This is a genomic window from Pantoea sp. RIT-PI-b (genome assembly GCF_001187905.1).
GTDB lineage: Bacteria > Pseudomonadota > Gammaproteobacteria > Enterobacterales > Enterobacteriaceae > Pantoea > Pantoea nemavictus.
Map to the genome: position 1 here is coordinate 1 of NZ_LGIS01000027.1, position 200,628 is coordinate 200,628.

Genomic DNA, 200,628 nt, shown 5'->3' on the forward strand with positions numbered 1-200,628 from the left:
GGTTCAAATACACCGGCCTGAACGGCGCGATCGTCGGCATGACCACCTTCGGTGAGTCAGCGCCAGCGGATCAGCTGTTTAAAGCGTTTGGCTTCACCGTTGAGAACGTGGTTAAAACGGCGAAATCCATTCTGTAATAGGCGGTCGCCATGAATGGCGACTCTACAGGGCAGCTCAATTGAGCTGCCCTCGTTTTATCCGCTTTGTAACTTAAGGGTGAAACGGTTCAATTATTCCTGCAGTAATAATCCCTCAGCGCAAAATTTGTGACGCAGATCCAATATTCCGCCACTCAATTGATCGCAATCATTCCCGTTATTCCGCGCATGCATTACTCTAGCTGAACCGTTTCAGTTGTAAGCGAAAGACTGCATCTGGCCAGTGCTGACGGACAATAATTCCCTGTACAAAACGGTGTGAAACGCTCAGGCTAATCGGCACGTTTTTTCGGGTGTGGTTGAAGGTAGAGATGACCGTTCGCGTAGCAATAAATGGTTTTGGCCGTATCGGGCGCAACGTGTTGCGAGCCCTGTATGAAACCGGCCGCCGCGCCGAGATCACCGTAGTGGCGATTAACGAACTGGCAGACGCTGCCGGTATGGCGCATTTGCTGAAGTACGACACCAGCCACGGCCGGTTTGCCTTTGATGTGCGCCAGGAGCGCGATCAGCTGTTTGTGGGCGATGACACCATCCGCATCCTGCATCAGGCCGAAATTGATGTGCTGCCGTGGCGCGAACTGAATGTGGATATCGTACTGGATTGTACCGGTGTTTACGGTAGCCGCGCCGATGGTGAAGCGCATCTGCAGGCGGGCGCGAAGAAGGTGTTGTTCTCGCATCCGGGCGGCAACGATCTCGATGCCACCGTCGTGTTCGGCGTAAACGAACAGGCTCTTAAACAAACTGACCGCATTGTCTCCAACGCATCCTGCACCACCAATTGCATTATTCCGGTGATCAAGTTGCTGGATGACGCCTTTGGCATTGAATCGGGCACTGTGACCACGATTCACTCGGCGATGCACGACCAGCAGGTGATTGACGCCTATCACAGCGACCTGCGTCGTACCCGCGCCGCCAGCCAATCGATCATCCCGGTAGATACGCGTCTTGCTGCTGGCATTACCCGTATTTTTCCGAAATTTAACGATCGCTTTGAAGCGATTGCGGTGCGCGTGCCCACCATCAACGTGACAGCCATTGATTTGAGCGTGTCGGTGCGCGAAGCGGTGAAGGCGTGTGAGGTCAATGCGTTGCTGCAAAACGCGTCAGAAGGGGCGTTTCGTGGTATAGTTGACTATACGGAATTACCGTTAGTCTCAGTAGATTTTAACCATGATCCGCACAGTGCCATAGTCGATGGCACGCAAACGCGGGTTAGTGGTCATCACCTTATCAAAACGCTGGTTTGGTGTGACAACGAATGGGGCTTTGCTAACCGCATGATCGACACCACGTTAGCAATGGCCGCAAGCGGTTTCAGGTAAGACGCGGACTGCGTCTGGCAAAACTTATGAGAATCAACGAGAGGGTTCACCATGTCTGTAATTAAGATGACCGATCTGGATCTTGCTGGTAAACGCGTTCTGATCCGTGCCGATCTCAACGTGCCAGTGAAAGAAGGGAAAGTGACGTCAGATGCACGTATTCGTGCTTCTCTGCCTACCATCGAAGCGGCGTTGAAACAGGGCGCGAAAGTGATGGTTACCTCTCACCTGGGTCGTCCGACCGAAGGTGAATACAACGAAGAGTTCTCCCTGCTGCCGGTTGTTAACTACCTGAAAGACAAACTGAACGGCACCAATGTCACCCTGGCGAAAGACTATCTCGAAGGCGTAGAAGTGGGCGCGGGTGAGCTGGTGGTGCTGGAGAACGTACGCTTCAACAAAGGCGAGAAAAAAGACGAAGAAACCCTGTCGAAGAAATATGCCGCCCTGTGCGACGTCTTCGTCATGGATGCGTTCGGCACCGCGCACCGCGCGCAGGCGTCGACTCACGGTGTGGGCAAGTTCGCGCCAATCGCCTGTGCGGGTCCGCTGCTGTCAGCTGAGCTGGAAGCGCTGGGTAAAGTGATGAGCAATCCAGAGCGTCCGCTGGTTGCTGTGGTTGGCGGTTCTAAAGTTTCTACCAAATTTGATGTGCTGCAGTCGCTGGTTAAGATCGCCGACACCGTGATTGTGGGCGGCGGCATCGCCAACACCTTCGTGGCCATCGACAATAACGTCGGTAAATCTCTGTACGAGCCAGACTTCGTCGAAGCGGCGAAAAAGCTGCGTGACGAGCACGGCATTCCGGTTCCTACCGATTCCCGCGTAGGCACGGAATTCTCTGAAACTGCACCGGCAACCGTGAAAAAGGTTTCTGAAGTGGCGGATAACGAAGAGATTATGGACTTCGGCGACGAAACCGCTCAGGCAATGGCTGCGATCCTGAAAGGCGCAAAAACCATTCTGTGGAACGGCCCGGTTGGCGTGTTCGAGTTCCCGAACTTCCGTAAAGGCACCGAGATCGTGGCGAACGCCATCGCCGATAGCGAAGCGTTCTCTGTTGCAGGTGGCGGCGATACGCTGGCCGCTATCGACCTGTTCGGTATCGAAGATAAGATCTCTTATATCTCTACCGGCGGCGGCGCATTCCTCGAGTTCGTGGAAGGCAAAAAACTGCCAGCTGTTGCTATGCTGGAAGAGCGCGCGAAGCAGTAATTCTTTGGGGGCGGCGCTTTGGCGTCGCCTGAAGGCTAGCCCTTTCTTGGGCAATCAAATCGCAATCCCTTCGGGGATGAACGGTAACGAAACGGGACACAACCATGTCTAAAATTTTTGATTTCGTAAAACCCGGCGTTGTCACTGGTGACGACGTTCAGAAAATTTTCCAGGTAGCGAAAGAGAACAAATTCGCTCTGCCAGCAGTTAACTGCGTCGGCACGGACTCCATCAATGCAGTATTGGAAGCTGCGGCCAAAGTGAAAGCGCCGGTCATCGTTCAGTTCTCCAATGGTGGTGCTGCCTTCATCGCCGGTAAAGGTTTCAAAACCGATAAACCACAGGGCGCGGCAATTTTCGGCGCTATCGCGGGTGCTTACCATGTGCATCTGATGGCGGAACAATACGGCGTGCCGGTTATCCTGCACACCGACCACTGCGCGAAGAAACTGCTGCCGTGGATCGATGGTCTGCTGGATGCGGGTGAAGAGCACTTCAAGAAAACCGGTAAGCCGCTGTTCTCCTCACACATGATCGACCTGTCTGAAGAGTCACTGGAAGAGAACATTGAGATCTCTTCTAAGTATCTGGCGCGCATGGCCAAGCTGGATATGACGCTGGAAATCGAACTGGGTTGCACCGGTGGCGAAGAAGACGGCGTGGACAACAGCCACATGGACGCTTCTGCACTGTACACCCAGCCAGAAGACGTTGATTACGCTTACACCGAGCTGAGCAAAATCAGCCCACGTTTCACCATCGCTGCTTCCTTCGGTAACGTGCACGGTGTGTACAAGCCAGGCAACGTGAAACTGACCCCAACTATCCTGCGTGATTCTCAGGAATACGTAACCAAGAAACACAATCTGCCGCATAACGCGCTGGACTTCGTGTTCCACGGTGGTTCAGGTTCTTCTGCTGCAGAGATCGAAGAGTCTATCGGCTACGGCGTGATCAAGATGAACATCGATACCGATACCCAATGGGCAACATGGGACGGTATTCTGCAGTACTACAAAAAGAACGAAGACTATCTGCAAGCGCAGTTGGGTAACCCTAACGGCGTGGATAGCCCGAACAAGAAATACTACGATCCACGCGTATGGCTGCGTTCTGCTCAGGCATCAATGGTTGTTCGCCTCGAGCAAGCTTTCAAAGAGCTTAACGCTGTCGACGTACTGTAATTTTTCCTTACAGTACAAAAAAGGCCCGAAAGGGCCTTTTTTTATGCGTCTCATCTGGAAAAGCCCGTAAATTCAGGCCATTTTTGGCGCTTCGCTCCATTATTGTTTACCCTTGTAGTCGGAGTGTCGGAGTCAATCTGGCAGTTTTTTGCATTTTCCTGCGGGAAACTCACTAACAGGGCTAACAAATGGAAGACTTAGATGTCGTTAATGGCATTAACAGTGCCGGTGGATGGCTGGTACGCAATCAGGAACTGATCCTGAGCTACGCGGTAAATATTGTGGCGGCAATCATTACCATCATTATCGGTATGTTCATCGCCCGCATCATCTCTAATGCGATTAACCGCGTGCTGCTGGCGCGTCATATTGATGCCACAGTGGCCGATTTTCTCTCTGCCATGGTGCGTTACGGCATTATCGCCTTCACCATTATTGCCGCACTGGGCCGCGTCGGGGTGCAAACCGCGTCGGTGATCGCCGTGCTGGGTGCCGCCGGTTTGGCCGTCGGTTTGGCATTGCAAGGTTCGCTGTCGAATCTCGCGGCGGGCGTACTGTTGGTTACCTTCCGTCCGTTCAAAACCGGTGAGTTTGTTGATCTTGGCGGCGTGATGGGTACCGTACAGAATGTGCAGATTTTCTCTACCACGCTGAAAAGCGCCGATGGCAAAATCGTGGTGGTGCCAAACGGTAAAATCATCGCCGGCAATATCATTAACTATTCGCGTGAGCCGATCCGCCGTAATGAATTCATTATTGGCGTGGCCTACGATGCGGATGTCGATCAGGTGATTGCGCTGTTCAAGGAAGTGGTTGAAGCGGATGAGCGCGTATTAAAAGATCTGGGCATCCAGATTGGCCTGAATGAACTGGCTGCATCGTCGCTCAATTTCGTGGTGCGCTGCTGGAGCAAAAGTAGCGATCTGCAGAACGTCTACTGGGATCTGATGAAGAACTTCAAACGTACGCTGGACGCGAACGGCATTGGTATTCCTTACCCGCAGATGGATGTGCATCTGCATCAGGTGAAGAGTGAGCAACAGTTGCCCGCCCGCACCGAGTAATTAAGCAAGGCACCTGCGGGTGCCTTTATTATTAATTAAGCTAATACCCAATTAATTTTTTCAATTTCCTCTAATAACCTCGCGTCACTATACTGCACAGCATCTCCCCCAATTTTCAGGAATATCGCTGTGTTATCTGTTTATTTACAAGGGCTTGCTTTAGGTGCTGCGCTGATTCTGCCGCTAGGTCCGCAAAACGCTTTCGTAATGAATCAAGGCATTAAGCGCCACTACCATCTGATGACCGCTTCGCTCTGTACCCTCAGCGATATTGCGCTGATCTGCGGCGGCATTTTTGGCGGTAGCGCGTTGCTCAATCAATCACCGATGCTACTGATGCTGATTACCTGGGCGGGCGTAGCGTTTCTGCTGTGGTATGGCTGGGGTGCGCTGCGTAGTGCCTGGCAAGGTGATGTGTCGCTAACATCTGACGCGGAGTTGAAGCAGGGGCGCTGGCGCATCATCGCCACTATCCTTGCGGTCACCTGGCTTAATCCGCATGTCTATCTCGATACCTTTGTAGTGCTCGGCAGCCTCGGCAGCCAGCTGCCCTCCGCGGATGCACGACGCTGGTTTGCTCTGGGCACCGTAAGTGCATCGATCATCTGGTTCTTCGGCCTGGCTTTGCTGGCGGCATGGCTATCACCGCGCCTGCGTACCGTACGGGCGCAGCGGATTATCAATCTGTTAGTCGGCGGCGTAATGTGGTTTATCGCCATTCAGCTGGCGCGTCAGGGCATGGCTGCCTTTTAATCCAGATGCAGGCCATACAGTGCAGGCAGCGCGCCTGCACTGGCCAGCAGCTCGAGCCGAATCTGCTGGAAGGTCGCATCCTGCGGAACCCGGTGATGGCAAAGCGAGTGGTGATTCTCCGTCACCTCGGCCAGCAACTTCTCATCCAGCCACAGGCGATAATGCGTGGTGCAGTGCGGCGTAACCGCCTGCGCATGGCCCATTTGCACCGTTTCCATTGCATGATCAAAATCGTTATCAAACAGCAGGGTGATCTGGCGGGCCTGCTGCAGCTGCGGCCATTGCCAGCTGACGTTGGGATGCGGGTCATCCGGTGCGGGTACCCAGCAGTTGGTGTGCTGTTCCGGACGTAACTTGCCGTTGAGCAGATAGTCGCGGTGCCACAACTGCAGCGGTGTTTCCAGCGCAAAGGCCAGCAAGATTTGCTGTGGCGCTCGGCGCGGCAGCCAAAAATCAAACTCGTCGACGCCGTAATCGCCATCGTTAATTTGACGCGTGCGTTTCGCCACGCGTGGGTTAAGGCTATTGAACACCATCATGACACCCGGCAAGCGCTGGCTGGTGAGCGCTATCTCAATCGCTGGGTTTTCTGCGAAAGCGATAAACAGATAGCGATCGCAATCAGCGAGGTAATCAAAGCTCAGACGATAAGCGCCCTGATCGTTGACCTCAATATGCTGCGTGGCGATCGGGCGATCGCCGCAGGTATTGGCAGGATTCTCGCTGGTAAGCAGCGATACCTGCAGTTTCTGCGTCTGTGCGGCACGCAGTTGCACACTGATCGCTGGCAAGCGCTCACCGGCTTTCAACGGCAGCAGTAGCGCACAGCGTGATTGCAGGGGTTGCCAGCCGGCACCGGCGGGCAGGGCGCGGAGTTCAAAAGTACTGCTGACGGTGACGTGGGCATTGCGCGCCGGATTCTCTAACCGATGTCGCGGGATAAACGCGCCGGCGCGCAGCAGATGCTGCTGCAACTGCCCCACGCGCTCCGGCTGTGCCAGTTCGGCGGGGGCGATCTGCTGTTGCTGGCAGAGCGCCGCCGCGCGACCCACGGCTTCACCCAGCACGCCGCAGGTGCACATCACGCGTGCGCTGCCAAAAGCGACGTGAGTGGCGGAGATGAGCCGGCCAGTTAACAACAGATTATCCAGTGATTGGCTGTACAACGCGCGGAATGGAATGGTGTAGGTGCCTTTGCTGTGAAACTGGCGGCAGCCATCGTGCTCGCTGTATACGCCATCGGCTGGATGCAGATCAATCGACCAGCCGCCATACGCGACCGCATCGTAATGATCGCGCTGCTCGATAATATCCTGCTGGCAGAGCATGGTATCGCCGAGAAAACGCCGACTTTCGCGCTTGCCGGGAATCAGGCCAACCCATTCGAGGGTGAGGTTGTCGGCATCGGGGAAGTCGCCGGAGTTTTTGATGTAATCCCACACGCCCCAAACGATTTTCCACAGCTCCCATTTGATGGTTTCGCTCTCATGCACGGTATCAAGCCGTCCGCCCCATTCCAGCCACCATAAGTCGCAGCCGTTCAGTGCTGAGGTCAGGCGTCTGTAACGCGGAATCGCGGTGATCTCTTTTAGCGCGAAAGAGGGCGGCACGAAGCGCACCGGCTGGGAAGAGCGCTTGGTGTAGAAGTAGATCGAGTGTCCGAGCTTGTGACCGAAATTTTCGCCCGGTGCCATCTTCTCGCCGAACTCTTCAATGGATTCTGCTCCCACGCGATGCGCCGCGCCAGCCAGATACCCCAACACGCCATCGCCGCTGGCATCGATAAACTGCGCCGCCGAGACGTGATACTGCGTTTGATTAATGGCGTTAAAAGCCCGCACCGCCTGCAGACTGCGGCCGGATTTTTCGATGTCGGTAACCACGGTGTTGAGCAGTAACGTTAGACCGGTCTGCGACTGCACGATATCCAGCAGCACCATATCGAACAGCACCGGATTTCCTTCTTTATTGCGCCACAGGTTCTCCTCCATGATCTCGCCCATGATACCGCCTTCGCGCGCCCAGCGATTATTATTACCCATGTGCGAGGTGGCGCCATTGGCCCACAAACGCACTTCGCTGGAGGCGTTGCCGCCTAATACCGGGCGATCCTGTATCAATATTACGCTAAGGCCATCACGCGCGGCGGCCAATGCCGCACACACGCCCGCTAATCCACCGCCAGCAATCAGTAAGTCCGCATGTAATCGCTGCTGCGGAAAGTGACGCGCATTTTGCGAAGAGAAAGTTTGCATCATTTCATTCCTCTAACTCTAAGGCTAAGATTGAGTTTTCCCCGCCGCAGGTGATCTATGTCTTCTCAACCCAACCAAAGCCTGATCGACGGTATTCGCTGCCTGCAATATCTGGTCTCCAGCGATAAAGCCGTGGGCTGTCGCGAACTGGCGCGTCAGATGGGGATGAACAGTACGCGCGTTAATCGCCTGCTGATGACCATGGCTTCCATCGGATTGACGACGCAGGATGAGCACCGGCGCTATCTGCCCGGTCCCGGCATTCACGCGCTGGCGGCGCAGGCGATTCGCGGCTCCTCGCTGTTTGCTCAGGCGCTGCCGCAGCTGGAAATGCACGCGCCGCGCGACATTGTGGTGGCGCTGGGCGTGCTGTGGGAAGATCAGGTGATCTATATCTGGCACTCCGAGCCGGGTGAGCGCACCAACGCCAGCCAGGCGCTGGCGGGTTTCCGCATGCTGCCTGCGTGGCAGTCGGTGATTGGCGTGTCGTTGCTGGCCGCCGAAAGTGATGAGGTGCTGCGCCCGCGTTTTAGCGACGAACAGTGGCAGCAGATTGCGCCGCTGCTGGCACGCAAGCGTGCGGCAGATCATCTGATTTGGCATCGTGATGACGGTGAAATCAGCATGGCGCAGCCGATTAATCACAATCGCGCGGCGCTGGCCTTTGCCAAAATCTGGCAGCACGATGAGGCGCATCTCGCGCAGCGGTTGCAACAGCTGCAATCGCTGGCGCAGATAGTTGTCAGCCCGCGCTAACATGGTCGATTTTCCCGACGATAAACAGATAGCTGCAGATGCCAATCGCGGCCAGTACCGCAATAAATGCCAGTGCTGGCGCGAAGTTGTTGCCATCAATCAGCGCGCCGATGGCAATCGGCACGACGATCGATGACAGCGCGCCGGTAAAGTTAAACACCCCACCCGCCAGGCCAATCAAATGACGCGGCGCCAGCGCCGTCACAAACACCCAGGTGATGGTTGCCAGACCGTTACCGAAGAACGCCAGCGACATAAACAGAATGATCAGCGCGGAATCATCGGTGTAATTGGCACCCAGGATAAACAGCGTCAGGAACAGGCCAAGAATCACCGGCAGCTTACGCGCCACGCTGGCGGACACGCCGCGTCGTATCATACGATCTGAGGCAAAGCCGGCCAGCAAAACTCCGCAGAAGGCGGCGAAGTAGGGCACCGAGGCAACATAGCCGCTTTTGATGAATCCCATATGGCGATATTCCACCAGATAGGTCGGGAACCAGGTGAGAAAGAACCAGAAGGTGGCAGAGATGGTGAACTGACCAATATAGATGCCGACCAATTTGCGGCTGCGGAACATCTGCGCCAAATCGCGCCAGCGCGCTTGCGGTGATTGATTCTTATGCTCACTTTCCAGGAGCGCACCGTTACTGCGCAGGTAGTTCAGTTCAGCGTCGGACACACCTTTATGGTGGTTTGGCTCGCGGTAGAGCCAATACCACACCAGCGACCAAATCATGCCCGCCAAACCGGTAATCAAAAACAGTCCGCGCCAGCCAAACGCAGCCTGCACATGAAACAGCAGCGGTGTCATGCAGGCCAGGCCAACAAACTGCGCTGAAGAGTAGATACCAATGGCGCTGGCGCGCTCCTGTTCCGGGAACCAGCTGGAGATCACCCGATTGTTGGCGGGCATCACTGGCGCTTCAAACGCGCCCACACCGAGCCGCAGGCCAAATAGCGCAGTAAAACTGTTGGCAAGCGCATGCAGCGCGGTGATTAAAGACCAGACGAACAGACCAACGCCATACACCACGCGCGCGCCAAGGCGATCAATCAGGAAGCCGCCGGGGATCTGCAAGGCGGCGTAAATCCAGCCGAACGCTGAGAAGATTAGCCCCATTTCCAGCGGCGTGAAGCGCAGCTCTCCGGCCATTTCCGTGGCGGCAACCGACAGGTTAGTGCGATCCATATAGTTGATGATGATGTTGATAAACACCAGGCCGAGCATCAGAAAGCGCGTACGTCCGGCGGGAAGGCTGGCAGCGGTTTGGCTCAGCGGCTGTTCTGTCATAATGCAACTCTCCCGAATGCAGAGGTGTTTCTTTAATAGAAACGTTTAAGTGAGGTTTCGGCCAACCTGTTCATTAAAATTTGCGATCGCGGCCAGGTTTAAACCGCAGCATGCCCGAACTTTTAGTCAGTTTAAAAATCAGATAAGCACACATGTTAATGTGTTTTAGGTTTAGCCATAGTGGCGACCTGTAAATTGAATCCCTCAAGGAGGACTTTCGTGAAACTGAAAGCACTGGCGCTGGCCGCCGTAATGAGCACCGGCGCACTGTCCGGTTTAGTCCACGCGGGTGAACTACCAAATGGACCGCATGTGGTGACGTCAGGACAGGCAAGCGTTGATGCCACGCCCGATATCGCTACGCTCGCTATTGTGGTGAATGTTTCGTCGAAAGACGCGGCGGAAGCGAAGAAACAGGCTGATGACCGCGTGGCGCAATATTTCGATTTCCTGCAAAAGAATGGCATCGAGAAAAAAGATATTGATGCGGCAAACCTCAGCACCCAGCCGGAGTATGACTACACCAAAGAAGGCAAATCGGTGCTGAAAGGTTATCGTGCGGAGCGTCAGGTACAGGTGACGCTGCGTCAGCTGGATAAGCTGAACGAGCTGCTGGATGGCGCGCTAAAATCCGGCCTTAATGAAATTCGTTCGGTAGAGTTGGGTGTGGCGAATCCTGACAGCTACAAAGAGAAGGCGCGTAAAGTGGCGATTGCTAACGCCACGCAGCAGGCCAATGCGCTGGCTGAAGGCTTCAACGCTAAACTGGGTTCGGTCTACAGCATTCGTTACCACGTTGCTAACTACCAACCAATGCCGATGGCGCGGATGTACAAAGCCGCGGCAGCGCCGGCTGACACCACCGCACAGCAAACTTACGAGCAGCAGAGCATTCACTTTGACGATCAGGTGGATGTGGTGTTCGAGATTAAACCGAATACGCCGTAAGGCTTTGAGTCAGGTCGCCGTTTATGGCGACCTGATCATTATGCAGGCAAAACATCCTGGCGCAGCACGCGATGTCCGTGCGCAATCAGCGCATCCGTAACGCTGCGCATCAAACGGCTTTCTGGGGCAAAACGGTGCCAGTACAGCATGCGTCGCTGATACAAACCTGGCGTCAAATCTACCAGCTCACCTTGCGCCAGCTCGCGTTCAATCTGCAGATGCGGAATCATACAGCACACCGAACCTTGGCGCGCCAACTGCACAAAGGCTTCTGACGAGTTAACGATGTGGCAGGGCACGCTGCCTGGCGACAGGTCAAAGTTCTGCTGCAAAAACGCCTGATGCATATCATCTAAATGATCAAATGCTACCGCCGGTGCTTTCAGCAATGCGGAGCGGGTCACGCCGTTGGGGAAATAACGTGCGGCGAAATCAGGCGAGGCGCAGAACAGATAGTCGAGCGCACCCAGCTGATCAACCAAACAGCTTGGCAAGGGTTGTGGCTGAATACTCACCGCGCCAACCACTTCACCGCGACGCAGACGTTCCTGGGTGCGGGTTTCATCTTCTACCTGCAAATTCAGGCGCACCGGCGAATCGGCCAGCACATCTTTCAGGGCGGGCAGCAGCCAGGTGGCCAGGCTGTCTGCGTTAACCGCCAGCGACAGCAGCAGCGGCGTGGTACCGCCGTTATCGTCACCCAGCCACTCTTCTTCCAGCAGCTCAACCTGATGCAATAACGCCAGCAGTTTTTGTCCCTGCTCGGTGGGGCGTGGCGGCACGGTGCGCACCAGCAGCGGCTGACCGAATAAATTTTCCAGCTGTTTAATACGCTGCGAAACCGCAGATTGCGTAATACAGAGTTTTTGCGCGGCGCGCTCGAAGCCGCGCTCGCGAATCACAGCATCCAGCGCCTGAAGCGTTCGATAATCCGGGCGTTTCATTGTTGTTCTCTCTCGTTCAGGGTGGACGTTACTATGCCATAAAACGCTCAAATTGTGCTGTGGCGCTTTTTTGCGGGCTGGCTTCCAAAGACTTAAATCGGCTGTTCAACAGTCGCGCTTTTTTACGACGCCTTGTTTTATACTACGCGCACTTCGATGTCGCACAGGTTTTAAACATACCATGACCCAGGATGAACTGAAAAAAGCGGTAGGTTGGGCAGCGCTGCAGTACGTAGAGCCCGGCACGGTGGTTGGCGTGGGAACGGGATCCACTGCCGCGCATTTCATTGATGCGCTCGGCACCATGAAGAATCAGATTGAAGGCGCGGTTTCCAGTTCGGAAGCGTCGACAGAAAAACTGAAAGCTTTAGGTATCCACGTCTTCGATCTCAATGAAATTGACGAACTGTCGGTTTATGTGGATGGCGCAGATGAAATCAATCCGCAGATGCAGATGATCAAAGGCGGTGGTGCAGCGCTAACGCGTGAGAAAATCGTTGCGGCGGTCGCAAAAAAATTCGTCTGTATTGCTGATGCATCGAAAGAAGTTGATGTGCTGGGCCACTTCCCGCTGCCGGTTGAAGTCATTCCCATGGCGCGTTCCTTTGTGGCTCGTGAACTGGTGAAGCTGGGCGGCTTGCCGGAGTATCGCCAGAACGTCATCACCGATAACGGCAACATTATTCTCGACGTGCATAATCTGCGCATTCTTAATCCCATCGAGCTGGAAAAAACCATTAACGCGCTGCCGGGCGTGGTGACCGTGGGTCTGTTTGCCGGACGAGGTGCTGACGTCGCGCTGATTGGCACCGCTGACGGCGTAAAAACCATCGTAAAATGATCTGTCCGGCGCCCGACATGCGCCGGTTATTTCCATCCGCAAAACATCTTTTCTCGCCAGGCTGAAATTTGGTGACTTATGTCACAAAAGATTCATCAGCAGTGGGTTCGTACTCCGTCCAACATAGATGCCACGATTTTGTACGGCATTGTGCTGCCTCCGCGTGGGCGCGTGCTGGCACGCAGGCAATCGTTTGTATTGCTGCGCACGAAATTTTTGATATTTTGACAGAAGGCTACCTTATGGTAGTCCTCATTGAATTCTGAATAGGGTCGGGAAATGGCAAAGGTATCACTGGAAAAAGACAAGATTAAGTTCCTGCTGGTGGAAGGCGTTCACCAGAGTGCGCTGGAAAACCTGCGTGCAGCAGGCTACACCAACATCGAGTTTCACAAAGGGGCGCTGGATGCGGAGTCGCTGAAATCCTCCATCCGCGATGCGCACTTCATTGGTATCCGTTCCCGTACCCAACTGACTGAAGAGATCTTTGCTGCCGCTGAAAAGCTGGTTGCAGTTGGCTGCTTCTGTATCGGTACTAACCAGGTTGATCTTGCTGCTGCGGCGAAACGCGGTGTGCCGGTGTTTAACGCACCGTTCTCCAACACCCGCTCCGTTGCTGAGCTGGTGATTGGCGAAATGCTGCTGATGCTGCGCGGTATTCCTGAAGCGAACGCCAAAGCGCACCGAGGCATCTGGAATAAAGTTGCCAACGGCTCATTCGAAGCGCGTGGTAAGAAACTGGGCATCATTGGTTACGGCCATATCGGCATGCAGCTGGGTGTGTTGGCAGAAAGCCTGGGTATGCACGTGTTCTTCTACGATATCGAAAGCAAACTGCCGCTGGGTAACGCCACGCAGGTTCGCCACCTCTCCGATTTGCTCAATATGAGCGATGTGGTCAGCCTGCATGTGCCTGAAACCCAATCCACGCAGAACATGATCGGTGCTGAGGAGCTGGCATTAATGAAGCCGGGCTCGCTGCTGATTAATGCCGCGCGCGGTACCGTGATTGATATCCCGGCGCTGTGTGAAGCACTGGCGAACAAACATCTGGCTGGAGCCGCTATCGACGTGTTCCCGGTCGAGCCGGCGACTAACAGCGATCCGTTCAACTCGCCGCTGTGCGAATTCGACAACGTGATTTTGACTCCGCACATTGGTGGTTCAACCCAGGAAGCGCAGGAAAACATCGGTCTGGAAGTGTCTGGCAAGCTGGCGAAATACTCGGACAACGGTTCTACGCTGTCTGCGGTCAACTTCCCGGAAGTTTCGCTGCCAATGCATGCAGCGAGCGCCAGTCGTCTGCTGCATATCCATGAGAATCGTCCAGGTGTGCTGACGGCTATCAACCAGATCTTTGCTGAGCAGGGCATTAACATTGCCGCGCAGTATCTGCAAACCACGCCAATTATGGGCTACGTGGTGATCGATATTGATGCGACAGAAGAGGTGGCGGATAAAGCGCTTCAGGCAATGAAAGCCATTCCGGGCACCATTCGCGCCCGTCTGCTGTACTAATCAATCAGGGCGCCACTGGCGCCCTTTTTTATGCTTACGTTTCCCATTGCCACAGTTTTGATGGCGTCAGTATCGCCGGCAGCGGGACGTCCCATGCGGCGACGGGAAGTGTATCCACGCGCTGGCAATCATGCGCAATGCCCACCGGAAGAAAACCGTGCTGCTGCCAGTTTTGCAGCGTGCGATCGTAGAATCCGCCGCCCATCCCCAAACGTTGGCCCTGGTGGTCAAACGCTACCAGCGGCACCAGCATCACATCTAATTGGTCCAGCGGGGCCAGCTGCGTGATATCTAACGGCGGCTCGGGAATACGCAGTTTATTTGGCGTGAGCGCGCTCGCGGGCGTATAGCGGATAAACAGCAGATTGCCTGGCGAGAAGGGGTGCAGCACGGGTAGATAAACCTGCTTTTTTTGCTGCCACAGTTTAGCGATCAGCGGGCGGGTGTTGATTTCACCATCAACAGACAAAAACAGCGCGATGCGCTGGGCATTGGCGATCGGTGCGATATTGATGGCGTGTTCAGCCAGCTGATCGGCGGCCTGTTCCTGCTGCTCAGACGTGAGATTACGGCGCAAATGGCGCACATGCTGACGGATGTCTTGACGGTCGAGAAAGGAGGGTGCTGACATGATATCCCCGGCAGAGTGGGCTGTTGCAAGCCACTATATCATGCGAACCGGGGGATTCGCGTCATACTTCAATCTGCAGCCGCGTTGGCTGCTTTCGTTAACCCGAATCACTTACTTAAGTAAGCTCACTGGGATTCTCTCGATTGCCGCCTTGCTGCAGACTGAATTATTTAGCGAGTAAAACTAAGTGGAGATCTCCGAGATGCCGCCGCAGGCTGTAACCCTTGAACCCTTGGTTCAAGGTGAACATGCCGTCACAACTATTAGGCTTCTCGGACGGACCGAGCATGCGCACAAATTGTGGAGCGTCACATTCTGTTGGTATGAAATATCGGCTCAGGGGACTGGCCCGCTTGCAAACATCTCAGAGAAAATTTACTTCACCGTCACTCTAGCATGAGGACCATGAAGTGTTATTCAAAATTAGGGCCCTGGCGGTCAGTTATGCGACCTTGCTCAACTAACGCTTGTTCAATGGTCTGCTGCAGCATGCGGATACGTTGTTCCATATTTGCTGCATAGTCGCGCGTCTTACCTTTCTCTTGTGCCAGCTCGTGGCAGATGTTTAACGCGGCGATGAACACCAGTTGCTCTGTATTGGTGACTCTAGTGCGAACTTTTAAATCTTGCAACCGTTGATTGAGATCCTCTGCGGCCAGATTCAGCGCATCTTGCTGTTCAGGCGGACAATTCACTCTCAATGAACGACCAAAAATTTGAATATCTACTGGTTGTGCAGACATGCCACCATCCTGACTGATTACTTCGATCGCATCTCCCTTACCGGTCAATGGGTTGGGAGGTGCGAAACTATATATACCCGAGTTATAAGTTACAACCCCTTTTCTGGAAACCCAGAGGCACCTGGTGGTAGCATAACACGAACTTATTCCGCCAACGACGACCAAAGCTTATGTCTTTACAGAACGCAACGCCTAGTTACAACGCGCTGGCCGCGGCCCTTTCTCAGCAGGGCGTGGGCATGACGCCGGCCGAAATGCACGGACTCCTTTCCGGGATTCTGTGCGGTGGCAATCAGGATACCAGCTGGAAAACCATGGTTCACGATCTCACCAACGAAGGCATGGCGTTTTCGCAGAGCCTGTCTCAGCCGTTACAGGCGCTGCACGAGAGCCTGGCGACCACGCTGGAAGACGAAGGCTTTATGTTCCAGCTGATGTTGCCGGAAGATGATGACATCACGGTGTTCGATCGCGCCGATGCGCTGGCCGGCTGGGTCAATCACTTCCTGCTCGGTTTGGGCGTTACGCAGCCTAAGCTTGAGAAAGTAACCGGCGAAACCGGTGAAGCGATTGACGATCTGCGCACCATCGCGCAGCTCGGCTATGACGAAGATGAAGACCAGGAGGAGCTGGAGCAGTCGCTGGAAGAGGTGATCGAGTACGTGCGTGTTGCCGCCTTACTGTGCCACGACACCTTCACGCGTCAGCATCAGCCAACGGCACCTGAAGTACAGAAACCTACGTTACACTAAGCGCGTCAATGCGGGTACGTTGTGGCCCGTCTTCAACAGGGAGTGCAAACATGATTACTCTGGAAACGTTCCAGCAACGTCGTCAGGCGCTAATTGCCCGCATGGCGCCAGGCAGTGCCGCTTTGATTTTTGCTGCACCTGAAGTGACGCGCAGCAACGATACTGAATATAACTTTCGGCAAAACAGTGATTTCTGGTACTTCACCGGTTTTAACGAACCGCAGGCGCTGCTGGTTTTAATCAAAAGCGATGACAAGCACAATCACAGCGTGTTGTTCAATCGTGTGCGCGATCTGACCGCGGAAATCTGGTTTGGTCGCCGCCTTGGCCAGGATGCCGCTCCGGCCAGGCTGGGTGTTGATCGTGCTTTGCCGTGGGATGACATTGATGAGCAGCTGCATCAACTGCTTAACGGCCTTGATGTGGTTTATCACGCGCAGGGCGAATACGCCGAAGCCGATCAACGGGTGTTTAGCGCGCTGGAAAAACTGCGTCGCGGGTTCCGCCAAAATCTTAGCGCACCGAATACGGTCACTGACTGGCGTCCGTGGGTGCATGAGATGCGCCTGTTCAAAAGCGCGGAAGAGATTGAGATTCTGCGCCGTGCCGGAAAAATCAGCGCACTGGCGCATACCCGAGCGATGCAAACCTGCCGTCCGGGCATGTTCGAATATCAGCTGGAAGGCGAAATTCACCACGAATTCAATCGCCACGGCGCGCGTTTCCCCTCTTACAACACCATTGTCGGTGCTGGCGAAAACGGCTGCATTCTGCACTACACCGAAAACGAATGTGAAATGCGCGATGGCGACCTGGTGCTGATTGACGCTGGCTGTGAATTCCACGGCTACGCGGGCGATATCACCCGCACCTTCCCGGTCAACGGTAAGTTCAGCGAGCCGCAACGTGCCATCTACGACATCGTGCTGGCCTCGCTCTACAAAGCGCTGTCGATGTTCCGCCCGGGTATTAGCATCCATGATGTTAACGACGAAGTGGTGCGCATCATGATTACCGGCCTGGTCGACCTCGGCATTCTGGATGGCAATATCGATACGCTGTTTGAAGAGCAGGCACACCGCCCGTTCTTTATGCACGGTTTAAGCCACTGGCTGGGGCTTGATGTGCATGACGTGGGACATTACGGCACGCCGAGCCGCGATCGCACTCTTGAGCCGGGCATGGTGCTAACCGTTGAGCCAGGCTTGTATATCGCTCCAGATGCCAACGTGCCGCCGCAATATCGTGGCATTGGTATTCGCATTGAAGATGACATCGTCATCACCGCGGACGGCAACGAGAATCTCACCGACAGCGTGGTGAAAGACGCCGATGCGATTGAAGCCCTGATGGCGGCGGCACGTCAGGCATGAGCATTTTAATTGCTGGCGGCGGTATGACTGGCGCCACCCTGGCGCTGGCGATTTCGCACCTGACGCAAGGTCAGCTGCCGGTAACGCTGATTGAGCGTAGCCAGCCCGACAGCCGTGCACATCCCGGCTTCGATGGACGCGCGATTGCCCTGGCGGCGGGCACCTGCCAGCAGTTAGCCGATATCGATGTGTGGCGCTCGCTGGCGGATTGCGCCACGCCTATCACTGATATCCACGTCTCCGATCGCGGCCATACCGGTTTCGTCTCGCTCAAAGCGCAAGATCACCAGTTGCCCGCACTGGGTCAGGTCGTGGAACTTTTCGATGTCGGCCAGCGCTTGTTCCAGCGTTTGCAACAGGCACCGGGCATCAGCGTGCGCTGCCCGGATCACGCCACGGCGGTGTCACGTAGCGCCGATAGCGTGCAGGTTACACTCAACAGCGGTGAGCGATTAACCGGTGATTTACTGGTGGCCGCCGATGGATCGCGATCGCCTTTAGGCGCATCCTGCGGTATGACCTGGCAGCGTGACGATTATCATCAGGTAGCGGTTATCGCCAATGTCTCGACCCAGCTGCCGCATCAGGGACGCGCATTTGAGCGTTTTACCGAGCATGGCCCGCTGGCGCTGTTGCCGATGTCCGGTAACCGCATGTCATTGGTGTGGTGCCATCCGCTTGACGCGCAAGCAACGATTAAACAGTGGGATGATGCGACCTTCCTGCAAGAACTGCAGCAGGCATTTGGCTGGCGCCTTGGGCGCTTTACGCACGCGGGTCAACGCGAGCTTTATCCGCTGGCGCTGCAAACCGCCGAACGTCAGGTCACACATCGGCTGGCGCTAGTAGGCAATGCGGCGCAAACGCTGCATCCGATTGCCGGACAAGGCTTTAACCTTGGCCTGCGCGATGTGATGTCGCTGGCAGAAACGCTGGCGGGCGCATGGCGTCAGCAGCAGGACCCAGGCAGCTACGCGGTGTTGCAGCATTTTGCCGCGCGGCGTCAACCCGATCGTGCCGCCACCATTGGCGTCACCGACGGTTTAGTCAAACTGTTTGCTAACCGTTATGCGCCATTAGTGGCGGGACGAAATCTTGGGCTGGTGGCAATGGACCATCTGCCATGGCTGCGAAACCCACTTGCCGCGCGAACGCTCGGCTGGGTTAAGCGTTAAGCACCAATTAAGGGGCAGCAATGCAAACTTTCGATGTGGCAATCGCCGGTGGCGGCATGGTGGGCTTGGCCGTCGCCTGCGGATTACAGGGCAGCGGCTTACGCGTTGCCGTGCTGGAAAAAGCACCCGAGCCACAATTTGATCCGGCGGCTAACGCGTCGATTCGCGTCTCCGCCATCAACGCTGCCAGTGAACGTCTGCTGCAAAAGCTCGATGTCTGGTCGAGCATTCTGGCCCTGCGCGCCAGCGCCTATCACGGCATGGAAGTGTGGGATCAGGATAGCTTTGGCTCCATCAGTTTTGATGATGAGCAGCAGGGCCTGTCGCATCTCGGTCATATTATTGAAAACGAAGTGATTCATAGTGCCTTGTGGCAACGAGCCAGCAACAGCAGCGACATCACGCTGTTCGCTCCGGCGCAGTTGCAGCAGGTGGCATTTGGCGACAACGAAGCCTTCATTACCTTGCAGGATGGCAGCATGATGAGCGCGCGTTTGCTGGTTGCTGCTGACGGCGCTAATTCGTGGCTGCGTGACAAAGCCGATATCCCGCTGACCTTCTGGGATTACGAGCATCATGCGTTAGTGGCAAATATCCGCACCGATATGCCGCATGATGCCATCGCGCGTCAGGTGTTCCACGGCGATGGCATTCTGGCATTCCTGCCGATGCAGGATCCTCATCTCTGCTCGATCGTTTGGTCGCTCTCGCCGCAGGAAGCGACGCGCATGCAATCGATGCCGGAAGCGCTGTTCAACCAGCAGCTGTCGGTAGCGTTTGATATGCGTCTTGGCCTGTGTCAGGTCGAGAGCGAGCGCAAAACCTTCCCGCTGACGGCGCGTTATGCGCGTAACTTCGCCGCGCACCGTTTGGCGCTGGTTGGCGATGCCGCACACACCATTCATCCGCTGGCCGGGCAGGGCGTCAATCTTGGCTTTATGGATGCGGCCGAACTGATTGGTGAAATTCGCCGTCTGCACCAGGAAGGCAAAGACATTGGTCAGCATCTCTATCTGCGTCGCTATGAACGTAGCCGCAAGCACAGCGCGGCGATGATGCTGGCGGGGATGCAGGGGTTCCGCGAGCTATTTGCCGGCACGCATCCGGCGAAAAAGCTGTTGCGTGATGTCGGCCTCAAGCTAGCCGATACTTTACCGGGCGTTAAACCGCTGATGCTGAAGCAGGCGATGGGGCTCAACGATCTACCCAGCTGGATACGTTAATTTTTTCCGCTGACGGCGCCCAACTGGGCGCCGTTTTTCTTTGCTGCACCGCCATGATGCAGCACTGCACCGCAATCGCGCCTCGTTTGATTTATTCTAATTTCACCCCTAAATTCGCATTAGATTAATTCATGTTATGGCAATGCGAACACCGGACCATTTCTTAATCCTGCGGCGTCTATTCCTTCATTTTGCTGCATGAAAGTAATTTAGTCGTATTTTGTGCGAGGCTAATCACAATAATGTAGTGATTTATGCTGGTCGCTGTTCGGTGCTTCGTTGAAAGGTGGTAGTGTTTCACCCTCGTTTTCCTCATGGTTAATTGCCGCATTAGGTGATAACTTCAGCACAAAGAGAACGTTTGCGTCAGCCAGCAAAGGCGACGCAGGCGCGTCACACTCACTTGTTTTCACAGGATGGTTATGACTCAGCAAACGCCTCTATTCGAACAGCATCAGGCATGTGGTGCACGCATGGTGGATTTCCACGGTTGGATGATGCCGCTGCATTACGGCTCGCAAATGGATGAACATCACGCGGTGCGTAACGATGCCGGCATGTTTGATGTTTCCCACATGACCATCGTCGATCTACGCGGCGCACGTACCCGCGAATTCCTGCGTTATCTGTTAGCCAACGATGTCGCTAAATTGACCCAGCCGGGCAAAGCACTTTACACCGGCATGTTGAATGCCTCCGCTGGCGTCATCGATGATTTGATTGTTTACTTTATGAGCGAAGATTTCTTCCGCCTGGTGGTGAACTCCGCCACGCGTGAGAAAGATTTGGCGTGGATTAAACAGCATGCACAACCGTTTGGCGTCGAGCTGACCGAGCGTGACGATCTGGCGCTGATTGCGGTGCAGGGCCCGAACGCGCAGCAAAAAGCGCAAACGCTGTTCAGTGCCGCTCAGCGTGACGCCGTTGCTGGCATGAAGCCGTTCTTTGGCGTGCAGGCAGAAAACCTGTTCATCGCTACTACCGGCTACACCGGCGAAGCGGGCTACGAGATTGCAATGCCTGCCACGGAAGCCGCCGCTTTCTGGCAGCAGCTGTTAGCTGCAGGTGTTAAGCCGGCGGGTCTGGGTGCGCGTGACACGCTGCGTCTGGAAGCGGGCATGAACCTGTACGGCCAGGAGATGGATGAAGGCGTGTCGCCGCTGGCTGCCAACATGGGCTGGACCATCAGTTGGGAACCTGCCGACCGCGATTTCATCGGTCGTGACGCACTGCAAGCGCAGCGCGAAAAGGGCACCGAGAAGCTGGTTGGTCTGGTGATGACCGAAAAAGGGGTGCTGCGTAACGGTTTGACTGTGCGTTTCACCGATGAACAAGGTCAGCCGCAGCAAGGTATTATTACCAGTGGCTCCTTCTCGCCAACGCTGGGTTACAGCATCGCGCTGGCACGTGTGCCTGCGGGGATTGGCGAGCAGGCGATTGTGGAAATCCGCAACCGTGAAATGCCAGTGAAAGTGACAAAACCGATTTTTGTTCGCGCCGGTAAGCCGGTCGCCCAGTAATTTTTTTCAGGAGAAATGGCCAATGAGCAATGTGCCAAGTGAATTGAAATACCGCGATAGCCACGAGTGGGTCCGTAAAGAAGCCGACGGCACCTTCACGGTAGGTATCACCGAACATGCGCAGGAACTGCTGGGCGACATGGTATTTGTCGATCTGCCAGACGTCGGCGCCTCCTTCGCGGCCGGTGATGATTGCGCGGTAGCGGAATCGGTGAAAGCCGCTTCTGACATCTATGCACCCTTGAGCGGTGAAATCGTCGAGGTGAACGATCAGCTAGGCGATTCACCAGAGCTGGTTAACAGCGCGCCGTATGCCGATGGTTGGTTGTTCCGCATCAAAGCCAGCGACGAGTCAGAGCTCGACTCCATGCTGGATGCCGATGCCTACAAAGCCGCGATCGACGAGTAACCGGTAGTGACAGAAGGTGACGCACAGCGGCACCTTCTTTTTTATCTGCCTGACTTAACGCCATTTTTGTAACCCAGCCCGATTCAGGATTTACTGCAAATGACCCAGACTCTCAGCCAGCTCGAACATAACGGTGCTTTCATTGAGCGCCACATTGGTCCTACGCCGGAACAACAGGCCTTAATGCTGAAAGCGATTGGTGCCAGTTCGCTCTCATCATTGATTAGCTCTATCGTCCCGGCCGACATCCAGCTGCCAGGCCCGCCTGCGGTTGGCGACGCCGCGACCGAGCAGCAAGCGCTGGCAGAGCTGAAGGCCATTGCCAGTCAGAATCAACGCTACAAATCCTGGATCGGCATGGGCTACAGCGCGGTAATTACGCCGCCGGTTATCCTGCGTAACATGCTGGAAAATCCGGGCTGGTACACCGCGTATACGCCGTATCAGCCAGAAGTGTCGCAGGGGCGTCTTGAAGCGCTGCTGAACTTCCAAACCCTGACGCTGGATCTGACCGGTCTGGACATCGCTTCCGCATCACTGCTGGACGAAGCCACCGCCGCTGCAGAAGCCATGGCAATGGCCAAACGTGTTAGCAAACTGAAAAACGCCACTAAATTCTTCATCGCCAATGACATCCATCCCCAGACGTTGGATGTGGTGCGCACGCGTGCCGAAACCTTTGGTTTTGAACTGATTATCGATAGCGTTGATAAAGCATTAGATCACGACGATCTGTTCGGCGTATTGCTGCAGCAGGTTGGTACGCACGGTGAAGTGCACGATTACCGTTCACTGATTGCCGAGCTGAAAAACCGCAAAGTGGTGGTGAGCGTCGCGGCAGACTTTATGGCGCTGGTGCAGTTAGAAGCGCCAGGCAAGCAGGGCGCAGATATCGTCTTTGGTTCGGCCCAGCGTTTCGGCGTGCCAATGGGTTACGGCGGACCACACGCTGCGTTCTTCGCCAGCCGCGACGAACACAAGCGCTCAATGCCTGGACGTATCATTGGCGTATCACGCGATGCCGCCGGTAACACCGCGCTGCGCATGGCGATGCAAACCCGCGAGCAGCATATTCGTCGTGAAAAAGCCAACTCCAACATCTGTACATCGCAGGTGCTGCTGGCGAATATCGCCGGTCTCTATGCGGTGTATCACGGCCCGGTTGGCCTGAAGCGCATTGCTTCCCGCATTCACCGTCTGACCAGCATTCTGGCCGCTGGCCTGCAAAATGGCGGTCTGAAACTGCGCCACAACAGCTGGTTCGATACGCTGACGGTAGAAGTCGCTGATAAAGCAGCGGTTCTGAACCGTGCAATGAGCTTTGGCGTCAATCTGCGCAGTGACATCCATAATGCCGTGGGCATTACGCTGGATGAAACCACCGCGCGTGAAGACGTGCTGGCGCTGTTCGCCATCCTGCTGGGCGATGCGCATGGCCAGGATATTGATGCACTGGATACAGCAGTTGCGGCGGAAAACAGTGCCATCCCAGCCGGTCAGGTGCGTGAGAGCGCCTTCCTGACGCATCCGGTGTTCAATCGTCATCACAGCGAAACTGAGATGATGCGTTATATGCACAGCCTGGAGAAAAAGGATCTGGCGCTGAACCAGGCGATGATCCCACTCGGCTCGTGCACCATGAAGCTCAACGCCGCGGCGGAAATGATTCCGATCACCTGGCCAGAATTTGCTGAGCTGCATCCGTTCTGCCCGGCTGAGCAGGCGTCGGGTTACCTGCAGATGATTGCTCAGCTGTCGCAATGGCTGGTACAGCTAACCGGCTACGACGCACTGTGCATGCAGCCAAACTCCGGCGCGCAGGGGGAATATGCGGGTCTGTTGGCGATTCGTCGTTACCACGAAAGCCGCAATGAAGGCGGCCGCAATGTTTGCCTGATTCCAAGCTCGGCACACGGTACCAACCCGGCGTCTGCACAAATGGCCGGTATGTCCGTTGTGGTGGTGGCATGCGATAAACAAGGCAACATCGACCTCGGCGATCTGCGTGAGAAAGCCGCACAGGTCGGCGAGCAGCTGTCGTGCATCATGGTGACTTACCCGTCAACACACGGCGTTTACGAAGAGACCATTCGCGAAGTGTGCCAGATTGTGCATCAGCACGGCGGCCAGGTGTATCTTGACGGCGCTAACATGAATGCGCAGGTGGGAATCACCACGCCAGGTTACATCGGCGCGGATGTCTCGCACCTCAACCTGCATAAAACCTTCTGCATCCCACACGGCGGTGGCGGCCCAGGCATGGGGCCAATCGGCGTGAAAGCGCACCTGGCGCCGTTTGTTCCGGGCCACAGCGTGGTACAAATTGATGGCGTGCTGACGCAGCAGGGCGCGGTTTCTGCGGCACCTTTCGGCAGCGCATCGATTCTGCCAATCAGCTGGATGTATATCCGCATGATGGGCGCGGAAGGCCTGAAGCAAGCGAGTTCAGTAGCGATTTTGAACGCCAACTACATCGCCAGTCGTCTGCAATCGGCTTATCCCATTCTCTATGCTGGCCGCGATGGTCGCGTGGCACACGAATGTATTCTCGACATTCGTCCGCTGAAAGAGCAAACCGGCATTAGCGAACTGGATATCGCCAAGCGTCTGATCGATTACGGTTTCCACGCCCCAACCATGTCATTCCCGGTAGCGGGCACGCTGATGGTTGAGCCAACGGAATCGGAAAGCAAAATCGAGCTGGATCGCTTTATCGATGCGATGCTGGCAATCCGCATGGAGATCGACCGCGTAGCCGATGGCGAATGGCCGCTGGAAGATAACCCGCTTGTTAACGCGCCGCACACGCAGACGGAAATCGTCGGCGACTGGGCACATCCTTACACCCGCGAGCTGGCGGTGTTCCCGGCAGGCAGCGCTAACAAATACTGGCCGACCGTTAAACGTCTGGACGATGTATTTGGTGACCGCAACGTGTTCTGTTCGTGTGTACCCATGAGCGAATACCAGTAATTTAGCCGTCATACTTTGAGCCTTAGCGGCGTTGGCTGCGCTCATTCACCCCGGTCACTTACCGAAGTAAGTTTCCGGGGATGAACGAGTTTACCGCCTTGCTGCAGCGCAAATTATTTAGGCTAAAGTTATGGGGAGTATTTATGAAAAGGGCCGATTATTCGGCCCTTTTTTTTGGAGGCAAAAATGGATCTGGCTTTGGTAACGGGCGGGAGTCGCGGGATTGGACGTGCAACCGCCTTATTGCTGGCGCAGGCTGGTTATCGTGTAGCGATTAACTATCGTCAGCGTGCAGCTGAAGCGGCTGCGGTAGTAACAGAAATTGAAGCGCAGGGCGGAAGCGCCTTTGCGCTGCAGGCCGATATCGCTGATGAGGCACAGGTGATGCGCATGTTTGCCCAACTGGATGAGCAAGCCGGCGCGCTGCGGGTGCTGGTGAATAATGCCGGCATTTTGTTTACTCAATGTCGGGTAGAAGAGTTAGATGCCGAGCGAATTCAGCGCGTGTTCGCCACCAACGTCACCGGCACCTTTATTTGCTGCCGCGAGGCGGTAAAACGCATGGGTACGCATCATGGCGGAAAAGGTGGCGCCATCGTCAATGTATCATCCGCCGCGTCACGTCTCGGTGCGCCGGGTGAGTATGTGGATTACGCCGCGTCAAAAGGGGCGATGGATACACTAACTAAAGGCTTATCGCTGGAAGTGGCGGAGCACGGAATCCGCGTTAACAGCGTGCGACCGGGCCTGATTTATACCGAAATGCACGCCGATGGCGGCGAAGCGGGCCGAGTGGATCGTCTTGCCAGCGCGTTGCCGATGGGGCGCGGCGGCCAGGCTGAAGAGATCGCCGAAGCGATTGTCTGGCTGGCGAGCGATGCTGCGTCATACGTGACGGGCACCTTTATTGACGCCGCTGGCGGCAGATAAGTAACCTGCTCGGCACAAATGCCGATCCAAAAAACAGCCCAATATTCCTGTATCGACAAAACCATATCTGAATATCGTAGGGTCGCCATTGATGGCGACCGATGTCAGTCAATGCAGTCAAAATTGAGTTCAAGCCGTTCACACCCGCTGACAGATTTATTTTAGCGTACATGTGTACACTGAAATTTATCTTCGTTACTCTGATTGCTCAGAAATAGCACACTCGCTTTTTCCGTTGTTCAGGAATCCCCTTCATGGCACAAAACCGAATTATGGCCCAGGGCTATTCATTGGCTGAAGAGATTGCCAATAGTATTAGTCACGGAATTGGCTGCATTTTCGGCATCATCGGCTTGGTGCTAATGCTGACCCAAGCCGTTGAATCACAAGCTAACCTTACCGCAATTACCAGTTACAGTTTGTACGGCGGCAGCATCATTTTGCTGTATCTCGCTTCAACTCTTTATCACGCTATTCCACATCAGAAAGCCAAATATTGGCTGAAGAAATTTGACCATTGCGCTATCTACGTGTTGATTGCGGGCACCTACACGCCATTTTTGCTGGTCGGGCTCAATTCGCCGCTGGCACAGGGTTTGATGGCGGTGATCTGGGGCCTGGCGCTGATGGGCATCCTGTTCAAAATCGCCTTTGCCCATCGCTTTGAAGCGCTGTCGCTGGTGACCTATCTCGGTATGGGATGGTTGTCATTGGTGGTGATTTACCAACTGGCGATTAAGCTGTCGCCGGGCGGGATTTGGCTGCTGGCAGCCGGAGGGGTTGTCTACTCGCTCGGCGTGATTTTTTACGTCTCGCGCCGTATTCCATACAGTCACGCCATCTGGCATGGCTTCGTGCTGGGCGGCAGCGTGCTGCACTTCTGCGCTATCTATTTTTATGTGATGTAGTTTGTGGTCCCGGTCGCCCTGAATGGCGCCCCTATAACAGAACCGCGCGGATTTCGTCGGGTGCGCATTCAGGCGCACCCGGATTAAAACAGCGGCAATCAATCAGCCAATGAATACGGCAGTGGCTGAATCGTCAGTTGGCCACTTTCGTCACCTTCCACGCGCAGTACGCTATCCGGTTCCAGATCGTTGTTCATCACCACCTGCACCCACACATTGCCATCATCCAGCTGCACGCCGCTCAAGACTGTGCCGGTGCGGCGCCACTTATCGCCCATCTGCAGCTCAAGTGAACCACCCACTTCCGGCACTTTGCTGGCTTTGCCTGCCAGCCAGTAAAGCGCACGTTTGTTCGCACCGCGGAATTTGGCGCGCGCCACCATCTCCTGGCCGGTGTAACAGCCTTTTTTAAAGCTGATGGCATCCAGCGCCTGCAGGTTAGTGGCTTGTGGAATCAGTTGCGCGCTAGTGGTGCTTTCAATCACTGGAATGCCAGCTTCGATATCCAGCGCCAGCCATTGCAGGCTGTCGTTGAACTGCGCTTCCCCCGCCAGGTTCTCTTTCAACACATTCGCTTGCTCTGGCGTCGTCACCAGCATGAAACGCTCAGCAGGATGTGCAAACCACAGCAGCGTATTCTCGCCGTGCTGTACAACCGGTGTTTCTGCATCGGGCAGGGTGCTGAAAAGATTCGCCAGCGCGGCGCGCGCCTGAAAACCGGCGACGCCCAGCAGTACCGCATCATCATCGGCCACGATGGTCACTTTGGCGAACACCGCGTATTTTTTCAGTTCGGTAAGCTGCTGTTCACGCAGATTACGACGCACCGTGTAAGCGTAACCTTCGCCGCGATGGAACAGGCGAATATTGCTCCACATTTTGCCTTTAGCGTCGCAGTGCGCGGCCGGGCGATGTTGCGTTGCGCCCATGGCGGCGACGTCCAACGTTAACTGACCTTGCAGATAAGACGTGCTGTCGTTGCCCTGCACCTTAACCAACGCCCATTCGTCGAGCGAAATCAGGGTTAAAGGCAGGCGTGACGAAGCAGCGGGCTGGCGGGGTGGAAGGGTAAAAATCGACATATGTCTTTCCTGATTAATGAGGTAATAGGTAGCAATGGTAAAAGAGCAGTGCGGCTTTGCAACCTGTTTACTGAATCTGGCGCACAAATCGCGTGATGTCCTTTGCAAATCAGGGGCCGTAACGCCGTGACATTGCACAGGGATAAGCACAGCGCCTGCAGCGAGAAAAAAAAGCAGGTACACTGAGCCCCACTGTTTTTAGCCATGGAATGAGAGACATGGAAATTAATGACAAAGCCCGCGTCCAGTGGGCGTGCCGTCGCGGCATGCTGGAGCTGGATATCGCTATCATGCCGTTTTTCAAATACGAATATGATTCGCTGAACGATACCGATAAGCAGGTGTTTATTGCCCTGCTGAAGAGTGACGATCCGGATCTGTTCAACTGGTTGATGAATCACGGCGAACCGGTGGATCCCGAGTTCAAACGTATGGTGAAACTGATTCAGCAGCGCAACCGTGAACGCGGTCCGGTGGCAATGTAATTTGCGGGCGTCACCCAGTGCGCGCGCGCTGAATGTGACGCTGTCGCTGCTGTGTGCCGGTTTGCTGCTGAGCCTGAGTTGGCCAGACGAATGGGCGTGGGGCAAAGCGGCCATCTTACTGTTACTGCTGGCGGAGTGCTGGCGTAATGAACGGCGCTTAGTGCAGCGCGTGGGTTGCCTGATGCTGGACGTAAAGGGCGATTGGCTGTGGCGCGGCGTGCGCTGGCAAGCCCAGCGTAAAGCGGATTGGCTGCCGTACGGCGTGTTGCTGGTATTACGTAACCAGCAGGGGAAACGCTGGCGGCTGTGGTTGATGCACGATAGCCTGCCGCCCGGTGAATGGCGCACGCTGCGCGCCTGCTGTTTTCTGCGTGATGGGCAAACGCTGCCTTAAAGCAGCGCCGCGGTTTCGGTCAGAATCTGTTCGCACCACTGTTCGACGCGCTCATCGCTCAGGTCGAATTGGTTCACATCATCAAGCGCTAAACCAACGAACTGCGAGCCGTCAGCGGTCAGCGGTTTTTTACTGGTGAACTCGTAGCCTTCCAGCGGCCAGTAGCCGACAAACTGCACGCCCATCGGCTGCAGCAATTCGTGCAACATGCCTAGCGCATCGAGAAACCATTCGGCGTACTCGCCCTGATCGCCCATGCCATATAGCGCCACGATTTTACCGCGCAGATTCAGTGCCGGGATTTGCGGCCAAATCGCTTCCCAATCTTCCTGCAGCTCACCAAAATCCCACGTTGGAATCCCGAGGATCAGCAGATCGTACTGCTCCATCAGCGACGGATCGTCATCTTTCAGATTGTGCAGCGTGACTAACTCTTCGCCGATAAAGTCGCGAATCTTCTCCGCCGTCATCTCGGTGTAACAGGTACTGGAACCGTAAAATAGACCAATATTCATGCAATTAATGCTCTGACTGAAACTGACTCGGGGGCAATTGTACCAGAAGCAGGCTACATTCAGGCATAATGAGCACGATTTCACACGGCGGAGATAACAGTGCAGGACAGCGATCTGATCGAACAGTTTCTCGATGCGCTTTGGATTGAACGTAATCTGGCGCAGAACACGCTCGCCTCCTACCGGCAAGATCTCCAGACGCTCACCGGCTGGCTGCATCATCACGATCGCACACTGCTAACGCTGGAAGCGCTTGATTTGCAGCAGTTTCTCGCCGAGCGCGTTGAGGGCGGCTATAAGGCCACCAGCTCGGCGCGCACCCTCAGCGCCATCCGCCGCCTTTGCCAATATCTCTATCGGGAAAAAGTGCGCAGCGACGATCCCAGCGCGCTGCTTGCCGCGCCAAAGCTGCCGCAGCGTTTGCCGAAAGATCTCAGCGAGAATCAGGTCGAGCGCCTGCTGCAGGCGCCGAGTATTGATGTACCACTCGAACTGCGTGACAAAGCGATGCTGGAGCTGCTGTACGCCACCGGATTGCGCGTCACGGAACTGGTCGGGCTAACCATCAGTGATATCAGCCTGCGCCAGGGCGTGGTGCGCGTAATCGGTAAAGGCAACAAAGAGCGCCTTGTGCCGTTAGGTGAAGAAGCGGTTTACTGGATTGAATACTATATGGAACATGGCCGGCCGTGGTTGCTGAATGGGCAAACGCTGGACGTCATGTTCCCCAGCCAGCGCGCGCAGCAAATGACGCGGCAGACCTTCTGGCATCGCATTAAACACTATGCGACCCTTGCCGGTATCGATAGCGAAAAACTGTCGCCGCACGTGCTGCGCCACGCATTTGCCACACATTTACTGAACCACGGCGCCGATTTACGCGTCGTACAGATGTTGCTGGGCCACAGCGACCTTTCGACTACGCAAATTTATACGCACGTCGCTACCGAGCGTCTGCGTCTGTTACATCAACAGCATCATCCGCGCGCTTGAGTTGCGGTAACAAGGATTTAAGATGAAAAAGCAGCTTACGATGCTGGCTCTGCTGGTCAGTGCATTCACTGGATTGGCACACGCCGATGACAATGCCATTCAGCAAACCCTGAAGAAAATTGGGCTGCAGCAGGCGGAAATCCAGCCGTCACCGCTGCCAGGCATGAAAACCGTGCTGACCGAAAGCGGCGTGCTGTACGTTTCCGAAGACGGCAAGCATATGATTCAGGGCCCGCTGTATGATGTCAGCGGCAGCCAGCCGGTCAACGTCACCAACCAGCTGCTGGACAAAAAAGTCAGCGCGCTGGCGCCAGACATGATTGTCTATAAAGCGCCAAAAGAGCAGCACGTAATCACCGTGTTCACCGACATCACCTGCGGCTACTGCCGCAAGCTGCATGAGCAGATGGCGGACTACAACGCGCTTGGCATCACCGTGCGCTATCTCGCCTTCCCGCGTGAAGGTCTGAACGGCCAGGTGGAAAAAGCCATGCGCGCCATCTGGTGCAGCGCCGATCGTAAAAAAGCCTTTGATGCCGCGATGAAAGGCGATGCGCCGCAGATGGATGCGCCGGCTACCTGCAAAATCAATATTGAGCAGCAGTACAAACTCGGCATCCTGTTTGGGATTCAGGGCACGCCAGCCATTCTTACCGATAGCGGCATGATGATTCCCGGCTATCAGGGACCGCAAGAGCTGAAGCAAGTGCTCGACGGTCAGAAGCGTGGCGGTTAACGCACAGTGATGCACTCTGTTGAACTGCGTCGGCGTGAAGCCGAGGCCGACGCCAGCCTACCCGCTGATTTACCGCCTTTGCTGCGTCGTTTATATCTGCAGCGCGGCGTTAAAGACGCGCAGGAGCTGGAGCGCGGCGCCAAACACTTGCTACCGTGGCAAACGCTGGGGGGGATTGAAGCCGCAGTAACGCTGCTGCATCAGATGCTGCAAGCGGGCAAGCGCATTGTGGTGGTGGGCGATTTCGATGCCGATGGCGCCACCAGTACGGCGTTAACCGTGCTAGCGTTGCGCAGCCTGGGCGGCAATGTTGATTACCTGGTGCCGAACCGCTTCGAAGATGGCTACGGATTAAGTCCGGAAGTGGTCGAGCAGGCCAAAGCGCGCGGTGCGGAGATGATCCTCACCGTCGATAACGGCATCTCTTCGCATGCCGGTGTTGATACCGCACATCAGCATGGTATTCCGGTGCTGGTTACCGATCACCATCTGCCGGGCGAAACCTTGCCTGCCGCCGAAGCGATTGTGAACCCCAATCTTCATGACAGCGCATTTCCTTCGCGCTCGCTGGCGGGTGTCGGCGTTGCCTTCTATCTGATGCTGGCGCTGCGTGCGCATCTGCGTCAGCAAAACTGGTTTAGCGATGGCCGCGCGGAGCCGAACCTGGCGGAACTGCTCGATCTGGTGGCGCTGGGTACGGTGGCGGATGTGGTGCCGCTGGATGCCAATAATCGCATTCTGGTGTGGCAAGGCTTAAGTCGCATCCGTGCGGGCAAATGCCGCGCCGGTATCCGCGCGCTGCTGGAGATCGCCAACCGCGATGCCCGCCAGCTCGCCGCCAGTGATCTTGGCTTTGCCGTCGGTCCGCGCCTCAACGCCGCCGGTCGCCTGGATGATATGTCGGTCGGCGTGGCGCTGCTGCTCACCGAGGATATTTCTCAGGCACGCATGCTGGCTAATGAACTTGATGCGCTCAATCAGACGCGTAAAGAGATTGAGCAGGGCATGAAGAGCGAAGCGCTGGCGCTATGTGATGAGCTCGAACGTCAGCACACCGATCTGCCGCTGGGCCTGGCGTTCTACCATCCGGAGTGGCATCAGGGCGTGGTGGGCATCCTCGCGTCGCGTCTCAAAGAGCGTTTCCATCGTCCGGTGATCGCCTTCGCACCCGCCGGTGACGGCACGCTGAAGGGCTCCGGTCGCTCGATCGCCGGTTTGCATCTGCGCGATGCGCTGGAGCGTCTCGATACGCTCTACCCCGGCATGATGATCAAGTTTGGTGGCCACGCCATGGCGGCCGGTTTGTCACTGCAAAGCGAAAAGTATGAGCAATTTCGTGAGCGTTTTGCCGCACTGATTGATGAGTGGCTGGATGGTGAAGCGTTGCAGGGCGTGATTTGGTCTGATGGCGAGCTGCACGCGCAGGAGTTTACGCTGCACACCGCTGAAATGCTGCGCGAAGCCGGTCCGTGGGGCCAGGCGTTCCCGGAACCGGTGTTTGATGGCAAGTTCAAGCTATTGCAACAGCGGCTGGTGGGCGAGCGCCATTTAAAAGTGATGGTCGAGCCGCTCGGTGGCGGCCCGCTATTAGATGGCATTGCCTTCAACGTGGATACCACGCTGTGGCCGGACAGCAGCGTGCGTCAGGTGCAGCTGGCCTATAAGCTGGATATTAACGAGTACCGCGGCAACCGTTCAGTACAGTTGATCATCGATCACATCTGGCCGATGTAGGTTGCATCAGTTGCATCGCGCAATGAATTGCGCCGCTACAAAATTTGCACGTATTTGTAGCGGCGCGTTTTATCGCGCTCTTTTGACCTTCATAACGCTTTTCAGAAACTCACATCCACGCCGCCGCGCAGCACTTTCTCGTCACCGCGATCGGCGAAGTGCTGATCGGCACGCAAGAACAGCCGCGCGCGCGCCGCTTGCACCACGTCCAACCGTACGCCTAACCACTGCGAACGGCGATCGAGCTGCATGCCGGGAATCTGGAAGCTATTCTGTTCAGCGCCAAAACCGCTCCAGCGCGCGCTGACATCCATTGACGGATTGTTCAGCGCGTACTGATATTCGCCATACAGACTCAACATGCTCCACCAATTCGCCGACCAATCCTGTCGTGCGCTGAGATTTAAGCCGCTGTAACCGACGCGGCGATGATAGCTATCGCCGTCGCCGCTCAAGCCGAACGCGCTGCCTTTATCGGTAAACGCGCCGGTTTCCAGCCCGGTTTCGCGCCAGCCGAGATACGGTTCCAGGCGATAGTTATCCGCAATCATCCAGCGATAGCCGCTTTGCAGCGCCGCCTGCCAGCTGTTGCTGCTGGTGGTGGAGGAGACCGGTGCGGCCTCATCCAGCAGCACCAAACGTTTTAACTCATCGCGGCCGTGTTGGTAGCTAAGATTGCCCTGCAGATACCATGCCGGCGTCAGGTCGTAACGCCCATACAGCACGGCGCCCTGCAGGCGGTTGCGGCTGGTGCCGCCGGTTTGATCGTATGTTGAATCGATCTGATTCTGCGTCCAGGCCACACCCACGCGCAGACCGGAAATGCCCAAATCACTGTCCACGCCTAAGGCCGTCAAAGTATTGCGATAATCGCTGCCGAGATAGCCATCCTGATTGAGCGAACCGCGTAGTTGGCCGCTCTCCAGCCAGAATCCGTAACGCTTATCGGCGCTGGCATCGGCGATGCGGTTGCTCAGCAGACGCGTTTGATAATCCAGCGCATTAAACAGCGCCGCGTTGCTGGAGGCGTGCGCCTGGCCGGAAAGCGAATTGATAGCAGATTGCGCGCTGCTGGGATCGGCCAGCGTCTGGAATGCACCAGCGGCACCCAGCGCACTCTGCTGTGAGCGGCTGAGCGAACCCTGTTGCTGCCAGTTATCCGCCACGCTGAATGCCTGCTCCAGATTGGCCGCCGTTTGCTGCGTGCTGGCAGCGCTTAAGCCGAGTGCCGCCGCAGTAGCAGCGGTATTTTTGCGAGTAAGCTGGCCGCTAACGCTAGTGGCGTTATAGCTGACGGAACCCTCAAGGAATACGCCGGTGTTCACCTGGCTGAACTGCCCGCTGACGCCCGCATCGCTGGTCAGCAGCGTCTCCTGCTGTTTCACCACATAGGCCGATGAGGGCGGCGCAAGATTCAGCGTGCCGTCCAGCGTCGAGTGGCCTGCGATGCGCAGCGGGCTATCCAGCGCGATATTCAGCGCGCCGTTGCTGCCTTGCTGATAATCGCCTTGTACCTGTAAGCCGCCGTTAACCGAGCCCTGATTCAGCAGGCTGCCGCCAATCACGCCGCTGCCGCCCAGGGTGCCGCTGCCGCTGACGCTGGCACTTCCGGCGATAGCCCCCGCGATCAGCAAGGTGTTGGCCGCGACGCGCGTCTGGCCGAGATAGCTGTTATTCGCAGTTAACTGCAGTACGCCGCCACGCTCTGTGCCGTCCAGCACTAATCCATGGTCGCCGCTAATCGCATTGGCAAACTGATAACGACCGCCATCGAGGCTGGCATGAAAATCATCGGCCCAGAACATCGCCGGACCGTTCAGCGCTTTGGCCTGGTTTAGATCGCCCCAGCCGAAGGTGTCGTTGTAAGGTCGCCCGTTGGCGCTATCCGCCACGTTCGCGTAAGCATCGCTGCGGTAACTGGCGGTGGTCAGCAGGGTTTGCTGCAGGTTGTAGCCGCTCATCCACGGAAAGCGCTGTAACACCTGCGAGGCCGCCGCTGCGGCACGTGGTGCAGCAAACGAGGTGCCGTAGCTACGCACGTTTGACCCGCTGCCATCGGCATTTTGAAAGCGATAATCGGTATAACCGGGCGCACTCAGACACCAGGCCGCAGCATTGCCGCAGGCATCAAACGGGCCGGTTAATGGAGCGCGATTTGCCGTGTCATAGGAAGTGCTGTCCATCACGCCGGTGACGGCCAGCATGTTTTTTTGCAGCGTACTCTCCTGATAAATCAGCGGTAGCTGGGCATTAGGGGAAGGGGTTGAGGTACCACCGTTGCCGGTGATCACTACCGCCAGACCGTCAGCGGCGGCAATAGCGCGCAGGCTTTGCACCAGCACCTGATAGCGCGGCTGTGCATCAGTTAACGCCTGCGCCGTGGTCAGGCGCTCGGTTGAGGCAAACGACATATTGAAAACGCGCACGCCCTGACTCAGCAGGCCGTTAACCGCGCGCTCGGTGTCATCATAGTTAAACAGATTATTCTGCGATCCCTGAGCCACATACAGCGCGCTGCTGGATGACAAACCCAGCAGCGTCAGCGCCACAACTGTGCCGTGGCCGTTGATGCCCTGATTATCATTTAAGCCGGAGCCACCGCCGACATAGCTGGCGAAATGCACGTTGGCGTAGTTGATTTCGTTGCGATCCGGCGACAATCCTGAATCAATAATGCCCACTTTGCTGGCATTAGCCGCGCTGCTGGGCTGTTCCGGCGGTTTAGGCGTGCCGGTGGTGGGTGAGGGGGCCGAACTACTGCCGCCTCCACCGCCGCCACAGGCGGCGAGTAACAAGGGAATTAACAAGGCAAGTAAGCGTGGTGAAGTGCGCAAACCGGTATACATCAATGCTCCTTCATGTCTCTCAGGACATGTCGTGCCCGCTCACGTTAACGGGCGCTGATTACGGTGTCGTTCCTTGTCGGGGCGGCGCGTTCCTGGCGGGCGTGGTGACAAACGATCGGGACGGTAGTGATGTTGGATAGGGGATAGTCACTGAGCAAAATGATAAAGGCGGACGCATAAATTGATGGTCGAAGTATCAGCTGCTTAATGGCGTTATTTGAGACGCTTCTGCTTTATTGCAGGAAATTTCTCACGCAGTATTTTTGATGAAATTGTCTTAAAAATCATGATCTTTAATGAATGCATTCGGCATTAACTATCCGGGATTTATACGAAATTTCTTAAGCGATGTCTGAAGCTGTTGGGCCAGCGGAGGATTTTTGGAAAGGGTCGCGCGGGGAGCTTTCCAGAAGTTGGCGAACTTTTTTTCTTTTCGCTGACAGATACCCTCGTCAGCCGCGTGCAATGCTACAAAGTACGCACACTTTCGGGTAAACTAGCGCGTTAGTTTTTATCTCCTTTCACCGAATCGTCAAAAAAGACTGAAAAGCCATGTTTGAAATTAATCCGGTCAAAAATCGTATTCAGGACCTCAGTGAGCGCAGCGACGTTCTTCGGGGGTATCTTTGACTACGATGCCAAGAAAGAACGCCTTGAAGAAGTAAACGCCGAGCTGGAACAGCCTGACGTCTGGAACGAACCTGAGCGCGCACAAGCGCTGGGTAAAGAACGCGCTTCCCTGGAAGCGGTGGTAGAAACCTTAGATCACATGCGTCAGGGCCTGGAAGATGTGCAGGGCTTGCTGGATCTGGCGGTAGAAGCCGACGACGAAGAGACCTTCAACGAAGCCGTGGCCGAGCTGGATGCACTGGAAGTGAAGCTGGGCGAACTGGAGTTCCGTCGTATGTTCTCCGGCGAATATGACAGCGCTGACTGCTACATGGATATTCAGGCCGGTTCCGGCGGTACCGAAGCGCAGGATTGGGCCAGCATGCTGCTGCGTATGTATCTGCGCTGGGCCGAAGCCAAAGGCTACAAAACCGAAATCATCGAAGAGTCAGACGGTGAAGTGGCCGGAACCAAATCCGCCACCATTAAAATCATCGGCGACTACGCGTTTGGCTGGCTGCGTACCGAAACCGGCGTGCACCGCCTGGTACGTAAGAGCCCGTTCGATTCCGGTGGCCGTCGTCATACCTCATTCAGTTCGGTGTTTATCTACCCGGAAGTGGATGACAACATCGATATCGATATCAACCCCGCCGATCTGCGTATCGACGTTTACCGTGCCTCCGGTGCGGGCGGCCAGCACGTCAACAAAACCGAGTCTGCGGTGCGTATTACCCACTTGCCGACCAACATTGTGGTGCAGTGCCAGAACGACCGTTCACAGCACAAGAACAAAGATCAGGCCTTTAAGCAGTTACGCGCCAAGCTGTACGAATATGAGATGCAGAAGAAAAACGCGGACAAGCAGGCAGCGGAAGATAACAAGTCTGATATCGGCTGGGGCAGCCAGATCCGTTCTTATGTTCTCGACGATTCACGCATCAAGGATCTGCGCACCGGCGTAGAGACCCGCAACACCCAGGCGGTGTTGGATGGCGATATCGATCGTTTTATTGAAGCAAGTTTAAAAGCAGGGCTATAAGGAACCGACATGTCTGAACAACAACCGCAGAGCGCTGATGCCGCCCTTGAGTTAAATAACGAACTGAAAGCGCGTCGCGAAAAACTCAACGCGCTGCGTGAAAAAGGCGTGGCGTTCCCTAACGATTTCCGCCGTGATACCACGTCAGATCTACTGCACGCCAGCTATGACGCCAAAGAGAACGAAGAGCTGGAAGCGCTCGGCGTCGAAGTGAGCGTGGCGGGTCGTATGATGACGCGCCGCATCATGGGTAAAGCGTCTTTCGCTACCCTGCAGGATGTTGGCGGCCAGATTCAGATCTACGTATCACGCGACGATCTGCCAGAAGGCGTCTACAACGAGCAGTTTAAGAAGTGGGACCTTGGCGATATCCTCGGTGCGCGCGGCAAGCTGTTCAAAACCAAAACCGGTGAGCTGTCGATCCACATCTCTGAGCTGCGTCTGCTGACCAAAGCGCTGCGTCCGCTGCCGGATAAATTCCACGGCCTGGCCGATCAGGAAACCCGTTATCGTCAGCGTTATCTTGATCTGATCTCCAACGATGAATCGCGTAACACTTTCAAAGTACGCTCAAAAATCATGGCCGGCATTCGCCAGTTCATGGTTAACCGCGACTTTATGGAAGTGGAAACCCCGATGATGCAGGTGATTCCTGGCGGTGCTTCTGCGCGTCCGTTCATTACCCATCACAATGCGCTCGACATCGATATGTACCTGCGTATTGCGCCAGAACTGTATCTGAAGCGTCTGGTGGTAGGCGGTTTTGATCGCGTGTTCGAGATCAACCGTAACTTCCGTAACGAAGGTATTTCACCGCGTCATAATCCAGAGTTCACCATGATGGAACTCTATATGGCGTATGCGGATTACAAAGATCTGATCGAGCTGACCGAAAGCCTGTTCCGTACTCTGGCGCAGGATGTTTTGGGCACCACCGAAGTGCCGTATGGCGATCACAGCTTCGATTTCGGTAAGCCGTTCGAGAAGCTCACCATGCGTGAAGCGATCAAGAAATACCGTCCGGAAACCGACCTGAGCGATCTGGAAGACTTCGATAAAGCGGTGGCGATTGCCAAATCGCTGCATATCAAAGTTGAGAAGAGCTGGGGCCTGGGCCGTGTGGTCACGGAGATCTTCGAAGAGACCGCCGAAGCACACCTGATTCAGCCAACCTTCATCACTGAATATCCGGCTGAGGTTTCCCCGCTGGCGCGTCGTAACGACGAGAACCCGGAAATCACCGATCGTTTCGAGTTCTTCATCGGCGGCCGTGAAATCGGTAACGGCTTCTCGGAGCTGAACGATGCAGAAGATCAGGCTGAGCGTTTCCTGCAGCAGGTGAATGCGAAAGATGCCGGCGATGACGAAGCGATGTTCTACGACGAAGACTACGTCACCGCGCTGGAGCACGGTTTGCCGCCAACCGCAGGTTTGGGTATTGGTATTGACCGTATGGTGATGTTGTTTACCAACAGCCACACCATCCGCGACGTAATCCTGTTCCCGGCACTGCGCCCGACCGGTAAGTAATTCGGCGTCGCTGTCCCCCATCCCGGTCGGTGCCTGCTGTCCCCCTCCTCGGTCCTCCCCCACAAGTGGGGGAGGAAGATGCTGCCACATGTTAGTTCTGAGTTGCATGTGGCAGCGTCTCCTTCCCCCGCTTGCGGGGGAAGGCCGGGATGGGGGACAGCCAGCACAGACCGAGTAGTGAGACAGCCAGCACACTCCCCCCAACACAAAATTCCTGATGACAACCCGGCACGCTCTGTGCAGGATGGTTTTTTTCATTTTCAGGGAATCACCATGAGTGCAAAAGCGGCAACGTTAGAGGGCCGGATTCGTCAGCACTGGGATCAACTCTCCAGCCATGAACAGCGCTTAGCCGATGTGCTTCTTGCCGCACCTGGCCAGTTAGCCATGAACACCGCCACCGAACTGGCGCACAGCGCCGGCGTCTCGAAAGCTACCACCACGCGTTTCTTCCGCCATCTTGGCTATGAAAGCTATGAAGCCGCACGTCGCCAGGCGCGTGAGATGCAGAGCAGCGGTTCGCCGCTCTACCTGCAACCGGCGCCCAGCGCATCACCGCTGGCCAGCATCATGCAGCAGCACCTGGAAAAAGAGATCGCCAACCTGGTCAACAGCTATCGCACGCTGGATAGCGAACAGCTGCAGCAAGCGGTTACCGCCATCAGCGCGGCGCGGCGCGTGGTGGTGATGGGCTGGCGCCACAGCCAAACCATCGCCCATTTGATCTACCGCGACCTGATCCATATTCATTCCGATGTCCGTCTGCTGCCGCGTCCCGGCGATTCGCTGGCGGAGCATATGGCGGCGCTGACGGCGGAAGATGTGGTGATTTGCGTCGGTCTGCGGCGACGCATGCCGGCGCTGGAAGCGGCAATGAACGCGCTGGCCGAGCGCAATGTCCCGATGCTGTATATCGCCGATGTGCTCTCCGGCAAACCGGTGCGTCACGCGCAATGGGTGATCCGCTGCCACACCGACAGCAGCCTGATCTTCGACAGCACCGCCGCGCTCTCTGGCGTGTGCAATCTGCTCTGTTCATTGGTGGCCCGACAAATGGGTAAAGCCAGCAACGATCATCTCGCGCAAATTGAAGCGCTGCACCAATCCCTCGACGAGCTTGAATAGTGCGCCGTGCTGGCGCATTTTGCGCCAGAAGTCGCCCCAAAACAGTGCAATCCTGCCAACTCTCTCTCCAGCAATAGCCGCCGTCCCGCTCGTCAGTGAAACCTAAGAAATTAAAAATAAAAACGAAGAAACAATTGTTTCCAGTTGATTTTATTCACTAAACATTGACCTGGCGTTATGCACTCTGCGTAGTGGTGAAAAAACTGGCACAAAACATGCTCAGTAGAAAAAGACATTTCACCAACACCAGGGAAACACCATAATGAAAAAAACAGCACTGCTGATCGCCGCACTTCTTTCCGTTGGCACCATGGCGCAGGCGCAAGCCGATACGCTGGCCGACATCAAAAGCAGCGGCAAAATCACCGTCGGTATCGATCCAACCTTTCCTCCCTATGAATACACCGATGACAAAGGTGAGATCACCGGCTACAGCGTGGCGATCATGCAATCCTTTGCAAAAGATCTCGGTGTGAAACTGGAGTTTCAGAAAACCGCCTTCAGCGGCATTTTGCCGGGGCTGATCTCTGGCTCGTTCAACGCCGAAGGTTCCTCCCTTAACGTCACTGCTGAACGCGCGAAGAAAGTGCTGTTCACCGTGCCGTACAGCAAAACCGTTAACGGCGTGCTGGTGCGTGAAGACGCAGCCAAAGCGTTCAGTGGCAAAACCCTCAGCCCGGAAAGCTTGTCAGGCCTGCGCGGTGCGGTGAAAACCGCCAGCGTGCCGGAGCAGTTGCTGAAAGGCTTTAACGAGCAGCTGAAGAAAGAGGGCAAAAAACCGATCACCATTATTAACGTTGATTCGCTGGATCAAACCGTCAGCACGCTGATGACCAAACGCGCCGATTTCGTCTATGACGACATCTCAGTACTGGCACCAGTAGCGAAAAAATACGCCGGTAAAGTGGCGCAGGTGGGCGAAGTCGGCCCGTCGCAGTGGATGGGTTGGGCGACGCGTAAAGAAGATGGCAGCCTGAACCAGGCGATTAGCGCGCATATCCTGGCGATGCAGAAAGATGGCGAGCTGACAAAACTGCAGCAGCAGTATCTCGGCACCACCTTCACCGTACCCGCCAGCGACTTCATTCCGCAGGAGTAATTATGTGCCAGTCCAACCTGACGGTGCCCGCCGGCTTTGGCAAAACCTTCCGCGTGCGTAAAGGCCAGTTCATTACCGTGATTGATAGTGAAGGGCAGCAGGCGGCCGATTTTGTCGCGGTAAACGCCGACGATCTCAACGAGAAGCTGTCGCCGGTCCATACGCGCCAGCAGCTGCGTTCGCTGTTCTTTAAACCCGGCGATGCGCTGTGGTCGAGTGAAAACCGCCCGATGCTGCGCATTCTTGCCGACAGCATCGGCATTCACGATGCCAACGTACCGGCGTGCGATCGCACCCGTTTTAGCGTCGATTTCGGCGTAGAAGGGCATCGCAACTGCGTTGATAACCTGTTGGAGGGGATGAAGGCATTTGGCGTGACCTACTTCTCGCTGCCGGAACCGTTCAACCTGTTCCAGAACGGCCCGGTCACCGCCGATGGCCGCATGGAAGTCACCGATCCCAACAGCGTCGCGGGCGATAGCATCACCTTTGAAGCGCTGTGCGACCTGATCTGCTCGGTGTCATCCTGCCCGCAGGACATCATTCCCGGCAACGGCCTGCAGGTGACGCCAATTGACATCGTGGTCAGCGACCATTTTCACGCTCAGGAGATGAATCATGCTGTTAATGCGTGAAAGTTATGAAGAAACCGCCGTGCGCACGCTGGCTGAACCGGTGCAGGTTGCGGCGGGCAGCGTGGGTTCGATTCGCGTGCTGCGCGGTCAGCTACTGCGCATCACCGCGCTGGGCGAAGGTGCCGTTGCGTCGCTGTTTGGCTTTAGCCTTGTCGATTCCGCCGTATGGTTGTCGGTGCACCATACGCGGGTGTTCAGCAACAGTTATCTGCTCGGTTCCGGTATGCGTCTGGTGAATAACCGTCGCCGTCCAATGATGGTGCTGGGCAAAGACAGCGTAAAGCGTCACGACCTGCTGCTACCGGCATCTACCACCGCGTTTCTCGCCGAGCGCGGTTATCAGGGCGAAGGTTGCGTTGAGGGTGTGCGCGGCGAGCTGGCGCGTCTTGGTCGGGTGGTGCCGAAGCTGCCGGATCCGATCAACTTGTTTATGCACGTCAAGCTCACGCGCGAGGGCGATATTCTGCCGGAAACCAATCTGACCAAAGCCGACGACAGCATTACCTGTCGCGTGGTGATGGATACGGAATTCATCGTCTCCGCCTGCAACACCGGCATTGAGGGTAACGATAAACCCGCGCCGCTGCTGCTGTCGGTGGCGGAAAACTTGCACGACTTTAACGCGGAGTAACGCATGGGGCTGGATCAACAGGTGGTGGCCGCGCTGCCGGAACTCGGACGCGGACTGCTAATGACGCTGATGCTGACCGTGCTGGCGTCGTTAGTCAGCGTGGTAATGGGGCAGCTCGGCTGCTACCTGCAGCTGCGCCGAGCCTGGATCTGGCGCGCCATCGGCCGCGGCTACGTCAGTGTGATGCGCGGCACGCCAGCGATCGTGCAGCTGTTTGTGGTGTTTTTCACGCTGCCACGGCTGGGATTGGGTGGGCAGCCGATGCTGGCGGCGGTGATTGCCATTGGCCTCAATAGCGGCGCATACGTGGCGGAAATCCTGCGCGTTAATCGCAGCCTGGTGACGCGCGGCCAGCTTGAAGCCGCGCGCACGCTGGGGTTGAGCCGTTTTCTCAGCTGGTGGTATGTGATTAATCCCCAGGTGATGCGCGCCAGCCTGCCGATGCTGGTCAATGAATTCACCATTCTGCTGAAAACCACGCCGCTGGCCTCGGTGGTGGCGCTGACCGAACTGACCTATGCCGGACAGATCGTCATCGCCCGCACCTACGAAGCCACCCAGGTGTTGCTGCTGGTGGCGGCGGGTTACCTGCTCATCGCCATGCCGTTGATTGCGGCGGCGCGACGTCTGGAAGCGAAACGGAGGATGGCGTAATGGATTGGCAGGCAATTACCACCTCGTTGCCGTCGCTGGCTGACGGCCTGGTCGCTACCTTGCAGCTCTGTCTGGTGGCGGCGCTCTGTTCGCTGCTGTGGGGCGCGCTGCTGGCCGTACTGCTGATGCGCGCCTCGCCGTTCTGGCTGCGTTTGCTCAATCTTTACAGCGGTTTAACCCTCGCGCTGCCGCTGCTGGTGGTGATCTATCTGCTCTATTTTGTGCTGCCGGAATATGACATCACGCTGTCGTCGCCGGTGGTGGGCGTGCTGGCGCTAACGCTCTACTACGCGCCCTATATCGCGCAGGTGATCCGCTCGGCCATTGATGCGCTGCCGAAAGGGCAGTGGGAAGCGTGCCGCGTGCTCGGCTTAAGCCGTAGCGAACAGCTGCGCGATGTGGTGCTGCCGCAAACCCTGCCGCAGATGTTATCGCCGCTGGTGGGGCTGATGATCGGTTTGATTAAAGACTCGGCGCTGCTGTCGATTGTCTCGGTGCAGGAGTTTATGTACGCCGCCAAACAGGCGATTTCGGATACCTACGCGCCGCTGGAGATCTATCTCACCGTGGCGCTCTGTTACTGGCTGCTCAACAGCGCGATCGACTGGCTGGCGCGCGGCCTTGAATCTCGCATGACGCGCTACCGTCGCGCCATGCAGCACTAATGTGGAGAACAACATGTCAGCGGAATTTCAGCATCGTGAAGTGATAACTATTCCGGCGCGCTTTGGTAAAGCGGTGCGACTGAAGAAGGGGGAAGCGGTACAGGTGATTAACCTGCACGGCACCCAGGTGGTGGATTGCTGGGCGTATAACGCTGAGGATGTGAGTGAATATATGTGTATGGAGGCGACGCGGGTGTGGAATCAGCGTCTCAATCCGAAAGTGGGCGACAGCTTTATTACCAGCCAGCGCCACCCGATTTTGACGCTGGTGGCGGATACCTCGCCGGGCGTGCACGACACCTTTATGGCCGCCTGCGATGCGCGGCGTTATGAGTTGCTGGGTTGCACTGAACCGCATCGCAACTGCCATGACAACCTGTTTGAAGGCATGAGCGAGCTGGGCGTGACGCTGCCGCACGGCAATCTGGCATCGTTTAATATTTTTATGAATATTCAGGTGCAGCCGGACGGCATCACGCTGAAGACGCTGCCGGTGGTGACTAAGCCGGGCGACTATATTGTGCTGCGCGCCGAGATGGATTGTTTGGTGGCGTTCTCAGCCTGCCCGCAGGATATCGTCAGCATTCAGGGGCAGGGCGACAACACGCCGCGCGATGCTGAACTGCGCATTTTGACCGATGGCTTCCCGCAGGTGCAGCTGCAGGGCGCGTGGGTTCCGGCTTGACTGTGCATGCTGTCCCCCATCCCGGCCTTCCCCCATAAATGGGGGAAGGAGACGCTGCCACATGCAGCTCCCCAACTATCATATTGCAGCATCTTCCTCCCCCATTTATGGGGGAGGACCGAGGAGGGGGACAGCCAGCACCGACCGGGATGGGGGACAGCCAGCACAATCTCAATCAGCCCGCAGCAAATCTACGACTTCACCACCCCATCCAGCCACGCCTGGAACCGCGCATACGGCACATACAGCGCCACATTCTTAAACAGCGTCTTACCGCTCTTATTGTCATCAATCTGGCTGCTATAACCGACAATCACTCCCGCCAGCGTATCGTCGCTGGCGTTATACACCGCACCGCCGGACATGCCTTTCACCACGCCAGCATTAGCCGCTACCACCACACAGCTGGCCTTATTCCAGTCATTCGCCAGCGTGGTATTGATCAGATTCTTACCGCTCGATGCCACCGGCATCGCCGAAATAAAGCTGTAGCCATATAAATTCACGTTGTCGCCAATATGACTATTACGAAATGGCGGCGGCAGATTGGCTTCACTGTTCTTGTGGTACACCACCGCAATATCACACTCAGGATGCCAGGCTTTCACCCGATACAGCGAATACTTCGCCACGTGCGCCGCCGTCAGGCTGTATTCGGGCGTGAGAGGAATGGTGGTGCCGAGTGCGCCAATGCCCAGCACCGTGGGAATGCCGGTCACGGTCATATCAACGCGTTTTGCTGCTTCTTTACTGTATTCGTAGTGCCCAACAGAGCAGCCACTCAGGCAGCCAACCGTTAGCGCGATGAGCCATCGCATACGCTCTCCCCTCGATTTTTGACACCGCATAACCGGGCAATCCATTGAGGTATCGGCAGTGCTCGTCCATCCTTTACTGATTGATTTAGCGTCAAAAGCCGTGCTGCTGTGACAGCGATCACAACCTGCTTCAAGCGTAGCGCGGAAACATCAATCTGTCTCAATGGTTCGCTGCCGTCATTTTCCCACGCTGCGATTATTGCTGCAGGCGCAACATAGCCTTGCGGCGCGCGGGGTGGTTGCGGTGAAAAGGCTATGCTTTAATAACAATGTGACGCAGTTCAAATTTTAATAAGCGTCCGTTGTAACCGCACTGCGTTCGCCGTGCGGCCTGCCTGCAAAAAATATTTGGGAGAGTGTGTTATGCCTGTTGCATTACTGGCGCTGGCGCTGAGTGCGTTCGCCATCGGCACCACGGAGTTCGTCATCATGGGATTACTGCCGGACGTGGCGGGCGATCTGCAGGTGACCATTCCTTCGGCGGGATGGCTGATCAGCGGTTACGCGCTGGGCGTGGCCATCGGCGCGCCGATCATGGCGCTGCTGACCGCCAAACTGCCGCGGAAAAAGACGCTGATTCTGCTGATGATTATCTTCATCATCGGCAACGTGCTCTGTGCGTTGGCCTACACCTACAACCTGCTGATGCTGGCGCGTGTGGTGACCGCGCTGTGTCACGGCGCCTTCTTCGGCATTGGCGCGGTGGTCGCGGCGAGTCTGGTGGCACCGAGTCGTCAGGCTTCTGCCGTGGCGCTGATGTTCACCGGCCTGACGCTGGCTAACGTGCTTGGCGTGCCGCTCGGCACCTGGTTTGGTCAGATGTTTGGCTGGCGCGCCACCTTCTGGGGCGTGGCGATTATCGGCATCTTCGCCTTTATCGCGCTGATTGTTAGCCTGCCGAACAACAAAGAAGAGAAGCCGGTGCATCTGGCGAGTGAAATCAGCGCGCTGGCGAATGGCAAACTGTGGCTGTCGCTGTTGATGACGGTATTCTTTGCCGCCGCGATGTTTGCGCTGTTCAGCTACATCGCCCCGCTGCTGTTGCAGGTGACCGGCATCTCGGATCGTGGTGTGAGCTGGACGCTGTTCCTGATCGGTGCCGGTTTAACCGTCGGCAATATCCTCGGCGGCAAGCTGGCCGACTGGAAAGTGTCGTTTAGCCTGATCCTCAGCTTTGTGCTGATTGCGCTGTTCTCGCTGCTGTTCAGCTGGACCAGCCATGCGCTGTGGCTGGCGGAGATCACCTTGTTCCTGTGGGCGATGGCGACTTTTGCCACCGTGCCAGGCCTGCAGATTAACGTGGTGCGCCACGGTAAAGATGCGCCAAACCTGGTTTCCACGCTCAACATCTCCGCCTTCAACGTCGGTAACGCGCTCGGCGCGTGGGTCGGCGGCGCGGTGATCGAGAAAGGTTACGGCCTGACGTCGGTGCCGGTTGCTGCAGCCGCGCTGGCAGTCATCGGTTTGGTGATCTGCCTGATTACCTTCCGCAAATCGGGCGGGCAGGGCGAAGCGGTTAACGCTTAAGCTAATTGCTCGGCAATACGTTGTGGAAATGCGGCCACTTGCTGTTGCAGGTGGTCGCAGAAGTGATCGACCAGCGCTGAAGCCGGTCGATGCTGTGGCCGCACCAGACTGACGGTAAACGGCACGGCGATACTGAAGCGACGCATCACCACCCCGCTGGCGGCGTAATCAAGCGCCGTCAGCGGATTCACAATCGAAATCCCCACGCCCGCGCGCACCATCGCGCACACCGACGCCGCACTGTGCGTCTCCAGCACCAACCGTCGCTCCACCTCCTGCTCATGAAACAGCGAATCCAGTAGCTGGCGATAGCTATCGCTGCGCGACAGGCTGACGTAGTTCTCGCCGTGGAAATCCTGCGGCGTCAGCACCGCGCGCTGGCACAGCGGATGCTGTGGCGGCAGCACGCATACTTCATCGCAGGTCAGCAGCGGCAGACGCTCGGTGCCGGCGGGCGCATGCTGGGTTTCAGTCAGACCTAGATCGTAGCGCTGCGCCGACAGCCACTCTTCCAGCAGCGGCGACTCCTGCGGAATGATATTCAGGCTGACCTGCGGATAGCGCTGCATAAAGGGCTGCAACAGCGGCGGCAGCAGTGACTGGGAAAACACCGGCAAACAGGCGATCGACAGTTCGCCCTGACGAAACTGCCGCAGCCCTTCGGCGGCATCCATAATGCGATCGAGCCCGTACCACGAGCGCTGCACCTCTTCGTACAGCCGCAGGCCTTGCACCGTCGGCTGCAAGCGTCCGCGCACCCGCTCGAACAGCTGCAAGCCGAGCTGCTGCTCCAGCCGCGCCAGCTCGCGGCTTACCGTCGGCTGCGAGGTGTGCAGCAGCGTCGCCGCCTGCGTCAGGTTGCCGCTGGTCATCACCGCGTGAAAAATTTCGATATGTCGCCAGTTAATTTTTGCCATTGCACCCTCCGCTAAAGCCATATCATATTTGTATAGATGTCGCTAAAACAGATATTTTTCTGAATCGCTGCGCTGTGGCTAAATAGGGGTAATGACACAGGAGAATTGAGATGCCACGTCCACTGAACAACACCGAAACGGCGTTAACCGCCGCCCATTTACTGCCGCTGGCACAGCGTTATAGCGGTCCATTCTGGGCTTATGACGCGGCGATTATTCAGCAGCGTATTGCCCAGCTGAGCGCGTTCGACGTGGTGCGTTTTGCGCAGAAGGCCTGCTCAAATATTCACATCCTGCGCCTGATGCGCGCTGCCGGCGTCAAAGTCGATTCGGTCTCGCTGGGTGAGATCGAGCGCGCCATTGCCGCCGGTTATCAGCCGGGTGGCGAAGATATTGTTTTCACCGCCGACGTGTTCGACCAGCCCACGCTGGCGCGCATTGCCGAACTGAAGGTGCCGGTTAACGCCGGTTCAGTAGATATGCTGCATCAGTTAGGTGACGTGTCGCCGGGCCACGCGGTGTGGCTGCGCATCAATCCCGGATTTGGTCACGGCCACAGCCAGAAAACCAACACCGGCGGTGAGAACAGCAAGCACGGCATCTGGCACAGCGATCTGCCGCTGGCGCTGGCGGCGATTCAGCAGCACGGCCTGCGTCTGGTTGGTTTGCATATGCATATCGGTTCTGGCGTTGATTACGGCCACCTGCAGCAGGTGTGCGACGCGATGGTCGATCAGGTGGTGGCATTTGGTCAGGATCTGGCCGCGATCTCGGCGGGTGGCGGCTTGTCGATTCCGTATCGTTATGATGAAGAAGCGATTGATACCCAGCACTATTACGGCTTGTGGAACGGCGCGCGCGAGCGCATTGCCGCACATCTTGGTCATCCCGTGAAGCTGGAGATTGAGCCGGGCCGTTTCCTCGTGGCTGAGTCGGGCGTGCTGGTGTCACAGGTGCGGGCGGTGAAAGCGATGGGCAGCCGTCACTTTGTGCTGGTCGATGCCGGTTTCAGCGATTTGATGCGTCCGTCGATGTACGGCAGCTACCACCACATTTCGCTGCTGCCGGTTGACGGTCGCGCGCTGGGTGATGCAACGATTGAAAGCGTGGTGGCCGGTCCGCTGTGCGAATCGGGCGATGTGTTTACGCAGCTGGAAGGCGGCAAAGTGGAAACCCGCGCGCTGCCTGCGGCGCAGGTGGGCGATTATCTGGTGTTCCACGATACCGGTGCGTACGGCGCGTCGATGTCGTCGAACTACAACAGCCGCCCGCTGATTCCGGAAGTGCTGTTTGAAAATGGAGAGGCGCGGGAGATTCGTCGTGCGCAGACCATTCAGGAGCTGCTGGCGCTGGAACTGAACTGATGAAGATCGTTGCGCTCAGCGCGGTGCCGCACCACGCCACGCAGATCACCGATTGGCTGTGGCAGGCGTTTGGCGATGGCACCTCGCGCGAGTTTTACGACAGCATTGTGCGCAGCAGCCTCAACGGCGCCGATTTCCCGGTGACCTTTGTGGCGCTCGACGGCGATACGCCGCTGGGTACGGTGGGATTTTGGCGCTGCGATTTGATCAGCCGCCAGGATCTGACGCCGTGGGTGGCGGCGCTGTACGTTGAGGAGTCGGCGCGCGGCAAGGGTTTGAGCGAAGCGCTGCAGCAGCATGTGATTGCGTTCGCGCAGCAGCGTGGTTATGACAAGTTGTGGTTATGGTCGACGTTTGGTGGTTATTACGAACGTTTTGGCTGGCAGTATCAGTGCGAGGCGCTGGAGTTCCCGGATGTGCGGGTGAAGGTGTACGCGCGGGAGTTGTAGTTGCACAACGCACTGAATCGTAGCGGCGCGATTTATCGCGCAATAAATTGCGCCGCTACAAATTGTGCGGCGCGCAATCTTGCTTAACCCGGCCCACTCACCGAATGCCGTCTCACCAGCGTTGGGCTAAACATATTCGTCACTTCCGGCATCTCGCCGCCATTGGCTAACGCCAGCGCCAGCTGCGCGGCCTGTTGCGCCATGGTGACAATCGGATAGCGCACCGTGGTCAATCTTGGACGCACATAGCGCGACACCAGCACATCATCAAAACCAATCAGCGACATCTCTTCCGGCACGCGAATACCGTTATCGCTTAGCACCGCCAGCGCACCGGCCGCCATTGAATCGTTGTAGCAGGCCACTGCGGTAAACTGCTTGCCGCGTCCCATCAACTCGGTCATCGCCTGCTCGCCGCCGACTTCGTCCGGTTCGCCCCACGCCACTAAACGATCGTTACACGGCAAACCGTGCTCTTTCAGTGCATCGTAATAACCCTGCAGGCGATCTTCAGCATCCGAAATAGTGTGCGTAGAACAGATAAAGGCGATCTGCGTGTGGCCTTGCTGAATCAGATGACGGGTTGCCAGCCACGCGCCGTAGCGGTCATCCAGCGCGATGCAGCGCGTTTCAAAACCTTTCAACAGGCGATTCAGCAGCACCATGCCTGGCACCTGCTTCATCAGCATCTCTAAATCGTCGTCGGGGATTTTCTTGGCGTGCACCACTAGCGCGGCGCAGCGATGACGCATCAGCTGCTCAATGGCCTGACGCTCTTTTTGCTCATTGTGGTAACCGTTACCAATCAGCAAAAAGTTGCCGGTCTGGCCCGCAACCTCATCCACCGCTTTGACCATCGCGCCAAAAAACGGATCGGACACATCGCCCACCACTAAACCGAGGGTTTCGGTAGATTGCTGCGCCAGGGCGCGCGCATTGGCGTTCGGGTGATACTGCAACTGCTCCATTGCCTGGGTTACGGCGAGGCGCGAACTCTCGCTGGCTTTGGGCGAATTATTGATGACGCGGGAAACGGTCGCGACCGAAACCCCCGCCATGCGGGCAACATCCTTAATGGTAGCCATGCGATTATCGACATCCGGGAAAACGTTTACACATGCCATCAGTGTTACGGAAAAGCCACCCTGTAGCAACCCGCCAGAATGCCAGCGCTGTCGCAAAAGCACGGAAAATCAGGCGCTCACGGCCGCGCTTTAGCTCAGTCACAGGCTCATGTTATGCTGCCAGACATCATCACACCTGCCTGCCGGACCCAAAACCATGAAAACTCGCGTGCCACATCTGGCGCACTGGGGCGCTTTTACCGCCGTCACCGAAAACCATCGCCTGATTGGCTGTGAACCGTTCTTCGCCGATGCCGATCCGTCGCCAATGCTTCACACCATTCCTGAACTGGTCTATTCGGATAAACGTATTCGTCAGCCGATGGTGCGTCGATCCTGGCTCAAGTCACGCGAGAACAGCGATCGCAGCTTGCGTGGTCGGGAAGATTTCGTCGCGGTGGATTGGGATACCGCGCTGGATCTGGTGGCGGAAGAGAATCGCCGCGTGCGCGATCGCTACGGCGCATCGGGCATTTTCAACGGCTCTTACGGCTGGTCATCGGCGGGCCGCGTCAACCATGCGCGCACGCTGATTCGTCGCTTCTATTTCCAGGGCGGCGGCGGGGTTGATCAGCAAGGCAACTACAGCTGGGGCGCGGCGCAGTTCTTTCTGCCGTATGTGATTGGCACCTACATGCCGCTGACCGGCCGCGTCACCGACTGGCCGGAAGTGGTGGAGCACGCCGAGATCTTCATCGCCTTTGGCGGCCTGGCGCTGAAAAATGCGCAGGTGGCGTCCGGCGGAGCAGGGCAGCACAGCCTGAAACCGGCGCTGGAGCAGCTTAGCGCCAAAGGCACGCCGATCATCAACATCAGCCCGATGCGCGATGACTGTCCGGCGTTCGTTAATGCCGAGTGGATTGCCATTCGCCCGAACACCGACGTGGCGCTGATGCTGGCGCTGGGTTATGACATCACCCGCCGCAACGGCATTGATGAAGGCTTCCTTGCCAGCCACTGCACCGGCTGGCCGCAGCTGCGCGGCTATCTGCTGGGCGAAAGCGATGGCATCGCCAAAACGCCAGAGTGGGCGAGCGCGATTACCGGCATTCCGGCGGCGCGCATCGCCCTGTTGGCGCAGCAGCTGATGGGCAAACGCAGCTTTATTACCTGCTCCTATTCGGTGCAGCGCGCCCATCGCGGCGAGCAGCCGTACTGGATGATGATTGCGCTGTCGTCGATGCTCGGCCAGCCGGGCTTGCCGGGCGGCGGCTTCTCGTTTGGTCACGGTTCGATGAACAGCGTCGGCAATCCGCGTCAGGATGGCCCAGCGCCGATGATGAGCACTGGCCCGAATCCGGGCAATTTGTCGATTCCGGTAGCGCGCATTAGCGATATGCTGCTCAATCCCGGCCAGCCGTATCACTTCCAGGGCGAAACCCAGCACTATCCGGATATTCACTTAGTGCACTGGGCGGGCGGCAATCCGTTCCATCATCACCAGCAGCTCAATCGTCTGGTGGAGGGCTGGCAGCGCCCGGATACCGTGATTGTGCAGGATATTGTCTGGACGCCGGCGGCGCAGATGGCGGATATCGTGTTACCCGCCACCACCACGCTGGAACGCAACGACATCGGCGGATCGTCACGCGATCGCTTTGTGCTGGCGATGCATCAGGCGATCAAGCCGCAGCATCAGGCGCGTAACGATTTCGATATTTTTGCCGATATCGCCGATCGTCTCGGCTATCGCGATGTGTTTACCGAAGGGCGCAACGAGATGCAGTGGATTGAGCATCTGTATCAGCAGTGCGCCACCGCGCATGCGCGCCGGGATATCCATTTCCCGGAGTTTGGCGAATTTTGGCAGCGCGGTTTTGTCGAGATCCCCGCAGGCGGCAAGCCGTTCGTGTTTATGGATGATTTCCGCGCCAATCCAGAAACTCACCCGATTCAAACCGCCAGCGGCAAGATTGAGCTGTTTTGCCAGACCATCGCCGATTATCAGCTGGACGATTTCGCCGGACATCCCGAATGGCGCGAGCCGCAGGAGTGGCTCGGTGCGCCGCTCAGCGCGCAGTTCCCGCTGCATATGATCTCTATTCAGCCGTCGGATCGTCTGCACAGCCAGATGGACGCCACCGCCACGGTGCAGGGCAATAAAACCGCCGGCCATGAAACGCTGTATATGCATCCGCAGGATGCGGCAATACGCGATATTCAGGACGGCGATGAGATTGAAGTCAGCAACGCGCGGGGCCGCATGCTGGCTGGCGTGCGCCTCACCGACGGTTTAACGCCGGGCGTGGTGATTATCGCCACCGGCGCCTGGTTCGATCCCGGATTTGGTCGCGCGTGGCAGCCGTGGGATCGCGCCGGCAACCCGAATGTGCTGACGCTGGATATCGGCACCTCGTCGTTAACTCAGGGGCCGAACGCCATGAGTTGCCTGGTGGAAATCAAAAAACATCGGATTTGCACAAACGGTTAACAATCTCACCGCTGGTTACATTTTGCGGGTAACTGTTGCGTTTAGGCGATGGTTTCTCATCGTGCCGCCTTGCTACAGTCAGGGTCCCAGAGGTATTGATGGGTGAACATCAAAAAGTTTTCTTGATTACACCGACCTGCGCAGATGCGCAGGTTTTTTTTTGAAACATAGTTTTCCTGTCAACTCGCTTTACGTTTCTTTATAACTGCTGGCATTAAGCCTGATTTTCGCCTCAGTGGATTACCATGCCTCCTATTAAAAAACTTCTGGGAAAAGACCAGATAAAAGCGCCCTTCAACCCGTTTCGTTTTCGCCTGATCTGCCTTGGCGTTTTCTGCTGTCTGGTTCTGTTACTGATCTGCGTGGGCGACCTGCAGCTGATCAAGCATCCGATGCTGGAGCACGAAGCCGATCAGCGCTCGCTGCGCACCGTGACGCTGCCGACCAACCGTGGCACGCTGCTGGATCGTGACGGCCAGGCGCTGGCGCTCAGCGTACCGGCGCGCGATATCATCGCCGATCCGATGCGCGTGCTGGAGGCCAATCCTGATTTCACCAGCGCCAAATGGGCCTATCTGGCGGCGGCGCTCAATCAGCGGCCGGAAGATCTGCGCGCCGCCATCACCGCCAACCCGAAAAAGCGCTTCCTCTATCTGGGCCGTAAAATCGAACTTGGCATCGCCAAAGACATCGCCGAGCTGAAACTGAAAGGCATCAGCTCGGTGTATAACGACAGCCGTTTCTATCCGATGAGTGAAGCGGCGGCGCCGTTGATTGGCATTGTTGGCGCCGACAGCAACGGCCTGAACGGCATCGAAAAAGGCTTCGACCATGTGTTGCAGGGCGATCCGGGCAAGGAGGTTTATCGTCAGGATGGTGAAGGCAACATCATCGCGATGATCGATTACCAGCCGCCACAACAACCGCCGACGGTGCAGCTGAGCATCGATAAGTTCGACCAGTTCACGCTCTACAGCAAACTGCGCGATGGCGTGCTGCTGAACAAAGCGGATTCGGGCGCGGCGGTGCTGGTGAAGATCGATACCGGCGAGATTCTGGCGATGGCCTCTTATCCGTCGTTCAACCCGAACAACTATGAAAACGCCACGCCAGCGCAGATGCGTAACTCGGCGATCAACGACAGCTACGAACCCGGCTCCACGGTAAAACCGCTGGTGGTGATGGAAGGGCTGGAGCGCCATCTGGTGCGCGCCGATTCGGTGATCGATACCACGCCGTATAGCGTCAATGGCCACCTGATCCGCGACGTCGGCCACTGGCCGCGCCTCACCATGACCGGCATTCTGCAGAAATCGAGTGATATCGGCGTGTCGCACATTGCGCTGGCGATGCCCGCCGAAGCGCTGGTGAATACCTATCAGGCGTTTGGTTTGGGTAAACCGACCGGGCTGGGATTGACCGGCGAAAGCGTCGGTTACTTCCCGCTGCACCGCGAGCGCTGGGCGGATATCGAACGTGCCACCTTTGCTTTCGGCTACGGCCTGCGTGTCACGCCGCTGCAGATTGCGCGTGAATACGCCACGCTCGGTTCGTATGGCGTGTATCGTCCGCTGTCGATCACCAAAGTGACGCCGCCGGTGCTGGGCAAGCAGGTGGCGAATCCGCAGGTGGTACAAACCGTGGTGCATATGCTGGAGAGCGACGTGCTGCCGGGCGGCACCGGGGTGCGCGCGGCGGTGCCGGGTTATCGACTGGCGACCAAAACCGGTACGGCGGAGAAGATGGGCAGCAGCGGCAAGTACGATGGCGGCTATATCAACTACACCGCGGGCATCGCACCGGCCAGCCATCCGGAAGTGGCGCTGGTGGTGATGATCAACCATCCTACGGCGGGCGATCACTTTGGTGGTTCGGTGGCGGCACCGATTTTCGGCAATATCATGGGCCCGGTGCTGAAGCATATGAACGTGGCGCCGGATGCGATTTACAGTAAACCGACCTCGGATAAATCTTAGTTAAATCAAAAGTGTAATTGCGCTGTGGAGAATATTCACACCTCGTTTCACTTCGCCGAACACCGTTGCTTTTTGCACCTGTCTTTCAGCGGCTCATCGGTGCCAATATGGTCATCCCAGAGGTATTGATGGGTGTGAAAACAACGCTGCCGTGCAGCACCCCTGTTATTACACCAACCCACGCAGATGCGTGGGTTTTTTTTGCCTGTAATTTGGTGGGTGTTGTGGGTTGGGATGTGTGAGCGGGTCGCCATGCAGTGACAAACCGGGCTGATAGGTTTCAGTTTGCTCGCTGTAGTTAGAATGTGCTCGCTGTAGTTAGAATGTGCTCGCTGTCCCCCATCCCGGCCTTCCCCCGCAAGCGGGGGAAGGAGACGCTGCCACATGCCACTCCCCAACTAACATATGGCACATCTTCCTCCCCCGCTCGCGGGGGAGGACCGAGGAGGGGGGCAGCGAGCACGTACCGAGGAGGGGGACAGCGAGCACGTACCGAGGAGGGGGACAGCGAGCACGGACCGAGGTAGGAGACAGCCAGCCCACCCACCCCAAAACCAAAAAAAGCCACACCGAAGTGTGGCTTTGGGTTATTGCTGTGTGCGTCTGAAAACATAGACGAAGTTAAGGGTACTGCTTTGTTACACCAGTTCGGTTTTAACGCCTTGCTGGATGAGGAGCTCGGCGTCATCGCCGTGGCTGTAAACGTTGTACTCAACACCGGCAACGGTGACGGTGCCGTCCTGATGCACCCACTCGCTGACGTCGCTGCCTTCCGGCAGGATGTCGGCCAGTTGAACTACATCACCTTCGTCACCTTGTACTACCAGCTGAGTTTTACCGTCATCGATAAATAGATCTTTCTCGCCGTGCGCCAGCAGCGCAGCGAGATCCAGTTTCAGGGTGTTATCGCCGGTGCCGGTGAGGTCAATGGTATTCACCTGATCGGTATTAGCGCTGGCAACGGTCAGATCGATTAACTGATCTTTTCCGGATATGTGCAAAATAGTATCTTCACTGGAAAGTGCAAAGGCACTTATTTCATCTGCAAAGTTATCCACTGAGCTGATATTACTTTCCTGAACACTCTTAATAGTGCTGTCAATATAACTATAGCTGATATTATCAATCTGATACCAGGCAGACCAAATCGTAAATCCGGTAATTTTGAGCCTGGCAATCTCATCTGGGGTGTAAAAGTCATGTATACTAATCGTTCTTTTTTCATTTGCTCCAAGTATTATTGGGATATCTATGTGTCTGCTATCGCCTAAGTATGAAGTTATCTCAATCTTACAAATTTTATCCAATTTATTTGTTATTTCGAAGCTAAATTCTTTAAGTTTTAGGTTTTTTCTTTCTAATTTTGTTCTGTCTAGTTCAAAACCTACAGTGGTGTTTTCAAAATCAAGATATCCCCCGGAACCATCTATTTCAGAGTTCTTGTGATATTTTGCATGAGCACCATTTGTCGCCATTCTGATATCTTGGTTAATATTGTACCAAGTATTAAAATCAAAACTTTCACGTAAGTCTAAATTTTCAAAATCAATCAATCCTTCAGTATAACTAGGCTTTATGATGTTTAGATCAAAAGCATTCCCCCACTCAGTGCTGCCTTCTTTTTGAAGTTTAAATGCCCACGCGCCCAGCTCCAGCCCTTCTTGTGGTGTCCAATTCCATTCGCCATTGGCATTAACTTTTACGCTATAAATCGTCGCTTCATCCGCTCCGTGTTGCGCGCTCAGGTAAATAATTGCGTTTGGTTCGCCATGTCCGTGCAGCGTCGGTGTGGTGTCATCTGTTGGCTCGCCGCTGGCGCGCTTACCTTTATCACCCACATCATCCCACGCATAATCAATGGTCGCGCCAAAACTGTCAGCGTCAGTGATGTTAACCACAAACGCATCACTCCACTCGGTTTCACCGACTGGCTGAACGAAGAACTCCCAGCGACCAATGCCCAGATCGTCTTGCGGCGTCCAGCTCCAGTTGCCCTTAGCGTCAACATCCACGGTAACGGATGCTTCAGATCCATCCAGCAGCGTATAGCGCAGGAGAACCTGGCTGTTGGCTTCGGCGCGACCGCGCAGGGTTGGCGTCAGGTCATCGGTGTAAGCGCCGTTGCCGAGCGAGCCGGTGGCGCTGCCTGCGTCATCATAGGCTGAGACGATGCGTGCGGAACGGGCGTAATCGTCCGGTCCATAGATCTCCAGATTAAACAGCGCAGAGGAGGTGTCGCCGATGCTGGCCTGGAACTCGTAGTTACCGCTGCTCAACGCTGCGGACGGCGTCCATGACCACTGCTGACCGGTCAATGTGGCGGTGGCGCTGCCTGCCCAGTTATTGCTGCCCACTTCACGGTACATAATCACCACGGTGCTGCCCGCCGAGGCGAAGCCGCGCAGTTCAGGCGTATCGTCATCGGTCAGCGCGCCGTTTTTCAGGATGCCGGTGTTGGTGCCCGCATTATCAAACGCGTGGTTAATCAGAATGGTATCCGGTGGCAGGGTGCCGATATCGGCATCCGGCGCGACGTTAATCACAAACGCCTCGGAAGGCGCGCTTTCACGGAATTGACCGGCGAATTTTTCCACTGCGGTCAGCGTCAGGCTGTTGGTGCCGTCCTGCAGTTCAACGGTGGGGATAATCACCCATTCACCGCTATCTTTGTCAGCCACCGCGCTGCCGATGGTTTCGCCATCCGCGTTTTTCAGCAGAACTTTACTGCCTTTCTGCGCAACGCCGGTGAGCTGTGGGGTTTTGTCGTCGGTGGTGCCGCCCTTGTCAAAGCTGCCGACTTTGCCGCCGACATCGTCGTACAGGTTATGCAGAATCGGCGCATCTGGCGGCGTGCTGTCAACCACGATGCTGAGCGGGGTGTAGTCTTCCGACTGCAAGCCGCCCTTATCAACGTTGTACATCACGGCGTTGTAGGTGCCGTCCGGTAAATCTTCCGGCGCAGTCCAGTGCCAGTTGCCGTCTTCCTCAATGATGGTGCTGAAGTGCTGATCGTTGATGATGATGTGCACTACGACACCTGCTTCTTCAGGGTCGCGAGCATCCTCCCGGGATTCAAAGGCGATCTTGCCGGTGGCGAACTCTACAACAACGGTTTCGATCGGGTCGAAAAGCTTATTAATTTTCATCTATGCGTTACCTGATGTGGAATGGGTAAAAGTTGTGGATTTAGCGGCCTCTAGTGACCTGGATTAGGAGAATGCCTAAAAACGACGCAAGGGACGTATGAGAAATGTCTGCTCCTTGCGGGGAGATGTGGGCTGGTCGCCATTAATGGCGCAATCGCATTCAGATAAGCGCGCAATTCAGTCACCGCAGGTTTTGTAGCGGCGAGATTTATCGCGCGTATTTATGGCGGCACCGTGCCCATCCGGGTATTGCGCAATAAATTGCGCCGCTACGGTTGGTGCAAATATCAATAAAAAAAGCCACAACGAAGTGTGGCTTTGGGTTATTGCTGTGTGCGTCTGAATACATAGACGAAGTTAAGGGTACTGCTTTGTTACACCAGTTCGGTTTTAACGCCTTGCTGGATAAGGAGCTCGGCGTCATCGCCGTGGCTATAAACGTTGTACTGAACACCGGCAACGGTGACGGTGCCATCCTGATGCACCCACTCGCTGACGTCGCTGCCTTCCGGCAGAATATCTTTCAGCTGCACGGTATCGCCTGCATCACCGCGCACCAGCAGCTGGGTTTTGCCATCGTCGATAAACAGGTTTTTCTCGCCGTGCTGCAGCAGACTGTTGATATCGACCACCAGGGTGTTATCGCCGTCGCCGCTGATATCGAACACTTCAATCGACTGGATGTTGGCGCTGTGCGCGCTGAGATCGAGCAGCTGATCGTGACCGGTCAGATACAGTTCGTCGGTCTGACCTTCGTGACCAATAATGGCGGACGAAGTGAGATCGTCGATGGTATCTACTGTGTGGATGGTGTCGTCTGAAAAAACAATGCTTGCGGTTTTCGAATCAGGATATCCATATTTAACATTATCCATCCAGAAAGGTTGTGCTGGACCAACAAAACCTAATTTGTATATATATGTATTCCCATCAAGCTCAATGAAGTTATTGTTATTCACGGTTAAAGCCGACTTTGCATTTAAGGTTACATTTTTATGTACGGTTTTTTCACCTGAACCATTAGATAGATAATAAGTTAGATTAAGCGTTATCGTTATTGCCTCGTTGTTAGGGTTGTACAAATCGACACTCAAATTAGTCGGAGGGGTTTTAGTGAATTGTACTACCATGGCAGTAGTAGGCTTGTTTATATCAACTTTTGTGCTTAATGCCGTTCTATTAAACGTTGCTGGCCCATTAACCGCGTCAACATACTCGAAGCCATATTGGTTAGCCCATATTTGAACGTTATTATTATCAAAGTGAAGAGTTCCGGCAATACTTCCACCTTCATGAAGGGTTTCAAAATCAATCATTTTCGAATAATTCCCACCAGAAGTTTCACTTTCTAACGTCAAATCAAACGCGCTTACCCATTGCGTCCCGCCTTCTTTTTGGACCTCAAATTTCCAATGTCCCTGCGCCATATCTGCAGTCGGAGACCACTCCCAATCGCCGTATTGATCTACCTCAACGCTCACGGTTTTACTGGCCCCGACATCAGGTTTGGCACGCACTTTTATAGTTGTGTTCGCCGTACCGGTGCCGTAAAGCGTTGGAGTGAGATCGTCGGTGGTATCACCGCGCTTCAGATTTACCGGATTTCTTACGTCAGTATCATCTTCCGCGATAATAATTCGTGGTGCACTTGCGTTTGCAGGCTCCAGAATCAGCTTAAACGCAGTGCTCGGCGTTGCGCTGGCATCTTTCTTCACCTGGAATGACCAGCTGCCGGTGGTCAGGTTAGCGTCTGGCGTAAATTTCCAGTTGCCGAATGCATCAACCTTTGCCGAGTATTTATTGGGGGTTGCCAGCAGTGGATGAGCCGCATCTATATAGACAATGCTGTTGGCTTCGCCGCGACCGCGCAGGGTCGGTGTAAAGTCGTCGGTGATCGCGCCGTTTGTCAGTTTGCCGGTGGTTCCCACGTCATCCCAGGCGTCATCGATAGTGGTTTTCGTACCGATATTGCTGCTCTCGACCAGCTCCAGCACAAACTGCGCCGAGCTGACGTCGCCGTTGCGCGCCTCGAAATCGTACTTGCCAGCGGCGATATTGCTGCCCGCTTCCCAGCTCCAGCTGTTGCCGGTCACGGTGGCCGCGCCGCCGGGGATCCACGCGCCGGACGTGCCTGTAAGGCGGTAGTAAACGGTAACGGAATCGCCGCCGGTGACGGTGCCTTTGAGGATTGGTGTCTGGTCATCGGTGATGGCGCCGTTTTCCAGGTCGCCGGTGGCGGTGCCGAAGTTATCCTCTGCGCCGGTAATCTCAACGGTCACCGGTTGTGGCACGCCGCCCTCGACGTTAATCACGAACGCATCAGAAACTACGCCTTCACGCAGATTACCGGCGAATATCTCGTCGGCGCGCAGGCGCAGCGTGTTGGTGCCTTCTTTCAGATCTGCAGACGGCTCGATGGTCCAGATACCGCTTTCTTTGTCCGCCACGGCGCTGCCGAGCTTGTTGCCTGCTTCATCCAACAGATAAACGATGGTGCCTTTTTGCGCCACGCCAGTCAGGGTTGGACGGGTGTCATCAGTGATGCCACCTTTGTCGAAGCTGCCGGTTTCGCCTACGTCATCAAACAGATTAAGCAGGGTTGGTGCGACGGGCGGCTTGGTATCAACCACGATGCTGAGCGGGGTGTAGTCTTCCGACTGCAAGCCGCCCTTGTCAACGTTGTACATCACGGCGTTGTAGGTGCCGTCCGGTAAATCTTCCGGCGCGGTCCAGTGCCAGTTGCCGTCTGCCTCGATGATGGTGGAGAAGTGCTGTTCGTTGATGATGATGTGCACCACGACGCCTGCTTCGTCAGGGTCGCGAGCATCTTCCCGGGATTCAAAGGCGATCTTGCCGGTGGCGAACTCTGCAACAACGGTTTCGATCGGGTCGAAAAGCTTATTGATTTTCATACATGCGTTACCTGATGTGGAATGGGTAATAATTTGTGGATTTAGCGGCCGCTAGTGACCTGGATTAGGAGAATGCCTAAAAACGACGCAAAGCACGTATGAGAAACGTCTGCTCCTGACGGAGAGAAGTGGGCTGGTCGCTATGAAGGTACAAACCGGGCTGATAGGTAACAGTTTGCTCGCTGTAGTTAGAATGTGCTTGCTGCCCCCCATCCCGGCCTTCCCCCGCAAGCGGGGGAAGGAGATGCTGCCACATGCCGCTTTAACACTCACATATGGCACATCTTCCTCCCCCGCTCGCGGGGGAGGACCGAGGAGGGGGACAGCCAGCACGGATCGAGGGGGGACAGCCAGCACTCATCTCAAAACGAAAAAAGCCACACCGAAGTGTGGCCTGGATTATTGCTGTGTGCGTCTAAAGAATCGACGAACAAATGCGGTGTTACACCAGTTCGGTTTTCACGCCTTGCTGGATAAGGAGCTCGGCGTCATCGCCGTGGCTGTAAACGTTGTACTCAACACCGGCAACGGTGACGGTGCCATCCTGATGCACCCACTCGCTGACGTCGCTGCCTTCCGGCAGGATATCTTTCAGCTGCACGGTATCGCCTGCATCACCGCGCACCAGCAGCTGGGTTTTGCCATCGTCGATAAACAGGTTTTTCTCGCCGTGCTGCAGCAGGCTGTTGATATCTACCACCAGGGTGTTATCGCCGTCGCCGCTGATATCGAACACTTCCACCGACTGGATGTCAGCGCTGTGCGCGCTGAGATCGAGCACCTGATCGTGGCCGGTTAGGTACAGCGTATCGATCTGATCTTCGTGGCCGATAATGGCGGACGAGGTGAGATCGTCGATGGCATCTACTGTGTGGATGGTGTCGTCTGTAAAAATAATGCTTGAGGTTTTAGAGTCAGGATATCCATATTTAATGTTATCCATCCAGAAAGGTTGTGCTGGACCAACAAAAGATAATTTGTGTATATATGTATTTCCATCAAGCTCAGTGAAGCTACCGTTATTAACGGTTAACACTGCTTTTGCATTTAAGGTTACATCTTTATATACGGTTGTTTCACCTGAACCATTAGATAGATAAAAAGTTAGGCCAAGCTTTATCGTTATTTTCTCGTTGTTAGGATTGTACAAATCGACACTTAAATTAGTCGGAGGTGTTTTGATAAATTGCAATACCATGGCAGTAGTAGGCTTGTTTATATCAACTTTTGTGCTTAATGCCGTTCTATTAAACGTTGCTGGCCCATTAACCGCGTCAACATACTCGAAGCCATATTGGTTAGCCCATATTTCAACATTATGATTATCAAAGTGAAGAGTTCCGGCAATACTTCCACCTTCATGGAGGGTTTCAAAATCAATCATTTTCGAATAATTTCCACCAGAAGTTTCACTTTTTAGCGTCAAATCAAACGCACTTTCCCAACGGGTCCCGCCTTCTTTTTTAACTTCAAAGGTCCAGTCGCCTTCTGTCAGCTTTTTAGGCGGTGTCCATAACCATGTACCTTGCGAATTGACGTCCACGTCATAGGTTTTTGAATTGTCACCCGTTACACGTACCTGAATGGTGGTGTTCGCCGTACCGGTGCCGTTCAGCGTCGGGGTCAGGTCGTCGGTGATACCACCGTCATAAACTTTCCCTTTCTTATCTCCGAAGTTATCACGGGCATAATCAATCTCTGGACCCGCCGCATTATCACCTTCCAGAATCAGCTTAAACGCGGTGCCCGGCGTGGCATTGGCGTCTTTCTTCACCTGGAATGACCAGCGGCCGGTGGTCAGGTTAGCGTCTGGCGTAAATTCCCAGTTGCCGGATGCATCAACCTTTGCCGAATATTTGTTGGGGGTCGCCAGCAGTGGATGGGACGCATCTATATAGACAATGCTGTTGGCTTCGCCGCGGCCGCGCAGGGTCGGTGTAAAGTCGTCGGTGATATCGCCGTTCGTCAGCTTGCCGGTGGTGCCCACGTCATCCCAGGCGTCAACGATGGTGGTTTTAGTGCTCAAACCGCTGCCTGTCGCCAGCTCCAGCACAAACTGCGCCGAGCTGACGTCGCCGTTGCGCGCCTCGAAATCGTACTTGCCGGCGGCGATGTTGCTGCCCGCTTCCCAGCTCCAGCTGTTGCCGGTCACGGTGGCCGCGCCGCCGGGGATCCACGCGCCGGACGTGCCTGTAAGGCGGTAGTAAACGGTAACGGCATCGCCGCCAGTGACGGTGCCTTTGAGGATTGGCGTCTGGTCATCGGTGATGGCGCCGTTTTCCAGGCCGCCGGTGGCGGTGCCGAAGTTGTCCTCTGCGCCGGTAATCTCAACGGTCACCGGTTGTGGCGTGCCGCCCTCGACGTTAATCACGAACGCATCAGAAACCACACCTTCACGCAGGTCGCCGGCGAAGATTTCGTCGGCGCGCAGGCGCAGCGTGTTGGTGCCTTCTTTCAGGTCTGCGGACGGCTCGATGGTCCAGATACCGCTTTCTTTATCCGCCACGGCGCTGCCGAGCTTGTTGCCTGCTTCATCCAACAGATAAACGGTGGTGCCTTTTTGCGCCACGCCGGTCAGGGTTGGACGGGTGTCATCGGTGATGCCGCCTTTGTCGAAGCTGCCGGTTTCGCCGACGTCATCGAACAGATTAAGCAGTGTTGGTGCGACTGGCGGCGTGGTATCAACCACGATGCTGAGCGGGGTGTAGTCTTCCGACTGCAAGCCGCCCTTATCAACGGTGTACATCACGGCGTTGTAGGTACCGTCCGGTAAATCTTCCGGCGCGGTCCAGTGCCAGTTACCGTCTGCCTCGATGATAGCGGTGAAGTGCTGTTCGTTGATGATGATGTGCACCACCGAGTCCGCTTCTGTAGGATCGCGAGCATCCTCCCGGGATTCAAAGGCGATCTTGCCGGTGGCGAACTCTACAACAACGGTTTCGATCGGGTCGAAAAGCTTATTGATTTTCATCTATGCGTTACCTGATGTGGAATGGGGAAAAGTTTTGGATTTAGCGGCCGCTAGTGACCTGGATTAGGAGAATGCCTAAAAACAGCGCAAAGGACGTATGAGAAACGTCTGCTCCTGAAGGGGATAAATCTGGTGCTCGCTGTCCCCCTCCTCGGTCCTCCCCCATAAATGGGGGAGGAAGACGCTGCCAGATGTGCGTTGGGGAGCGGCATGTGGCAGCGTCTCCTTCCCCCGCTGGCGGGGGAAGGCCGGGATGGGGGATAGCGAGCACATGCAAAATTTCAGGCTGACCTCCGCCGATGGCGAACGAAAGTCGCACCGAGCAGTTTGCCGGTCGCCATTAATGGCGCCCCTACAAAACCGGTGAGTCCGAATGTGATGATTGTCGTAATACAAAACCGGTGAGTCCGGATGTGAGGATTGTCGTAATACAAAACCGGTGAGTCCGAATGTGACAATGGTCGTACGCGGTGAAACCCACAAAACGCTAAAAATTCCAACGATTTATCGCACGAAAGGTTTACCATTTTCCTTTGGAAAATATATTTTACGCAACCTTAACAACCGCGCGTTTCCCGCCTCCCTACAATGACCCTCCAGAGTCATTCCCTTCGTGACTATTCACCTCCTATCTTTTAGAGAGCAACTATGCGCCTGAAACTTCTTTCTGCCAGCGCGGTGTTTTTACTGGCAGCCTGTGACCAGGGCGGAGCCAAGCCCGCCGCACCCGCAACGCCGCAGGTTGGTGTTGTGAACCTGAAAGCGCAACCCGTTACGATTGTCACCCAACTGCCGGGCCGAACCACGGCGGTGCGTACCGCGCAGGTGCGTCCGCAGGTCAGCGGCGTAATTGAAAAAATCCTGTTCACCGAAGGCGGCGAAGTGAAAGCCGGTCAGCCGCTGTATCAGATCGATCCCGCCACCTACCAAGCGGCCTACGACAAAGCGATGGCAACGTGGCAAAACGATGCGATGGTAGTGAAACGCTATCAGCCGCTGGCCAGCGCGCACGCCATCAGCCAGCAAACTTACGACGATGCCGTGGCCGCCGCGCGTGCAGCGCAGGCCGACGTGGAAACCGCTAAGGTCAATCTCGATTACACGCTGGTGAAAGCGCCGATTGCCGGCCACATCAGCCGTTCGCTGTATACCGCCGGTGCGCTGGTCACCAACGGCCAAACCGACTATCTCGCCACCATTACCCAGCTCGATCCGATCTACGTCGATGTCAGCGAATCGGCGACCGATCTACTGCGTCTGCGCCGCGCGCTGGCCGACGGCAAAATTGCCAAAGTGGATGACAACACCGCCGCGGTGGGCTTAACGCTGGAAGACAACAGCCAGTACGGCGAGCAGGGCAAGCTGGCGTTTTCAGAAGTGAACGTCGATACCGCCACCGGCACCGTGGTGCTGCGCGCGGTGTTCCCCAACGCGCACAACGAACTGCTGCCCGGCATGTACGTGCACGCCAGCTTCCCGCAGGGCATTCAGCAGCAGGGCATTTTGCTGCCGCAGGAGGCGATCATGCATGACAGCAAAGGCCAGCCGTATGTCTTCGTGGTGAAAAGCGACAGCACCATCGAGCAGCGCAGCATCCACACCGGCGAGATGATCAAAGGGGAATGGCTGGTGACAGCGGGCCTGCAGCAGGGGGAAAACGTGGTGGTGAATAACCTGCAAAGCGTGCGCAGCGGGGTGAAAGTCACCACCGCCGCCGCCAACACCAACGACACGCCATCCGCCAATGCGGTCAGTCTTTCGATGACTGACGCAGCAGCGCAATAAGGGGGCGGCATGTCGAAGTTTTTTATTGAACGTCCGATCTTTGCCTGGGTTATCGCGATTATCGTGATGCTGGTGGGCGCAATCGCTGCCATCAGCCTGCCAGTCAATCAATATCCCAACATCTCCGCGCCTGCGGTCTCAATTTCGGTGACCTATCCGGGGGCCAGCGCCGAAACCACGCAAAACACCGTGGTGCAGGTGATTGAGCAGCAGCTCAACGGTTTGGATGGTTTGCGCTATCTGGAATCAAGCAGTGCCTCAGACGGCAGCGCGCAGATCATCGCCACCTTTAATCAGGGCATCAATCCGGATATCGCTCAGGTGCAGGTGCAGGATCGCGTGTCGCTGGCGGAGTCGCAGCTGCCCACCGACGTGACGCAGCAAGGGATCCGCATCCGTAAGTACCAGAAAAACTTCATGATGGTGATCGGGCTGATCTCTAAAGACGGCAAGCTGACCAACGGCGATCTCGCCGACATGCTGGTGTCGAAGCTGGAAGATCCGATCTCACGCACGCCGGGCGTTGGTGACTTTATGGTGCTGGGATCGGAGTACGCGATGCGCATCTGGCTCGATCCGGCCAAGTTGTACAAATACAACCTGATTCCCAGCGATGTCACTACCGCGATCGATAACCAGAACGTGCAGGTGTCGTCCGGTTCGCTCGGCGGTTTGCCGACCATTCAGGGAGCGAAAACCGAGGCGACGATTCTCGGCAAAACCCGTTTCACTACCGTGCAGCAGTTTGAGAATGTGCTGCTGAAAGTGAACAGCGATGGCTCGCAGGTGCGACTGAAAGATGTGGCCAGCGTGGCGCTGGGGCCGCAGAGCTACGGTATTGATGCCACGCTGAACGGCAAGCCCGCCGCCGGTATCGCGCTGCGTCTGGCAACCGGTGCTAACGAACTGGATACCGCCAAAGCGGTGCGGCAAACCATCGCCGACTTAAAAGAGTCGCTGCCGGATAACGTCGAGATTCAGTACCCGTACGACACCTCGCCGGTGGTCAGCGCCTCGATTGAAGAGGTGGTAAAAACGCTGATTGAAGCGGTAGTTTTAGTGTTCTTCGTGATGCTGATCTTCCTGCAAAACCTGCGCGCTACGCTGATCACCACGCTGGTGGTGCCGGTGGTGCTGTTGGGTACTTTCGGCATTTTGTCGGCGTTTGGTTACAGCATTAATACCTTAACCATGTTCGGCATGGTGCTGGCCATCGGACTGCTGGTGGATGATGCGATTGTGGTGGTGGAGAACGTCGAGCGGGTGATGCACGAAGAGCAGCTCGACCCAAAAGCCGCCACCATCAAATCGATGCAGCAGATTCAGGGCGCGCTGTTTGGCATCGCGCTGGTGCTGTCGGCGGTGCTGCTGCCGATGGCGTTCTTCTCCGGATCAACCGGTGTGATCTACCGCCAGTTCTCCATCACTATCGTGTCGGCGATGGCGCTGTCGGTGATCATGGCGCTGATCTTCACCCCGGCGCTGTGCGCCACCCTGCTGAAACCGGCGGCGGCGGAGCACAAAACCACTGGCTTCGCCGGCTGGTTCAACCGCAAGTTCGACAGCGGCGCGATGCATTACACCAACGGCGTCAGTAAAGTGATCTCCCGTCGCGGCCTGTTCCTGGTGATCTATCTGATGATCGTCGGCGTGACGGGCTTTTTGTTCACCCGCGTGCCCACCACCTTCCTGCCAGCTGAAGATCAGGGCCTGATGATGGTGCAGATGACGCTGCCGGTGAACGCCTCGTCACAGCGTACCCAGCAGGTGATTAACGATCTCAACGCCTATCTGGAGCAGAACGAAGCCTCGGTGGTGACCACCACCTTTGGCGTGGCGGGCTTTAACTTTGCCGGTCGCGGCCAGAGCAACGCCATGGCCTTTGTGCGGCTGAAAGATTGGGGCGATCGTACCCACGGCGGGCAAAGCGTGCAGGATCTCGCCAACCGCGTGATGGCGCACTTCGCCAACTACCAGAACGCCAAAATCTTCGCCATGGTGCCGCCAGCGGTGATGGAGCTGGGCAACGCCACCGGTTTCGATCTCTATCTGCAGGACACCGGCGCGCACAGCCATCAGCAGATGATGGATGCCACGCATCAGCTGATTACGCTGGCGAACAACGATCCGCATCTGGCGCAGGTGCGCCTCAACGGGCTGGAGGATGAACCGCAGTATCAGCTGGAGATCAATGACGAGAAGGCTAGCGCGCTCGGCCTGAGCATGACCGACATCAACAACACCTTGTCGGTGGCGTGGGGCTCCAGCTACATCGATCAGTTCATGTACAACGGCCGCGTGAAAGAGGTGTATCTGATGGGCAAAGCGGATTCACGCGTTACGCCATCGGATCTGGATAAATGGTACTTCCGCAACAGCAGCGGCAGCATGGTGCCATTCTCCGCCTTTGCCTCGGGCAAATGGGTGTACGGATCGCCACACTTCGAACGCTTTAACGGCTTAACCGCCGAGGAGATTCTTGGGTCACCTGCGCCGGGCCAAAGTACCGGCGAAGCCATGAAAGCGGTGGAACAGCTGGCGAAACAGCTGCCGCACGGTTTCCGCGTGCAGTGGTACGGCATTTCCTATGAGGAGCAGGCGTCCGGTAGCCAAACCACCCAGCTCTATCTGATCTCGATTGTGGTGGTGTTCCTGTGTCTGGCGGCGCTGTACGAGAGCTGGTCGATTCCGTTCTCGGTGATCATGGTGGTGCCGCTCGGCATCCTCGGCACCATCAGCGCGGTGCTGCTGCGCGGTTTGCAGAATGATGTGTTCTTCCAGGTGGGCCTGCTGACTACGGTGGGGCTGGCGGCGAAAAACGCCATCCTGATCGTCGAGTTCGCCAAAGAGCTGCATGAGCGCGAAGGCAAAACGCTGGTGGAAGCGGCGGTAGAAGCGGCGCGGCTGCGTATCCGGCCGATCATTATGACTTCGATGGCGTTTATCCTCGGCGTGCTGCCACTCACCATTTCTAACGGCGCAGGCGCGGGCAGCCAGCACTCGATCGGTACCGCAGTGGCGGGCGGCATGATCACCGCCACCTTCCTCGCCATCTTCTTTGTGCCGATGTTTTACGTGGTGGTTTCACAGCTGTTTGCGCGCAAGAAAAAAACCTCCCCAGAGGTCGTGCAAGAGCGTTAAGCGGTCGCCATGAATGGCGACCCTACGTGTGAGGCGCAGTGAGGTGTGTTACGCAGGGTGCGCATTAATGCGCAACTGGCAAACTGCACGGCGCAAAGAGTCGCGGCATAAATCAAGCGCGCAGGAACTTGTAGCGGCGCAATTTATTGCGCAATGCCGGGATGGGCAAGATGCGGGCATCAAGGAGGGCGATGAATCGCGCCGCTACGGAAGCGTGCTCGTATTAGTAGGGTGCGCATTAATGCGCACCTGGCAAACTGCACGGCATAACATATTGAGAATATTGACAATGAACAGTAAAAATCTCCGCCTGGCGCTGTTGCCGCTGGCGTTGGTGCTGGCCGGTTGTACGCTGGCGCCGCACTATCAGCGTCCGGCAATGCCGGTGGACGCCAAATACGACCAGCCAACGCCGGTCGGTAACGTGGCCGATCTGCCGTGGCAGAACTTCTTCACCGATGCCACGCTGCACAACCTGATTCAGCTGTCGCTCGACAACAACCGCGATCTGCGCGTGGCGGCGCTGAATGTCGAAGAGGCGCAGCAGGGCGTGACGGTGCAGCGCGCGGCGATGATGCCGTCAATCAGCGCCAGCGCCAGCCAGACCTCGGCGCATGAACCGGCCAATCTCTACAACACCAAAAGCACCGGCGCGGTGACCTATCACGAACTCAACAGCGGTTTGAACGTCACCTCATGGGAGCTGGACTTCTTTGGCCGCCTGCAGAGCCTGAGCGATCAGGCGCAGGAAACCTACCTGTCGAGCGCCGCCACCGAACGCGCCACGCGCATTTCGCTGATTTCCGAAGTGGCGACGGCGTGGCTGACGCTGAGTTCGGATAACGATCTGCTGCATCTGGCGCAACGTACTGCGCAAAGCCAGCAGGAGTCGTATCGCATCACCCAACTCAGCTATAACGGCGGCGCCAGCAGCGCGATGGATCTGGCGCAGGCCGAAAGCACGGTGCGCGCGGCGCAGGCAGACGTGGCGAGCTACACGCGCCAGGTGCGGCAGGATGTTGATGCGCTGCGCCTGCTGGTCGGCACCGATCTGCCCGCCACGCTGCTGTCACACGCCACGCTCGATGCCCACTGGCAGTTCCCGGCCACGCCCGCCGGATTGCCGTCGGATCTGCTGACGCGTCGTCCGGATATCATGGCTGCTGAGCATACGCTGAAAGCGGCCAACGCCAATATCGGCGCGGCGCGGGCCGCCTTCTTCCCCAGCATCACGCTGACGGCGTCCGGCGGATCCACCAGCAGCTCGCTCGGCAGTTTGCTGGGCGGCGGCACCGGCGCGTGGTCGTTTATGCCGTCGATTAACCTGCCGATTTTTGACGGCGGTAAAAATACCGCTAACCTCAACATCGCGCATATCGAGAAACGCATTGAAATTGCTGACTATGAGAAGGCGATCCAGACCGCGTTTAAAGAGGTGAATGATGCGCTGGCCGGGCAGGATACCTGGCAGGATCAGCTGACGGCGCTGCAGCAGGAGGTTGGTGCCAATCAGCGCGACTACGACTATTCCGAATTGCGCTTTAAGCAGGGCGTCGACAATTATCTCAATGTGTTAGTGGCCCAGCGATCGCTTTACAGTTCGCAGCAGTCACTGATCGGCGCGCATCTCGGCCAGCTCAGCCAGAAAATCACCTTGTACAAGGCGCTGGGCGGCGGCTGGCAATCCTGAATCTCTTAACGAAACCCTTACGGTTCGCGTATGGAATTCGCGCGGGCATTCAGCCGATAATGCGCGCAGTGATGATTTCCCATTGAAATAATCCCCTGTTTTACAGGGGATTTTCCGTTTCCTTGTTAACCTGAAGACTCTGATGACAAACAACGCTTCCCGCTCCTCCTCTTTCCGCTGGCTGAAATGGCTGCTTCTTTTGCTTGTGCTGTTACTGGTAGCGGGCGTGGTCTGGCGCGTGGTTGGCGGGCACGGCGGCATGCCGCCCGGCGCAGAGAAGGGCGCGCGCGGTGGACATCGCGCTGGCGCGGGCGGCCCGCCGGGCATGGCGATGATGGGCGGCGCGACGCTGGTGCACAGCGGCGTGGCCAGCACGGCGGATGTGCCGCAGTATCTCAATGCGCTCGGCACGGTGATCCCCAACGCCAGCGTCACGGTGACCAGCCGCGTGGCCGGTCAGCTGGAAAAAGTGTTCTTCACCGAAGGGCAGAAAGTCAGCGCCGGTCAGCTGCTGGCGCAGATCGATCCGCGCAGCTATCAGGCGACGCTGGCGCAGTATCAGGGCGATCTCAATCAGAACCAGGCGTTGCTGAAAAGCGCGCAGTTAACGCTGGTGCGTTATCAGAAACTGGCGGCGCAGGATTCGCTGTCGCGTCAGGATCTCGACACGCAAACCGCCACCGTTGGGCAATATAAAGGTGCGGTGGCCGCCGATGAAGCGCAGATCGCCAGCGCCAAGCTGGATATCGAATACGCGCGCATCACCTCGCCGATTAGCGGACGTGTCGGCTTACGTCTGGTCGATCCCGGCAACATGGTGCAAACCAGCGATACCACCGGCATTGTGGTGGTGACGCAGATGCAGCCCGCCGCCGTCACCTTCAGCGTGCCGCAAAGCAACATTCCGCAGCTGACCAAAGCGCTGCACGGCGGACAAAGCTTACCGGCCACCGCCTTCGATCAGGACAACAGCACCCCGCTGGCGCAGGGCGAGGTGCAGTTCATCAGCAACCAGATTGATACCGCAACCGGCACCATCGCGCTCAAAGCCACCTTCCCGAACGAAGATGAAGCGCTGTTCGCCAACCAGTTTGTGAACCTGCGTTTGCAAACCAGCATCCTGAAAAATGCCACGGTGATTCCGGCGCAGGCGCTGCAGTTGAGCAGCGACGGCAGCTTCGTGTTTGTGATTAATAAAGACAACACCGTGACGCGCAAAGCCGTCACCACCGGGCCAACGTTCGGTGACGATCAGCAGGCGATCCTTAAAGGCGTGGAACCGGGCGATCGTCTGGTGACCGAGGGCATTGATCGTCTGACCAACGGCAGCAAAGTGCAGCTGGCCGATGAGAGCAAAACCGGCGCGAGCGCGGCAAGCCAATGAATCCGTCGCGCCTGTTTATCCAGCGTCCGGTCGCCACCATCCTGCTGATGGTCGGCGTGCTGATCGCCGGGATTTTCTCCTATCGCTTTCTCTCGACTTCGGCGCTGCCGCAGGTGGATTACCCGACCATTCAGGTCACCACGCTCTATCCCGGCGCCAGCCCGGATGTGATGGCGTCATCGGTTACCTCGCCGCTGGAGCGCCAGCTGGGGCAGATGGCCGGATTGAGCCAGATGACCTCGACCAGCTCGAGCGGATCGTCCATCGTTACGCTGAAGTTCAGCCTCGATCTGTCGCTGGATGTCGCCGAGCAGGAAGTGCAGGCGGCAATCAACGCGGCCAATAATCTGCTGCCGAGCGATCTGCCGAATCCGCCGACCTATAAAAAGGTTAACCCGGCCGATACCGCAGTGATCACCCTGGCGGTAAGCTCCGACACGCTGCCGCTGACCCAGGTGCAGGATCTGGTCAACACGCGCGTGGCGCTCAAGCTGTCGCAGATTAACGGCGTCGGCATGGTGACGCTGGCGGGCGGCCATCAGCCAGCGATTCGCGTGCAGATGGATCCGAAAGCGCTGGCGGCGCATAAGCTGTCGCTGGAAGACGTCAATACGCTCATCAGCAACAGCAATGTTAACGGCTCGAAAGGCGGCTTCGACGGCAAATATCACTCGGTGACCATCGACGCCAACGACCAGCTGCGCACCGCCGATGAGTACGGCAATCTGATCATCACCTATCAAAACGGCGCGGCGCTGCGGCTGAAAGATATCGCGCATATCGAACAAGGACCGGAGAACAGCTTCCAGTCGGCGTGGGCGAATAACAGCCCGGCGATTGTGGTCAGCGTGCAGCGCCAGCCCGGCGCCAACGTGATTCAGGTGGTCGACAGCATCAAAGCGCAGCTGCCAAAGCTGCAGGCGGCGCTGCCGGACGGCGTGAAGATGAGCATTCTCTCCGATCGCACGCAAACCATTCGCGCCTCGATCAGCGACGTGCAATTTGAGCTGATGCTGTCGGTGGCGCTGGTGGTGATGGTGACGTTCCTGTTCCTGCGCAACGTGGCGGCGACGCTGATTCCGAGCGTGGCGGTGCCGCTGTCGCTGATTGGCACCTTCGGCGTGATGTATCTGGCCGACTTCAGCCTGAATAACCTGTCGCTGATGGCGCTGACCATCGCCACCGGCTTCGTTATCGATGATGCGATTGTGGTGGTGGAGAACATTTCGCGGCGGCTGGAGGAGGGCGAAACGCCGATGCAGGCGGCACTGAAAGGCTCGCAGCAGATTGGCTTCACCATTATTTCGCTGACCTTCTCGCTGATTGCGGTGCTGATCCCGTTGCTGTTTATGGGCGATGTGGTCGGACGGCTATTCCGCGAATTCGCCATCACGCTGGCGGTGTCGATTCTGGTGTCGATGGTGGTGTCACTGACGCTCACGCCGATGCTGTGCGCTTATCTTTTGCAGCACATTCCGCCGGAGAAACAGTCGCGCTTTTCGCGCAAAGGCGGCGAGCTGTTCGACAAGCTGGTGCGCGGTTACGACCGCCTGCTGACGGTGGTGCTGAATCATCAAAAACTGACGCTGCTGGTGGCGCTGGCGACTTTTGCGCTCACCGCGCTGCTGTATATCGCCATCCCGAAAGGCTTCTTCCCGACTCAGGATACCGGCCTGATTCAGGGCGTTACCGTGGCGTCGCAGGATGTGTCGTTTAGCGAGATGTCGAAGCGCCAGCAGGCATTGGCAAAAGTGATTCTGCAAAACCCATCGGTGGAGAGTTTGTCATCGACCATCGGCATCGACGGCAGCAACACCAGCCTGAACAGCGGGCGCATCCAGATCAACCTCAAGTCGTTTGACGATCGCGATGATAAAGCCGACGTGGTGATCACCCAGCTGCAGCAAGCGGCGGCGCAGGTGGCGGGTATTCAACTCTATCTGCAACCGGCGCAGGATTTAACCGTTAACGATCAGGTCTCGCCGAGCCAGTATCAGTTCACACTCGATGATGCCGACAGCGAAAACCTGGTGAGCTGGACGCCGAAAATGGTCGCCGCGTTGCAGCAGCGTCCGGAGTTTAACGGCGTGGTAAGCAATCTGCAGGATCAGGGCCGCGTGGCCTACGTGGAATTGAACCGTGATAAGGCGGCGCGCTACGGCATTACCGCCGCCGATGTCGACACCGCGCTGTATAACAGTTTCGGCCAGCGGCTGGTCTCCACCATCTTTACCCAGGCCAATCAGTATCGCGTGGTGCTGGAAGTGGCGCCGCAGTACCAGCAATCTCCGGCGTCGTTTGATGACGTCTATCTGCCGGTCACCAGCAGCAGCAGCTCATCCAGCGACGACAGCAGCACGTCGACCTCCTCAGATGACACCAGCACAACGACCGGCATGGTGAAACTGACCTCGATCGCTACCATTCATCAGCGCACCGGCTCGCTGATGCACATGCGCCTAAATCAGTTCCCGGCGGTGATGGTGTCGTTCAACCTCAACAGCGGTTATTCGCTGGAGGATGGGCAGAAGGCGATTGCCGAGGTGGCGCAGCAGCTGAATCTGCCGTCGAGCATTACCCTGCGTTATCAGGGCGAAACCTCGGCGTTCCAGAGCGCTACCGGCAACACGCTGTGGCTGATTCTGGCGGCGCTAATCACCATGTACGTGGTGCTCGGCATTCTGTATGAGAGTTTTATCCATCCGGTGACCATCCTCTCAACGCTGCCGTCGGCAGCGGTTGGCGCCTTGCTGACGCTCTTGCTAGCGGGCAGTGAGTTCAGCCTGATCGCGCTGATTGGCGTGATTCTGCTGATCGGCATCGTCAAAAAGAACGCGATTATGATGATCGACTTCGCGCTCGAGGCGGAGAACAAACAGCACATGAGCGCGCGCGAGGCGATTCATCAGGCCTGTTTGCTGCGCTTCCGCCCGATTCTGATGACCACCATGGCGGCGCTGCTCGGCGCGCTGCCGCTGATGCTGGCGTCCGGTTCCGGTGCCGAACTGCGCCAGCCGCTCGGGTTGGTAATTGTCGGCGGGCTGATTGTCAGCCAGGTGCTGACGCTGTTCTCCACGCCGGTGATCTACCTGTGGTTTGATGGCATCGCGCAGCGCGGCAAGCGCTATATGCAGCGCAAGCAGCAACAGGCGCGGGGCGATCAATGAACTTAACCCGGCTGTTTATCTTCCGTCCGGTTGCCACGCTGCTGCTGACGCTGGCGATCCTGCTGCTCGGTGCGCTGGGCTATCGGCTATTACCGGTGGCGCCGCTGCCGCAGGTGGATTTCCCCACCATTATGGTGAGCGCCAGCCTGGCCGGTGCCAGCCCGGAAACCATGGCGGCGACCGTGGCGACGCCGCTGGAGCGTTCGCTTGGGCAAATTGCTGGCGTCAGCGAAATGACCTCGACCAGTTCGCAGGGATCGACCAGCGTGATTTTGCAGTTTGATCTCGATCGCGACATCAACGGCGCGGCGCGTGACGTGCAGGCGGCGATCAACGCCGCGCGCAGCCTGCTGCCGAGCGCAATGGAGTCGCTGCCGACTTACCGCAAAGCCAACCCCTCGGATGCGCCGATTGTGATGCTGGCGCTGACTTCCGCCACGCGCACGCCGGGCGAACTTTACGATCTGGCCGAAAGCAAAATTGAGCAGGCGATGGGCCAGGTAAAAGGCGTGGGCGAAGTGTCGCTGATGGGCAGCGCCTTGCCGGCGGTGCGCATCGACCTGCAGCCGCTGAAGCTGACGCAGTACGGCATTTCGCTCGACACGGTGCGCAGCGCCATCGCCAACGGCACCACCAACAAGCCGAAGGGCATTTTGCAGGGCAGCAGCCAATCCTGGGTGGTGGACAGCAACGGCCAGCTGGATAAAGCCGCGCAGTATCAGGATCTGATCGTTAGCTATCAGGACGGCAAAGCGGTGCGCCTGCACGATGTCGCCACGGTGTACGATTCGGTGGAAGATCAGTATCAGGCCGGTTTCCTGGATTCGATGCCGTCGGTGATGGTGGGCATCAAGCGCCAGGCCGGTGCCAATATGCTCGACACCATTGATGCCATCAAAGCACAGCTGCCAGCGCTGGAGAGAGATCTGCCCGCCGATACCCAGCTGAAAGTGGTGGTGGACCGTTCACCGACGGTGCGCGCCTCGCTGTACGACACCGAAGAGACGCTGCTGGTGGCGATGCTGCTGGTGATCGCCGTGGTGTTTGTCTTCCTGCGTAACGTACAGGCGGTGGTGATTCCGGCGCTGGCGCTGCCGGTGTCGCTGATTGGCACCTGCGCGGTGATGTATCTGCTCGGCTACAGCCTCGATAACCTGTCGCTGATGGCGCTGATTATCGCCACCGGCTTTGTGGTGGATGATGCGATTGTGGTGCTGGAAAACATTACGCGCCATATCGAAGAGGGACTCAGCCCACTGCGTGCGGCGCTGCGTGGTGCACAGGAGGTGAGTTTTACCGTGCTGTCGATGACTATGTCACTGATTGCGGTGTTCATCCCGATTCTGCTGATGGGCAGCATCGTCGGCCGCCTGTTCCGCGAGTTTGCCGTGACGCTGACGGTGTCGCTGCTGATCTCGATGTTTGTGTCGCTGAGCCTAACGCCGATGCTGTGCGCGCGCTTACTCAAGCCAAAAGCGAAAGTCACTCAGCGGCCGCATCCGCTGTATCAGTTTATCGAAAACCGGCTCAATGGGTTGCTGGCGGCCTACTCGCGCGGATTAACCTGGGTGATGGCGCACCAAAAGCTGACGATGTTCAGCCTGGTGCTGACCGTGCTGCTCAATCTGTTCCTGTTCTCGGTGGTACAAAAAGGCTTCTTCCCGAATCAGGATACTGGCCTGCTGATGGGCGCGCTGCGGGCCGATCAGAACATCTCTTTTCAGGCGATGAAGCCGAAAATGCTGCAGTTCACCAAAATTATCCAGTCCGATCCGGCGGTGGAGAGCGTGATGTCGTCGATGGGCAGCGGCATGTTTGGTTCGCGCAACAGCGCCAACTTCTTTGTGCGGCTGAAGGATTTTGATCAGCGCGATGCCACCGCCACCGAAGTGGCCAACCGCCTGAGTCTGAAGACCAGCCATATCGCCGGGGCGCAGATGTTCCTGATGGCGGCGCAGGATCTGCATATCGGCGGACGCAGCGCCAACGCCACCTATCAATACAGCCTGCAGGCCGACGATCTCGATCTGCTGCGCGAGTGGACGCCGAAAGTGCAGGCGGCGCTGGCAGCCATCCCGCAGCTCAACAGCGTCGACTCCGATGCGCAAACCGGCGGCCAGGAAGTGGTGATCAACATCGATCGCGATCGCGCCACCCGGCTCGGCGTTAACGTGCAGATGCTTGATACCATGCTGAATAACGCCTTCAGCCAGCGCCAGGTCGCCACGCTGTATCACACCCTCAATCAGTATCACGTGGTGATGTCGCTGCAGGATAGTTACACGCGCGATCCGGCGATTCTCCAGCAGCTGTATGTGATTAACGACAGCGGCGATCGCGTGCCGCTGGCGGCGTTCGCCAATTTCAAAGGCGGCAACGCGCCGCTGTCGGTGGCGCATCAGGGCCAATCGGCCACCAGCACCGTGGCCTTCAACCTTAACGATGGCGTATCGCTGGAGCAGGCGCAGGCGCTGATCAAGCAGGCGATGGCGCAGCTCGGTTTGCCGTCCACCATTCAGGCCGGTTTTGCCGGCACGGCGGCGGCGTTTGCCCAGCTCACCGCCACCATGCCGTGGCTGATTATCGCGGCGCTGGCGGCGGTGTATATCGTGCTCGGCGTGCTGTATGAGAGCTATATCCATCCAATCACTATTCTCTCAACGCTGCCGTCGGCGGGCGTCGGGGCGCTGTTACTGCTGCTGCTCACCAATACGCAGCTGACGGTGATCGCGCTGATCGGCATCATCCTGCTGATCGGTATCGTGAAAAAGAACGCCATTATGATGATCGACTTTGCCATTCACGCCGAGCGCACGCAGGGCATGTCGCCGCAGCAGGCGATTACCCAAGCCTGTCTGATGCGCTTCCGTCCGATCATGATGACCACGCTGGCCGCCTTCTTCGGCGCGCTGCCGCTGGCGCTGGGCAGCGGTGGCGATGCTGACTTGCGCAGCCCGCTCGGCATGGCGATTGCCGGTGGTCTGGCGCTGAGCCAGCTGCTGACGCTGTTTACTACGCCGGTGGTTTATCTCTGGCTCGATCGTTTAAGCCGTGCCACGCAGCGTCAGTGGCTGCGGTTGCGTCATGTGGAATCCCGATAGATGAAAATGTCCGTGCAAATAACTCCCGTCCTGCTGGCGCTGTTGCTAGCCGGTTGTGCCGTTGGCCCCGATTATCAGCGCCCCACCATGGCGATGCCGACCCATTTTAAAGAGGCCAAAGACTGGCAACAGGCGACGCCGCAGGATACCGCCAGCAAAGGCGAGTGGTGGCGGGTGTATCACGACGCCACGCTGGATAGCCTGCTGAAACAGGTCAGTATCTCCAATCAGAACGTCGCCAGCTATGCCGCGCAGTACCGTGAAGCGCAGGCGCTGACTGCGCAATCACGCGCCGCGCTGTTGCCGTCGCTGGGTTATGACGCCAGCAGCACGCGCAGCGGCAGCCGCGCCAGTACCAGTGGACAACGCAGCGTCAGCAACAGCCATGCCGCCGATCTCAGCGCCAGCTGGGAGCTGGATCTGTGGGGCAAACTGCGCCGCACGCTGGAGGAGAACAACGCCAGCGCCGAGGCCAGCAAAGCCGAACTGGCGAATATCACCCTGAGCGCGCAGTCCGAACTGGCGCAGGACTATTTCCAGCTGCGCATCATCGACGAGAAAATCGCGCTCTATCAGCGCAGCATTGATGCTTATCAGCGTTATCTGACGGTGATTGAAAACAAATATGCCGCTGGCAGCGAATCGCGCGCCACCTTAGCGCAGGCGCAGATGCAGCTGGAGAGCGCTCGCGCCTCGGCGCAGGATTATCAGTGGCAGCGCGCGCAGATGGAGCATGCGATTGCGTTGCTGCTGGGCCGCGCACCGGCTGATTTTTCACTGCCGGTGGCGAAGCTGGATGCCGCGTTACCTGAGATCCCCAATAGCCTGCCCTCGCAGCTGCTGCAGCGTCGTCCCGATATCGCCTACGCCGAACGTAACGTGGCGGCGGCCAATGCGGCAGTCGGCGTGGCGATTGCCGGTTACTATCCCGATCTGACGCTAAGCGCCAGCGGCGGCGTGAGTTCATCGGCGATCAATAGCTTGTTCTCGCTGCCCAATCGTGTCTGGTCATTGGGGCCGGAGCTGAGCGGCACGCTGTTAGATTTCGGGGCCACCTCGTCGAAGGTGGAGCAGGCGCGCGCCGCCTATGATGCCAGCGTCGCCAGCTATCGCCAGGCGGTGCTGACGGGCATGGGCGAAGTGGAAGATTATCTGGTGCAGCTGAATACCCTGCAGGGCGAGATCGCCTCGCAGCAGCGCGCCACCGACGCGGCGCAGGAATCGGCGCGGGTCACGCGCAATCAGTATGATGCCGGGATGATCGACTATCTTGATGTCGCCACCACCGAGAACAGCAGCCTGAGCGCGCAGCAGAGTTTGCTGTCATTGCAGAGCACCCAGTGGGTCAGTAGCGTGGCGCTGATCGCCGCCCTCGGCGGCGGCTGGCAGGCGGATTCGCAGTAACCCAGGTCGCCATGAATGGCGACCCTACGGGACAGTCAGCCGCTGGAGGCTAAGAAGATGCATTGCTATTGCAGCGCGGGTGTTGAGGCGACATCCCTCCCCGCTGAGCGAGTGAGGGATTCCAGGGCGAGCCGCAGGGATGCGGCGAGAGGCGGCGCTGAGCAGGAGCGAATCGCCGCCGGTCCGTCAGGAATCGTGAACGAGTGAAGGCACCGCGAAGCGGCGGGGCGGGCTGGCGCAAGGCCCGGGAGTGAAGAGGGCGTGGCCAGACGCCCTCTTCTCGGTCGCCGCACGGCAGAGCTGAAACTGCCTCAGCCGATGGCGAACGAAAGCCGCGCTGTGCTTAACGCCATTACGTTTAAATCACCGCGCCACTTGTCGAAAAACCTGAGATCCTGCATCGTAAGAGCCATTTTTTGCGAATGCTAAGGAGCTGGCATGTTACTCACCTTCTTCCGTTTCCTGTTCCGCCTGCTGTGGCGTGTGGAGTTGCGCGGCGATCTCACGGCATTACATAAAGAAAAAGTGCTGATTACCCCCAACCACATGTCGTTTCTCGACGGGGTGTTGGTGGCGCTGTTTCTGCCGATCAAACCGGTGTTTGCCGTCTACTCGTCGATCAGCGAACAGTGGTATATGCGCCTGCTGAAGCCAATTATCGACTTCGTGCCGCTCGATCCCACCAAGCCGATGTCGGTTAAACATCTGGTGCGGATGATCAATGAAGGGCGTCCGGTGGTGATCTTCCCGGAAGGGCGCATTACCGTGACCGGCTCGCTGATGAAGATCTACAGCGGCGCCGGTTTTGTGGCGGCGAAATCTGGCGCCACCGTGGTGCCGATGCGTATTGAAGGCGCGGAATATACGCCGTTTGGTCGGCTGGCGGGCGTGTTTAAGCGCCGCCTGTTCCCGCGCATCACCTTGACGGTGCTGCCGGCGACGGTGATCCCGATGCCCGAAGCCAAACGCGCGCGCGATCGCCGTCAACTGGCGGGTGAGCACTTACACCATGTGATGATGGAAGCGCGCATGGCGGTGCGTCCGCGTGAAACGCTGTTCGAGGCGTTTCTCAATGCGCGCCAGCGGTATGGGCTGACGAAGCCGTGCATCGAAGACGTCAACTTCAAGCCAGATAGCTACACCGGTTTACTGAAGAAAGCGCTCGGCGTGGGCCGCATTCTTGAACGTTATAGTCAGCGAGGCGAATACGTGGGCCTGCTGCTGCCGAACGCCACGGTGACGGCGGCGGCGATCCTGGGCGCATCGCTGCGCGGACGCGTTCCGGCGATGCTCAACTACACCGCGGGCGTCAATGGCATGCGCGCGGCGCTCACCGCTTCACAGGTAAAAACCGTCTTCACCTCGCGCCAGTTCCTCGAAAAGGGCAACTTGTGGCATCTGCCGCAGGGCCTGACAGAAGTGCAGTGGATTTACCTGGAAGACCTGAAAGATACCGTCACGCTGAAAGACAAACTGTGGATTGTGGCGCATCTGCTGATGCCGCGCCGCGCGCAGGTCAAACAGCAGCCGGAAGATGCCGCAATGGTGCTATTCACCTCCGGTTCAGAAGGCAATCCCAAAGGCGTGGTGCATTCGCATAAAAGCCTGCTGGCGAACGTAGAGCAGATTCGTACCGTGGCGGACTTCACGCCGCGCGACCGTTTTATGTCGGCGCTGCCGCTGTTCCATGCTTTCGGTTTGACGGTTGGCCTGTTTACGCCGCTGCTGACCGGCGCGCAGGTCTTCCTCTACCCAAGCCCACTGCATTACCGCATCGTGCCGGAACTGGTTTATGACCGTAACTGCACCGTGCTGTTTGGCACCTCGACCTTCCTCGGCAACTACGCGCGTTTCGCCAGCCCGTATGATTTTGCGCGGCTGCGCTATGTGGTGGCGGGTGCGGAGAAATTGCAGGAAGCGACGCGTCAGATCTACATGGATAAATACGGCATTCGCATTCTTGAAGGCTACGGCGTGACCGAGTGCGCGCCGGTGGTGGCGATTAACGTGCCGATGGCGGCAAAAAATCACACCGTGGGCCGCATTCTGCCGGGCATGGATTCGCGTCTGATTTCAGTACCGGGCATTGAGCAGGGCGGTCGCCTGCAATTGCGTGGTCCAAACGTGATGAACGGTTATCTGCGCGTGGAGAATCCCGGCGTGCTGGAAGTGCCGGTCGCCGATAACGGCGAAGGCGAAATGGAAGCGGGCTGGTACGACACCGGTGACATCGTCAGCTTTGATGAAGGCGGTTTCTGCCAGATTCAGGGCCGTGCGAAGCGCTTCGCCAAAATTGCCGGTGAGATGGTATCGCTGGAAATCGTTGAGCAAATCGCGCTGAAAGCGTCGCATGAGAAGCAGCATGCGGCGTCGCTGCGTCCGGATGGTAATCGTGGTGAAGCGTTGGTGTTGTTCACTACCGATAGCGCACTGGGCCGCGACACCTTGTTGCAAGCGGCGCGTGAGATCGGTGCGCCAGAGCTAGCGGTGCCGCGCGATATCCGCGTGATGAAACAGCTACCGATGCTGGGCAGCGGTAAACCGGACTATGTCAGCCTGAAGCAGCTGGCGGAAGAGGAACAAGCATGAGCCAGGTGTTAAATAAGGATGCACCGCTGTTATCGCGCAACATGCTGGCGGTGATTGTGGCGCAGTTCTTCTCGGCGTTTGGCGACAACGCGCTGTTGTTCGCCACGCTGGCGCTGCTGAAGAATCAGTTCTATCCGGACTGGAGCCAGCCGATCCTGCAAATGCTGTTTGTCGCCACGTACATTCTGCTCGCGCCCTTTGTTGGGCAGATGGCAGATAGCTTCGCCAAAGGTCGGGTAATGATGTTCGCCAACAGCCTCAAGCTGCTGGGCGCGCTGATCATCTGCTTTGGCTTCAATCCGTTCCTCGGCTATACGCTGGTGGGAATTGGCGCGGCGTCCTACTCGCCGGCCAAGTACGGCATTCTGACCGAAATCACCAGCGGTGAACGCTTAGTGAAAGCCAATGGCTTAATGGAAGGCTCGACCATTGCGGCGATTCTGCTGGGTTCGGTGGCGGGCGGTATTCTGGCGGACTGGAACCTGGTCGCCGCGCTGGTGGTGTGTGCCATGACGTATGCCATGGCGGTGGTGGCGAATATCTTTATTCCGCGCCTGACGGCAGCGCGTCCGGGCCAGAGCTGGCATTTTGGCGCGATGCTGCGCAGCTTCGTGGCGGCGACCAAAATACTGTGGCGCAACGGCGAAACACGTTTCTCGCTGCTCGGCACCAGCTTGTTCTGGGGCGCAGGCGTGACGCTGCGTTTCCTGCTGGTGCTGTGGGTGCCGGTGGCGCTTGGCATCAGCGACAATAAAACCCCGACCACGCTGAATGCGATGGTGGCGATTGGCATCGTGATTGGCGCGGCTGCGGCGGCAAAACTGGTGACGCTGCAAACCGTGCGTCGCTGCATGCCGGCGGGCGTGCTGATTGGCGTGATGGTGGTGGTGTTCGCGTTACAACAGAGCTTGCTGAATGCTTATCTGGTGCTGATGCTGATTGGTGCGCTGGGTGGGTTCTTCGTAGTGCCGCTCAATGCGCTACTGCAGGAGCGCGGCAAAGAATCCGTGGGTTCCGGTAACGCGATTGCGGTGCAGAATCTGGGTGAAAACAGCGCCATGCTGCTGATGCTGGGGTTGTATACCGTGGCGATTAAGCTGGGTGCGCCTGCGGTGGCGACCGGCGTGGGATTCGGTGCGATTTTCGCCGTGGCAATTGCGGTGCTGTGGTGGAAAGCGCGGCGGTAATTGTGCGGTAATTAAAAAGGTCGCCATGAATGGCGACCCTACGGCAGAATTTGTAGGGTGCGCATTAATGCGCACCTGGTTTCAAGGCGCAGGATAAGTAAACTGGCGATGAATCGCTTCCAGCTCCTCTAACACCTCGGCGTTCAGCGTCAGATTGAAACTCTCCACGTTAATCTTCAACTGCTCCAGCGTAGTCGCGCCCAACAGGGTGCTGGCAACAAACGGCTGCTGACGCACGTAGGCCAGCGCCATCTGCGAAGGATCCATATTGTGCTTGTTCGCCAACGCCACGTAAGCGGCAATCGCCTGCTGTGACTGATCGCCGCTGTAGCGGGTAAAGCGGCTAAATAGCGTATTGCGCGCACCGGCCGGTTTCGCACCGTTCAGGTATTTACCACTCAGCGTACCAAACGCCAGGCTTGAATAAGCCAGTAGCTCTACGCCTTCATGCTGGCTGATCTCCGCCAAACCGACTTCGAAGCTGCGGTTCAGCAGGCTGTACGGGTTCTGGATGGTGACGATACGCGGCAGCTCATGCTTCTCCGCCAGCTGCAGGTAGCGCATCACGCCCCACGCGGTTTCGTTCGAGACGCCAATGTAGCGAATCTTACCGGCGCGCACTTGTTCCGTCAGCGCTTCCAGCGTCTCCAGCAGCGTGACCGGCACGCTGGAATCGGTATATTGATAACCCAGCTTGCCGAAATAGTTGGTCTGACGCTGCGGCCAGTGCAGCTGATAGAGATCGAGATAATCGGTATTCAGGCGTTTCAGGCTGGCATCCAGCGCTTCACGGATATTTTTGCGATCCAGCGCCTGATGCGGGCGAATCGAGGCATCCGCGCCGCGTACCGGTCCGGCAACTTTGCTGGCCAGAATAATTTTGTCACGGCTGCCGCGCTTCTTCAGCCAGCTACCAATATATTGTTCGGTTAATCCCTGGGTTTCCGGGCGCGGTGGCACCGGATACATTTCCGCGGTATCAATCAGGTTAATGCCACTGCTAACCGCGTAATCGAGTTGTGCGTGGGCGTCGGCTTCGCTGTTCTGCTCACCAAACGTCATGGTTCCAAGCCCCAGCTGACTCACTTCCAGCGTGCTATGGGGAATACGGTGATAGTGCATTTGCCGGCATCCTTTTTTCATTATGAAAGGGAATGTTGTGTCCTTTGGGACTATAACGTGTCAAGCGGCGCGGAAGGAAGGGGGGAAAGTTCGGGAAATCGCCTGCACAAGGGGAAAACGCGTGCAGGCTTGGCAATTTGGCACTTAACGCTCAATGATGGTCGAGACCTCGTCACCATTGATCTGCATCTGATGGCCTTTCTCATCGGTGTACTGTACCAATCCTGTCTCTTTATCGATGGCCGGTTTGCCATCTGTCATGATCATACGGCCATCTTTGGTCGCCATGACGTAATCACTGCTGCAACCGCTCAACAATACCGCCACCAACGCCAAACCCACTGCACTCACCAACCCTTTCATTCTTATCTCCTTCTCGCGACTTCAACTGCAAAAGTGTAGTAATAAATGCTTTCATCGCCAGGAGTAATCGCATCATTCCTAAAGTTATCGGCAGCAATATGCGTTTACAGTAAAAAATGTCGCGCTAAAAGTGGACCGGTGAAGCTTTTCTTCAAATAAAAGCCGCGTGGCAGCGTCATGATTGGCTCGCCATGTTCGCCAATCGCTTCTGTCAGGGCTTTGCTGTTGGCGGCTTTGGGCCGGATTTGCAGCCAGGCGCCGTGCCGGGCGGTGATACGCTCAACCTGGCCGAGCACAATCATATCCATTAACTCTTCCCAGTCTTCCCGCAGCTGCTGCTCCTCTTCCTCGTTGGGATGCCACAATAGCGGTGAACCCACGCGCCGCTCGGCCAGCGGTAGCGCACGATCGCCTTCAATCGGGATCCACAGCACTCGCGCCAGCTTGTGACGCACATGGCTGGTTTCCCAGGTGACGCCGCTATTGCCGGTTAATGGCGCGACGCAGACAAAGGTGGTCTCCAGCGGTTTGCCTTGTGCATCCACCGGGATGGTTTTCAATTCAATGCCGAGATGGGCGAAATCCTGCTCGGCTTTACTGCCGGCGCTGGCGCCTAAATGTAGCTCCAGCAGCATGCCAACCCAGCCTTTATCGCGCTTCAAATCCGCCGGAATGGGCAAGTTGATCTGCGCCGCCAGCGCGGCAAATGTCTGACCTGCCAGCTGCTGGGCACGTTGCAGTAATTCCGCTTCGTTTTCAGGCGGCGATGACAATAAGGGCGAGGAGTGCATGCTAAAACTCACATTGGTTGAAGAGTGAACAGTAAACGCGGCCTGGATTTGTCCACATGGCAGTTAAGTGAATAACGTAGATAATAGCATGATTCAGCATGCTTTTTTAATTGTATAGCCACCAGGCGTCTGCGGTTATCGCAAGGTTATCCCAGCTTGTTATCGACAATGAACAGGTGTTGAACCAAGTTATCCACAGAAAAATGGGGTAACCCCCTGTTACGGCTACCCCTGTTTCCATTTACAGCCTTGACTTTCGCATTTTGAACGCTTTTTTTCCTTTCTTTGACCAGGTTTAGGGCGTTCTCTGTGGATAAAAACGTCGCTGATGGATCTTTGACCGTTCGAAAAAATAGACGCGAGCATAACCCAGGATCCTCATGGGGATTTAATGGTGATGTGAATTTATCATAATGAAAAATATCAATTTTAATGTTATTTCAAGGTTGGCTGATGAGAGTTTTCCGAAGTGGTTATTCACGTCATTCCCGTGTTCTGCACAAAGCTATCCACAGAAAAGGTGAATAAGATCGCTGATAAATCCCCCGTGCTGTTTATAACTTGGCTCATCTCTGTGAGTTATCCTGTTTTTATTCTGCTTGCAGCCCGGTATCCAGTGGTTTACCGCCTGTAAGGAGTGTGAAACAATCAGGCTATTCAAATTTAGCTTTGAGGTAGTCCAGTGATCGATGATGATGGCTACCGCCCGAATGTTGGTATCGTAATCTGTAACAGGCAAGGACAAGTGTTATGGGCCAGGCGCTTTGGACAGCACTCCTGGCAATTTCCTCAGGGAGGCATCAATCCGGGTGAAACCGCTGAACAGGCGATGTATCGCGAACTGTTCGAAGAAGTGGGTTTACACCGCAAAGATGTTCGAATACTTGCTTCAACCCGAAACTGGTTACGCTACAAGTTGCCAAAACGTTTGGTGCGTTGGGACACAAAGCCGGTGTGTATCGGCCAGAAACAAAAGTGGTTTCTTCTGCAGTTGATGTGTAGTGACGCGGAAATCAATGTGCAGCACAGCAGCACGCCTGAATTTGACGGTTGGCGCTGGGTTAGCTTCTGGTATCCGGTGCGTCAGGTGGTCTCTTTCAAGCGCGATGTGTATCGCCGCGTCATGAAAGAGTTCGCTGGCGTGGTGATGTCTATGCAGGAGAGTGCCGGGCAGCGCAATAACGCCGCCCAACGACGTAAAAGAGGATAGGCCACGCCCTTTATGCTCACTCAGTTACGCGAAATAGTAGAGAAAGTGGCGAGTGCTCCACGTCTGAATGAAGCACTCGACATTCTGGTAAACGAAATTTGCCTTGCGATGGAAACCGAGGTTTGCTCGGTTTATCTCGCCGATCACGATCGTCGTTGCTACTACCTGATGGCGACACGCGGGCTAAAAAAGCCGCGTGGTCGTACGGTCACGCTGGCGTTTGACGAAGGCATTGTTGGCCTCGTCGGACGGTTAGCCGAGCCGATCAACCTCGCCGATGCGCAGAGCCATCCCAGCTTTAAATACATTCCTTCTGTTAAAGAGGAGCGTTACCGCTCCTTCCTCGGCGTACCCATTATCAGCCGCCGCCAGCTGCTTGGCGTGTTGGTTATCCAGCAGCGCGAACACCGTCAGTTTGATGAGAGCGAAGAGTCCTTCCTCGTCACGCTCGCCACGCAAATGGCGGGCTTGCTGTCGCAGTCGCAGCTCGGCCAACTTTTTGGACAATTCCGTCAGACGCGCGTCAAAGCCATTGCCGCGTCACCCGGCGTGGCGGTTGCGCCAGGCTGGGTAGATGAAACCCAGCCGCTGCTCGATCAGGTCTCCGCCGCTTCCACCCTTGACGTACAGCGTGAACGTGAGCGTCTGGTGATGGCGATGGGCGAGGCGGGTAACGAATTCCGCCGCTTCAGTAAACGTTTTGCCGCCAGCGTGCAGAAAGAGAGCGCGGCGATCTTCGATCTCTACTCGCACTTGCTCACCGATGCGCGGCTGAAAAAAGATCTGTTTGATGAGATCGAACGCGGATCCGTGGCGGAGTGGGCGGTTAAGCAGGTGATCGAGAAGTTCGCCGAGCAGTTTGCCAATCTGCAGGATCAATATCTGCGTGAGCGCGCCGGCGATTTGCGTGTGCTTGGTCAACGTCTGCTGTTCCACCTCGATGATTCGCTGGTCGGCACCAATGCCTGGCCGGAACGCTTCGTGTTAGTCGCCGATGAACTCACCGCCACCACGCTGGCTGAACTGCCGCAGGAGCGTTTAGCCGGTGTGGTGGTGCGCGATGGCGCGGCCAACTCGCATGCGGCGATTTTGACGCGCGCGATGGGCATTCCAACCGTGATGGGCGCGGATATTTTGCCGGCGCAGCTCAACAAACGTTTGCTGATTGTTGATGGTTATCGTGGCGAAGTGCTGATCGATCCTGAACCGGTGCTGGTGCAGGAATATCAGCGTTTGATCAGCGAAGAGAACGCGCTGAGCAAAATGGCTGAAGGCGTGGTCGAGCAGCCCGGCGAGCTGAAAAGCGGTGAACGGGTTCAGGTGATGCTGAATGCCGGACTTAGCCCGGAACACGAGCGGGCGCTCGACAGCTGGGTTGACGGCATTGGCCTGTATCGCACCGAAATCCCTTTCATGCTGCATAACGGCTTCCCGTCTGAAGAGGAGCAGGTAGCTCAGTATCAGGGCATGTTGCAGCTGTTCTACGACAAGCCGGTCACGCTGCGTACCCTCGATGTCGGCGCCGATAAACAGCTGCCGTACATGCCGATTAGCGAAGAGAATCCCTGTCTTGGCTGGCGGGGCATCCGCCTGACGCTCGACCAACCGGAGATCTTCATGGTGCAGGTGCGTGCCATGCTGCGTGCCAACGTGGCGTCCGGCAACCTGAGCATTTTGCTGCCGATGATCAGCCATATCGACGAGATTGATGAAGCGCGTCGTCTGATCGATCGCGCCGGTCGTGAAGTGGAAGAGATGCTGGGCTATGTGATTCCCAAGCCGCGCATTGGCATCATGATTGAAGTGCCGTCGATGCTGTTTATGATCCCGCATCTGGCGGATCGTATCGATTTCATCTCAGTGGGGACCAACGATCTCACGCAATATCTGCTGGCGGTTGATCGCAACAATACGCGCGTGGCGAATCTGTATGATTCCCTGCATCCGGCGATGCTGCGGGCGCTGCACACCATTGCCAGTGAAGCCCGCCAGGCCAAACTGGAGCTGTGCTTGTGTGGTGAAATGGCCGGCGATCCGATGTGCGTCGCGCTGCTGGTGGGGATGGGTTATCACCACCTCAGCATGAACGGTAAAAACGTGCCGCGCGTGAAATATCTGCTGCGCCATCTCGATTTTGAGGAAGCGCAGAAGCTCAGCGAGCAGGGACAGGCGGCGCATACGGCATCGGAAGTGCGCCATTTAGTCTCTAACTTTATGGAGCGTCGCGGTTTAGGCGGCCTGATTCGCGGCGGGCGTTAACGGTTACAACTTGCCGGACTCTGTATACCCGGGCTGTGCTATTATGCGCGGCCTTTTATTATATCAACCCTTAGCCAGACCCGTTTCAGGGCAGAAAAAACGATGGTGAAAGATGACTGACGGCTACATTTCGTTTCCCCAATTCGATCCGGTAATTTTCTCTATCGGACCGGTTTCGCTTCACTGGTACGGCTTGATGTACCTGGTGGGCTTTATCTTTGCCATGTGGCTGGCGACACGTCGTGCCAACAAACCGGGCAGCGGCTGGAAAAAAGAAGAAGTGGAGAACCTGCTGTACGCGGGCTTCCTCGGCGTCTTCCTCGGCGGCCGCATCGGCTATGTGCTTTTCTATAACTTGCCGCTGTTCCTTGAGAATCCGCTGTATCTGTTTAAGGTTTGGGATGGCGGTATGTCGTTCCATGGCGGTTTGATTGGCGTCATCGTGGTGATGTTGATCTTCGCACGCCGCACCAAGCGTACCTTCTTCCAGGTGGCTGATTTTATTGCGCCGCTGATCCCGTTTGGTTTGGGTGCTGGTCGTCTTGGCAACTTTATCAACGGTGAACTGTGGGGCCGCGTAGCGCCAGACTTCAAATACGCCATGCTGTTCCCGGGCTCACGCAGCGAAGATATCGCGCTGGCGGCGAATAATCCGCAGTACCAGGATTTGCTGAATACCTACGGCGTGCTGCCGCGTCATGCGTCACAGCTGTATGAGCTGTGCCTTGAAGGCATCGTGCTGTTCATCATCCTGAACCTGTTTATTCGCAAGCCGCGTCCGATGGGCAGCGTCTCTGGCTTGTTCCTGATTGGCTACGGCGCATTCCGCATCATCGTTGAATTCTTCCGCCAGCCGGATGCGCAGCTTGGCCTGTTCGAAGGCGGCGTCAGCATGGGACAAATTCTGTCGATCCCGATGATTCTGGCCGGGGTGATTATGATGATTTGGGCGTATCGTCGTCGTCCGCAGCAACAAACTCGTGAGGTAAAATGAAACAGTATCTGGACCTAATGCAACATGTGCTGAATGAAGGCGCAGAAAAGGCCGACCGCACCGGAACCGGCACGCTCTCCATCTTTGGCCACCAGATGCGTTTCAATTTGCAGGACGGTTTTCCGCTGGTTACCACCAAGAAAGTGCACCTGCGCTCGATCATTCATGAGCTGCTGTGGTTCCTCAAAGGCGACACCAACATCGGTTATCTGAAAGACAACAAGGTAACGATTTGGGACGAATGGGCAGATGATAACGGCGATCTTGGCCCGGTGTACGGTAAGCAGTGGCGCAGCTGGGGCAGCGCTTCGGGCGAAGAGATTGATCAGATTAGCAAAGTGATTGAGCAACTGAAGCGCGACCCGGATTCCCGTCGCATCATCGTTTCGGCGTGGAACGTGGGCGAACTGGATCAGATGGCGCTGGCACCTTGCCATGCCTTCTTCCAGTTCTACGTTGCCAACGGCAAGCTCTCTTGCCAGCTGTATCAGCGCTCGTGCGACATCTTCCTCGGTCTGCCCTTTAATATCGCCAGCTATGCGCTGCTGGTGCATATGGTGGCGCAGCAGTGCGATCTCGAAGTGGGTGATTTTGTCTGGACCGGCGGCGACACGCATCTGTACAGCAATCACCTTGAGCAGGCGCGACTGCAATTGACGCGTGAACCGCGTCCGCTGCCGAAGCTGGTGATCAAGCGTAAACCGGCCTCAATCTTCGACTATCAGTTCGAAGATTTCGAGATTGAAGGCTACGATCCGCATCCAGCGATTAAAGCGCCCGTAGCGATTTAACTCTTTTTACCCGTCGTGGTCGCCATTCATGGCGACCACGACTCAACCGCAGCTCAATCCCCAGCCGCACCTCAATTCTGAATCCGCCTCGCAAAAATCTGTATCTCTCTGCACATCCCAGCGATTCCCTGCGCAGCGTTCCCCAACGCGTCACTCTGCCGCTTGTTGGGTATCCTCTCGGCGGGCAAATTAGCCGCCATGAACAGAAACGATAACCACGGCTTCACCTTGCCTGAACTGTTATTGGTGATGGTGATCGCTGGCATCCTCAGCGTGGGTGCCTTACAAGGCTGGCAGCGCTGGCAGCAGTACCAACAGCTGCGCGACAGCGTGCTGCAACTGCAGGGATTCCTGCTGCGGCTGCGTGCCCATGCCAACTGGCATAATCGCGATCTTACGCTGTGGTTGCAGCCAGGCGAGAACGGTTGTCTTGGCGCAGGAGCAAAGCCCGCGGAGGGCTGCGCGCTGCCATCACGCTGGCTGTATAAGCCGCCGCATGACAGCGTGCGCATCGTCGCCATCACCGGTGACGTCGGTTTCTACGGTCGGCGCGATGTCGCGCGCCCTGGCAGCATCGATCTTGCCAGCGATGCCGGGCGCTGGCGTTTAATCATCTCTGCCAGAGCACGCATCCGCGCCTGCCAGCCGGGAGAGAAAGGATGCGAATAGCGCAGAGCGGTTTCAGTCTGCTGGAGATGCTGATTGCCATGGCGATTGGCGCGGTATTGATGATTAGCGTCGGGCGTTTTTTGCCGCTGCTGCTCGAGCAGAATCTGCGCCTGCAACAGCGCGTGCAGTTACAACAGGAACTGCAGCAGATCGCCCATACGCTGCAAAAGGCATTGCGCCGTGCAGGTTATTGTCACGGTCAGTGCAGTGGTTCGGCATTGACGCTGGTCACTAACGGCAGCTGCGTATTGCTGCGCTGGGATGAAAACAGCAATGGTCGCTGGGAGGGCGTGGGCCACAGCGAAAGTGATTATTACGGCTATCGACTGCGCAGTGGGCAGCTTGAAATGCAGCGTGGCGTGGATGAGTGCAGCAGCAGCGGCTGGGAGAAACTGTCCGATCCGGCCTTTCTCACGCTTGATGCCTTCCAAGTCGAACGCCAAGGCTCGCGCCTTATCCTGCAGCTGGCCGGACACGTCGGTAACCAAAGTGTGGCGCTGGAAAACTGGATTGAAGGAATCAATCTGTGAAGCAACGCGGCAATAGCACGCTGGGCATGGTGCTGATGATGTTACTGATGGGCGGATTGACGCTGCACGCGACGCGCAGCCAGCTGTCGCAAAGCATGGTGTTAGTGGCTGATGAGCAGCAGCACAGTAAGGATTTCTGGCAGGCGCAGGCTGCATTAGCGTGGGGTAGCGTACAAAACTGGCCGCTGGCAACCGGCTGGCAATGCCAGCAGTGGGCGGCAGAACAGTGGCAAAGTTGCTTGTTAAGAATGGAGGATGACAATGCGTTGTTATCAGGGCATGGAGAAGGGCAGGCGCTATGGCTTTATCGTTGGGTATCGATGCGCAACACGCAGCCGCAGCCGCAAGAGCATGGCTGGATTGATTACTGTCCCCTGTCGCAGCCGGAGCTGTGTCAGCCAGCAGCAGGGCTTTAGTCTGGCAGAAACGCTGGTGGCGATGTTATTGCTGGCGATGACCATCAGCACGTTGCTGCAATACCATCGCGCGCTGGCGCTGGGCTTCAGCCTGCAGTGGCAGCAGCGTCAAGCCTGGCATGTTGCCGGTCAGGCGCTGCTTGGCCATGAGGTTGAGGGCTGGCAAAGCCAGCGCCAGCAGCAGAGCCTGGGCAGTGGCTGTACGCTGGAGCGCGTCACGGTTACGGGACCACAACAGCGTTCGGCCTCTTTAGGGCAGCTCAATTGCCGCTGAGATGGCCTCAGCGGTAGGCATCAATGGCGATAAACGGTAGAGTGGCTCGGCTGCGTGCGTGCAGCCAACGCACCTGCGGCATGAAGTATGACGGGTATATCTTTGAAGGAGAATTATGTTCCGGGTCTATCATTCCAATCAGCTTGATCTGTTGAAAAATCTGGCAGGCATTCTGATTGAAAACCAACCGCTGGCCGATCCGCTTGCTGCTGAGCAGGTGCTAGTGCAAAGCCCGGGAATGGCACAGTGGCTGCAAATGGAGCTGGCCAACAGTTTCGGTATTGCCGCCAACATTGATTTCCCGCTGCCCGCCAGTTTTATCTGGAACATGTTCGTTAAGGTGCTGCCTGATATTCCTGAGGAGAGCGCCTTCACCAAAGCCAGCATGAGCTGGAAGCTAATGCATCGGCTGCCGACACTGCTGGAGCAAGAGGCTTTTCAGCCGCTGCGTCACTACCTCAATGACGACGATGACAAGCGCAAGCTGTATCAGCTCAGCGCCCGCGTGGCCGATCTCTTTGACCAATATCTGGTGTATCGCTCGGACTGGCTCAACAGCTGGGAGCACGGCGAGCTGATTGATGGCTTAGGCGAATCACAACAGTGGCAGGCGCCGCTCTGGTGCGATCTGGTCAACTTCACGGAGAGTCTGGGCCAGCCGATGTGGCATCGTGCCAATCTCTATGCTCGCTTTATCCATAAGCTTGAGCAGGCAGATACGCCACCGCCCGGTCTGCCACAACGCGTGTTCATTTGTGGTATCTCCGCGCTGCCGCCGGTCTACTTGCAGGCGCTGGAGGCGCTAGGTCGGCACATCGATATTCATCTGCTGTTCACCAATCCTTGCCGCCACTACTGGGGCGACATTCAGGATTACGCCTTCCTGGCGAAGCTGCAAAGCCGCCAGCGCCGCCGAATTCAATCGGATGAAATGCAGCCACTTTTCCGCGATCCGACCAGCGCCTCGGCACTGTTTAATGACCTCGGCGAGCAGCAGTTAACCAATCCACTGCTGGCGTCCTGGGGCAAACTCGGGCGCGATAATCTGTTTTTACTGAGCCAGATGGAATCTGCTGCCAACGACATTGATGCCTTCGTGGAAATGTCGCAAGACAACCTGCTGCACAGCCTGCAAGCGGACCTGCTCAACCTGGATGATAAAGCGGTGATCGGGTTAAACGCCGGAGAGCTGGCCGACAGCCGCGAGAAGCGCCTGCTCGATCCGCAAGATCGTTCGATCACGCTGCAGGTCTGTCACAGCGCTCAGCGCGAGGTCGAAGTGCTGCAGGATCATCTGCTGACGCTAATGGAAGCCGATCCGGCGCTTAAGCCACGCGACATCATTGTGATGGTGGCCGACATCGACAGCTATGCACCTTTCATTCAGGCCGCTTTTGCCAGCGCGCCGAGTGAACGTTATTTACCTTTTGCCATCTCGGACCGGCGCGCCAGCCAGGCGCACCCGGCGATTCTGGCACTGCTCAGTTTACTGGCGCTGCCGGAGAGCCGTTTTGCCTCGGAAGATGTGCTGGCGCTGCTGGAAGTTCCGGCGTTAGCGCAGCGTTTCTCAGTGGATGAAAGCGGCCTGCGTCTGCTGCGTCGCTGGGTGATGGAATCGGGTATTCGCTGGGGATTAGATGATGCCAGCGTTGAAGCATTGGCACTGCCGGTTACCGGGCAACATACCTGGCGCTTTGGTCTGCAGCGCATGCTGCTGGGCTATGCGCTAGAGAGCAGAAATGGCGACTGGCAAGGCATTCTGCCGTATGACGAATCCAGTGGATTGATCGCCGAGCTGGCGGGGCATCTGGCCGAATTACTGTCGCGACTTGAACAGTGGCGCGCCCGTCTGGCCGAAGAGCGCTCGTTAGCCGAGTGGATGCCGTTGTGTCGGGAACTGATTGAAAACTTCTTCAGCGGTGATGCTGAAAGTGAAGCCGCGCTGCTGCTGGTTGAAACACAGTGGCAGCAGATTATCGAACAAGGCATGCAGGCGGCCTATCAACAGCCCATTCCGGTTACGTTGTTGCGTGATGAACTGCGTTCGCGCCTCGATCAGCAGCGAATTAGCCAGCGTTTCCTCGCCGGTCCAATCAACTTCTGTACGCTGATGCCGATGCGCTCCATTCCTTTCAAGGTAGTGTGCTTGTTGGGAATGAACGACGGCGTTTACCCGCGTACCTTAGCGCCTCTGGGCTTTGATTTAATGCAGCAGCAGATGCGTAAAGGCGATCGTAGCCGCCGCGATGATGACCGCTATCTGTTCCTCGAAGCGCTGATTTCGGCGCAGCAGCAGCTGTACATCAGCTATATCGGCCGGGCAATTCAGGACAACACGGAGCGCTATCCGTCGGTATTGGTGAGTGAGCTAGTGGATTATCTCGGGCAGAGTTTCCGTTTGCCGGGCGATGAAGCCTGTGAACCTGATGTTAGCGAGCAGCGCGTACGCGAACACCTGCAGAAGCTGCATAGCCGTATGCCCTTTGCCGCTGAGAACTTCCAGCCGGGCGCACAAGGCCAAAGTTTTGCCGCCGAGTGGCTGCCAGCGGCCAGCGGCAGCGGTGTGGCGCAGCCGCATTTCGTACAGCCATTACCTGCCGTGCCGTTAGAGACCTTGTCGCTGGAACAACTGCTACGCTTCTGGCGACATCCGGTGCGCGCCTGGTTCCAGCAGCGCTTAGGGGTTGCCTTCTGGATGGAGGAGAGTGAACTGCCCGACAGCGAACCGTTCGCGCCGGACAGCCTGGAGCGCTACCAAATTAACGCCCAGCTGTTGAACACGCTGGTCAACGGTGACGATCCGGCGCAGCTGTATGCTCGCCATCGCGCCGCGGGCAATCTGCCTTATGGCCCATTCGGGGAACTTTTCTGGCAGAGCCAGACCGAAGAGATGCAGGAAGTGGCGGCTGAAGTGAGTGGTCAGCGCCAGCCGGCCGAGAGTTGGGAGATCAACCTGAAGTTGGCTGAGGTGCAATTGACCGGTTGGCTGACTCAGGTGCAAGCTGATGGGCTGCTACGCTGGCGTCCGGGCGTACTCAATTTGAATGATGGCCTGCTGTTATGGCTGGAGCATCTGGTGTATTGCGCGCTAGGCGGTACGGGTGAAAGCCGCATGTACGGGCGCAAGCAAAGCCATTGGCGCTTCACTGCGCTGGCATCCGAACAGGCGTTAGCGCTGCTCAATGAGTACGTTGCAGGTTATCAGGCCGGGTTGGTTCAGCCGCTGATGCTGCTGAACAAGTCTGGCGGTGCCTGGCTGGAGGCGAGCTTTGATAGCAAGACTCACCAGTTGCTGGAAGACGAAGCAACGCAGAAAAAGGCACTTAACAAACTGCTGCAAGCCTGGCAGGGTGGTTTCCAGGTGGAAGGCGAGGGCAGCGATCCCTATCTGCAGCGCCTTAGCCGTACACTGGATGAAGCGACGGTAGAGGCAATGACTGCCGCCGCACGCCAATGGTATTTACCGGTGCGTCTCGCGCATCAACATGATGATTAGCAATCGGGCGCGGCTTAGTTCGAAGCTGTTCCCAACACTATAAAAAAGTTTTTCTATTTCACCGCTGGACACACAGCCAGCGGAAAAGGGTAACGTAAGGGGTTTAAATGCGGATCTACGCACGCTGTATAGGAGCGCTGCTGCTGAGCACGTTGGCGCTGAATGCCTTTGCCGATACCGATCGCGGCTGGCAACCCATCAATGAAACCATTCGTAAAAGCGATCACGATCCACGCAGTTACCAGGCGATTACCTTAAGCAACGGCATGACCGTACTGCTGGTCTCAGACAAGGACGCGCCGAAATCTCTGGCAGCACTGACGTTGCCGATTGGTTCGCTGGATGATCCCAATCAGCAACTGGGTCTGGCGCACTATCTCGAGCACATGGTGCTGATGGGGTCTAAGCGTTATCCGCAGCCTGATAACCTTGCCGAATTCCTGAAAAAACACGGCGGCAGCCACAATGCCAGCACCGCGTCCTATCGCACGGCGTTCTATCTGGAAGTGGAGAACGATGCGCTGCAGCCCGCGGTAGATCGTCTGGCCGATGCGATTGCCGAGCCGCTGCTCGATCCGGTCAATGCCGATCGTGAGCGCCATGCCGTCAATGCCGAACTCACCATGGCCCGCTCACGCGATGGTTTGCGCATGGCGCAGGTTGGGGCTGAAACCCTTAATCCGGCCCATCCCGGCTCACGCTATTCTGGCGGTAATCTGGATACGTTAAGTGATAAACCAGACAGCAAATTGCATCAGGCGTTGACCGATTTTTACCGCAGCCATTATTCGGCCAACCTGATGAAGGCGGTGATTTACAGTAATAAACCGCTGCCGGAGATGGCCGACATTGCGGCAAAAACTTTTGGTCTTGTCGCTAATCATCAGACCATGATACCGAAGATCGACGTACCGGTGGTGACCGATGCGCAGAAGGGCATTATCATTCACTACGTGCCGGCTCAGCCGCGCAAGCAGTTAAAAATTGAGTTCCGCATTCCTAATAACAGCGATCGGTTCCGCAGTAAAACCGACACGCTGATCAGCTATATCCTCGGCAATCGCAGCAAAAATACCCTCAATGATTGGCTGCAAAAGCAGGGCCTGTCGGACGGCGTCAGTGCCGGTGCCGATCCCATGACCGAGCGTAACAGCGGCGTGTTCGCCATCAGCGTGTCGTTGACCGATAAAGGTCTGGCGCAGCGCGATGAGGTGGTCGCCGCCGTATTTAACTATCTCGATATGCTGCGTAATAAGGGCATCAGCAAAGATTACTTTGATGAAGTTTCTCACGTGCTGGCGCTGGATTTCCGCTATCCGTCGATCACGCGCGATATGGATTACATCGAATGGTTGGTGGATACCATGCTGCGGGTGCCGGTTGAACACACGCTGGATGCGCCCTATCTGGCCGATCAATTCGATCCTGCAGCCATCAAAGCGCGTCTTGATGAAATGACGCCGCAGAATGCGCGCATCTGGTATATCAGCCCGCAGGAGCCGCATAACAAAGAAGCTTACTTTGTGAATGCGCCGTATCAGGTGGATAAAATCAGTGACACGCAGTTCAGTGACTGGCAACAGCGAGCCAGCCAGCTCCAGCTGTCGATGCCAACCCTGAATCCCTATATTCCGTCTGATTTCGCCATCATGCCTTCCGCAGGTAAAACTTACGATCATCCGGTCGCGCTCACCAATGGCGACAGCATGCGCATCTACTGGATGCCAAGCCAGATTTTCGCCAGTGAACCCAAAGCTGCCATCACCTTAGCGCTGCGCAATAAAGCCGCGATTAGCGATGCCCGTCAGCAGGTGCTATTTGGTTTGAATGACTATCTCTCCAGTCTGGCACTGGATGAGTTGAACTCGCAGGCATCGGTTGGCGGCATCAGCTTCTCCACTGGCGAAGATGATGGCATCGTGTTTAGCGCCAGCGGCTTTACCCAACGTTTGCCGGAGTTGCTGAAAAAACTGGTGGAAGGCTATGCCACCTTTACGCCGGATCAACAGCAGTTGGAGCAGGCCAAATCATGGTATCTGGACCGCCTGGAAGCCGCCGAAAAAGGCAAAGCGTTTGAGCAAGCCATTCAACCGATGCAGATGCTGTCGCAGCTGCCTTATACCCAGCGTGAAACGCGCCGCAAACTGGTGAAAGACATCACGCTGAAAGAGGTCACTGATTACCGCGATGCGCTGATTCATCACGCCACGCCAGAGATGATGGTGGTGGGCAATCTCTCAGCGGATCGCGTTACACAGCTGGGTGATGAACTCAAACAGCAGTTGCAGAGCGACGGTCACGGCTACTGGCACAGTGATTATGTGCTGGTAGATAAAGCGATGAAAGCGAACCTGCAGAAAGCGGGCAGCAGCACCGACTCGGCGCTGGCGGCGCTCTATGTGCCGCTGGGGTATAGCGAATATGCCAGTATGGCGAACAGCACCATGCTCAGCCAGATTGTGCAGCCCTGGTTCTACAATCAGCTGCGTACCGAAGAGCAGCTCGGTTATGCCGTGTTTGCCTATCAGATGCCGATTGGTCGCCAATGGGGGATCGGTTTCCTATTGCAAAGCAACAGCAAACAACCTGCCTTCTTACTGCAACGCTTCGAGGCCTTTTATCCGCAGGCTGAACAGCGCCTGCGCACCATGAAACCGGAAGATTTCGCGCAGTATCAGCAGGCGCTGATCAATGATATGAAGCAGCGCCCGCAGACGCTGGATGAAGAGGCGAACCGCTTTAACCGTGACTTTAAGCGGCAGAACTTTGCTTTCGATACGCGTGAAAAAGCGATTGAGCAAATTCAAACGCTGACGCCAGCGGGTCTGGCCGACTTCTTCCATCAGGCGGTGTTAGCGCAACAAGGCATGGCGATGATTTCGCAGATTGGCGGTAGCCATGATGGCTCAACCAAAGATGACTACGCGCCATTGCCCGGCTGGACCACCTGGGATGAGGTGCAGAAATTGCAGCAATCATTGCCAGTGAAGAGTGATGCGCAATGAGTTTGTTACCTGAAACCCTCAATCCCCTGACGCTGCCGCTGCGCGGTGAGCGTCTGATTGAAGCCTCAGCCGGAACAGGCAAGACCTTTACCATCGGTCTGCTCTATCTGCGCCTGCTGCTCGGGTTAGGTGGACAAAATGCGTATTCCCGTCCGCTGTCGGTAGAAGAAATTTTGGTGGTGACCTTTACCGAGGCTGCTACCGCCGAGCTGCGTGGACGTATTCGTGCCAACATCCATGAGCTGCGATTGGCCTGCCTGCGCGGCGTCAGCGGCAACCCGATGCTGATGCAACTGTTGCAGGAGATTCCGCAGCCTGCTGATGCGGCTTCGCTGCTTTTGGCCGCCGAACGTCAAATGGATGAGGCGGCGATTTTCACGATTCACGGCTTCTGCCAGCGCATGCTCAATCTCAACGCCTTTGAGTCGGGAATGTTGTTTGAACAACAGCTGATTGAAGATGAGCAGCTGTTGCTGCGTCAGGCGACGGCCGATTTCTGGCGTCGTCACTGCTATCCGCTAACGCTGGATGTGGCGCGCGTGATCGTCAGCGAATGGAGCGGTCCGGAGCAGCTACTGGCGACGTTACGTCCGTGGTTGCAGGGCGAATCACCTGGCCTGCGCCTGCCGCCGGCCGACAGTGAAACGCTGGCCTCGCGCCATAGCGAAAACCTGGCGCTTATCGCCGCCATGAAAGCGCAATGGCAGGCGGCGGGTGAAGAGGTGCTGGCGCTGGTCGGTCAATCCGATGTGGATAAGCGCAGCTACAGCAGCAAAAATTTGCCGGTTTGGGTCAACAAGGTAAGTTTCTGGGCGCAAAGCGAAACGCGTGACTATCAGGTGCCCGCTGAACTGGCGCGTTTTGGTCAGCGCATGCTTGAAGAGAAGACTAAGAAGGGCAATCCGCCGCATCATGCTTTATTCGACGCCATCGACAGCTTCCTCGCGCAGCCGCTTTCGCTGCGCGATTTAGTGATTGCGCGAGCGCTGGTCGAGGTGCGAGCGGCAGTACGCAAAGAGAAACGGCAGCAGGCGCTACTCGGTTTTGATGACCTGTTAAGCCGCCTTGACGAAGCGCTGCAGCAGCCAGGCGGCGAGCAGCTAGCGCACGCTATCCGCCAGCGCTTTCCGGTCGCGTTGATCGATGAGTTTCAGGATACCGATCCGCTGCAATACCGTATTATCCGCACGCTGTATATCAATCAGCCAGCCCATGCGCTACTGCTGATTGGCGATCCGAAGCAGGCGATCTATGCGTTTCGTGGCGCGGATATCTTTACCTACATTCGCGCGCGTAGTGAAGTGAGTGCGCACTACACGCTGGATACCAACTGGCGCTCCTCGCCAGCGATGGTCAACAGCGTCAACCAGCTGTTTGCGCGCCTCGACGCGCCATTCTTGTTTGCCGATATTCCGTTCCTGCCGGTGCACTTCGCGCCCCCTAATCAGCAGCTCTCGCTCAGTATCGACCAGGTTGAGCAAGCCGCATTGCGCTTCTGGCTGCAGCCGGGTGACGGCTGCAGCGTGGGCGATTATCAGCAAAGGTTGGCGCAGCAGTGTGCTGCTGATATTAGTCGCTGGTTGCAGGCGGGACAGCAGCAGCGCGCGATGCTGGGTAAAGCAGCGGCGGTGCGGCCGGTGCAAGCCTCGGATATCACGGTGCTGGTGCGCAGCCGTAACGAAGCCAACCTGATTCGCGAAGCATTGAATCTTCTCGGCATCCCGTCGGTTTACCTCTCGAACCGCGATAGCGTCTACACCACGCCGGAAGCGCGCGAACTGTTGTGGCTGCTGCAGGCCGTGCTGGCACCGGAGCAGGAGCGTATGCTGCGCACCGCGCTGGCTACCTCGCTGTTTGCCTTTGATGCCTCACAACTTGATGCGCTGGATCAGGATGCGCGCGGCTGGGACGAACTGGTTGACACCTTTGCCCGTTGGCAACTGGTGTGGCAGCAGCGCGGCGTGTTGCCGATGCTGCGTGAAATGATGCTGGAGCGTCAGCTGGCCGAAAATCTGCTGGCTTCTGACAATGGCGAACGGCGCCTGACCGATTTACTGCACCTGGGTGAATTGTTGCAGGAGGCGGCTGCGCAGCTGGATAGCCCGCATGCGCTGGTGCGCCATCTGGCACAGCAGATTGCGCGTCCGGATAGCCAGTCGGCCAGCCAGCAGCTGCGTCTGGAGAGCGATCGCCATCTGGTGCAGATTGTTACCATTCATAAATCTAAAGGGTTGCAATATCCGCTGGTGTGGCTGCCGTTTGCCGCCGGATTCCGTGAAGCGGATACCGCGCTGTATCACGATCGTGAGAACTTCAACGCAGTACTGGATCTGCAAGCCGATGAGGAGAGCCTGGCGTTGGCTGAACAGGAACGTCTGGCGGAAGATCTGCGCCTGCTCTACGTGGCGTTGACCCGCTCGATCTTTCACTGCAGCGTTGGCGTGGCGCCACTGTTTCGTGGCACGCGCAAAAAAGAAGGTGCGAGCGATTTGCACAAAAGCGCGCTCGGGTTCCTGCTGCAACGCGGCGAGGCGGCGACGGCTGAACAGCTCGCTACATTACTGCATGAAATGGACGCAGCGGGCACAGACGTGGTGCTGGCGGATGACATTGATGCTGAGCGCTGGCAGGTCGATGCGGTCGCCGATAGCGCGCTGAGCGCACGTGCTGTGACGCGGGTACTGGCCGATCCCTGGCGTGTGACCAGCTATTCCGGTTTACAGCAGCACAGTTCGCATCGCTTACTCGATGTGATGCCGAACTTCGATGTTGAAGCGGCGGGCGAAGAGGATCTTGAAGAAGAGCGGGAAGCCGCCTTGACGCCACACCACTTCCCGCGCGGCGCCGCACCCGGCACATTTTTGCATGAGTTGTTCGAGTCGCTGGATTTCCCGCAACCGCCCAGCGAGGAGAAACTGGCGCAGCATCTGCAACAAAATGGCTATCCGCTGCACTGGCAACCGATGCTGAGCGAGTGGATCACGCGCGTGCTGAGCACGCCGCTGAATGCGCAGGGCATTCATTTGGCGCAGGTGCAGAGCAGCGATCGTTTGGTGGAGATGGCGTTCTATCTGCCGATTGATAATGTGCTGACCGCGCATGAACTGAGCGCGTTGATCTCCCAGGATGCGTTATCGGCTCAGGCTCCGCCGCTGGATTTCCGTCAGGTGCAGGGCATGCTGAAGGGCTTTATTGATCTGGTCTTCCGCTGGCAGGGTAAATACTATCTGCTGGACTATAAATCCAACTGGCTTGGCGACAGCCACGAAGCTTATACGCCGCAGGCAATGGCGCAGGCAATGATCGATCATCGCTACGATTTGCAGTACCAGCTCTACACGTTGGCGCTGCACCGCTATTTACAACATCGTGTGCCGGATTATGATTATGAGCAGCACTTCGGCGGCGTTTTCTATCTCTTCCTGCGTGGCATGGACGGCAGCTCGCCCGATAACGGCGTGTTCCACACGCGTCCCACTTTCGACTTTGTCTCACACCTTGATAGCCTGTTTCGCGGGCCAGGAGAGTCAGCATGAGCAGCATGACAGCGCTTTTATCCCAGGCGGCTGAGCTGCGCTTGCTGCGCTCATTGGACGTTCAGTTTGCCCAACTGCTGGCCGATGACGATCAGCCGGCGCGCTTGCTTCTGGCGGCATGCCTGAGTGCCGAAGCCGGGGATGGGCATGTCTGTTTGCCGCTGACGCAGCTCATCCGTGACAATCTTTTCAAGGGGCGTCATCCAGAATTGGCGCACGCTATCTGGCAAGCGGCGGGAGAGCCGCAGGATTGGCCTGCGTTGTTGAACGGCTGGTCTGCGCTCAGTGATAGCGAGCAGGCGGCGCCGATTGTATTAAGCGAAGATCGTCTTTACCTGCATCGTCTCTGGCACAACGAAGGGCAGGTAGCACACTTCTTTCAGTCACAGTCGGCAGCACAGCCTTTTGCACCCGAACAGGTAAGAGCCGTGCTGGATCAGCTATTTGGCACCGAACCGGATAACTGGCAGAAAATTGCGGCTGCCGTGGCGCTGACGCAGAAAACGGCGGTGATTTCGGGTGGTCCAGGGACCGGGAAAACCACCACCGTGGCAAAACTGCTGGCCGCGCTGATCCGTCTCAGCGAAGGTGCGCTGCGGGTTCAGTTAGCCGCACCAACCGGAAAAGCGGCGGCGCGTCTTACCGAATCACTCGGTAAAGCGCTGCAGAAGTTGCCGGTCAGCGAGACGGAGCGTCAGCGCTTCCCCGCCGATGCCACCACGTTACACCGTTTGTTAGGCGCGCAGCCGGAAACGCAGCGCTTGCGCTATCACGCCGGAAATCCGTTACATCTGGATGTGCTGGTAGTAGATGAAGCCTCGATGGTGGATCTCGGCATGATGGCCAATCTCATTGCCGCCCTGCCACCGCAGGCGCGGGTCATTTTTCTTGGCGATCGCGATCAGCTGGCATCCGTGGAAGCGGGCGCGGTGCTGGGTGATATCTGCCGCTGTGCTGAAGCGGGTTACAGCCCTGCGCGTGCAGCACAACTCAGCGAACTCACCGGCTGTGCGGTGGCGGGCAATGATGATGTCAGCGCCCCCGCTGTGCGCGATGCGATTTGCCTGCTGCGTAAAAGTTACCGCTTTGACGCTAATTCCGGCATCGGCCAGTTGGCCAGCGCCGTTAACGCGGGAGATGCAAAAGCCGTGGAAGCGGCGTTTCAGGCGGGATTCAGCGATATCACCCGCCAACCGCTGAATGATAGTGATGCTTATCAGGCGATGCTGACGGAGATTGCCGCAGGCTATCAACCTTTCCTCAGGTTAATTAGCCAGCGGGCAGATGCGGCGGAGATTATTGCGGCGTTTGGCCGTTATCAGCTGCTGTGCGCGCTGCGCGAAGGACCCTTTGGGGTGCAGGGGTTGAATCAGCGTATTGAGCAGAAGCTCATACAACTGCAGTTGATTCGTCGTCCCACCGGCGGCAGTCGTTGGTATCAGGGACGTCCGGTGATGGTGACGCGCAACGATAGCGCGCTGGGTCTGTTTAACGGTGATATCGGCATTACGTTGTTCGACGATGAAGGCCTGCTAAAAGTGTTCTTCCCATTGCCGGATGGCAGCATTAAAGCGGTACAGCCAAGTCGTTTACCCACACACGATACCGCGTGGGCGATGACGGTGCATAAATCGCAGGGGTCGGAGTTTGATCACACGGCGTTAGTGATGCCGGCGCAGTTTCTACCGGTGCTAACCCGTGAACTGATTTACACCGCGATTACCCGCGCGCGTAAGCAGCTGACGTTATACAGCGATGACAGTGTGTTCCGCCGCGCGGTGCAGTTACGTACCCAGCGACGCAGCGGATTACTCGAGCGGTTAAGCGAGGAATAAACCCGGTCGGCATCAATGCCGCCCCTACAAATGCACCGTAGGGTCGGCATTCATGGCGACCTCTTCCCGATGCGCATAAATGCCCACCAGCAAGTGCTAACCCAAATCCGCCATCAGCACCTTTGAACGGCGCTGATAGTTGTACATCTGCTTTTTGCTCTCAGGCAGCGACTCAATATCCACCGGCGTGAAACCGCGCTCCTGGAACCAATGAATGCTGCGCGTGGTTAATACGAACAGCTTCTTGAGACCCATCTGGCGCGCTTGTAACGCTACGCGATCCAACAGCAGTTCGCCACGTGACGAGCTGCGGTAATCCGGATGCACCGCGACGCAAGCCATCTCGCCAATCTGTTCATCGGGGAAAGGGTAGAGCGCTGCGCAGGCAATGGTGAGATTATCACGCTGAATGATGGTGAATTTATCGATCTCCATCTCCAGCTGTTCGCGTGAACGGCGCACCAAAATTCCTTGCTGCTCCAGCGGGCGAATCAATTCCAGAATGCCGCCGATATCATTGATGTTGGCACGACGAATTTGCTCGGCGGACTCCATGACAATCTGTGTACCGATCCCGTCGCGCGAGAACAACTCTTGCAGCAAAGCACCGTCTTCCTGATAGCTAATCAGATGACTACGGCGCACGCCGCTGCGGCAGGCTTTTACCGCGCCGCGCAGGAAACGTACGGTGCCAGAGAGAAAATCGCCGTCGCTCTCCATCTCGTCGATACGCGCCTGTGCTTCATTCGGGAACAGTTCGGAAATAATGGCGCCTTCACGATTGGTCACGCCCTGCTCAGAGCAGAAACCAATCATCTTCTCTGCCTTGAGCTTAATCGCCAGCTGCGTTGCCACCTCTTCTGAGGTCAGATTGAAGCTTTCACCGGTGACAGAAACCGCAACCGGACCGAGTAGCACAATGGCGTCGTTGTCCAGCTGGCGATGAATCGCTTCTTCATCAATACGACGGATACGGCCGCTGTGGCAGTAATCGACACCATCATCCACGCCCAGCGGCTGCGCGATAATGAAGTTACCGCTCACCACATTAATATGCGCGCCTTGCAGCGGCGTGTTGTTGAGGCTCATCGACAGACGCGCGGTGATATCCAGCTGTAAGCGGCCGGCGGCCTGCTTCACTAGCTCGAGCGATTGCGCATCGGTGACGCGTGTGTGTTTGTGGTAAATCGGTTCCAGCTGTTGCTGGGCCATGCTGGCATCAATCTGCGGACGCGCACCGTAGACCACCACTAAACGAATGCCAAGGCTATGCAGCAGACCGATATCATTGACGATGCTAGAGAAGTTCTCATGCTCGATGGCCTCGCCACCTAACATGATGACAAATGTCTTGTCGCGGTGGGTATTTATATAGGGAACGGTATGGCGAAAACCCTGAACCAGTTCTGTACTACGTTCCTTCACGGCAAAACCCTCTTTGCATTTTTATTCGTAATTTTCGTATTTTTATGCTGTTTTGCCCATTAATGCAAGCGCCGGGCCTGACGTTACTTTACGATTTTCCTGATGCAACACGCGCTAACAGACTGCATTATCTGGGTTTTCCGGTAAGACAAGACATTTCTCATCGAATAAAGTTTTCGCCTTCTTGCCATCAAGTGACGATTTTTTAGACATTACACAGCAGTTGGAGCGGCATGTCCGAAGCTTTCACACGACGACGATTATTACAGGGTGCAGGCGCACTATTAATGCTTAGCGTCACGCGCACCGGGCTGGCAGCCAGCCAGCATATTGTGGCGGTGCGCATCTGGCCATCATCGACGTATTCCCGCGTTACCCTGGAATCGAATGTTTCCCTCAAGTACAAGCAGTTCACGCTGAGTCATCCCGATCGCCTGGTTATTGATATCGAAAATATGCACATCAATCCGGTACTGAAAGGCGTGGATAAACTGGTGCGTGTGGATGATCCCTATATCAAAACGGCACGCGTTGGCCAGTTTGATGCCAACACGGTACGCCTTGTGCTGGAGTTGAAACGCAGCATCGCGCCGAAGACTTTCACCCTGGCACCAGTGGCCGGTATCAAGCATCGTTTAGTGGTCGATCTCTATCCCAGCCAGCAGTCGCGGGAAGAGGATCCGCTACTGGCATTACTGCAGGATTACAATCAGGGCGATCTTGAACGCGATCAGCCGGTGCAGGCGGCGCTGCCGGGTAAAGCGGGGCGCGATCGACCCCTTATCATCATGATCGATCCTGGCCATGGCGGAGAAGATCCGGGCGCGCATGGAAAATACAAAACGCGTGAGAAGGACATTGTGCTGAAGATTGGTCGCTATCTGAAGGCGCTAATCGATAAAGAGCGCAATATGAAAGCCTACATGACGCGTAATGAGGATGTATTTATCCCGCTGCGCGTAAGGGTAGCGAAAGCACGTAAGCAGCGTGCGGATCTGTTTATCTCGATCCACGCCGATGCCTTTACCAGTCGGGCTGCGCGCGGCTCTTCAGTGTTTGCGCTCTCGACCAGCGGCGCTACTTCGGCGGCGGCGCGTTTCCTCGCGCAAACGCAAAATGAAGCCGATTTGATTGGCGGTGTCAGCATGAGCGGCGATCGTTATCTCGATCACACCATGTTCGATATGGTGCAGCGGCAAACCATCAGCGACAGCCTGAAGTTTGGCAAAGAAGTGCTATCGCGCATGGGGCATATCAATCACCTGCACAAGCGTACCGTTGATCAGGCCGGGTTTGCGGTACTGAAAGCGCCGGATATTCCCTCCATTCTGGTAGAAACCGCGTTTATCAGTAATGTAGAAGAGGAGCGCAAGCTGCGTACGCCGCGTTATCAACATCAGGTGGCGGAGGCGATTCTGCATGGCATTAAGGCGTATTTTGACAAGGGTGCAGCGCTGGCACATCGCTGAGGAGGGCGGCAGAAATGCCGCTTTTTGTCGGATGCCAGAAACAAAAAAACACCCGTTAAGGTGTTTAAATGATTGGTTGCGGGGGCCGGATTCGAACCGACGACCTTCGGGTTATGAGCCCGACGAGCTACCAGGCTGCTCCACCCCGCGTCCGTCTGTCGCATTAAGCGACTTTTCACATTGTATTCTTCTTAAGACAATTGGTTGCGGGGGCCGGATTTGAACCGACGACCTTCGGGTTATGAGCCCGACGAGCTACCAGGCTGCTCCACCCCGCGTCCGACTGACGCGTTACACGACACTTCACATTGTCTCTTCATTTAAGAAGAATTGGTTGCGGGGGCCGGATTTGAACCGACGACCTTCGGGTTATGAGCCCGACGAGCTACCAGGCTGCTCCACCCCGCGTCCGTGGATGCGCACTATACTCTGGACGCGCGGCGATGCAACCCCTTTTTGAGACAAAGCGCCAAATTTACAGTCAGTTGGTGAATAAACTCGCCATTGGATGGATTATTGTACAGATGTGAGCGTGGCGGCTTGTCGCAGATTTCAATCTTGCTGCCCCTTTGCTATCGTCGCCGGGCAAACAATCGATAAAAAGAGAAAGTTATGAAAGCACATTGGGCCAAATATGCACTGACGGGCGCTTTTTTCGCGCTGCTAGCGGGCTGTAGTTCTAAACCGACCGATCGCGGTCAGCAATATATAGATGGCAAGCTGGAGCAACCGCTTGGGCTGGTTAACCAACCGAATGCCAAAGGGCGTCCGGTGAACGGTAAGGACTTTAGCGATCAGGTGGTGCAGATTCAAACCGCCTCTTCTGGTCTGTTCGGCCGCAACAACGGGACCTATAGTGCGATTCAAAACTGGCTGCTGTCTGGCGCTGATACTCGCCAGCTCAACCAGTTCGGCTTGAATGCCTATCAGATGGAAGGCACTGACAATTACGGCAACGTGCAGTTTACCGGTTACTACACGCCGGTGGTGGAAGCGCGATATACCCGTCAGGGCGAATTCCAGTATCCGATTTACCGCATGCCACCGCGTACCCGCGGTCAAAAACTGCCGAGCCGCGCTTCTATCTATAATGGTGGACTGGATGACCGCTACATCATTGCTTATAGCAACTCGCTCATTGATAACTTCATGATGGATGTCCAGGGCAGTGGCTATGTCGATTTTGGTGATGGTCGGCCGCTGCGCTTCTTTGGCTACGGCGGCAAAAATGGCTGGGCCTATCACAGCGTCGGTAAAGAGCTGATCGATCGCGGTGAAGTGAAGCGCGAAGATATGTCGATGCAGGCGATTCGTCAGTGGGCGCAAGAGCATTCGCCACAGGAAGTGCGTTCGGTGCTGGAAACTAACCAATCCTTTGTCTTCTTTAAGCCGGAAGAGTACGTGCCGGTACGCGGCGCCAGCGCAGTTCCGCTGATTGCCAAGGCATCAGTGGCGTCCGATCGTTCGCTTATTCCGGCGGGCACGGTATTGCTGGCGGAAGTGCCGCAGCTGAATGAGAAGGGCAAGTTCAACGGCAAATATGAGATGCGTTTGATGGTCGCGCTGGACGTGGGTGGCGCGATTAAAGGGCAGCACTTCGATATCTATCAAGGCGTTGGCCCGGATGCGGCGCATCTGGCTGGTTTCTACAACCATTATGGCCGCGTATGGGTGCTGAAAGCCGCGCCGGGCACTGGCCAGCCGGTGTTTAGCAACCCACAAAATGGCAACAACGGTTCGCTGCTGTTGGGTTCTAATTAATGTCCCGTTTTTTCGGAAAGGTTTGGTTATGACTGTGGTTAGCGACGCCTGGCGACAACGTTTTGGCGGCACGGCGCGTCTGTATGGGCAGGATGCGTTACAGCGTTTTGCAGACGCCCATTTTTGCGTAATTGGTATTGGCGGCGTGGGTTCATGGGCGGCGGAAGCGTTAGCGCGCACCGGCATTGGTAGAATCACCCTGATTGATATGGACGATGTCTGTATCACCAATACCAACCGCCAGATTCACGCGCTGCAGGGCAAAGTTGGTCAGGCGAAAACTGAAGTGATGGCAGAGCGGATGCGTGCCATCAATCCCGAATGCGAAGTGATTTGCATCGATGATTTCATCACGCCAGAAAATACCGCTGAGCTGTTGTCGGCAGGTTTTGACTATGTCATTGATGCGATTGATAGCGTGCGCCCTAAAGCGGCGTTGATTGCCTGGTGTCGGCGTAACAAGATCCCGCTGATCACCACCGGCGGCGCGGGCGGTCAGATCGATCCGACGCAGATCCAGGTGAGTGATTTGGCGAAAACCATTCAGGATCCGCTGGCGGCGAAACTGCGTGAAAGGTTGAAAGGCGATTTTGGCGTGGTGAAGAACAGCAAAGGAAAGCTCGGCATCGACTGCGTGTTTTCGACGGAAGCGCTGATGTATCCGCAGCCGGATGGCAGCGTGTGCACCTCACGCTCAACCGCCGAAGGCCCAAAACGCATGGATTGTGCCGCTGGTTTCGGTGCGGCCACCATGGTGACCGCTACTTTTGGGTTTGTTGCGGTCTCTCACGCGTTGAAGAAATTCCTCGCGAAGGCGGCGCGTCAAACGGCCTGAGTGTGCTGGCGCGCGGCGCGTTGTACGGCATCTGCCAGCGCCTGTAATCCGCTACTGCGTGATGCGCTCAATTGCGCGCGCAGGCCTAAGGTATCAAACAACGCCAGCGGATCTTGCTCTAGCAAGTCGGCTGGCGTTTTGCCTTCCACTGCAGTCAATAACACCGCCAGCAAACCGCGCACGATGCGGCCTTCACTGTCGCCATAAAAGTGCAGCGTGCCGTTGTTCAGCAACTGGCTGCTTAGCCACACGCGATTCTCACAGCCGCTTAGCTCGATATCCGCTGTCTTTAATTCTTCCGCTAACGCGGGCAGCTGGCGGCTGAGTTGGATCAACTGACGATAGCGATCTTCCCATTGATGAAAATGGGTGAATTTTTCCGTCAGGCTAGCTTCGGTGATCAGATCGCCGAACGGATGCGGGGCGAGCAAGGTTGATGTCATTAGCTTATTCACTCAGTAAGTCGACGGCATGGTGCATGGCGCGCACCAGCGCATCCACGTCCTGCAAATTATTATAGGGGGCGAACGAGACGCGCAACGTACCGCTAACGCCGAGCGCCGCCATCAGCGGTTGTGCGCAGTGTTGTCCCGCGCGCAGTGCGATGCCTTGCTCGGCAAGCAGCGTGACGATATCGCTGTGATGAATACCGGCAATATCAAACGCGAGTAGACTGGCATTGCCACAGCGGAAGCTGCGGAAGCCGGGTATTTCGCTCAACTGTTCTTCGGCCAGGCTCGCCAGCTGCTGACTCCACATTTCGGCTTTTTCGGCATGATGTTGCGCCAGCCATTCCAGTGCGGCACTCAAACCCACCACGCCGGCGACGTTTGGCGTGCCGGCCTCAAAACGCCAGGGCACCGGTTGCGGCGTGAAACCGTTAAAATCGACCTGCGTTAACATCTTGCCGCCGCCTTGCCACGGTTGCATAGCCTCCAGCAGTTCGGCTTTGCCATATAGCACGCCAATGCCCATCGGGCCATAAAGCTTGTGACCCGAAAACGCATAAAAATCGATATCCAGCGCCTGCACATCCGGCGGGCAATGCACCACGCCTTGCGCGCCATCGACCATCACTTTGGCACCAACGTCATGGGCCAGGCGGATCGCCAGGGCCAGATCCGGACAGCCGCCGGTGACGTTCGACATCTGGCCAACGGCCAGCAAGCGAGTACGCGCGTTAAGCAAGGCGGGCAATTGGGCGATATCGGGCAGGCGATCGGCACCCAATGGCCATTTCACCACTTTCGCACCGCTGGCCTGTGCCACCATCAGCCACGGTACTAAATTGGCATGATGTTCCGCTTCGCTAACCACAATCTCATCGCCCGCTTGTAGCCGTGGTGCCAGCCAACTATTGGCGACCAGATTAATGGCTTCGGTGGTGCCGCGCGTCCAGACAATTTGCCGGTCGTCTGCGGCGTTAAGCCAGCGCGCCACTAAACCGCGTGCCTGTTCATACTTTTCCGTCAGCGCACGTGCGGCGGCGAACTGGCTGCGATGCACAGTACCCGCGCTCAAGCTATAGAACTGGGCGGTCGCATCAATGACGGCTTGCGGCTTCAGCGCGGTGGCGGCGCTATCGAGATAGATGCCGGCATCATTCAGCGCAGGAAACTGCTGGCGAAAGGCGGTAGGGGAAAAAAGGGTCATACTCAGCCTACTGTTAATAATGTTAGGACCAGGACGAAAGCTGGCCCGTTACCTGGCAAAGCGTGAAAAGCGCGTTATGCTAATTAATGCAAGGTTTGAACCGAAACCCGCATAACGAATCGCGATTCCTGGTCGATTCTACTGGCGCTATCTTTAGTCGCGCCTGCGGGTGGTTTAATGCAATCAATCTGCAAGGAGATAGAAGATGAATAAACTCACCGCAGTGCTGGCCGTGTGCACCATGGCCTTTACCCTGGCCGCATGTTCAAGCAATTACGTGATGCACACTAACGATGGTCGCACCATTGTTGCGGATGGCAAACCTAAAGTTGATGACGAAACCGGTATGATCAGCTATCAGGATGCCAATGGCAACAAGCAGCAAATTAACCGCTCTGACGTCAAAGAGATGGTAGAGATGGGGCAGTAACTGAATAACGATTTCCGGGATTAGTTTTGTCGCGTCGTTGCAGCGACAGCTCGGAAGGGTACGCACAAGGATGTGTGGCATAAAAAAAAGCACCGCAATGAGCGGTGCCATTTAAAATCACTATGGACAGACAGGGTAAATCTACAGGAATTAAAAGCTTGATCTGCAAGCGTCAGATCAAAATGCAAACACAACATCACGACCACAAGCCAAAAGCTCTCCAAAAGTCTGCGATCTCTCGCACGTTTCTAGAAATCTTTTCGTTCCGGCTCAGGAAGTGCGGCAACTATAGGTATTTGCTGGAGCTTCCTCAACGGACAAATTATAATGTCTCGGATTAAAAAAACTAATACGTAGCGACTTTGTATAAGTTGAAGTATTACCTTGTCAATCCGGATACGGAAAACCATGTCAAAACGCCTTCCGCCGCTAAATGCTTTACGCGTCTTCGATGCTGCTGCCCGTCATTTAAGCTTCACCAAAGCCGCTGAAGAGCTGTTTGTTACCCAGGCTGCTGTCAGCCATCAGATAAAATCTCTGGAAGATTTCCTTGGTCTAAAGCTGTTTCGCCGGAGGAATCGTTCGCTTTTACTGACGGAAGAAGGTCAAAGCTACTATTTAGATATCAAGGAGATTTTCTCCGCCATCAATGATGCGACGCGCAAGCTACAGGCGCGCAGCGCTAAAGGTGCGTTAACCGTTAGTTTGCTGCCGAGTTTTGCGATTCAGTGGCTGGTTCCACGTCTTTCCAGCTTTAATATGGCTTATCCGGGCATCGACGTGCGTATTCAGGCGGTAGACCGTGATGAAGAGAAATTGGCCGACGATGTCGACGTGGCGATTTTCTACGGTCGCGGTAATTGGCCGGGCCTGCGCGTGGAAAAGTTGTACGCGGAATATTTACTGCCGGTCTGCTCACCGATGCTGCTTACGGGCGATCATCCGCTCAAATCGCCTGCCGATTTAGCGCACTGTACACTGCTGCATGATGCGTCGCGGCGCGACTGGCAATCTTATATTCGTCAGCTCGGTTTGCAGCATATCAATGTGCAGCAGGGACCGATTTTCAGCCACAGCGCGATGGTGTTGCAGGCGGCGATTCACGGTCAGGGCGTAGCGCTGGCCAATAATGTGATGGCGCAGAGTGAAATTGAAGCCGGGCGTCTGGTGTGTCCTTTTAATGACGTATTAGTCAGTAAAAATGCTTTTTATCTGGTTTGTCATGACAGTCAGGCAGAACTGGGTAAAATAGCCGCCTTTCGCCAGTGGATCCTGGAAAAAGCGGCTAATGAACAAGAAAAATTCCGTTTTCGCTACGATCACTAATGCGTTGATGGCTGCACAGTGATGTGCGCATTACCTTGAGGATTCTTTTGATGTCCAGTCGTGCCATGTTCGTTTTTGCCGCCATTAGTGGATTTCTGCTGGTGGCGTTTGGTGCTTTCGGGGCACATGTGCTGAGCAAATCACTCGGCCCAGCTGAAATGGCGTGGGTGCACACCGGCCTCGAATATCAGGCGTATCACACGCTGGCGGTGATCGGCCTGGGTGCCGCCATGCTGCGCCGCGCCAATATCTGGTTTTACTGGAGTAGCGCTGCGATGGCGCTCGGTACCGTGTTGTTCAGTGGCAGCCTGTATTGTCTGGCGCTGTCGCACATGAAGTTTTGGGTTTTTGTTACGCCAGTGGGCGGCTTGTGCTTCCTTATTGGCTGGTTCTTGATGTTGATTGGCGCGCTGCGTCTGAAACGAAAGGCAGATCGCCATGAATAAAGTTTTACTCTATTGCCGTCCGGGATTTGAGAAAGAGTGCGCGGCGGAAATCAGTGCCAAAGCCGCTGAGCGTGAGATTTACGGCTTTCCACGCGTAAAAGATGACTCGGGTTACGTGCTGTATGAATGCTATCAGCAGGAAGATGCAGAGAAGCTGATCCAAACGCTGCCGTTTGCCGAGCTTATTTTTGCACGCCAGATGCTGGTAGTCGGTGAACTGCTGCGCGATTTGCCGCAGGAAGATCGCATCACTCCGATTGTCGGCATGCTGACCGGTGTAGTGGAAAAGGGCGGCGAACTGCGGGTTGAAGTGCCGGACACCAACGAAGCGAAAGAGCTCACCAAGTTCTGTCGCAAGTTAACCGTGCCGCTGCGTGCCAGTCTACGTGAAAGTAAAGTCCTGCTGAATTACGAAACGCCCAAGCGTCCTGTAGTGCATGTCTTCTTTATTGCGCCAGGCACCTGCTATGTTGGCTATTCGCTGCCGGAAAACAACTCGCCGTTCTATATGGGGATTCCGCGCCTGAAGTTTCCTTCTGATGCGCCGAGCCGTTCCACGCTTAAACTCGAAGAGGCGTTTCACGTGTTTGTGCCCGCCGATGAGTGGGATGAGCGCTTGGCCAGCGGCATGTACGCCGTCGATCTCGGCGCTTGTCCGGGCGGTTGGACGTATCAACTGGTGAAACGCAGCATGTGGGTGTTTGCGGTGGATAACGGCCCGATGGCGCCAAGTTTGATGGACACAGGGCAAGTCACGCACTGCCGTGAAGATGGATTTAAATTCCGTCCGCCGCGCACCAACATCAGCTGGCTGGTATGCGACATGGTAGAAAAACCGGTGCGCGTAGCGAGCCTGATGACTGAATGGCTGGTGAATGGCTGGTGCCGCGAAGCCATCTTCAACCTCAAGTTGCCAATGAAGAAGCGCTATGAAGAGGTCACGCAGAACCTGAAAATGATTGACGATGCACTGAAAGCGCAGGGCATTAATGCGCAAATTCAGGCGCGCCAGCTGTATCACGACCGTGAAGAAGTCACCGTTCACGTACGACGGCTCTGGGCGGCTGTAGGCGGCCGTCGCGACGAGCGCTAATCCGCCGTCATACTTTGCACTACAGCGGCGTTGGCTGCGTTTGCTCACCCCGGTCACTTACTTGTGTAAGCTCCCGGGGATTCGTTTACTTGCCGCCTTGCTGTAGCACAAATTATTTTGGCGGATGCCTGCCGCCGTCATACTTTGCACTACAGCGGCGTTGGCTGCGTTTGCTCGCCCCGATCACATACTGATGTATGCTCCCGGGGACTCGCGCGCTTGCCGCCTTGCTGTAGTGCAAATTATTTTGGCGGATATGTTTCATAACGCAGTTTTTTTGTAGGGTCGCCATTAATGGCGACCGCTATTTAGCGTTATATCTCAGCGTGTTGAGATTGCCCTGCAACACTAAATCTCGTTTTAACGTCGAGACTTTACGACAAATTTCTGCCATTTCCCGCTGTTCCTGCAATTTTCCCTGCCACTTACTCGGCACTTGATCCCATTGCTGGTAGATCGCGTCAAGCGAGCCAAACTGCATTAGCAATTCACGGGCGCTTTTGGGGCCAATACCGGGCACGCCGGGGATTTTACTGCTGCTGATACCACATAATCCCCAGTAATCGGGTAACTGTGCAGGCGAGACGCCGAACTCCTGTTCGATAAAGGGCACATCCAGCCAGCGTTTCTGGAAATAGTCGCGAATGCGAATATTCGGTGCCAGCAACTGGCAATAGCCTTTATCAGTGGACACAATCGTTGCCTGATGACCGGCATCCGCCATTTTTACTGCCAGCGTGGCAGCAAGATCGTCGGCTTCGTCTAAATCCGCTACCCAGCAGCTGACGCCCGCAGCGTGAAATGCAGCCTGCAGCGCCGGCATCTCCCGCTGTAAATCTTCCGGCATCGGCGGGCGACCAGCTTTGTAATCTGGCAGGAGTTGATGGCGCCAACCCGGCTGACGTTCATGGCTATCAAAAACTGCCACCACGTGCGTGGGCTGGGTATGGCCTAATAACTGATGTAAGGCGGCAACGCAGCTGTCACGGCACGGCGAGCCCTGAACGGCGTGCAGGCGGCGGATCAGGTTAAGCGCATCAATGATAAGAAGATGAAACGACATAGCGATAGCGGCAGCCCGCAGGCTGCCTTCCTGATGAGTTATTTGATGATTTCGTAGCAGGGCGTGTAAGCGCTGCCCGGCAGCTTCATACGCTGCTGCGCAACAAAGCCCTGCAGCAGTTCGTCCATGCGGTGCATCAGATTGGCGTCGCCATGCAGTTTATACGGGCCTTTTTCGCGAATTTCACGAATCCCAATCTCCTTAACGTTTCCGGCCACAATGCCAGAGAAGGCGCGACGCAGATCGGCCGCCAACAGTTCGGCGGGCTGATCCGGGAACAACTTCAGGTTAGCCATATTCTCGTGCGTGGGCAGGAAGGGAACCTGTAATTCCGGTGCAATACGAATCGACCAGTTGAAGCTATACGCATCGCCGGTTTCGCGACGATATTCCTTCACCTGCGGCATGGCTTTTTTCATCAGACGCGCGACTTCAGCGGCGTCATCAATGATGATTTTGTAGTGCTTACGTGCTGCTTCGCCCAACGTGTTAACAATAAAATCATCCAGCACACGGAAGTAATCGGCGCTCTCTTTGGGGCCGGTCAGAATCAGGGGCAACACCTGCTCACTGTTGTGCGGATTCATCAGAATACCCAGCAAATACAAGAACTCTTCTGCCGTGCCGACACCGCCAGGGAAGATCACAATACCGTGAGCCATACGCACAAAAGCTTCGAGACGTTTTTCGATATCCGGCATGATGATCAGCTCATTGACCAGCGGATTCGGTGGCTCCGCGGCGATGATCGACGGTTCAGTCAGGCCGATAAAACGGCTGTCGTGATAGCGCTGCTGCGCATGACCAACAGCAGCACCTTTCATTGGCGCTTCCATCACACCTGGCCCGCAGCCGGTACAGATGTTGAGTTCACGCAGGCCCATTTGGGTGCCGACGTTACGGCAATATTGATATTCCACCGCATTAATTGAGTGGCCGCCCCAGCAAACCACGGTATTCGGGTACTCGCCGATATGAAGTGCGCGCGCGTTGCGTAGTATCGAAAACACCTGGTTGGTGATGTGCGCGGAGTCTTCGGTATCTTCAGGCTGGAAACGTTCAATCGCTGAAAGATGGCCATTCACAAACAGAATATCGCGCAGCACCGCAAACAAGTTGGCCTGCAGCGAGCGGATAATGCGGCCGTCAACAAAGGCTTCTTCCGGCGGGTTGATGAGCTCCAGCTTTACGCCGCGCTCACGGCGTAACACGTTGATATCAAAATTTTCGAAGCGCGAAAGCAGTTCATGACTGCTGTCGGTCTGGCTACCGGAATTGAGCACCGCCAGCGAACAGTTACGAAACAGCTGATAAAGGTCGCTGCTGGCCGTGCGCTTCAGCATGTCGACTTCTAATTGGGAGAGCAAATCCATCGAGCCAAGCGGGCTGATATGTGTAATCAAGAGAACTCCTTTACACGCAAATGCGTGACTGATGACGCTGCGCTTAACGTATTGAGCGCAGAGACGAAAATCCCTGGTCGCGCATGCTGTGACGATCGCGCCTTCAACAGAGTAACGTTGTCCGCCGTGGATGCTCAAGAGGAACCGCGCATCCATGCAGCGGCCTGCGAGGCGTCTCGCAATCTGTTACTGGCGCACCAGGCGGGAATATCCCGGAGAGAAGGGCACGTTGCTACGCCATGGGTTGATATCAAGACCGCCACGGCGGGTATAGCGCGCGTAGACCGTTAGCGACTCTGGCTGACAAAAGCGCTGAACGTCGTTGAAAATGCGTTCAACGCACTGCTCGTGAAACTCATTGTGTTGGCGGAAAGAGATCAGATATCGCAGTAACGCTTCACGATCGATACGCGGCCCTTTATAGCGAATCATCACTGAACCCCAGTCGGGTTGATTGGTGATTAAACAGTTGGATTTCAGCAAATGGCTGACCAGCGTTTCCTCAACCATCTCACGACCCGCAGCCTGCGCCAGGTAATCCGCATTGAAGGCGTAATCGTGAATCTCAATATCCTGTTCATCAATCACTTCACCGCTGAAGTGACCGATCGGCTGTCCTTCGACTTCGCTGAGACGGAACAGCGCCACGGTGACGTGGCCATTGGCGCAGGCGCTGAGGTCGCGCTCCAGCGTCTGGCGCACTTCGCCCCAGTCGGCGAAAACGGTCTGATTAAAACTGTTAAGATAAAGCTTAAAGCTCTTTGACTCGATGAGGTTTTGGCTGTCGGCGCGAAGTACCACTTCACCAACGGCTACCTGCGGTACGCCTTTGCTGTTGAGCCAGGAAAGTTCGTACAACGTCCAGATATCAGCGCCGGAAAAGGGCAGATTGTCTGGATAGAGCCCAAGCGGCTCACGGTTCAGGCTGCGCGGCACCGATTGCAACAGCGTGCTATCGTAGCGATCGACATAAGCCGTGGGCTTACCTAAGGTCAGGCCGCTTAATGCCTGGTCCCGGTTTTCAGAAGACATAACGGTTACCACTGAATTTCATCAAAGTGGCTAAGTGTAACCCATCACCGACGAGAATATGAATGATGCAGCAAACCGCAGAGGCTCTGCGCGAGTTTACCGCCCGCTATGTTCAACATTGGCAGCAGCAAACCGGACATTTTCCGGCCAGCGCCGATCTGCTTGGCGTACCATCAGACTGCATTATTAGCACCCTGGATGACCGTGTATTATGGCAGCCGCAGCCGTTTACGTTGCCCGCCACGCTTGAGGCAGTGGAGCGCGCGCTGGATATTCAGCTGCAGCCCGAAATCACCGCCTTTTACACCGCGCAATTTGCTGGCGACATGATGGCAACCTTTGAACAGCGACCACTTTGCATGCTGCAGGTCTGGAGCGAAGCCGATTTTACCCGCCTGCAGGAGAACCTGATTGGTCATCTGGTGATGAAGCGCCGCTTAAGACAAGCTCCGACCTTATTTATAGCAACGACCGACTCTGATAATGAGGTGGTTGCGTTATGTAATCTTACCGGCGAGGTGATTATTGAGGAGCCCGGTACTAAAAAGCGCGAAGTACTGGCCACTTCCGTTAAGACATTTCTCAATGCTTTACAACCGGTTAGTGGCTGAGTTGCAGATTTTTCGCCTGTGCTCTGTGAGAGATCTCTCACGCGATGTGTGAGAGATCGCCAGATCATTTCGCAGGCATCTGCACGTCGCTAATGTAAAAATATTGTGAATCATGAACTTATGGCATCATTCTGAAAATTAAGACCAGGCTTAATCCATTAATGCTTCTTACTGGCTTGTTATTGCGATGGTTTCTGAGAGAATAGTCACCACTGGCAGGATGCTGGGGATTAAGAGATGTTCAGGAGAACATCAGCCACGAGGCGGGAACGTAACGGAATTTACGGCACACGGAAGGCTTCAGGAAGAAGCAGGACACTCAGGATTGAGTTAAGGGACACCTCCAGGATGGAGAATGAGAGCCATGCGGAATGTGGCGGGCCAGGACGCTAAGGATTAATGTCACGATGACAAGCGATGGAAAGCGCAGGAACAGTTGTCATGGATGAGCAGGGAGCACAGCTGTGGCGGGAATGCTGCGAACGAAAACCGGGAGCACTGTAATCACAGTGCTCCCTTTTTTTATGCTTTTTTGCGCAAGGCGTGACTGATGATATGCTTGCCGCCCATTTTTGCTCTGGAGGTGGCGCATGTCGTCGCAAATGATTATTCAGCGTCTGCAGCAGGTCGAGGCGGTAATGCGCGAACACGACCATTGGCAGGCACAAGCGCCTGAGGCGAGCGCCTTCGCCAGCACCGAACCTTTCTGTCTTGATACCATGGAGCCGTTGCAATGGCTGCAATGGGTTTTGATGCCGCGTTTTTACGCGCTGCTTGAGAGCGGTGCGCCGTTACCGCAAAATTTCGCTATCGCACCCTATTATGAAGTGGCATTGCCAGCCGACACGCCGGGTTATGCGGCGTTATTGCTGACAATTAATCACTTTGATGCGCTCTTCCAGGAACCCTCCGCCTGATGCTCGAAATCCTCTATCAAGATGAATGGCTGGTCGCCGTGAATAAACCGGCCGGTTGGCTGGTGCATCGCAGTTGGCTCGATCGCAACGAGAAAGTGGTGGTGATGCAAACGGTGCGCGACCAGATTGGCCAGCACGTTTTCACCGTGCATCGTCTCGATCGTCCAACCTCTGGCGTGCTGCTGATGGGATTATCGAGCGAAGTCGCGCATTTGCTGGCGCAGCAGTTTGAGCAACACCAGATGCAGAAAACCTATCACGCGGTGCTGCGTGGCTGGCTGGAAGGCGGCGCGACGCTCGATTATCCGCTGGTGGAAGAGCTGGATAAGATTGCCGACAAATTCGCCACGCAAGAACCTGTGGCACAACCGGCGGTAACGGATTATCAGGCGCTGGCACATGTTGAAATGCCGGTAGCCATCAGTCGTTATAACACCGCACGCTATACGTTGGTGGAGATGGCGCCGCACACCGGCCGCAAACACCAGCTGCGCCGCCATATGGTGCATTTGCGTCATCCGATTATCGGCGATAGCGCGCATGGCGATCTCCGGCAGAATCGCGGCGCGGCGGCGCATTTTGGGCTTAATCGCTTGATGCTGCATGCCAGCGCGTTGAGCTTCACGCATCCGGTAACCGGCGAGCCGTTAGTGATTCGCGCCGGATTGGATCGCGTCTGGCAGCAGATGCTGCAGCAGTTCGGCTGGCAGGATCAGATCCCTGATGTTCCCAGGGTTGAGTTTGCCATTGATGCAGTCCAGGATAATCCAACAGAATAAAGGAGCGGCAAGATGGCAAAGATTGGCATTTTTACAGGTACGGTTTACGGCAATGCGCTGCTGGTGGCTGAAGAAGCACAGACGGTGCTGGAAGATCAGGGCCACGAAGTACAGGTATTTGAAGATCCGTCGCTGGCGGATTGGCAGGCATACAGCAAAGATGTGGTGCTGATTGTGACTTCAACGACTGGCCAGGGTGATTTTCCGGACAACATTGCCCGCCTGTATGTCGCGGTACGTGATGATCTCGGTTATCAGCCCGAGTTGCGCTATGGCGTGATTGGTCTGGGTGACAGCAGCTATGACAATTTCTGCGGTGCCGGTAAAACCTTCGATGTCACCTTGCAGGATCAAAGCGCCAAGCGTGTTGGAGAGATGTTGCTGGTGGATGCGACGGAAAATCCTGAACCAGAATCGGTGACTTCGCCGTGGGTGGAGAGCTGGGGTAAGTTGCTGTAATTGCTTTGCCCTCACCCTAACCCTCTCCCGCAAGCGGGAGAGGGAATGTTTAGCCAGGTCATCCTGCTTACACGAAGCACTTTATCTTCAGCTCGCATGAAGTACTTAATCGACTGCACGCACGAAACGGCTCCCTCGCCCGCTTGCGGGAGAGGGCTGGGGTGAGGGCAATTACGTCACTGGCGCAGGATTAAACACCGCTAGCTGATTGCGAATTCCCCATCGATCCGACCAGGTCTGCTTGCGTCCGCTGGCAATATCCAGAATCAACTCAAACAATCTCCAGCCCACCTGCTCAATGCTCTCTTCGCCCGTGGCAATGGTTCCGGCATTGATATCCATCAAATCATGCCAGCGTTCGGCCAGCGCATTGCGCGTTGCCATCTTAATCACTGGAATCGCTGCCAAACCGTAAGGCGTGCCGCGCCCGGTAGTAAACACCTGCAAGGTAATGCCCGATGCCATCTGCTGGGTACCGCACACAAAATCGCTGGCGGGCGTCGCGGCATAAATCAGCCCACGTTGGGTTGGACGTTGGCCAGGCGACAACACTTCGACGATCGGACTGCGTCCCGATTTGGCAATCGAGCCCAGCGCTTTTTCTACCACGTTTGCCAGCCCACCTTTTTTATTTCCCGGTGAGGGATTCGCGCTGCGATCGGTTTGGCCCTGGCTGAGGTAATCGTCATACCACGCCATCTCTTCCAGCAGCCGTTTACCCACGGCTTCATCCACCACACGCGGTGTCAGCAGATGAATGGCATCACGCACTTCAGTCACTTCAGAGAACATCACCGTTGCGCCGCAGCGCACCAGCAGATCGGAAGCAAAGCCCACGGCGGGATTCGCCGTCACACCCGAGAAGGCATCGCTGCCGCCGCACTGCGTGCCGATCACCAGATCGGACGCCGGGCAGGTTTCCCGCTGGCGTAGATTGAGCTTTTTCAGATGGCGTTCGGCGACCTGCAGGATTTCATCCACCATCGCACCGAATCCCACCAGACGCTCATCTTGCAGTCGCACAATGTCGTTATCATCGAGCGAAATGGCCTGTACGTCCGGCGTGCCGGTCAGCAGACGCTCCGGTTGTAATTTCTCGCAGCCGAGGCTGACGATCATCACTTCGCCGCCAAAATTGGGATTGAGCGCGAGATTATGAATGGTACGAATCGGCACCACCGCGGCAGGCGCATTGATCGCTACCCCGCAGCCATACAGATGATTCAGCGCCACCACGCCATCGACATTGGGATAACGCTGTAGCAAATCTCGTTCGATGATCTGCACCACGTAATCCACTACGCCAGCCACGCAATGAACGCTGGTAGTGATACCGAGCAGGTTGCGTGTTCCTACGCTGCCATCGGCGTTGCGATAACCTTCAAAGGTATAACCCTCCAGCGCTGGCAGTGCGGGCGGCACATTGTTTGCCAGCGGCAAACTGTTAAGCGGCGGCGCTTCGGGTAGCGCCACCAGCGACTCTTCAATCCAGCTGCCTTGCGCAATCGGGCGCAACGCGTAGCCAATCACTTCACCGTAACGCAGGATCGCGCCATCTTGCGGGATATCGCGAAGTGCAACTTTATGTCCCTGCGGCACATGTTCGATTAGTTGCAGTCCGTCGTCGAAACGCGTGCCGGACGGCAATCCCTGATTATTGACCACGATCGCCACGTTATCGGCATCGTGCACTTTGATATAGAGCGGTTTTTCTGTCAGAGGACGGTTCATTGCTCACCTTCCAGTTCGTCGCACTGTACATGGCAGCGCGGTTTAAATGTGTTCATCACGTCATCGTATTTTGCCAGCCTCAGTATATGCAGGGGTATTTGCGTAACGCATTGTGCAAATGACTGGCTTTAAGGGGTTTTATGTCGGCAATTTGGTTCGTTTAACCAAACACAAGAGAAGGGACTCACAAAGTGCAGTCGGCCTGTACGTTTACCAGGCAAAACACGGCTGCAAAAAACGGTTCCGTGAGCCACCCCGCAGCGTTATGTGCAGATGCCATAAAAACAGTGTCAATCTCCCTTAATCCTCATGCTTTCTTCCAGTGTTTCGCCTCAAGGCTGTTCCTATACTGATTCTCGTTCTTCAACGTTAGGTTATTCGTCACGACGCATCATCGTATTGCCAAAATAAAAATCGCCGTGTTTAACCCAACTTCTCTCTGATACCCAACGCGATGTGTATGCAGTCAGAGCGAATGTAGCTCGCGCTATATTTCAGGAGTGCATCATGAATAGTTTTAGCCAGACAGCGGAAGCGGTGCAGAAACGCACCAATGCCCGTTACTGGATTGTGGTGATGTTATTTATCGTCACCTCATTCAACTACGGTGACCGCGCCACCATTTCGATTGCCGGTTCGGCGATGTCCAAAGATATCGGCCTCGATTCGGTCGGACTGGGCTATATCTTCTCCGCCTTCTCGTGGGCATACGTGATTGGTCAGATTCCAGGTGGTTGGCTGCTTGACCGCTTTGGCTCCAAACGCGTCTATTTCTGGAGCATCTTTACCTGGTCGCTGTTCACCTTGCTGCAAGGCTTCGTCGACGTGTTTAGCGGCTTCGGCATCATCGTTTCGCTGTTTATGCTGCGTTTCCTGGTCGGTTTGGCCGAGGCGCCATCCTTCCCCGGCAACAGCCGCATTGTAGCTGCCTGGTTCCCAGCGCAGGAGCGCGGTACGGCCGTGGCGATCTTCAACTCGGCGCAATACTTCGCCACAGTGATCTTCGCGCCGATCATGGGTTGGCTGGTTTCTGAAGTGGGCTGGGCGCACGTGTTCTGGTTCATGGGTGGATTGGGCATCATCCTCAGCTTTATCTGGCTGAAAGTGATCCACGATCCCACCGATCACCCGGGCGTGAACAAAGCCGAACTGGAGTACATGGAGCAGGGCGGTGCACTGATCAACATGGACGCCAAAAAAGACGATCGCAAAGTCAGCTGGAGCGAGAAGTGGTTCCAGATTAAACAACTGCTGACCTCACGCATGATGCTGGGCATCTACCTCGGCCAGTACTGTGTCAACGCCTTAACCTACTTCTTTATTACCTGGTTCCCGGTCTATCTGGTGCAGGCGCGCGGCATGTCGATTTTGAAAGCCGGCTTTATTGCTTCGATTCCGGCGGTGTGCGGCTTCCTTGGCGGCGTGTTGGGCGGGGTAATTTCCGATTACCTGATGCGTAAAACCGGCTCGCTGAATATCGCGCGCAAAACGCCGATTGTGCTCGGCATGCTGCTCTCCATATCGATGGTGATGTGTAACTACACCGACACCGAATGGGTGGTGGTGTTCTTCATGGCGCTGGCGTTCTTCGGTAAAGGCATTGGTGCGCTGGGTTGGGCAGTAATGGCGGATACCGCACCGAAAGAGATCAGCGGCCTGAGCGGCGGTCTGTTCAACATGTTCGGTAACTTCTCCGGCATCGTCACGCCGATTGCCATCGGTTACATCATCGCCACCAGCGGATCGTTCGAAGGCGCGCTGGTTTATGTCGGTATCCATGCCTTTGTCGCCGCCTTTAGCTTCCTGGTGATTGCGGGCGATATTAAGCGCGTCGAACTGAAAACCAGGCCATAAGGACGGAATATGACTACGCAAAGTACGCCGGTCATCACCGAAATGCAGGTGATTCCGGTTGCCGGTTACGACAGCATGCTGCTCAACATCGGTGGCGCGCACAGCGCCTGCTTCACCCGCAATATCGTGGTGCTCACCGACAGCGCCGGACACACTGGCGTGGGGGAAGCGCCGGGCGGCGAAACCATCTACCAAACCCTGGTCGAGGCGATTCCGCAGGTTAAAGGCCAGCAGGTGGCCCGCATGAACCGTCTGGTGCAGCAGGTGCACAAAGGCAATCAGTCGGCGGATTTCGATACCTTCGGTAAAGGTGCCTGGACCTTCGAACTGCGCGTCAATGCCGTCGCGGCGCTGGAGGCGGCACTGCTCGATTTGCTCGGTCAATGCCTTGGCGTGCCGGTGGCGGAACTGCTCGGTCCGGGGCAGCAGCGCGATGAAGTGACGGTGCTCGGTTATCTGTTCTATCTCGGCGATCGCCGTAAAACCGACTTACCGTATCTGACCGGCGAAGGTGCCAGCCACGATTGGTATCACTTACGCCATCAGGAAGCGCTGACGCCAGAATCCGTGGTGCGTCTGGCGGAAGCAGCACAGGACAAATACGGCTTTAAAGATTTCAAACTCAAAGGCGGCGTGCTGCCCGGTGAACAGGAGATCGAATCGGCGGCGGCGTTGAAAAAGCGCTTCCCCGATGCGCGCATCACCGTTGATCCCAACGGTGCCTGGACGCTCGACGAAGCGATTCGCTTATGTAAGGGCATGGGCGATGTGCTGACCTACGCCGAAGATCCGTGCGGTGCCGAGCAAGGCTACTCCGGTCGCGAAGTGATGGCTGAATTCCGCCGCGCCACCGGCTTGCCGGTGGCAACCAATATGATCGCCACCAACTGGCGCGAGATGAACCACGCGGTAATGCTCAACTCGGTCGATATCCCGCTGGCCGATCCACACTTCTGGACGCTGAGCGGTGCGGTGCGCGTGGCGCAGCTGTGCGATGACTGGGGCTTAACCTGGGGATGCCACTCCAACAACCACTTCGATATTTCGCTGGCGATGTTCACCCACGTGGGCGCGGCTGCGCCCGGCAAACCGACCGCCATTGATACCCACTGGATTTGGCAGGAAGGCGATCAGCGTCTGACCAAAGAGCCGCTGCAAATCCGCAACGGCAAAATCGCCGTGCCGGATAAGCCAGGTCTCGGGGTTGAGCTGGATTGGGATCGTCTGCATCAGGCCAATGCTTTGTACAAATCGCTGCCGGCCGGCGCGCGTAATGACGCCACCGCTATGCAGTATCTGGTTCCCAATTGGTCATTCGACCGCAAGCGTCCGGCCTTCGGTCGCGGCTAAGTCAAAGGAGCAGGAAATGAGTCAGACACCGAAAATTACAGCGCTGCAGGTCATTCCGGTGGCCGGTTACGACAGCATGTTACTTAACCTGAGCGGCGCACATTCGCCCTTTTTCACCCGTAATATCGTCATTATTAAAGACAATGCCGGACATACCGGCGTGGGTGAGATTCCAGGCGGCGAAAAGATTCGTCAGACATTGGAAGATGCGGCGGCGCTGGTGGTGCAGAAAACCGTTGGCGAATACAAAAATATCCTCAATCTGGTGCGCAGCACCTTTGCTGACCGCGACGCCAGCGGCCGCGGCAATCAAACCTTTGATCTGCGTACCACCATTCATGTGGTAACCGGCATTGAAGCGGCACTGCTCGATCTGCTGGGCCAGCATTTAGGTGTCAACGTTGCATCACTGCTTGGCGATGGCCAGCAGCGCGATCGCGTTGAGATGCTGGGCTACCTGTTCTACGTCGGCGATCGCAAGAAAACCGCGTTGCCGTATCAGAGCCAGGAAAATGACAAATGCGATTGGTATCGTCTGCGCCATGAAGAGGCGTTAACGCCGGAAACGGTGGTGCGTCTGGCGGAAGCGGCCTACGAAAAATATGGTTTTAACGATTTCAAACTGAAAGGCGGCGTGCTGCGCGGTGGCGAAGAGGCTGAAGCGGTAACGGCGCTGGCGAAGCGTTTCCCGCAGGCGCGCGTAACGCTCGATCCCAACGGTGCCTGGTCACTGAACGAAGCGATTCTGCTCGGCAAGCAGCTGAAAGGCGTGCTGGCCTATGCGGAAGATCCATGCGGTGCTGAGCAGGGCTATTCCGGTCGCGAAGTGATGGCTGAATTCCGCCGCGCCACCGGCATGCCTACCGCCACCAATATGATTGCTACCGACTGGCGTCAGATGGGCCACACGCTGTCGTTGCAATCGGTCGATATTCCGTTGGCGGATCCACACTTCTGGACGATGCAGGGCTCAGTGCGCGTGGCGCAGATGTGCCATGACTTCGGCCTGACGTGGGGCTCGCACTCAAACAATCACTTCGATATCTCCCTCGCGATGTTCACGCATGTGGCCGCTGCCGCGCCGGGTGCGATTACCGCTATCGACACGCACTGGATTTGGCAGGAAGGCAATCAGCGTCTGACGAAAGAGCCGTTCCAGATTAAAGGCGGCATGGTGCAAGTGCCGCAGAAACCGGGGCTTGGCGTCGAACTGGATATGGATCAGGTGATGCAGGCCAACGCGCTGTATCAGCAACACGGTTTAGGCGCGCGCGATGATGCGCAGGCCATGCAGTTCCTCGTACCGAACTGGACCTTTGATAACAAACGTCCGTGCCTGGTGCGCTAACTTTTCCGGCTCCCCGCGCGGGAGCCTGCTGTAACCGACAGGAGTGAAGACAATGAGCAATGCCTGGCCGAACAATTTTCGTCGCCGTTTGCTGGCAGGAGAAACCCTGATTGGCAGTTGGTGTGCGCTGGCTAATCCACTGACCACCGAAGTGCTGGGCCTGGCGGGCTTTGACTGGCTGGTGCTGGATGGCGAACACGCGCCGAACGATATCACCACCTTTGTGCCGCAGCTGATGGCGCTGAAGGGCAGCCACAGTGCGCCGGTAGTGCGTCCGCCGTGCAACGAACCGATCATCATCAAACGTCTGCTGGATATCGGCTTCTACAACTTCCTGGTGCCGTTTGTGGAAACCGAGGAGGAGGCGATTCGCGCGGTTGCCTCAACCCGTTATCCGCCAGCTGGGATTCGCGGTGTCTCGGTTTCGCATCGCAGCAACATGTACGGCACGCTGCCTGACTACAACAGCACCATCAACGACAACATCACCGTTCTGGTGCAGATCGAAACCCAGCAGGCGGTGGACAACATTGATGCCATCGCTGCGGTAGATGGCGTTGATGGCATTTTCGTCGGGCCAGGCGATCTGTCAGCGGCGCTGGGCTATCTCGGCCAGCCAGCGCATCCCGCAGTATTGAAAGTGATTAAACACGTGTTTGAACGCGCGAAAGCCGCGGGTAAACCGAGTGGCATTTTGGCGCCGGTTGAAGCCGATGCGCGTCGCTACCTTGAGTGGGGCGCCAGCTTTGTGGCGGTCGGCAGCGATCTGGGTGTTTTCCGCAATGCCACGCAGGCGCTGTGTGACAAATTCAAAAAATAACTGACGTAGGGGAAAGGCAATGAAAATTGGATTTATCGGCCTCGGTATCATGGGCAAACCGATGAGTAAAAACCTGGTGAAAGCCGGTTATTCGCTGGTGGTGCGTGACCACAATGCCAGCAACGAAGCAGAGTTAGTTGAACTGGGCGCCACCGTGGCGAAAAGCGCTAAAGAGGTGGCTGAGCAGGTTGACGTGGTAATTACCATGGTGCCGAACTCGCCGCAGGTGAAAGAAGCCTGCCTGGGCGCCAACGGCATCATTGAGGGCGCACAGCCGGGCCTGATTGTTATCGATATGAGCTCTATCGCGCCGTTAGCCAGTCGTGAAGTGCACGATGCGCTGGCAGCCAAAGGCATCAAAATGCTCGATGCACCGGTAAGCGGCGGCGAGCCGAAGGCGATTGAGGGTACCTTGTCGGTGATGGTCGGCGGCGATAAAGCGGTGTTCGATCAGTGCTACGACATTATGAAAGCGATGGCGGGTTCGGTGGTACATACCGGCGATATCGGCGCGGGCAACGTCACCAAACTGGCGAACCAGGTGATTGTAGCGCTGAATATCGCGGCGATGTCGGAAGCCCTGTCGCTGGCGACCAAGGCGGGTGTGAATCCTGAGCTGGTGTATCAGGCAATTCGTGGCGGCCTGGCAGGCAGCACGGTGCTGGATGCCAAAGCGCCGATGGTGTTAGATCGCAACTTTAAACCGGGTTTCCGTATCGATCTGCATATCAAAGATCTGGCCAACGCGCTGGATACTTCCCACGAAATTGGCGCGCATCTGCCGCTGACCGCCGCGGTGATGGAGATGATGCAGGCGCTGAAGGTGGACGGACAGGGCACTTCCGACCATAGCGCGCTGGCCTGCTATTATGAAAAATTAGCGAAAGTTGAGATCACCCGGTAGTGCAAGCGTCCGGCATCTGCGGATGCCGGACGGCTCACTGCCTTTGCAGGACGGATGTCCGTCATCAACCGCGCTGGATTGCCTATGAAAATTGTCATCGCACCGGATTCATATAAAGAGAGTTTATCCGCCCTGGAAGTGGCTTCGGCGATTGAAGCGGGATTCCGCGAGATCTTTCCTGAAGCTGACTACGTGAAAATACCGGTTGCCGACGGTGGTGAAGGCACGGTTGAAGCGATGGTGGCGGCAACGCAGGGAAACATTGTCCGACTGAAGGCCACCGGACCGCTCGGTAAGCCGGTGGATGCGTTCTACGGTTTGTCAGGTGATGAGCGCACCGCGTTCATTGAAATGGCGGCGGCCAGCGGGCTGGAGTTAGTGCCCGCCGCGCAGCGCGATCCGCTGATTACCACTTCATTTGGCACCGGCGAGCTGATTAAAGATGCACTTGACCGCGGAGTCGATCACGTCATTATCGGCATTGGCGGCAGCGCCACCAATGATGGCGGTTCCGGCATGATGCAGGCGCTGGGCGCGCATCTGCTGGACGATCAGGGTCAGCAAATTGCTTACGGTGGCGGGGCGCTACCGCAGCTGGCACGGATTGATATCGCACAGCTGGATCCCCGTATTAAGCAGTGCCGTTTTGAGGTTGCCTGCGATGTCTCCAATCCGCTGACCGGTGAAAAAGGAGCGTCGGCGATTTTCGGCCCGCAAAAGGGCGCGACGCCAGCGTTGGTCCAGCAGCTGGATCAGGCCCTGGAACACTACGCGCAGATTATTCATCGCGATTTGGATATTGATGTGCTGCATATCGACGGCGGCGGCGCGGCAGGTGGCATGGGCGCGGCTTTGCATGCGTTTTGTCAGGCCGAGTTGCGCAGCGGCATTGAGATTGTCACCGAAGCGTTGGGCCTGGCCCAGCAGGTGAAAGATGCCGATCTGGTGATTACCGGCGAAGGGCGCATCGACAGCCAAAGCGTCAATGGCAAGGTGCCGGTCGGCGTTGCGAAAGTCGCGAAGCAGTATCACAAGCCGGTGATTGGCATCGCCGGGAGTTTGACGGCCGATGTTGGCGTGGTGCATCAGCATGGGTTAGATGCGGTGTTCAGCGTGCTGTTTAGCATCTGCTCCCTGGAAGAAGCGCTGGCCAATGCGGCGCAGAATGTGCGCCTGACGGCGCGCAATGTGGCGGCGACGATAAAGGCGGGGAAAGCGCTGTAAGAAGTTTGGTCGCCATGAATGGCGCCCCTACAAATGCCGCCGTAGGGGCGGCATTTATGCCGACCGGGTCCATCACCGCAGCGCATTAACTCAACGCTAGCAGCTTCCTCGCTTCCCGCGCGACGTTCGCCATCTCATCGCTCAGCTCCAGCAACTCCGGTTCCAGCGCCTCAATATCGCTCTCCTGATGCAAACTCTTCTCTAATTGCTGACACAGCTGCTTCAAACGTGGCACGCCGCTGTAGCTGGCGCTGCCGTGCAACTTATGAATAATCTCGCGCAATCCAACCACATCATTACTCGCTATCGCGTGCTCAACGCGATCTTCCACTTCCGGCAGAAAATCGAGCAGCATTTGCAGCAGGTCGCGGGCTAAATCGGCCTTATTCGCGGCCTGGCGCAGCGCTAAGCTCCAATCCAGCGAAGGCGCAACCTCCGGCTGCAGCGGCTGCGCAGCGGACCGCTGCGGTGCATAGCGTTGCAGCAGCTGGCTCAGTTTGTCCTCATCAATCGGCTTCGCCAGATAGTCATTCATGCCCGCGTTGATCAACTGCGCCCGTTCGCCGTCCAGCGCATGTGCGGTAACCGCGACAATCGGCGTGGTGGCATGCAGCGGCAGGCTGCGGATAATTTCACTGGCGCGAATGCCATCAATATCCGGCATCTGAATATCCATCAAAATTACGTCCAGCTTGTGCAGGCGCGCCTGGCGAATCGCCTGCTCGGCGTTATCGCACAGAATGATGTGCTGCACCTGCTCCTCAAGCAGCGCGCCAATCAGTTTCAGGTTGGCGGGATTGTCATCCACCGCCATCACCGTTAACGGCTGACGGGCACCGCGCGGTAGAGCATCGCGTTGCCCGTCATGCAGGTCCAACAGCATCGGCAGCAGACGCGTCAGTGAAACCGGCTTGGCGATACACCCGGCAATGCCGCGAGCTCGCAGGTCGTCGGCAAACAGCATCATGTCGCTGGGCAGCGCCAGCAGCACCGAATCGGCATGCCCACGCAGGCGTTGGATAAGCGCATCCGGTAACGTAGCAGGATGCGGTTCGGTGACCGGTAAACCCAGCAGCAGCAGCGGGAAGTGCGTATCGGGCAGCTCTTCGAGGCTGGAGAAGTGCTGTACCTGTAATGGCGTGATGCTAAGCATCTCCTGCACCGCTTTGGCCACCGCCGGATGCGGTTCAATATAGGCCAGCGGTGTGGCGCGCAAATCGTCCAGCATGCGCGGAATGGCTGGCGCGTTCGGGTTGAGATCGAGATGAATATGCACCCAGAAAGTCGAACCCTGGTTCGGACGGCTATGGAAGGCAATTTCACCGCCCATTTCGCTCACCAGTTTCTGGGTGATCACCAGTCCTAACCCGGTGCCGCCATGACGCCGCGTAATGCTGGCATCAGCTTGCCGGAACGCCTGGAACAGCTGCGACTGCTGCTGTTCGGAGATGCCAATGCCGGTGTCATGCACCTGAATTTCCAGCTCGACGCGCGTGGCACTAAGGCTGCGCACCTCAACGCGCAGATCGATATGACCGTGCTCGGTGAATTTAATCGCGTTACCGATCAGGTTGATCATGATCTGCTGCAGGCGCAGCGGATCGCCAATCACATTATCCGGCACCTGTTTTTCCAGGCAGACGGTAATTTCCAGACCTTTGTCATGGGCGGAGGGCGCCAGCAGCACCAGCGTCTCATCCAGCGTGGCGCGTAGCGGGAACGGTATGGATTCCAATACCAGCTTACCGGCTTCCAGTTTCGAAAAGTCGAGCACGTCGTTGATGATGCTCAGCAGGTTATTGGCCGAGCGCTCGATGGTGCTCATATAATCGCGCTGGTTGGTGCTCAGCCCGGTTTTCAGCATCTGACGGGTAAAGCCGATGACGCCATTCAGCGGTGTGCGCAGCTCATGCGACATGTTGGCGAGAAACTCTGATTTGATGCGCGCCGCTTCCTGCGCACGCTTTTTCGCCAGATCCAGCTCAACGTTCTGAATCTCTAGCTGTTCCAGCGTTTCGCGCAGATCGTAAGTGGCCTGATCGATGTTCTGCTGCATCTCTTCGTGATAGGCGGTGAGCGACATCGCCATGGCGTTAATGCCGTTCTTCAGAATACTCAGCTCGCCGAGCATGTAACCATCCACGCGGCTGTCGAGCTGACCACGGCGAATGCGGTCAACGGTGGTTACCATATTGCGAATCGGCCCGGTGACATCGCGCATCAGGCGATAGGCAAACAGCATGGCGATGCACAGGCAGAACAGCAGCAGCAGCGTGGCGACAAACACCTCTTTGTACTGCTCCAGTCGTACCGATTGCAGATCCAACTCGATGGCCACATAACCTAACGGATTGCCTGCCGGCTTGGCGTCCTCGCCCGGCAACTCATCTACCGAGTAGCGCTCAGAGATGATCGGCGTGCGCAAAATCATCAAATTGCCTTGCCGCTCTACGGAGACGCCATCTTCCAATGTCGAGATGTCCTCTTTTTGCAGCAGCGCCAGATTTTGATTGTTATTCGAGGTGACGTAGACGTGATTGTTGTTGTCGAAAATGGTGATGGCACGGACAATATTGGAGTGACGACGATGCAGCAGACTGACTAACTCGCGAATCGCATCGCGATTATGCCACGTCATGCCGTATTCACTGGAAACCGACAGCGGTTCGATAATATTTGCACCTGCGTCATGCACCTGATGCTGTAATTCGTTGTAGCGATGCACCACGAAGAAGGTACTGAGCAGCAGACCAATCATCAGCGTTGGCGCCAGTATCAAAATCATCATTCGCGCCCGCAGGCTGTATTTGGTCATAATTGTGGCCTGGCGACTCCTGGCATTTTTATCCCTGTGCAAGCTCGGTTAGGGGCTGCACACCCAATAAAGTAGAGATTTCACAATACTATGGCGCAATTTTACTCTGCAAAACAGCGTGTGACGACGAAGGCTCGCATATCCGTCACCATTGAAGACCTTGATCCCTTTGGACAAGGTGTTGCGCGCCATAAAGGCAAGGCGATGTTTGTCAGCGGCGCGCTGCCCGGCGAGCAGGCAGAAGTGACGGTATTCGAGGATAAGAGCAAGTACGCGCGCGCCAAAGCGAACAAGATTCTCAATCCCAGCCCACAGCGGGAAAAACCGCGCTGTATCCACTTCGGCGTGTGCGGCGGTTGCCAGCAGCAGCACGCCTCGGTGGCACTGCAGCAAGAGAGTAAAGCGCGCGCCTTAAGCCGCATGTTAAGTCGCGATGCGCCGCTGCCGGTGGCGGTTGATGAGATCATCAGCGGCAGCGCGTGGGGCTATCGTCGTCGTGCGCGCTTAGGTTTGCAATGGCAGCCTAAACAGCAGCGTTTGCAGATGGGATTCCGCCAGGCAGGCAGCAACGATCTGGTGGAGTTGAAGCAATGCCCGGTTTTGGTGCCCGAACTTGAAGCGCTACTGCAACCGCTGCACCAATGTCTTAGCGATTTGCAGGCGGTTAGGCGCCTGGGGCACGTTGAGTTGGTACTGGCGGATAATGGCCCGCTGATGGTGCTGCGTCATCTTGATGCATTATCTGCAGGCGACCGCGCAAAACTGGAACGTTTTTCGCATGAGCAGCAACTGTCGATGTGGCTGGCTGATGGCAGTGAGCGTTTGCAGCCGTTAAGTGCACGTGAGCCGTTTTATCGCGCATTTGATTTGCAGCTCGCCTTTAGTCCGCAGAATTTTATTCAGGTGAATGATGGCGTGAATCAGCAAATGATCGCCAAAGCCATTGAGTGGCTGGATTTGCAGCCAGACGATCGTGTGCTGGATCTGTTCTGCGGCATGGGCAACTTCACTTTGCCAGTAGGAAAATTCGTACAAAATGCTGTAGGTGTGGAGGGTGTTGCAGCATTAGTGCAACAGGCAGCGTATAATGCTGAGCAGAATAATCTCAAGAATGTTCGCTTTTTCCAGCATAACCTGGAGGAAGACGTTACGCGTCAGCCGTGGGCGACGCAGGGATTTAATAAGGTGTTACTGGATCCAGCACGCGCTGGGGCTGCGGGCGTGATGGCGCATGTGGTTAAACTTGCGCCGCAACGCGTGGTCTATGTTTCCTGTAACCCAACAACGCTTGCACGTGACAGCCAGACATTGCTGTCCGCGGGCTACCATTTGGAAAGGGTCGCGATGCTGGATATGTTCCCTCATACCAGTCATCTCGAGTCCATGGTGCTGTTTAGCAGAACATAAGCGATGTCCACATCGCTGTGGCAGGAGAGGATATGGTTGCGGTTAGAAGTGCGCATTTAAATACGGCGGGCGAATTTGCCCTCGACCAGTGGATCGCCAGTTTAAGTATCAACAATCCGCAATCCTGTCAGCGACTGGCGGATGCGTGGCGCTACTGTGAAGCCGAAACGCACAACCATCCTGATCAAGCTCTGCTGCTGTGGCGTGGCATTGAGATGGTGGAAATTCTCACCATGCTCAGCATGGACATCGATAGCCTGCGCGCTGCGCTGTTGTTCCCGTTAGCCAACGCGGATGTGGTGAGCGAGGAAGACCTCGAGAAAGCGTTCGGCAAAGAGATTGTGATGTTGGTGCACGGCGTGCGCGACATGGATGCTATTCGGCAGCTGAAAGCGATCCACAACGATTCGATGGCTTCAGAGCAGGTGGATAATGTTCGCCGCATGCTGCTGGCGATGGTGGAAGATTTCCGCTGTGTGGTCATCAAGCTTGCCGAACGTATCGCTCATCTGCGCGAAATGAAAGACGCGCCAGAAGATGAGCGCGTACTGGCGGCGAAAGAGAGCACCAATATCTACGCGCCGTTAGCCAACCGTTTGGGTATCGGCCAGCTCAAATGGGAGCTGGAAGATTACTGCTTCCGCTATCTGCATCCCGACGAATACAAGCGCATCGCTAAATTGCTGCATGAACGTCGTATCGATCGTGAAAGCTATATTGAGAACTTCGTCGATAACCTGCGCGCCGAGATGCAGAAAGAGGGCGTGCGTGCAGAAGTGTACGGCCGGCCAAAACACATCTACAGCATCTGGCGTAAGATGCAGAAGAAGTCGCTGGCGTTTGATGAGCTGTTTGACGTGCGCGCGGTGCGTATCGTGGCTGAGCGTCTGCAGGATTGCTATGGCGCGCTCGGTACGGTGCACACGCTGTATCGACATCTGCCGAGTGAGTTTGACGACTACGTCGCGAACCCGAAACCCAACGGCTATCAATCGATTCATACCGTGGTATTGGGGCCGCAGGGCAAAACGGTTGAAATCCAGATTCGTACGCGGCAAATGCACGAAGATGCAGAGCTGGGCGTCGCGGCGCACTGGAAGTACAAAGAGGGCCCAACCTCCAGCAACGCGCGCGGCGCAGCGGGGCATGAAGGGCGCATTGCCTGGCTACGCAAGCTGATTACCTGGCAGGAAGAGATGGCTGATTCTGGCGAGATGCTGGAAGAGGTGCGCAGCCAGGTGTTTGACGATCGCGTTTACGTATTTACGCCGAAAGGCGATGTGGTTGATCTGCCTGCGGGTTCAACGCCGCTCGATTTCGCCTACCACATTCACAGCGATATCGGTCACCGCTGCATTGGCGCCAAGATCAGCGGACGCATCGTGCCGTTCACCTATCAACTGCAAATGGGCGATCAGATTGAAGTGATCACCCAGAAACAACCGAATCCTAGTCGCGACTGGCTCAATCCAAATCTTGGCTATATTACCACCAGCCGCGGCCGTTCGAAAATTCACGCCTGGTTCCGTAAACAGGATCGTGACAAAAATATTATTGCCGGCCGTCAGATCCTCGAAAGCGAGCTGAATCAGATGGATATCAGCATGCGCGAGGCGGAAAAACTGCTGCTGCCGCGCTATAACGTCAGCTCGCAGGATGAGTTGCTGGCGATGATCGGCGGCGGCGATATTCGCCTCAATCAGATGGTGAATTTCCTGCAAGGCAAGCTCAATAAACCGAGCGCCGAAGAGGAGGATCGCGAAGCGCTGCGCCAGCTGACGCAAAAGTCGCATGCACCTTCATCCCGCAAAGAGAGCGGTCGTGTGGTGGTGGAAGGCGTGGGTAATCTGTTGCACCACATTGCACGCTGCTGCCAGCCGATTCCGGGCGACGATATCGTGGGCTTTATCACTCAGGGTCGCGGCATCTCTATTCACCGCGCCGACTGCGATCAGTTAACTGAGCTGATTTCTCACGCGCCGGAACGTATCGTTGATGCCGTGTGGGGCGAAGATTACTCCAGCGGTTACTCGCTGGTGGTGCGCGTCACCGCCAATGATCGTAGCGGCTTACTGCGTGATATCACCACTATTCTGGCTAACGAGAAGGTCAATGTGCTTGGCGTCTCCAGCCGCAGCGATACCAAAAAGCAGCTGGCAACCATCGATATGGATATTGAGATCTATAACCAGCAGGTGCTCGGCCGCGTGCTGGCACGTCTCAATCAGGTGCCGGATATTATTGACGCGCGCCGTTTGCATTGATTTCCAGGTCGCCATGAACGGCGACCCTACAAATTACGTCGTAGGGTCGTCATTCATGGCGACCTTTTTACATACCAGCCCCAAAGGATCATCTCATGACCGCCTTAAACCGCCTGCTCACCATCATGCAAACCTTGCGCGATCCGCAACGTGGCTGTCCGTGGGATCGTCAGCAAACTTTCTCCTCCATCGCGCCTTACACGCTGGAAGAAACCTACGAAGTCATCGATGCCATTCAGCGCGAAGATTTTGACGATCTGCGCGGTGAGCTGGGCGATCTGCTGTTTCAGGTGGTGTTCTACGCTCAAATGGCCGACGAACAGCAGCATTTCAATTTTGACGACATCTGCAACGCCATTAGCGACAAACTTGAGCGCCGCCATCCGCATATTTTTGGCGATGTTAAGGCAGAGACCAGCGACGAAGTGCTGAAAAACTGGGAAGCGATCAAACACAATGAACGCGCGGAAAAATCGCAGCATTCAGTTTTAGATGACATTCCCAAAGCGTTGCCCGCCTTAATGCGCGCGCACAAAATTCAGAAGCGTTGCAGCACGGTCGGTTTCGACTGGAACAATCTCGGACCGGTACTGGATAAAGTGCATGAAGAGATTGATGAAGTGATGCATGAAGCGCAGCAAGCGGTGGTCGATAACGACAAGCTGGAAGAGGAAATCGGCGATTTACTCTTCGCCACCGTCAATTTGTCGCGCCATTTAGGCAGCAAAGCGGAAATCGCCCTGCAGAAAGCCAATGATAAATTTGAGCGCCGCTTCCGCCAGGTTGAGAACATCATCGCCTCACGAGGTTTAGCGATGAGCGATGCCACGTTGGATCAGATGGAAGAGGCCTGGCAGCAGGTGAAAGCCAGCGAGAACAAGAGCTAAGCCAATCTGGCGATTATTCCAGCACTGCGCATAATTTCACCGCTTGAGCTTACTCGATTCAGCCTTGCGGTGAGTTTGTGACGTACATCAACATTTCACCCCCTGCTATCCGCTATGTTACCGGCTGACCTGTGGAGGACGATGGTGTGATTCATCAATTGTGGCTGAAGACGACTTCAAGTATACTATTTTCCCGTCTTGGTTATTCCATCGTCTTTAAACCTAAACTCTCAGGTTCAGCATGACAACGAATTATATTTTTGTGACCGGCGGGGTCGTTTCCTCTCTGGGCAAAGGCATTGCCGCAGCCTCCCTCGCAGCTATCCTTGAAGCACGTGGTCTTAATGTGACCATCATGAAACTCGATCCGTACATCAACGTCGATCCGGGTACCATGAGCCCTACGCAGCACGGTGAAGTGTTTGTTACCGATGATGGGGCCGAAACCGATCTGGATTTAGGTCACTACGAGCGCTTCATCCGCACCAAAATGTCGCGCCGCAACAACTTTACTACCGGTCGTATTTACTCAGAAGTGCTGCGCAAAGAGCGTCGTGGCGACTATCTGGGCGCCACGATTCAGGTCATCCCGCACATCACCAATGCGATCAAAGAGCGCATTATTGAAGGCGGTGAAGGTCATGACGTCGTTCTGGTTGAGATCGGCGGTACGGTGGGTGATATCGAATCTTTGCCGTTCCTCGAAGCGATTCGCCAGATGGCGGTCGATGTCGGTCGTGAACACACCATGTATATGCACCTGACGCTGGTGCCGTATATGGCGGCCGCAGGCGAAGTGAAAACCAAGCCAACCCAGCATTCAGTGAAAGAGCTGTTGTCGATCGGGATTCAGCCGGATGTGCTGATCTGCCGTTCTGACCGCGCGGTGCCTGCGAACGAACGCGCCAAAATCGCGCTGTTCTGTAACGTGCCGGAAAAAGCGGTTATTTCCCTGAAAGATGTGGATTCCATCTACAAAATTCCAGGCATGCTGAAGTCGCAAGGTCTGGATGATTACATCTGCAAGCGTTTCAATCTGAACGCGCCGGAAGCGAACCTGGCCGAATGGGAACAGGTTATTTACGAAGAAGCCAATCCGGGCGGCGAAGTGACCATTGGTATGGTCGGCAAATACGTCGAACTGCCAGATGCGTACAAATCAGTGATTGAAGCGCTGAAACACGGCGGCCTGAAAAATCGCGTGACCGTGAACATCAAGTTGATTGACTCGCAGGATGTGGAAACGCGCGGTGTCGAATTACTGAAAGATCTGGATGCTATTCTGATCCCCGGCGGCTTCGGCTACCGCGGTGTGGAAGGCAAAATGATGACGGCGCAATACGCCCGTGAGAACAACGTGCCGTATCTGGGGATTTGCCTCGGTATGCAGGTTGCGCTGATGGAATTTGCCCGCAACGTTGCCGGTATGGAAGGCGCGAACTCTACTGAATTTGTGCCAGACTGTAAGTATCCGGTGGTTGCGCTTATCACCGAATGGCGTGACGAAGAGGGCAACGTTGAGCAGCGTACTGAGCAGAGCGATCTGGGCGGCACCATGCGTCTGGGTAGCCAGCAGTGCCAGTTGACGCCGGAAAGCAAGGTGCGTCAGTTGTACGGTTCTGAAATCATTACCGAACGTCACCGTCATCGTTACGAAGTAAACAATATGCTGTTGAAGCCGATTGAAGCGGCGGGTCTGCATATTGCCGGTCGTTCCGGCGACGATCAGCTGGTTGAGATCATTGAGATCCCGAATCACCCGTGGTTTGTTGCCTGTCAGTTCCACCCGGAATTCACATCGACCCCGCGTGATGGTCATCCGCTGTTCGCTGGCTTTGTGAAAGCCGCGCAGGAGCACCAGAAGCGTTTAGCGAAGTAAATTTCACGAGCAACGCGCGAACTTTTCGCGCGTTGTTTGTCTTAGGATTGACTAACTTGTACTGAGGAAAATCGAATGTCCAAAATCGTAAAAGTCATCGGTCGCGAAATCATCGACTCCCGTGGCAACCCAACTGTAGAAGCAGAAGTGCATCTGGAAGGCGGTTTCGTTGGTCTGGCTGCTGCGCCATCAGGTGCATCTACCGGTTCTCGCGAAGCACTGGAGCTGCGTGACGGTGACAAATCTCGTTTCCTGGGCAAAGGTGTAACCAAAGCGGTTGCAGCGGTTAACGGTCCAATCGCTAACGCGGTAACCGGTAAAGATGCCAAAGACCAGGCGAACATCGATAAGATCATGATCGAGCTGGACGGTACTGAGAACAAATCTAACTTCGGTGCTAACGCCATTCTGGCCGTTTCACTGGCTGCTGCTAAAGCGGCTGCTGCCTCTAAAGGCCTGCCGCTGTATGCGCACATCGCTGAACTGAACGGCACCCCGGGCAAATACTCTATGCCACTGCCAATGATGAACATCATCAACGGTGGCGAGCATGCCGATAACAACGTCGACATCCAGGAATTCATGATTCAGCCGGTTGGCGCGCCAACCCTGAAAGAAGCCATTCGCATGGGTTCTGAAGTCTTCCATCACCTGGCAAAAGTGCTGAAGTCAAAAGGTATGGGCACTGCAGTCGGTGACGAAGGTGGCTACGCGCCAAACCTGGGTTCTAACGCCGAAGCGCTGGCTGTTATCGCTGAAGCGGTAAAAGCAGCAGGCTACGAGCTGGGCAAAGACATCACTCTGGCGATGGACTGCGCAGCATCTGAATTCTACAAAGACGGCAAATATGTGCTGGCTGGCGAAGGTAACAAAGCCTTCACTTCAGAAGAGTTCACGCACTTCCTGGAAGACCTGACCAAACAGTACCCAATCGTCTCTATCGAAGATGGTCTGGACGAATCTGACTGGGCTGGCTTCGCATACCAGACCAAAGTGCTGGGCGACAAAATCCAGCTGGTGGGTGACGATCTGTTCGTAACCAACACCAAGATCCTGAAAGAAGGTATCGAGAAAGGCATCGCTAACTCCATCCTGATCAAATTCAACCAGATCGGTTCACTGACCGAAACCCTGGCTGCAATCAAGATGGCGAAAGATGCTGGCTACACCGCGGTGATTTCACACCGTTCAGGTGAAACCGAAGATGCAACCATCGCTGACCTGGCAGTAGGTACTGCAGCAGGCCAGATCAAAACCGGTTCTATGAGCCGTTCTGACCGCGTTGCTAAGTACAACCAGCTGATTCGTATCGAAGAAGCGCTGGGCAGCAAAGCACCGTTCAACGGTCTGAAAGAAGTTAAAGGCCAGGCGTAATCGCCTGAGTATGCTGCCTGCGGGCAGCATCGTCCGAATGAAGCCCCGCCTTGTGCGGGGCTTTTGCTTTTATTTGGCACGAAGCAGCTGTTACTCGGCGCGCAAGATCTGCCATAATCTGCGCCTCAAATTTTAGACGTGAGTAAAAAATGTTCTACCCGATTAACGAAATGTTCCAGACGCTGCAGGGCGAAGGTTTCTACACCGGCGTTCCGGCGCTGTTCATCCGCTTACAAGGATGTCCGGTGGGCTGTAGCTGGTGTGATACCAAACATACCTGGGAAACGCGGGCAGATCGGGAGACCTCGCTGGGCGATATTTTGGTGAAAACCGTGGAGAGCGATGCCTGGGGCAACGCCGATGCCGCGATGCTTCTCGACTCTATTCAGCGCCAGGGCTGGACCGCACGTCACGTGGTGATTACCGGCGGTGAACCGGCGATTTTCGATCTGCGTCCGCTGACGCAAGCATTAGAAGCGGCGGGCTTTGCGTGCCAAATCGAAACCAGCGGCACGCACGAAGTGCAGTGCTCAGAAGCCACCTGGGTGACGGTTTCACCGAAGGTGAATATGCGCGGCGGTTATGACGTATTGCCGCAGGCATTGCAACGCGCGGATGAGATTAAACATCCGGTGGCGCGTGAGCGTGATGTCGAAGCGTTGGATGCGTTGTTGTCGGGCCTGCATGACGAGAAAAAGCGTATTGTGGCGTTACAGCCGATCAGCCGTGGCGATGCTGCCACCAAACTCTGTATTGAAACCTGTATCGCCCGCAACTGGCGGCTTTCAATGCAGACGCACAAGTATTTGAATATTGCCTGATTTGGCACGGTGCGCACTTTAGATGCGTAGGGTCGCCACTCATGGCGACCTCACTCAACGATTACTGCTTCACTTGCCTGGTCTCAACCGCGATAAACACAACCAGCGGTACAGGTCTCTTTAATCATCACCGCACTCAACTCAGGCAGAATCGGCTTCATCTGATCCCAAATCCACTTTGCCAGCACTTCGCTGGTGGGATTTTCTAAACCTGGGATGTCATTCAGATAGTGATGATCGAGGCGATCGTACAGAGGCTTAAACGCTGCCTTCAGCTCGGCAAAATCCATTACCCAACCGGTATGCGCATCCACTTCGCCGGTGATTTCTAATCGCACCAGGAACGAATGGCCGTGCAAACGCCCACACTTATGGCCTTCCGGCACGTGAGGTAAGCGATGGGCAGATTCAAACTGGAACTCTTTAAATAACGTGGTAGACATAATGGCTCTCAGACTTAAAAACCGCTGAAGTCTACCTGAATTGCAGATTTTTCGCACCCGCTCGCCATGAAAAGGGCATTAAACGACGCAATCCTGCTAAAACGCCTAATTAACTCTTTGAATCATATCGCCTTCATTTACCACTTTTGCCGATTAACTTTACCCGAAAAACCACTTAGTCATTTTGGTTATTTAATATGTCGAAGGCGTATTTAATCGTTAATATACAGCCCGGTAACCTACGCACTCTTTCGCAACATATTGATCCGGACTTCTGACACTGGAATTTTTAACGCAATGACGACTCAGGCACCAGGTTCACTGCTTCCGTTATCCCCGGAGCAACTCGCGCGCTTACAGGCGGCGACCACGGATTTCAACACCACGCAGATGGCCTGGCTCTCAGGCTATTTCTGGGGCATGGTCAACCAGACGCCGGGTGCGGCTGCCGCGCCAGCGCCTGTTCAGGCTGAAACACCGACCATCACGCTGATCTCCGCCTCACAGACCGGCAATGCGCGTCGCCTGGCTGAGCAGTTGCGTGATGACCTGCTGGCAGCGAAGCTGAGCGTCAATCTGGTTAACGCTGGCGATTACAAATTCAAACAGATCGGCCAGGAAAAGCTGCTGGTGGTGGTGACCTCCACCCAAGGTGAAGGCGAGCCGCCGGAAGAAGCCGTGGCGCTGCACAAGTTCCTGCTGTCAAAGAAGGCGCCGAAGTTTACCGGCACCGCCTTTGCGGTGTTCGGTCTTGGCGATACCTCTTATGAGTTTTTCAGCAAAGCCGGTAAAGACTTTGATGAGCGTCTGGCGGAACTCGGTGCCGAACGTCTACTGGATCGTGTGGATGCGGACGTTGAATACAAAGAGCAGGCAACGGCCTGGCGCCAGCAGATCACCGAGATATTAAAAGCGCGCGTGCCGAGCGAATCGCCAGCCCAGGCCGCCATCACAGCGGCAGGCAGCGTCAACCTGGTCGACAGCAGCCCGTATACTAAAGAAGAGCCGCTGCTGGCCAGCTTTGCTGCAAACCAGAAAATCACCGGACGCGACTCGGATAAAGATGTGCGCCACATTGAAATCGATCTCGGCGATTCTGGCCTGCGTTACCAGCCGGGTGACGCGCTGGGCGTGTGGTTTGAAAACGATGCTGAACTGGTGCAGGAACTGCTGCAGCTGGTGTGGCTGAAAGGCGACGAGCAGGTTGAGGTGCAGGGCAAAACGCTGGCGCTCACTGAGGCGCTGCAAAAACACTTCGAACTGACGGTTAATACGCCACAAATCGTTGAACAATATGCCGCCCTGTCGCGCAACGATGCGCTGCTGGCATTAGCGGGTGACAAGCCAAAGCTGCAGAGCTATGCGCAGAGCTTCCCGATTGTCGATATGGTGCGTCAGGCGCCGACCGAACTGAATCCTGAGCAATTAACCAGCCTGCTGCGTCCGCTGACGCCGCGCCTCTACTCGATTGCTTCTTCGCAGGCGGAAAACGAAACCGAAGTGCATATTACCGTCGGTGCGGTGCGCTTTGAGATCGACGGTCGCCAGCGCGGTGGCGGTGCATCTACCTGGCTGGCGGATCGCATTGAAGAAGAGGGCGAAATCCGCGTCTTCATCGAGCATAACGACAATTTCCGCCTGCCGGCTAATCCGGAAACCCCGGTAATCATGATTGGTCCGGGCACCGGCATCGCGCCGTTCCGCTCCTTTATGCAGCAGCGCGATAACGATGGCGCAGGCGGCAAAAACTGGCTGTTCTTCGGCAATCCGCACTTCACCGATGATTTCCTCTATCAGGTAGAGTGGCAGAAGTACGTCAAAGATGGCTTGCTGACTAATATTGATCTGGCATGGTCGCGCGATCAGGCCGAGAAAATTTACGTACAAGATAAAATCCGCGCCAAAGGTGCGGAGGTGTGGAGCTGGTTACAGGAAGGCGCGCACCTTTACGTCTGCGGCGATGCCAATCGCATGGCAAAAGACGTTGAGCAAGCATTACTGGATGTGGTGGTCGAACACGGCGGCATGGATCGTGAAACGGCTGATGAATTTTTAAGTGAGCTGCGCATTGAGCGCCGTTATCAGCGAGACGTTTACTAATGAGCGAAAAACATCCTGGACCGCTGGTCGTTGAAGGCAAGCTGGTCGACGCTGAGCGTCTGAAAAAACAGAGTAACTACCTGCGCGGCACCATCCTCGACGATCTCGACGATGGCCTGACCGGCGGCTTCACCGGCGATAACTTCCTGCTGATCCGTTTTCACGGTATGTACCAACAGGATGACCGCGACATTCGAGCCGAGCGCGCTGCGCAGAAACTCGAGCCGCGCCACGCCATGATGCTGCGCTGCCGTCTGCCGGGCGGCATCATCACGCCAACGCAGTGGCTGGCGATTGATAAATTTGCCAGCGAAAAAACCATTTACGGCAGCATCCGTTTGACTAACCGTCAGACCTTCCAGTTTCACGGCATTCTGAAGAAGAACGTGAAGCCGACGCACCAGATGCTGCACGAAGTCGGACTCGACGCGCTGGCGACCGCCAACGACGTTAACCGTAACGTGTTATGCACCTCGAATCCGGTGGAATCAGAGCTGCATCAGGAAGCGTACGAGTGGGCGAAAAAGCTCTCCGAACATCTGCTGCCGCAAACCCGTGCATACGCTGAGATCTGGTGGGACAAAGAGAAAGTCGCCACCACGGATAAAGAGCCGATCCTCGGTGAGACCTATCTGCCGCGTAAATTCAAAACTACAGTAGTGGTGCCGCCGCATAACGATGTCGATCTGCACGCCAATGATTTGAACTTCATCGCTATCGCTGAGAACGGCAAGCTGATTGGCTTTAACCTGCTGGTTGGCGGTGGTTTGTCGATTGATCACGGTAACAAAGCCACCTACGCACGCACCGCCAGCGAGTTTGGCTTCCTGCCGGTAGAGAAGATTCTCGACGTGGCGGCCGCGGTGGTGACCACGCAGCGCGATTGGGGTAACCGTACCGATCGTAAAAATGCTAAGACCAAGTACACGCTGGAACGCGTCGGTGTCGAAACCTTCAAAGCGGAAGTGGAAAAACGTGCCGGCCTGACGTTTGAACCGATTCGTCCCTATGCGTTCACCTCGCGCGGCGACCGCGTTGGCTGGGTGAAAGGCATCGATAAGAAGTGGCACCTGACGCTGTTCATCGAGAATGGTCGTCTGCTGGATTATCCGGGTCGTCCGTTGAAGCGCGGCATCGCCGAAATCGCCAAAGTTCATCAGGGCGATTTCCGTTTGACCGCCAACCAGAACCTGATTGTGGCTGGCGTGCCTGAGAAGCAAAAAGCGCAGATCGAAGCCATCGCCCGTGAACACGGTTTGATGGAAGCGGTAACGGCGCAGCGTGAAAACTCGATGGCGTGCGTGGCCTTCCCGACCTGTCCGCTGGCGATGGCCGAAGCCGAACGCTTCCTGCCATCGTTCGTCACCAAAGTGGAAGAGATCATGCATAAGCATGGCGTGGGTGAAGAGCACATAGTGTTACGCGTTACCGGTTGCCCGAATGGCTGTGGCCGTGCTTTGCTGGCTGAGTTGGGTCTGGTGGGTAAAGCGCCGGGCCGTTACAACTTACATATTGGCGGCAACCGCGAAGGTACGCGCATTCCACGCATGTACCGCGAGAATATCAACGAAGGCGAAATCCTCGCCAGCATCGATGAGCTGGTGGCGCGCTGGGCAACCGAGCGTCAGGCCAATGAAGGCTTCGGCGACTTCGTGATTCGCACTGGCATCATCAAAGCCGTGGTTGATCCCGCCCGTGATTTTTGGGACTCGGAGGCAGTATGACGGTACTCGATCTCGCAGCACTGAATGGTTCATCAAAAGTTGATCGCATTATGGCGTTGGCAGAAAGCAACGTGCAGCTGGAGAAGCGCTCGGCTGAAGAGCGCGTCAGCTGGGCGCTGGAGCATCTGCCTGGCGCGTTTGTGCTGTCATCCAGCTTTGGTATTCAGGCGGCGGTTTTGCTGCATATGGTGACGCAGCAGAAACCGGACATTCCGGTGATTCTCACCGATACCGGCTATCTGTTCCCGGAAACCTATCGCTTTATTGATGAGCTGACCGACAAGCTCAATCTCAACCTGCAAATCTTCCGCGCTGAGACCTCAGCAGCATGGCAGGAAGCGCGTTACGGCAAACTGTGGGAGCAGGGCGTTGAAGGGATTGAGCAGTACAACCAGATCAACAAAGTGGAACCGATGAACCGCGCGCTGGAAACCTTGGGCGCGCAAACCTGGTTTGCTGGCCTGCGCCGCGATCAATCCGGCAGCCGCGCCAGTTTGCCGGTGCTGGCGGTGCAGCGCGGCGTGTTGAAAATTCTGCCGATTATCGATTGGGATAACCGTCAGGTGCATCAATACCTGCAGCAGCATGGACTGAAATACCATCCGCTGTGGGATGAAGGTTATCTATCCGTGGGCGATACGCACACCACCAGAAAGTGGGAGCCGGGCATGGCAGAAGAGGAGACACGCTTCTTCGGCCTGAAGCGCGAGTGCGGGTTGCATGAAGGGTGATAATTAGGTGCTCGCTGTCCCCCTCCTCGGTCCTCCCCCATAAATGGGGGAGGAAGATGCTGCCATATGTGAGTTCTGAAGGGGCATGCGGCAGCGTCTCCTTCCCCCGCTAGCGGGGGAAGGCCGGGATGGGGGACAGCGGGCACCATCAAATCCCCTGCAGCCGCGCAAACTCTTCCGCCGCACGCGTCACATTCACCTTCGTCACCTCATAATGTGCCACCGCGACAAAGGGATCCTCCGCGAGGATGGTATCCAGCCGGGCGCGATCGATATCTTTCACCATAATCATGCCGCCAGTGCGCGGATCTTTACGTCCCGCCGCGATAAACACGCCATTAGCAAAGTAGCGATCCAGCCATTCGATATGCGGCGCCAGTAACGCTTCCACTTCCTCTACCGGACGAAAATAGTTCAGAAATACCACGTACATAATAGATCCTTAGGTTGTCGGATTAGCCAGCTCGGTCAGCAGCGGCAGCAAGATCTTCACGCTGTCACGCGTGCGTTGGGTGATGCGGCCAGGCAGCCAACGATCGAGATAGTTGAGGTTATCGCGCTCGGTTTGATGGCGCACGTTGCCCTCCGGAAAATGGTGGGAACGCGCGCGCTGCTGCTGTCCATCTTTGTTGCCCAGCGTCCAGTTAGCGGCGGTGACATCCATTAACGGCATGCCGGCCTTATCAAACGGATTCACCCCCGGATAATCGCGCGCGGTCATAGCGTGGCTGGCTGCGGAGATACCGTAACGGTGTGCCAGCTGCACGGCGCGTGCGCTGGTCTGCTTGCGCACCGCCGAGGGCGTATTGATGCCGCTATTAAAGTAGAGATGATCGCCGACGATCAGACTGTTGAGATCGATCACCAGCAGCGTGTTCTTCTTCTCCTGCTCGCTCATGCGTGCCAGATAATCATCCATGCCGTGCAGGCCCGCTTCACCGGCGCTCAGCGCGACAAAGCGCACGCCGTAGTGCAGCGGCGTTTTGCTCAATGCCTTCGCCAGCTCCAGCATCACGCCAAGACCGGATGCATTGTCATCCACGCCCTGCAAACGCAGGCCGCCGAGATTGTTATCGGCTTCATGGCGGCTGAGCGGCGTCCAGGTATCCAGATGCGTCACAATCAGGATCTCCTGTGGCACCGCACCTGCGCGCGCAGCAATCACCGAGGTGGCGGTGACTTTATGTGTGCGGCTTTCACCCTTTTTCTCTAGCCATTCATAGCGGGTATTGAACTGGCGGGTATTACTCTGATAACCCAGCTGGCTAAATTGCTGCTGCAAATAATCGGCGGTGAGCAACTCGGCTGGGCTGCCGCTCATGCGGCCGGGGAAATAGGTTGCGATGTGGCGAAGTTGCTGTTCGGCAAAGTGTCCAGGCGCGCTGATGCTCGCAGCCTGAACAAAGAGAGGCAAACCGCCCGCGAGCAGTGCAGCCAGCACAGTGCGGCGGAAATTAGCAAACATAGTTAGGGTCCTTTTCTGACATCCCGTCATGCTAAAAAAAATCCGAGATAGTATGAAACTGTGATGACGCTTGCACAATTTGATTTGCTCCGAAACACCAGCAATATCATTTGTTAAGCACAAAATGTTATCAGCAATCCTGGGTCGTTATTCCATTCGGTAACTACTCATTCCAATTCGTAATTTCATCTGTCGGAAGGGCGGGACGTATAGTCGCGTTAACTTATTGTAAAACTAGCAAGGTTAACGTGGATTATCTGCCCCTCTTTGCCGATCTCAAAAGCCGTCCGGTGCTGGTTGTTGGCGGTGGCGAAATTGCTGCGCGCAAAATTGAACTGTTGCGGCGTGCGGGTGCGCGCGTGTTGGTCGCGGCGCGCGAACTCGGCCATGAGCTACAGGCGCTGCTGGATATTAAGGCGATTGAATGGATCGCCCACAGCTTTGATCCGGCACAGCTGGACGGTGTATTCCTCGTGATTGCTGCCACTGATGACAACGCGCTCAATGCACAGGTATTTGAGGCGGCCAACGCGCGCCACAAGCTGGTGAACGTGGTAGACGATCAGCCGAAATGCAGCTTTATCTTCCCATCAATTGTCGATCGCTCGCCGCTGGTCGTCGCCATCTCCTCCAGCGGCACCGCGCCGGTGCTGGCGCGTTTGCTGCGTGAAAAAATTGAAGCGTTACTACCAGCCAATCTTGGGCAGATGGCCGAAGTGGCGGGGCAGGGGGGCGGCAAGGGAAAACAGCGCTCTCACCGCATGTCTGAACGTCGTCGTTTCTGGGAGCGTGCCTTTAACGGGCTGTTCGCCAGCCAGATGGCGGCGGGCAATGTGAATGAAGCGCGTCGTACGCTGGATCGCGAACTGGATAACGACAGCGATAATCAGGGCGAAATCACGCTGGTGGGCGCCGGTCCGGGCGACAGCGGTTTGCTGACGCTGCGTGGCTTGCAGGTGATGCAGCTGGCCGATGTGGTGCTGTATGACCATCTGGTCAGCGACGAAGTGTTAGAACTGGTGCGCCGCGACGCCGATCGCATCTGCGTTGGCAAACGCGCCGGTGCGCATTCGGTGCCGCAGGAAGAGACTAATCAGATGCTGGTGAGCCTCGCGCAGCAGGGTAAACGCGTGGTGCGTCTGAAAGGCGGCGATCCGTTTATTTTTGGTCGCGGCGGTGAAGAGTTGCAGGCGGCGCAGGCCGCCGGAATTCCCTTCCAGGTGGTGCCGGGCATCACCGCGGCAGCGGGCGCAACCGCCTACGCCGGAATCCCGCTTACCCATCGTGACTACGCGCAGAGCGTGCTGTTTATCACCGGTCACTGCCAGGCCGACGGCAACGGCATCGATTGGCCGTCGCTGGCACGCGCGCGTCAAACCTTAGCGATTTATATGGGCACGGTGAAAGCGGCGGAAATCGCTGCCGGGCTTATCGAACATGGGCGCGCGGCCTCCACGCCGGTGGCGGTGATTGGCCGCGGCACGCGTCAGGATCAGCAGGTGCTGACCGGTACATTAGATCAACTGGAAGCGCTGGCTGCGGCCGCGCCCACGCCAGCACTGTTAGTGATTGGCGAAGTAGTGAATTTGCACGGGCAATTGGCCTGGTTCCAACATTCGGCACAGCAGGGGGCTCGCGAGTCCGCCGTTGTCAATTTGGCTTGAGGAAAAATTATGGACCAAAATCGTCTTACTCATCTGCGCCAGCTGGAGGCAGAGAGTATCCATATCATCCGCGAGGTGGCGGCCGAGTTCAGCAATCCGGTGATGATGTACTCCATCGGCAAAGACTCCTCGGTGATGCTGCATCTGGCGCGCAAAGCCTTCTTTCCGGGCACGTTGCCATTTCCGCTGCTGCACGTTGATACCGGCTGGAAATTCCGGGAAATGTACGAGTTCCGCGATCGCACCGTAAAAGCGATGGGCGCGGAGCTGCTGGTGCATCGCAACCCGGAAGGTGTGGCGATGGGCATCAACCCGTTCGTGCACGGCAGTGCCAAGCATACCGACATCATGAAAACCGAAGGCCTGAAGCAGGCGCTGAACAAATACGGCTTTGATGCAGCCTTTGGTGGCGCACGGCGTGATGAAGAGAAGTCGCGCGCCAAAGAGCGCATCTACTCATTCCGCGATCGCTTCCACCGCTGGGATCCAAAAAACCAGCGTCCTGAGCTGTGGCACAACTACAACGGCCAGATTAACAAAGGCGAAAGCATTCGCGTGTTCCCGCTCTCCAACTGGACCGAGCTGGATATCTGGCAGTACATCTTCCTGGAAAATATCGAAATTGTGCCGCTGTACCTCGCCGCGCCGCGCCCGGTGCTGGAGCGTGACGGCATGCTGATGATGATTGATGACGATCGTATCGATCTGCAGCCAGGCGAAGTGATCAAACAGCGTATGGTGCGTTTCCGTACCCTCGGCTGCTGGCCGCTAACCGGCGCGGTGGAATCGGAAGCGCAGACGCTGCCGGAAATCATTGAAGAGATGCTGGTCTCCACCACCAGTGAACGCCAGGGACGCGTGATAGACCGCGACCAGGCCGGTTCGATGGAAATGAAGAAACGTCAGGGTTATTTCTAAGGAGACGCAGATGAATACCGTTATTGCACAACAGATTGCCGATCAGGGCGGCGTAGAAGCCTGGCTGACCGCGCAACAACACAAAAGCCTGCTGCGTTTCCTCACCTGCGGTAGCGTTGACGACGGCAAAAGTACGCTGATTGGTCGCTTGCTGCACGATACGCGTCAAATCTATGAAGACCAGCTGTCATCGCTGCACAATGACAGCAAACGTCACGGCACTCAGGGTGAGAAGCTTGACCTCGCCTTACTGGTTGATGGTTTACAAGCCGAGCGCGAGCAGGGCATTACCATTGATGTGGCGTATCGCTACTTCTCCACCGAGAAGCGCAAATTTATCATCGCTGATACGCCGGGACACGAGCAGTACACGCGCAATATGGCGACCGGCGCCTCTACCTGCGATTTAGCGATTCTGCTGATCGATGCGCGTAAAGGCGTGCTGGATCAGACGCGTCGTCACAGCTTTATCTCCACGCTGTTGGGCATCAAGCATCTGGTGGTCGCCATCAACAAGATGGATCTGGTGGAGTACAAGCAAGAGACCTTCGAGCAGATCAAACAGGATTATCTCGATTTCGCCGCGCAGTTGCCGGAAGACCTCGATATTCGCTTTGTGCCGATGTCAGCGCTGGAAGGCGATAACGTGGCGACGCCGAGCGTGACCATGCCGTGGTACAGCGGCCCAACGCTGCTCGACGTACTGGAAACCGTGGAGCTGAATCGCGTGGTGGATCATCAGCCGATGCGTTTCCCGGTGCAGTATGTCAATCGTCCCAACCTCGACTTCCGCGGTTATGCCGGTACGCTGGCCTCTGGCGTGGTGAAAGTGGGCCAGCGCGTAAAAGTGCTGCCATCAGGCGTGGAATCGACTATCTCGCGCATCGTCACTTTTGATGGCGACTTGCCGGAAGCGGGCGCTGGTGAAGCGATTACGCTGGTGCTGAAAGATGAAATCGACATCAGCCGTGGCGATCTGCTGGTGGATGCCGCCGCCGATCTGCAAGCGGTGCAATCCGCGACGGCGGACGTAGTGTGGATGGCTGAGCAGCCGCTGCAGCCAGGACAAAGCTATGAAGTGAAGATTGCCGGTAAGAAAACCCGCGCGCGCGTGGAGAAAGTCATCCATCAGGTGGAGATTAACTCGCTGGAGAAGCGCACGGTGGATAGCCTGCCGCTCAACGGCATCGGTCTGGTCGAACTGACCTTTGACGAACCGATGGTACTGGATGCCTATCGGCAGAATCCGGTTACCGGCGGCATGATCTTTATCGATCGTCTGAGCAACGTGACGGTCGGCGCGGGCATGATCAATCAGCCGCTGAGCAATGTGCGTGCACAAGCGGGTCAGTTCAGCGATTTCGAGCTGGAGCTGAATGCGTTGGTGCGCCGTCACTTCCCGCACTGGAATGCACGCGATCTGCTGGGCGGTCAGTAATGGCGCAGCACGATGAAAACGTGGTGTGGCACGATCATCCGGTAACGCGTGAGGAACGCGAACAGCAGCATGGCCATCAAGGCGTGGTGCTGTGGTTCACCGGACTTTCCGGATCGGGCAAATCCACCGTGGCCGGCGCGCTGGAGCAGGCGCTGCATCGCGCGGGTGTGAATACCTATCTGCTGGATGGCGATAACGTGCGTCACGGCCTGTGCCGTGACCTCGGCTTCAGCGATAGCGATCGTAAAGAGAATATCCGTCGCGTGGGTGAAGTGGCGAAGCTGATGGTTGATGCCGGTTTAGTGGTGTTGACCGCCTTTATCTCGCCGCATCGTGCCGAGCGCCAGATGGTGCGCGATCTGCTGGGCGAAGGGCAGTTCGTTGAGGTGTTTGTCGATACGCCGTTAGCGGTGTGTGAAGCGCGCGATCCCAAAGGTCTCTACAAAAAAGCCCGTGCCGGTGAGCTGCGTAATTTTACCGGTATCGACAGCGTGTATGAAGCGCCAGAAGCCCCTGAAATCCACCTGGATGGCGAACAATTGGTTACAAAACTGACCGGCCAATTGTTAGACCTGCTGCGTCACCGCGATATCATCAAATCCTGAATCGACAGCGGCAAATCCTCCCGGGTTTGCCGCGCTTAGCGTCAACAGGATCTCTATGCAGAACGTAACGCCCATGTTAGCCCGTAAAGATGAACGCACCCCGGATGAGCCTCGCTCGTCGCTGCCGGGCGGCGTGTTTGGCTTTCTGTCGTACTGGTGCGCGCTGGCGATTCCGTTCATGCTCTACGGCTCCAACACGCTGTTCTTCTTCCTCTACACCTGGCCGTTCTTCCTCGCGCTGTTACCGGTTTCAGTGCTGATTGGTATCGTGCTGAGCCTGGTGATTCGTACGCATTTATTCTGGAGCGGCATCGCCACAGCGATTGTGGTGGTGTGCCTGTTCTGGCTGCTGTTCTCATTTCTCTCGGGTTGGTAACGCCCACCTGATGTGCAAACGCATCGGCTGGTTACAAAACTTTACCTGCCGTCTCGCGCCTCTCTCTGTCATTATTTGCGCCGATAACTGCTGGTGCGCGGCATTTTCGCCGCCGCAGTGGAGTCCAGCGCCAAGTTATGGGATGATTGGGCCGTTTTTCAGGGGGCGGGGATGGGAAAACTGACGTTACTGCTACTCGTGCTGCTGGGATGGCTTCAATATTCCCTGTGGCTGGGTAAGAACGGTATTCATGACTACACGCGCGTCAACGAAGACGTCGCGTCACAACAGGCGAATAACGCCAAACTTAAAGCGCGTAACGATCAGCTATTTGCCGAAATTGACGATCTCAATGGCGGCTCGGAAGCGATCGAGGAACGCGCACGCAATGAACTGGGCATGATTAAGCCCGGTGAGACTTTCTATCGTCTGGTGCCAGACCAGAACAAACGTAACGCGCAACAAGCTGCGCAAAATCAACAACGATAAGCCATGAACAAGCGCCCGATCCTTGCGGATGTGATTGCCGTGGTGCCCGCCGCAGGTGTGGGCAGCCGTATGCAAGCTGCCTGCCCAAAACAGTATCTGACCATTGGTCAATTTACCCTTCTTGAACATAGCGTTGCGCGCTTGCTGGCTCATCCGGCGGTAAAACAGGTCATTGTGCCGGTAAGCAGCGATGATGGCTGGTTCGATTCACTGCCGCTGGCGCAGGATTCCCGCGTGGTAAGAGTGACCGGTGGCGACACGCGCGCTGAATCGGTGCTGGCGGGATTAAAGGCCATTCAGCATCACCAATGGGTGCTGGTGCATGATGCCGCGCGTCCGTGCCTGCATCCGGACGATTTAGCGCGCCTGCTGGCGGTACGCGAGTACAGCAACGTCGGCGGGATTCTGGCGGCGCCGGTGCGCGACACCATGAAGCGCGGCGAACCAGGCAAAGCGGTCATTGCTCATACCGTTGAACGCGAAGACTTATGGCACGCGTTGACGCCACAATTTTTCCCGCATCAACTGCTCACCGCGTGTCTGACGCGCGCCCTCAATGAAGGCGCTACCATTACCGATGAAGCGTCGGCACTGGAGTATTGCGGCTATCATCCGCAGTTGGTGAGCGGACGCAGCGACAACATTAAGGTAACGCGACCAGAAGATCTGGCGCTGGCGGCCTTCTATCTTACTCAGATTCAGTTACAGGAGAGCGCATGATGCGTATCGGTCACGGTTTTGACGTTCACGCTTTTGGCGGCGAAGGTCCGTTAGTGATTGGTGGGGTGCGTATTCCCTTCGAACACGGTTTTATCGCCCATTCTGACGGTGATGTGGCGCTGCATGCGCTGACGGATGCCTTGCTCGGCGCCGTGGCGATGGGCGATATCGGCAAGCTATTCCCGGATACCGACCCGGCGTTTAAGGGCGCGGACAGCCGCGGCCTGCTGCGCGAAGCCTGGCGTCGTATTCAGCAAAAAGGCTATCGCATCGGTAACGTTGATGTGACCATTATTGCGCAGGCACCAAAAATGTTGCCGCACGTGCCGCAGATGCGCGTCAATATTGCCGAAGATCTCGGTTGCCATATGGATGACGTCAACGTGAAAGCCACCACCACCGAAAAACTCGGCTTTACCGGTCGCGGTGAAGGCATTGCCTGTGAAGCGGTTGCGCTGCTGATTAAGGCCGATCGGGCATGAGTGAGCTGCATTACCTGCACGGCGTGCCTAATGCCAGCGGCGTGATTAAAGCCAATCCCGAAGATTTTGTCGTGATTGAAGATCTTGGCTATCCCTATGATGGCGAAGGAGAACAGGTTTTAGTCCGCATTCGTAAAATTGGCTGCAACACCCGCTTTGTTGCCGAAGCCATCGCCAAATTTCTTAAGGTGCCGGTACGCGATCTCAGCTATGCCGGCATGAAAGATCGTCATGCGGTCACCGAGCAGACGCTGTGCTTCCGTGTGCCAGGCAATGCGATGCCGAATCTGGCCGGTTTTCAGCTGGAAGGCGTCGAAATCCTGCAGGTGATCCGTCACAAGCGCAAACTGCGCACCGGCGCGCTGGCGGGCAATGCCTTCCGTTTAATCGTGCGCCAGATTTCCGATCGTAGCGACGTTGAAACGCGTCTGCAGCAGATTCAACAGCGCGGCGTACCCAACTATTTTGGCGAGCAGCGCTTTGGTCGCGGCGGTAACAACCTGACGCAGGCAAAATTGTGGGCTGAAGATAAATTCCGCCCGCGCGATCGCAGCATGAAAGGCATTTTACTCTCGGCAGCGCGCAGCCAGCTTTTTAACCAGCTCACCAGTGCCCGTTTACAGCGCGATGGCGCACTGGATCGTGTTCAGGCGGGAGATGCGTTGCAGCTGGCAGGACGTGGCAGCTGGTTTGTTGCGCAGGCGGAAGAGTTAGCGGAACTGCAGCAGCGTGTCGATAACCATGAACTGCGTATCACCGCACCGCTGGCCGGACGCGGCGAGCTCGGTACCCAAGGCGAAGTGCTGGCGTTCGAGCGGGAGCTGCTGGCGTCGTCGGGCGATCTGCTGGCTTTACTCGATCGTGAACGCGTTGATGCCTCGCGGCGTGCGGCGCTGGTGGTGCCGAAAGATCTGCGCTGGAGCTGGTGGGACGACGTCACGCTGGAGATGCAGTTCTGGCTGCCGGCGGGCAGTTTTGCTACCAGCGTGGTGCGCGAGCTGCTAAGCAACGGCGCAGCAGCACCGATTGGCGACGAATAGGTACATTCGGCGATCATGAGCAAAAATCTTACCATTAAGGATATTGCGCTGCTCGCCGGTGTTTCTATTACCACCGTTTCACGCGTGCTTAACAAGCATGCATGGGTGTCTGAAAAGACCCGTGCGCGCGTCGATAAAGTGATTGCTGAGCATCAGTTCAGCCCCAACCTGATGGCGCGCGGCATGATTTCGCGTCAGAGTTACACCCTTGCGGTGATCGTTTCCGATATCACCAATCCCTACTTCGTCACCTTAGTGGCGCAGATTCAGCAAGCCTGCCTGGCCATTGGCTATAAAATCACGCTGTACGATACACAATCCGCCAACCGCAGCGATGGTACGTCAGGCGATGAAAGCGCAATTTTTCAATCGATCATTGATAGCCAAATTGATGGCGTCATCGTGCTTGGCGGCCACAGCGACTTTGCGCCGATTCCGCCAGATTATCTGACGATGCTGGAGACGCTGATGAGCAAAATGGCGGTGGTGGTGGTCGGCCAGCCCCATCCCGATCGTCGCTGGCCATGCGTAATGCGCGATCATCAGCATTGTGTTGAGCTAGCGGTTAATCACCTGCTTGCGCGTGGCCTGCGTGACATCGCTTTTATCGGCGGCTCACGCAAAGTGTGGGTGACACGCGAACGCGTCAATCATTTCCGTGCGGCTCTACAGCAGGCGGGAATCACGCCGAACGACGCGTGGATTTGCTTGAATAACTTCTATCCGCAACATGGCTATCAAGCGATTGAAACGCTGTGGGATCTGCCACAACCGCCGCAGGCGCTGGTCGCCATCAACGATCGCGTGGCGATGGGGGCCATTCGTGCGCTTAGCGATCGCGCTATTCAGGTACCTCATCAGGTGGTCGTTATCAGCTGCGAACGTTTCCCCGGCAGCGAATTTTTCATTCCCCGCCTCACTAGCGTAGATCATCAGAACCCGCAGCTTGGGCAGAACATTATCACTATGATGATGGCGCAGCTCGACGGAAAATCATCTCAAGAAAATCAACAAATTGTCCCGCCAACGCCGGTATTAATCCTCGGCGAATCAGCTTAACCTGTAACTTAATCCCTTAATTTTAAATAAGTTACGCTTTGTAATCGCGATCTCATTTTCACCATTCCTGCGTTGACTTAATCTGCGCCATTAAATAAGTTTGCCTGCAACCTGAAAACGTTTTCAGTTTTTCAGGAGAACTGTTTAAGGAGCAGTAATGAAACCCACCATGATGACTTACATCCACCAGCAGCCTGAGGTGCTAAGCAACTTGCTGGCATGCTATCCAGATGATTTGCCCGCGCTCGGTGCTGCAAAATCGGTGCTGGTGCTCGCCACGGGTTCCAGCATCAATGCCGCGCTCAGCGCTAAATACTATGTGGAGCGTCTAACAGGCGTGCGGATTAGCGTGCAGGAGCCATTTCATTTCCAGCATTACGAGCGGTGGGATCCGGCCATCGATCTGGTGATCGCCATTTCACAAAGTGGCGAGAGCACTTCGACCCTGGCAGCCATTGCCGCCCTCAAGCAACAGCATGGCGTGGCAACCTGGGGCATCACCGGCAAGCTGGCCAGTCCGCTGGCGCAGGAGGTGGATCATGCGGTGGAGATTAAAAGTGGCGAAGAGCGCGTCGGTTACGTCACCAAAGGCTATTTAGCCACAGTGATGACGCTGATGCTGATCGGCCTGCACAGCGCGCGTCAAAGCGGCCGTATCACCGCGCAACAGGAGCAGCAGGAGTTTGCGATGCTGCAGCGCGGCGCGACGGCGATTCCAGACATTATTGAACGTACTGAAATTTTCTGGCAGCGCTGGCAGGCGGATCTCACCGCCGCACCACGTTTTATCTCCATCGGCTTTGGACCGGCACTGGGCGTGATCAAGGAGATGGAGACCAAGTTTAGTGAAACGGTGCGCGTACCATCGCAGGGCATTGAGCTTGAAGCATTCATGCACGGCCCGTATTTCGAGATAAACCCACAACACCGTCTGTTCTTTGTTGATGTTGATGCGCCGGTACGCGAGCGCCTGCGTCTGCTGCGCGACTATGAACAGCGCGTTACGCCACACGTCTGGAGCCTTTGCCTCGGCGAAAGCGATGATGAACGCACGCTGGCGCTGGGGGTGGAAGTGAGCGAGTGGATGGCGCCGATGCTGCTGGTGATTCCGTTCCAGATTCTGGCGCATCACATTGCGGAAGCGAAGGGTAACAATCTGCCGCAGCGCATCTTCACCGACTTTGGCGTGTCGATGAAGAGCAAAACCAAACCGGGCGATTACGACTAACACCGGGCGCGTTGAAAAAGGATAACCATAATGAAACTCGATTACGTGAAGCTGGCCCAGGCTATCCGGGAGCAGGTCGGCGGGGATGACAACATCAGCCATATTTCGCACTGCGCCACCCGCCTGCGGCTGGCCATCCACGATATGGCAAATGTGGACATCCCGGCTATCAGCGGCTTGCCGGGGGTGATCCGCGTAGTGAATGCATCCGGGCAGTTGCAGGTGGTGGTGGGCCCGCAGGTGGAGCAGCTGTATCAGGCGATGCAGCTCGGGTCGCAACCGGCTGCTGAACCGGTCAAACCGGGTTCTGACGAACGTGGTCTGGCGGGAAAAATGCTGGCAACGCTTGGTGCGATTTTTACGCCCTATATTGGGGTCCTGGCCGGCATTGGGGTAATTAAAGGCATCATGGTGCTGCTACAAACTCAGGGCCTGGTGGCTAGCGATGATCTGCTTTTCGCCATGTTTAATGCGCTCGCCAGTGGCGTTTTTGTCTTCCTGCCGCTGTTTATCGCGGTGACTGCCGCCGATCGTTTTGGCGCCAGCCGTTTCACTGCACTGGCATTAACGGCAGCGATGGTATTTCCACTCACGCAGCCTGACTTGCCGCAGCACTTCACCGTATTGGGTCTGAACATTAGCCTGAAAATATATGGCGGCGCGGTGATCCCAGCGATTCTGGCGGTGCTGCTGCTGAGCAACGTTGAACGCAAGCTGAAGCAGTGGATTCCGGACGTCGCGGCGCTGGTATTTGTGCCGTGTCTTTCGCTGATTATCTGCGGCTTTGTGGTATTCACACTGATTGGTCCACTGGCGGATTATGCCGGTGTCGGCATCGCCAATGGCTACAGCGCGCTCTATCAGCTCAGTCCCATGATCTCCGGCGCGCTGCTGGCGGGTATTGGCCAGCTGTTCGTGGTGTTTGGCGTGCACTGGGGCATTATTCCCCTCGCGCTGATTAACATTCAGGTGCAGGGCTACGACACCATCATGGCGATGTTCATGTCGGCGGTAATGGGGCAATTTGGCGCGGTAAGTGGCGCCATCTTTATCGCTCGCAATCTTCGTGACCGCCAAATTGCCCTCTCAGCGTCGCTATCGGCGTTCTTCGGCATCACCGAACCGGCGCTGTATGGCGTCAATCTTAAGTTCCGCATGTTGTTCATCTTCGGCTGTATCGGGGCCGCATTAGGCGGTGCGATTACCGGGCTGTTACAGGTAAAAACTTACAGTTTTCTTCCGGTACTCAACGTCTTCGAACTCGGTCTGTTTGAAGGTCCCGATTCCAAAATGATTTACGAAGTGGCGGCGATTGCGGTGGCTTTCATCGTCCCCTTTATCCTGACACTGATCTATGGCCGCTGGACGCGGCCCGGTGTGACTAAACCCAGCGCCTGACGCGCAACTTTCAATACTGACTAACAGGGACCAGGTATGCGGCTGCTATCGCAGGGCTGCGTGCACCTTAAGGAAATGCAATGAATGCTTTAACTCAGGGAAAAAAAGTGGCGCTGCTGCCACTGGCAACGTTGATGCTGTGTGCAGCACCGCCTGCGGCTGATGCGGCAGGTTTCATTGAAGACAGCAAAGTAGATGGCACGCTGTACTACTGGCAACGTCACCGCGAGCGTAAGGATCTCAATCCGGACAGCAGCCATTTTCAGCACTATCAAACCAATCTGCATCACAGCACGCTGACCGGCGCGCTGGAGTATCAATCAGGCTATCTGGCGGATGTTGTCGGCGTGGATCTCGCCGCCTTCGCCACCTGGGATCTGTTTGAGGGCAGCCCGGCGCATCCCAATGAAATCAGCTTCAGTCATGGTCCATCGATGTGGGAAGACCGCGGCGTGGGCGAAAAAAATGGTCTCGATCTCTATCGTGCGGCGCTGAAAGTGAAGGCGGGTGATTATTGGCTGCGAGCGGGTTACATCCAGCCGAGTGGCCAAACGCTGCTCGGTACGCAGTGGGGATTCTTACCGGGCACCTATCAGGGCCTGGAAGTGGGAGCGGTTTATGACTATGGCTCCGCTGGTGCGCTATCGCTGTCGTGGATGGGCGCCAACAAATATAAGGCGCCGTGGTATCGCAAAATGTACGAGTTTCGCGAAATCGATCGCCAGACGCGTATTCCCTATTTGCATTCGTTAGGCGGCAAGTACGACTTCAAAAACGGTGACACGCTAGAGCTGGCGTGGGGTGAATCACCGCATTACCTCGATAAATATTTCGCTAAGGCCGCTCGTCAGACTGCGCTTTGGGACAATCCGCTAAGTTTGAGCTGGCAGTTTTACGGTTCGCAGGATCGTACCGGCCGTCATGATGTTTATGACGAATTGGCCTGGCAACAGGGATTAACGCTGGCTTATCAGGTTGATCGCTATCAGTTCCGGCTGGAAGGCAGCGTGGTGCACGCGCCGGGCAAGCAGGGTTATTACACCGTGGCGATGACGCCGATTTACCCGAACTCGGCTGGCCGTATTGATATGTGGTGGGATTCTCGCTCTGACTTCAATGCCGACGGTGAGAAGGCAATCTTTGCCGGGATGATGGTCGATCTTAGCGATATCGTCTGGCCAGGCGTCAGTATCGGCGGCTCTTTTGCCTGGGGCTGGGACGGCAAACCGGCGCGTGGTGGCGATTGGTCACAAGATCAACGTCTGACCGAAACCGCCATTAACGGCGATCTGGTGTGGCAGGTGCAATCCGGCTGGGCCAAAAACACCGTGTTCAAATTGCATCTCACCGCGTTCAATAATCATAGCGATAACCCGAGCTGGGGCGGTGGCTATGGCAACGTTTTCCAGGATGAAAAGGACATCAAATTCCTGATGATTGCCCCTTTTAACCTGTTTTAATCACTCAATACACTAAGGATGATGACAATGAGGATTCGTTTCTCCGCACTTACCGCTGCGCTGCTGATGGCTGGACTGGCGCACGCTGAAACTCACGTTTTGATCAATCAGGTGGGTTACGACATTGCTGCACCCAAAACCGCCGTTGTTCAATTGACCGGCGAGTCACGCGCTAAGCCACCAGTAAACTTTGTGTTGCTAGACAGTGAAACCAATCAGCAGGTGCTGAGTGGCACTTTACAGCCGCAGGGCGAAGTGCAGGGCTGGGGCGATCGCACCTTCTACCGCGCGGATTTTTCCGCTTGGAAAAAACAGGGACGCTACGTGCTGCAAACCACCAGTAGCGACGGCGACGTACGTTCCGGGCCATTTATCATCGGCGCCGATCTGCTGGAGCGCTACACGCTTTCCGATGTGATTGCTTACTTCAAAAGCCAGCGCGTCACCGGGCTGTTTGATAAGTCCGATCGCAAACTGCCGCTGCCGGCTGGCACAGGCTCTGGCACCGTTGATGTGCACGGCGGCTGGTACGATGCCACCGGTGATTACGGTGTGCATCTTTCGCATCAAAATCTGACCTCCTATTTCAACCCACAGCAGGCGCCGCTGGTGGCCTGGAGCTTATTGCGCGGCTATCAGAACCTGGGTGCGCGCCAAAATCAAAATTTTGATGAGTATCGCCGCCGGATGCTGGACGAAGGCCTGTACGGCGCCGATTTTCTGGTGCGGATGAAACGTCCGGGCGAATCTTTCTTCCAGGCGATCTCTTCGCCCGGTAAAGAGAAACGGGCGCAGGATCGCGTGATTGCTAACCCAAACTGGCGTACGCAGATTAAGGAGAAAGAGTCAGATTCCACTATTGTCGAGGAGGAAGCCGTTGGGCGGCTGGCATGGCAGGCGAGTTTCCGTTCTGGAGCGGGTATGTCGATTGCCGCGCTGGCATTGGCCAGCACCATGGAAAATGACGGTAATTTCAGCCGCAAGCAGTATTTGCAAACGGCCGAAGACGCCTTCGCTTTTTTGCAAAAAAACAATGCGCACATGGTGAATGACGGTAAAGAGAATATCGTTGATGACTATACCGCGCTGCTGGCGGCGACAGAGCTGTATCGCGCTTCGCACAAAGCGGTCTATTTGACGGCGGCACAACACCGCGCGCAAAGCCTGATGGCACGATTGACCTCGCTGGATAACTGGCATGATTACTGGCGCGCCGATACGCAGCGGCGCCCCTTCTTCCATCCGTCAGATGCCGGGCTGCCTGTGATCGCGCTGCTGGAGTATGCGCGCATTGCTCCGCAAGAGCAGCAGACGAAAATCAAAGATACGGTGAAACGCTCGCTGGGCTTTGAACTGGCGGTGACCAAAGAAACCAATAATCCGTTTGGCTACGCGCGCCAGCTGATTCAATTGAAAAATGGTGATAAACGTACCAGCTTCTTCTTCCCGCATGACAGCGAAGCTGCGCCGTGGTGGCAGGGTGAGAATGCGCGTATCGCCTCGCTGGCGGCGGCTGCACGTCAGGCCATGCCGCTGTTTGCCGATGATAAAACCTTCACCCAGCAGCTGCAGGGTTACGCCTGGAATCAGCTGAACTGGATTTTGGGCAACAATCCTTATGATGTCAGCATGCTGACCGGCAGTGGTTACCGCCATATCAGCTATCTGTTCTTTAATTCATGGAAATACACCACGCTGCCAGGCGGCATTGTTAACGGCATTACCGGAGCATCCAACCAGGTCGCTGAGGGGATAGCTTTCGATGAAGGTTATGCCGTCACGCGGAAAGATGATGACTGGCGCTGGGCGGAAGGTTGGCTGCCTCATTCGGCCTGGTATTTGTACGCGGTGAGCTTGCCAGACCGCCAATAATCCTCGCTGTTGCCCGGCTTTGGTGCCGGGCATTTTTATTTTGTGCGCCATCTCAAATTGCATATTGTTACGGCAAACACCGCCAGTTCCTTGATTTTCGCCTACCACTTCCAGCGCCTCGCCGCTAGAATGCAAACATCCTTGTCCCGCCAGACGGCTCTTTTGCGGCGCCAAAATTGCGTTCGGCAAACAGGTCGAGGACCAGTTGAATGAACAAAGGTCAGGAATAGATGCGGATATTGCTTAGCAATGATGATGGAATTCATGCTCCCGGCATCCAGACGCTGGCTCGCGCACTGCGTGAGTTTGCTGAGGTGCAGGTGGTTGCGCCCGATCGCAATCGTAGCGGCGCATCAAACTCTCTGACATTAGAAACGCCACTGCGCACTTTTACCCATGAAAATGGCGATATTGCGGTGCAAATGGGAACGCCGACAGACTGTGTGTTCCTCGGCGTGAACAAGCTTATGCAGCCGCGTCCCGATATCGTGGTTTCGGGCATCAACGCCGGGCCGAACCTGGGCGACGATGTCATCTACTCAGGCACGGTGGCTGCAGCGATGGAAGGGCGTCATCTTGGGCTGCCGGCGCTCGCCGTTTCGCTCAATGGGCATTACCATTACGATACTGCCGCATCCATAACCTGTACGCTGTTGCGTGCGCTATCACGTGCACCGCTGCGTACCGGGCGTATCCTCAATATCAATGTGCCCGATTTGCCCTTAGCAGAAATCAAAGGGTTTCGTGTTACGCGCTGTGGCAGCCGCCATCCGGCCGATCAGGTGATCTGCACTGAAGATCCGCGTGGCCAGCCGCTTTACTGGATTGGTCCGCCGGGGCAAAAGCTGGATGCGGGCCCGGATACCGACTTCGCAGCGGTGGATGCGGGCTATGTTTCGCTAACCGCGTTGCATGTTGATTTGACCGCGCATGCCGCACAAGAAGTATTAAGTGACTGGCTGCTCCAGGCTGAGGTAAAGCTGGCATGATAAACCGCCGCATCGAAACGCTTTTGGAGCAGCTACGTGCGCAGGGCATTCATGATGAATTTCTGCTGAAAGCCATTGCTGATGTGCCTCGGGAGCGTTTTATCGATGAGGCGTTTGAGCACAAAGCGTGGGAAAACGTCGCGTTGCCGATTGGCATGGGGCAGACCATTTCACAGCCCTACATGGTGGCGCGGATGACCGCCTTGTTGGAGCTCACTCCAGAATCGCGCGTGCTGGAAATTGGCACCGGTTCTGGCTATCAGACCGCCATTCTGGCGCATCTGGTCAATCATGTTTACTCCGTAGAACGTATCAAAGGTTTGCAGTGGCAGGCTAAGCGCCGCCTCAAGCAACTCGATTTGCACAATATCTCAACGCGTCACGGCGATGGCTGGCAGGGATGGGCGGCGCGTGGTCCGTTCGATGCCATTATTGTCACCGCAGCGCCACCTGAAATTCCGACTTCGCTGATAGCGCAATTGGGCGAGGGCGGCAAAATGGTGCTGCCAGTAGGTGAGGATCAACAGGTGTTAAAGCGTTTGCGTCGTCAGGGCGATGAATTGATAGAAGAAATCATCGAGCCCGTCCGCTTTGTGCCGTTAGTTCAGGGCGATCTTGCCTGAACCGTCACTACGCAATTCTTCACAACTGTTACATGGCACGGCACAGTTGATATTGTTACTATCCTTGTTTATCAATGCTAAAAACCGTTTTTAACGTTACGCGCAGTGGATAATGCGGTTAACGCCGTTACACATTTTTATTCAGGGTTGCCATCACGGGGGATCAGTGAGCATGGGAAGCACAGCATTTCAATTACGCCGTTTGGCGGCACTTTCTTTGGTAGGTTTTTGGCTGGCGGGCTGTAGTTCAGGCGATAACACGCAGGCACCCATTAGCCAGGTTGGTAGTAACAGCGGCGACAGTGGAATGGCTTCAGCCCCCAGTGGCGGCATGATCTCCTCGCAAAGTAGCGGTGTGCCTGCGATGCCGAGTGGCGGAATGTTAAGCGGCGGCACTTCTTCAGCGCAACCGTCCGGCGGAATGGTTAGTGGTAATAATAATGTGGCCACGGAAAATGGTCGCATTGTGTACAATCGCAACTATGGGAATATTCCGAAAGGCAGCTACGGCGGCGAGACCTACACCGTGAAACGTGGCGACACCCTGTTCTATATTGCCTGGATTACCGGCAACGATTTCCGCGATCTGGCGCAACGCAACAACATCGCAGCGCCGTATGGCTTGAACGCCGGGCAAACGCTGCAGGTTGGCAACGGCAACGGCCAGACCATCACCGGTGGTAATGCGATAACCGTAGCGGATGCAACGCAGGGCGGCGTACCTGTTACACCGAGTCAAACGCAAATTAAATCGACCCCTGTTGCACAGCAACCTGTTATTACGTATTCTGATGATTCGGGTAATTCGTCGGGTAGCAAATTGCTGCCGTCGAAAGGAGCAAATAATGTGGCAACGACCACAGCTCCGGTTGTCGCACCACCTACAGTCAGCAGCACGACTAATAGCACAACTCCAGTGGGAAGCTGGCGTTGGCCGACTGATGGGAAGATCATCGATAACTTCTCCGCTGCGGAAGGCGGAAATAAAGGTATCGATATCGCCGGTTCGCGTGGACAACCTGTTGTCGCCACAGCTTCGGGAAGAGTGGTGTACGCAGGCAACGCGCTCCGTGGGTACGGTAATTTAATCATCATCAAACACAATGATGACTACCTGAGCGCCTACGCCCACAACGACTCTATGCTGGTCCGGGAACAACAGGAAGTTAAGGCGGGGCAAAAAATCGCTACCATGGGTAGCACCGGTACCAGTTCAGTAAGATTGCACTTTGAAATTCGTTACAAGGGGAAATCCGTAAACCCGTTGCGTTATTTACCGCAGCGATAATCCGGCAGAACCTTGGTTCTGCCCTTGGATCACGGGTAGGAGCCGCTAATGAACCAGAATACGCTGAAAGTTAACGATTCACATGAAGATGCGGAATTCGAGGAAAACAACGGAGCTGAGGTTTTTGATGAGAAGGCTCTCGTTGAGAACGAACCTGGTGATAACAACGACGTAGCGGAAGAAGAGCTGTTGTCACAGGGTGCGACGCAACGCGTTTTGGATGCGACGCAGCTTTACCTCGGAGAGATTGGTTACTCACCACTGCTGACGGCAGAAGAAGAAGTCTTCTTTGCACGCCGTGCATTGCGGGGTGATATTCCTTCTCGCCGCCGCATGATTGAAAGTAACTTACGCTTGGTAGTAAAGATTGCCCGCCGTTACAGCAATCGTGGTCTGGCGCTGCTGGATCTGATTGAAGAGGGTAATCTCGGCTTGATTCGCGCCGTAGAGAAGTTTGACCCAGAACGTGGGTTCCGTTTCTCAACTTACGCCACGTGGTGGATTCGACAGACTATTGAACGGGCGATCATGAATCAAACCCGTACCATTCGTTTGCCAATCCACATCGTTAAAGAGTTAAACGTTTATCTGCGTACCGCGCGTGAACTTTCGCACAAGCTTGATCATGAGCCGAGTGCTGAAGAGATTGCCGAGCAGTTAGACAAGCCAGTTGATGACGTAAGCCGTATGCTGCGTCTCAATGAGCGCATTACCTCGGTTGATACACCTTTGGGTGGCGATTCCGAAAAAGCGCTGCTGGATATCCTGGCCGATGAGAAAGACAACGGTCCGGAAGACACCACGCAAGATGATGATATGAAACAAAGCATCGTTAAGTGGTTGTTTGAATTGAATGCCAAGCAGCGTGAAGTGCTGGCGCGTCGTTTTGGCCTGTTAGGCTATGAAGCGGCAACGCTGGAAGATGTAGGTCGTGAAATCGGGTTGACCCGTGAACGCGTACGTCAAATCCAGGTAGAAGGGCTGCGCCGTCTGCGTGAGATTCTGCAGACACAGGGCCTGAACATTGAAGCACTGTTTCGCGAATAATTTTTACCGATAATGAAAAACGGTGACCTGATGGTCACCGTTTTTTTTCGCCTGCAGGTCAGGTTTTCTGACTGCTTGCAATATAGTTGCTGCCAGCAGTCATTTAGTGACTTCAGACCAGCGTCTTGAGGCGATAAATCCATTCCAGCGCCTGCTTAGGTGTGAGGCTATCAGGATCCAGTGCTTCCAGCGCATCCATCGCTGGTGAGGTTTCTGTCACCAGCAACTGCATTTGCGAACCTTCCACCGTTGATGCTGCAGAGCTACCGGACAGTGCTTCTAACTCCTTCAGCTTGTTACGTGCACGCTTGATCACCTCTTTCGGCACGCCCGCCAGCGCAGCTACCGCGAGACCATAGCTTTTGCTCGCCGCGCCATCCTGTACGCTATGCATAAAGGCGATAGTATCGCCATGTTCCACCGCATCCAGATGCACATTCACCACACCTTCCATTTTCTCTGGTAGCGTAGTCAACTCGAAATAGTGGGTAGCGAACAGCGTCATGGCTTTAATACGATTCGCCAGGCTCTCTGCACAAGCCCATGCCAGCGACAGCCCATCGTAAGTTGAGGTACCGCGACCAATTTCATCCATTAGCACCAGACTATTTTCGGTGGCGTTATGCAGGATATTGGCGGTTTCCGTCATCTCAACCATGAAGGTGGAGCGACCGGAAGCCAGGTCATCTGCAGCGCCGACGCGAGTGAATATACGATCGATCGGGCCGATGACCGTTTCTTCTGCGGGCACATAGCTACCAATCCACGCCATCAAAGCGATCAAGGCGGTCTGGCGCATATAGGTACTTTTACCGCCCATATTGGGGCCGGTAATAATCAGCATGCGCCGTTGCGGAGAGAGCGACAGCGGGTTGGCGATAAAGGGTTCTTTCAGCACCTGTTCAACCACCGGATGGCGTCCTGCGGTAATGCGAATCCCCGCTTTTTCTTGCAGCACCGGACGGCAGTAGTTTAGCGTCCAGGCGCGCTCGGCCAGATTGGCTAATACATCCAGTTCTGATAGCGCGGCTGCGCTGTTTTGCAGCGCTTCAAGGTGCGGCAGCAAACGGTCGAAAAGGTCCTCATAGAGGCCTTTCTCAAGGGCTAACGCTTTCCCTTTTGATGTCAGAACCTTGTCTTCATACTCTTTCAGTTCGGGGATGATGTAACGCTCAGCATTTTTCAATGTCTGACGGCGAACATAGTGAATGGGTACCAGATGACTTTGCCCGCGACTTACCTGAATGTAATAGCCGTGAATCGCATTAAAGCCGACTTTCAGCGTATCCAGCCCGAGTTTTTCACGCTCGCGAATCTCCAGGCGATCAAGATAATCGGTGGCACCATCCGCCAGGGCGCGCCATTCGTCGAGCTCAGCATTGTATCCCGGGGCAATCACGCCACCGTCGCGCACCAGCACCGGCGGTGATTCAATAATGGCTTGCTCGAGCAGCTCACGCAGCTCGTTGAACTCACCCATCTGAGACCGCAGGTTAATTAGCTGCGTAGCCTCAACGCCTGCAAGCTGCTGGTTTAACTCTGGCAATTGTTGGAAGGCGTGACGCATGCGCGCCAAATCGCGGGGGCGAGCAGTACGCAGCGCGAGGCGCGCCAGAATACGTTCCAGATCGCCCACCTGCCGCAGCACCGGCTGCAATTCCTGGCTGAGTGATTGCAGCTCAGCGATAGATTCCTGGCGACGAGCAATAGTAGAGACATCACGCAGTGGCATATGTAGCCACCGTTTAAGCATACGGCTGCCCATAGGCGTGACGGTTTTATCCAGTATTGCCGCCAGCGTATTCTCGATTCCACCCGCCAGATTCTGAGTGATCTCCAGATTTCGGCGTGTGGCGGCATCCATAATCACGCTATCCTGCTGACGATCCATGCTCAGCGAGCGGATATGCGGCAGCGAGGTGCGTTGCGTATCCTTGACATATTGCAGTAGACAACCGGCGGCACGCAGTGCCAGGTGGGCCTGCTCGACACCAAAACCGCTCAGATCGCGGGTGCCAAACTGCAGATTGAGCTGTTGGCGCGCCGTATCGATTTCATATTCCCACAGCGGACGGCGACGCAGACCACGACGTTGATCAATCAGCGTCATCGCCTGGAAATCTTCGGGATAGAGTAGCTCAGCGGGATTGGTACGCTGCAGTTCCGCCGCCATTGTTTCCACATCGCCCGGTTCACTCAGGCGGAATCGACCAGAGCTGATATCTAACGTCGCGTAACCAAAGCCGCGCTGGCTCTGAAAGATAGCGGCCAGAAGATTATCCTGGCGCTCTTGCAGTAAAGCTTCATCGCTGATGGTGCCCGGTGTAACGATACGCACGACTTTGCGCTCAACCGGGCCTTTGCTCAAGGCGGGATCGCCAATCTGCTCGCAGATCGCGACTGATTCGCCGAGCTGGACCAGTTTCGCCAGATAACCTTCAACCGCATGATAGGGCACACCCGCCATCGGGATGGGTTCTCCCGCGGATGCGCCACGCTTAGTCAGAGATATTTCCAGCAGCTGCGAGGCGCGTTTCGCGTCATCGTAAAACAGCTCGTAGAAATCGCCCATGCGGTAAAACAGCAGGATGTCAGGATGATCGGCCTTCAGGCGCAGGTATTGCTGCATCATCGGCGTATGGCCACTAAAGTCCATTTGCTCTGCTCCTTTCATCGTATTCTCACTCAACATTCATTCTTTTAATTGCCTGAGGCTGGGTCAATGCAGCCGGAAGTCCCGTTATCGTGGATAAATAACGAAAGCGGGATATTACCATTTTTGCCACAATACCTTCATCCGCCAGTAGGGCTTTCTGGCTGCCGACCATAACAAATTGCCTTAAGCGGTAAAAAGCAAATTTTAACGAAAAAGGTAAAGTGTGGAGCCGTTTCGCAAATTCACACTGTAACCGGCTGAAACCGGCGGCAAAGGGCTAAATTTTAAGATATTGCTCTGTATGTCACTTCAATGAACGATTACCATGAGTGCTTCCGGTTTCACCTGGCTTATGGATATCCAATGCGTTTTAAGGTTGCTCTTCTTCCGCTTATCACTCTGCTTGCTGCTTGCAGCAGTAAGCCTGCATCTCATCAGCAACCCGCCGTTGTTCCTGCACCTAAAGGCGGTTTTTTACTGGAGCCTTCCCACGCGATTCAGCCTATGTTTGGCGATTTTGCCGGTAATCCAGTTGCTGAGCAGTTCATTGACCAAATGGTGGCAAAGCACGGCTTTAATCGTGAGCAGCTGCACGCGGTCATTGGCCAGGCGAAGCGTCTCGATTACGTACTGCGTTTAATGGACCAGCAAGCTCCAAGCTATACGCCGCCAACCGGACCGAATGGCGCGTGGATTCGCTATCGCAATAAGTTTATTACGCCGGATAACGTGCAGAACGGCGTGGCATTCTGGAATCAGTATCAGGATGCACTGCAGCGTGCGCAGCAGGTCTACGGTGTGCCGCCGGAAATCATTGTTGGTATTATCGGTGTCGAAACGCGTTGGGGCCGGGTGATGGGCAAAACGCGCTTGCTGGATGCGCTGGCAACGCTGTCATTTAGCTATCCACGTCGTTCGGCCTACTTCAGCGGTGAGCTGGAGACCTTCCTGCTGATGGCGCGTACAGAACAAGATGATCCGCTGGATCTACGCGGGTCCTTTGCCGGTGCTATGGGTTATGGGCAGTTCATGCCATCCTCTTACAAGCAATATGCGGTTGATTTTAATGGTGATGGCCACATTAACCTGTGGGATCCGGTTGATGCGATTGGCAGCGTAGCCAATTACTTTAAAGAACACGGCTGGCGTGCTGGAGAAAATGTTGCGGTTCCTGCGAGCGGTCAGGCTCCAGCATTAGAGAATGGCTTCAAAACTAAATATCCCGTCAGCACCTTAGCGGCAAGTGGCCTGACGCCGCAAGGATCGCTGGACGGTAATAATCAGGTAAGTTTATTGCGTCTGGACCTCGGCACCAGCTACCAGTATTGGTATGGCCTGCCAAACTTCTATGCAATTACCCGCTATAACCACAGCACGCACTACGCAATGGCGGTGTGGCAACTGGGTGAAGCCGTCGCTAAAGCGCGTCAGGGCAGTGTCTTTTAATGCTGTCCTTGTAAAGTGTGAGGGTATAAGATGGCGGCCCTTTTGCGGTGCCATCTTCACCGCATCCTACTTCTGAGGAGCGCTTATGAGTACCTTACCTGCCTGTCCTGTATGCCAGGCCGATTACACCTGGCAAGATGGTGATAATCTGAATTGCCCATCTTGTGGTCATATCTGGACGGCAAGTGGCGATGATGCAGTGGATGGTTTAGTTGTACGCGACGCCAACGGTAATTTATTGGTGGATGGCGATAGCGTCACTGTTATCAAAGATCTCAAGGTTAAAGGCAGTTCTTCCACGTTAAAAATCGGCACCAAGGTAAAAAGCATTCGTTTAGTCGAAGGTGATCACAATATTGATTGCAAGATCGAGGGTTTTGGTCCGATGAAACTCAAATCTGAATTTGTAAAAAAGAACTAAAACTAATGACGGGACGGCACCGCGCCGTCCTGCCTGTTTTAACTCAGCAAACGATCCACTTCCGCGCACTGTTCCGCTGTCAGCTCGCCGCCGTAATTACGCGAGTAGCTGCTCATCGAATCAAATCGGCGGGCGACAGCCGTTTTGATGGTGGTAACAAAATCATCGCCAATAGTGTAAATCGCCATCAGCTTTCCGATGCGCTGTTGAATCTCGGCGAGCTGCGTTACATCCCCAGCACGCCATGCCTGCATCGCTCGGGCAAAAAGCTCCGGCACAATATTGTTCAATCCAGAAATCACACCTGAACCACCAGCCAGTAGATTGGGCAGCAGATATTCGTCGTAGCCAGAAAGTACGGTAAAATCAGCGCGAACGCTCCTTGTTTCATCAATCATCGCGCGGTTGTGCGACAAACAATCCATGGTGTCTTTGATGCCAATAAAATTGGGCAACTCGGCTGCCAGTTCCGCTACTAGCGCTGGCGTTAAATCGCAACCGGTGCGTGCCGGAAAATTATAGGCGAACCACTTGCCGCCTAGCTGTTTATCCAGCGTTTTGAAATAGTTCAGCAGTTGCTTCTGTGTCTGCCCGTAATAATAAGGAGGCAGCACCATCACCGCATCAAAGCCGTTCTGCCAGGCGGCGTCCGCCAGCTGCAGCATATCGGGAATGCAGGTACTGGAGACATTTGCCACCATAGTCAGTGGCGAAAGTTGGCGTGCCTCGTGGATGAGCAGTAGTCTTTCCTGTTGAGTAAGCGATGCAAATTCACCAATACTGCCCATTAACAGCAGGGTATCAATGCCCGATTGACTCAGGCGTGAAAAATGGCGTCCAAGTGCTTCAATGTCCAAATTATTCTTATTATCAAAAGGCGTTACTGAGGGACACCATACGCCGGACAATAGCGGTTTTGCAGTCATGCCAGGTTCCTTAATTTATTAAAAATGAAACGTTGTTTTAAGTTAGTGATAACTGCGCATACTCACCAGTCACCAAAGACAAAAAGGTGAGGTATCGCACTATTCTCTTTCTGTGAAGACGGCAAAAACAGGTAGTGTGTGGCTCTTCAGCCAAGACAGGAGCTTTGCCATGCAAGACTGGAATCCCCAGCTGTATCGTCAATTCGAATCGGAGCGTACGCGTCCGGCGCGAGAGTTATTGGAGCGCATTCCACAAGCTGATGTGCGCTTTGCCACTGACCTTGGCTGCGGGCCGGGCAACAGCACGGAGCTGTTGGTGCAAGCGTGGCCGAATGCGCAGATAACCGGGATTGATAGTTCTGAAGCGATGTTACAGCAGGCCCGAGAACGACTGCCTTCTTGCCGCTTTCAGCAGGCGGATATTCGCACCTGGCAGGCCGAGCAGCCGCAACAGGTGATTTATGCAAACGCCTCACTGCAATGGTTGACTGAACACCACACATTGCTGCCGCATCTGGTGAGTCAATTGGCTGTGGGTGGCGCATTAGCGATTCAGATGCCGGACAATCTTGAAGAGCCGTCGCACCGTTTAATGCGAGACGTGGCGGAGCGTGAAAACTGGCAGGGACTGATTTCGCCGCAGGCGGCAGATCGCAAGCGTCTGTTGACCACCGACCAGTATTACGATCTGTTAAGCGATGCGGGTTGTCAGGTCGATATCTGGCGCACCACCTATTATCATCCAATGACCGATGCGCAGGGCATTATTACCTGGTTACGTGCGACAGGACTGCGTCCTTTCCTCGCGGGGCTGGATGATACGCAGCAATCGGCTTTTCTCCATGATTATCACCAGGCGCTCATTCCGGCTTATCCCGCTCGTAGCAATGGCAAGGTTTTGTTAGCTTTCCCGCGTTTGTTCATGGTTGCAGTGAAAACAGGCTGAGGTAACTGGAAGCAAGTACGCAGAATGGGTCGCTGAAGGTTGAAAAGGGCTTTTCAGCGCACCATTTACTGCTAACGTGAGGCGCCATAACGGGAGAAGGCGATGAACGATGAACAATTGCAGCAGTTGAGTTACCGCATTGGCGAACAGCTAAAAATTCGTCAGGCAACAATCACCGCAGCGGAATCCTGCACCGGTGGCTGGATTGCGAAGGTATTTACCGATATCAGCGGTAGCTCCGCCTGGTTTGAGCGCGGTTTCGTGACATACAGCAATCAAGCTAAACAGCAAATGGTCGGTGTGCAGGTTAGCACGCTGGAGCAGCATGGTGCGGTGAGCGAACCAACCGTGCGTGAGATGGCAGTCGGTGCGGGGAAAGCGGCGGCGGCAGAATATGCCATTGCCGTGAGCGGTATTGCGGGGCCGGATGGCGGCACGCCAGATAAACCGGTGGGCACCGTGTGGTTTGCTATCGCGGGCCCTGAGGGCCGCGTATTAGCGCAGCGCAAGATTTTTGCCGGTGACCGTGATGCGGTACGCCGACAATCTGTGGCCTGGGCGCTACAAACGCTGCTTGATGAATTTCTGACAAATTAAACTTGATACTGTATGACCATACAGTATAATTAGCAGCAACAGAACGAGCGACATATTTGGTGTCGGCTCACCCAGCATGATTAGGAGTGGAAATGGCGATCGACGAGAACAAACAGAAGGCTTTAGCTGCCGCACTGGGCCAGATTGAGAAGCAATTTGGTAAAGGCTCCATCATGCGCTTGGGTGAAGACCGCTCAATGGATGTCGAAACCATCTCTACCGGTTCACTGTCACTGGATATCGCGCTCGGCGCGGGTGGCTTGCCGATGGGACGTATCGTTGAGATTTACGGACCGGAATCTTCGGGTAAAACCACCCTGACTCTGCAGGTTATTGCCTCAGCACAGCGCAAAGGTAAAACCTGTGCCTTTATCGATGCTGAGCACGCATTGGATCCGGTATACGCGAAAAAACTGGGCGTTGATATCGATAACCTGCTGTGCTCACAGCCGGATACCGGTGAACAAGCGCTGGAGATCTGTGATGCCTTGGCGCGTTCGGGCGCAGTTGACGTGATCATCGTTGACTCCGTGGCGGCTCTGACGCCGAAAGCGGAAATTGAAGGTGAGATCGGTGATTCGCACATGGGTCTGGCCGCGCGTATGATGAGCCAGGCAATGCGTAAGCTCGCAGGTAACCTGAAGCAGTCCAATACGCTGCTGATCTTCATCAACCAGATTCGTATGAAGATTGGCGTGATGTTCGGTAACCCGGAAACCACGACCGGTGGTAACGCGCTGAAATTTTACGCTTCTGTTCGTCTGGACATCCGCCGTATCGGTGCGATCAAAGAGGGCGACGAAGTAGTAGGTAGCGAAACTCGCGTGAAGGTAGTGAAGAACAAAATTGCTGCACCGTTTAAGCAGGCTGAATTCCAGATCATGTACGGCGAAGGCATTAACACCTTTGGCGAGCTGGTGGACCTTGGCGTGAAGCACAAGCTGGTTGAGAAAGCCGGTGCCTGGTACAGCTACAACGGTGAGAAGATTGGTCAGGGTAAAGCTAACTCAACCAACTTCCTTAAAGAGAATCCAGCGATTGCGAATGAGATCGACAAAAAGCTGCGTGACTTGCTGTTGAGCGGTGATGCAGTAGCAGCAGACACCGCGAAAATCTCGGCTGAAGATCGCGAAGAAGCCAGCGAAACTAACGAAGATTTCTAAAATATTAACGGGAGCAGAGATGCTCCCGTTTTGCTTTTCCCCGCCAGCGCTTTTCCTCCTCGCCTTCTTGCTTTACCCTGCGACCCTGCGACCCTGCACGACTGTTAGAACAAGGTTGATCATATGTCATCGTCACCATCTGTGGCACCCGTGCCAACATATTCCCGTTTGCTGGACCGCGCCATGCGTATCCTTACGCAGCGCGATCACAGTCGCGAAGAGCTGAAACGTAAATTGCAGCTCTCTGCACAGCGTGCAGCGTATTTGCAGCAGCAGGAAAACACGCCCATTCCCAATGAGCTGCTGGAAAAAGTGCTCGACTGGTGTCAGGAGAGCGGTTGGCTCAACGATGAACGCTTTACCGAACGCTTTATTCAAAGCCGTGCCCGGAAGGGATATGGCCCACAGCGCGTGCGTATGGAGTTGCAACAAAAAGGCATTGGCCGCGATGAGATAAATCAGGCGCTGTTCGATACCGACGTTAACTGGAGCTTATGCGCCGCCGATCTTGCCAAACGCAAATTTGGCGAGCCCTTACCGCAAACCTGGGCCGAGAAAAGTAAGGTACAGCGTTTTTTAATGTCGAAAGGCTTTATGATGGAAGATATTCAGGCTGTTTTCAGAAATAGTGACGACTGAAAGGCGATGTGATTTTACTTCCCACTGAAGAAAATTTATCTTATTCCCACTTTTTGTTCCTCAGTCAGCGGCAGGCCGGATGGATGTGGTTTGCCAGCGAAAGGGAACGTTCGTTAGCGTGATTCCAGGAATTTTATGAGCAAGAGCACTGCTGAGATCCGTCAAGCGTTTCTCGACTTTTTTCATAGCAAGGGACATCAGGTTGTAGCCAGCAGCTCCCTCGTACCGAACAACGATCCGACATTGCTGTTTACCAATGCCGGAATGGTCCAGTTTAAAGACGTATTCCTTGGTCAGGATAAGCGCGACTATGCGCGCGCAACCACGTCTCAACGCTGTGTGCGTGCCGGCGGCAAGCATAATGACCTCGAAAACGTGGGCTACACGGCACGTCACCACACCTTCTTTGAAATGTTGGGCAACTTCAGCTTTGGTGATTACTTCAAGAAAGAAGCGATCGCTTATGCATGGGAACTGCTGACGGGTGAGCAGTGGTTTAAGCTGCCAAAAGAGCGTTTGTGGGTGACCGTCTATGAAACTGACGATGAAGCCTTCGAAATTTGGGCCAACGATATTGGTGTGCCGCGTGAGCGCATTATCCGTATTGGTGACAACAAAGGCAGCGCTTTCGCATCAGATAACTTCTGGCAGATGGGCGATACCGGTCCTTGCGGCCCTTGCACCGAGATTTTCTTCGATCACGGCGATCATATCTGGGGTGGCCCTCCGGGCAGCCCGGAAGAGGATGGCGACCGTTACATTGAGATCTGGAACATCGTCTTCATGCAGTTCAACCGTCAGGCTGACGGTACTATGCAGCCGCTACCCAAACCCTCCGTGGATACCGGTATGGGCCTGGAGCGTATTGCAGCCGTATTGCAGCACGTAAACTCCAACTACGAAATCGACTTGTTTGCCAAATTGATTCAATCCGTTGCTCAGGTAACCGGTGCGACCGATCTGAATAATAAATCGTTGCGCGTTATCGCTGACCATATTCGCTCTTGCGCCTTCCTGATTGCAGATGGTGTGATTCCTTCGAATGAAAACCGTGGCTATGTATTGCGTCGCATCATTCGTCGTGCAGTGCGTCACGGCAACATGCTGGGTGCGAAAGAGGCATTCTTCTATAAGCTGGTTGCGCCACTGATTGATGTGATGGGTGCTGCAGGTGAAGATCTGAAGCGTCAGCAGAAACATGTTGAAAACGCGCTGAAAAACGAAGAAGAGCAGTTTGCTAAAACTCTGGAGCGTGGACTTGCGCTACTGGATGAAGAGCTGGCGAAACTGCAGGGCGATACGCTTGATGGCGAAACAGTCTTCCGTCTGTACGATACCTTCGGTTTCCCGGCGGATCTGACGGCTGACGTGTGCCGTGAGCGCAATTTAAAGATTGATGAAGCGGGCTTTGAAGCCGCGATGGAACAGCAGCGTCAACGCGCGCGTGAAGCCAGTGGTTTTGGCGCCGACTATAACAATGTCATTCGCATTGATGCCGCAACCGACTTTAAAGGCTATGACCATCTGGAACTGAACGCGGTTGTGCAGGCGCTATTTGTAGACGGTCAGCAGGTTGAGCAGATTAGCGCAGGTCAGGACGCGGTTGTGGTTCTTGACGAAACGCCGTTCTATGGTGAGTCAGGTGGACAGGTTGGCGATACTGGTGTGCTGGCTGGGCAGAATGCTGAATTTAGCGTTCAGGATACTCAGAAGTATGGTAAAGCGATTGGTCATATCGGTAAGCTGAGCAGCGGCCAGTTACGCGTTGGCGATCGTTTGCATGCGCAGGTGGATGAAACTCGTCGTGCGCGTATCCGTTTAAACCACTCTGCCACGCACCTGCTGCATGCCGCACTGCGTCAAGTGTTGGGTGATCACGTAGGACAGAAAGGCTCGCTGGTTAACGATAAATATCTGCGTTTCGACTTCTCTCATTTTGAAGCCATGAAACCGCAGGAAATCCGTCAGGTTGAGGATATTGTTAACGCGCAGATTCGCCGTAACCTTGCCGTTGAGACCGAAATCATGGATCTCGATGATGCAAAAGAAAAGGGCGCAATGGCGCTGTTTGGCGAGAAATATGATCAGCGTGTTCGCGTGTTGACCATGGGTGACTTCTCCACCGAGCTGTGTGGTGGTATCCATGCAGTACGTACCGGAGATATCGGCCTGTTCCGCATTCAGTCTGAGTCTGGTACGGCAGCAGGTGTTCGTCGTATTGAAGCCGTAACCGGTGAAGGTGCGTTGGCGCAAGTTAACGCGCAGAGCCAGCAGCTGCTGGATGTAGCGCAATTGGTGAAAGCCAACAGCAGTAACCTTAATGAGAAAGTGCGCGGTCTGGTTGATCACGTTCGTGCACTGGAAAAAGAGTTGCAACAACTTCGCGATCAGCAAGCTGCGCAGGAGAGTGCTTCCCTGAGCAGCAAAGCCGTTGAAGTGAAAGGCACCAGGTTGCTGGTGAGTGAGCTGAGCAACGTTGAGCCAAAAATGTTGCGTACCATGGTCGATGATCTGAAGAACCAACTAGGTTCAGCCATCATTGTGCTGGCAACCGTTGAGGCAGGTAAAGTTTCACTGATTGCTGGCGTGACCAAAGATCTCACTGACCGCGTAAAAGCCGGTGAACTGATTGGCGAACTCGCCTCTCAGGTTGGCGGTAAAGGCGGTGGTCGTCCAGATATGGCCCAGGCCGGCGGTACAAATCCGCAGGCGCTGGCTGGCGCGCTGGAAGGCGTGCAGGAATGGGTCAGTAACCGACTGTAACGTATAAAACTTCGCATTGTGATAAGCGCCAGAAGCCCGTTTTCTGGCGCTTTTTTAACGCAGTGCACACCAGGTAATGACAAAGTCCGGTTGATGTAGTGTATTTCGGCTAAACTAACTATCAGCAGAATGTATTGGCATGGCGAAGCACAATGGTGTATTTGTCATAGGCATTGTTCAGCGTTATATGATGGATACGGCCGGGAGAACAAAGAAGCCCGACTCTTTTAATCTTTCAAGGAGCAAAGAATGCTTATTCTAACTCGTCGAGTTGGTGAAACCCTCATGATTGGCGATGAGGTGACTGTAACGGTGCTGGGTGTTAAAGGTAACCAGGTCCGCATTGGTGTTAACGCGCCTAAAGAAGTTTCGGTACATCGCGAAGAGATCTATCAGCGTATTCAAGCCGAAAAAACTCAGCAAACGAGTTACTAACGGATTCAGCGCCTCGCTCTCCAGCGAGGCGCTACCGGTTTTTCTCCTCCTGTAGTGCCCATCTCCTGTTTTTCTTTCTCATTCCTTCAATTCATTTAGCGCCTATTTGTGTTCTCTGGCAGGCTTTCTTTGTTGATTAATCACTCTTTTTGTCGCTAAAGCAGCCGAATTGAGCGTCATTTGTGCAATCAAACAAATGGCTGAAAATAAATGTTTGACTTATAAGTCCGGGAAAGTAATATGTGCGCCACGCAGTGCCGATGAGCAGAAACAAAGTTCAGAAGCACGGTTCGGAAGAACGCGTAAGGTGAGGTGGCCGAGAGGCTGAAGGCGCTCCCCTGCTAAGGGAGTATGCGGTCAAAAGCTGCATCCGGGGTTCGAATCCCCGCCTCACCGCCATTTCCGATGCATCCATAGCTCAGCTGGATAGAGTACTCGGCTACGAACCGAGCGGTCGGAGGTTCGAATCCTCCTGGATGCACCATTCGGAAAGATGAAGTAAGAGTGAACGAGCAGTTCCTTTCATGGTGAGTTGTTAGCACCCTGCGTTGTACAAGAATTAACTCGATGCATCCATAGCTCAGCTGGATAGAGTACTCGGCTACGAACCGAGCGGTCGGAGGTTCGAATCCTCCTGGATGCACCATATTCTCGAATATGGAAAGTGCCTCAGTGTGTCATGTCGTGATAAACGTTCAGGCCGCACTAAGGAGGATAACGTTGCTTTAGCAACGGCCCGTAGGGCGAGGCGAAAGCCGAGTAATCCTCCTAGATGCACCATTCTTCGTATCATCCTCAGGTTGTTTCAGTTAGTCCATCGTAAGAAAATCTCAATGCATCCATAGCTCAGCTGGATAGAGTACTCGGCTACGAACCGAGCGGTCGGAGGTTCGAATCCTCCTGGATGCACCATTCCTCTTCAAACTTCTCAAAATTTACCTCAGCAGTAACTCAATGCATCCATAGCTCAGCTGGATAGAGTACTCGGCTACGAACCGAGCGGTCGGAGGTTCGAATCCTCCTGGATGCACCATATTCTCAAATATGGAAAATGCCTCAGTGTGTCATGTCGTGAAAAACGTTCAGGCCGCACTAAGGAGGATAACGTTGCTTTAGCAACAGCCCGTAGGGCGAGGCGAAAGCCGAGTAATCCTCCTGGATGCACCATCTCTTCTTCGTAATCTCTCTATTTTTTGACACTTACTTTCTGAATCTTCCAGTCGTTATCCCAACTTGCAAAAAAATCACTGAATTTACCGTCGTTTAAGCTCGGTATTACGCTATGACCTTTTTCCTAAAACGAAAAATGCTAATGCTTTCAAAGCATTTGCGGTTAAGCGCGCCTGGCGACAACCTGAGCGCATTACGCTAAAGTAATGGCTCATTTTGTGGTACTCGACGGAGTGACAATGTACGACCAATATGATGCCCTGATTTTCGATATGGACGGCACAATTCTCGATACTGAGCCGACACATCGAAAAGCCTGGCAGCAGGTGCTTAGCCGCTACGGTTTCACCATGGATGAAGAAAAAATGGTGGGCTTCAACGGCGCACCCACCTGGCAGCTGGCGCAGTTTATTCTTGAGCAAAACAATGCCACGCATGATCCGCATCTGTTGGCAGCAGAAAAAACCGCGGCTCTAAAGGTGATGCTGCTGGATGACGTACGTCCGCTGCCGCTAATGGACGTCGTCAAAGCCTATCATGGTCGCCGTCCGATGGCAGTGGGCACCGGCAGTGAACATAGCCTGGCGAAAGCACTGCTCGAAGAGTTGGGCGTTTACCACCTGTTTGATGCGGTTGTCGGGGCTGATGACGTACAGCGTCATAAACCGCAACCGGATACCTTTTTACGCTGCGCTGAAATGATGGGGATTGCGCCCGAGCGCTGTGTGGTGTTTGAGGATGCTGACTTTGGCGTACAAGCGGCAAAAGCAGCAGGCATGGACGTGGTTGATGTCCGTTTACTGTGAATGAATTTCTGACCTATGGTTCGTTATTCGGCAGTAGCTTCCTGAGTGCAACCCTGTTACCGGGGAGCTCGGAGGCGGTGCTGATTGCACTGCTGATCGCCCAAAAGGGTTCGGTTTATGGATTGTTATTGGCTGCATCAGTGGGAAACACGCTGGGTGGCCTGACCAACATTCTTCTTGGTCGCCTGATGCCGCTGAAAAGGCAAGGGCGATGGCACGACACAGCAATGACGTGGTTACATCGATTGGGACCTGCAGCACTGATCTTTAGCTGGCTGCCGGTAGTGGGCGACTTACTCTGCGTGCTCGCGGGTTGGTTGCGCTTTGCCTGGCTGCCCTCGGTGCTGTTCCTCGCCATCGGTAAAACGCTGCGTTATATCGTTATCGCGACCGCCACATTACAAACATTGCAATGGTGGCATTGATTCGCACAGATTCGAGGCTACGGTTAACATTATGCTGAACAAAAATAAATTATTCACACAGCGGGAGGTTAATGTGATCCCGGACGTATCTAAGGCACTTTCCTGGCTGGAAGCGCATCCTGACGCGTTAAAGGGTATCGGCCGTGGTATTGAGCGCGAATCATTACGCGTTAAACCCGATGGTCACCTGGCAACCACAGGACATCCCGAGTCTTTGGGTTCGGCACTCAAGCATGATTGGATTACTACCGATTTTGCCGAAACGCTGATGGAGTTCATCACGCCTGTTGATCAAAGCATCGATCGTTCGCTGGCGTTCCTGCGTGATATTCACCGCCATGTCGCACGTGAGTTGGGCGAAGAGCGTTTGTGGCCCTTTAGCATGCCTGGCTATATCGATGACGTTGATAGTATTGAGCTAGCGCAGTATGGCAGCTCCAATATCGGTAAAATGAAAACCCTGTATCGTCAGGGCCTCAAAAATCGTTATAGCGCGCTGATGCAGATTATTTCAGGCGTGCATTACAATTTCTCGCTGCCTTTGTCATTTTGGCAAGAGTGGGCAGATGTGAAAGATTTGGAAAGCGGCAAAGAGACCATATCCGCCGGCTATCTGCGTTTGATTCGAAATTATTATCGCTTTGGCTGGGTAATTCCTTATCTGTTCGGAGCATCACCTGCTATCTGTTCCTCATTCCTGCAAGGGCGCGAAGAGAGCAAGTTGCCGTTTGAAACTGACGGTAAAGGCACGCTGTGGCTGCCGCACGCCACGTCGTTGCGCCTAAGCGATCTTGGTTACACCAATAAATCGCAGAGTGGATTAGGGATTACCTTTAACTCGCTGGAAGGCTACGTTGCGGCGCTTAAAGCGGCAATCAAAACGCCGTCGGAAGAGTATGCGGCCATGGGCACTAAAGATGCCGATGGCAATTGGCTACAGCTGAATACCAACGTTCTGCAGATTGAAAATGAGCTGTATGCGCCCATTCGTCCAAAGCGTGTTACGCGTTCAGGCGAAGCGCCATCCGATGCGCTGCTGCGCGGTGGTATCGAATACATTGAAGTGCGCTCACTGGATATCAACCCGTTCTCGGCGATTGGTGTTGATGCCGATCAGGCTCGCTTCCTCGATCTGTTCCTGATTTGGTGTACGCTGGCTGATGCGCCGGAAATGAGCGCCGATGAGCTGTTGTGTACGCGTAAAAACTGGAACCGTGTGGTGATGGAAGGACGTAAGCCGGGGCAGGTTATCGCGGTGGGTTGTAGCGAAACTGAGCATACATTGGTTGAAGTGGGTAAAGCGCTGTTTGCCGATCTGCGTCGCGTGGCCGAGGTGCTCGACAGTAATCACGGCAATACGCAATATCAACAGGTTTGCGATCAACTGGTGGCATCCTTTGACGATCCTGAGCTAACCTATTCGGCGCGCATCCTTCATGCCATTAAAGAAAATGGTTTGACCGGCGCAGGCGTGGCATTAGCGGAGCAATATCGTCATCTGCTGTGCGAGGAGTCGTTAGAGATTCTGACTGAAGATGATTTTAGTCGTCAGGCGCGTGAGTCGCTGCAAGCGCAAGAGCAGCTGGAACAGAGCGATACGCTGGATTTCGAAAGCTACCTTGCAGGTCGCGAAGGCTAGAAAAGAAAATGGCCACATCAATGTGGCCAAAATAAACATCTCTGTTGTCAGGGATGATGATAACAAATGCGCGTCTTTCATATATTCAGACGTTGGGCGAACAGAAAAGTTTCATTGTTTTAAAAAAAATCTCAAAACAGGAGGTGACGTATGCCACTACTGGATAGTTTTACTGTTGATCACACCATCATGGGCGCGCCTGCAGTGCGCGTAGCAAAAACCATGAAGACTCCGCATGGCGATACCATCACCGTCTTCGACCTGCGTTTCTGCCGTCCGAATATTGAAATTCTGACTGAGCGTGGCATTCATACGCTGGAGCACCTGTTTGCCGGCTTCATGCGCAATCACCTGAATGGTGATGGCGTAGAAATCGTCGACATCTCGCCGATGGGTTGCCGTACCGGCTTCTACATGAGCTTGATTGGCACGCCTGACGAGCAGCGCGTGGCGAAAGCCTGGAAAGGCGCGATGGAAGATGTGCTGAAAGTGAAAGAGCAGGGCCAGATTCCAGAGCTGAACGAGTATCAGTGCGGTAGCTACAAGCTGCACTCACTGGATGAAGCGCAGCAGATCGCGCGTAATGTGCTGGCTCACGACATTGGCGTTAACCGCAACGAAGATCTGAAGCTCCCTGCTGAAAAGCTGAAAGAGCTGCATATCTAGTTAGTTGTTGCTTAGGCACCATAAAAAAACGCCGCGATCATCGCGGCGTTTTTGTTTGCAGGCTTCAGGAGCCGATAGAAGATTTCAGCGCGTGATGCGGCGTGATACGCACCTGCTTCACCATATTATCCTGCACATCGAGAATATCGATATCATAGGCGCCAAGCGTTATGCGGGTATCGACCACCGGAATCTCCTCCAGTGCCTCAAGCAGCATGCCGTTAATGGTGCGCGCATCCTCTTCCGGCAGCGTCCAGTTAAAGGCTTTATTGATTTCACGCACGTTGGCGCTGCCTTCAATCAGTACCGAACCATCATTCTGCGGCATGACTTCTTCTGCCAGCGACGGTGACATTGAGGTGGTGAAATCACCCACAATCTCTTCCAGAATATCTTCAATGGTCACTAACCCTTTGATATCGCCATACTCATCGACCACCAAACCGACTTTCTTTTTATTACGCTGAAATTTTACCAGCTGTACGTTTAACGGCGTACCTTCAGGCACATAGTAAATTTCATCGGCAGCACGCAACAGACGATCTTTGTTGAACTCTTTTTTCTCGGTCATCATGCGCCAGGCTTCGCGTACGCGCAGCATACCGACGCAATCATCCAATGAATCACGGAACAGAACGATGCGTCCATGTGGAGAATGGCTGAGCTGGCGCTCGATGGATTTCCAGTCGTCATTGACGTTGATGCCGACGATCTCATTGCGCGGCACCATGATGTCATCCACGCTAACTTTTTCCAGATCGAGCACTGACAGCAGCATGTCCTGATTACGGCGTGACATCAGTGAGCGTGATTCATACACAATGGTGCGTAGCTCTTCTTTGCTTAATGCTGAGCTGATAGAACCATCGGTTTTAATGCCCACCATGCGCATCAAAATCCTTGTGATGGTATTCAGCAGCCATACCAGCGGCAGCATGACATATTGCAGCGGGGCCAATAACACGCTGCTGGGATACGCTACCTTTTCCGGATAGAGCGCAGCGACCGTTTTGGGCAACACTTCGGCAAAGACCAGCACCACAAATGTCAGAATACCGGTGGCAATCGCGACGCCGGCATCGCCATACAGGCGCATGCCAACAATGGTGCCGAGTGCGGAGGCGAGAATATTTACGAGGTTGTTGCCGATTAAAACCAGGCTGATCAAGCGATCCGGCCGACGCAGAAGTTTTTCCACCCGACGCGCACCGCGGTTACCGCTTTTGGCTTTATGGCGCAGTTTGTAACGATTGAGCGTCATCATGCCGGTCTCTGAACCGGAGAAATACGCAGAGACCAGCACCATGATGACCAGCGTAATGATCAGCGTGGTGGTTGAAACGTGTTCCAACACAAAATCCTTAGTGAGATGTGAGCAGGTGCTGAAGTACGCGACTGCCGAAGTAGGCCATGGTTAGCAGCAGCGCACCGCCACAGTTGAACCACACGACGCGGCGTCCGCGCCAGCCTTCGTGATAGTGCCCCCAGAGCAAAACAATGTAGACAAACCAGGCAATTATGGAGAGAACCGCTTTATCTACATTCTCCGCGCTAAACAGGTTATGCATGAAGAACAGTCCGGTGCACAGCACCAGCGTCAGCAGCACGACACCAATTTGCGTGATGTGAAACATTTTGCGCTCAATGCTCAGCAGCGGTGGCATATCCTGAGTGAAAGCCAGTTTCTTGTTTTTCAACTGGTAATCAATCCACGCCAGTTGTAACGCATAGAGCGCGGCAATAATCAGCGTGGCATAGGCAAACAGCGACAGACCAATGTGAACCATCATGCCCGGCGTGGTTTCAAGATGCGTAATAAAGGCATTCGGCACAAAAGTGGCGAAGGCCAGGTTAATCAATGCGAAGCCGTACACAATGGGCAGCAGCAGCCAGCCACGATTACGTGAGGCAACAATCGTCATGATGGCGCAGATCAGCAGGCTAACTAGCGAACCGATATTGAGCAGACTGAGATTTTGCCCGTTATCCACGGCAAAAATGCGCTGCTGCAGGGCAACGGCGTGCGCAATCAGCGCCACGCAGGCAGAAAGCACGGCAAAACGGCGCCAGCCACCGTTGCGTTTAAGCAGGCTGGGAATGATGAGTGCAAGACTGAGGGAGTAGGCGAACAGCGCCACGATCGCGAAAACGAACATAGATCCTTTCAGGTATCGGTCAGATAAGGAAAAAAGCAGTATAGCGCCAGCAGCAGCAGGCTCCAAACGATCTGAAGGTCAATTGCAGAGATCGCTCCGTCTTCGTGCTATAATCCGCCGCATTGTGTCGCCTGGGGCGGCCTCGCTACGGTTCTAAGTGAGAGAGCATGTTTGATAATTTAACCGATCGTTTGTCGCAAACCCTGCGCAATATCAGCGGCCGCGGAAGGCTGACCGAAGACAACATTAAAGACACGCTGCGCGAAGTGCGCATGGCGCTGCTGGAAGCTGACGTTGCGCTGCCGGTAGTGCGTGATTTTATTAATCGCGTGAAAGAAGCTGCAGTTGGCCACGATGTGAACAAAAGCCTGACGCCAGGTCAGGAGTTCATCAAAATCGTTCGCAATGAACTGGTTGCAGCGATGGGGGCTGAAAATAATGCGCTCAATCTGAATGCGCAACCACCGGCCGTGGTGTTGATGGCGGGTTTGCAAGGTGCCGGTAAAACCACCAGCGTCGCGAAGCTGGGTAAGTTTTTACGCGAAAAGCACAAAAAGAAAGTTTTGGTTGTTTCTGCTGACGTCTATCGCCCTGCGGCGATCAAGCAGCTGGAAACCCTGGCACAGCAGGTTGGCGTCGATTTCTGCCCGTCCGATCTGAGCCAAAAGCCGGTCGATATTGTTCAGAACGCGCTGAAAGAAGCCAAAGTGAAATTCTACGATGTGCTGCTGGTGGATACCGCCGGTCGTTTACACGTCGATGAAGCGATGATGGACGAAATCAAACAGGTGCACGCCGCGATTAATCCGGTGGAAACCCTGTTTGTGGTCGACGCCATGACCGGTCAGGATGCCGCGAATACGGCAAAAGCCTTCAATGAAGCGCTGCCGCTGACCGGTGTAATACTGACGAAAGTCGACGGTGATGCGCGCGGTGGTGCGGCGCTGTCGATTCGTCACATTACCGGCAAGCCGATTAAATTCATGGGGATGGGCGAGAAGACCGAAGCGCTGGAAGCTTTCTATCCAGAACGTATCGCCTCGCGCATTCTCGGCATGGGCGATGTTCTGTCGCTGATCGAAGATATCGAGAGCAAAGTTGACCGCGATCAGGCTGAGAAGCTGGCGAAAAAACTGAAAACCGGCGACGGTTTTGACCTCAATGATTTTCTTGAGCAGTTGAAGCAGATGCGCAACATGGGCGGTATGGCGAGCCTGATGGGCAAACTGCCGGGCATGGGTCAACTGCCTGATAACGTGAAGTCGCAGATGGATGACAAAGTGCTGGTTCGCATGGAAGCCATCATCAATTCGATGACGCGTAAAGAGCGTGAGAAGCCAGAAATTATCAAGGGTTCGCGCAAACGTCGTATTGCGCTGGGCTCGGGCATGCAGGTGCAAGACGTCAATCGACTGCTGAAACAGTTCGATGATATGCAGCGCATGATGAAGAAAATGAAGAAAGGTGGCATGGCCAAAATGATGCGTGGCATGAAAGGCATGATGCCACCTGGATTCCCTGGTCGCTAATGCGGCCGTCAAAAAGCCGGAAATTTGGCACGCTTAGGTTGCTTTTTGCGCCAAAATGAGTAAAATTTTCGGGCTTTTTATATCGCGCTCGGGCCCCGTTCCTCGATGGGGCCCGAGCGCTTTATTAACTAATGAGGATGTTATGGTAACAATTCGTTTGGCACGTCACGGCGCTAAAAAGCGTCCGTTCTATCAGGTCGTCGTTACTGACAGCCGCAATGCTCGTAACGGTCGTTTCATCGAGCGCGTAGGTTTCTTCAACCCGATCGCTTCTGGTCAGGCTGAAGGTCTGCGTCTGGATCTGGACCGTATTGAGCACTGGGTTGGCCAGGGCGCAACGCTTTCTGATCGCGTTAACGCGCTGATCAAAGAAGCAAAAAAAGCAGCTTAATCTGTCACGGTGGTGAGCATGAGCATTAAACCTGCCGGGCAGCCTCCCGTTAACCCGATCGTATTGGGAAAAATGGGCGCGGCTTACGGCATTCGAGGTTGGCTCAAAGTGTTTTCCTCCACTGAAGACGCTGAAAGCATCTTCGACTACCAACCCTGGTTTATCCAGCGCGCCGGTAAATGGCAGCAGGTCGAACTCGAGGGCTGGAAGCACCACAATCAGGACCTGATCATCAAAGTCAAAGGCATTGACGATCGGGACGCTGCAACGCAGTTGACCAATTGCGAAATTACGGTTGACTCCACGCAGCTGCCAGCGCTGGAAGCAGGTGATTACTACTGGAAAGACCTTATGGGTATGAAAGTCGTTAACCTCGAAGGCTACGAGATGGGCAAAGTCATTGATTTGATGGAAACCGGATCGAACGACGTTCTCGTCGTTAAGGCAAACCTGAAGGATGCATTCGGTGCGCAAGAGCGGTTAATTCCGTTTCTTGATGAACAGGTTATCAAGAAAGTCGATCTCTCTACTGGCCTTATTGAAGTAGATTGGGATCCTGGTTTTTGATCTCCGGACAATCCGGTAACGTAACGGCGAACGCGATGTGGATTGGTGTTATTAGCCTGTTTCCAGAGATGTTTCGCGCTATTACCGAGTACGGGGTAACTGGCCGGGCAGTAAAAAATGGCCTGCTCAACATTCAAAGCTGGAGTCCTCGTGACTTCACGCATGACCGGCACCGTACCGTGGACGACCGTCCTTACGGCGGCGGACCGGGAATGTTGATGATGGTGCAACCCTTACGGGACGCCATCTCCGCAGCGAAAGCGGCGGCGGGAGAAGGCGCTAAGGTGATTTATCTTTCACCTCAGGGTCGCAAACTGGACCAACAGGGCGTTTGCGAACTGGCGACGAATCAGAAGTTGATTCTGGTTTGTGGTCGCTACGAAGGGATAGATGAGCGCGTAATTCACACTGAGATTGACGAAGAATGGTCAATCGGTGATTACGTTCTCAGTGGCGGTGAGCTACCAGCCATGACGTTGATTGACTCAGTCGCCAGGTTTATTCCCGGCGTATTGGGGAAACAGGCGTCAGCCGATGAGGATTCGTTCTCGGATGGTTTGCTGGATTGCCCGCACTACACCCGACCTGAAGTGTTAGAAGGGATGGAGGTTCCGCCAGTTCTACTGTCGGGCAACCATGCCGATATTCGCCGCTGGCGTCTGAAACAGTCGTTAGGCCGTACCTGGCTAAGAAGACCTGAACTTCTGGAAAACCTGGCTCTGACTGAAGAGCAAGCACGGTTGCTAAATGAGTTCCAGCGTGAACATCAGCAGCAACAAAACGATGAGGCGGGAGAGTAATCTTCCCTCACTATCAGTTTACCCAGGATAAGAGATTTAATTATGAGCAACATTATCAAGCAACTTGAACAAGAGCAGATGAAGCAGGACGTACCTTCATTCCGTCCGGGTGATTCCGTGGAAGTGAAAGTATGGGTCGTAGAAGGTTCTAAGAAGCGTCTGCAGGCATTCGAGGGCGTGGTTATCGCTATTCGTAACCGCGGTCTGCATTCTGCATTCACTGTTCGTAAGATTTCTAACGGCGAAGGTGTTGAGCGTGTGTTCCAGACTCACTCACCAGTAATTGACAGCATTGCTGTTAAACGTCGTGGTGCTGTGCGTAAAGCCAAACTGTACTACCTGCGTGAGCGTACCGGTAAGTCTGCTCGTATCAAAGAGCGTCTTGGCGCGTAAGCGACTTCTCAAAGTTAATAGCAAACAAGGGGTTGGCCATTTGGTCAGCCCCTTTTTTATGGTCGTTTTAAATGATAAATCGCCGTATTGACCGCGCCATTGGCTAATACGATCAATCCGTAGCGATAATCGACAAACGAAAAGCCGCTACGCAATGCCACTGCACGACTCGCGTGGTTCTCTTCTGCAGCCAGAATCTCAAGCTGATTAATATGTGGATGCTGAAAGCCAAACTCGACTAACTGCGCTACCGCGCGGGTTGCTACGCTTTGCCGCTGAGCATCACTTCGTACCCAATATCCTAATGCGCTAAATTCGCCCGGATGCCTGGCGAAGCGTATACCGGCGCCACCCAATAACCGATCCTTGTCATCGACAATGGCGAACTCTTCAGCCTCACCCTTGGTTCGCTGGATGTGCGTGAAATTGATCCAACTAACCGCTTCCTCTAAAAGATAATCATCATGCGCCCACGCCAACCAGGGCTTAAGAGTGCTCAAGGATTCATTAACGGCCTCAGTAAAAGCATCGATATCTTGCAGGGTAAAGGGACGTAATTTCACAATGGGAATAGGCATCGTACGGCTCCTGAAAAATGTCAGAATAACAAAATGTTAGCTGCACGTTGAATAATAAATAAAGTTGGTAAAAAGATTTCGTAACCATTACTTTACACTATTGCGTTGCGCGCACACTTATATATTATTGATATATATGATTATTTATATTGAATCGTGATTATGTATTCTTGGTGGTAACAAAACTGTACATATATGGATTGCATGATGTACAGAGTGTGATAAAGTGAGCGCCATCCTCAGTGAGGATCCCAAACCGCATAAACGAGTAAAAAAGGATCGCAATCATGCAAAAAGACGCGCTGAACAATGTGCATATCGCCGACGAACAGATTTTAATCACTCCGCAAGAGCTGAAAGCAAAATTCCCGCTCACTGCGGCGCAGGAAGCGCAAATTGCGTCTTCTCGTCAAACCATTGCTGACATTATTGCGGGCCGCGATCCGCGCCTGTTGGTGGTTTGTGGTCCTTGTTCGATTCACGATACCGAAGCTGCACTTGCCTATGCCCGTCAGTTGCAATCTCTCTCTGCACAGTTGAAGGATCAGCTGTACATCGTTATGCGCGTTTATTTTGAAAAACCTCGTACCACCGTCGGCTGGAAGGGGTTAATCAACGATCCTTATATGAATAACTCGTTTGATATGGAAGCCGGGCTGCACATTGCGCGTCAGCTGCTGGTTAATCTGATGGAAATGGGTTTACCGTTGGCGACTGAAGCGCTGGATCCAAACAGCCCGCAATATCTTGGCGATCTGTTCAGCTGGTCGGCTATCGGTGCGCGTACCACCGAATCACAAACCCACCGAGAGATGGCATCGGGCCTTTCTATGCCAGTTGGCTTTAAGAATGGCACGGATGGCAGCCTCGGCACCGCTATTAACGCGATGCGCGCCGCCGCGATGCCGCACCGTTTTGTCGGTATCAATCAAGCCGGGCAGGTTTGTCTGTTGCAAACGCAGGGTAATCCTGACGGACACGTGATTCTGCGCGGCGGAAAAGCGCCAAACTATGGCCCAGAAGATGTCGCTCAGTGTGAAAAAGAGATGCTGAAAGCGGGACTGCGTCCGGCCTTAATGATAGATTGCAGCCATGGTAATTCTAACAAAGACTATCGCCGCCAGCCTGGCGTAGCCGAATCGGCTATCGCGCAGATTAAAGATGGCAACCGTTCCATCATTGGCCTGATGCTGGAAAGCAATATTCATGAAGGTAACCAGTCTTCCGAGCAGCCACGCAGTGACATGAAATACGGTGTGTCCGTCACTGATGCCTGCATTAACTGGGAAACCACTGAAACCTTGCTGCGTGAAATCCATCAGGATCTGCAGGGAGTGCTGTCGGCGCGTCTGTCACACGAGGTGTAATGAGTCATGGTGGCTGAACTGACCGCGCTACGCGATCAAATTGATGAAGTAGATAAAGCCCTGCTTGGCTTACTGGCAAAAAGACTAGAGCTGGTTGCCGAAGTAGGAGAAGTCAAAAGCCGCTACGGTTTGCCAATCTATGTTCCTGAGCGTGAGGCTAGCATGTTGGCTTCACGCCGTCAGGAAGCTGAGGCACTCGGCGTATCGCCGGATTTGATTGAAGATGTGCTGCGTCGTTTAATGCGCGAATCCTACGCGCATGAGAATGATAAAGGCTTCAAAACACTCTGCCCAACATTGCGTCCAGTGGTGATCGTCGGTGGTCGTGGCCAGATGGGACGTCTGTTCGAAAAGATGCTTACGCTGTCTGGTTATCAGGTGCGCATTCTGGACAAAGGCGATTGGGATCGATCAGACGCGTTGCTGCGAGATGCAGGCATGGTGATCATCAGTGTGCCGATCCATCTCACAGAACAAATTATCGGTGAATTACCGAAGTTGCCAGAAGACTGCATTCTGGTCGATTTGGCCTCGGTGAAAAATCGGCCGTTGCAGGCCATGCTTGCCGCACACACTGGGCCGGTACTTGGCCTGCATCCGATGTTTGGTCCGGATAGCGGCAGCCTGGCGAAGCAGGTTGTGGTTTGGTGTGATGGTCGTCAGCCGGAGGCGTATCAGTGGTTTCTTGAGCAGATTCAGGTATGGGGCGCGCGTTTACACCGCATCAGTGCGGTCGAGCATGATCAGAATATGGCGTTTATCCAGGCGTTGCGTCACTTTGCGACCTTCGCTTATGGCCTGCATCTGGCCGAAGAGAACGTCAATCTGGATCAGCTATTAGCGCTGTCTTCGCCCATCTATCGCCTCGAATTGGCAATGGTTGGACGTCTGTTTGCACAGGATCCGCAGCTTTATGCTGACATTATTATGTCGTCTGAGAGCAATCTGGCACTGATTAAACGTTACTATCAGCGCTTTGGCGATGCCATCAAACTGTTGGAGCAAGGCGATAAACAAGCTTTCATCGACAGCTTCCAGCGTGTCGAGCATTGGTTTGGTGATTACGCTAAGCGTTTCCTGGTTGAAAGTAGAAGCATGCTGCGATCGGCTAACGACAGCCGTCAGTAAAACAGAAGGCATCCAGATGGATGCCTTTTTTACTTAGAGACGTGGTTCTACTGGCACCACATTCTCGCCCGGATAACAGCCGAGTACTTTTAATGAACGGGTTAAGCCGCTTAACTCAGCCAACGCTAACTGCATACTTTCAGATTGCAGATTGCCCTGCACATCAATGTAAAACATCTCTTCCCATGGATTACCGTTAATGGGGCGGTTCTCCAGTTTGCTCATAATCAGACCGTGATTGCGTAGCACCATCAGCGCTTCAACCAGTGCACCGGCTTGTTGGCCAGTCGCCATAATCAGCGTAGTTTTCGCCGGTACCTGATTGGATACTTCAATCGCTTTGCGAGCTAGCACGATGAAACGCGTATGGTTCTGCTGTTGATTGGCCAGATTACGCTCTAAAACCTGCAATCCATACAGTTCACCGCCCGCTTCACTACCTAATGCGGCAACCTTCGGTGAATTCAACGCTGCAACCTTTTCCATCGCAGCAGCAGTACTTTCGGTGTATTCAATTTTCCACTGCGGGAAGCGATTAATAAATTGGCTGCATTGCTGGAACGGCTGTGGATGGCTGTAAACCGTTTCGATCTGCTGCAGATCGGTGGTGCCATTTACCAATACACAGTGCTCAATGGGAATGGTCAGTTCGCCAACAATTGATAAAGTGGTTTGCTGAAGCAGATCGTAAACGTCGTTGATAGAGCCAGAGCTGGTATTTTCGATGGGCATCACCGCGTAATCCGCCTGACCACTTTCCACCTGATGAATGATGTCATGAAACTTCAGGCAGCCGATCTCCACCATGGAGTCAAAGTGACGTGTGGCATATTTACGCGCTGCAAGATGCGAGTAAGAACCTTTCGGGCCCAGGAATGCAATACGCGGAGCGTGCGCATGTGGATGATTAAGGTTTTTCTGCAGTAAAGCCTGTTGGGTAAGAACGGAATCTTCAATTACCAGTTGGAATAAACGGGTAATGTAGTGCGCATCAAGCTGATGTTTTTTTCCCAGAGAAATCAGGTTTTCCAGTAAAGCACGTTCACGTTCAACGTCGCGAATAGGGCGATGTGTGGCAAGTTTGGCCTGTGCGACTTCAACGGCCAGGGTGCGACGCTCCGACAATAGCGCTAATAGCTTTTCATCAACTGCGCTAATTTTATCGCGTAACGCCAGTAGTGGATTTTCGGGATTCATAGGGCTCACCTGTAAAATGTCCAATAAAAAAGCCTCCCATTTGGGAGGCTTTGTTGTTCGTCTTCGCATTCATTTTCACATGACGAATCGCCTCCCAATCAGGGGAAGGTAAAAAAGAATGCGAAGAAGAACGGTAGATGTTTCATGGTTGTTTCCATAGATGAGGTGGTTTGAGAGTAACCGCAGTGATTTAAAGCTGTCAATAAAAAACGCGCCCGAAGGCGCGTTACTGAAGATGTATGTTTATTCCGTTGGCATGAAATCTTTCACACTGCTGTTGGCGCGACGGGCTTCGGGTTTATGTTGCGCTTTATTGAGTTGTCGCTCCAGCTTGGCAATCAAGTCATTGATGGCCGTATACATATCATCATGTTTCGCGCTGGCAACCAGCGTTCCGTTAGGCGTATTAATGGTGGCATCTGCCACAAACTCCTTCGGCTCTTTCGATAACACAATGTGAGGGTTTATCAGATGTGTTTGCCATTTTTCCAGCTTGGCGAGACGCTCTTCAACGTGATTACGGATGGCCTCGGTGATTTCCATTTGTTTGCTGGTAATGTTCAGAATCATAGTTAAACCTCTCTGTCATTTCCGTCTGGGTAGGACCAGCATACCGCGGATATTAAGAAAATGTGTGATCTATATCACATTGAAATGTCACATTTTGTCAATGCCGCTTAATTGTGAGAAAGGCCGGGAAAGTGGCGGGTAACGCTTGAAGATGAGCGGAGAAGGGCGCATTATTGAATGGATAACATTAGCGATAAATCTATAAAATTATTGAGTTAACCAAAAAATGACATAAAAAAAGCAGCCGCGCGGGCTGCTTTTTTGTGGGTGTAATAATCAGGATTGATTATTAGCCGCAATGATTTTCGCCACTTTATCGGCTTCAGTTGTTAACTGAAGCTGACGGTAAGCATTTTCCATCAACGGCAACGCTTCATGAGTTGCCTCGGTGTCCGGATAATCCTTCATCATCGTTTCCACACGATTAACTACAGCGACATACGCACCGCGCTTGGTATAGAATTGCGCCACCGAGAGTTCATACTTCGCCAGACGTTCTTTCAGGAACGCCAAACGTTTCTGCGCATCCGCAGCATATTGGCTGTTTGGATAACCGCGCAGTAGCTGCGAGAAGTCACGGAAAGCATCACGAGCGTGCGTCGGATCGCGATCGGAACGATCGATACCGAAGAAGCCCTGCAATGCTGAATCATCCAGCGCCATATCCGTGAGACCTTTCATATAGATGACATAGTCGATGTTCGGATGGGTTGGATTCAGACGCATAAAGCGTGAAATAGCGGCTTGCGCCAGTGGCAGATCGGCATTTTTGTAATACGCGTAGATCAAATCCAGCTGTACTTGCTGCGAGTAAGGACCAAACGGATAGCGGTTATCCAGTGCTTCCAGTTGCTTAATCGCCGCTTTAAAGTTACCGTCCTGCAGCTTTTGCTGAGCCGTGGCGTAAATTTCAGACGGCGGGCTGTCCGGGACGGGATCCGATGAGCCGGAACAGCCCACAAGCGCCAGGCTCAGGCTCAGTGTGGCAGCAGCCACCAGATGTTTCATACGCGTCATGACGAAATGATTATCCTCAAAGTGTTATAGCAGAAGCTGTCCGTATAGCTCCCAATTATGGCCAGGTACGATAGCACATTATATTAAACGGCATCGCCGTGAAAACCCAACGTTAACGAAGAAGCTGTATATGGCACAACAAGTTCAACTCACCGCAACGGTGTCCGAAGCACAACTTGGACAACGCTTAGATCAGACTTTGGCAGAATTGTTCCCTGATTATTCACGTTCTCGTATAAAAGAGTGGATTCTCGAGCGTCGAGTCAGCGTAAACGGCACCATCATCGATAAACCAAAAGAGAAAGTTTTTGGCGGTGAGCATGTCGCGATCGATGCTGAGATCGAAGAAGAGCAACGCTGGGAAGCGCAAAATATCCCCTTAAACATCGTTTATGAAGATGACGATATTCTGGTGATCAACAAGCCGCGTGGTCTGGTGGTACATCCAGGCGCCGGTAATCCTGACGGCACGGTGCTTAACGCACTGCTTTATCATTATCCACCGATCGCTGACGTACCTCGTGCAGGTATTGTTCATCGTCTGGATAAAGATACCACCGGTTTGATGGTGGTTGCGAAAACCGTGCCTGCACAAACTCACCTGGTTGAAACGCTGCAGCTGCGTGAAATTACGCGTGAATATGAAGCGGTAGCCATCGGTACCATGACCGCAGGCGGTACGGTGGATCAGCCAATGGCGCGCCACTCAACTAAACGCACGCACATGGCAGTACATCCGATGGGTAAACCGGCAACCACGCACTATCGCATTATGGAACACTTCCGTGCCCATACGCGTTTACGTTTGCGCCTGGAAACCGGCCGTACGCATCAGATTCGTGTGCATATGGCGCATATCAACCACCCACTGGTGGGTGATCCGTTGTACGGTGGCCGTCCACGCCCACCAAAAGGTGCCTCTGAAGCCTTCATCAATACGCTGCGTGGTTTTGACCGTCAGGCGCTGCACGCCACGATGTTACGTCTTTATCATCCGATTACCGGTATCGAGATGGAATGGCATGCGCCATTGCCGCAGGATATGGTGGATTTGATTGATGCCCTGAAAGCCGATACCCATGAGTTCCGCGATCAGATGGATTGGCTATGAGTGAATGGATCATCCCGGACTGGCCTGCGCCGCAGCGTGTTCGGGCATGTTCCACCACACGTTTTGGCGGTTTAAGCCACGCACCATGGGATTCGCTGAATCTTGGTGGACACGTCGGCGACCTTGCAGAGCATGTTGCGCTTAATCGGCAACGTTTAGTTGAGCAACTGGCGTTACCGGCGATGCCGCAATGGCTAAATCAAATCCATGGTCAGGTCGTCGCGCGTTTACCTTCAACGGAGACGCTACCTCCTGCGGATGCTGCAATTACGCGTGAAAACGGGGTGGTTTGCGCAGTGATGACGGCGGATTGCTTGCCGGTGCTGTTTTGCAGCAGAGATGGCAGTGAAGTAGCAGCGGCACATGCTGGCTGGCGCGGCCTCTGCAATGGCGTGCTGGAACAGACCTTATCGCAGTTTCATTGTTCGGCGAATGACATCCATGCCTGGCTTGGCCCGGCAATTGGTCCGCAGGCATTCGAAGTTGGGCCAGAGGTCAGATCGGCATTTATGGCTCACTCCGAGCAAGCTGAAGAGGCTTTTCGCCCGGTAGGTAGCAAATATTTTGCCGATATTTGGATGCTGGCACGCCAGCGTCTGCAGGCCGCCGGCGTGCACTCCATAAGTGGTTCAACGCGTTGTACCTTCCATGAACGTGATGATTTTTTCTCCTTCCGGCGCGACGGCATCACCGGGCGTATGGCAACTTTGATTTGGCTGAGATAACCTTACGCCACAAGACGGTCCAGTTAGCGTATTTTTTGCTCACAACTCAGGTCATTAACCTTGAAAAATTTGAGGGATGACCTCATTTAATCTCCAGTAGCATTTTGACCTGTAATGGGAGGAATTATGCGTCTGGATCGTCTTACTAACAAATTTCAACTGGCTCTTGCCGATGCACAGTCCCTTGCTCTGGGACATGACAATCAATTCATTGAACCCCTTCACATGATGAGCGCGTTGCTCAATCAGGAAGGCGGATCGGTGCGTCCGTTGCTAAGCGCAGCGGGTGCCGATGTAGCTGGTCTGCGTACCAGTATCGAACAAGCAATTAATCGACTGCCGCAGGTAGAAGGTACCGATGGTGACGTCCAGCCATCCGCCGATCTTATTCGGGTGCTTAATCTGTGCGACAAGCTGGCGCAAAAGCGCGGCGATAACTTTATATCATCCGAATTATTTGTTTTGGCGGCCCTCGATTCACGTGGCTCACTGGCTGATCTATTGAAGTCAGTTGGCGCGACATCGGAAAAACTCTCTCAGGCCATCGACCAATTACGGGGAGGAGATAACGTGAACGATCAAGGTGCTGAAAATCAGCGTCAGGCATTGAAGAAATACACTATTGACCTTACAGAGCGTGCCGAGCTAGGCAAGCTTGATCCGGTCATTGGTCGTGACGAAGAGATCCGTCGCACCATTCAGGTGTTGCAGCGTCGTACCAAAAACAACCCGGTGTTGATTGGTGAGCCCGGCGTGGGTAAAACCGCCATCGCTGAAGGCTTAGCACAGCGCATCATTAATGGTGAAGTTCCGGAAGGGCTGAAGGGGCGTCGCGTACTGGCTTTAGATATGGGCTCGCTGGTGGCGGGTGCCAAATATCGCGGTGAATTTGAAGAGCGTCTTAAAGGCGTGCTTAGCGACCTGGCGAAACAGGAAGGTAACGTCATCCTGTTTATCGACGAGTTGCACACGATGGTTGGCGCCGGTAAAGCGGACGGCGCAATGGATGCGGGTAACATGCTGAAGCCGGCGTTGGCGCGCGGTGAACTGCACTGCGTTGGTGCTACCACGCTGAATGAGTATCGTCAGTTCATTGAGAAAGATGCCGCGCTGGAACGTCGTTTCCAGAAGGTATTCGTGGCTGAGCCGAGCGTGGAAGATACCATCGCAATTCTGCGCGGTCTTAAGGAACGTTATGAACTGCATCACCACGTGCAGATCACCGATCCCGCGATTGTGGCTGCGGCAACGCTGTCGCATCGTTATATTTCCGATCGTCAGCTGCCGGATAAAGCGATTGACCTGATCGACGAAGCGGCATCCAGCATTCGTCTGCAGATGGATTCTAAGCCGGAGTCGCTTGATCGTCTGGAGCGTCGCATCATCCAGTTAAAACTGGAGCAGCAGGCGCTGAAGAAGGAGTCGGATGACGCCAGCCTGAAGCGGCTGGAAATGCTGGAAAGCGAACTCGATCAGAAAGAGCGTGAATACGCTGAACTGGAAGAGGAGTGGAAAGCGGAAAAAGCCTCCTTAACCGGCACGCAGAACATTAAAGCAGAGCTGGAGCAAGCACGCCTAACGATGGAGCAAGCGCGTCGTGTTGGCGACCTTGGTCAGATGTCTGAGCTGCAGTACGGTAAAATTCCAGAGCTGGAAAAACAGTTAGCCATCGCTACGCAGTCTGAAGGTAAAACCATGAAGCTGCTACGCAACCGCGTGACGGATGTGGAGATTGCCGATGTGCTGGCACGTTGGACCGGTATTCCTGTCGCGCGCATGATGGAAGGTGAACGTGAGAAGTTGCTGCGCATGGAGCAAGAGCTGCACGCTCGAGTGATCGGTCAGAACGAAGCGGTGGAAGCGGTATCGAATGCAATCCGTCGTAGTCGTGCAGGTTTGTCGGATCCAAACCGTCCGATTGGTTCCTTCTTGTTCCTCGGACCAACCGGCGTGGGTAAAACCGAATTGTGTAAGGCGCTGGCTAACTTCCTGTTCGACAGTGACGATGCGATGGTACGCATTGATATGTCCGAGTTTATGGAAAAACACTCGGTGTCGCGTCTGGTGGGTGCTCCTCCAGGATATGTTGGTTACGAAGAGGGCGGTTATCTGACGGAGGCGGTACGTCGTCGTCCTTATTCAGTTATTTTACTGGATGAGGTTGAGAAGGCGCACCCTGATGTGTTCAACATCTTGTTGCAAGTACTGGACGATGGCCGCTTAACTGACGGACAGGGCCGTACGGTCGATTTCCGTAATACCGTAGTCATCATGACTTCGAACCTCGGTTCCGATCTCATTCAGGAACGTTTTGGTTCTCTGGATTATCCGGAAATGAAAGAGGTGGTGATGACGGTTGTTGGACAGCATTTCCGTCCTGAATTTATCAACCGTATAGATGACATGGTAGTTTTCCACCCGTTGGGCGAAAAACACATTGCATCTATTGCGCAGATTCAGCTGCAGCGTTTGTATCATCGTCTCGAGGAGCGCGGTTATCAACTGCATATCTCTGAGGCGGCGCTCAAGCTGCTTGGCGAAAATGGTTATGACCCGGTTTATGGTGCGCGTCCGTTGAAGCGTGCAATCCAGCAACAGATTGAAAACCCGCTGGCGCAGCAGATTCTCTCTGGTGCTTTGGTTCCGGGTAAAACTATTGAAATGGATGTTAAAGACGATGTGATTGTTGCTCACCAATAATCCATTGTGATTAAAACGGGCCTTCGGGCCCGTTTTTTTTGGTCTTATCGCAAGAATTAGCTGGTTTTTACAACGTATCGCCTGGAAAGTGAGCGGTCGTGCAAAAACTTTGAATTTGCACTTGTCACCTCCGAATAACTCCCTATAATGCGCCACCACTGAGACGGCAAAGCGGCAACGCAGGCGGCTCAGCAGGGAGTGAAGAAATTCATCCCGCCGGATGAAAACGCTGAAAAAAGTGTTTGACTCTGAAGGAGGAAGGCGTAATATACGCCACCTCGCGACAGGCGGTTAACCCGCTGTTCGCAACGCTCTTTAACAATTTATCAGACAATCTGTGTGGGCACTCGCAGGATTGATATCAGCGTCTCCGGACGCAAAAAAATATCAAGTCTCACGAGTGAACACATAATGAAATTCATTATGACGT

162 protein-coding genes, 8 tRNA genes, 1 other RNA gene and 1 other annotated feature are annotated in these 200,628 nt (G+C 55.4%); of the genes, 130 read left to right on the plus strand and 41 right to left on the minus strand.

The genetic code is table 11. The features are described from left to right. The 6 genes from AC790_RS25025 to argO all read left to right on the plus strand — a co-directional run. On the plus strand, positions 1-137 hold a 137-nt coding region (locus tag AC790_RS25025; protein ID WP_162838741.1), incomplete at its 5' end, for a hypothetical protein. Positions 138-469: 332 nt separating this feature from the next. Continuing rightward, on the plus strand, positions 470-1,489 hold the full coding sequence (gene epd, locus AC790_RS17480; protein WP_007890301.1) for an erythrose-4-phosphate dehydrogenase: 1,020 nt from the start codon (positions 470-472) through the stop codon (positions 1,487-1,489). A 51-nt stretch (positions 1,490-1,540) separates the two neighbouring features. Next, positions 1,541-2,704 carry a phosphoglycerate kinase gene (gene pgk / locus AC790_RS17485; protein WP_007890300.1) on the plus strand — a complete coding sequence of 388 codons (1,164 nt, stop codon included), beginning with the start codon at positions 1,541-1,543 and terminating at the stop codon, positions 2,702-2,704. Positions 2,705-2,808: 104 nt separating this feature from the next. Next, positions 2,809-3,888: a class II fructose-bisphosphate aldolase gene (gene fbaA, locus AC790_RS17490; protein WP_007890299.1), complete on the plus strand. Its 1,080-nt coding sequence runs from the start codon at positions 2,809-2,811 to the stop codon at positions 3,886-3,888. 188 nt (positions 3,889-4,076) lie between these two features. Next, positions 4,077-4,952, plus strand: coding sequence for a small-conductance mechanosensitive channel MscS (gene mscS / locus AC790_RS17495; RefSeq protein ID WP_007890298.1), 876 nt, complete (start codon positions 4,077-4,079; stop codon positions 4,950-4,952). Between the two features lie 129 nt (positions 4,953-5,081). Continuing rightward, the gene (argO, locus tag AC790_RS17500; RefSeq protein WP_007890297.1) at positions 5,082-5,705 is read left to right on the plus strand and encodes an arginine exporter ArgO; all 624 of its coding nucleotides are present in this window, start codon (positions 5,082-5,084) and stop codon (positions 5,703-5,705) included. On the opposite strand, the gene AC790_RS17505 is transcribed toward argO, so the two are convergent. Beyond that, positions 5,702-7,960, minus strand: a complete 2,259-nt coding sequence (locus AC790_RS17505) for an FAD-dependent oxidoreductase (protein WP_049852591.1) — start codon at positions 7,958-7,960, stop codon at positions 5,702-5,704. The genes argO and AC790_RS17505 overlap by 4 nt on opposite strands. Positions 7,961-8,017: 57 nt before the next feature. On the opposite strand from AC790_RS17505, the gene AC790_RS17510 reads away from it, so the two are divergent. Next, positions 8,018-8,716 (plus strand): transcriptional regulator, encoded by a 699-nt coding sequence (locus AC790_RS17510; protein WP_049852592.1) that lies wholly within the window; start codon positions 8,018-8,020, stop codon positions 8,714-8,716. Here the strand turns inward: AC790_RS17510 and AC790_RS17515 are convergent. Further along, the gene (locus tag AC790_RS17515; RefSeq protein WP_007890294.1) at positions 8,703-10,010 is read right to left on the minus strand and encodes an MFS transporter; all 1,308 of its coding nucleotides are present in this window, start codon (positions 10,008-10,010) and stop codon (positions 8,703-8,705) included. The genes AC790_RS17510 and AC790_RS17515 overlap by 14 nt on opposite strands. A gap of 219 nt (positions 10,011-10,229) precedes the next feature. Between AC790_RS17515 and AC790_RS17520 the strand changes: the two genes are divergently transcribed. Beyond that, positions 10,230-10,958: an oxidative stress defense protein gene (locus tag AC790_RS17520; RefSeq protein ID WP_007890293.1), complete on the plus strand. Its 729-nt coding sequence runs from the start codon at positions 10,230-10,232 to the stop codon at positions 10,956-10,958. 38 nt (positions 10,959-10,996) lie between these two features. Here the strand turns inward: AC790_RS17520 and AC790_RS17525 are convergent, their stop codons facing one another. After that, on the minus strand, positions 10,997-11,902 hold the full coding sequence (locus AC790_RS17525; protein WP_007890292.1) for a LysR family transcriptional regulator ArgP: 906 nt from the start codon (positions 11,900-11,902) through the stop codon (positions 10,997-10,999). A gap of 181 nt (positions 11,903-12,083) precedes the next feature. Here AC790_RS17525 and rpiA point away from each other — a divergent pair, with 181 nt between their 5' ends. After that, the gene (gene rpiA, locus AC790_RS17530) at positions 12,084-12,743 is read left to right on the plus strand and encodes a ribose-5-phosphate isomerase RpiA (protein WP_049852593.1); all 660 of its coding nucleotides are present in this window, start codon (positions 12,084-12,086) and stop codon (positions 12,741-12,743) included. Positions 12,744-13,022: 279 nt separating this feature from the next. Further along, a complete protein-coding gene (serA, locus tag AC790_RS17535) occupies positions 13,023-14,261 on the plus strand; it encodes a phosphoglycerate dehydrogenase (protein ID WP_007890290.1) in 1,239 nt (412 codons plus the stop codon). A 34-nt stretch (positions 14,262-14,295) separates the two neighbouring features. On the opposite strand, the gene AC790_RS17540 is transcribed toward serA, so the two are convergent. The 3 genes from AC790_RS17540 to zapA all read right to left on the minus strand — a co-directional run bounded on the left by AC790_RS17540 (position 14,296) and on the right by zapA (position 15,635). Continuing rightward, positions 14,296-14,892 carry a 5-formyltetrahydrofolate cyclo-ligase gene (locus tag AC790_RS17540; protein ID WP_049852594.1) on the minus strand — a complete coding sequence of 199 codons (597 nt, stop codon included), beginning with the start codon at positions 14,890-14,892 and terminating at the stop codon, positions 14,296-14,298. Positions 14,893-15,082: 190 nt separating this feature from the next. After that, a non-coding RNA gene (gene ssrS, locus AC790_RS24340) (6S RNA) lies at positions 15,083-15,266 on the minus strand. Positions 15,267-15,305: 39 nt separating this feature from the next. Further along, positions 15,306-15,635, minus strand: coding sequence for a cell division protein ZapA (zapA, locus tag AC790_RS17555; protein ID WP_007890288.1), 330 nt, complete (start codon positions 15,633-15,635; stop codon positions 15,306-15,308). 170 nt (positions 15,636-15,805) lie between these two features. On the opposite strand from zapA, the gene AC790_RS17560 reads away from it, so the two are divergent. The 9 genes from AC790_RS17560 to AC790_RS17600 all read left to right on the plus strand — a co-directional run bounded on the left by AC790_RS17560 (position 15,806) and on the right by AC790_RS17600 (position 26,898). Beyond that, positions 15,806-16,387, plus strand: a complete 582-nt coding sequence (locus AC790_RS17560; protein ID WP_008108255.1) for a YecA family protein — start codon at positions 15,806-15,808, stop codon at positions 16,385-16,387. Between the two features lie 50 nt (positions 16,388-16,437). Next, on the plus strand, positions 16,438-17,760 hold the full coding sequence (gene pepP / locus AC790_RS17565) for a Xaa-Pro aminopeptidase (RefSeq protein ID WP_007890286.1): 1,323 nt from the start codon (positions 16,438-16,440) through the stop codon (positions 17,758-17,760). Next, complete coding sequence (gene ubiH / locus AC790_RS17570; RefSeq protein WP_049852596.1) at positions 17,757-18,935, plus strand: 2-octaprenyl-6-methoxyphenyl hydroxylase; 1,179 nt, start codon at positions 17,757-17,759, stop codon at positions 18,933-18,935. The genes pepP and ubiH overlap by 4 nt, the downstream gene beginning before the upstream one ends. A gap of 20 nt (positions 18,936-18,955) precedes the next feature. Then, a complete protein-coding gene (ubiI, locus tag AC790_RS17575; protein ID WP_049852597.1) occupies positions 18,956-20,158 on the plus strand; it encodes an FAD-dependent 2-octaprenylphenol hydroxylase in 1,203 nt (400 codons plus the stop codon). 422 nt (positions 20,159-20,580) lie between these two features. Next, positions 20,581-21,678, plus strand: a complete 1,098-nt coding sequence (gene gcvT / locus AC790_RS17580) for a glycine cleavage system aminomethyltransferase GcvT (protein WP_049852598.1) — start codon at positions 20,581-20,583, stop codon at positions 21,676-21,678. Between the two features lie 22 nt (positions 21,679-21,700). Next, complete coding sequence (gcvH, locus tag AC790_RS17585) at positions 21,701-22,087, plus strand: glycine cleavage system protein GcvH (protein ID WP_007890282.1); 387 nt, start codon at positions 21,701-21,703, stop codon at positions 22,085-22,087. Positions 22,088-22,186: 99 nt separating this feature from the next. Then, positions 22,187-25,060, plus strand: coding sequence for an aminomethyl-transferring glycine dehydrogenase (gene gcvP / locus AC790_RS17590; protein WP_049852599.1), 2,874 nt, complete (start codon positions 22,187-22,189; stop codon positions 25,058-25,060). 186 nt (positions 25,061-25,246) lie between these two features. Continuing rightward, complete coding sequence (locus AC790_RS17595) at positions 25,247-25,990, plus strand: SDR family oxidoreductase (protein WP_049852600.1); 744 nt, start codon at positions 25,247-25,249, stop codon at positions 25,988-25,990. A gap of 254 nt (positions 25,991-26,244) precedes the next feature. Next, a complete protein-coding gene (locus AC790_RS17600; protein WP_007890279.1) occupies positions 26,245-26,898 on the plus strand; it encodes a hemolysin III family protein in 654 nt (217 codons plus the stop codon). 98 nt (positions 26,899-26,996) lie between these two features. Here AC790_RS17600 and ygfZ read toward each other — a convergent pair whose 3' ends face one another. Beyond that, positions 26,997-27,980 carry a tRNA-modifying protein YgfZ gene (gene ygfZ, locus AC790_RS17605; RefSeq protein WP_049852601.1) on the minus strand — a complete coding sequence of 328 codons (984 nt, stop codon included), beginning with the start codon at positions 27,978-27,980 and terminating at the stop codon, positions 26,997-26,999. A 218-nt stretch (positions 27,981-28,198) separates the two neighbouring features. Between ygfZ and sdhE the strand changes: the two genes are divergently transcribed. Both sdhE and AC790_RS17615 read left to right on the plus strand, forming a co-directional pair. After that, positions 28,199-28,465, plus strand: a complete 267-nt coding sequence (gene sdhE, locus AC790_RS17610; RefSeq protein WP_007890277.1) for an FAD assembly factor SdhE — start codon at positions 28,199-28,201, stop codon at positions 28,463-28,465. Between the two features lies 1 nt (position 28,466). Next, the gene (locus AC790_RS17615; RefSeq protein WP_235440746.1) at positions 28,467-28,859 is read left to right on the plus strand and encodes a protein YgfX; all 393 of its coding nucleotides are present in this window, start codon (positions 28,467-28,469) and stop codon (positions 28,857-28,859) included. Here AC790_RS17615 and fldB read toward each other — a convergent pair. Beyond that, positions 28,856-29,374, minus strand: coding sequence for a flavodoxin FldB (gene fldB / locus AC790_RS17620; protein ID WP_007890275.1), 519 nt, complete (start codon positions 29,372-29,374; stop codon positions 28,856-28,858). The two genes, AC790_RS17615 and fldB, sit on opposite strands and share 4 nt — an antisense overlap. 99 nt (positions 29,375-29,473) lie before the next feature. On the opposite strand from fldB, the gene xerD reads away from it, so the two are divergent. Genes xerD through recJ form a run of 3 tightly spaced genes read left to right on the plus strand, consistent with a single transcriptional unit; the run spans position 29,474 to position 32,837 of the window. Continuing rightward, positions 29,474-30,367, plus strand: coding sequence for a site-specific tyrosine recombinase XerD (gene xerD, locus AC790_RS17625; RefSeq protein WP_007890274.1), 894 nt, complete (start codon positions 29,474-29,476; stop codon positions 30,365-30,367). A 22-nt stretch (positions 30,368-30,389) separates the two neighbouring features. Beyond that, on the plus strand, positions 30,390-31,103 hold the full coding sequence (gene dsbC / locus AC790_RS17630) for a bifunctional protein-disulfide isomerase/oxidoreductase DsbC (RefSeq protein ID WP_049852603.1): 714 nt from the start codon (positions 30,390-30,392) through the stop codon (positions 31,101-31,103). A gap of 9 nt (positions 31,104-31,112) precedes the next feature. Beyond that, on the plus strand, positions 31,113-32,837 hold the full coding sequence (gene recJ / locus AC790_RS17635; protein ID WP_007890272.1) for a single-stranded-DNA-specific exonuclease RecJ: 1,725 nt from the start codon (positions 31,113-31,115) through the stop codon (positions 32,835-32,837). 101 nt (positions 32,838-32,938) lie between these two features. Here recJ and AC790_RS17640 read toward each other — a convergent pair whose 3' ends face one another. After that, positions 32,939-35,683 carry an autotransporter domain-containing protein gene (locus AC790_RS17640; protein ID WP_049852604.1) on the minus strand — a complete coding sequence of 915 codons (2,745 nt, stop codon included), beginning with the start codon at positions 35,681-35,683 and terminating at the stop codon, positions 32,939-32,941. Between the two features lie 552 nt (positions 35,684-36,235). Here AC790_RS17640 and prfB point away from each other — a divergent pair. The 9 genes from prfB to AC790_RS17685 all read left to right on the plus strand — a co-directional run bounded on the left by prfB (position 36,236) and on the right by AC790_RS17685 (position 44,358). Then, positions 36,236-37,334 (plus strand): peptide chain release factor 2 gene (gene prfB / locus AC790_RS17645; protein WP_152929142.1). Its coding sequence is split into 2 segments (ribosomal slippage): positions 36,236-36,310 and positions 36,312-37,334, totalling 1,098 coding nucleotides; the frame shifts between segments, so codons are not numbered across the junction. A gap of 9 nt (positions 37,335-37,343) precedes the next feature. Next, positions 37,344-38,864: a lysine--tRNA ligase gene (gene lysS, locus AC790_RS17650; protein WP_007890269.1), complete on the plus strand. Its 1,521-nt coding sequence runs from the start codon at positions 37,344-37,346 to the stop codon at positions 38,862-38,864. Positions 38,865-39,137: 273 nt separating this feature from the next. After that, positions 39,138-39,989: a MurR/RpiR family transcriptional regulator gene (locus tag AC790_RS17655; RefSeq protein WP_007890268.1), complete on the plus strand. Its 852-nt coding sequence runs from the start codon at positions 39,138-39,140 to the stop codon at positions 39,987-39,989. A 262-nt stretch (positions 39,990-40,251) separates the two neighbouring features. Beyond that, positions 40,252-41,088 carry a transporter substrate-binding domain-containing protein gene (locus AC790_RS17660; protein ID WP_049852605.1) on the plus strand — a complete coding sequence of 279 codons (837 nt, stop codon included), beginning with the start codon at positions 40,252-40,254 and terminating at the stop codon, positions 41,086-41,088. Positions 41,089-41,090: 2 nt separating this feature from the next. After that, entirely contained in the window at positions 41,091-41,723 is a 633-nt protein-coding gene (locus AC790_RS17665) for a DUF1989 domain-containing protein (protein ID WP_007890266.1), read from the plus strand. Continuing rightward, positions 41,707-42,354: an urea carboxylase-associated family protein gene (locus AC790_RS17670; RefSeq protein WP_049852606.1), complete on the plus strand. Its 648-nt coding sequence runs from the start codon at positions 41,707-41,709 to the stop codon at positions 42,352-42,354. The genes AC790_RS17665 and AC790_RS17670 overlap by 17 nt, the downstream gene beginning before the upstream one ends. A gap of 3 nt (positions 42,355-42,357) precedes the next feature. Further along, positions 42,358-43,008, plus strand: a complete 651-nt coding sequence (locus tag AC790_RS17675) for an amino acid ABC transporter permease (RefSeq protein ID WP_049852607.1) — start codon at positions 42,358-42,360, stop codon at positions 43,006-43,008. After that, complete coding sequence (locus tag AC790_RS17680; protein WP_049852608.1) at positions 43,008-43,673, plus strand: amino acid ABC transporter permease; 666 nt, start codon at positions 43,008-43,010, stop codon at positions 43,671-43,673. The genes AC790_RS17675 and AC790_RS17680 overlap by 1 nt, the downstream gene beginning before the upstream one ends. 13 nt (positions 43,674-43,686) lie before the next feature. After that, positions 43,687-44,358 (plus strand): DUF1989 domain-containing protein, encoded by a 672-nt coding sequence (locus tag AC790_RS17685; RefSeq protein ID WP_007890262.1) that lies wholly within the window; start codon positions 43,687-43,689, stop codon positions 44,356-44,358. 191 nt (positions 44,359-44,549) lie between these two features. On the opposite strand, the gene AC790_RS17690 is transcribed toward AC790_RS17685, so the two are convergent. Beyond that, the gene (locus AC790_RS17690) at positions 44,550-45,176 is read right to left on the minus strand and encodes a hypothetical protein (protein ID WP_007894153.1); all 627 of its coding nucleotides are present in this window, start codon (positions 45,174-45,176) and stop codon (positions 44,550-44,552) included. A gap of 363 nt (positions 45,177-45,539) precedes the next feature. On the opposite strand from AC790_RS17690, the gene AC790_RS17695 reads away from it, so the two are divergent. Further along, positions 45,540-46,703 (plus strand): MFS transporter, encoded by a 1,164-nt coding sequence (locus AC790_RS17695; RefSeq protein ID WP_049852609.1) that lies wholly within the window; start codon positions 45,540-45,542, stop codon positions 46,701-46,703. On the opposite strand, the gene AC790_RS17700 is transcribed toward AC790_RS17695, so the two are convergent. Continuing rightward, on the minus strand, positions 46,700-47,620 hold the full coding sequence (locus AC790_RS17700; RefSeq protein ID WP_007894149.1) for a LysR family transcriptional regulator: 921 nt from the start codon (positions 47,618-47,620) through the stop codon (positions 46,700-46,702). The two genes, AC790_RS17695 and AC790_RS17700, sit on opposite strands and share 4 nt — an antisense overlap. A gap of 110 nt (positions 47,621-47,730) precedes the next feature. On the opposite strand from AC790_RS17700, the gene lysA reads away from it, so the two are divergent. Together lysA and AC790_RS17710 are read left to right on the plus strand one after the other, a co-directional pair. Continuing rightward, positions 47,731-48,984 (plus strand): diaminopimelate decarboxylase, encoded by a 1,254-nt coding sequence (lysA, locus tag AC790_RS17705; protein ID WP_049852610.1) that lies wholly within the window; start codon positions 47,731-47,733, stop codon positions 48,982-48,984. Further along, the gene (locus tag AC790_RS17710) at positions 48,984-49,433 is read left to right on the plus strand and encodes a GNAT family N-acetyltransferase (protein ID WP_007894144.1); all 450 of its coding nucleotides are present in this window, start codon (positions 48,984-48,986) and stop codon (positions 49,431-49,433) included. The genes lysA and AC790_RS17710 overlap by 1 nt, the downstream gene beginning before the upstream one ends. A gap of 83 nt (positions 49,434-49,516) precedes the next feature. Here AC790_RS17710 and galR read toward each other — a convergent pair whose 3' ends face one another. Next, entirely contained in the window at positions 49,517-50,518 is a 1,002-nt protein-coding gene (gene galR, locus AC790_RS17715; protein WP_036622264.1) for an HTH-type transcriptional regulator GalR, read from the minus strand. 196 nt (positions 50,519-50,714) lie between these two features. On the opposite strand from galR, the gene AC790_RS17720 reads away from it, so the two are divergent. Together AC790_RS17720 and AC790_RS17725 are read left to right on the plus strand one after the other, a co-directional pair. Beyond that, the gene (locus tag AC790_RS17720; RefSeq protein ID WP_049852612.1) at positions 50,715-52,988 is read left to right on the plus strand and encodes a molybdopterin-dependent oxidoreductase; all 2,274 of its coding nucleotides are present in this window, start codon (positions 50,715-50,717) and stop codon (positions 52,986-52,988) included. 245 nt (positions 52,989-53,233) lie between these two features. Then, positions 53,234-54,964 (plus strand): penicillin-binding transpeptidase domain-containing protein, encoded by a 1,731-nt coding sequence (locus tag AC790_RS17725; protein ID WP_007886351.1) that lies wholly within the window; start codon positions 53,234-53,236, stop codon positions 54,962-54,964. 638 nt (positions 54,965-55,602) lie between these two features. On the opposite strand, the gene AC790_RS17730 is transcribed toward AC790_RS17725, so the two are convergent. The 3 genes from AC790_RS17730 to AC790_RS17740 all read right to left on the minus strand — a co-directional run bounded on the left by AC790_RS17730 (position 55,603) and on the right by AC790_RS17740 (position 63,993). After that, positions 55,603-58,110, minus strand: coding sequence for an Ig-like domain-containing protein (locus AC790_RS17730; protein ID WP_049852613.1), 2,508 nt, complete (start codon positions 58,108-58,110; stop codon positions 55,603-55,605). Between the two features lie 374 nt (positions 58,111-58,484). Further along, a complete protein-coding gene (locus tag AC790_RS17735) occupies positions 58,485-61,022 on the minus strand; it encodes an Ig-like domain-containing protein (protein WP_049852614.1) in 2,538 nt (845 codons plus the stop codon). Between the two features lie 442 nt (positions 61,023-61,464). Next, positions 61,465-63,993, minus strand: coding sequence for an Ig-like domain-containing protein (locus AC790_RS17740; RefSeq protein ID WP_049852615.1), 2,529 nt, complete (start codon positions 63,991-63,993; stop codon positions 61,465-61,467). Positions 63,994-64,641: 648 nt separating this feature from the next. Here AC790_RS17740 and AC790_RS17745 point away from each other — a divergent pair. The 9 genes from AC790_RS17745 (at position 64,642) to lplT (ending at position 83,441) form a co-directional block, all read left to right on the plus strand. Then, positions 64,642-65,778 (plus strand): efflux RND transporter periplasmic adaptor subunit, encoded by a 1,137-nt coding sequence (locus tag AC790_RS17745; protein WP_049852616.1) that lies wholly within the window; start codon positions 64,642-64,644, stop codon positions 65,776-65,778. A gap of 9 nt (positions 65,779-65,787) precedes the next feature. After that, positions 65,788-68,919, plus strand: a complete 3,132-nt coding sequence (locus AC790_RS17750) for an efflux RND transporter permease subunit (RefSeq protein ID WP_049852617.1) — start codon at positions 65,788-65,790, stop codon at positions 68,917-68,919. 289 nt (positions 68,920-69,208) lie between these two features. After that, the gene (locus tag AC790_RS17755) at positions 69,209-70,609 is read left to right on the plus strand and encodes an efflux transporter outer membrane subunit (RefSeq protein ID WP_049852618.1); all 1,401 of its coding nucleotides are present in this window, start codon (positions 69,209-69,211) and stop codon (positions 70,607-70,609) included. A gap of 142 nt (positions 70,610-70,751) precedes the next feature. Beyond that, positions 70,752-71,993: an MdtA/MuxA family multidrug efflux RND transporter periplasmic adaptor subunit gene (locus AC790_RS17760; protein ID WP_049852619.1), complete on the plus strand. Its 1,242-nt coding sequence runs from the start codon at positions 70,752-70,754 to the stop codon at positions 71,991-71,993. After that, positions 71,990-75,160 (plus strand): multidrug efflux RND transporter permease subunit, encoded by a 3,171-nt coding sequence (locus AC790_RS17765; RefSeq protein WP_049852620.1) that lies wholly within the window; start codon positions 71,990-71,992, stop codon positions 75,158-75,160. The genes AC790_RS17760 and AC790_RS17765 overlap by 4 nt, the downstream gene beginning before the upstream one ends. Then, positions 75,157-78,261, plus strand: coding sequence for an efflux RND transporter permease subunit (locus tag AC790_RS17770; protein ID WP_049852621.1), 3,105 nt, complete (start codon positions 75,157-75,159; stop codon positions 78,259-78,261). The genes AC790_RS17765 and AC790_RS17770 overlap by 4 nt, the downstream gene beginning before the upstream one ends. Beyond that, positions 78,262-79,665 carry an efflux transporter outer membrane subunit gene (locus AC790_RS17775; protein WP_049852622.1) on the plus strand — a complete coding sequence of 468 codons (1,404 nt, stop codon included), beginning with the start codon at positions 78,262-78,264 and terminating at the stop codon, positions 79,663-79,665. A gap of 438 nt (positions 79,666-80,103) precedes the next feature. Further along, complete coding sequence (aas, locus tag AC790_RS17785) at positions 80,104-82,254, plus strand: bifunctional acyl-ACP--phospholipid O-acyltransferase/long-chain-fatty-acid--ACP ligase (RefSeq protein ID WP_049852624.1); 2,151 nt, start codon at positions 80,104-80,106, stop codon at positions 82,252-82,254. After that, a complete protein-coding gene (gene lplT, locus AC790_RS17790) occupies positions 82,251-83,441 on the plus strand; it encodes a lysophospholipid transporter LplT (RefSeq protein WP_049852625.1) in 1,191 nt (396 codons plus the stop codon). Before aas ends, lplT begins: the two co-directional genes overlap by 4 nt. Positions 83,442-83,522: 81 nt before the next feature. On the opposite strand, the gene AC790_RS17795 is transcribed toward lplT, so the two are convergent. The 3 genes from AC790_RS17795 to mutH all read right to left on the minus strand — a co-directional run bounded on the left by AC790_RS17795 (position 83,523) and on the right by mutH (position 85,717). After that, positions 83,523-84,563: an NADP(H)-dependent aldo-keto reductase gene (locus tag AC790_RS17795; RefSeq protein WP_049852626.1), complete on the minus strand. Its 1,041-nt coding sequence runs from the start codon at positions 84,561-84,563 to the stop codon at positions 83,523-83,525. A gap of 144 nt (positions 84,564-84,707) precedes the next feature. Then, positions 84,708-84,926: a YgdI/YgdR family lipoprotein gene (locus AC790_RS17800; RefSeq protein ID WP_007890930.1), complete on the minus strand. Its 219-nt coding sequence runs from the start codon at positions 84,924-84,926 to the stop codon at positions 84,708-84,710. 104 nt (positions 84,927-85,030) lie between these two features. After that, positions 85,031-85,717, minus strand: a complete 687-nt coding sequence (gene mutH / locus AC790_RS17805) for a DNA mismatch repair endonuclease MutH (protein WP_007890931.1) — start codon at positions 85,715-85,717, stop codon at positions 85,031-85,033. A gap of 682 nt (positions 85,718-86,399) precedes the next feature. Here mutH and rppH point away from each other — a divergent pair. The 12 genes from rppH (at position 86,400) to recD (ending at position 104,732) form a co-directional block, all read left to right on the plus strand. After that, positions 86,400-86,927, plus strand: coding sequence for an RNA pyrophosphohydrolase (rppH, locus tag AC790_RS17810; RefSeq protein ID WP_007890933.1), 528 nt, complete (start codon positions 86,400-86,402; stop codon positions 86,925-86,927). 12 nt (positions 86,928-86,939) lie between these two features. Then, the gene (ptsP, locus tag AC790_RS17815; RefSeq protein ID WP_049852627.1) at positions 86,940-89,186 is read left to right on the plus strand and encodes a phosphoenolpyruvate--protein phosphotransferase; all 2,247 of its coding nucleotides are present in this window, start codon (positions 86,940-86,942) and stop codon (positions 89,184-89,186) included. Between the two features lie 112 nt (positions 89,187-89,298). After that, on the plus strand, positions 89,299-90,180 hold the full coding sequence (gene lgt, locus AC790_RS17820) for a prolipoprotein diacylglyceryl transferase (RefSeq protein ID WP_007890935.1): 882 nt from the start codon (positions 89,299-89,301) through the stop codon (positions 90,178-90,180). Beyond that, entirely contained in the window at positions 90,177-90,971 is a 795-nt protein-coding gene (thyA, locus tag AC790_RS17825) for a thymidylate synthase (RefSeq protein WP_049852628.1), read from the plus strand. Before lgt ends, thyA begins: the two co-directional genes overlap by 4 nt. A gap of 198 nt (positions 90,972-91,169) precedes the next feature. Further along, a complete protein-coding gene (locus tag AC790_RS17830; RefSeq protein ID WP_049852629.1) occupies positions 91,170-91,640 on the plus strand; it encodes a prepilin-type N-terminal cleavage/methylation domain-containing protein in 471 nt (156 codons plus the stop codon). Beyond that, complete coding sequence (locus tag AC790_RS17835; protein ID WP_049852630.1) at positions 91,631-92,170, plus strand: prepilin peptidase-dependent protein; 540 nt, start codon at positions 91,631-91,633, stop codon at positions 92,168-92,170. Before AC790_RS17830 ends, AC790_RS17835 begins: the two co-directional genes overlap by 10 nt. Next, entirely contained in the window at positions 92,167-92,586 is a 420-nt protein-coding gene (locus AC790_RS17840; protein ID WP_049852631.1) for a DUF2509 family protein, read from the plus strand. Before AC790_RS17835 ends, AC790_RS17840 begins: the two co-directional genes overlap by 4 nt. A gap of 1 nt (position 92,587) precedes the next feature. Continuing rightward, positions 92,588-92,860 (plus strand): prepilin-type N-terminal cleavage/methylation domain-containing protein, encoded by a 273-nt coding sequence (locus AC790_RS17845; protein ID WP_238344411.1) that lies wholly within the window; start codon positions 92,588-92,590, stop codon positions 92,858-92,860. Between the two features lie 115 nt (positions 92,861-92,975). Continuing rightward, positions 92,976-96,356, plus strand: a complete 3,381-nt coding sequence (recC, locus tag AC790_RS17850; RefSeq protein ID WP_049852632.1) for an exodeoxyribonuclease V subunit gamma — start codon at positions 92,976-92,978, stop codon at positions 96,354-96,356. A gap of 107 nt (positions 96,357-96,463) precedes the next feature. After that, a complete protein-coding gene (ptrA, locus tag AC790_RS17855; protein WP_049852633.1) occupies positions 96,464-99,361 on the plus strand; it encodes a pitrilysin in 2,898 nt (965 codons plus the stop codon). Then, positions 99,358-102,897: an exodeoxyribonuclease V subunit beta gene (gene recB, locus AC790_RS17860; RefSeq protein WP_049852634.1), complete on the plus strand. Its 3,540-nt coding sequence runs from the start codon at positions 99,358-99,360 to the stop codon at positions 102,895-102,897. Before ptrA ends, recB begins: the two co-directional genes overlap by 4 nt. Beyond that, positions 102,894-104,732 (plus strand): exodeoxyribonuclease V subunit alpha, encoded by a 1,839-nt coding sequence (gene recD / locus AC790_RS17865; protein ID WP_049852635.1) that lies wholly within the window; start codon positions 102,894-102,896, stop codon positions 104,730-104,732. The genes recB and recD overlap by 4 nt, the downstream gene beginning before the upstream one ends. Before the next feature lie 96 nt (positions 104,733-104,828). Here the strand turns inward: recD and argA are convergent, their stop codons facing one another. Then, positions 104,829-106,157 (minus strand): amino-acid N-acetyltransferase, encoded by a 1,329-nt coding sequence (gene argA, locus AC790_RS17870; protein WP_007891884.1) that lies wholly within the window; start codon positions 106,155-106,157, stop codon positions 104,829-104,831. 233 nt (positions 106,158-106,390) lie between these two features. On the opposite strand from argA, the gene amiC reads away from it, so the two are divergent. Further along, complete coding sequence (gene amiC, locus AC790_RS17875) at positions 106,391-107,626, plus strand: N-acetylmuramoyl-L-alanine amidase AmiC (protein WP_152929143.1); 1,236 nt, start codon at positions 106,391-106,393, stop codon at positions 107,624-107,626. Between the two features lie 73 nt (positions 107,627-107,699). Here the strand turns inward: amiC and AC790_RS17880 are convergent. From AC790_RS17880 to AC790_RS17890, 3 genes are all read right to left on the minus strand, one after another. Then, a tRNA-Met gene (locus AC790_RS17880) sits at positions 107,700-107,776 on the minus strand. Positions 107,777-107,827: 51 nt separating this feature from the next. Continuing rightward, positions 107,828-107,904, minus strand: a tRNA-Met gene (locus AC790_RS17885). Positions 107,905-107,957: 53 nt separating this feature from the next. Continuing rightward, positions 107,958-108,034, minus strand: a tRNA-Met gene (locus AC790_RS17890). Between the two features lie 204 nt (positions 108,035-108,238). On the opposite strand from AC790_RS17890, the gene mltA reads away from it, so the two are divergent. Both mltA and tcdA read left to right on the plus strand, forming a co-directional pair. Beyond that, the gene (gene mltA / locus AC790_RS17895; RefSeq protein WP_007891750.1) at positions 108,239-109,387 is read left to right on the plus strand and encodes a murein transglycosylase A; all 1,149 of its coding nucleotides are present in this window, start codon (positions 108,239-108,241) and stop codon (positions 109,385-109,387) included. Between the two features lie 28 nt (positions 109,388-109,415). Then, the gene (gene tcdA, locus AC790_RS17900; protein WP_049852637.1) at positions 109,416-110,222 is read left to right on the plus strand and encodes a tRNA cyclic N6-threonylcarbamoyladenosine(37) synthase TcdA; all 807 of its coding nucleotides are present in this window, start codon (positions 109,416-109,418) and stop codon (positions 110,220-110,222) included. Here the strand turns inward: tcdA and csdE are convergent. Together csdE and csdA are read right to left on the minus strand one after the other, a co-directional pair. Further along, entirely contained in the window at positions 110,210-110,665 is a 456-nt protein-coding gene (csdE, locus tag AC790_RS17905) for a cysteine desulfurase sulfur acceptor subunit CsdE (protein WP_049852638.1), read from the minus strand. The two genes, tcdA and csdE, sit on opposite strands and share 13 nt — an antisense overlap. Positions 110,666-110,669: 4 nt before the next feature. Then, a complete protein-coding gene (csdA, locus tag AC790_RS17910) occupies positions 110,670-111,875 on the minus strand; it encodes a cysteine desulfurase CsdA (RefSeq protein WP_049852639.1) in 1,206 nt (401 codons plus the stop codon). 205 nt (positions 111,876-112,080) lie between these two features. Here csdA and AC790_RS17915 point away from each other — a divergent pair, with 205 nt between their 5' ends. The 4 genes from AC790_RS17915 to rlmM all read left to right on the plus strand — a co-directional run bounded on the left by AC790_RS17915 (position 112,081) and on the right by rlmM (position 115,170). Then, positions 112,081-112,305, plus strand: a complete 225-nt coding sequence (locus AC790_RS17915) for a YgdI/YgdR family lipoprotein (RefSeq protein WP_007891746.1) — start codon at positions 112,081-112,083, stop codon at positions 112,303-112,305. 408 nt (positions 112,306-112,713) lie between these two features. Continuing rightward, positions 112,714-113,631 (plus strand): transcriptional regulator GcvA, encoded by a 918-nt coding sequence (locus tag AC790_RS17920; RefSeq protein WP_007891745.1) that lies wholly within the window; start codon positions 112,714-112,716, stop codon positions 113,629-113,631. A 50-nt stretch (positions 113,632-113,681) separates the two neighbouring features. Further along, a complete protein-coding gene (locus AC790_RS17925) occupies positions 113,682-114,077 on the plus strand; it encodes a DUF423 domain-containing protein (protein ID WP_007891744.1) in 396 nt (131 codons plus the stop codon). Beyond that, complete coding sequence (gene rlmM, locus AC790_RS17930; protein ID WP_049852640.1) at positions 114,070-115,170, plus strand: 23S rRNA (cytidine(2498)-2'-O)-methyltransferase RlmM; 1,101 nt, start codon at positions 114,070-114,072, stop codon at positions 115,168-115,170. Before AC790_RS17925 ends, rlmM begins: the two co-directional genes overlap by 8 nt. Before the next feature lie 304 nt (positions 115,171-115,474). Here rlmM and xni read toward each other — a convergent pair whose 3' ends face one another. From xni to queF, 3 genes are all read right to left on the minus strand, one after another. Continuing rightward, positions 115,475-116,233 carry a flap endonuclease Xni gene (gene xni, locus AC790_RS17935; RefSeq protein ID WP_049852641.1) on the minus strand — a complete coding sequence of 253 codons (759 nt, stop codon included), beginning with the start codon at positions 116,231-116,233 and terminating at the stop codon, positions 115,475-115,477. Between the two features lie 38 nt (positions 116,234-116,271). Then, positions 116,272-117,636, minus strand: a complete 1,365-nt coding sequence (ppnN, locus tag AC790_RS17940) for a nucleotide 5'-monophosphate nucleosidase PpnN (RefSeq protein WP_007891741.1) — start codon at positions 117,634-117,636, stop codon at positions 116,272-116,274. Positions 117,637-117,822: 186 nt separating this feature from the next. Beyond that, positions 117,823-118,668, minus strand: a complete 846-nt coding sequence (gene queF, locus AC790_RS17945; protein WP_007891740.1) for an NADPH-dependent 7-cyano-7-deazaguanine reductase QueF — start codon at positions 118,666-118,668, stop codon at positions 117,823-117,825. A gap of 62 nt (positions 118,669-118,730) precedes the next feature. On the opposite strand from queF, the gene syd reads away from it, so the two are divergent. From syd to AC790_RS17965, 4 genes are all read left to right on the plus strand, one after another. Beyond that, positions 118,731-119,279 (plus strand): SecY-interacting protein, encoded by a 549-nt coding sequence (gene syd / locus AC790_RS17950; protein ID WP_049852642.1) that lies wholly within the window; start codon positions 118,731-118,733, stop codon positions 119,277-119,279. 590 nt (positions 119,280-119,869) lie between these two features. Continuing rightward, entirely contained in the window at positions 119,870-120,196 is a 327-nt protein-coding gene (locus AC790_RS17955) for a YqcC family protein (protein ID WP_049852643.1), read from the plus strand. Beyond that, a complete protein-coding gene (gene truC / locus AC790_RS17960) occupies positions 120,196-120,975 on the plus strand; it encodes a tRNA pseudouridine(65) synthase TruC (protein WP_007891737.1) in 780 nt (259 codons plus the stop codon). Before AC790_RS17955 ends, truC begins: the two co-directional genes overlap by 1 nt. A gap of 12 nt (positions 120,976-120,987) precedes the next feature. Beyond that, positions 120,988-121,434, plus strand: a complete 447-nt coding sequence (locus tag AC790_RS17965; protein WP_049852644.1) for a flavodoxin — start codon at positions 120,988-120,990, stop codon at positions 121,432-121,434. Positions 121,435-121,605: 171 nt separating this feature from the next. On the opposite strand, the gene garD is transcribed toward AC790_RS17965, so the two are convergent. Next, complete coding sequence (gene garD, locus AC790_RS17970; protein ID WP_049852645.1) at positions 121,606-123,165, minus strand: galactarate dehydratase; 1,560 nt, start codon at positions 123,163-123,165, stop codon at positions 121,606-121,608. Positions 123,166-123,672: 507 nt separating this feature from the next. On the opposite strand from garD, the gene AC790_RS17975 reads away from it, so the two are divergent. From AC790_RS17975 to AC790_RS18000, 6 genes are all read left to right on the plus strand, one after another. Next, positions 123,673-125,019 (plus strand): MFS transporter, encoded by a 1,347-nt coding sequence (locus AC790_RS17975; RefSeq protein ID WP_007891734.1) that lies wholly within the window; start codon positions 123,673-123,675, stop codon positions 125,017-125,019. Positions 125,020-125,028: 9 nt separating this feature from the next. Then, positions 125,029-126,369: an enolase C-terminal domain-like protein gene (locus AC790_RS17980; protein ID WP_049852646.1), complete on the plus strand. Its 1,341-nt coding sequence runs from the start codon at positions 125,029-125,031 to the stop codon at positions 126,367-126,369. 16 nt (positions 126,370-126,385) lie between these two features. Further along, the gene (gudD, locus tag AC790_RS17985) at positions 126,386-127,717 is read left to right on the plus strand and encodes a glucarate dehydratase (protein ID WP_007891732.1); all 1,332 of its coding nucleotides are present in this window, start codon (positions 126,386-126,388) and stop codon (positions 127,715-127,717) included. A 52-nt stretch (positions 127,718-127,769) separates the two neighbouring features. Further along, on the plus strand, positions 127,770-128,537 hold the full coding sequence (garL, locus tag AC790_RS17990) for a 2-dehydro-3-deoxyglucarate aldolase (protein ID WP_049852647.1): 768 nt from the start codon (positions 127,770-127,772) through the stop codon (positions 128,535-128,537). Between the two features lie 19 nt (positions 128,538-128,556). Beyond that, positions 128,557-129,441 carry a 2-hydroxy-3-oxopropionate reductase gene (garR, locus tag AC790_RS17995; protein WP_049852648.1) on the plus strand — a complete coding sequence of 295 codons (885 nt, stop codon included), beginning with the start codon at positions 128,557-128,559 and terminating at the stop codon, positions 129,439-129,441. Positions 129,442-129,525: 84 nt separating this feature from the next. Continuing rightward, positions 129,526-130,665: a glycerate kinase gene (locus tag AC790_RS18000; RefSeq protein ID WP_049852649.1), complete on the plus strand. Its 1,140-nt coding sequence runs from the start codon at positions 129,526-129,528 to the stop codon at positions 130,663-130,665. An 85-nt stretch (positions 130,666-130,750) separates the two neighbouring features. Here AC790_RS18000 and barA read toward each other — a convergent pair whose 3' ends face one another. Then, positions 130,751-133,480 (minus strand): two-component sensor histidine kinase BarA, encoded by a 2,730-nt coding sequence (gene barA, locus AC790_RS18005; RefSeq protein ID WP_049852650.1) that lies wholly within the window; start codon positions 133,478-133,480, stop codon positions 130,751-130,753. A 90-nt stretch (positions 133,481-133,570) separates the two neighbouring features. Between barA and rlmD the strand changes: the two genes are divergently transcribed. The 6 genes from rlmD (at position 133,571) to queE (ending at position 142,112) form a co-directional block, all read left to right on the plus strand. Continuing rightward, a complete protein-coding gene (gene rlmD, locus AC790_RS18010) occupies positions 133,571-134,887 on the plus strand; it encodes a 23S rRNA (uracil(1939)-C(5))-methyltransferase RlmD (protein WP_049852651.1) in 1,317 nt (438 codons plus the stop codon). A gap of 32 nt (positions 134,888-134,919) precedes the next feature. After that, a complete protein-coding gene (relA, locus tag AC790_RS18015; RefSeq protein ID WP_007891725.1) occupies positions 134,920-137,151 on the plus strand; it encodes a GTP diphosphokinase in 2,232 nt (743 codons plus the stop codon). Positions 137,152-137,246: 95 nt separating this feature from the next. Continuing rightward, on the plus strand, positions 137,247-138,038 hold the full coding sequence (gene mazG, locus AC790_RS18020) for a nucleoside triphosphate pyrophosphohydrolase (RefSeq protein WP_049852652.1): 792 nt from the start codon (positions 137,247-137,249) through the stop codon (positions 138,036-138,038). A gap of 241 nt (positions 138,039-138,279) precedes the next feature. Beyond that, complete coding sequence (gene pyrG / locus AC790_RS18025; RefSeq protein WP_007891723.1) at positions 138,280-139,917, plus strand: glutamine hydrolyzing CTP synthase; 1,638 nt, start codon at positions 138,280-138,282, stop codon at positions 139,915-139,917. A gap of 75 nt (positions 139,918-139,992) precedes the next feature. Next, positions 139,993-141,291, plus strand: a complete 1,299-nt coding sequence (gene eno, locus AC790_RS18030; protein ID WP_049852653.1) for a phosphopyruvate hydratase — start codon at positions 139,993-139,995, stop codon at positions 141,289-141,291. A 149-nt stretch (positions 141,292-141,440) separates the two neighbouring features. After that, positions 141,441-142,112 carry a 7-carboxy-7-deazaguanine synthase QueE gene (gene queE / locus AC790_RS18035; RefSeq protein ID WP_007893217.1) on the plus strand — a complete coding sequence of 224 codons (672 nt, stop codon included), beginning with the start codon at positions 141,441-141,443 and terminating at the stop codon, positions 142,110-142,112. Positions 142,113-142,195: 83 nt separating this feature from the next. On the opposite strand, the gene queD is transcribed toward queE, so the two are convergent. Beyond that, positions 142,196-142,555, minus strand: a complete 360-nt coding sequence (gene queD / locus AC790_RS18040) for a 6-carboxytetrahydropterin synthase QueD (protein ID WP_007893219.1) — start codon at positions 142,553-142,555, stop codon at positions 142,196-142,198. Between the two features lie 297 nt (positions 142,556-142,852). On the opposite strand from queD, the gene cysJ reads away from it, so the two are divergent. From cysJ to AC790_RS18055, 3 genes are read left to right on the plus strand one after another with little or no spacing between them, the layout of a single operon-like run. Further along, positions 142,853-144,655, plus strand: coding sequence for an NADPH-dependent assimilatory sulfite reductase flavoprotein subunit (gene cysJ, locus AC790_RS18045; protein WP_049852654.1), 1,803 nt, complete (start codon positions 142,853-142,855; stop codon positions 144,653-144,655). Then, positions 144,655-146,379: an assimilatory sulfite reductase (NADPH) hemoprotein subunit gene (gene cysI / locus AC790_RS18050; protein ID WP_007893223.1), complete on the plus strand. Its 1,725-nt coding sequence runs from the start codon at positions 144,655-144,657 to the stop codon at positions 146,377-146,379. Before cysJ ends, cysI begins: the two co-directional genes overlap by 1 nt. Next, positions 146,376-147,110: a phosphoadenylyl-sulfate reductase gene (locus AC790_RS18055; protein WP_007893224.1), complete on the plus strand. Its 735-nt coding sequence runs from the start codon at positions 146,376-146,378 to the stop codon at positions 147,108-147,110. The genes cysI and AC790_RS18055 overlap by 4 nt, the downstream gene beginning before the upstream one ends. Before the next feature lie 148 nt (positions 147,111-147,258). On the opposite strand, the gene AC790_RS18060 is transcribed toward AC790_RS18055, so the two are convergent. Together AC790_RS18060 and AC790_RS18065 are read right to left on the minus strand one after the other, a co-directional pair. Then, positions 147,259-147,543: a YciI family protein gene (locus tag AC790_RS18060; protein ID WP_049852655.1), complete on the minus strand. Its 285-nt coding sequence runs from the start codon at positions 147,541-147,543 to the stop codon at positions 147,259-147,261. A gap of 9 nt (positions 147,544-147,552) precedes the next feature. Further along, positions 147,553-148,575 (minus strand): aminopeptidase, encoded by a 1,023-nt coding sequence (locus tag AC790_RS18065; RefSeq protein ID WP_049852656.1) that lies wholly within the window; start codon positions 148,573-148,575, stop codon positions 147,553-147,555. A gap of 248 nt (positions 148,576-148,823) precedes the next feature. On the opposite strand from AC790_RS18065, the gene cysG reads away from it, so the two are divergent. From cysG to rpoS, 18 genes are all read left to right on the plus strand, one after another. Then, positions 148,824-150,239, plus strand: coding sequence for a siroheme synthase CysG (cysG, locus tag AC790_RS18070; RefSeq protein WP_049852657.1), 1,416 nt, complete (start codon positions 148,824-148,826; stop codon positions 150,237-150,239). Positions 150,240-150,248: 9 nt separating this feature from the next. Beyond that, positions 150,249-151,157 (plus strand): sulfate adenylyltransferase subunit CysD, encoded by a 909-nt coding sequence (cysD, locus tag AC790_RS18075; RefSeq protein ID WP_049852658.1) that lies wholly within the window; start codon positions 150,249-150,251, stop codon positions 151,155-151,157. A gap of 10 nt (positions 151,158-151,167) precedes the next feature. Further along, positions 151,168-152,595 (plus strand): sulfate adenylyltransferase subunit CysN, encoded by a 1,428-nt coding sequence (gene cysN / locus AC790_RS18080; RefSeq protein ID WP_049852659.1) that lies wholly within the window; start codon positions 151,168-151,170, stop codon positions 152,593-152,595. Next, positions 152,595-153,200: an adenylyl-sulfate kinase gene (gene cysC / locus AC790_RS18085; protein WP_007893235.1), complete on the plus strand. Its 606-nt coding sequence runs from the start codon at positions 152,595-152,597 to the stop codon at positions 153,198-153,200. Before cysN ends, cysC begins: the two co-directional genes overlap by 1 nt. Positions 153,201-153,255: 55 nt before the next feature. Then, the gene (locus tag AC790_RS18090; RefSeq protein WP_007893238.1) at positions 153,256-153,576 is read left to right on the plus strand and encodes a DUF3561 family protein; all 321 of its coding nucleotides are present in this window, start codon (positions 153,256-153,258) and stop codon (positions 153,574-153,576) included. A 171-nt stretch (positions 153,577-153,747) separates the two neighbouring features. Next, on the plus strand, positions 153,748-154,065 hold the full coding sequence (gene ftsB, locus AC790_RS18095; protein ID WP_007893240.1) for a cell division protein FtsB: 318 nt from the start codon (positions 153,748-153,750) through the stop codon (positions 154,063-154,065). 3 nt (positions 154,066-154,068) lie between these two features. Continuing rightward, positions 154,069-154,785, plus strand: a complete 717-nt coding sequence (gene ispD / locus AC790_RS18100; RefSeq protein WP_049852660.1) for a 2-C-methyl-D-erythritol 4-phosphate cytidylyltransferase — start codon at positions 154,069-154,071, stop codon at positions 154,783-154,785. Continuing rightward, positions 154,785-155,267 carry a 2-C-methyl-D-erythritol 2,4-cyclodiphosphate synthase gene (gene ispF, locus AC790_RS18105; RefSeq protein ID WP_049852682.1) on the plus strand — a complete coding sequence of 161 codons (483 nt, stop codon included), beginning with the start codon at positions 154,785-154,787 and terminating at the stop codon, positions 155,265-155,267. Before ispD ends, ispF begins: the two co-directional genes overlap by 1 nt. Then, positions 155,264-156,307 (plus strand): tRNA pseudouridine(13) synthase TruD, encoded by a 1,044-nt coding sequence (truD, locus tag AC790_RS18110; protein ID WP_049852661.1) that lies wholly within the window; start codon positions 155,264-155,266, stop codon positions 156,305-156,307. Before ispF ends, truD begins: the two co-directional genes overlap by 4 nt. A gap of 15 nt (positions 156,308-156,322) precedes the next feature. Then, positions 156,323-157,366, plus strand: coding sequence for a LacI family DNA-binding transcriptional regulator (locus AC790_RS18115; protein WP_049852662.1), 1,044 nt, complete (start codon positions 156,323-156,325; stop codon positions 157,364-157,366). A 157-nt stretch (positions 157,367-157,523) separates the two neighbouring features. Beyond that, positions 157,524-158,594, plus strand: coding sequence for an SIS domain-containing protein (locus AC790_RS18120; protein WP_049852663.1), 1,071 nt, complete (start codon positions 157,524-157,526; stop codon positions 158,592-158,594). Between the two features lie 30 nt (positions 158,595-158,624). After that, on the plus strand, positions 158,625-159,992 hold the full coding sequence (locus AC790_RS18125) for a PTS transporter subunit EIIC (protein ID WP_049852664.1): 1,368 nt from the start codon (positions 158,625-158,627) through the stop codon (positions 159,990-159,992). A gap of 80 nt (positions 159,993-160,072) precedes the next feature. Then, positions 160,073-161,452, plus strand: a complete 1,380-nt coding sequence (locus AC790_RS18130) for an OprD family outer membrane porin (protein ID WP_049852665.1) — start codon at positions 160,073-160,075, stop codon at positions 161,450-161,452. A gap of 27 nt (positions 161,453-161,479) precedes the next feature. Further along, entirely contained in the window at positions 161,480-163,324 is a 1,845-nt protein-coding gene (locus AC790_RS18135; RefSeq protein ID WP_049852666.1) for a glycoside hydrolase family 9 protein, read from the plus strand. Positions 163,325-163,554: 230 nt separating this feature from the next. After that, positions 163,555-164,313, plus strand: a complete 759-nt coding sequence (surE, locus tag AC790_RS18140) for a 5'/3'-nucleotidase SurE (protein WP_007893252.1) — start codon at positions 163,555-163,557, stop codon at positions 164,311-164,313. After that, positions 164,310-164,936: a protein-L-isoaspartate(D-aspartate) O-methyltransferase gene (locus AC790_RS18145; protein ID WP_007893253.1), complete on the plus strand. Its 627-nt coding sequence runs from the start codon at positions 164,310-164,312 to the stop codon at positions 164,934-164,936. The genes surE and AC790_RS18145 overlap by 4 nt, the downstream gene beginning before the upstream one ends. A gap of 172 nt (positions 164,937-165,108) precedes the next feature. Then, complete coding sequence (gene nlpD, locus AC790_RS18150; RefSeq protein WP_007893255.1) at positions 165,109-166,224, plus strand: murein hydrolase activator NlpD; 1,116 nt, start codon at positions 165,109-165,111, stop codon at positions 166,222-166,224. Positions 166,225-166,272: 48 nt separating this feature from the next. Further along, the gene (gene rpoS / locus AC790_RS18155; RefSeq protein WP_049852667.1) at positions 166,273-167,271 is read left to right on the plus strand and encodes an RNA polymerase sigma factor RpoS; all 999 of its coding nucleotides are present in this window, start codon (positions 166,273-166,275) and stop codon (positions 167,269-167,271) included. 112 nt (positions 167,272-167,383) lie between these two features. On the opposite strand, the gene mutS is transcribed toward rpoS, so the two are convergent. Further along, positions 167,384-169,927: a DNA mismatch repair protein MutS gene (mutS, locus tag AC790_RS18160; protein ID WP_049852668.1), complete on the minus strand. Its 2,544-nt coding sequence runs from the start codon at positions 169,925-169,927 to the stop codon at positions 167,384-167,386. 363 nt (positions 169,928-170,290) lie between these two features. On the opposite strand from mutS, the gene mltB reads away from it, so the two are divergent. Then, the gene (mltB, locus tag AC790_RS18165) at positions 170,291-171,373 is read left to right on the plus strand and encodes a lytic murein transglycosylase B (protein ID WP_007893263.1); all 1,083 of its coding nucleotides are present in this window, start codon (positions 170,291-170,293) and stop codon (positions 171,371-171,373) included. An 85-nt stretch (positions 171,374-171,458) separates the two neighbouring features. Next, positions 171,459-171,794 (plus strand): zinc ribbon domain-containing protein YjdM, encoded by a 336-nt coding sequence (locus tag AC790_RS18170; protein ID WP_007893266.1) that lies wholly within the window; start codon positions 171,459-171,461, stop codon positions 171,792-171,794. Positions 171,795-171,832: 38 nt separating this feature from the next. Here AC790_RS18170 and AC790_RS18175 read toward each other — a convergent pair whose 3' ends face one another. Beyond that, complete coding sequence (locus tag AC790_RS18175; protein ID WP_049852669.1) at positions 171,833-172,720, minus strand: dihydrodipicolinate synthase family protein; 888 nt, start codon at positions 172,718-172,720, stop codon at positions 171,833-171,835. Positions 172,721-172,889: 169 nt separating this feature from the next. On the opposite strand from AC790_RS18175, the gene tam reads away from it, so the two are divergent. The 15 genes from tam (at position 172,890) to luxS (ending at position 183,969) form a co-directional block, all read left to right on the plus strand. Then, positions 172,890-173,666, plus strand: coding sequence for a trans-aconitate 2-methyltransferase (gene tam, locus AC790_RS18180; RefSeq protein ID WP_049852670.1), 777 nt, complete (start codon positions 172,890-172,892; stop codon positions 173,664-173,666). Between the two features lie 102 nt (positions 173,667-173,768). Beyond that, the gene (gene pncC, locus AC790_RS18185; RefSeq protein WP_049852671.1) at positions 173,769-174,263 is read left to right on the plus strand and encodes a nicotinamide-nucleotide amidase; all 495 of its coding nucleotides are present in this window, start codon (positions 173,769-173,771) and stop codon (positions 174,261-174,263) included. A 92-nt stretch (positions 174,264-174,355) separates the two neighbouring features. Continuing rightward, a complete protein-coding gene (gene recA, locus AC790_RS18190) occupies positions 174,356-175,426 on the plus strand; it encodes a recombinase RecA (protein ID WP_007893274.1) in 1,071 nt (356 codons plus the stop codon). A gap of 183 nt (positions 175,427-175,609) precedes the next feature. Further along, positions 175,610-176,065, plus strand: coding sequence for a regulatory protein RecX (locus tag AC790_RS18195; protein ID WP_049852672.1), 456 nt, complete (start codon positions 175,610-175,612; stop codon positions 176,063-176,065). A 135-nt stretch (positions 176,066-176,200) separates the two neighbouring features. Beyond that, the gene (gene alaS, locus AC790_RS18200) at positions 176,201-178,828 is read left to right on the plus strand and encodes an alanine--tRNA ligase (protein ID WP_007893276.1); all 2,628 of its coding nucleotides are present in this window, start codon (positions 176,201-176,203) and stop codon (positions 178,826-178,828) included. 249 nt (positions 178,829-179,077) lie between these two features. Then, complete coding sequence (csrA, locus tag AC790_RS18205; protein ID WP_004155916.1) at positions 179,078-179,263, plus strand: carbon storage regulator CsrA; 186 nt, start codon at positions 179,078-179,080, stop codon at positions 179,261-179,263. Positions 179,264-179,569: 306 nt separating this feature from the next. Continuing rightward, positions 179,570-179,662 (plus strand) — tRNA-Ser (locus AC790_RS18210). Positions 179,663-179,670: 8 nt separating this feature from the next. Next, positions 179,671-179,747 (plus strand) — tRNA-Arg (locus AC790_RS18215). Between the two features lie 85 nt (positions 179,748-179,832). After that, a tRNA-Arg gene (locus AC790_RS18220) sits at positions 179,833-179,909 on the plus strand. A gap of 189 nt (positions 179,910-180,098) precedes the next feature. Then, positions 180,099-180,175 (plus strand) — tRNA-Arg (locus tag AC790_RS18225). 44 nt (positions 180,176-180,219) lie between these two features. Further along, positions 180,220-180,296 (plus strand) — tRNA-Arg (locus tag AC790_RS18230). A 376-nt stretch (positions 180,297-180,672) separates the two neighbouring features. Next, positions 180,673-181,239, plus strand: a complete 567-nt coding sequence (gene yqaB, locus AC790_RS18235; protein WP_049852673.1) for a fructose-1-phosphate/6-phosphogluconate phosphatase — start codon at positions 180,673-180,675, stop codon at positions 181,237-181,239. Beyond that, a complete protein-coding gene (locus tag AC790_RS18240; protein WP_007893302.1) occupies positions 181,236-181,664 on the plus strand; it encodes a YqaA family protein in 429 nt (142 codons plus the stop codon). The genes yqaB and AC790_RS18240 overlap by 4 nt, the downstream gene beginning before the upstream one ends. A gap of 31 nt (positions 181,665-181,695) precedes the next feature. After that, positions 181,696-183,303: a glutamate--cysteine ligase gene (gene gshA, locus AC790_RS18245; RefSeq protein WP_007893305.1), complete on the plus strand. Its 1,608-nt coding sequence runs from the start codon at positions 181,696-181,698 to the stop codon at positions 183,301-183,303. A 150-nt stretch (positions 183,304-183,453) separates the two neighbouring features. After that, positions 183,454-183,969: an S-ribosylhomocysteine lyase gene (luxS, locus tag AC790_RS18250; RefSeq protein WP_007893307.1), complete on the plus strand. Its 516-nt coding sequence runs from the start codon at positions 183,454-183,456 to the stop codon at positions 183,967-183,969. 64 nt (positions 183,970-184,033) lie between these two features. Here luxS and AC790_RS18255 read toward each other — a convergent pair whose 3' ends face one another. Beyond that, on the minus strand, positions 184,034-185,320 hold the full coding sequence (locus AC790_RS18255) for an HlyC/CorC family transporter (RefSeq protein WP_049852674.1): 1,287 nt from the start codon (positions 185,318-185,320) through the stop codon (positions 184,034-184,036). Between the two features lie 10 nt (positions 185,321-185,330). Further along, positions 185,331-186,125, minus strand: a complete 795-nt coding sequence (locus tag AC790_RS18260) for an inner membrane protein YpjD (RefSeq protein ID WP_007893311.1) — start codon at positions 186,123-186,125, stop codon at positions 185,331-185,333. A gap of 167 nt (positions 186,126-186,292) precedes the next feature. Here AC790_RS18260 and ffh point away from each other — a divergent pair, with 167 nt between their 5' ends. The 5 genes from ffh (at position 186,293) to rplS (ending at position 189,805) form a co-directional block, all read left to right on the plus strand. Next, positions 186,293-187,654, plus strand: coding sequence for a signal recognition particle protein (ffh, locus tag AC790_RS18265; protein ID WP_007893312.1), 1,362 nt, complete (start codon positions 186,293-186,295; stop codon positions 187,652-187,654). Positions 187,655-187,796: 142 nt separating this feature from the next. Next, a complete protein-coding gene (rpsP, locus tag AC790_RS18270; protein WP_007893313.1) occupies positions 187,797-188,045 on the plus strand; it encodes a 30S ribosomal protein S16 in 249 nt (82 codons plus the stop codon). 18 nt (positions 188,046-188,063) lie between these two features. Next, a complete protein-coding gene (gene rimM / locus AC790_RS18275) occupies positions 188,064-188,612 on the plus strand; it encodes a ribosome maturation factor RimM (RefSeq protein ID WP_007893314.1) in 549 nt (182 codons plus the stop codon). A gap of 35 nt (positions 188,613-188,647) precedes the next feature. Beyond that, the gene (gene trmD, locus AC790_RS18280; RefSeq protein WP_049852675.1) at positions 188,648-189,412 is read left to right on the plus strand and encodes a tRNA (guanosine(37)-N1)-methyltransferase TrmD; all 765 of its coding nucleotides are present in this window, start codon (positions 188,648-188,650) and stop codon (positions 189,410-189,412) included. Positions 189,413-189,454: 42 nt separating this feature from the next. After that, positions 189,455-189,805: a 50S ribosomal protein L19 gene (rplS, locus tag AC790_RS18285; protein ID WP_007893316.1), complete on the plus strand. Its 351-nt coding sequence runs from the start codon at positions 189,455-189,457 to the stop codon at positions 189,803-189,805. Positions 189,806-189,861: 56 nt separating this feature from the next. Here the strand turns inward: rplS and AC790_RS18290 are convergent, their stop codons facing one another. Further along, the gene (locus AC790_RS18290; protein WP_049852676.1) at positions 189,862-190,383 is read right to left on the minus strand and encodes a GNAT family N-acetyltransferase; all 522 of its coding nucleotides are present in this window, start codon (positions 190,381-190,383) and stop codon (positions 189,862-189,864) included. Positions 190,384-190,670: 287 nt separating this feature from the next. Here AC790_RS18290 and AC790_RS18295 point away from each other — a divergent pair, with 287 nt between their 5' ends. Together AC790_RS18295 and tyrA are read left to right on the plus strand one after the other, a co-directional pair. Beyond that, the gene (locus tag AC790_RS18295; RefSeq protein ID WP_049852677.1) at positions 190,671-191,750 is read left to right on the plus strand and encodes a 3-deoxy-7-phosphoheptulonate synthase; all 1,080 of its coding nucleotides are present in this window, start codon (positions 190,671-190,673) and stop codon (positions 191,748-191,750) included. 6 nt (positions 191,751-191,756) lie between these two features. Then, entirely contained in the window at positions 191,757-192,878 is a 1,122-nt protein-coding gene (tyrA, locus tag AC790_RS18300) for a bifunctional chorismate mutase/prephenate dehydrogenase (protein WP_007893321.1), read from the plus strand. Positions 192,879-192,911: 33 nt separating this feature from the next. Here the strand turns inward: tyrA and pheA are convergent, their stop codons facing one another. From pheA to bamD, 4 genes are all read right to left on the minus strand, one after another. Further along, complete coding sequence (pheA, locus tag AC790_RS18305; RefSeq protein WP_007893323.1) at positions 192,912-194,075, minus strand: bifunctional chorismate mutase/prephenate dehydratase; 1,164 nt, start codon at positions 194,073-194,075, stop codon at positions 192,912-192,914. A gap of 22 nt (positions 194,076-194,097) precedes the next feature. Next, positions 194,098-194,222, minus strand: a sequence feature (Phe leader region). After that, a complete protein-coding gene (gene pheL / locus AC790_RS24795; protein WP_100703679.1) occupies positions 194,174-194,221 on the minus strand; it encodes a pheA operon leader peptide PheL in 48 nt (15 codons plus the stop codon). (Overlaps the previous feature by 48 nt.) 96 nt (positions 194,223-194,318) lie before the next feature. Further along, entirely contained in the window at positions 194,319-194,645 is a 327-nt protein-coding gene (gene raiA / locus AC790_RS18310; protein WP_007893325.1) for a ribosome-associated translation inhibitor RaiA, read from the minus strand. A gap of 276 nt (positions 194,646-194,921) precedes the next feature. Then, positions 194,922-195,662 (minus strand): outer membrane protein assembly factor BamD, encoded by a 741-nt coding sequence (gene bamD / locus AC790_RS18315; protein ID WP_007893327.1) that lies wholly within the window; start codon positions 195,660-195,662, stop codon positions 194,922-194,924. A 130-nt stretch (positions 195,663-195,792) separates the two neighbouring features. Between bamD and rluD the strand changes: the two genes are divergently transcribed. The 3 genes from rluD to clpB all read left to right on the plus strand — a co-directional run bounded on the left by rluD (position 195,793) and on the right by clpB (position 200,198). Next, on the plus strand, positions 195,793-196,773 hold the full coding sequence (gene rluD / locus AC790_RS18320; protein WP_049852678.1) for a 23S rRNA pseudouridine(1911/1915/1917) synthase RluD: 981 nt from the start codon (positions 195,793-195,795) through the stop codon (positions 196,771-196,773). Then, a complete protein-coding gene (yfiH, locus tag AC790_RS18325; protein ID WP_049852679.1) occupies positions 196,770-197,498 on the plus strand; it encodes a purine nucleoside phosphorylase YfiH in 729 nt (242 codons plus the stop codon). Before rluD ends, yfiH begins: the two co-directional genes overlap by 4 nt. A gap of 126 nt (positions 197,499-197,624) precedes the next feature. After that, positions 197,625-200,198 (plus strand): ATP-dependent chaperone ClpB, encoded by a 2,574-nt coding sequence (gene clpB / locus AC790_RS18330; protein WP_049852680.1) that lies wholly within the window; start codon positions 197,625-197,627, stop codon positions 200,196-200,198. Positions 200,199-200,628 lie beyond the last annotated feature (430 nt).

Coding starts and splice junctions, on each gene's coding strand:
- epd (WP_007890301.1), top strand. CDS start 470: ATGACCGTTCGCGTAGCAATAAATGGTTTTGGCCGTATCGGGCGCAAC.
- pgk (WP_007890300.1), top strand. CDS start 1,541: ATGTCTGTAATTAAGATGACCGATCTGGATCTTGCTGGTAAACGCGTT.
- fbaA (WP_007890299.1), top strand. CDS start 2,809: ATGTCTAAAATTTTTGATTTCGTAAAACCCGGCGTTGTCACTGGTGAC.
- mscS (WP_007890298.1), top strand. CDS start 4,077: ATGGAAGACTTAGATGTCGTTAATGGCATTAACAGTGCCGGTGGATGG.
- AC790_RS17505 (WP_049852591.1), bottom strand. CDS start 7,960: ATGCAAACTTTCTCTTCGCAAAATGCGCGTCACTTTCCGCAGCAGCGA.
- AC790_RS17510 (WP_049852592.1), top strand. CDS start 8,018: ATGTCTTCTCAACCCAACCAAAGCCTGATCGACGGTATTCGCTGCCTG.
- AC790_RS17515 (WP_007890294.1), bottom strand. CDS start 10,010: ATGACAGAACAGCCGCTGAGCCAAACCGCTGCCAGCCTTCCCGCCGGA.
- AC790_RS17525 (WP_007890292.1), bottom strand. CDS start 11,902: ATGAAACGCCCGGATTATCGAACGCTTCAGGCGCTGGATGCTGTGATT.
- rpiA (WP_049852593.1), top strand. CDS start 12,084: ATGACCCAGGATGAACTGAAAAAAGCGGTAGGTTGGGCAGCGCTGCAG.
- serA (WP_007890290.1), top strand. CDS start 13,023: ATGGCAAAGGTATCACTGGAAAAAGACAAGATTAAGTTCCTGCTGGTG.
- AC790_RS17540 (WP_049852594.1), bottom strand. CDS start 14,892: ATGTCAGCACCCTCCTTTCTCGACCGTCAAGACATCCGTCAGCATGTG.
- zapA (WP_007890288.1), bottom strand. CDS start 15,635: ATGTCTGCACAACCAGTAGATATTCAAATTTTTGGTCGTTCATTGAGA.
- AC790_RS17560 (WP_008108255.1), top strand. CDS start 15,806: ATGTCTTTACAGAACGCAACGCCTAGTTACAACGCGCTGGCCGCGGCC.
- pepP (WP_007890286.1), top strand. CDS start 16,438: ATGATTACTCTGGAAACGTTCCAGCAACGTCGTCAGGCGCTAATTGCC.
- ubiH (WP_049852596.1), top strand. CDS start 17,757: ATGAGCATTTTAATTGCTGGCGGCGGTATGACTGGCGCCACCCTGGCG.
- ubiI (WP_049852597.1), top strand. CDS start 18,956: ATGCAAACTTTCGATGTGGCAATCGCCGGTGGCGGCATGGTGGGCTTG.
- gcvT (WP_049852598.1), top strand. CDS start 20,581: ATGACTCAGCAAACGCCTCTATTCGAACAGCATCAGGCATGTGGTGCA.
- gcvH (WP_007890282.1), top strand. CDS start 21,701: ATGAGCAATGTGCCAAGTGAATTGAAATACCGCGATAGCCACGAGTGG.
- gcvP (WP_049852599.1), top strand. CDS start 22,187: ATGACCCAGACTCTCAGCCAGCTCGAACATAACGGTGCTTTCATTGAG.
- AC790_RS17595 (WP_049852600.1), top strand. CDS start 25,247: ATGGATCTGGCTTTGGTAACGGGCGGGAGTCGCGGGATTGGACGTGCA.
- AC790_RS17600 (WP_007890279.1), top strand. CDS start 26,245: ATGGCACAAAACCGAATTATGGCCCAGGGCTATTCATTGGCTGAAGAG.
- ygfZ (WP_049852601.1), bottom strand. CDS start 27,980: ATGTCGATTTTTACCCTTCCACCCCGCCAGCCCGCTGCTTCGTCACGC.
- sdhE (WP_007890277.1), top strand. CDS start 28,199: ATGGAAATTAATGACAAAGCCCGCGTCCAGTGGGCGTGCCGTCGCGGC.
- fldB (WP_007890275.1), bottom strand. CDS start 29,374: ATGAATATTGGTCTATTTTACGGTTCCAGTACCTGTTACACCGAGATG.
- dsbC (WP_049852603.1), top strand. CDS start 30,390: ATGAAAAAGCAGCTTACGATGCTGGCTCTGCTGGTCAGTGCATTCACT.
- recJ (WP_007890272.1), top strand. CDS start 31,113: ATGCACTCTGTTGAACTGCGTCGGCGTGAAGCCGAGGCCGACGCCAGC.
- AC790_RS17640 (WP_049852604.1), bottom strand. CDS start 35,683: ATGTATACCGGTTTGCGCACTTCACCACGCTTACTTGCCTTGTTAATT.
- lysS (WP_007890269.1), top strand. CDS start 37,344: ATGTCTGAACAACAACCGCAGAGCGCTGATGCCGCCCTTGAGTTAAAT.
- AC790_RS17655 (WP_007890268.1), top strand. CDS start 39,138: ATGAGTGCAAAAGCGGCAACGTTAGAGGGCCGGATTCGTCAGCACTGG.
- AC790_RS17660 (WP_049852605.1), top strand. CDS start 40,252: ATGAAAAAAACAGCACTGCTGATCGCCGCACTTCTTTCCGTTGGCACC.
- AC790_RS17665 (WP_007890266.1), top strand. CDS start 41,091: ATGTGCCAGTCCAACCTGACGGTGCCCGCCGGCTTTGGCAAAACCTTC.
- AC790_RS17670 (WP_049852606.1), top strand. CDS start 41,707: ATGCTGTTAATGCGTGAAAGTTATGAAGAAACCGCCGTGCGCACGCTG.
- AC790_RS17675 (WP_049852607.1), top strand. CDS start 42,358: ATGGGGCTGGATCAACAGGTGGTGGCCGCGCTGCCGGAACTCGGACGC.
- AC790_RS17680 (WP_049852608.1), top strand. CDS start 43,008: ATGGATTGGCAGGCAATTACCACCTCGTTGCCGTCGCTGGCTGACGGC.
- AC790_RS17685 (WP_007890262.1), top strand. CDS start 43,687: ATGTCAGCGGAATTTCAGCATCGTGAAGTGATAACTATTCCGGCGCGC.
- AC790_RS17690 (WP_007894153.1), bottom strand. CDS start 45,176: ATGCGATGGCTCATCGCGCTAACGGTTGGCTGCCTGAGTGGCTGCTCT.
- AC790_RS17695 (WP_049852609.1), top strand. CDS start 45,540: ATGCCTGTTGCATTACTGGCGCTGGCGCTGAGTGCGTTCGCCATCGGC.
- AC790_RS17700 (WP_007894149.1), bottom strand. CDS start 47,620: ATGGCAAAAATTAACTGGCGACATATCGAAATTTTTCACGCGGTGATG.
- lysA (WP_049852610.1), top strand. CDS start 47,731: ATGCCACGTCCACTGAACAACACCGAAACGGCGTTAACCGCCGCCCAT.
- AC790_RS17710 (WP_007894144.1), top strand. CDS start 48,984: ATGAAGATCGTTGCGCTCAGCGCGGTGCCGCACCACGCCACGCAGATC.
- galR (WP_036622264.1), bottom strand. CDS start 50,518: ATGGCTACCATTAAGGATGTTGCCCGCATGGCGGGGGTTTCGGTCGCG.
- AC790_RS17720 (WP_049852612.1), top strand. CDS start 50,715: ATGAAAACTCGCGTGCCACATCTGGCGCACTGGGGCGCTTTTACCGCC.
- AC790_RS17725 (WP_007886351.1), top strand. CDS start 53,234: ATGCCTCCTATTAAAAAACTTCTGGGAAAAGACCAGATAAAAGCGCCC.
- AC790_RS17730 (WP_049852613.1), bottom strand. CDS start 58,110: ATGAAAATTAATAAGCTTTTCGACCCGATCGAAACCGTTGTTGTAGAG.
- AC790_RS17735 (WP_049852614.1), bottom strand. CDS start 61,022: ATGAAAATCAATAAGCTTTTCGACCCGATCGAAACCGTTGTTGCAGAG.
- AC790_RS17740 (WP_049852615.1), bottom strand. CDS start 63,993: ATGAAAATCAATAAGCTTTTCGACCCGATCGAAACCGTTGTTGTAGAG.
- AC790_RS17745 (WP_049852616.1), top strand. CDS start 64,642: ATGCGCCTGAAACTTCTTTCTGCCAGCGCGGTGTTTTTACTGGCAGCC.
- AC790_RS17750 (WP_049852617.1), top strand. CDS start 65,788: ATGTCGAAGTTTTTTATTGAACGTCCGATCTTTGCCTGGGTTATCGCG.
- AC790_RS17755 (WP_049852618.1), top strand. CDS start 69,209: ATGAACAGTAAAAATCTCCGCCTGGCGCTGTTGCCGCTGGCGTTGGTG.
- AC790_RS17760 (WP_049852619.1), top strand. CDS start 70,752: ATGACAAACAACGCTTCCCGCTCCTCCTCTTTCCGCTGGCTGAAATGG.
- AC790_RS17765 (WP_049852620.1), top strand. CDS start 71,990: ATGAATCCGTCGCGCCTGTTTATCCAGCGTCCGGTCGCCACCATCCTG.
- AC790_RS17770 (WP_049852621.1), top strand. CDS start 75,157: ATGAACTTAACCCGGCTGTTTATCTTCCGTCCGGTTGCCACGCTGCTG.
- AC790_RS17775 (WP_049852622.1), top strand. CDS start 78,262: ATGAAAATGTCCGTGCAAATAACTCCCGTCCTGCTGGCGCTGTTGCTA.
- aas (WP_049852624.1), top strand. CDS start 80,104: ATGTTACTCACCTTCTTCCGTTTCCTGTTCCGCCTGCTGTGGCGTGTG.
- lplT (WP_049852625.1), top strand. CDS start 82,251: ATGAGCCAGGTGTTAAATAAGGATGCACCGCTGTTATCGCGCAACATG.
- AC790_RS17795 (WP_049852626.1), bottom strand. CDS start 84,563: ATGCACTATCACCGTATTCCCCATAGCACGCTGGAAGTGAGTCAGCTG.
- AC790_RS17800 (WP_007890930.1), bottom strand. CDS start 84,926: ATGAAAGGGTTGGTGAGTGCAGTGGGTTTGGCGTTGGTGGCGGTATTG.
- mutH (WP_007890931.1), bottom strand. CDS start 85,717: ATGCACTCCTCGCCCTTATTGTCATCGCCGCCTGAAAACGAAGCGGAA.
- ptsP (WP_049852627.1), top strand. CDS start 86,940: ATGCTCACTCAGTTACGCGAAATAGTAGAGAAAGTGGCGAGTGCTCCA.
- lgt (WP_007890935.1), top strand. CDS start 89,299: ATGACTGACGGCTACATTTCGTTTCCCCAATTCGATCCGGTAATTTTC.
- thyA (WP_049852628.1), top strand. CDS start 90,177: ATGAAACAGTATCTGGACCTAATGCAACATGTGCTGAATGAAGGCGCA.
- AC790_RS17830 (WP_049852629.1), top strand. CDS start 91,170: ATGAACAGAAACGATAACCACGGCTTCACCTTGCCTGAACTGTTATTG.
- AC790_RS17835 (WP_049852630.1), top strand. CDS start 91,631: ATGCGAATAGCGCAGAGCGGTTTCAGTCTGCTGGAGATGCTGATTGCC.
- recC (WP_049852632.1), top strand. CDS start 92,976: ATGTTCCGGGTCTATCATTCCAATCAGCTTGATCTGTTGAAAAATCTG.
- ptrA (WP_049852633.1), top strand. CDS start 96,464: ATGCGGATCTACGCACGCTGTATAGGAGCGCTGCTGCTGAGCACGTTG.
- recB (WP_049852634.1), top strand. CDS start 99,358: ATGAGTTTGTTACCTGAAACCCTCAATCCCCTGACGCTGCCGCTGCGC.
- recD (WP_049852635.1), top strand. CDS start 102,894: ATGAGCAGCATGACAGCGCTTTTATCCCAGGCGGCTGAGCTGCGCTTG.
- amiC (WP_152929143.1), top strand. CDS start 106,391: ATGTCCGAAGCTTTCACACGACGACGATTATTACAGGGTGCAGGCGCA.
- mltA (WP_007891750.1), top strand. CDS start 108,239: ATGAAAGCACATTGGGCCAAATATGCACTGACGGGCGCTTTTTTCGCG.
- tcdA (WP_049852637.1), top strand. CDS start 109,416: ATGACTGTGGTTAGCGACGCCTGGCGACAACGTTTTGGCGGCACGGCG.
- csdE (WP_049852638.1), bottom strand. CDS start 110,665: ATGACATCAACCTTGCTCGCCCCGCATCCGTTCGGCGATCTGATCACC.
- csdA (WP_049852639.1), bottom strand. CDS start 111,875: ATGACCCTTTTTTCCCCTACCGCCTTTCGCCAGCAGTTTCCTGCGCTG.
- AC790_RS17915 (WP_007891746.1), top strand. CDS start 112,081: ATGAATAAACTCACCGCAGTGCTGGCCGTGTGCACCATGGCCTTTACC.
- AC790_RS17920 (WP_007891745.1), top strand. CDS start 112,714: ATGTCAAAACGCCTTCCGCCGCTAAATGCTTTACGCGTCTTCGATGCT.
- AC790_RS17925 (WP_007891744.1), top strand. CDS start 113,682: ATGTCCAGTCGTGCCATGTTCGTTTTTGCCGCCATTAGTGGATTTCTG.
- rlmM (WP_049852640.1), top strand. CDS start 114,070: ATGAATAAAGTTTTACTCTATTGCCGTCCGGGATTTGAGAAAGAGTGC.
- xni (WP_049852641.1), bottom strand. CDS start 116,233: ATGTCGTTTCATCTTCTTATCATTGATGCGCTTAACCTGATCCGCCGC.
- queF (WP_007891740.1), bottom strand. CDS start 118,668: ATGTCTTCTGAAAACCGGGACCAGGCATTAAGCGGCCTGACCTTAGGT.
- syd (WP_049852642.1), top strand. CDS start 118,731: ATGATGCAGCAAACCGCAGAGGCTCTGCGCGAGTTTACCGCCCGCTAT.
- AC790_RS17955 (WP_049852643.1), top strand. CDS start 119,870: ATGTCGTCGCAAATGATTATTCAGCGTCTGCAGCAGGTCGAGGCGGTA.
- truC (WP_007891737.1), top strand. CDS start 120,196: ATGCTCGAAATCCTCTATCAAGATGAATGGCTGGTCGCCGTGAATAAA.
- AC790_RS17965 (WP_049852644.1), top strand. CDS start 120,988: ATGGCAAAGATTGGCATTTTTACAGGTACGGTTTACGGCAATGCGCTG.
- garD (WP_049852645.1), bottom strand. CDS start 123,165: ATGAACCGTCCTCTGACAGAAAAACCGCTCTATATCAAAGTGCACGAT.
- AC790_RS17975 (WP_007891734.1), top strand. CDS start 123,673: ATGAATAGTTTTAGCCAGACAGCGGAAGCGGTGCAGAAACGCACCAAT.
- AC790_RS17980 (WP_049852646.1), top strand. CDS start 125,029: ATGACTACGCAAAGTACGCCGGTCATCACCGAAATGCAGGTGATTCCG.
- gudD (WP_007891732.1), top strand. CDS start 126,386: ATGAGTCAGACACCGAAAATTACAGCGCTGCAGGTCATTCCGGTGGCC.
- garL (WP_049852647.1), top strand. CDS start 127,770: ATGAGCAATGCCTGGCCGAACAATTTTCGTCGCCGTTTGCTGGCAGGA.
- garR (WP_049852648.1), top strand. CDS start 128,557: ATGAAAATTGGATTTATCGGCCTCGGTATCATGGGCAAACCGATGAGT.
- AC790_RS18000 (WP_049852649.1), top strand. CDS start 129,526: ATGAAAATTGTCATCGCACCGGATTCATATAAAGAGAGTTTATCCGCC.
- barA (WP_049852650.1), bottom strand. CDS start 133,480: ATGACCAAATACAGCCTGCGGGCGCGAATGATGATTTTGATACTGGCG.
- rlmD (WP_049852651.1), top strand. CDS start 133,571: ATGGCGCAATTTTACTCTGCAAAACAGCGTGTGACGACGAAGGCTCGC.
- relA (WP_007891725.1), top strand. CDS start 134,920: ATGGTTGCGGTTAGAAGTGCGCATTTAAATACGGCGGGCGAATTTGCC.
- mazG (WP_049852652.1), top strand. CDS start 137,247: ATGACCGCCTTAAACCGCCTGCTCACCATCATGCAAACCTTGCGCGAT.
- pyrG (WP_007891723.1), top strand. CDS start 138,280: ATGACAACGAATTATATTTTTGTGACCGGCGGGGTCGTTTCCTCTCTG.
- eno (WP_049852653.1), top strand. CDS start 139,993: ATGTCCAAAATCGTAAAAGTCATCGGTCGCGAAATCATCGACTCCCGT.
- queE (WP_007893217.1), top strand. CDS start 141,441: ATGTTCTACCCGATTAACGAAATGTTCCAGACGCTGCAGGGCGAAGGT.
- queD (WP_007893219.1), bottom strand. CDS start 142,555: ATGTCTACCACGTTATTTAAAGAGTTCCAGTTTGAATCTGCCCATCGC.
- cysJ (WP_049852654.1), top strand. CDS start 142,853: ATGACGACTCAGGCACCAGGTTCACTGCTTCCGTTATCCCCGGAGCAA.
- cysI (WP_007893223.1), top strand. CDS start 144,655: ATGAGCGAAAAACATCCTGGACCGCTGGTCGTTGAAGGCAAGCTGGTC.
- AC790_RS18055 (WP_007893224.1), top strand. CDS start 146,376: ATGACGGTACTCGATCTCGCAGCACTGAATGGTTCATCAAAAGTTGAT.
- AC790_RS18060 (WP_049852655.1), bottom strand. CDS start 147,543: ATGTACGTGGTATTTCTGAACTATTTTCGTCCGGTAGAGGAAGTGGAA.
- AC790_RS18065 (WP_049852656.1), bottom strand. CDS start 148,575: ATGTTTGCTAATTTCCGCCGCACTGTGCTGGCTGCACTGCTCGCGGGC.
- cysD (WP_049852658.1), top strand. CDS start 150,249: ATGGACCAAAATCGTCTTACTCATCTGCGCCAGCTGGAGGCAGAGAGT.
- cysN (WP_049852659.1), top strand. CDS start 151,168: ATGAATACCGTTATTGCACAACAGATTGCCGATCAGGGCGGCGTAGAA.
- cysC (WP_007893235.1), top strand. CDS start 152,595: ATGGCGCAGCACGATGAAAACGTGGTGTGGCACGATCATCCGGTAACG.
- AC790_RS18090 (WP_007893238.1), top strand. CDS start 153,256: ATGCAGAACGTAACGCCCATGTTAGCCCGTAAAGATGAACGCACCCCG.
- ftsB (WP_007893240.1), top strand. CDS start 153,748: ATGGGAAAACTGACGTTACTGCTACTCGTGCTGCTGGGATGGCTTCAA.
- ispD (WP_049852660.1), top strand. CDS start 154,069: ATGAACAAGCGCCCGATCCTTGCGGATGTGATTGCCGTGGTGCCCGCC.
- ispF (WP_049852682.1), top strand. CDS start 154,785: ATGCGTATCGGTCACGGTTTTGACGTTCACGCTTTTGGCGGCGAAGGT.
- truD (WP_049852661.1), top strand. CDS start 155,264: ATGAGTGAGCTGCATTACCTGCACGGCGTGCCTAATGCCAGCGGCGTG.
- AC790_RS18115 (WP_049852662.1), top strand. CDS start 156,323: ATGAGCAAAAATCTTACCATTAAGGATATTGCGCTGCTCGCCGGTGTT.
- AC790_RS18120 (WP_049852663.1), top strand. CDS start 157,524: ATGAAACCCACCATGATGACTTACATCCACCAGCAGCCTGAGGTGCTA.
- AC790_RS18125 (WP_049852664.1), top strand. CDS start 158,625: ATGAAACTCGATTACGTGAAGCTGGCCCAGGCTATCCGGGAGCAGGTC.
- AC790_RS18130 (WP_049852665.1), top strand. CDS start 160,073: ATGAATGCTTTAACTCAGGGAAAAAAAGTGGCGCTGCTGCCACTGGCA.
- AC790_RS18135 (WP_049852666.1), top strand. CDS start 161,480: ATGAGGATTCGTTTCTCCGCACTTACCGCTGCGCTGCTGATGGCTGGA.
- surE (WP_007893252.1), top strand. CDS start 163,555: ATGCGGATATTGCTTAGCAATGATGATGGAATTCATGCTCCCGGCATC.
- AC790_RS18145 (WP_007893253.1), top strand. CDS start 164,310: ATGATAAACCGCCGCATCGAAACGCTTTTGGAGCAGCTACGTGCGCAG.
- nlpD (WP_007893255.1), top strand. CDS start 165,109: ATGGGAAGCACAGCATTTCAATTACGCCGTTTGGCGGCACTTTCTTTG.
- rpoS (WP_049852667.1), top strand. CDS start 166,273: ATGAACCAGAATACGCTGAAAGTTAACGATTCACATGAAGATGCGGAA.
- mutS (WP_049852668.1), bottom strand. CDS start 169,927: ATGGACTTTAGTGGCCATACGCCGATGATGCAGCAATACCTGCGCCTG.
- mltB (WP_007893263.1), top strand. CDS start 170,291: ATGCGTTTTAAGGTTGCTCTTCTTCCGCTTATCACTCTGCTTGCTGCT.
- AC790_RS18170 (WP_007893266.1), top strand. CDS start 171,459: ATGAGTACCTTACCTGCCTGTCCTGTATGCCAGGCCGATTACACCTGG.
- AC790_RS18175 (WP_049852669.1), bottom strand. CDS start 172,720: ATGACTGCAAAACCGCTATTGTCCGGCGTATGGTGTCCCTCAGTAACG.
- tam (WP_049852670.1), top strand. CDS start 172,890: ATGCAAGACTGGAATCCCCAGCTGTATCGTCAATTCGAATCGGAGCGT.
- pncC (WP_049852671.1), top strand. CDS start 173,769: ATGAACGATGAACAATTGCAGCAGTTGAGTTACCGCATTGGCGAACAG.
- recA (WP_007893274.1), top strand. CDS start 174,356: ATGGCGATCGACGAGAACAAACAGAAGGCTTTAGCTGCCGCACTGGGC.
- AC790_RS18195 (WP_049852672.1), top strand. CDS start 175,610: ATGCGTATCCTTACGCAGCGCGATCACAGTCGCGAAGAGCTGAAACGT.
- alaS (WP_007893276.1), top strand. CDS start 176,201: ATGAGCAAGAGCACTGCTGAGATCCGTCAAGCGTTTCTCGACTTTTTT.
- csrA (WP_004155916.1), top strand. CDS start 179,078: ATGCTTATTCTAACTCGTCGAGTTGGTGAAACCCTCATGATTGGCGAT.
- yqaB (WP_049852673.1), top strand. CDS start 180,673: ATGTACGACCAATATGATGCCCTGATTTTCGATATGGACGGCACAATT.
- gshA (WP_007893305.1), top strand. CDS start 181,696: ATGCTGAACAAAAATAAATTATTCACACAGCGGGAGGTTAATGTGATC.
- luxS (WP_007893307.1), top strand. CDS start 183,454: ATGCCACTACTGGATAGTTTTACTGTTGATCACACCATCATGGGCGCG.
- AC790_RS18260 (WP_007893311.1), bottom strand. CDS start 186,125: ATGTTCGTTTTCGCGATCGTGGCGCTGTTCGCCTACTCCCTCAGTCTT.
- ffh (WP_007893312.1), top strand. CDS start 186,293: ATGTTTGATAATTTAACCGATCGTTTGTCGCAAACCCTGCGCAATATC.
- rpsP (WP_007893313.1), top strand. CDS start 187,797: ATGGTAACAATTCGTTTGGCACGTCACGGCGCTAAAAAGCGTCCGTTC.
- rimM (WP_007893314.1), top strand. CDS start 188,064: ATGAGCATTAAACCTGCCGGGCAGCCTCCCGTTAACCCGATCGTATTG.
- trmD (WP_049852675.1), top strand. CDS start 188,648: ATGTGGATTGGTGTTATTAGCCTGTTTCCAGAGATGTTTCGCGCTATT.
- rplS (WP_007893316.1), top strand. CDS start 189,455: ATGAGCAACATTATCAAGCAACTTGAACAAGAGCAGATGAAGCAGGAC.
- AC790_RS18290 (WP_049852676.1), bottom strand. CDS start 190,383: ATGCCTATTCCCATTGTGAAATTACGTCCCTTTACCCTGCAAGATATC.
- AC790_RS18295 (WP_049852677.1), top strand. CDS start 190,671: ATGCAAAAAGACGCGCTGAACAATGTGCATATCGCCGACGAACAGATT.
- tyrA (WP_007893321.1), top strand. CDS start 191,757: ATGGTGGCTGAACTGACCGCGCTACGCGATCAAATTGATGAAGTAGAT.
- pheA (WP_007893323.1), bottom strand. CDS start 194,075: ATGAATCCCGAAAATCCACTACTGGCGTTACGCGATAAAATTAGCGCA.
- raiA (WP_007893325.1), bottom strand. CDS start 194,645: ATGATTCTGAACATTACCAGCAAACAAATGGAAATCACCGAGGCCATC.
- bamD (WP_007893327.1), bottom strand. CDS start 195,662: ATGACGCGTATGAAACATCTGGTGGCTGCTGCCACACTGAGCCTGAGC.
- rluD (WP_049852678.1), top strand. CDS start 195,793: ATGGCACAACAAGTTCAACTCACCGCAACGGTGTCCGAAGCACAACTT.
- yfiH (WP_049852679.1), top strand. CDS start 196,770: ATGAGTGAATGGATCATCCCGGACTGGCCTGCGCCGCAGCGTGTTCGG.
- clpB (WP_049852680.1), top strand. CDS start 197,625: ATGCGTCTGGATCGTCTTACTAACAAATTTCAACTGGCTCTTGCCGAT.